Below are 229,657 nucleotides of genomic sequence, written 5' to 3' on the forward strand. Positions count from 1 at the left end.
CAGTGCCGGAATTATTCGGAACAGGAATTAAAGAAGATCATGGAAGCCTGCCAGGATACAGACTACAAATTAAAGACCAGCCAGGCATCAGATGTGGTGGCGGTGGAAGTGTTGTTGATATCATTGAGCCGGTAGCCGGAGCTACACGAACATCGTTATATCATTGTATACCACAGGTATTATTATAGTCTGGAGACTGGATTATTACAAAAAAACAGAACCTCAAGGGTTCTGTTTTTTTTGACGGTTTTGATTATATATGTGCAGCCTTACATATGTAATCAATTATAAAAATATATATGAGTCAGATTAAGCCATCTTGTTGACAGCAGCTGTAAGACGTGATACTTTACGAGAAGCATTGTTCTTGTGGTAAACGCCCTTTGAAGCAGCCTTGTCGATCTCTGAGATAGCAACCAGAAGATTTGCCTGAGCAGCTTCTTTGTCACCGGCAGCGATAGCAGCTTCTACCTTTTTGATAACTGTCTTAACCTTAGACTTGATCATCTTGTTTCTTAAAGTCTTCTTGTCAATTACTTCAATTCTTTTCTTTGCAGATTTGATGTTAGCCAAAATTCTCTACCTCCATTTAAAATATAGATTATAATAAGGTTTTTACATTAAAACCGGACACGGACAATTCAATGTAAACATACTCATCAATATTAGTATAGAGAGATTTATTTGTCAAGGGGCGAAGTGAAAATATTTCCATTTCTGAAAAATAAGATCGGATCTTATTCGGATCAATTTAGTTCCTATACTTATTTCTATATTATTTCGTCCTATTTCTGGTACTTGTTGGCTTGTATGGAAAGGGAGGACATGGTATACTGTCTCTATTAATGCGTTATATATTATTACATACCAGGAGGTAAGAAAATGTTTGGATTTGATGAAATTACAAAAGTGGATCCGGAAGTTGCGGCAGCAATGACGGATGAACTGAACAGACAGAATAACAATCTGGAGCTGATCGCATCAGAGAATATCGTATCAAAGGCAGTTATGGCAGCTATGGGAAGCCATCTGACAAACAAATATGCGGAAGGTTATCCCGGAAAAAGATATTATGGTGGATGCCAGTATGTAGACGTAGTGGAAGATCTTGCCAGAGAGCGTGCAAAAGAATTATTTGGATGTGAATATGTAAATGTTCAGCCACATTCCGGAGCACAGGCCAATATGGCAGTATTTTTCGCTATTTTAAATCCCGGCGATACGTTTATGGGAATGAATCTGGATCACGGCGGACATTTGACACATGGTTCACCTGTAAATATGTCCGGTAAATATTTCCACTGTGTACCTTATGGTGTAAATGATGATGGATTTATAGATTATGACAAGGTTCTTGAGATTGCAAAGGAATGCAAGCCAAAGCTGATCGTAGCGGGTGCATCTGCATATGCAAGAGCAATCGATTTCAAGAGATTCCGTGAGATCGCAGATGAGGTTGGAGCATATCTGATGGTAGATATGGCACACATCGCAGGTCTTGTAGCAGCAGGACTTCATATGAGCCCGATTCCATATGCACATGTTACAACAACTACTACACATAAGACACTTCGCGGACCTAGAGGTGGTATGATCATGTGCAGCAACGAGATCAATGAGAAATTCAACTTCAATAAGGCAGTATTCCCTGGTATCCAGGGCGGACCTCTGATGCATGTCATCGCAGGTAAGGCAGTATGTTTAAAGGAAGCATTACAGCCGGAATATAAGGAATATCAGGCACAGGTTGTAAAGAATGCAGCAGCACTTGCATCCGCATTAATGGCAAGAGGCTTCAATATCGTATCCGGTGGAACAGATAACCACCTTATGCTGGTAGATCTTCAGAATCTGGACCGTACCGGTAAAGAAGTAGAGAAGCTTTTGGATGAGGTTCATATCACTGTAAATAAGAACACAGTACCAAATGATCCAAAATCTCCGTTTGTAACAAGCGGTATCCGTATCGGAACACCTGCAGTTACAACCAGAGGGGCAAATGAAGCCGATATGGAGACAATTGCTGAGGCGATCAAGGCAGCAGTGATTGATGATGATAAGGCAAGAGCAGAAGCCCTTGTTAAGAGTATTGTAGAGAAATATCCACTGTATGCATAAGGTTGTTATATGGAAGATTTATTTGACGAGAAGCTGTTAGAAGCGATCCGGCTTGCAGAAGCATTGCAGGATGGACAGTCAGAAGAAAAAGAGTCAGAAGGAAAAAAGACAGAAGTAAAACAGGAAACCGAAAGCAGCCGTCCGGTCAGCCGGCAGGAAGAGCAGGCGGCTGCCCCGGCTCCTCAGACGGGTGAAGAAGCTGTTGATCTGTTGATCAAAGAGATCGTACAGGAAGCGCAGGATGAGATTGCAGCGGAAGGAATCCGAACCGAGGATATAAAAAAGAATTTTTTTCAAAAGAAAGCGGAAAATCAGAACGAAACTTCGGTCAGAGAAAAAACTCAGAATCAAAAAAGAGATATTGAGAAAAGTACAGATGAGGATCTGTATGTACGTGCGCGGGAACATAAGCGAATGGGACCGAAAAAGCTGCGTGATCCGTGGAGTCTGAAGAAGAAAATAATTGTTGGCACATTTGTGGCGATCCTTGTTCTGGTCGGAATACCGACAGCCATTCTGGCTTGGATGATAAATCAGGGAAAGAAACAGCTGACAGCAAATGCAGCATCGGAGATCATCAGTTTTCATGAGGATGGTTCGCATTCTACTGCGGTAACCTATAATGGAAAAAATTATGTATATAATAAAGACATTATATCGATCCTTGTATTTGGCGTAGATAACAGTGAGTATCAGGCACCAAAAGAGGATTCTTCCGGTGACTTGAATCTGTATGGGGAAGAGACAACGGAAGAAACCGATACCAGAGACAGGGATGATGAATTGACATATTCCGATGCAAATGGATCGGAATATGTACGATATGGTGGAAGGGTTGATATGTGTTTCCTGTTTGTATTTAATAAAAAGACAGGAAAACTGGATGTGATCGATATTAACCGGGACAGCATGACTGATGTCGATATCTGTACAACGAAGGGCGAGGTCGCGCTGACTGATACGATGCAGGTGGGGCTTGCCTATGGATATGCAGATGGCGGGACGATAAGCTGTCAGAATTTCACAAAGACGATTTCAGAGATGCTCTACGATCTTCCGATCCATGGTTATATCGCACTTGATATGGAAGGGATTGCGGATATCAATGACGCGGTAAAAGGTGTTACCTTATATGCCAAAGATACGGTGAGTGAAAATGTATTTGCCAAGGATACAGTGACGCTTGAAGATGAGGATGCATATAAGTATGTAGAGAAGATGGCGACCAGAGTGGAGACTCTTGGGAAACATGCAAACCGGATGGCAAGACAGGAACAGTATCTTACTTTATGGCTTGAGCGTTTCCTGCAGCTTTATGGAGATAGCAGGAAAGAAGCAAAGCTTGTATATGAAGCGGCAAAACCATATATGCAGACAAATCTGGATCGGAATGATATCCTGTATTTATATTACCGGATGCATGGTATCGATCTGAATGTGGCGGAGTCGGATGTGATAGATCTTCCGGGTAGATACGAGAGAAATACATATTTTGATGAATACAAACTGGATCAGGAAGCGTTGGTTGATTTATTGATCCGGGTATTTTATACAGAAAAAGAATAATTTGTAAAAATGTTCCAAATGCGGATTGAAGCAAGATCAGAAAAATGGTAAAATTGACCTAGATTTTGCGGGCTTTCCGTATTTGGAATTTTTATTTTACAGGGCGGTCTGCTCCGCAGACAAACGAAGACATGGAGGGTTGCATAATATGAAAAAATGTGTAAGATTCGTAACGGCGTGGCTGCTAACCATTGTAATGGTAGCAGTGACAGTATTCCAGTGGGGAGGGCTGGCGGCAGGTGCCGGAGGAACCGTACAGGCGGCAGACCTGATCGATCTGAGTGATGAAGACACGAATAACGTAAAAATTAATCTGACAAATAGCACAGGGAACTTCCGGTATACAGGTTCTCCGATTGAACCGGAAATTTCTGTTACCGTGAATGGACAGACGATCAGCCCGAATTGTTATACGGTTGAATATAAGGATAATGTAGAGCTTCGAAAGGGAACAGAATCAGCTGAGATCTGGATCTATGGTATTGAGAGTCGGGGATATACAGGTTCTCAGTATGCATATTTTCATATTATAGAGGGCAATATTTCAAAAGCTGACGTTGCTTTTAAAGGTGATGCATATTATAACAGTACAGGATCGATCCTGTATGTGCCATATGTAAAACCGGGAGTAATGAATCCACTTATTGATAAAGTATCCTATGGAGGAAAAAAGTTAACTGAAAATAAGGATTATACATTGACAAAGGGAAACGCATTAAAAGGAGTTGGAGGAAGTGGCAATCTTGTTATTACAGGAAAATCAGGCTCTAACTGGTCATCGGCTTCTTCTTACAGTAAGAAAATACCTTGGCAGGTAGTAAAGGCAGATATTGCGTCCGAGAATATCACCATGGAATATACAAATTGTACCTATGATGGAACAGCAAAGGCACCAAAGATTACAATAGAGGATTCCAGATTCAGAACATATTATCCAACAGCAACAGTTGATGGAACATTGGAAGAGGGTACAGATTATACAGTTACATATGGCGATGCAGCTCATGATAATATACAGCCGGGAACCGTGAAAGTAGTGATCACAGGAAAAGGTAATTATTCTGGTTCGGTTGAGAAAGAATTTACGATCAGTGATGCCGGAAAGAATCAGGATATTTCCCAGGCGGATATCAAAGTATCGGATGCAACTTATACCGGTGCAGCGGTGACTCCGGATGTAAAAGTTGTCTATGCCGGTACGACATTGAAAAAGGATAAGGATTATACGGTTCAATATCGAAATAACATAAATGTTGGTACAATGACTGCAACTGCAGTTATCAGTGGAATGGGTGATTATACAGGCTCGGTAGAAAAGAACTTTACGATCAATAAAAAGGATTTGAGTGATCCGACCATTAAGGTTACAGCAAGTGATGTGACATATGCATATGGTTCTAATGTTTCATCACCTGTAATTACTGTTACAGATACAGCATCGGGAAAAGAATTAACTGGTGGAACATATGGTACAGATTATACGATCAGTTATCCTACACGTCCTACAGAAGTTGGAGACAATTATTCATTTACGATCACAGCAAAGGCAGCTTCTAATTATACAGGAACTGCAACAGGTACATATCGGGTGCTGCCACTTGATGTGTCACAGTCCGCACAGGTGACATTGGCACAAACGGAATATGAGTATAATGGTGAGGCGTTTAAGCCTGCTGTAACAGCTGTAGTTGTAAATGGAATAACCTTGGAAACCAGAAAAGATTATGCAGTAGATTATAAGGATAATATAGATGCTGGTGATAAGGCTAAAGTTATTGTTACATTTAAAGGAAATTATACAGGAAGTGTGACATCATACTTTACGATCACATCACCACTTCCAAATGTTAAAGATGCGTCTCTTACAATAGCGGATCAGACATATACAGGAAAACAGATCACTCCGGATGTAAGTACGATAACGATAGCAGGTCAGACCTTTACAAAGGGTAAGGATTATACCGTTACTTACGGGGAGAACAAGAATGTTGGTTATGGTCAGATCACATTGACAGGAAATAAACAGACCTGTGCAGGAACCCGTTTGATTGAGTTCAAGATCAATGCAGCGAATATTAATCGGGTTTGTACCGTGAAAGGTCTGGTATCCGGTCAGAAATTCGCATATACCGGTTCGGCGATCATACCAAAGATATCTGTAATTTACGGAAACATTACTCTGGTTGAGAATGAAGATTATACGATCCAGTATAGTTCATCGAATCCGGTAAAAGCGGGATCGTACGTTGTGGTGATCACTGGTAAAGGTAATTATACAGATCATATAGACCTGTTGTATATGATCACTTCCGTTTCTATTGATAGTGCAACCGTTAAATATGCAGAATATGATAATATCTATAATGGATCTGCAAAAAAGCCTAAGGTTACAAGCATTGTAACGGAAGATGGAACAACAATAACTGATCTGAATGCTTTTGATGTTACATATACAAATAATGTAGATGCAGGAACAGCTACGATTACAGTAAAACCAAAGAGTACAAATAGTAATTATACAGGAACTGCAAGTACAACCTTTACGATCAAGAAAGCAACCCTTTCAAATGACACCTGTACGATCAGTACTGTTTCGAATCAGACATTTACCGAAAACGAGATCAAGCCGGAACCGACACTGACAATTGCCGGAAGAACACTTGTAAAAGGAACTGACTATACGGCAGATTATACAGATAACATAAATGTCGGAACAGCGACGATCCGGTTTACAGGAACAGGCAACTATACAGGTAATGCAGTAAAGACATTTAATATCGTAAGTAAGAGTATTGCAGGAGCCAAGGTAACAGTTCCGTCACAGACATATACCGGTTCAGCACTTGCACCGTCAGCTGATCAGGTAACTGTTGTATTAGATGGCAAGACACTGGATTCAAAGTATTATACAGTTAAGTATACAAATAATACGAAGGCGGGAACAGCTACAGCAACGGTAACAGGTAAAAACGGATATAGTGATTTGGCATCAGGAGATTTCACGATCGAGAAAGCAACGATTGATAGTTGTACCGCCGAATATTCCGGAAAAATGATGTGGAATAACGGACAGGCAATTTCGCCGGAGATCACTTTGAAACTCGGCAATTACACCCTTGTAAAAGGAACCGATTACACAGTTACTTATAATAACAATCAGAATGAAACCACAAAAGCGGAGATTAATGTAACAGGTACAGGCAATTTCACAGGAACTAAGACCTATTACTTTGAGATCACAAGGAACAGAACAGATATTAATGACAGTTCCATTAAGGTTAATGCATCAGATCTGGAATATGATGGTGGAAAGGAAGTAACACCGGTCATAACAGTGACACAGAACGGAAAGCTTCTGGCAGAAGGAGAATCTTATGATGTAACTGTGACAAATAAGACCAATGGCTATGAAGTCGGTTCAGTAATTACTGTGAAGCTCACAGGTAAAGATGCATTTGCAGGAACAAGAGAAGCGACATTCAAGATCACGGCAGTTGACCTTACAGGAGCAGCAGTAGAACTGGAGAATGAGACATTTGAGTATACAGGAGATGTGGTCGTTCCTGTTGTGAAGATGATCACGACAAAGTCAGGAAAGAAGATCACAGATCTGTCTGAACTGAAGGTACAGCCTTCTTATAACACAAATGCAGGTACAGCAACGGTAACGATCACAGGCAAAACAAATAATTATACAGGAAGTACAACAAAGACATTTGAGATTCAGAAGAAGTCAATTGCGGCAGCAGATATTATCTGCGAAGTGAAAGATGCAACCTATAAAGAATCTCAGATACAGCCGAAGACATCAGATGAAATTAAGGTAACCAGAAATGGTAAGAAACTTAGTTTATGGACTGATTATAAGATTGTGTCCTATGGAGAGAATATCAATGCCGGCAAGGATGCCGGATCAATAGTCATCGAAGGTGTGAATAATTATACCGGCCAGAAGACAGTATACTTTACGATCAACCCGCAGAGTATAGCCGGAGCAACAGTAAATGTTAATCGTTCTTATACCTATAATGGAAAGGCATGGGAGCCGCAGGCATCTGATCTTACAGTCAGCGTAAATGGCAGACAGTTAGGTTCAGGCGATTACACGATCACAGGCTATGATAAGAACACAGATGCAGGTACAGCCACAGTTACAGTTGCAGGTGTTGATAACTACACCGGAACAATGACAGGCAATTTCACGATTGCGGCTAAGAACTTACAGGATAGCAGCATTGATGTGAGATGTGCCTCAAAGGTATCCTATGAGGATGGTAAGGCGTGTACACCTACAGTCAGAATTAAAGACGGAGATAAAGACCTGACTGAAAATGTAGATTATACTGTTACATACGAGAATAATACAGCTGTAACAACGGAATATTCAAAGGCAAAAGCTATTGCCAAAGGTATGGGTAACTATACAGGTCAGGTTACCAAAGAGTTTGAGATCAGTAAGGACATTATTAATATTACCGGTGCCACAGTAACGGTAAATAAGACATTTGTATATAACGGAAATGCACAGACACCGGAAAAGACGGATATCACTGTAAAATTAGCAGATGGAACGGTACTTGATAATACGTCATATACAATTGTAGCAGTAAAGGATAATGTAGGTGCGGGTACGGCTACGATAACCGTAGAAGGCTGTGGAGATTACTCAGGTACGGCATCAGGAACCTACATGATCTCACCAAAGAATATCACAGAATGTCAGGTACATTATTCTTCAAGTGTTGATTACACCAGTGCAGAATGTAAACCGGGAGTAACTGTAATGGATGGAGAAGCTGTAGAACTTACAAAGGATAAGGACTATACAGTTTCTTACAGCAATAATACAAATCCTGGAACAGCTACGATCACGATAAAAGGTCAGGGCAATTATACCGGAACCTACACCGGAAGCTTTACGATTGTAAAGAATAATGATCCAACACCGGAGAAGATCAATCTGTCATCCGCTGTGATAACAGTTGCAGATCAGACCTATACCGGACAGGCATTGATACCAAGTATAACAGTAGTGTTAAACGGAGCGGTTCTTCCGGCATCAGCTTATACCGTAGCATATGTCAATAATGTAAATGTTGGAACGGCAACTGTTACGGTTACAGGTCAGGGTAATTATGTTGGAAGCGCTTCGGCGACATTTACGATCAAGGCAGCAGCAAAGCCTGTTGCACCTACTGTAACAAAGCCGGGTAAGGTAAAGGGAATCAGTGTAAAGAGTGTAAAGACAACATCTGCAACCCTGAAATGGAAGAAGGTATCAGGCGCATCCGGTTATATGATTTACAGGAAGAATTCATCAACCGGAAAGTCGAAGCTTGTGAAGACTGTAAGTTCAAAAACAGTTTCTTATAAAGCAACAAAGCTGAAATCAGCAACCAAGTATACATACACGATCTATGCTTACAAATTGTCAGGCAAGACCAAGATCAAAGGCTCCGGCACAGCATACACATTTGTTACAAAACCGGGTGCTGTTAAGAAGACAAAGGCAGTATCCAAGAAATCAAAGACATGCGTAGTAAGCTGGAAGAAGACAAAGGGAGCCGATGGTTATGAAGTCTATATGGCTACATCCAAGAAAGGCAAATATAAGAAGATCGGTCAGACCAAGAAAGTAACACTTACCAAAAAGAAATTAAAGAAGGGTAAGACCTGTTATTTCAAAGTCAGAGCGTATAAGACATATAAGGGTAAGAAAACGTATGGTGCTTATACAAAGGTTATAAAAGCAAAGATTAAATAGATGAAAGCATTATAAAAACTCCATCTACAGCGGATCATATTCAGAGAGAATAAGGGCTGCTGTGGATGGAGTTTTATTTATGATTATTTGATAAGTCGTATCGCTTATCGTTATGACTACAGATATTGGTTGTGTAAGATGTTTTTTATATAGGGCATTGCCGGATAACTGTCCGCCTGTTCCCGCAAAAAGGAAATGATATCCTTATAAGGAAAGATTTTTGTCATGCAAGTATCATCAGGTGAGATCCTTGTATCAGAGCCGGTGACTTGATCTCCGGAACTGGCAGCCTGATCTTCAGACACGATTGCCTCCGCGGTTCCGACATATGCCGATAAACTTGTTTTTATCATTCCGGCATCTTCGGGTATACATTCTTTGATATGTATATCTTCCGCCCGGTATGATACATGATCTGGGACAAATGGATGAAACTGTCTGTTCAGAACAGGATTGATCCGGTCATACTCGCCATAGAACCATTTGTCAGAGAAGAAGTCCGCAAGCGGGATTCGTGCCTCCTGCCCTTTGAGAAGCCTTACAAATAAGGGATGCCTGGTATCGACAGAGGGAGCACCGGATTCATCTTCAAAGACAAAAAAATGCTGCCAGAAATCCGTCACATAACTGGCATCCAGTTGTAAATGAGCAAGAATCCCCAGATCGATAGGAGAAAGCTCCTGATTCCCATACAGAGCATAAACCGCTGTCATGTCCGGATATTTCGTGATATGATATTTCTGGTATAATGGACGAAAATGCGTTCGCTCTTTATCCGATGTGACATCGGGAAGGATGCATCCAAGCATGAATTCTTCTGTAAATGTCTTAGATATATTTATTTGTTTTTTTAAATTATTTAAAATCATTTCGCCTTCTACGAGGTGCATCAAAAATCCTGGCATTGTCTTGACCTTCTTTCTCAGATAATAATAGATAGTTTATAGTAGAGTGTCAAGCACGGAGAAATAAGCTGCACCATTCATTTCCGGTGTTGACGAAATATGGAAAAGGCTTTAAAGTAAACGACAGAAGTACATTTGTTTGAAAAGAGGTGCGGTATATGGGTACAAAGCTTTGCCCAATTTGTGACAGTTCGGTAAATAGTATTAATTTTTGCAAGACATGTAAGCGGTTTGTTACTCCAATCGAGAATAATCATACATTTTATCTGAATGAAAGACGAAGTGATGTAGATTATCAGCGAGATTATAATTTTGACGGAGATGTCTATGATTATAGTGCGGATAAGATGGAGGTAGAAGATACTGTATCTGATTGCCATGATGAATTTGAATTCGACAGGGATGAGCAAAAGGATTTTCATGATGGATTCGGATCTGATCATAATGAAGATTACAACCGGAAGGAGAAACAGAAAGCATATTCTGACATACAGAACGGACAGGCAAAGTCGACAGAGGGAGAATGGAAATCCTGGCAGAATCGTGCACCGGGAACTTCATATAATACAGGAAATAAGAAAAAGAAAGCATCTGCGCTTGCTATTATCGGTGTCATTATTGGTTTATGCTGCGAATTTTTACCGGTCATATTTGATCATATAAAGGATGATTCGTATGAGGCAGATACAGAAGAAGAGTATATAGAAGATGATACTTATATGGATCAGGATACGGAATGGGACAACGAAGACATAGATGATGCTTCACTTGTTGCTCCGGACGGCTATATGTATTATACTTCTCCCGGAGAAAAACAGGGAACAGAAGGTAATTATTACACGGCACTTTCAGCAGAAGAAGTGTCAGAGGATGGCGGGGAATGTACTCTGGTTGGTCATTATGATGGCACAGCCATGGCGGATTTTGAATCTGATATGCTTGCAGGCGCGCAGAATATGGGAATCGATCTGCAGGCGGATGAGTATGGCAGATATCTTGGACTCTATAAGTATGACGATGGAAATACCTGCTATGAGAAAAAAGATTCATTTTATGCAGATATGGGATTCCTTCGTGTTGCGGTCTATGGAGATTATAACTCTGACAGAATTCATTCATTGATGATCGCACAGAAGATTCAGGATGACAATGATTATTACCGTATGGATGATATATATACGATAATTGCAAATGCTCTTGATGAACCGGATCTGGAATCCGGAAGTGGTTACGATTCTATTATAGCAGGGCTCCATACTTTGCGTGATGCGACGGATACATCAGATGAAACGGGAAATAATTATACAGAAGTACATATTGGAGAATGGGAGATATCGGTTTCACGTCTGGGAGGCTATCTGTACGTTGATATGTATGTAGAGCAATAAAAAGGTTAAATCTTCATGAACAAAAATGCTATTATATTGCAAGCAAAAAAGAATATGTCTATAATGAATGCGAAATTATCAGAAATACATACAAAAGAAAGATACAGTATAAGAACTGTATAAAAGGAGGTTCCGATTGGACAATAATTTACCGGAAAACAGTAACAATAATAACAACAGCAATAATAACAATAATAATGGAAATAAAGGGAAAAACAACCGCTCGATCATTGTGATCCTGGTTATTTCCATTTTACTGACATTTTTATTCTGGCGCGTATTTGACCGGGTGTCATCCGGCAGAGAAGAGGAAGTCACATATGGTCAGTTTATCGAGATGTTGGATAAGGGCGGGGTTGGTTCTGTAAAGATCTACGGAAGCAAGATCGTATTTGAAAATAATGCTGATGATAAGCTGATCAGTAAGACCAAATATACAGCAACCAGAATATCGGATGACAGTCTGGCAGAGAAGCTTCGTCAGGCAAAGACCAAATATGGAACAGAATATGAAGGTGTAGATGAGAGTGGAAGTGCTATGGTCGGTACGATCATTTCTTATATCGTGATGATCGTTGCATTCTATCTGCTGTTGTCGATGATCATGAAACGAAGCGGCGGCGTAGGCAGAGCCAATGCGAAGATCTACGTTGAGAAGAAGACGGGCGTTACCTTTGCGGATGTAGCCGGTGAGGAAGAAGCAAAAGAGTCTCTGACAGAGATGGTTGATTTCCTTCACAATCCAAAGAAATATCTGGATATCGGTGCGAAGCTGCCGAAGGGTGCGCTGCTTGTCGGCCCTCCGGGAACCGGTAAGACCCTGCTTGCAAAAGCTGTGGCAGGTGAAGCAAATGTACCATTCTTCTCTATGTCCGGTTCCAGCTTTGTAGAGATGTATGTCGGTGTGGGTGCTTCCCGTGTCAGAGATCTGTTCAAACAGGCGACACAGATGGCACCATGTATTATATTTATCGATGAGATCGATGCGATCGGAAGAAGCAGAGATTCCAGACATGGCGGAGATTCCGAACGGGAGCAGACCTTGAATCAGCTTCTTGCGGAGATGGATGGCTTTGATACATCAAAGGGTATTGTAATCCTTGCAGCAACGAATCGCCCGGAGGTACTTGATAAGGCACTTCTTCGTCCGGGCCGATTTGACCGCAGAGTTATCGTAGAGAAGCCGGATCTGAAGGGAAGAATCGATACACTGAAGGTTCATTCCAAGAATGTCAAGATGGATGAAACTGTTGATCTTCATGAACTGGCACTTGCAACTTCAGGTGCAGTTGGTGCGGATCTTGCAAATATCATAAACGAGGGAGCACTGGCAGCCGTTCGTGATGGCAGAAGCCTGGTTTCTCAACAGGATCTGATCGGCGCGGTAGAGGTTGTATTTGCCGGCAAAGAGAAAAAGGATCGTCTGCTCAGTAAAGAAGAAAAACAGATCGTTGCTTATCATGAAGTCGGACATGCATTACTTGCTGCAATTCAGAAACACACTGAGCCAATCCAGAGGATTACAATCGTTCCAAGAACAATGGGATCTCTGGGTTATGTATGGCAGGTTCCGGAAGAAGAAAAATATCTGGAATCCAAGAAAGAGCTGGAAGCAGAGCTTATAACCCTGCTTGGCGGACGTGCAGCGGAAGAATTGAAATTCGACTTGGTGACAACAGGAGCATCAAATGATATCGAGAAGGCGACCAAGACAGCCAGAGCCATGATAACCATGTATGGTATGTCAGACAAATTCGGTATGGTGCAGCTTGAATCGGTAGAAGGGCAGTATCTGGACAGAAATCTTGCCCTTCAGTGTTCGGATGAGACCGCTACCAAGATCGATAAAGAGATCCGTGATATGCTGCGAGATTCCTATAATAAAGCAAAAAGACTTTTGTCTGCTCATATGGCAGCCCTGGATTCCATCGCCAGCTTCCTTATAGAACATGAAACGATCACCGGCAAAGAATTCATGTCGATTCTTGCTCAGGTGGAACCACAGAGATAGGTGCAATACCGCACATGGACGGTTATATCACACAACTATTATTCCGCAAGACGCTTGCGCTCTATTTCCACGTAGCGGTGCTAAGTTCTCCGCCTGTGGCGGTTCACTAAGAACCGGCGTGGAAAAAGGCTTGCTACATAACAGTGTGTAATATAACCATCCATGTGCGGTATTTTTGATATTCCCTAAAAACATATACCACCGCATAGTTGCAATATGTTGTGGTAGTTTTAAAAATGCCGTTTTTGGTGTGGCATGTAATACAACTATTATTCCGCAAGACGCTTGCGCTCTATTCCTCGACGTAACGGTACATAAAGTTGCAAAATACGCAACTTAAGTACCGACGCTCGGAAAGGCTTGCTTCATAACAGTGTATTACATGCCACGCCAAAAACGGCATTACTAAAATTAAAATTGAAGTTGGTCGAGGTTTTTGCCGTAGGCAGGGAGGAAGTCGGACAGGAAATGGGTAACTTCCGGAAGGTCGGCAGCAAGCTTGTCGACAGCAGCCTTTGTGGATTCATAGGCACTGGAAAATTCCGGATTGCCGACAGAAGTTTCTTCCATACATTTGATAAGAGCGGACAGCTTATCCGCGGCCTTTACAAGCTTCCAGATATATTCATCCCCGGACTGACGAAAGAAGAGCGGTTCATACTGTGGTTTCATCTCATCCGGCAGTTTGTTTAACAGCTTATAGCAGGCTGTTTTCTCGATCATTTTAAATGATTCCTTGATGTCATCATTATAATACTTGACTGGAGTCGGCATATCACCGGTTATGATCTCTGAAGCGTCATGGTATAGCCCGATCAGAGCAGCCCGTTCCGCATTCAGATCCTTTTCGTAGTAAGTATTGCCGATCACGGCAAGGGCATGAGCGATAATACTGACTTCCAGACTGTGTTCACACAGATTTTCTTCCCTTGTATTCCGCATCAACGCCCAGCGGTCAATGTATTTCATTCTCGAAATCATAGCAAAAAAATTATATTCCATCTTTCAATCTCCTTGTTGTATGTATGCAGATATTTGCAAAGATATATACCCGCTACACCTTGTTTGAACTAAAAACCGCCCACAGTCTGGAATATTGCATACTGTTATGCAGCAAGCCTTTCCGAGCGTCGGTACTTAAGCTGCGTCTTTTGCAGCTTTATGTACCGCTACGTTGAGGAACAGAGCGAAAGCGTCTTGCGGAATAATAGCTATGCAATATGACAGACCTAGACCTCTGGTGGCTTTTTCGTTCTAATACAACTGGGTAAATATCTGCATACAGATTATCTTATTCCTTGTGGAAAAATTCGTACACCATTTCGGCGGCATTCCGGTTCATGGATGGCACCTGCATCAGTTCATCGACGGATGCCTCCCGGATCTTTGCGATATCCTTGAAATAGCCCATCAGATCCTTTCGTCTGGCAGGGCCGATGCCCGGTATATCCTCAAGGATCGAATGTACCTGAGATTTGCTTCTGAGGCTTCTGTGATATTCGATGGCAAAACGGTGGGCTTCATCCTGCAAACGGGTGACCATGTCAAATGCCTGAGTATTTTTCGGAAATTCCACTTCTTTATTGTTAAAATACAGACCTCTGGTTCTGTGGTAGTCATCCTTTACCATGCCGCAGACCGGAATGTTCAGATGCAGCTCGTTAAGAACCTCCAGAGCAATGTTGACCTGTCCCTTACCACCATCCATCATAAGGATGTCAGGATAGACCTTAAAACGTTCATCGGTAAATCGTCTTGTCAGAACTTCACGCATACTGGCGTAGTCATCCGGTCCGTCGATCGTTCTTAATTTGAATTTGCGGTATTCATTTGGCCTGGCTTTTCCATTTTCAAAGACCACCATTGAAGCAACCGAATGGTAGCCGCTGATGTGCGAGATATCGAAGGCTTCCAGCCGTTTGGCCGACGGAACTCCGATCAGCTCCGCCAGTTCCTTTGCTGCGCCTTCTGTTCGTGCCTGCTCCCGTTTCAGCTTTTCTGTATCCTGTGTCAGAACAAGAAAGGCATTGTCGCGCGCAAGCTTTAACAGCTTGGCTTTGTCACCTTTTTGAGGGGTGAGGATGTGCACAAGATTCCCCCGCCGCTCGCTTAAGTATTGTTCGATCAGCTCCTGCTCATTTACTTCATGCTCCAGAATGATCTCCTTAGGGAGAAATGGAGTAGAAGCGTAATACTGCTTTAAAAATGCAGCCATAATATCTCCATAAGATTCCGACTGCACACCGGTCATATGGAAATGCTCTCTGCCGATCATCTTGCCGTTACGGATGAAGAAGACAGAGATAACGCCCTCGTTCATGTTGTTGGCAGCCATTGCGATCACGTCACGGTCATCGGTTGTTGTGTTGTCAACACGCTGTTTTGATGCGATATGCTTAATGCTTTCGATCAGATCACGAACCTCTGCCGCCTGTTCAAATTCCATGTCGGCTGCAAGCTGTTTCATCTTTTCTTCCAGCTCCTTTACCGTCTGCCGGTGATGCCCGGTCAGAAAATGAATTGCCTGTTCCACCTGCCTGCCGTAGTCCTCTTTTGAGATGTAACCCTGACAGGGAGCCTTGCATTGCCCAATGTGGTAATACAGACATGGACGATCCAACCCTGTTTCCTGCGGTAGCTTTTTGTTGCAGCTACGCAGATGATACAGCTTCTTTAACAGATCAATGGTATCCTTGACGGCACCTGCATTAGTATAAGGACCAAAATATCTGGCATGATCCCGGTGCATCTGATGCGAGAACAGAATACGAGGAAAATCCTCGTTGACTGTGATCTTGATATATGGGTAGCTTTTGTCATCCGTAAGCATGGTATTATAGTGCGGATGGTGTTCCTTAATCAGGTTGCATTCCAGCACCAGCGCTTCAATTTCGGATTCGCAGATGATATATTCAAACCACGCGATGTGGCTGACCATTTTTTCAATTTTAGGTGAGCGTTTATATCCTGCCTGAAAATACTGGTGTACCCGGTTATACAGATCAATGGCTTTGCCGACATAGATGATTTCATCGGTCTTATTATGCATCAGATAGACACCCGGTGTATGAGGCAGTTTTTTTAATTCTTCTTCAAAATTAAACATACTTTGAATTAATTTCCTTTCCGCTGTTTATTCTAAAAACAACAGGTTCACACATAAAAATCAGTATAACACAAGATACAGAAAACAGGTGGCTTTTTTCCTGAAAAAATGAATTGATGAATTGACGATAAATAGGTTGTAGAATATAATGAAACAAGAACTGAAACTAGGGAAAACAGGAGGAGAAGATGGTTTACAGTATAACAGTATCCAAACTCATAGAGAAAATGAATCTGAAGAATTATACACCGGAGATCGATACCGATAAGGTGATGATCCAGGATCCGGGTATGAACCGCCCGGCGGTACAGTTTGGAGGATTCTTTGAACATTTCGATGCAGGACGTATCCAGATATGCGGAAATGTAGAACATGCCTATATCGCAGCAATGCATACAGAGGAAGAAAATATCAAGATCATAAATGAATTTTTTTCGTATAAACCGCCATGTCTGATATTCTGCCGGGATCTCGAACCGTATGAATTTATTATAGAAGCAGGAAAGAAGCATGGAGTGCCTGTCCTTACATCCAGTGCAGTTACATCTGCATTTGTACATGAGGTAGACCGTTGGCTCCATGTAGAATTGGCACCAAGAATATCCGTACATGCCGTACTGGTCGATGTATACGGCGAAGGTGTTCTGATCATGGGCGAGAGTGGCATCGGTAAATCAGAGGCTGCTCTGGAACTGATCAAGAGAGGGCACCGTCTGGTTGCGGATGATGTGGTAGAGATCAAGAAGGTCAGTGATGCTACTCTGGTTGGACGTGCACCGGATATCACCAGACACTTTATCGAGCTTCGTGGTATCGGAATCATTGACGTAAAATCCCTGTTTGGTGTAGAATGTGTAAAGCTAGATCAGAATATCGATCTGGTTATCAATCTGGAAGAGTGGAGCAAGGATACGGAGTATGACCGTTTGGGTCTGGAAGACCAGTATACGGAATTCCTTGGGAATAAAGTCGTAAGTCATAACATCCCGATCCGTCCGGGTAGAAATATCGCGATTATCGTTGAATCTGCCGCGGTCAACCACAGACAGAAGAAGATGGGATACAATGCAGCACAGGAATTATATAACAGAGTGACGCAGAATATCATGAAGGGCAATGCAAATAAGGAGGAGCAGTAGAAAATGGCAAACTATGTATTTGGAGTAGACATCGGAGGAACAACCGTAAAGATCGGTCTGTTTACAATACAGGGCGAGATGGTTGAGAAATGGGAGATCACAACAAGAACAGATGAAGGTGGAAAGTATATTTTAAGCGATATCGCAGCATCTGTTGAAGATAAACTGGCAGAGAAGAAGATCGAGAAGTCTGATGTGGCAGGTGTTGGAATGGGTGTTCCGGGTCCTGTAAAGGCAGATGGAACTGTTATCAAATGTGTAAATCTTGGATGGGGAATCTTCAATGTAGAAGAAGAACTCAGTAAATTATTAGACCTTCCTGTGAAAGCCGGAAATGATGCGAACATGGCAGCCCTCGGCGAGATGTGGCAGGGTGGCGGAAAAGGCCACAAGGATATCGTCATGGTAACACTCGGAACCGGTGTCGGCGGTGGTATTATTTTAAATGGAAAGATGCTCGCAGGAACCAACGGTGCAGGCGGGGAGATTGGACATATCTGTGTAAATGATGACGAGACAGAAGTCTGCGGATGCGGCAACAAGGGCTGTCTTGAGCAGTACACATCAGCAACCGGTATCGTTCGTATGGCAAAGATCATTTTAAATACAACAGACAAGCCATCCAAGCTTCGTCAGATTCAGTATATCTCAGCGAAAGAGATATTTGACGCAGCAAAAGAAGGTGATGAAGTTGCGGCAACACTGGTAGAGAACCATGGAAAGGTTCTTGGAAAAGCACTTGCACAGATTGCCTGTGTAGTAGATCCTGAGATCTTCGTAATCGGTGGCGGTGTATCCAAAGCAGGAGATATACTTATCAATACAACCGCTAAATATTTTGCACAGTATGCTTTCCATGCATGCAGACAGACCAAGTTCGCACTTGCTACACTTGGTAATGATGCAGGTATGTATGGTGGCGCATGTAGTATACTGAACCAGTAAAATGTATTAAGTAAACTATGTGTAAATTACATAAATTGGATTGAAACACCCTGAAATTTCTATACATTTTTAATATTGAATTCTAAAAGCCTTTAATGTATGATATTGTGTGGTAGCGTTCGAGATTTTGAGAAATCAACCGGAACAGCATGCAAAATCTTATATTAAGGGCTTTGTTTTGTCTATCAGGTTTGTAAGATTCCTAAGAGTTCAGAATAAAAACAGGTCAGGAGTTTGTAAGTATATGACATCGTTTTATGAGAGAGCAGCAGCGATCACAGGAGAAAACAGAATAAAAACAAAAGAGCCTTTGAACCGATATACAACTTTTCGGATAGGCGGGGAAGCAGATTTTATGGCAGAACCGGAAAAGCCGGAACAGATCGCAGAGCTTGTAGATCTGTGTAAAGAAGAAAACGTTCCATTTTTTATTATGGGAAACGGAAGCAACTTACTGGTATCGGATAATGGATATCGAGGAATGATCATTCATATAGCAGAGGGAATGTCTCGGATCATGGTAGATGGAACAAAAATCATCGCTCAGGCCGGAGCATCTTTGATCAAAGCAGCAGTAACGGCAAAACAGCATGAACTGACCGGAATGGAATTCGCATCAGGAATACCGGGAAGTGTTGGAGGCGCTGTTTATATGAATGCCGGAGCATATGGAGGAGAGATGAAGCATATTATTTCATCCGTAAAAGTGCTGGATCAAAACGGACAGATTTATGATATTTCAGGTTCGGATATGGAATTTGGTTATCGCCACAGTAAGGCTGAGAAGGATGGTCTGGTTGTATTGGAAGCTGAATTTGAGCTTCAGACAGGAGATGCAGCTCAGATAGATGCAGAGATGAAGCGACTGGCAGAATCCAGAATTTCAAAGCAGCCACTTGAATATCCGTCGGCAGGTTCGACCTTTAAGAGACCGGAGGGATATTTTGCAGGCAAACTGATCATGGATGCAGGACTTCGCGGTTATACTGTAGGAGGAGCCCAGGTATCAGAGAAACATTGTGGTTTTGTGGTGAACAAAGGCGGCGCAACGGCGGCTGACGTCATGCAGTTGGTAAACGATGTAAAGAAAATGGTAAAAGACAGCTCCGGTGTGGATCTGGAGCTTGAGATAAAGACACTGGGGGCATTCTAGGATGAGATTTGTAATTGTAACAGGAATGAGCGGTGCAGGAAAAACAACAGCGATGAAAACGCTGGAAGATGCAGGATATTTCTGCGTAGATAATCTTCCAATCCAGCTTATCAAACGTTTTGCGGAAATTGCATACGATGAACAGATTCAGGTAGATAATGTGGCGATCAGTGTGGACATTCGAAGCGGAAGAGCGTTAAGCCAGTTGAATGCCTGTCTGAATGATATGAAAGAAAATGGTTATCAGTATGAGATCCTCTTTATGGAGTGCTCAGATGAGAAACTGGTAAAACGATTTAAAGAAACAAGAAGAAATCATCCGTTATCTGCTAAGAATGGAAGAATTATAGATGGTATAAAAAAAGAAAGAGAATTGATCAGCTTTATCAAGGATGAAGCGGATTATATTATAGATACAACGAATCTTCTGGTAAGGGAATTTAAATCTGAACTGGATAAAATATTTGTCCAGAATATGGAATATGGGAATTTTATCATTACCATCATGTCATTTGGATTCAAATACGGAATCCCGAGAGACTCCGATATTGTGCAGGATGTGAGATTCCTGCCGAATCCTTATTATGATGAAGAGCTACGTCCGCTTACCGGAAATGATAAAGTGATTCAGGATTATGTCATGAACTGTGAGGAAGGACCGGAATTTCTGGACAAATTCATTGATCTGGTGCAATTTCTGATTCCCAATTATATTAAAGAGGGAAAAAATCAGCTTGTTATCTCGATCGGATGCACCGGTGGCAAACATCGTTCCGTAACGATTGCGAATGAAGTATATAATCGTCTGCAGAAATCCACATACACTGTGAGAATATATCACCGTGATATCGGAAAAGATGCAGTTGTAAAGAAATTATAGAAAAGGAGTGAGGCATATGTCCTTTTCCTCGGAAGTAAAAGCAGAGCTTGCCAAGAATATCAGCAACGCAAGACATTGCAGAATAGCGGAACTTTCAGGAATGATGTCCATGGTGGCAGATGTGTGGTACAGAAATGGTTCACTCTTTAAATTATGTATAACAACAGAACGAAGTATTATAGCAAAGACAATGGCATCACTGATAAAGGTGTTGTTTGACATCCGTATGGAATGTTCGGTGAAAAGAACAGGTAGTAACAGCCGAATCTATCGAATGGTACTGGATCGGCCGGACGAGATCGAACGGATGCTGCAGACTTTGAAGCTTTCCCCGGATTTTAGGATTTCACAGAAGGGTGTGACAAAAGTAAGCTGTCAGGATATGACAGTGAATCGAATGGTAGTACAGCAACAGTGCTGTAAGCGGGCATTTATCAAAGGTGTATTTATGACATCGGGGTCCGTCAGTGATCCTAAAAAAGGATATCATCTGGAGATTGTCTGTGATAATGAAGACCGGGCGGGAATGATTGAGAAGATTATGGCGGAGCTTGATATCGAGAGTCGTATTATTGCCAGAAAAAAATACAGTGTCTGTTATATAAAAGATGGAACCATGATCGTTGATGTGTTAAATATCATGGGTGCTCACATTTCTCTGATGAATATGGAGAATGTGAGAATATTGAAAGATATCAGTAATAATGTTAATCGCAGGGTAAACTGTGAAGCCGCGAATCTGAACAAAACAGTCAGTGCTGCGGTCCGTCAGATTCAGGATATAAATTATGTGATAGAGACAAGAGGTATCACATATCTCCCGGATAATCTGAGAGAACTGGCGGAACTTCGTCTGGAAGAACCGGATGCATCCCTGAAAGAATTAGGTGAGATGATGAATCCCCCCATTGGAAAATCGGGAGTCAATCATAGATTAAGAAAAATAAGTGAAATAGCAGATGACCTAAGACAAAAGTCGTATGTGTAGGAGGAAAAAATGTTAGAAAAAACAGTTAAGGTAGCTATGACCGAAGGAACCGAAGAAAGACCGGTAGCAGTTCTTGTACAGATTGCAAGCCAGTATGAGAGTCAGATCCATCTGGTATCGGATGACAAGAAGATCAATGCAAAGAGCATTATGGGAATGATGAGCATGGGATTTACAGAAGGGCAGGAGATCACAATTATCGCAGATGGCAAAGATGCGGAAGCTGCAGTAAATGAGATCGCGGATTACCTGACAGCAAATGCATAAATTCTTCCGGCAATTAATTGGTGTTTTTATTGCACGCTTTGTTTGAATGTGATAAAATCAATTTATTAATGGACATGTGTCATCGGAGGAAGTAGATATGGGATTTTTTGATGGGATTTTTAAGAAAATACCTTTCGTATCCAGATTTTCTAAAAAGAAAGCACCGGTCAATAACGTAGAGTTACAGTATAATAAGGCGATGAACCTTATGGATAACGGAGATTCGGAAGAATCGGTTAAAATACTGGAGCAGGTTTCAGACATTGGTATAATGGATACCCAGTATAAATCATATGGGGATGACGCCCTGCTTGCACTGGCAGAATTTTATGAAAAGGGTGTTTATCGTAATGCAAAGACAAATGTAGATATGAATAAATCTACAAAATACTACGAGAAGTATGTAAATCAGAACCGTGACGGAGATGTTATTTACAAACTTGCCAAGATGATGCTGGAGATTCAGAATTTCTCAAAAGCAATCAAGTATTTTGAAATAGCCGCAACCGATTATGGCATCAAGGCAGCATATATGAGCCTTGGTTCTATTTATGAGAGCGGATTGAACCGAATCGATGAATATGGAAATAAGAGTGATTTTGTAGTTCCTGCTGATCTGGAAAAGGCAATGCAGTGGTATAAGAAGCTTGCAGATGCAGGCGATGCAAAGGCAAAGGCTTCATATGAACGAGTACTATATGCGAGCACACATGAGGACAGCCTGGAATTTGAAGAAAAAGATAAGCTGTATACAGAGATTTCCCAGAGAAGAAAAGAAAAGGGAAAAGAACCGAGATACAAGGTGATCGAGGCCTCCAGACTTCAGTATCAGTATTCCTATGTACATAATCAGGTGGAAGGTTATATTCACAAGCTTCCGAAAGACTGGGTGAAGACCATCAATGAGTCAACAGGCGAAGAATATTACGCACCAAGCCTTACATATAAAGATTTTGCAATCTATGTTTATTACGACAGTATACCAAAGGATTCTAAGAAGACATTGGAAAACTATCTGAGATATTGTAATGATGCATTTGACGAAGATTTACAGTTGAAAGCATATATTACAGAGTATGCAGATGGTATCTGCACGACATACTACCATAAGGATATGGAAAAGGGTATTGTTTCATTTGCGTTCTATCAGGGAAGACGACTGGCATGTATGCGTTTCGTATGTGCAACGATGGAGATCATTGAACAGTACGAGGAGATTATCTTCGAGGTAGCAAACTCATTTGCATTTATTGATCCGACACTGGTCAGTGAAGAAAGTGCAAACCGGAGAGATATGCAGTATTACAATGAAGCAATCTACTGCTATTATCTGGAAGATTATGAAGGCGCAATGAAGGCTGCAAAGCAGGCTTTGAAGTTTGGCAGTATCAAGGCAAGTTATCTGCTTGTAGAACTGTATTATGATGAAGACAGTCCATATCGTGATCTGGAAAAAACGATCAGTTATGCAAAGCAGTTATTTGAAGCAACCAAGGATCCTGAACTTGCATTTCTGATCGGAAATGTCTACGATCAGCAGATGAAGGATTACATGAAAGCATTGAATTGGTACGAGAACGCAGAGAGATTGGGACACAAGAGAGTTGCATTCTATCTGGGACGTATTTATTACTATGGTCTGCTCCGTACCAAGAGAGACGGAAGAAAGGCTCTGGAATATTTTAAAAAGGCAAGAGCGAATGGTATACCGGAAGCAGAGGGCTATATTAAGGATCTGGAGGAACTGAAGGGTGAAGATCTTCAGACGGCCGTTGAGAAATGGGAAAGAGCGGTTCAGGCAGGAAGTGAATCTGCGGCAATTAAGATCGCGATGATGAAACAGCAGCAGATTTTCTATATAGCAACGCCGTACGAGATTGAAAAAGCATATCTGGAAGCACTTGGACTTGGAAGTGCCAGAGCAGGATATGAACTTGGACGTATCTATCAGCTTCAGGAGAAACAGGAAAATTATAAGGGCGAGATTAAGAGCATCAAGTATTTTGAGAAAGCCTTTAATGCGAACTTTGATGACTGGGATAAGGAAAACTTATTCAAGGTTATCAATTACAAGGTTGAAAAAGGTCTCGATAACGAAGAGGCTATCAAGCTCTATATTGAAAATGCAAGTATGGGTTACGTTCCGGCTATTGAGAAGCTGTTTGAACTGGTTCCGTTTACGACACAGCAGATTTGGAGTCTGTATGATGCACTGATCGAGCTTGCAGAGACCGGTGATGAGACTGCTATCGTAGCGATGAACAAACTGGAAATGCATTATGTGGATCTGATCATCCGTGAACCGGGTAAGGGACAGAAGATTGTGGAGAATAAGTTCTTCCGCCTGTGCGTTCCAAAAGAGTGCTCAGCAACGATCAATGATGAAGGCGGTACTATCAAGCTTGCCGATTCTGTTGTTGAATTTGCGGTAGCTGAGATGCCTGTCAATGCGACAGCAGAGCAGGATTATCTTAAGATCTATAAACTGATCGTATCAGAGTATCTGCCGGATGAGAATGCAGAAGTTATTATTGCGAACTCCAGAATGATCGGTTCGGCGATCAGAAGTTCAAAGGATAATATACATACATACAGTATTCTTTTGATCAGTTCAAAGAACCAGTATATCTTCAAGCTTAGTTCGAAGGATAGACGTGAGATGATGCAGTTCAAGGATGTATTGAATACGATTGCTAAATCTCTGGTTGAGACCGGCGAGATCTATAAGGCAACAGGTGAAAACAGAAAGAATATTGGTCTTGCATTCCTTCTTAAGGCAAATGAGAATGGATTCCTTTCGATAGGAAAAGATGCTTAATAGAATTTAGAACAGTATGTTTTAAAGCAGTATCTTGCCCGAAGAGTAATTCTTCGGGCAAGTGTCTGTTGAAGCAGTATGTAGAAATGGCAAATGCGTTTGTCGTAGAGGTGAGTACAAATGTTTAGAAATATCATGAACGATCTGGCAACATGGTATGAGATTGGAGAAAATAAAGCAGCACTCATTAGAGGAGGAAAGTTTGTAGGAAAGACATGGGCAGCCCTTGATTTCGCTACAGGCTTTTTTGACGAACACATTCTTATCAATCTGGAGCAGTATCCGGATTTTTGCCAGTATATTTCAAAGGAGCGAAAGCCTGAGAAGCTTCATGCGAAATTAACGACCTCACTGGATAAATACGATTTTCAGGGCAAGTTATTGATTTTTGACAATGTACAGCTCAGTACGATGGCGGTACCAAATCTGGTAGAGTATGCGAAGGTAAGTAACAATGTGCGAATCTGTATGCTTGCAACTGTTAATGGACCGTTACCGGGTGAAGCGGAATGTCAGGATGATCTCTTTGTATACGAGTTGATGCCGATGACTTTTGATGAATTCTTAAAAGCCGGAAAGGGGCGTAAACTCTGGAAATATATCGAGAACCAGAGACTGGAAGGATTGCCGGAAGAGGTACGCAAAAGCATAGATACAATGTTGGATGCATTTTTAGTGACCGGGGGAATGCCGGAAGCGGTAAATGAATATTACAAAAATGAAAATTTTGAAGAAGTTGAAGGTATTTTGCAAAAAACACTTGACAAAATGACCGAATATATAGTAAAAGTAACACCGAAGAAACTTTTAACAAAGGTTATGTTGATCTGGAACAGTATTCCTGTTCAGCTTACCAAAGAGAATAAAAAGTTTATGTACGGATATGTAGATCCCAAGGCGAGAGCCAGAGAGTACGAGTCGTCTGTTGACCATCTTGTACGGATCGGAGTTGTCCGTCAGGTATATCGTATAAGACACGGGGTGTTACCACTTGCAGAGCAGGTGGATGAGAAATCCTTTGAGATTTATCATTTGGATCACGGTCTTTTAAGAATTATGGCAGGCATTCATTATAATGATATAGATAAGACTAATATCGTTGATACGATGGATGGTATGATAGCCGAGCAGTATGCACTAGAAGAATTATATGCGAATAAGAATATTGGCAAGCTGTTCTTCTGGATATCATCTGCAACAGCAAAGGTTGATTTTGTGTATGAAGGTGATGGCGAGGTTGTACCGGTTGATGTACAGACAGAGCCACATACCAAGGCACAGAGTTCCAAGGTGTTCAAGCAGAGATATGACAATGCGACGTCTATCAGAATCTCAACAGATGATATGTATATGAATAACGGACTTTTAAATGTTCCGTTATACGGCATCTGGAATTTTTAACAAACGCCGAAATAGCTCAGTTGGTAGAGCAACGCATTCGTAATGCGTGGGTCGAGGGTTCGAGTCCCTTTTTCGGCTTTAAACCTTATACCCCGAAACCTAAGAGAAAGCAAGGGCTTCGGGGTATTTTTTATGCCTTAAAATGGTTTTAGGGGCAGAATTATGAAATTTCTCAGGTAACTGCTTTCTTGGGTGTTGGCAAAAAGGGTAAAATGAAATACAATAAAAATCGGACAATATTTAGAATGAAATCGGAGATGAAAAGTTTCATGAATATGAACTGGTATAAACATTTGAAAACGATCAACCATCATAAGTGGCTGGTTATGAAGAATTGCTTTCGGGTAGGCTTATATAAACAGGGACTGCTGCATGATCTGTCCAAATATTCATGGACGGAGTTCTCGGTAGGTGTGAAGTATTATCAGGGAGATCGCAGCCCAAACGACGCGGAGCGTGAAGAAAAAGGATATACAAGCGCATGGCTGCACCACAAGGGAAGAAACAAGCATCATCTGGAATATTGGGTAGATTACAGTATGGATCGCTCCGGTGCATTGGCAGGCTGTAAAATGCCGGAGAAGTATGTGGTCGAGATGTTCTGCGACCGGATTGCAGCAAGTAAGAATTATAATAAAGAGAAGTATAATGATTCCTATCCACTGGAATATTTCAGAAAAGGAAAAGCAAGAAGAAATCATCTGCTTCATCCGGAGACGGATGCACTGCTTGAAAGTCTGCTTGTAATGTTGGCAGAAAAAGGAGAAGATTATACTTTTGACTATATACGACGTGAAGTGCTGCATAATAAAAGACCGAAGAAAAAGCAGAAATAAGATCGTTATCGGCAGTAACGTCAGACCGGAGAAAGTATATAAACGGAAGAGAGGCTGAAAAGCCGGAGGGATAAATATGGATTTTACACATTTACATGTGCATACGGAATATAGTTTGCTGGATGGATCGGCGAAGATCAAGAGTCTGGTGAAACGCGCGAAGGAACTGGGGTATGATTCGCTTGCGATCACTGATCACGGCGTTATGTATGGTGTTATTGATTTTTATGAGGCAGCAAGGGCAGAGGGGATCAAGCCGATCATAGGCTGCGAGATCTATGTCAGCCCGGGATCACGATTTGACCGTGAGAATACCAGAGGAGAGGAACGATACTATCATCTGGTGCTGCTGGCAGAGAACAATCAGGGATATAAGAACCTGTCAAAGATTGTATCCAGAGGATTTACCGAGGGATTTTATTATAAGCCGAGAGTAGACATGGAAGTGCTGGAACAATATCACGAGGGTATTATTGCGCTTTCAGCCTGTCTGGCAGGCGAGGTTGCGGTCAACTTAAGAAAGAACAACTATGAGGAAGCCAAAGAGGCAGCGCTCCGTCATTTGAAGATATTTGGAGAAAATAATTATTTCCTCGAGATGCAGGATCATGGACTGGCAGAGCAGGCGACGGTAAATGCGGGTGTTATGCGGTTGTCCAAAGAGTTGGGTATTCCTATGGTCGTAACTAATGATTCTCACTATATCCTTGCGGAGGACTGGGAGGCACACGATGTTCTTTTGTGTATCCAGACGAACCGTAAGGTACATGATGAAGATCGTATGCGCTATACAGGCGGACAGTATTACCTGAAATCCAAAGAAGAAATGTATAAGCTTTTCCCTTATGCGAAGGAAGCGCTTGCAAATACACAGAAGATTGCAGACCGTTGTAATGTAGAGATCGTATTTGGCGAGCAGAAGGTGCCGGAATTTGATGTGCCGGATGGGCTGACAGCCGAGGAGTATCTGGAAAAACTCTGTATGGAGGGTATCAGGAAGCGTTATAATCCGGTAACACCGGAGTTGATGGAGCGCCTGACCTATGAGATCAATACGATCAAGAAAATGGGATATGTGGATTATTTCCTGATTGTATCAGACTTTATAAGATATGCCAAGGATCATGGGATTGCGGTTGGTCCCGGCCGTGGATCTGCAGCGGGCAGTATCGTAGCCTATTGTCTGGAGATTACGAATATTGATCCGATCCGTTACAATCTTCTGTTTGAACGATTTCTGAATCCAGAGCGAGTATCTATGCCTGATATCGATGTGGATTTCTGTTATGAGAGAAGGCAGGAGGTTATCGATTATGTTGTCCGTAAATATGGAAAAGAAAAGGTAGTACAGATTGTAACCTTCCAGACGATGGCAGCACGAAATGTTATCCGCGATGTCGGTCGTGCGTTGGATCTTCCGTATGCACTCTGTGATTCGGTAGCGAAGACAATTCCGATGGAGATCGGTATGAATATTGATACAGCTCTGAAGGTCAGCAAGGAGCTGAAGGAGATGTATGAGGGAAATGCAGATGTCAAGCAGTTGATCGATATGGCAAGGAAGTTAGAGGGACTTCCGAGAAATACCGGTATGCATGCGGCTGGTGTCGTAATCGGCAGAGATTCTATCGATGAATATGTACCGCTTGCAAGAGGCGGTGATGATTCAATCATCACACAGTTTACAATGACTACGATCGAACGGTTAGGACTTCTGAAAATGGACTTCCTCGGACTTCGTACTCTGACCGTTATTCAGGATGCGGTGAAGTTCATAAAGCAGGAGACCGGAGTTGATATTGATATCGACCATATCGATTATGACGATAAGAAAGTATTTGAGTTAATTACTTCAGGAAAGACAGAAGGTATCTTCCAGCTTGAAAGTTCCGGTATGAAGAGCTTTATGAAGGAGCTAAAGCCTCAGAGTCTGGAAGATGTCATAGCAGGAATCTCTCTGTATCGTCCGGGCCCTATGGATTTTATTCCAAACTATATCAATGGTAAGGAACATCCTGAGAAGATCACCTATGATGTACCGGAACTTCAGGAAATCCTGGAACCGACCTATGGCTGTATCGTATATCAGGAACAGGTTATGCAGATCGTTATGAAGCTTGCAGGATATACACTTGGACGAAGCGATCTGGTACGCCGTGCTATGTCTAAGAAAAAAGCGGATGTCATGGCGAAGGAACGACAGTATTTCGTATATGGAAATGAAGAATTAGGAGTGCCGGGCTGTATCGCCCGAGGTATCCCGGAGGCAACTGCAGATAAGATTTTCGATGATATGACGGATTTTGCAAAATATGCATTTAACAAATCCCATGCAGCAGCGTACGCGGTTGTTGCCTATCAGACGGCATTTTTAAAATGCTATTATCCGGTTGAATTCATGGCGGCGCTGATGTCATCGGTAAAGGATAACAGTTCCAAGGTCGCAGGCTATATCCAGTCCTGCCGCCAGATGGGAATCCGGATCCTGCCGCCGGATATCAATGAAGGCTACAGCGGATTCTCAGCAGCCAAGGGTGCGATTCGATATGGCATGTCAGGAATCAAGAGTGTCGGAAGTGCAGTAGTAGACCGGATCGTAGAAGAACGGGAGGCAAATGGACCATATAAAGACATGAAGGACTTCCTGGTTCGTATGACACCGAAGGAGACAAATAAGAAGACTGTTGAGGCGTTGATCCTTGGAGGTGCATTTGACAGCTTTGGCGTGAAGAGACGTCAGATGATGATGGCATATCCGATGATGATCGATGAAGTCTATAAAGAGCGGAAGAATTTATCTGCAGGACAGATGTCATTTGCAGAATTCTTTGGCGGTGAGTTTGCAGAAGCTGCAAAGACGAAATTCCCGGATGTAGAGGAATATGACGAGCAGGAGAAGCTGGCACTTGAGAAATCCGTACTGGGTATCTATATATCCGGCCACCCGCTTCTTGATTATGAGAAACTGATGAGTGAGAAAACGGCATTTTCATCGGTGGATTTCATGATCGATGAGGAAGAAGGACGTGCAAGAGTTCAGGATCAGAGTATCTGTATTCTTGGCGGTATGGTAGCAGATGTTACGATAAAAATGACGAAGAATAATCAGAATATGGCGTTTGTAACACTGGAGGATATGGTCGGACAAACGGAGATCATCGTATTCCCTAAGAAATATGAAGATTATCGTGAGAAGCTGACGGCAGATAATAAGATCTTCGTAAAGGGACGTGCAACGGTATCCGAGGAGGATGCGAAGCTGATCGCTGAGGAGATCCTGACCTTTGATGAGGTTGTGGCCGGAAATGATTTCAGCCGTTATAATAACAGCGGCAGAATGAAGCCACGCAGAGAAAATGCAGGAAAACCGGAATTTACAGAAGGTGATCTTCAGGTCTGGGTATGTTTTGACGATAGAAAAGAATATGATGAACTGGAGAAGGATTTCCTGTCGATTCTTGAAGAATATAAAGGAAACTGTCCGGTATACATATTCATAAAACAGGAAAAACAGTATAAGAATATGGGCAGAGGTTTTATGGTTGATGGCGCTTCCGGTATCGTTGACCGGTTGAAGCTGGAATATGGTGTCAGCCGTGTGACGGTTCGCCCGAACAAGAAGAAATAGCAGAGTTCCGGCGTGTATATATGGTGGCTGTGAATGATATTTAGAATAGATAAATGACAGGAGGATGCAGATATGGAGATCATTACTGCAAATTCAAATCCCAAGATAAAGAATATAAACAAGCTAAATAAAAATGCGTCATTTCGCAAAGAAGAACAGGTGTTTATAGTAGAAGGAATCCGTATGTTCCGGGAACTCCCGTTTGATCGTGTAAAGCAGGTATTTGTATCGGAAACGGCATATCAGAGATATGGAACCGAGCTTCCGGAAAAAGGAATCACGGAACAGGACAGACGACTGGTTGTTGTATCAGATAGCGTATTCCGATCGATGTCACAGACGAAGACACCACAGGGACTTCTTGCTGTCGTTGAGAGATATCATTATACAATGGAAGATTTGATTTCTGTGATGGATAAACGCGAGAACGGAAATACTTTCTTAGTTCTGGAATCTATACAGGATCCGGGTAATCTCGGTACGATCGTGCGGACGGCAGAGGCTGCCGATGTTACAGGTATTATTATTGGAGGAGATTCCTGTGATATATACAATCCGAAAGTGGTACGATCCACAATGGGAACGATCTTCCGTGTGCCGTTTGTCTATGTGGATGATCCGGCGAAGGCGGTTGACCGGTTGAAAGAACATGGGATCGTTGTCTATGGGGCGCATTTGGATGGATGTGACCTGTATGCAGGGAAGCTTAAAAGAAACAATGCGTTTTTGATCGGAAATGAAGGAAACGGACTGACCGATGAGTTATCATCAAAGGCTGATTGTTTGCTCCGTATTCCGATGGCAGGACAGGTGGAATCATTAAATGCAGCAATATCGGCAACCCTTCTTGCGTATGAAGCATATAGACAACGCAGATGATTAGAAATATGTGATATTAAAAAGGAGCCGGGCTTATATAGTCCGGCGTTATTCTATTTATTCAATTAATTTGCCCTAACTCCCGATATAAGACAAAACAAGACAAAAAAAAGCAGCATATCTTCCGGTATAAAAGAATATATTTTATGGTATACATTCGAAGGGATATACCAGAAGGGAGAAAAAACATGGAAAAAACATTAAACAATAACCAGGTGATCGTAGCGGGGGAGATTGCATCAGACTTTACATTCAGTCATGAGATCTTCGGAGAAGGATTTTATATGGTGGATCTTGTCGTTGCCAGACTGAGTGATACCTATGACGTAATACCACTTATGGTGTCTGATCGGTTATTTGATGTAGAGAATTCCCATATCGGGGAAAAGGTGATGGCGAGAGGACAGTTTCGGTCTTATAACAAGCATGAAGAGACGAGAAACCGTCTGATCTTATCGGTATTTGTCAGGGAGATATCGGTATTGGATGAAGATGATGAGGAAGCAGAGAATAAGCCGAATCAGATCTATCTGGACGGTTATATATGCAAAGAACCGGTGTACCGTATGACACCACTGGGACGGGAGATCGCAGATATTCTGCTGGCAGTCAACCGGGCATATGGCAAGAGCGACTATATTCCTTGCATCTGCTGGGGCAGAAACGCAAGATTTGCGGGAAAACTGAAGGTGGGCGAGCATGTCGCTGTATGGGGCAGGATCCAGAGCCGGGAATACCAGAAACGAATCGGGAATGATCAGATCATCAGCAAGACTGCTTATGAGGTATCTGTCAGCAAAATGGAATGCCTGGAGTAGACCGGTAAAGGGACAGTAAAGCAATGAACAGACAGGGAAAAGAAGTCGTTACATATTGACAGAAACAGACAGGAATGATATAGTAATTTTATCTAATGGAAAAAAGAAAAATTCAGTAGAGGCGCGGTATTTATCAGTAAATATATGGATATATATGGAGGTAGATGATATGTGTTGAAAGGGGATACCGCCGAAGGAAGCAGTTATCCATGGAGCTGTAACCTGGTTGTGCAGCGAATAACTGTATGACTGTCATCGTCACAGATGGAGGGCTACTTTTTAAAGAAGTATATTATTTCTAAAGGTCGGCGCTCGTATGCCGACCTTTAGTACTGTATGGATACAGTAAAGAGAGTTCCGCGACGGTTTTATGTATTAGATTTTAAGGAGGAAAATTTCATGTCAATTTTTGAAGGATCAGGTGTAGCTTTAGTAACACCGTTTAAGGAGAATGGTGAGGTTGATTTCGATAAGATGAAAGAACTCGTTGAATTCCATATTGCAAATGGTACAGATGCCATTATAGTATGTGGAACAACAGGTGAAGCATCCACATTATCACATGAAGAACACCTTGCATGTATAAAAGCATGTGTAGAATATGTAGATCACAGAATCCCTGTTATCGCAGGCGCAGGTTCTAATTGCACAGGAACAGCCATTTATCTTTCTACAGAAGCAGAAAGCTATGGCGTAGATGGATTGTTGTTAGTAACACCATATTACAACAAGGCAACTCAGAACGGTCTGATCGCGCACTTTACAGCTATTGCAAATTCTGTAAAGGTTCCAATCATCTTATATAATGTACCATCCCGTACAGGATGTAACATTCAGCCGGAGACAGCGGTTACACTTGCAAAGACTGTACCGAATATCGTAGGTATCAAGGAAGCATCCGGTAATATCGCACAGGTTGTTAAGCTGGCAAAGCTGGCAGACGGCTGTATTGATATTTATTCCGGTAACGATGATCAGGTAGTACCGCTTCTGTCATTAGGCGGAAAAGGTGTTATCTCAGTAACAGCAAATATCGCTCCGAGAGATGTACATGATATGGTTAAGAAGTTCATGGATGGCGATGTAAAGGAAAGTCTTGATATTCAGTTAAAGATGATCGATCTGTGTGAGGCGCTGTTCTGTGAAGTAAATCCGATCCCTGTTAAGAAGGCAGTTGAGCTTATGGGCTTATGCGGCGGAACGATGAGAATGCCATTAACAGAGATGGAGCCGGCACATGTAGAGAAGTTAAAGGCTGCAATGACAGCATACGGCTTACTTTAAAAAAGAAACTACAGATGATCTGATAAAGAGCCATTCTGTATGATATAGACAAAGATGGACAGAAGGGATACAGGAATCTGTCTGCAGTATATAAAATCCCGCAGGCTCTGCGGGATTTTTGTTTACGCGGTTACGTAAGCCAAAGTTCATGCCTGCATGAGAATCTGGCGGCTGCCGTGGATGATTGAGTAAAACACAGGATAAATGGAGGAAAAGAACATGGTTCGAATCATAATGCATGGATGTAACGGTAAGATGGGACAGGTGATCACAGGACTTGTAGCAGATGATCCAAATGCACAGATCGTTGCAGGTATTGATATAGCAGATAACAGAGATAACGGATATCCGGTATTTACAGATATTAAGAAGTGTGATGTGGCAGCAGATGTAATCGTTGATTTTGCAGCAGCAGCGGCAGTGGACGCACTTCTTGATTACAGCGTGGAGAAACAGATCCCGGTAGTTCTCTGTACAACCGGTTTAAGTGATGAACAGCTTGCAAGGGTAAAAGAGAGCAGTAAGAAGGTTGCGATCTTAAAGTCAGCCAATATGTCGCTTGGAATCAATACTCTTATGAAGCTGTTAAAGGATGCTGCAAATGTATTTGCACCGGCAGGCTATGATATCGAGATTGTTGAGAAGCATCATAACCAGAAGGTAGATGCACCATCCGGAACAGCGATAGCACTTGCGGATTCTATTAATGAAGCAAGAGGCGGAGAATATGAATATGTCTACGACAGAAGTCAGGTCAGAAAAAAGAGAGATAAGAAAGAGCTTGGTATCTCAGCCGTTCGTGGCGGAACGATCGTTGGTGAACATGAGGTCATCTTTGCAGGAATTGACGAAGTGATCGAATTCAAGCATACTGCATATTCCAAGTCAGTATTTGCAAAGGGTGCGGTAGAAGCCGCAAAATTCCTGGCAGGAAAACCGGCAGGCATGTATGATATGGCAGATGTGATAGGATAGGAGAAACAATGAAACCAGAAAAGGTTGTATTATGTGCTAGTTCGAAGTACGAACAGAAATTTTATCTGAATGAGGAGTTTAAAGGACTTCCGGAAGAAATAAAAAAAGAATTAAAAATCATGTGTGTATTGTTTACAGAGGATGTAGGTGGTATACTGAGGCTTGAATTTGACCAGGAAGGAAGCCTGAATCTTGTAACAGAGGCATTTGATGAAGATCTGTTATATGATGAGATCGGATGCGAATTGAAGATCAAGCAGTTACAGAAGGACAAGCAGCAGCTGTTTTCCAGTCTGGAATTGTTTTATAAGGTGTTTTATCTGGAAGACTATTAGAGGTGAGAGATGCTATTTGCAATTGATGTAGGAAATACGAATATCACGATGGGATTGTTTGACGGGAAAAAGTTAGAGAAGACATTCCGTATGACGACAGGAATATCGAGAACTTCAGATGAATTTGGTGTGTTTTTGGGAGAGTTGCTCAGAATGAGAAATCTTCCGTTAGATGTGATCGATGAAGTTATCATTGCATCTGTAGTGCCGAATGTGATGCATTCCCTGACAAACGGAATAAGGAAATATTTCAAACTAGATCCTCTGATCGTAGAGCCGGGAGTAAAGACAGGTATTAATATTGCAATTCCAAATCCAAAGCAGCTCGGGGCAGACCGTATTGTAGATGCGGTAGCCGCGTATTATATATATGGCGGTCCTGTGTTGGTGATCGATTTTGGAACAGCGACCACATATGATCTGGTAAATGGAGATGGTTCATTTATAGCAGGAGTAACATCGCCGGGTATCCGTCTGGGTGCAAATGCATTATGGAGCGGAACTGCGAAGCTGCCGGAAATTGAGATCAAAGTGCCGGATACGATACTCTGTAAGGATACGATCTCCAGTATGCAGGCAGGTGTATGCCTTGGGTATATCGGACAGACCGAATACATTGTAAAACGTATGCGGAAGGAATCCGGTTTTGATAATATGAAGGTTGTTGCGACCGGTGGACTCGGTAAGATGATCTATGAGAATACCGATTGCATCGATACTTATGATCCGGATCTGACCTTATATGGATTACGAATTATTATGGATAAACAAAAACAGGCATAGGAGTATTTATGGATTTTACGAATAAACTTGTTTTGGCGCCAATGGCTGGGGTATGTGACCAGCCATTTCGTTTGTTGGCAAAGGAACAGGGCTGCGATATTTTATATACGGAAATGATCAGTGCAAAGGGCTTGTACTATGATAATAAGAACACAGTTCCGCTGCTTGCGGTTTCGCCGGAAGAAGATCCGATCGGTGTGCAGTTATTTGGGTCAGACCCGGAGCTGCTTGCAGAGATGGCGAAGAAGATCGAAGATCGTGGATTTGCATTTGTCGATGTGAATATGGGTTGTCCGGTTCCGAAGATTGTGAATAACGGCGAGGGATCTGCGCTGATGAAGAATCCGCTGTTAATAGGAAAGATCGTGTCGGCAATGACAAAAGCATGTAAGCTTCCGGTTACCATTAAGATCCGAAGCGGCTTTGACAGTGAGCATATCAATGCACCCGAGGTTGCACATATAGCGGAGGAAAGCGGTGTGGCTGCCGTGGCTGTACATGGCAGGACCAGAGAGCAATATTATCATGGCCATGCGGACTGGGGAGTGATCGCAGACGTGAAAGCGGCAGTGAATATCCCTGTGATCGGAAATGGGGATATCCTGACACCCGAGGATGTGATTCGGATGAAAGAACAGACGAACTGTGATGCTTTTATGATAGGAAGAGGTGCACGAGGCAATCCATGGATCTTCCATGAATTAAAGACATACTTTGAGACAGGAGAGATTCCGCCAAGACCGGATAAGCAGCAGGTGAAGGAAACAATGCTCCGTCATGCCAGGCTGATGATCGATTTTAAAGGAGAGTTTACAGGGATTCATGAGATGCGGAAGCATGTTGCCTGGTATTCGGCAGGTATGTATGATTCTTCCAGACTCCGGAATCTGATCAATCAGGTAGAGAGCTATGATGAGATGGTGGAGCTGCTTGATGCATGGACGGATGGAATGCTGCTTTAAGTCATGTATGAATCCGCAGGTGTGTTTTTGGGGGCTGATTGGTTCTATATGTAAACAAATGACTCATTTCGTTTCTATTCGATACACTCAACTTATTTGTCAGCAGTCGCCCAAACTCGCCCTGATAGGCTCAAACATGGGCTTGGTGCTGACTGTTAGGGTGTATCTCATAACGAAACTATATGAACGTCCTTGGTTACATATAGAACCAGCCAGCCCCCCAAAAACACACCTGCGAATTCAGATACAGACTTGGTGTGTCAGACATTAGAAACAAATAGAGATGATTTTGAAATATATGCAGCTGGATGCGTGTGCGATTCAAAATTATTTCTATTTTTTTTAAGAAAAAATGCAGTTTTGATGCTAAAAATTAAGAATTTATCTTTGTGGAAGTGTCCAATGTGCCAAGTTGTTGCATAAATGTTAAGATGTTAAAATATGCAAAATGCACAATACACAATTATTAAAATTATATAAAAATACCATATTATTTTGGTAAAATATTTTGTAGCTACGACATAATTAATAAAAATGGCTGGTTTGCTTGACCTTTTGATTGTCAGGCATTATAATAACGATACAAACAAGAGTTAATCTTTTTGTAACAATTTCGAAACTGAAAAGAAATCAAGGAGAGAAAATTATGAAGAAATTTTCAAGCTCCAGCCAGATGTTTTCAGAAAATATTAAGAAATATCTGATGAGAGCAGGTATTGTTGTAGTATCCACTTCCCTCGGAGTTGCATCATTTGTCACTCTGGCTTCGGATGAATCACGAGTTCATTCAAAAGCAAAGCTGGTAGCTGTTTCACAGCTTGAATCTACAGCAATCGAAGATACGAAGGTTGAATATTCTAAGATAGAATACACAGATTTACAGAAGTCCATCAATGATGCCGATATGTTGGCAAAGGTTGAGAAGACAAGTAAAGAGACAGAAGCCGTTGCTCTTGCAGCAAAGGAAGATAAAGTTGATCTTCTTACAGTTGAAGACAGAACAGAAGCAACTGCTGAGGAACCAACAGAGGAAACAACAGAAGTTACAACTGAGGCAACAACCGCTGAGGCAACAACGACAGAAACGACTACAGAGGAGCCGGCATCTTCATCAGAAGAGATGGCACTCGCAAAGAAGAGCAAGAAAGCAAAGAAGACAACAGAGAGCGTAGGCGATGAGAAGCAGCAGCGTGGTATCGAAGCTACAGAAGCTACGGAAGAAGCTACAGCTGGTGCAATCTATGTAGAAGATGACAGCTATCAGCCGGGAACTTATCTTGGTACATTCACAACAACAGCTTACTGCGGATGTTCATACTGTTGTGGTAAGTCCGATGGAATTACAGCCAGCGGTACATATGCTACAGAAGGAAGAACAATTGCGGCACCAAGTAATTTTGCGTTTGGTACAGAACTTATCATTGATGGTCACACATATGTCGTAGAGGACAGAGGTGGTGCAATTCGTGGTAACAGAATCGATATTTTCTTCTCAAGCCATCAGGCAGCTTTAAACTACGGAAGAAGAACTGTTGACGTATATGTCAAATAATTCAGTATAGACAGAGTGGGACAGAACCCTTTGGGTTCTGTCCTTTTTGCGTAGCGAGTAGACCATGCCCTGCTCACTGTGTGGCAACGATAAAGCCCATGTGTAGTAACAGCCTTCTATGATCGGGAATGACTCATTTCGTTTCTATTCGACACACTCGCCTATTTGTCAGCAGTCGCCCTAACTCACCCTGTGGGTTCAGACAAGGGCTTGATGCTGACAGCTAGAGTGTATCTCATTACGAAACTACATGAATGTCATTCCCGATCATAGAAGATTGTTGCCACACATGGGTTTTATCTGTTATATATATCATGAATAAGTTCCTATATGACGACATAAGGCCTGACTGCCGAACTACTCATATAAAACACATGACTCATTTCGTTTCTATTCGATACACTCGCTTGTTTGTCAGCAGTCGCCCTAACTCACCCTGCGGGTTCAGACAAGGGCTTAGTGCTGACAGCTAGAGTGTATCTCATTACGAAACTGCATGAATGTCATTGCTTATTATATGAGTAGTTCGGCAGTCAGACTTGTGTCTGTTATATATAACAAGATCAGATTAAAATGAACAAAATACCTGGTAATATTTGTAAGGATGGATAGTGGATTTTCATTGTGGGATCCGGAAGTTATTGGTATAATTGATTTAACTGCGAATAAGAAGGATTGTTTCGGTGAGCTCATGACATGAGGGGTTGTATTACCGGAACGGCTTTTGAGAAAAAGGAAGGAGAAGGTATGAGCAGACAAAGGGACAAATGGGTTACAAGGGTCATAGCATGGATGCTGTCATTTGCGATGACAGTAAGCCTTGTGGTGATTCCTTCGGACAGGACAGAGGCAGCGGAGGAGACGACCGCTCTGTCTTACAGTACGGGTCAGGTGACGACAAGTGGAAATGTGGATAATCAGGTCAGCCTTGATCTTGGAAATGGCGGATACAGCGATCTGTCGGAGCTTAAGAGTGCGGGGCTTACCAAGCTTCGTGTCAGCTTCGAGGTATCATCAGCCAGCGGAACAGGAAATGTTGGCGGACAGGCGTTTGTAAACGCGAAAGGAACATGGAAGGGTGAATGGGTCAATGTGAATGCAGGCTCCGGCACTCAGACCGTAGAACTGGATCTGACACAGTTCTATAGCAAATCCGGTCAGTTATATAATTTCGGTTTTCAGTTTGAAAATGTAACAAGTATCACATACAAGATCAAAGAAGCGGTTCTGGTAAAATCCGGCAGCAGTTCAGGTGGAGATTCCGGCAGCGGTTCCGGTTCTTCTGATTTTGGTACTGAGAGAGATTATTCATCAGGAGTGACTGCAACTGTGGCGAATCAGAAATCGCCAAGCAATGACTGGTCAGGCTTTGAAATGACGATCAATAACAACACAGGGGTATCAATCTGTGACTGGATCGTAGTGCTGCAGGTACCATCCGGTGCGGCAGCTGCATTTAAATGTTGGAATGCAACCTTTGTGGCAGATGGTGATACGATCTATATGTATCCGATGCAGAGTGGCGCAAATGCAGTCCTTGCGGCAGGAACAATGCAGAATGATATACCAGGTGGTGGATTCACAGCAAAATATGTAGATGCATCCAGTATTCAGGTAAAAGCCGTTTATTATAATAAAGGAACTTCATCTTCTGTAGATTATTCCAAAGGCGAGACAAATGATGATAATACAGGCGGCTCCGGTGGTTCCGGTGGAACTTCATCCGGTGATACCACGACGAATAAGGATCTGGATGTAGAATTCAACTATGCAAAGGCATTGCAGGAAAGCTTGTATTTCTATGATGCAAATATGTGTGGCAATCTGGAAGACACCTGTGCACTTTCCTGGCGTGGCAACTGCCATACCTATGATAAAAATGTAACATATACAAAGAACGGAAAGACCTACAATGTAGATGCTTCCGGCGGCTTCCATGATGCAGGCGATCATGTGAAATTCGGACTTCCACAGGGATATGCAGCATCCATGCTTGGAATGAGCTATTATCAGTTCAAGGATGCATTTGACGAGCTTGGTCAGAAGGAACATCTGAAGAAAATCACGGACTATTTCTGCGATTATTTTAAGCGGTGTACGGTATACGAGGGAGATCAGGTTATCGCATTCTGCTATCAGGTAGGTGACGGTAATACAGATCATGGTGTATGGACAGCACCAGAGGGACAGACGATCAGTCGTCCGGCATTCTTTGCAGATGCGAGCAATCCGGCTACAGATGAAGTGAGTGTTGCGATCGCAGCGCTGGCGTTGAACTATATTAACTTTGGAAATACCGAGGATCTGCAGACAGCAAAGGATCTCTTTACATTTGTAAAGAATAATAATAAAGCATGTGCAACTGATGGGGCATCAACATTTTATGCATCAAGATCATATGGTGATGATTATGCATTTGCTGCAAGTACACTTGCAGCTGCTACAGGTGATACTTCTTATAATTCTATTTATAACGATTATAAAGATAATTCTGATAATGGCGTGAATCAGTATTGGGTATTGGACTGGGGAAATACCGGAGCGTTGGCATGTATGCTTCAGAAGGATACCGAAAAACTCAAAAGCATTACAGAGGTCTGCACGAACAAGAGTAAGATCGATGGAGTGTTTAACTGTGTCAGTGACTGGGGCTCCTGCAGATACAGTGCAGCAGAACAGTTTACCGGTCTGGTATATGATAAGCTGACAGGAACAACAACATATGCAGACTGGGCAACCAGCCAGATGAACTATATGTTAGGAGATAATCCGAATAAACGATGCTATATCGTAGGCTATAACGAGAACTCCAGTAAATATCCGCATCACAGAGCGGCATCCAGATCGACAGATTCAAAGATTATAAACAGCAATCATTATACATTGCTTGGAGCATTGGTAGGCGGACCCGGGGCGAATGGAACCTATAAAGACGACCAGGGAGATTATTATTGCAATGAAGTAGCGCTTGATTATAATGCCGGACTGGTTGGTGCGGCGGCAGGACTTTATCTGGTTCACAAGAATGATAAGACAGTAAAGTTATCTTATGCAAAGAAGAATGCAACGAATTACAGTACAAAGACAGCATCTGCTACAGAGCTTGGTGCTGTAGGCGTGAAGACTTATTATGGAACAAATTCCGGTGGTGATACAGAGGAAGAAGTAAAGGCAACAGCTATCAAACTGGATAGCCTGATCGTAGAATTAACAGAAGGACTTGATATTACGATCCGTGCAACGGTTACTCCAAAGACTGCGGAACAGAAGGTAACATGGAAATCTGAAAATGAGAAGGTAGCGACCGTTTCAGAAACAGGAAAGGTAACTGCGGTCGGAGCAGGTGAGACAACTGTGACAGCGACAACGACAGATGGAACAAATCTCACAGCAAGCTGCAGGGTGACAGTAAAGGCTGCACCAAAGGCAGAATTTGTTACAGATCAGACATCTTTAACCTGTGATCCTGTTATTTATGGATATGAAGCAGGATCGACAGCATCATTTGTATTAGAGAATGAGGGAAATGATACAGGATTTGTGACGATAGCGTTAGAAAAAGGCACAGACAGCCCATTTGAAATATCCGGCGATACATCGATAAAGGTTGCAGCGTCAGATAAGACAACAGTGGGTATCGCATTAAAGACAGGTAAGGATGCAGGCTCTTACAGTGACAATCTGTTGATAGAGGCAGATAATGGACAGTCCTTTAAGATTCCGGTATCTGCAACGGTTGAGAAATGTCCGGTAACGGGTATTACATTCCCGACAGCAGGAGCGATCGTGGCAGGACAGACACTGGCAGATTCTAAGCTGACCGGTGGAGATGAGACCTATGGAACATTTGCATGGGCAGATGCAGCAGCAAAACCGGAACGAGGAACGTATCAGGGCCAGGTGGTGTTGACCCTTCGTTCCGATGCGAAGAGGAATTATGCATTTGACCGGATTACAGGGTATGATGCGGCAGCAGGCACGATCACACAGAATGTGACCGTAATAGTCAGCAGAGCAGGACTTCCGGCTATCACGTTCCCGGAGGCTTCTGATCTGGTATATGGACAGACACTTTCAGATTCTGTGCTGACAGGTGGTTCTGCAGAGTACGGAACATTTGCATGGAGCACCCCGGATGTGAAGATGGGTGAACAGGAAGTAGCAAATGAAACCAATCAGTATGAAGTTGTATTTACATGGAGTGATGCAAGCAAGAAGCAGTATCAGATCGAGGATACAGATGAGGATGCTGTATATAAGAAAATGGTTTCTGTAAAGGTACAGAAGGCAGAACAGACAGCGGTTCCGGATAGTGTGGCACTTCTTGCAAGAACAAAGGATACGATCCGGATCTCAGGTCAGGCAGGTATCCGGTATTCAGTGGATGGTACAACGTGGAAGCAGGCAGCTTCAAATGGCGAAACAATTGAATTTACAGGTTTGCGAAGCTTTACAAAGTATACGGTTTCAGCCGGATATACGGAAACCACAACGACAAATGCCGGAAAAACAGTAGAATTGCTTACGGTATATACACTTGTTCAGGATCCGTATACGATCGATATAGCAAAGATTGCGGACAAAGAATATCAGGATGCATTACGGACAGATGATGGCAGAACCACAGTCAGCTATACGGAACCGGTTCTCACACTTACGAAAGATGGCAGGGACTATGTGATCACAGGAAAGAATAAGGAGCTTGTTATTAAGGCAGGTGGAGCAACAAAGATCACATTGGATCAGGCGGAGGTTGGAGCTGTTACGATCACCGGAAATGCTGGTGGTAAGACGGAGATCGAGAGAAAAGGAACGATAACGATCGCAGGTAATGTCGAGACAGACGGCGGACTTGTGATCAATGGTGACGGAACGCTTACGGTTTCCGGTAAGATATCTGCGACCGGTGACATAACGATCAAAGGCGGAAAGGTATCGGTTGATGGAGGAGTCTTAACAGGCGGCACAGTTCTGATCCGGGATACAGAGCTTGTCGCAGGTACAGATGAGACAGGAACGGCGATCAAAGCAGATACTGTACGGATCGAGGATTCCAAGGTAACGGTCGGTGCGAATCAGGATACGAAGAATCCACCGATCAAATCAGACAATATTATTCTGGTCGGAGACAATACAGTAGCATCCTCTTCAGGTTCAAAGGATATCTTTTCGTCGAAACCAAAGGATGAAAATGGAGATGAGATCCCGGATACGATCCTGCTCGAGAAGATTACGTTAAACAAGACCAGCGTGGTATTAAATATTGGTGATACAGAACGGATCGCAGTAGCGGCCGTTATACCGGCAAATGCAACACTGAAGACATTTGACTGGAAGAGCAGCAACGAGAAAGTGGCAAGTGTATCACAGACCGGTGAAGTGAAGGGAGTAAGTGCCGGAACTGCAGTTATTATGGTAACAGCGAAGGACGGAAGTGGTGTTACAGGCTCCTGCACCGTTACGGTAAAGAAGAAAGAAACTGTAACACCGACACCAACACCGAATCCGGAAAAGCCGACGACCGAGAAACCTACGATCGAAAAGCCGACGACCGAGAAACCAACAACCGAAGAACCAAAGAAGACGGTCAAACCGGCAAAGGTCAAGATCCAGGCAGCAACCAAAAAGATCGCTCCGGGCAAGAAACTGACCTTAAAGGCAACGGTTACACCTAAGAAAGCAACAAATAAGAAAGTAAAATGGACGATCCGTAAATCGGATAAGAAGTATGCTTCTATCAACAGCAAGGGTGTTCTGACAGTGAAGAAAGCTGCCAAGGGTAAGACGATCAAGGTAACCGCAACAGCAGTCGGTAACAGTAAGGTGAAAGCAACTTATACTGTTAAAGTCATGAAAAAGGCAGTTAAGAAGGTTACGATCACATCAAAGAAAAAGACTGTGAAGAAAGTAACGATCAAGAAGAAACAGTCCGTAACCTTAAAAGCAAATCTGACTCCGACAAAGGGAATCAGTAAAGAGGTGACCTGGATCTCCGGTAATCCAAAGATTGCAAAGGTAACAGCCAAGGGTAAGGTAACCGGAAAAAAGAAGGGAACGGTTAAGATCACGGCAAAAGCAAAGGACGGAAGCGGTAAGAAAGCAACCATTACCCTTAAAGTAAAATAATCTTTTCCATTTGTAACAGGTGGAAACAGACAATACGATGGCGGAAGAATGATTAGATCCTGTAAAATATAAAAAACAGATTTGATAGATGCTTCCGCCGTCTTGTGTTTTGAAAACGGGTATGCTATAATGTGGACGCTTGTAGGTTGATTTCAGTATGTCTGGATAAAAGCATCGGAAAAAGAGAGCCTGCATAAGTCAAAAGAGTAAATAAAACAGAAGGAGAGTGCCATATGGAATTGATATACAGAAGTACAAGAAATGCAAATGAAACAGCGACCGCATCAGAAGCGATCTTAAAGGGTCTTGCAAATGAAGGAGGATTATTTGTTCCTGACAGTATTCCTGCTCTTGATGTCAGCCTTACAGATCTGGCGCAGATGAACTATCAGCAGGTTGCTTATGAAGTAATGAAGCTGATGTTTACAGATTTTACAGAAGAAGAGTTAAAGCATTGTATCAATTCAGCATATGACAAGAAGTTTGATACACCGGAGATCGCACCACTCGTACATAAAGCAGGTGCATATTATCTGGAATTATTCCACGGCTCAACAATCGCATTTAAGGATATGGCATTATCTATTCTTCCTTATCTGCTTACAACATCCGCAAAGAAGAATCATGTAAAGAACGAGATCGTTATTCTGACAGCTACTTCCGGTGATACAGGAAAGGCAGCACTTGCAGGATTTGCAGATGTACCGGGAACAAAGATCATCGTATTTTATCCAAAGCATGGTGTAAGCCCGATCCAGGAGAAGCAGATGGTAACCCAGAAGGGTGAAAACACATTTGTCGTAGGAATTACAGGCAACTTCGATGACGCACAGACAGGTGTTAAGAAGATGTTCTCAGATGAGAAGCTTGCTTCATACATGGACGAGAAAGGATATCAGTTCTCATCAGCTAATTCAATCAATATCGGACGTCTGGTTCCGCAGATGGTTTATTATGTATATGCATATACAAGACTGGTTAAGGACGGAACGATCAAGGCCGGCGACAAGATCAATGTTGTTGTACCAACCGGTAACTTTGGAAATATCCTTGCAGCATATTATGCAAAAGAAATGGGACTTCCGATCGCGAAGTTCGTATGTGCATCAAATGACAACAAGGTATTATATGATTTCTTTACAACAGGTACTTATGACAGAAATCGTGAATTTATCTTAACAACATCACCATCTATGGATATCCTGATCTCAAGCAACTTAGAGAGACTGATCTACAAGATCGCAGGAAATGATGCAGAGAAGAATGCAGCACTGATGAAGCAGTTAAGCACAGAAGGTGTATATACGATCACAGATGAGATGAAAGCAAAGCTTGCTGAATTTGCGGGCGGTTATGCAACAGAAGCAGAAACCTCGGCAACGATCAAGAAAGTATATGAGTCGGATTCTTATATCATGGATACACATACAGCAGTAGCAGCAACCGTATATGACAAGTATGTAAAAGAAACAGGAGATAAGACTCCTACGGTTATCGCTTCTACAGCAAGCCCATACAAGTTTACAAGAAGCGTTATGGAATCTATCGATGAAGCTTATGCAGCAAAGAGTGACTTTGAATTAGTTGACGAGCTCTGCAAGTTATCCGGTGTAAAGGTTCCACAGGCGATTGAGGACATCCGTACAGCTCCTGTTCTTCACGACACAGTATGTGACAAAGAAGAAATGGAGAGCGTCGTAAAGAAGTTCTTAAACATCTAAAAACAGATGCCGGTCATATATGACAGACAATACAGAAACAGAATAACTGACAGTTCATTAATACCATCCTGTCACTAAACAAAACTAGGAAAACACGCGCATGAAGGGCATTTTCCTATATGCGCGTTTTTTACATAGGAATGTTATATTGTACAGCTGTCAGCTTGTACGATGTAATCGCCCGACGTGTTTCGTTTCTATTTGACCTGCACGCCTATTTGTCAGCAGTCGCCCAAACTCACCCATACGGGTTCAAACATGGGCTTGGTGCTGACAGCTAGTGCAGGTCTCATAACGAAACTACACAAATGTCGATGCTTATTACATCGTACAAGCTGACAACTGTGTAATATAACATTCGAAAATAAAAGAAAGAGGAAGATATGTACAGTTTAAAGACAAATTCAAGTTTTGACAGCGCGCATTTCCTTGCGGGCTATGAGGGTAAATGCAGAAATCTGCACGGACACCGCTGGACGGTTGAAGTAGAAGTCGGCGGCGAGAAGCTGATGCAGGACGGACAGACCAGAGGCATGGTTGTAGATTTTGGAGATCTGAAAAAGGATCTCAGAGAGAAAACAGAAGAGATGGATCATTGCCTGATCATGGAGAAAGGTACATTAAAGGAAAAGACGATGGAAGCACTGGCAGAAGGACAGTTCCGTATCATCGAGCTTCCGATGCGTCCGACAGCAGAGAATCTGGCAAAGTATTTTTATGAATATATGGCAGATAAGGGATATCAGGTGATTCGTACTACAGTTTATGAGACCCCGACCAATGCAGCAACGTATATGGCATAATAGCAGAAGAAAAACTATATAGCGTAAAATAATATAAGACAAAAAAGACTTAGAATAAATAACAGGCAAGATCAAGGATGTCATAATAGATAAATGACATCGAAGGATATCATATACAAAAAGTAAGAAGGAAATAGAAATGGCAAAATTTAAAGTAGCGGAACGATTTGTCAGCATCAACGGTGAATCCGTAAAAGCCGGAGAATTGGCAGTATTTATTCGTTTTACAGGCTGCAATCTGAATTGCAGTTACTGTGATACCAAATGGGCAAATGAAGCAGATGCCTCATACGAAGAACTGACGGATGAAGAAATCTATGACTATATCAAACGAACCGGAGTCAGAAACGTGACATTAACCGGTGGAGAACCATTGATCCAGAAGGATATCGATAAGCTGCTCCTGATGCTGGCGATGGATGAGGAGCTTCAGGTAGAAGTAGAGACAAACGGAAGTGTTGATATCGCAGAGTTTAAAGCACTGACAGACCGGGTAGCATTTACACTTGATTATAAGCTTCCGGGAAGCGGAATGGAAAGTAATATGTGCTTTTCAAATTATAACTACATTGATAAGAAGGATGCGGTAAAGTTCGTATCCGGCTCGATCAAGGATCTGGAAACAGCAAGAGACATTATTCATGAATGGGCATTGGATATCAAATCAAACGTCTATATCAGTCCGGTATACGGTAAGATCAATCCGGAGGATATCGTTGATTTTATGATCGAGAATGAAATGAATGGTATAAAATTACAGTTACAGCTTCATAAGTATATCTGGGATCCGGAGATGCGCGGAGTGTAAAACGGATGAAACCGCAGATATCGATATTAACATATTATTTGGATAATAGATTAAGAGTAATAAGAGAATGGAGTAGAAATGGCAATTGATAAAGAAGCAATAAAGGAGCATATACGTGGAATCCTTGTAGCACTTGGTGATGACCCTGACCGGGAAGGCTTAAAAGAGACACCGGACCGTGTTGCGCGAATGTATGAAGAAGTATTTGAGGGAATGAATTATACCAACGATGAGATTGCTGAGATGTTTGGCAAGACATTCAAAGAGGAAGATGCAGCACATACAAGTGATATGGTATTCGTAAAGGATATCGAGGTGTTTAGCTACTGCGAACATCATATGGCATTGATGTATGATATGAAGGTGTCAGTGGCATACATCCCACATGGCAGGGTCTTGGGACTCAGCAAGATCGCACGGATTGCAGACATGGTAGCGAAGCGGTTGCAGCTTCAGGAGCGGATCGGATCCGATATCGCATATGTGGTTGGAAAGGCAGCAGGCTCACCGGATGTAGCCGTACTGATCGAGGCAAATCATAGCTGCATGACAGCAAGGGGCATTAAGAAGCCGGGAACGAAGACCTATACAACGACGTTCCGTGGTGCATTTGAGAATGATGTGAATTTACAGAATAAAGTATTGATGATGAACCGATAGGAGGATATGAAAGATGCAGAATTTGAAGAACAGAGATGAAGCAGTTGTTGTATTCAGTGGTGGACAGGACAGTACGACCTGTTTGTTATGGGCACTTAAGAAGTATAAAAAAGTATACGCAGTATCATTTGACTATGGACAAAAGCATATAAAAGAATTAGAATGTGCAAAGAAGATTGCTGAAAAATTTGGAGTAGAGCATCATATTCTGGATATGAGTCTGTTGAATCAGCTTGCACCAAATTCATTGACAAGAAGTGAGATGAAGGTAGACGAGAATGCACCGGAGGTCGGTACACCGAATACATTTGTAGATGGAAGAAATATGGTATTTCTGACATTTGTAGCGATCTATGCGAAGCAGAAGGGCGTCAGCGACATTATAACCGGTGTCAGCCAGAGTGATTTCTCCGGCTATCCTGACTGCAGAGATATTTTCATCAAATCATTGAATACAACACTGAATCTTGCGATGGACTATGAATTCGATATCATCACACCATTGATGTGGATCGATAAGATGGAGACCTGGAAGCTGGCAGATGAACTCGGCGGACTCGATGTTATCAGAGATATGACCCTTACCTGTTATAATGGTATTCCGGGCGAAGGATGCGGGCACTGTCCATCCTGTAAGCTCAGAAAAAAGGGATATGATCTCTACATGGAATATAAAAAGAATCACAATGCATAAAGCATAAACCGGACGGGAACAGAGCAATCGGATAAATGCGTTCCTGTAAACAGTAATGAGGTATGATTATGAAAAAAATGCTGTTTATTGTAAATCCCAAAGCGGGACGAACAACTTTGAAGAATTGTCTTATAGATGTCATAGATATCTTTTGCAAGAAAGACTATGAAGTCAGAATTTATCTGACACAGGGAGTCGGTGATGCTGCCCGTGTCGTAAAAGAAGAAGGAGAGAACTACGATGTGATCGTATGTGCCGGAGGTGACGGAACTCTTGGTAATACGGTTACAGGATTTATGGAATGTGGACTGAATCGGCCGCTGGGGTATATCCCATGTGGCTCGACAAATGATTATGCCAGAAGCCTTGAGATTCCGAAGGAAGCAATCGAGGCAGCGGAACAGCTTGTCGCGGCCGCACCTTTTTCGGTAGATGTCGGAGAACTGAATAAGAATTATTTTGTCTATGTTGCGGCGTTTGGCATTTTTTCGGATACATCTTATGCAACCCCTCAGAATATGAAGAATATTTTAGGACATGCTGCATATGTATTACAGGGTATGAAAAGTCTTGTAAATGTTCCGACATATAATCTGAAGATTGAATTTAATAACCAGACATATACCGGTGAGTTCATGTTCGGTATGATATCGAATTCAGTATCGGTTGGTGGATATAAGAGTCTGACCAGCCATGGAGTTGAATTCGACGATGGCTTGTTCGAAGGAGTTCTGATCCGTAAGATTCAGAATTTTGCAGATCTCCAGAGAATCATCAATTCGCTGCTCCTTGGAAATACAAATGAGACGAATATGGTGGCATTCCGTACGAATCGTGTTGTGATCGAGAGCGAAGAGCCGATCGCATGGACCCTGGATGGTGAATATGGTGGAGAATATACCAGATCAGAGATATCGGTTCACAGACGGGCAATCGCTCTACTGGTATCACCGGAAGAAGAAAAAGAAGAAGTTAAGTAGTTCAAACTGAGTTGAAAGAAAGAGGTTTACAGTTATGGGTAAATATTTTGGAACAGATGGATTCAGAGGTGAAGCAAATAAGGATCTTACTGTACAGCACAGCTTCAAGGTCGGACGTTATCTTGGCTATTATTATGGCAAGAAGAATCCGGAAGGCAAGGCAAAGGTGGTTATCGGTAAGGATACCAGACGTTCAAGTTATATGTTTGAATATGCGCTGGTCGCAGGCTTAACGGCAAGTGGTGCAAATGTATATCTGATGCATGTAACACCGACACCGAGTGTTTCCTATATTGTCAGAACCGATGGTTTTGACTGTGGAATCATGATCTCGGCAAGTCATAATCCATACTATGATAATGGTATCAAGATCATCAATGGCATGGGGTACAAATTAGAGGCTGCGGTTGAAGAAGAGATTGAGCGTTATATCGATGGTGAGATTCCGGAGATTCCGTTGGCTACAAAAGAAAATATCGGATGCACGGTTGATTACTCCATGGGAAGAAATCGTTACATGGGATACCTGATGACGATCCCTACCCGATCCTTTAAGAATATGAGAGTTGGACTGGACTGCGCAAACGGTGCAGCCTATCAGGTTGCAAAGGCAGTATTTGATGCACTCGGAGCAAAGACCTATGTGATCAATAATGATCCGGACGGAACCAATATCAATACAAATTGTGGATCTACCCACATTGAGGGACTGCAGAAGTTCGTAGTAGAAAAAGGACTGGACGTAGGATTTGCTTATGACGGTGATGCAGATCGTTGTCTGTGCGTTGATGATAAGGGCGAGTTAGTAGACGGAGATAAGATCCTGTATGTCTGCGGACGTTATATGAAGGAACGCGGAGAACTGAATAAGAATACGATCGTAACAACGATCATGTCAAACCTTGGCTTATATAAAGCATTGGATAAGAAGGGAATCTCCTATGATAAGACAGCAGTCGGTGACAAATATGTATTTGAATCCATGATGGAGCATGGATATTCTATCGGCGGCGAACAGTCAGGACATATCATCTTCTCCAAATATGCAACGACCGGAGATGGTGTATTGACGTCTTTGAAGATCATGGAAGTTATTCTGGAACGCAAATGTAAATTATCAGAGTGCTTCAAGAGCCTGACGATCTTCCCGCAGCTTCTGGTAAATGTAAAGGTATCCAGTAAGGATGCGGTTATGAATGATCCGGATGTGCAGGCATTAAATCAGAAGATCGCAGAGGAGCTTGGTTCTGACGGAAGACTTCTTCTTCGCCAGAGCGGAACAGAGCCGCTTATCCGTGTTATGGTAGAAGCAGAGAGTGATGAACTCTGCAACAAATATGTATATCAGATGGTAGATCTGATCAAAGAGAAAGGTTATGCAATATAGAGAAAATGGCTGTTAATTTCCGGAATAATTTTTCACATTCCAACATTGACAGAAAAACAGAAAACGTATAAAGTCTTAGTGTGTTAAAAAATAAAATACGAGAGGCAAAACATGAACGAGAATATAAGATCCCATTATTTTGAGAATGATGACAAGATGCATGAAGAATGTGGTGTTTTCGGAATGTATGATTTTGACAACAATGATGTTGCAACCTCCATTTATTATGGATTGTTTGCACTGCAGCATCGAGGACAGGAGAGCTGTGGTATCGCAGTATCAGACACGGAAGGTCCCAAGGGGAAGGTAAGCTCCATGAAGGGCATGGGTCTGGTAAACGAGGTGTACACACCGGAATCCTTTGAGAAATTAAAAGGAAATATCGGTGTCGGACATGTCAGATATTCAACTGCCGGCGCGAGTACGATAGAAAATGCTCAGCCATTAGTCTTAAACTATGTAAAAGGTACACTTGGTCTTGCACACAACGGTAATCTGATCAATGCGCCGGAGCTTCGTAAGGAACTGGCACTTACGGGTGCGATCTTCCAGACGACGATCGACTCCGAGGTTATTGCTTATCATATCGCAAGAGAACGTGTGAACAGTGCAAGTGCCGAGGAAGCAGTTATGAAAGCACTCAGAAAAGTGAAGGGATCTTATTCACTTGTAGTAATGAGTCCAAGAAAGCTGATCGGAGCCAGAGATCCGTTTGGATTCCGCCCGCTCTGTATCGGAAAACGTGATAATGCCTATATTCTTGCATCGGAAAGCTGCGCCCTTGATACGATCGGTGCAGAATTTATCCGTGATGTAGAGCCCGGAGAGGTCGTAACGATCTCGCCTGAGTATGGTATTCAGTCCTATAAGGATATGTGTCAGGAGAAGCATGCAAGATGTATCTTTGAATATATCTATTTTGCCCGTCCGGATTCCGTATTTGACGGAATGGGAATCTATGAATCCCGACTGATCGCGGGAAGATGTCTTGCAAAGGACAGTCCGGTAGATGCAGATATGGTTGTAGGTGTTCCGGAATCGGGAAATGCAGCAGCTCAGGGATATTCACTGGAATCCGGCATTCCATACGGAACGGCATTTGTCAAGAATGGCTATGTCGGCAGAACATTCATTAAGCCACAGCAGAGCCAGAGAGAGTCCAGTGTCCGCGTGAAGTTAAATGTATTAAAAGAAGCGGTAAAGGGCAAGCGTATCATCATGATCGATGATTCCATTGTCAGAGGTACAACCTCAGACCGTATCGTAGGAATGCTTCGCGAGGCTGGCGCAAAGGAAGTTCATGTAAGGATTAGTTCGCCTCCGTTCTTATATCCTTGTTATTTTGGAACGGATATCCCGGACAGAGAGCAGTTGATCGCATATAACCGTTCGGTTGATGAGATCTGCAAGATCATTGGCGCCGATTCCCTTGCTTATCTTCGCAAGGAGCGGCTGGTAGAGATCTCCGGTGGAAGACAGTACTGCCACGGCTGCTTTACAGGGGAATATCCGATGGAGCCACCAAAGGAAGATATCCGCGGAGAACATGAGAATTTCAAACGCGGTGAAGATTCAAAAGTAAAATAAAGAAATACAGGAGAGGTAAAAATGAGTACAGACAGATACACAAGCCCATTCTGCGAGAGATATGCAAGTAAAGAAATGCAGTATATTTTCTCTCCGGATAAGAAGTTTAAGACATGGAGAAAATTATGGATCGCCCTTGCAGAAACGGAGTATGAACTCGGCCTTTCTGAAAACGGCAAGCCGGTTATCTCACAGGAGCAGATCGATGAGTTAAAGGCACATGCAGAGGACATCAATTATGATGTAGCAAAAGAGCGTGAGAAGATGGTTCGTCATGATGTTATGAGCCATGTATATGCATACGGCGTTCAGTGCCCAAAGGCTGCCGGCATCATCCATCTGGGAGCAACAAGCTGCTATGTTGGTGATAACACAGATGTTATCGTTATGACAGAGGCTATGAAGCTTGTCAGAAAGAAATTATTAAATGTGATCAACGAACTGTCCAAGTTCGCTATGGAATATAAAGATCTGCCGACACTGGCATTTACCCATTTCCAGCCTGCACAGCCAACAACTGTTGGTAAGCGTGCAACCTTATGGCTTCAGGAACTGATGTTGGATCTGTCTGATCTGGATTACATGATCGGTCAGCAGAAGCTCCTGGGATGTAAGGGAACAACAGGAACACAGGCAAGCTTCTTAGAGCTCTTTAACGGAGATCATGAGAAGGTTCGCCAGATCGATAAGAAGATCGCAGAGAAGATGGGATTTGAAGCATGCTATCCTGTATCCGGACAGACTTATTCCCGTAAGGTAGATTCCAGAGTCTTAAATGTACTTTCCGGTATTGCGCAGAGTGCACATAAGTTCTCAAATGATATCCGTCTGTTACAGCACTTAAAAGAGATCGAGGAGCCATTTGAAAAGAACCAGATCGGTTCATCAGCAATGGCATATAAGAGAAATCCGATGAGAAGTGAGAGAATTGCATCTTTATCAAACTACGTTATGGCTGATGCATTAAATCCTGCATTTACAGCAGCAACACAGTGGTTTGAGAGAACGCTGGATGATTCCGCAAACAAGCGTGTATCTGTTCCGGAAGCATTCCTTGCAATCGACGGTATCTTAGACCTGTACCTGAATGTTGTAGATGGTCTGGTTGTATATGATAAGGTTATCTATCAGAGATTCATGAAGGAGATTCCGTTTATGGCAACTGAGAATATCATGATGGATGCTGTAAAACGTGGCGGTAACCGTCAGGAGCTGCATGAGCTTATCCGTGAATACTCCATGCAGGCAGGCGCAACTGTAAAGAAAGAGGGCAAGGAAAATAACCTTGTTGATCTGATCGCAGCAGATCCTGCATTCGGCATGACCAAGGAAGAGATCGAAGCCATCCTTGAGCCAAAGAACTTTGTCGGACGCGCACCGGAGCAGACCGAGGAATTCATCACAGAGGTTGTAAAGCCGGTACTTGATGCAAATAAAGACATACTTGGCATGACCGCTGAGATCAACGTATAAAAGTTAAATATCACATGAATCAATTAGGGATGCATATCCCCCTGTAATGACGTGTTGTGGTTTTTATTCAGTGCACATACATGATTCGTAAATGCTCTTGTGCTAACTCGCCTTCGGCTCAAACAAGCACTCGCATTTACTGGTAATGTGCACTTCATAACGAAATCTTCACAATGTCATTACAAGGGGATATGCATCCCTGATTAATTCATGTGATATTTTGTTATAGCGTTATAATCAATATAGCTCAGAAGTTCATTAACAGTTAAAGGTTTACTGTAAAGGTAGCCTATCTGTCATCCGATAATTGGTCCTTCACCTGTTTCTCCGGCATCCCTCTATGATAACGTGTTGCGGTTTCTGTTTGATGCACATACCTGATTCGTACATACTCCTGTGTAAACTCGCCCTTCGGGCTCAGACATACACTCGTATGTACTGGTAATGTGCATCACACGACGAAATCCTCACAATGTCATCATAGAGGAATGCCGGAGAAACAGGTGAAGGACCAATTATCGGATGACAGGAAAGCTACAGCAATTCCATCAACTTCATAGCGGCGATGCTCATGCCACGCCTGCGGTCACTGATGATGCACATGTTCCGCTTGGGGATGTGCTTCTTGAAATTTAACCGAAAGATCTCATCACGGTCAATATAGTCACCGGCAAAGTCAGCCACGATCGATCCGATCCCAAGGTTTCTCTTTGCAAACTGTGCGATCATATCACTGGTTGCAAGCTCGAATTCAGGGGTCAGCGTGACACCTTCATTTGCAAGAAACTGATCTACATAGGCTCTTGTGCTGGTGTCATTTTCCAGACAGATGATCGGAAGCTTTTGCAGATCCGGATAGTCGAGAACTTTACCTTTCAGGTCGTTGAATCTTGGACCGGCTATAAAGATATCTTCGATCTCCCGTGCGTTTCGAATCTCCATGTTCGGATTCTGTGGGAGAGGAGTTGTAACGATACCGAAGTCAATGTTATTTGCAAATAAGTGGTCGATCGTACTTGGGGTCGGAGCATTTGTTACATGTACCTTGATGCCGGGATAGAGCTGGTGGAAGCGTTCGAGATACGGAAGCAGATAGAACTGGAGTGTCATATCACTGGCTCCGATCCGGATCTCGCCGGTTTCCAAGTGCATCAATCTGGCAAGCTGCTGTTCGCCCATGGAGATTGCCTCGTATCCTTCGGCTACATGTTTGTAGAGAAGTTCGCCTGCACCTGTCAGGGATACACCTTTTTTCGTCCGGATGAACAGGTTGATACCGATTGCCTGTTCTAAAGATTTGACCGCCTGACTGACAGCGGGCTGGGATACGCACAGCTCTTTAGCAGCAGCAGAGATGCTTGCTGTCTTTGCCACATAATAGAAGATCTTATAATATTCATAATTAATATTCATAGTCGAAACTCCCAGTTAATTTTATTACAGATAATTGTAAAAACGTTATTAAGGTCATGCATATGCATATATCGGGTACATGTATATCAAATGATGTATACACGATATCAAATATAGAAATGCAGTTATGCTAATTGTTGTATTTAAAGTGTAAACCGAACCTGTGTATTTGTAAAGAATAAATATAAGTACAACTTATGTTATATATAATTAATATCGATTTTACTTATAATACATACATGCTATAATATAAAAGTAATTGAGTTCAATTTCGGAAGATATTTCCGGGAAAATGCCATGAAAGCGAGGATAAAAATATGGTAAGAGCGGTTGTCGGAGCCAACTGGGGCGACGAAGGAAAAGGTAAAATAACAGATATGCTGGCGGAAACATCTGATATTATTGTCAGATTTCAGGGTGGTGCAAATGCAGGTCACACAATTGTAAATGACTATGGTAAATTTGCATTGCATACACTTCCGTCCGGTTGTTTCTATGATCATACAACAAGTGTTATCGGAAATGGTGTAGCATTAAATATCCCGGTTCTGTTCAAAGAGCTGAACAGCATCGTAGAAAAGGGAGTCCCAATGCCAAAGATCCTGATCTCAGACAGAGCACAGATGGTTATGCCATATCACATTCTGTTTGATGAGTACGAGGAGGAGAGACTGGCCGGTAAGTCATTCGGATCTACAAAGTCAGGTATCGCACCATTCTATTCAGACAAATATGCAAAGATCGGTTTCCAGGTAAGCGAACTGTTTGACACAGAGGAAGAATTGAAGGATAAGATCAGCAGAGTTATCGCATCCAAGAATGTTCTGCTTGAGTATCTGTATAAGAAGCCGCTTCTTACAGTAGATGAAGTATATGAAACATTGATGGAGTACAAGGCTATCGTAGAGCCATATGTATGTGATGTATCCGCATATCTTCATGAGGCGATCAAAGATGGCAAGACAATTCTGTTAGAAGGTCAGCTTGGAACATTAAAGGACCCGGATCATGGTATTTATCCTATGGTTACATCATCGTCCACACTGGCTGCTTATGGTGCGATCGGTGCCGGTATCCCTCCATATGAGATCAAGCAGATCGTAACAGTAGTAAAGGCATATTCAAGTGCTGTAGGCGCCGGTGAATTCGTCAGCGAGATCTTCGGAGATGAAGCAGATGAGTTAAGACGTCGTGGTGGTGACGGCGGTGAGTACGGTGCAACAACCGGACGTCCAAGACGTATGGGATGGTTCGATTGTGTAGCTTCCAAGTATGGCTGCCGTATGCAGGGAACAACAGATGTAGCATTTACCGTACTTGATGTACTGGGTTATCTGGATGAGATTCCTGTATGTGTCGGATACGATATCGATGGTGAAGTAACAACAGACTTCCCTACAACAGCTAAGTTAAAGAAAGCAAAGCCTGTATATGAGGTTCTGCCGGGATGGAAGACAGATATCCGTGGTATCAAGAACTACGAAGATCTTCCGGAGAACTGCAGAAACTACATTGAGTTCATTGAGAAACATATCGGATATCCGATCACTATGGTTTCAAACGGACCAAAGAGAACCGACATTATCTACAGAAATAAATAATAAATAAGAAATAAAAAGAAAAACCATACCGACAGCATATATATTTGGGTGAATAGGTAAATCACATAAAAAATATATATGCTGCCGGTATGGTTTTTTAATTATATGGAAAAAGCTGTATTAGAATATATTATGCAAGGTTCTTTTGACAACGCTTCAGCATCGCCGGGGTCTCCTGACCGAACTTGCGGCGAAGACGTTTTACAACATAGATATAGGCAGGAATCAGGAAGATATCTGCAAATATCCATGCGAGCGGACTGCCGAGTGCTACAAAGACATAACCGAATTTTGGTACCAGGATAAAGCCTGCGATCGTACGGGCAACCATTTCACAGATACCTGCGATAACGGCAAATGCGGAGTAGCCGAGTCCCTGAATCATAAACCGGACGATATTTACAAGGGCAAGCAGGATGTAAGCTCCTGAGTTGCCAAGCAGGAAATAATATACAAGCTTGATGATCTCTGTTTCTTCTGCATCCAGGAAAAGCAGTGCCAGATTCTTGCCGAATAACAGGATAAATACAAATGCAAGAATCGCATAGACAATACCGAGTTTGATACATGCCTTTAAGCCGGCATCCACACGATCCATTTTCTTAGCACCGACATTTTGTCCGCCGTAGGTTGCCATTGTCGATCCCATGGCATCAAACGGACAGCAGAGGAACATGGAAATCTTTGTTCCGGCGGATACGGCAGCGATAACGGATTCACCCATCGAATTAACTGCAGCCTGAAGAATAACACTGCCGATCGCTGTGATCGAATACTGAAGCCCCATCGGAACACCCATACCGCATAAGGTCAGACAGTGGCGCATACTAAATGCCCAGTCCTGTTTTGTAAAATGAAGATATCCGAGCTTCTTACACATATAGATCAGACAGCCGACACCGGAGATTGCCTGTGCAACAACGGTTGCAACAGCAGCACCGGCGACACCCATCGGACGAACTAACAGGATATCCAGTACGATATTTAACAGGGAGGATGCGATCAGACAGACAACAGGGGTTACACTGTCGCCGAGAGAACGCAGGATACCGGAAACCATATTATAAAGGAAGGTTGCAGGTATTCCCATAAATATAATAAATATGTAGATAAATGCCTGATCCAGGATGCTGTCCGGTGTCTTCATCCAGATCAGAATATTTCTGGTAAGAATTCCGACTGCAACTGTCATAACGGCAGCGAAGAAGATCGAAGCCCAGACACAGTTTGTAATGTACTTCTTCATATTATCGGTGTCCTTTGCTCCAAAGGCCTGAGCAACCGGGATGGCAAAACCATTGCAGATACCGATGCAGAAACCGAGTATCATAAAGTTGATCGATCCGGTTGAGCCGACGGCTGCAAGTGCATCGACACCCAGAAATTTACCAACGATGATCGTATCGACCATGTTATAAAATTGCTGGAATAAAAGCCCAAATAATAATGGCAGTCCAAAGTTCAAGATCAGTTTCATAGGATTGCCTTCAGTCAGATCCCTGGAACCGTTAATTTTTTTCAGTAAGTTTTTCAATGATTTTACCTCCTTGTGTTAGTTTAGTCGTTGCGGGGTGTTGGCTGGAGCCATATGACTTGCCAATACAGGGACATTTGAGTCCGCCGGTACTTGATGGCGCATAAGCGGCATCTTAGTACCGCTGCAGGACGAAACGAGCGGAAGCGTTCCCTGTTGGCAATGTCTGTATGGCTCCGGCCAACACCCCGCAACGACTTCCATATTCTAAATGCATACTGGATATTACTTCTTTTTATAAGAAAAATCAATCTGGTAAAAATCATGTTTTTTGTCGATGGTTTTAGTACAAAATGTCATGTTTACTCCGGCTTGCTTTTTATGACTGTAGAAAATATAATAGAGAACAGAAAATATACAGAAAGAACGAGGAAAACACATGCAGCATACCGTAAAGAAAAACAGAGCAACCAGAATTGCATACCGGATGGTGGGTGTCTTTTTTGTTGCTATCGGAGCAGCATTTATTCTGTTAATGATCAAAACACATGGCAGTACCGGCGGACGGATATTCAAGCTGGCATTTGGACTTGCACTTGCGGCATATGGATTGATGCTTGTGAAATCTTCATTTCGCAAATCGGCATTTGATCTGACCTATCGTTTTGAAGACGATGAACTGGTAATAGAAAAGGGAAGGAAATCCTATCATACACCATACGATAAGATTACAAATGTGAATCTGGTCATTCCTGATCCACATTTGCCATATTACATATTAAAGATAGATATAGGAAAAGAGCAATTCGTACTGCCGTTTAGCGGTAAACGTGAGAAGTGCGATGCAATCTATTATCATTTGTTAAAGAAGATGGGAATTTATCAGGAAAGTGAGACAGAAAGAAGGTAAATCATGAAAGAAAAAATCCTTGCGCTGCTTCGAACGAGCAGTGATTATATATCCGGTCAGGCAATCTGTGAGAAATTAGGTGTCTCGAGAACCGCTGTCTGGAAAAATATCAATGCCTTAAAGGCAGAAGGTTACATTATAGATGCAGTAAATAATAAAGGCTATCGTCTGGTCGGAGAGCCGGATATCGTTACGAAAGAGAAGATAGAGGCAGCACTCACGACATCGGTGATCGGAAGAGAACTGTATTATTATGATGAGACGGATTCCACAAATATACGGGCAAAGCTTGCAGGAGAGTCAGATGGAACACACGGAGCGTTGTTTGTTGCAAATGAACAGAATGCAGGACGAGGAAGAAGAGGAAGGGCATGGAGCACCCCGAAGGGAACCAGCATAGCCATGACATTTCTGCTCCGTCCGGATGTGCCGATCGAGAATGTATCCAGACTTACGATCCTGTCGGCACTCGCAACGGCGCGTGCTCTTGCAGATACAGCGGGCTTGCAGGCACAGATCAAATGGCCGAATGATGTTGTAGTCGGCGGCAAGAAGATCTGTGGCATTCTTACAGAGATGAGTTCGGAAGGTATGGATATCAAATATGCAGTTGTAGGTATCGGCATCAATGTATCCATGATGGAATTTCCGGAAGAACTGGCAGACAAGGCGACGTCGATCAAGCTGGAAAACGGAACCGGCTGTGACAGAAGCAAACTGGTCGCTAGTGTGGCAAATCATTTTGAAGAGCTGTATGACGCATTTGTCAAATGTCAGGATCTTCAGTTCATGCTGGATGAATATAATTCCATCCTTGTGAACAAGGATGAACAGGTCTATGTGATCGAAGGATATAACCGGACAGAATACACAGCCCTCGGACTTGCACCAAATGGAGGACTTCGTGTGAAGGATAAAGATGGACAGGAGTCGATCATTATATCCGGGGAAGTGTCCGTGCGTGGAATTTACGGATATGTGTAAAAAACTTTCAAAAAGCTGGAAATAGCAACATTTTTCATGTATAATTCTAGGCGTGTATAAAAACAGGTAAGTAATTAGAACTATAATAAAAGAACATGGAGGAACGAGCAAGATGGAAAAAATTCAAATGACTACCCCTTTAGTAGAGATGGATGGAGACGAGATGACCAGAATTCTCTGGAAGATGATCAAGGATGAACTGATCTACCCATTTATCGATCTGAAATCCGAATATTACGATCTGGGACTTGAATATAGAAATGAGACAAATGATCAGGTAACATTTGATTCCGCATATGCAACACAGAAGTATGGCGTTGCTGTTAAATGTGCAACGATCACACCAAATGCTGCACGTATGACAGAGTATGACCTGAAAGAAATGTGGAAGAGCCCAAATGGAACGATCCGTGCGATCCTCGACGGAACTGTATTCCGTACACCGATCATCGTAAAGGGCATTGAGCCATGTGTAAAGAACTGGAAGGCTCCTATTACAATCGCAAGACATGCATATGGTGATGTATATAAGAATGTAGAGATCAAGGTTCCGGGTGCCGGTAAGGCTGAGTTGGTATTCACAGGTGCAGATGGCACAGTGATCAAAGAGACGATCCATGAATTCGACGGACCGGGTGTGATCCAGGGACAGCACAATATCAATAAGTCAATCGAAAGCTTTGCAAGATGCTGCTTCAACTATGCGCTGGATATCAAGCAGACAATCTGGTTTGCAACCAAGGATACGATCTCAAAGAAATACGACCATACATTCAAAGATATCTTCCAGGAGATCTTTGATAAAGAATATAAAGAGAAATTCGATGCAGCAGGTATTGAATATTTCTATACACTGATCGACGATGCTGTAGCAAGAGTTATGAAATCCGAGGGTGGATTCATCTGGGCATGCAAGAACTACGATGGTGACGTAATGAGTGATATGATCTCATCTGCATTTGGTTCACTGGCCATGATGACATCTGTACTGGTTTCTCCGGATGGAAAGTATGAGTACGAAGCTGCACACGGAACAGTTCAGAGACACTACTACAAGCACTTAAAGGGTGAAGAAACATCCACAAACTCTGTTGCAACAATCTTTGCATGGACAGGCGCACTTAGAAAACGTGGTGAACTCGATGGCATCGACGCTCTGGTTGATTTCGCAAACAAGCTTGAGAAAGCAACGATCGCAACGATCGAATCCGGAAAGATGACAAAGGATCTTGCACTTATCACAACCCTTGAGAATCCAACTGTATTAAACAGCGAGAACTTCATCAAGGCTATCCGTGAGACCTTAGAGGGCATGTTATAAAAGGACGCAACAATTGTCCATTTAATAAATGATGACATAAAAATGGAAGAATGATTACATATTATTACGCAAGACGCTTTCGCTCTATCTTCATGTAGCGGTTCTAAGTTCACTGCATTCAGCAGTTCACTAAGTACCGACATGAATAACTGAGATCTTATCGAGGTTTTGTCGAGATTAGTTCGAAGTTACACAGAGTGGACAGGCTTGCTTCATAATAGTAATTCATTCTTCCATTTTTTGTCATAAATGAAATATTTTGAATGGACAATTGTTGCTGAACAGCAGGACGACTTCATTTGGACATAGACTTGCAAACAACGGAGTTATGTGGTACACTCTAACTAATTTTGTGGTACTATAAATAATAGTAGGCAATTGCGAAAACAATAGTCTGAATGTTGTTTGGATACTTTGACTTACTAATACAGGGGCATTTGAGGTCGCCGGTCCTTAGATGGCGCATAAGCGGCATCTTAGTACCGCTGCAGACCGAAACGAGCGAAAGCGTCCCCTGATTGGTAAGGTCAAAAGTATCCAAACATAGTAAAGAGTAGTATTGCAATTGCCTAATAAAAACCAGACAAGGAGACATACCATGGTTATTACAGACGAAACAATCGATTATGTAGGTATTCTGGCGAAGCTTGAGCTTTCCGATGAGGAGAAGGAGCAGGCAAAGAAAGATATGTCAGATATGCTTGACTATGTAAGTAAGTTAAACGAACTGGACACTGAGAATGTGGAAGCAATGAGCCATACATTTTCTTATAATAATGTATTCCGTGAAGATGAAGTAACAAATGGCGACGACAGGGAGAATATGCTGTCAAATGCACCGGAGCAGAAAGATGGCTGCTATAAGGTGCCAAGAACATTTGATTAGGAGGTAACGGACATTGGATATGATGAGTATGACAGCAGTAGAGCTTGGAAAGAAGATCAAGGCCGGAGAGATTTCCGTTATGGAAGCAACCAAAGCCTGCATCGAGAATATAAAGACATACGACAAAGAATATAACTGTTTTATCACCGTAGATGAAGAAGGTGCATTCAAACAGGCAGAAGAAATACAGAAGAAGATCGACAGCGGCGAGCTGACAGGCCCGTTGGCAGGTGTGCCGATCGCGATCAAGGATAATATGTGTCAGAACGGTGTACTTACCACCTGCGCATCCAAGATCTTATCAAACTTCGTACCGACCTATACATCAGATGCTGTTGTGAAATTAATGGAAGCAGGAGCCGTGATCGTAGGCAAGACAAATATGGATGAGTTCGCAATGGGAAGTACAACCGAGACTTCTTATTATGGCGAGACAAAGAATCCATGGGATACAAATAAAGTTCCGGGTGGTTCTTCCGGTGGATCAGCAGCCGCTGTTGCAGCAGAAGAAGTACCGTGTGCACTCGGTTCCGATACCGGTGGATCGATCCGTCAGCCGGCAGCATTCTGTGGTGTAACAGGAATCAAGCCAACTTACGGCAGAGTATCCAGATACGGTCTGGTTGCATATGGTTCATCTCTTGACCAGATCGGACCACTTGCAAAGGATGTAACAGACTGTGCAACGATATTAGAGATCATTTCCCGGTATGATAAGAAAGATTCTACATCTGTAGAACGTACGGATAATGATTTTACAAGCGCATTAAAGGACGATGTAAAAGGTATGCGCATCGGACTTCCAAAGGACTATTTCACAGAAGGCCTGGATCCTGAGATCAAGGATGCTGTGTACCATGTAGCTGAAGTGTTAAAAGAAAAAGGTGCGATCGTGGAAGAATTTGACCTTGGTATGGTAGAATATGCAATTCCTGCATATTATATCATTGCATCCGCAGAGGCAAGCTCGAATCTGGAACGTTTCGACGGCGTAAAATACGGCTATCGTACAGCAGAGTACACAGACCTTCACAACATGTATAAGAAGACACGTTCCGAAGGCTTCGGCGCAGAAGTAAAGAGACGTATCATGTTAGGTTCCTTTACCCTGTCATCCGGTTACTATGATGCATACTATGTAAAAGCACTTAAGGTAAAAGCCCTGATCAAACAGGCTTATGATAAAGCATTTGCAAAATACGATATCATCCTCGGTCCGGTTGCACCTACAACTGCACTGACCATGGGTGAATCCTTATCCGATCCGATCAAGATGTATCTGGGCGATGTATACACCGTTCCGGTCAACCTTGCAGGACTTCCGGGTATTTCCCTTCCATGCGGATACGACAAAGACGGCATGCCGATCGGTGTCCAGATGGTAGGAGATGCATTTAACGAGAAAGCAATCATTCAGGCGGCATATGCATTTGAGCAGACAAGAGAGTACAAGCAGCCTGCCGCTGTAGCAGAAAGGGGTCTGTAAGATGAGTAAAGTATACGAAACCGTGATCGGTCTGGAGGTTCATGTAGAGCTTGCGACAAAGACGAAGATATTCTGCGGCTGCAGTACCGCATTTGGTGGTGCACCGAATACACATACATGTCCGGTATGTACCGGTATGCCGGGTTCCCTTCCGGTACTGAATAAAGGGGTAGTAGAAAAAGCAGTTGCTGTCGGTCTTGCAACCAACTGTACAATCACACAGAACTGTAAATTTGACCGTAAGAATTATTTCTATCCGGATAATCCACAGAACTATCAGATCTCTCAGCTGTACTACCCGATCTGCAGAAACGGAAAGGTAGAGATCGAAGTAGAGGGCAAGAAGAAATTCGTAAGGATCCATGAGATCCACATGGAAGAGGATGCAGGTAAACTGGTACATGATCCATATACAGACAGCTCTCTGGTTGATTTCAATCGTTCCGGTGTGCCTCTGATCGAGATCGTATCTGAGCCGGATATGCGTTCGGCGGAAGAAGTAATTGCTTATCTTGAGAAATTACGTCTGATCATCCAGTATCTCGGAGCATCAGACTGTAAGTTAAATGAAGGCTCGATGCGTGCCGATGTCAACCTGTCTGTTCGTGAAGTCGGAGCAGAAGAATTCGGAACAAGAACAGAGACAAAGAACCTGAACTCATTCAAGGCTATCGCCCATGCGATCGAGAACGAGAGAGAACGTCAGATCGACCTGATCGAGGCAGGTGAAAAGGTTGTACAGGAGACCAGAAGATGGGATGATACCAAGGAATATTCATATCCTATGCGTTCCAAAGAGGATGCACAGGATTATCGTTATTTCCCTGATCCGGATCTTGTACCGGTACAGATCAGTGACGAGTGGATGGAGGAGATCCGAAGCCGTCAGCCGGAATTCCGGGATGAGAAGAAGATCCGGTATAAAGAAGAGTATGATATCCCGGACTATGATATAGATATCATTACAAATACAAAGAAGATGGCAGACCTTTTCGAGGAGACGATCGCTCTCGGAGCAAATCCGAAGAAGGTATCCAACTGGCTGATGGGAGAGACCATGCGTCTGATGAAAGAACATTCCATCGATGCAGATGAGCTGTCATTCAGCGCAGAGCACCTTGCAAAGCTGATACAGATGGTAGATGCGAAAGCCATCAACAGCAATGTCGCAAAGGAAGTATTCGAGAAGATATTTACAGATGATATCGAACCGGAAAGCTATGTAAAAGAACATGGACTCGCCACCGTAAATGATGAAGGTGCACTCCGTAAGGTCGTAGAAGAAGTTATTGCCAATAATCCAAAAGCAATCGAAGACTTCCGTGGCGGAAAAGAAAAAGCACTTGGCGCATTGGTCGGACAGACCATGAAAGCAATGAAGGGCAAGGCAGATCCGGCATCCGTAAACCAGATGCTCCGTGAGCTGTTAAAATAATCGATACCAATAGAAAAAAATGAAGAGAAAGCAGGTGGCATATCCACCTGATGACCACCTCTCATGGTGGGATGGAGATTGATATGGAAGAAACCAGACATGTGAGAAAGAGAGACATTTACAAACGTATTATCACATTTTCGGAAGGCGTGCTTCTGTTAGCTGCGGAAGTACTGCTGTTTGCGAGAATGTGGTATACCGAATATGCAGATAATACTCAGGCTATCCAGATTCCGTTCTGGAACAAAGGTAACTGGGCGGTAATCGGTATGTATGCGATTATCATTTATCTGTTTACGAAGCTGTATGGTGGTTATAAAGTAGGCTTCCTCCGGGTGATGGATGTTCTCTTTTCACAAATATTATCATTGATCTGTGCAAATATCGTAGGTTATGTCGAGCTGTGTATCATTGCCCGTAATTATCTGCCGGCACTGAACATGATCGAGCTTACATTCTTAGAGATTATAATTATATTTATATGGGTATTTGTCTGCAGGATGATGTACCGCAAGTTCTATCCACCGAGACATTTACTGCTTGTCTACGGATATAAGACACCGACCGAATTCATTGATAAGATCAATGCCAGAAAAGACAAATACATCATTGCTGACCGTATTCATGTCAGTGAAGGTGAGAAAGCATTAAAAGAAAAAATCTTACAGTACGATGGTGTTATCCTTTGTGAGACAAAGGCATATATCAGAAACGAACTGGTAAAATACTGCTTCGAGCATTCAATCCGTTCGTATGTGGTACCGAAGTTATCGGATATCATTATCTTAGGAGCAGAACCAATCCATTTGTTTGATACACCGTTATTATTATCCAGAAACCAGGGACTGACAGGAGAAGATATGATCTTCAAGCGTCTGATGGATATCATCGTATCCCTGATCATGATCATTATCTTTTCACCGTTTATGATCCTGATCGCACTTGCGATCAAGCTCTATGACAGAGGCCCTGTATTCTATAAACAGGATCGTCTGACCCTAAATGGCAGGGTATTCAAGATCATGAAATTCAGAAGTATGCGGATGGACTCCGAGGAACATGGCGCACAGCTTGCAAGAAAGCATGATGACAGAATCACACCGGTTGGCCGTGTGATCCGTGCCACACACTTAGACGAGCTGCCACAGCTCTTTAATATCTTAAAGGGTGATATGTCAGTCGTAGGTCCTAGACCGGAGCGTCCGGAGATCGCAGCGCAGTACAGGGAGACCTTCCCGGAATTCGATTATCGTCTGAAGATGAAAGCCGGACTTACCGGATATGCGCAGGTCTACGGTAAATATAACACCACACCGAGAGATAAGGTGAAGCTTGATCTGACATATTATGAGCAGTATTCCTTATGGCTGGATCTGAAGCTGATCCTGCTGACCTTCAAGATCTTATTCCAGAAGGAGAACACGGAAGGAATCGATGCAAATCAGACGACAGCGATCCGTGAAGACAAGACAAAGAAAACAGGCATCAAGCATCCGCATGATGAAGCCGAGGATGCCTTCTATAGTGTAGAGGAAAAGAAGTAAATGAAACCAGAAGTATCCGTGATCATTCCGGCATATAATTGCAGTAGAACAATTAAACAGGCAATCGATTCCGCACTTTGTCAGGATGTGATATCAGAGATCATAGTGATCAACGACTGTTCGCCGGAGGATCCGACGGAGTGCTTGGCAGAATATAAAAGCAATCCACAGGTTAGACTATATAAGAATGAAACCAATCTTGGCGTAGCAGCAACGAGAAATAAAGGTGTGCAACTTGCAGAGGGCGAATATGTAGCATTCTTAGATTCCGATGATATCTGGCGGCCGGGAAAGCTCTCAAAGCAGCTTGCTGTTATGAAGAAGACCGGAGTGGTATTATCCTCAACTGCCAGAGAACTGATGGAAGAGGACGGAACCCATACCGGGCGGATCTTGCCGGTACCGGAGAAGATCACTTATAAAGGTATGTTATATGGAAATGTGATCAACTGCTCATCCGTAGTGATGAAGCGTGAGGTGGCAGCAGAGTTCCCGATGGGGGATGATGATGCTCACGAGGATTATATCTGCTGGCTGCAGATCCTTAAGAAATATGGGGAGGCAGCAGGCATCAATGAACCGTTACTGCTTTACCGGATGGTGAAGAACAGTAAATCAGGTTCCAAATTACATTCTGCAAAGATGACGTATCAGGTATACCGGAAGATGGGATTTGGAACAGTGAAGTCACTTGGATATTTTGCAGGATATGCGATACATGGAGTAAAGAAGTATTTTCTTTAAATAAAAAGAAACGGAGCAGGGAGATGGCAGAGGAAATCAAGAGAGGTCCGGGAAGACCGACCGATAAACGGAAAGACACAATTCTGAGACTAAGAATCGACACAGATACACATGAACTGCTTTCAAAGTATGCAAAGCAAAAAGGTGTATCCATGTCGGAAATCGTCAGAGAGGCAGTCTACGGTATCGTAAAACAGGCGAACATAGAAGAATAAGACTGTCAGACAGGAGAACGTTGACCATGGAAACAAATAAGGAAGGGGATGTGACACTATCTGTCGTCATGCCCGCCTATAATGAAGGAACACATATAACAGATAATCTGCTTGAAACCAGCAGGGTGTTGTCCGGTTTCGTCAAACGGTATGAGATCATAGCAGTCGACGACGGAAGTGCAGATAATACCGCAGAGTGTATCCACCGGGCAGAAATGCAGGATACCCATATCAGGGGGATCTCGTATCAGCCGAATGGTGGAAAAGGACATGCCATCCGGACAGGAATCGTAGCAGCAGAGGGACGATACATCGCATTTCTGGATTCCGATCTGGAACTGCCACCGATCCTGCTGAAACGATTCTTAAAAGATATGAAGGAGCAGAACGCCGATATCGTGATCGGTTCCAAGCTGCATCCGGAATCGAAGCTCCATTATCCGATGCTGCGTAAGATTATGAGCTATGGATATTATCTGATGTTAAAGATGATGTTCCATCTGAACACTCACGATACACAGACCGGTATCAAGTTATTCAAAAAAGAAGTGATCAAACCAATCGTCAGCCAGATGCAGGCAGAAGGATATGCATTTGATATTGAGATCCTTGCCATGGCAGCAAAAGATGGCAGAAAGATCTGCGAAGCTCCGATCGAGCTGAACTACAGCCGGGATGACAGCAGGGGCGGAAGAAGGATTGGATTAAAGGATGTAGCAAAGGTCTTTAAAGAGACGTTAGAAGTGAGAAAACGTGTTATGCATTGAATAACGGACGTTAATGACTGCGGATATATTGTATTCCGCAAAACGCTTCCGCTCTATCTTTGACGTAGCGGTACATAAGGCTGCAAAATACGCAGCCTAAGTACCGACGCAAAGAGAGGTTTGCTACATACAATATATCCGCAGTCATTAACTGGCTATGTAAAGCAGATATTGTATTCCGCAAAGCGCGGTTTGTTGCATACAATGTATCTATAGTTATTAACTGACAGTGTAAAACAAGATAACGTAAATGCCACGAGTATGAGGTTTTGCTATATATTATGAAGCAAACCTATCTGAGCGTCGGTACTTAGGCTGCGTCCTTTGCAGCCTTATGTACCGCTACGTCGAAGATAGAGCGGAAGCGTTTTGCGGAATAATAGTATAGTTAACCTCATACATAGTGGCGACATAGAAATGTGAGGGAAAATATATGACATATGAAAACGCTTTGGAAATTTTGAAAAAGTACGGACAGGAGCATGTGCTCGCCTATTATGATGAACTAAACGATGAAGAGAAGCAGAGCCTGCTGTTACAGATCGGCGAGATAGACTTCTCGATGTTTGATGTGTTAAAAGAAAAAGGCACAGCCGGAAAGACCGGCTCGATCACACCGACAGCGGCATTAACGCTTGATACGATCAAAGAATACGAATTCGCTTACAAGGTACTTGGCGAGACGGCGATCCAGAAAGGACAGCTCGCTCTTGTTATGCTTGCCGGAGGTCAGGGAACCAGACTTGGATTTGATGGGCCGAAGGGCACATACAATATCGGACTGACGAGAGATCTATATATCTTCGAATGTCAGGTGAAGACGATCTTGCCTGTTGTGAAGACACTTGGACGATGGATCCATCTCTATATCATGACCAGTGATAAGAACTACGAAGCAACGACATTCTTCTTTGCAGAGCATAAGAACTTTGGATATAAGGAGGAGTATCTGCATTTCTTTAAACAGGAGCTGGTACCATCCGTTGATTTTAATGGAAAGATATTGATGGAAGCACCATCAAAGATCTGCCTGTCACCAAATGGAAATGGTGGCTGGTTCTCATCCATGAAACGGGCAGGACTGGTAGAACAACTTGATAAAGAAGGCATCCGGTATATCAATGTATTCGCTGTAGACAATGTCTTACAGAAGATCGCAGACCCGGTATTCCTTGGAGCGATGATGATGGAGGATTATCAGTCGGCAGGTAAGGTAGTAAAGAAAGCAGATCCGTATGAACGTGTGGGCGTCCTTTGTAATCTGGATGGAAAGCCACATATCGTAGAATATTATGAATTAACAGATGATATGCGGTTTGAGAAAAATACAAACGGTGACTATGCCTATAACTATGGGGTGATCTTAAATTATATCTTCCCGGTTGATCAGTTGAAGGTGCTCTTAAACGAGAATATGCCACTTCATGCTGCAAAGAAAGTTATTCCATATATGAATGAGAAAAAAGAGTTGGTAAAGCCTGCGGAGCCGAATGGCTATAAGTTCGAGACACTTGCTCTTGATATGCTTCAGTTTATGAATGACTGTCTGCCATTCGAGGTTGTCAGAGACTATGAATTCGCACCGATCAAGAATGCAGAGGGCGTGGATTCGCCGGAGACAGCGAGAGAGCTGTTAAAGAAGAATGGATATAAGTTGTAGAACTGCGTCGAATACTTTGGAAAAATTGCCTAAAATAATAGTATTATTTCCGGAAATTTTTACACTCAACTTAAACGTAGAAAATTGACATTTAATAAGAATTGAATTATAGTTGTTAGTGGTTAAGAAACGTTAAGAATTTCTAAAACATTAACAACTATAATTTATATAGTTTGACTTGATAAAGATACATGATGAACACATTTATGAGGGAAATGAGGGAATACAATGTATAGAAAAGAGCCTCAGGGCTGGTTAAAGCATCTTGATTTTACAGTGCTGAATCTGATAGCACTGCATGCATCTTATTGTATGGCATATTTTATACGGATGGGAACAGAAAATCCGTATCATAGTAAGTTATATCGGACAATAGCCGTACTTCTGACATTATTTCAATTATTAGTTACCATAGTATGTCATATATATAAAGGCGTGCTGAAACGGGGATATTTCCGTGAAGCTGTTGCGTCTGTGAAGCAGTCTGTACTGGTTGTACTTCTGGCAGTATTCGTTCTGTTCATGATGAAGATGGGCGCAGCCTATTCCAGAAAGGTTATGGCCTTATTTGGCATGATATATCTGGTTATGGGCTATATGATCACGCTTCTCTGGAAGGAATATATACGAAGACATCGCGTGGCAAAGAAATCCGTTGTAATTGTGACAGTCAAAGAATACCTGAATGCGTTACTTGCCGAAATGGGTACAGAATACTATAATCTGTATCGGGTTGCAGGTGTTGTATTATTAGATGCAACTGAGGACGAGGCAGAAAACTACAATACAGAATATGCAGATTTGGAGCTTAGCATATATACATATTCAGACGAAGTTCTGGAACAGATCATGCATGGCTGGGTAGATGAGGTTTATGTGAATATACCATTTGAGAAGCATATTCCGGAGAATCTTCTGGGACAGTTTGCAGATATGGGAATCACGGTTCATGTGCGGGTGCGTGTACCGGCAGAGCTCTCCGATTATCAGTATGTATTCGATAAACAGCTTGGTCATCATGTACTGACCGTCAGCACTACATATATAACAACGTATCAGGCATTTGTGAAGCGTGCAATCGATATCCTTGGTGGAATCGTAGGATGTATCTTTACAGGTATCCTTACGATCATTCTTGCACCATGTATCTATATCGCATCACCGGGACCGATCTTCTTCTCCCAGTACCGTATCGGTAAGAATGGCAAGAAGTTCAAGATCTATAAATTCCGAAGCATGTATATGGATGCGGAAGCACGAAAAGCAGAGCTGATGGAGCAGAATCAGGTCAAGGATGGCATGATGTTCAAGATGGAATATGATCCGCGAATCATCGGCTGCAAGAAGCTGCCGGATGGTACGATCAAGAAGGGCATCGGAAACCGGATCCGTGACTGGTCGCTTGATGAATTCCCACAGTTCTTCAATGTGTTAAAGGGTGATATGAGTCTGATCGGAACCAGACCGCCAACAGAGGATGAATGGGAGAAGTATTCCGCCCATCACAGAGGTCGTATGGCGATCAAGCCGGGTATCACAGGACTCTGGCAGGTCAGTGGAAGAAGTAATATCACGGATTTTGATGAGGTTGTAAGATTAGACCGGAAGTATATCGATGAATGGAGCCTGGCAAATGATATCAAGATATTGTTCAAGACAGTAGGTGTTGTGTTGAAAGGCGAAGGGTCGATGTGATATATTGAAAATTTAAAAATGTAGGAGAAAATTAATTATGAATATAATAGTTACAGGTGGAGCAGGTTTTATAGGAAGTAATTTTGTGTTTCATATGTTGAAAAAATATCCAGATTATAGAGTAATATGTCTGGATAAGCTGACATATGCAGGCAATCTATCTACTCTTGAACCAGTTATGGACAATCCAAATTTTAGATTTGTGAAGCTTGATATATGTGATAGGGAAGGAGTATATAAGCTGTTTGAAGAAGAACATCCAGATATGGTTGTAAACTTTGCAGCAGAAAGCCATGTGGATCGTTCTATAGAAAATCCGGAGGTTTTTCTTCAGACAAATATCGTCGGTACCAGTGTTTTGATGGATGCCTGTCGTAAGTATAGTATCCAGCGTTATCATCAGGTTTCTACCGATGAGGTATACGGCGACCTTCCACTTGATCGCCCTGACATGTTCTTCACTGAGGAGACGCCGATTCATACTAGCTCTCCGTATAGCAGTTCCAAGGCCGCTGCAGACCTGTTGGTTTTGGCTTACCATCGTACTTATGGCCTGCCTGTGACTATTTCCAGATGCTCAAATAATTATGGACCATATCATTTCCCTGAGAAATTAATACCGCTTATGATCGCAAATGCACTGGCGGATAAGCCGCTTCCTGTATATGGGGAGGGACTTAATGTAAGAGATTGGCTTTATGTGGAAGATCATTGTAAGGCAATTGATCTCATTATTCATAACGGCAGAGTAGGCGAGGTTTACAATGTAGGCGGTCACAATGAGAAACGAAATATCGATATTGTAAAAATTATTTGTAAGGAACTTGGCAAAACGGAGAGCCTTATTACGCATGTAGGTGATCGAAAAGGACATGACATGAGATATGCTATTGATCCGACAAAGATACATAATGAACTTGGATGGCTTCCGGAGACAAAGTTTGAGGATGGAGTCAAGAAGACTATACAGTGGTATCTGGAAAACAGAGAATGGTGGGAAACTATTATCTCAGGGGAATATCAGAATTACTATAAAAAAATGTATGAAAATAGATAAGATAAAAAGAGGTTATTAAATAATGGGACAAATAAAGGTGGAGACAGATGTAGGTGGCATAGAAGGTTTGTGTGTGATTGAGCCGGCTGTTCATGTAGATAGCAGAGGTTACTTTATGGAAACGTATAATGAAAGGGATATGAGGGAAGCTGGAATAAATGTAAAATTTGTACAGGATAATCAGTCCATGTCAACAAAAGGTGTTCTTCGAGGACTTCATTTTCAGAAACAGTATCCGCAATGTAAGCTGGTAAGGGTTGTACGCGGGGAGGTATTTGATGTGGCTGTTGATCTCCGGTCTGATTCTAAAACATACGGAAAGTGGTATGGGGTAAGACTTTCGGATGCAAACAAGAAACAATTTCTTATACCAGAAGGATTTGCACATGGTTTTCTTGTATTATCTGATGAAGCTGAGTTTTGCTATAAGGTGAATGATTTCTGGCATCCTAATGATGAAGGAGGAATGGCTTGGAATGATCCAGAGATTGGTATTGAGTGGCCAGAGGTTATTGGCGAATATAAAGGCAATGCTGGCGTGGAAGGTTATGTGCTTATAGATGGAACGCCACTTAATTTGAGTGCAAAGGATCAGAAATGGGAAGAAATTAGCAAAACTTTTAAGTTTTAAATGATGTTCCTTCCATATATCATATAAAAAGGAGATAAAGTAACGTGAAAGTTTTGTATGTGGCAGAATGTATAGGCGGGGTGGATCGGTATTTACGATGTTTGCTGAAATATTCTACTTGTGAAAATATATTAATTCTATCACAGTTGTATAAACGTGAAGATTATAAAAAACTTGCTGATCATATAGAAATTATGCATATGACGCATAAAATTGGATTTTGCGCATTAAAGGAAGCACATATATTAAGAAAGAAAATAAAAAAATATAGACCGGATGTGGTTTATGCTCATTCTTCTATTGCCGGTGCACTTACGCGTATGGCTTGTATTGGGATTAATGTAAAGGTTATATATAATCCGCACGGTTGGTCTTTTAATATGAAAAGCAGAATGCAAAACGCATATGTTGTGTTGGAAAGAGTGATGGCACATTTTTGTGATGCTATTATATGTATTTCTGAGGCAGAAAAACAATCGGCATTAAGAGAAAAGATATGTAAAGAGGATAAGTTACATGTTATTTACAATGGTATAGATATAGAAGAATATAAAAATGAAAAAGTAGAATTGGCAATCCCGGAACATTCATTTGTAATCGGAATGGTTGGGCGAATTTGTAAACAAAAAGCACCAGATATTTTTGTAAAGATGGCGAATGTAATTCAAAAGCAAATGGAAAATGCTTATTTTGTCATTGTTGGAGATGTGGTTGAAGGTTCAATTGAGGGAAAAAAAGAAATTGAAGATATGGCTGAAAAATTTGGCGTAAAGCTTTTGATTACAGGTTGGGTAACGAATCCATTGGCGTATATGAGTAGGTTCAATGTTGGATGTCTTTTAAGTAGGTGGGAAGGCTTTGGATTAGCTATTCCTGAGTATATGCTTACAGGTACACCTATAGTTGCAACCAGAGTTGATGCTATTCCATATTTGATTCAAGATAATGTGAATGGATTATTGGTTGATATGGATGATTGGAGAACAGCAGCAGATAAGGTTGTGGAATTATCAAAAAATAATAAAAAAAGAGAAGAATTAATTAGAAACGGAATGGAGACTGTAAGAAAAAGGTTTGATGCAAAAAGAGTTTCTGCAGAATGTGAGAACCTGTATAATGCTTTAGCAAAAAATAGGGAATAATAGATAGATTTTAATACTAATTTAGTTTTGAGATAGAATTAAAGATAATAAAGGAGTAAAAAATGAAACGAATTATCACTTATGGAACTTTTGATCTTTTACATTATGGTCATATTAATCTTTTAAAGAGAGCAAAGGCATTAGGAGATTATTTGATTGTTGCGATATCGACAGATGAATTTAATTGGAATGCGAAACATAAAAAGTGTTATTTTACATATGAACAGAGAAAACAATTAGTAGAAGCAATAAGATATGTTGATCTTGTAATACCAGAGGAAAACTGGGAACAGAAAAAATTAGATGTACATGAGTATCATATAGACACATTTGTTATAGGAGATGATTGGAAGGGAAAGTTTGATTTTCTACAAGAAGAAGGGGTAGAGGTTGTGTATTTACCAAGAACCCCAGAAATAAGTACAACACAAATAAAAAAGGATTTGAAGTAATTATGAAGTATACAGCAAAATATTTTAAAGAAACGATGCCTGAATGGAAGAGAAAAAAGGATCCTATATTAAGCAGGCTTTTTTATAGAAGAGTAGCATTTGGTCTAGCGGCTGTTTGTGCCAATTACGGAATTCAGGCAAATACAGTTTCATATTTTTCAGCAATAGTAGCGGTTGTGGCATGTGTCTGCTTTTTACCAAATGTTTATTGGTTACATATATTAGGTGCGTTGCTTATTAACGTATGGTTAATTTTAGATTGTACAGATGGTAATTTAGCCAGAAGTGTAAAAAGCCAACCTTTTGGTGAATTTGCAGATGGAATTAGTAGCTATATTCTGGTTGGATTGATGTGTACAACAATTTCGGTTGCAGTTTATTTTGAAGGAGGTTTATTCATTCCTGTAAACTGTCCATGGATTATTTTACTAGGGGCATTGGCATCTAGTTCTGATTCCCTTATGCGTCTAATATATCAGAAATATAAAAATACAGAGCGTGATATGGCAGACCGAGGAATTGTTAAAGTTGAACCTGATATACGGACAGACCATAGTCAGGTAGGAAGTCTAAGAGTGCGGATTGAAGCTGAGTTAGGAGTTGGAGGACTGTTACCAGTTGCTATTTTTATTGCAGCTATTTTTAGGGCATTAGACATAATTATTATTTACTGTTTTATGTATTATGGCATGTCGTTTTTGGTTGCAACATTAATTTATATAAAGAAAGCAATGAGAGCAGCTAAATAAAAGGAGAAAATACATATAAGTAGTAATTGAGTGAAGAAGAGGTTTTAGCATGAAGTTGTTATTTATTCAAGGCGGTTCGCGATGGAAAATAGATAATAAAGGTAATATCTATACAGATGCAAATTTTAATCAGTCAATATGGAACAGGTATATATCATATTGTGATGAACTGACCGTTATATTAAGAAGAGAAGAAGCTGTATATGATGTTGCTGAAGCTATGCGGCGTTTTAACACATTTGATACAAAAAAAGCGAAACATATCGAATTAAAAGATGTATACAGACCAATAAAAAATATTATAAATTTATCTATGCGTAAAAAGATAAAGTGTACAATTGAACAGGCTGTTAAGGAATCGGATAAAGTTATTATCAGATCGTTAGGAAATATATATACTAATAGTGCGTTAAAATATGCATGTAAATATAATAAACCATATTTGATAGAAGTTACAGGATTTGCATGGGAATCAATGTGGTATCATAGCTTCAGGGGAAAATGTGTAGCTTTATTTAAAGAATTAAGTTATAGGAAATTAATAAAACCATCTAAATATGCTATCTACGTTACAAATGAAGCGTTACAAAAAAGATATCCTTGTAAGGGCAGAATGTTAGGTTGCTCAGATGTTGAATTGCCCGTTATCAGTGAAAGTGTTTTGCAAAGAAGAATAGAAAAAATAAATAATCAGGATGAAATTATTATTGGAACTGCTGCTTTTTTAGATGTAGGTTGGAAAGGGCAGGAGTATGTTATAAGGGCAATATATGAACTTAAGAAAAAGGGAATTCATAACTTCAGATATCAACTTATTGGAGCAGGTGAAGGAAGAGACCTTAAGGCATTAGTAAAAAAGCTTGATTTGGAAACAGAAGTGGAATTTATAGGAGTGCTGCCACATGATGAGGTATTTGCTTGGATGGATTCAATTGACATATATGTTCAGTCAAGTTTTATGGAGGGACTTTGTCGTTCATTAGTAGAAGCTATGAGTAGAGCATGCCCTATAGTATGTTCTGATGTTGGTGGTAATTATGAATTGGCATCTGGAGAATGTTTATTCGCTAAAGGAAATTATAAACAATTAGCAAGAATTTTAGAAGAAATGCAATCAAAAGATAAGCAGATTTTTGAAGCAAAGCGAGGGTTTGAAAAAGCAAAGGAGTTCAATAAAGAATTATTAGATACAAAGCGAAATTTATTTTTTAAAGAGTTTATTGAAGGAAAGTAAAATATGAATAACAAGAAGATTTTGGTAACAGGTGCGAATGGTTATTTAGGAGTTGAAATTGTAAAAGCAATTCTGGATATGGGAAATGAAGTTATTGCAACCGACGTTAAAGTTGATAATGTGGACGATCGTGCTGAAAAAAATATGTAATCTTTTTGAAGTTGAAAATCCATATGAATACTTGGGTAAACCAGATGTATTACTTCATTTAGCCTGGAGAGATGGATTTGTGCATTACTCTGATACCCATATTAATGATTTACCAAAACATTTTTCGTTTATAAGAAAAATGGTTGAATCAGGATGCAAGCAAATTGCAGTAATGGGAAGTATGCATGAAATAGGTTTTTTTGAGGGAAGCATAAATGAGGATACACCTTGCCATCCTGTTACTTCATATGGTATAGCAAAGAATGCGTTAAGAGATTTAACACAAGAGATTTGTAAACAAAATGATACTGTGTTTCAATGGTTCCGAGGCTATTATATTGTAGGTAATTCTAAATATGGTGCATCCATTTTTTCTAAGATTATAGCAGCAGAAGAAGAGGGAAAACACAGTTTCCCATTTACTTCAGGACAAAATCAATATGATTTTATTGATTATTCTGATTTTTGTATACAGGTAGTTGCCACAGTTACACAGGATAAAATTAATGGTATTATAATTATCTGTTCAGTCTGTTCAGGATATCCTGAAAAATTGGCTGATAGAGTTGAACGGTTTATTAAAGAAAATAACTATAAGATTAGGCTTGATTATGGAGCGTTTCCTGATAGACCATATGATTCCAAAGCAATATGGGCTGATGGAAGGAAAGTAAAAGAAATTCTAAAAATGTTAAAAGAGTGAGGAGATTACAAAATGAGAATATTATTAATTATGCCTACTTTTTATGGGTATTATAAAAAAATATGTAATATTCTTGAAAAATCAGGGAATAAAGTATATTTTTTCCCTGATGAAATTTCTCTTTCGTTTACAGATCGTGTAAGGAGAAGGTTTAGCCTTAATTTTTTAAGGAAAAGATATGAATCATATATAATGTCTATTCCAGAAAAAATAGAAAATACTGAAATCAATAAGGTAGTGGTTATTTTTGCAGGAAGATATATGGAACCGAAGAATGTTGAATTTCTCAGAAATAAATATGATAAGGCAGAATTTGTATATTATACATGGGATTCTATAAAAAACTTTCCACAGATAGAGAGCATTTATAAATTATTTGATAGAAGTTATTCCTTTGATAAACAAGATTGTAAAGAATATGGAATGGAATTTTTACCATTGTTTTATTCAAATGACTGTATTGACGAGAAAGTTATTTTTGATGTAACATCTTTGATGACATTTGGCATTGCAAAGTCAAAAAGCTATCATAGGATAATAGATTCATTACCTGATAATGTAAAATTAAATCAGTATCTTGTGATGAAGCATAAGAGTACATATTTATATAATAAATTAAAATCACCAGAAAGTTTTAAGGGAATCAGTAATGATGCGTTTAAATTTTTGCCATTAAGTCAGAGTGAGAGCAATCTTATGTTTGCAAAATCGAAGGCTGTTATTGATTGTCCTTTGGAGGGGCAGAATGGATTAACAATGAGGACATTTGAGGTTTTGCATTTAAAAAGAAAATTAATTACTACTAATGCAAATATTAAGGAATATGATTTTTATTCACCTAATAATATTTTTGTAGTGGATGGAAAAACTCAGATTCCAGATTCTTTTTTTAAGGATGTTTTTGATACGAACATAGTTTTAGATAGTAAATATTCAATACAGAATTTTATTAGTATTTTATTTAAAGCTAATGTAAACGTTAGAACTCAGGATAGTGGAGCTATTGAATTATATGAAGAGAGAAGTACGATTTAATATAAATAATATACTGATATATATAGAAATAATGATTATGATCTGGCTATCTGGAACAGTTATTTCAGCAGTGCAACCAGATTCATTACTGTATAATATTGCCAGAATGATATTTTTATTAATATCATGTTACTTTGCTATCAAAGCAATATTATATAAAGTAAATTATTTGAGTTATGTTTTAATATTTATATGTATTTTCGCAATTTATTTTTGTATTAATTTGTTTTTATATCCAGCATCTTCTTTTAATTTATTTTATAGATGTATCATTTTTTTACTATTATTTCTTAATTTTTTTTATTGGAATAAGAAAAAGATAAATTATAATGAAGTGTTATATAAAATAGTTATAGTTATTGCTATAGTCTCATTATTATTTTATGTCCTGGTTAATGTTTTAAAAATTAATATCCCATATACGATAATAACGGGTGATAGCAATGTGCCATATTATAATTATTATGGAATATATTATTTTTATGGAAATCCTAATAAATTAATTAGATTGAGTGGATTATTTTGGGAACCGGGGGTATATCAGATATATCTTAATATGGCATTATTTTATTACATAATTAGTTTAAGAAAAAATATTAAAGAGTTAATATTGCTTCTTATAAATATTATTTTAACTTTTTCCACTACTGGTATGGTTTTAGCAAGTTTGTTATTAGCTTATATGTTTTTGTATTCAAGTAAAATTAGCTTGCGAAATAAAATAATAATTACTATACCTATTTTAAGTATTGTATTATTTGTTATATTTACAGTTGTTGGGCAAAAGATAGAAATGACGGCATCTGGTGGATCTTTTTACATAAGATCGTTAGATTTACAGCTAGGATTAAAAATTTTTAAAGAGCATTTTTTATTAGGAGCTGGATTTTTAAATACAGATATTTTTAAAAGCTTAAATACATATAATCTGACGGGACCGAAAGGAAGTTCTAATGGTTTTATAACTTGGTGTTATACTACAGGTTTATTGGGAATTGTATTTGCATTTATACCTTTTATAAAGCATAGTATGGCAATACATAAGAAAAAAGAAAAAATAGAAAATATCATGTTTATAATTTTGATTTTTGTTTTTAATAATTCGGAGCCAATATATCAATTACCGTTAATGATATATATTTTAGCAGCAGAATACTATATGGCAATTATAGGAAAAGGAGAAGTATATTAATGAAAAACACCAGTAAGTTTAATAAGGCCATATGGTTAATTAAAACACAATTATTTTTAAAACCAAGATTTTCAAAGATTGATAAAAGAAGTATTGTCTTTTTTCCTATGCAAATAGATAACCCACAAGCAATTAGTATAGGTAAAAAAATTTTCATATCAAATAACGCATGGCTTGCGGGAGGTAAAGATAGTAATGGCAAAGATACTTTAATAATTGATGATTATACGAGAATTGGTCATTTCTTCCATTGTATTGCTTTGCATGATGTATATATAGGAAAGTCTGTTTTAATAGCAGATAAGGTTTTTATTTCTGATGCATCACATATTTATAAGGATATAGATCTTCCAATTTTTGCACAGGGAATGGAGAATTTGAGATCGGTCTCAATTGGAGATGGTTCATGGATTGGCGAAAATGTATGTATTCTTGGGGCGAATATTGGAAAGCATTCTGTTATAGGTGCAAATTCTGTCGTTTTACAAGATATACCGGATTATTGTGTGGCGGTGGGAAGTCCTGCTAGAGTTGTTAGAAAATATGATTTTGAGACGAAAAAATGGGTTACAGTAGAGTAGAGATGAAAGATGAGTAGTATATGAAAAATAATGGAAGATCATTAAAGAAAAACTATGTATTTAACTTTATAAGTCAGGTTCTAACATTAATTATACCGTTAATAACCACTCCATATTTATCTAGAATTTTTCATGAAGTTGGTAATGGACAGATTGCTTTTGCAAATAATATTATTACATATTTTACGATGATAGCAAATCTTGGATATTCCGTATATGGACAAAGAGAAGTTGCAAAATATCAGGATGATGAATATATGCGGAGCAAGATTTTCTGGGAAATTGTTATAATAAGAGTTGTTTTATCTATTGTTTCCTTTACAATTTTACTAATAACTACGTTTAGTGGTATATATGGACATAGTTATACAAAACTGATTATGCTTTTCTCTATTCAGGTAATTGCGATTGCATTTGATGTGAATTTTTATTATCAAGGAGAAGAAGATTTTAAGTCTATTGCTATCCGTACAATTATCTTAAGAAGCCTTTGCCTAATACTTATATTTACTTTTGTTAAGCATGAAAATGATACATGGATTTATGCTTTAATATATTCATCTTCTGTATTGTTTGCTAATCTTATAATGTGGCCTAAGCTTTTGAAGATGATTAAGAAAGTGTCAATAAAAGATTTAGAGTTTAGGAGACATTTTATACCGGCACTTATTATCTTTTTACCTACATTAGCAACTACAATCTATGGTTCATTGGATAAGTTGATGATTGGATACTTGGCAAAGAATCCTGATTATCAAAATGGTTGTTATAATCAAGCATTAAAGTTGAACCAGACAATATTAGTTTTAATAACGGTTATTGATTCGATAATGGTTGCGCGTAATTCCCATGATTATGCAGTTGGTGAACATGATAAAATGAAAAAGCATATTCGTTTTTCCTGTGATTATGTATTGCATTTGGGAATTCCCCTGATAGTGGGAATGTGTGTATTATCAAAAAATCTTTCATCCTGGTTTCTGGGAGATGGATTTGCTGAAGTTCCAATGTTATTAAACATAATGTCAATACGGTTTATAGCCAGTGGCCTTGCTTGTGTTTTTGGTAATCAGTTATTTATCGCTATAGGGAAAGAGAAATACACTACAATAGCACATATAACTACAGCTTTTTCTAATTTAATTTTAAATTTCGTTTTCATTCCATGGTTAGGAGCAATAGGAGGATCAATTACAACGGCTATAGCAGAGGTAATTGATTGCATGGTGCTTGCGATAATTGCAATAAAGGGACAGTATATATCTGGAAAAGAACTATTACAAGGTTTACCCAAACCTGTAATAGCGGCTGCAATAATGTTTCTAACAATTAAACCTATAGAGACAGCGTTCCATTATAGTATTATAAGTTTTTGTTTTATAACTTTTATTGGCATAATTGTATATGTGGGTACACTTCTTCTTTTGAAAGATATTTTTTCAAATTATTGTTTTAATAAAGTAGTTATGCCTATTTGGAAAGGAAAAAGTAAGAGGGCAAGTAAGCATGAATAGGGGGAGGTTCCATTTTAAAAGTATAAGAATATCAATTATATCATTTGTATTAATTTTATTAACATTAACTGGTCTATTATATCTGATGCTCCAGAGTTCAACGGACACAAATGCACTTTCTGAGAAGGTGAGGCATTTTTCTATAGTTGAAAGTTTTCTGAATTGTGTTAGTTCTTATGTAAGTTGGTCAGTACGTCAATGGGCACATGTGTTTGAATTTTTGCTTGTTGGTATTGTTATTAGTATTTTTTATGCTATTAGAACAAATCATGTTTGGAAGATGTTCGTACTGGCACTGGGTACATGTGTGGTTATTTCTATATGTGATCAGTCAACGAGGATATTTATTAATGGCAGACATTTTGATTCCTTTGATCTTATATTAGATGCATTGGGATATATTAGTGCAATAATAGTAATGAGTGTGTGTAGAAGAATCTATAGTTTTTGCATTTATAAAAGAAAATAAATATATAATGAACTGGATTAAATGTACCTTTGTTGACATGAAGGGAAGTCCAGTTCGTAAACGCTCCATAGCCGGTACCTATCCATTTTACCCGAATTTTTTTATAATCACCTCAACTAGTTGGAAAATAAGAGCGAAAAATCCAAATATTCGGGAGGTAGATTAGGGCAACACGACTTGCTATTCGGGAAAAGCAGTTAGAGACCTGGACTGCGATTATTCAGGAATGCAGGAACAGCGGTATGAAAACAAAGGACTGGCTTGCTGAAAATAACATATCAAAGGATCAGTATTACTACTGGTTTAATCAGCTGAGACTTGCGGCGTGCATGCAGGCCTCTGGTCCTCAACCAGAATTGCCGGTTGAATCGGAGAATCCACAGATAGTCAAGTTGGAATGCGCTGATTATCAGAATGACCTTGATTCGTGCAGCAATTCAAAGATAAGGATAGACTGTGGCTGCATACACATAGAGATCGATGGCGGTGCTGCTCCTACAGTAATCCGCTCCATCATGGAGGTTCTTGTAGATGCTGCATGATGCAGTTGGTTTTTCTGAAATATACATAGTATGTGGCAGAACGGATCTGAGGTATGGTATAGACAGTCTTGCCGCAGTCCTCAGATCCCTTGGCATAGAGAACCCTGCAACAGCAGGTACACTTTACCTATTCTGCGTAAACGCTCCACAGTGTGATATGCCCACTGTGAAGCGTTTACTTTTGATATGGAAAGTAGAGTTTTGATGTCGAAGAATGTTGACTTTGCGTATAAACAGAGGTAGAATCAAAATATGTATAATCAAATAGAGGGGGATTTCTTTTATTTCATTTGTAAGGCAGATCTAATTAAAATCCATGAAATGAAAAATAAAATCTTCCAGTGACAGAAAAATACAAAGGTTTTCATAATATTTAAAGAGCAGATAATAATGCCAAGGTTACTCTGAAATGTTTGGGAATGATTTATGACGTCGTTGTTTTGAGAAGATATTATGCATGAAAAAAGCCTGGAATTGATTGTATTAAACGTATACATGAAATATATATTTGAAAGGTCAGGATTAGCAAAATGATAGAGGATGATTTGATACAAGAACTGAAAACAAAAGGTATTTTCTCTGAATATCTACCAAGTGAGTTTAATGTTTCCTCGAATAATTTTAATGTTTATGGGGCAGGTGCCTCTCATAAGGATAGAATAGAACCGTATTCGTATTATATGAGCAGATTTAATAAAAAAGGTGATAAAAGGTTAATTAGTATACCTGAATTTGCAACATATGTATCACTTGTGAATTTTCTTTATGACAATAAATTTTCAATTCTCAGAACAATTGTTAACCAATCAAAAGAAGATGAAAATTCTTTTTCTAGATTTGTGAATAGTGAAGGAAATATTGTATACGAAAAAGATGGATATGGCGGAGGTGCTAAATTTGTTTTAGAGAGGGGCGCTGAAAGTAATGAATATGAGAAGGCTAGAAGTACATATGTAAATAACATGATTTATAAAATTCAGCGTACCAAGGGAGCTGCAGGGATACTCCATATAGATATTTCAGAGTTTTATAGTAATATTTATACGCATATATTTGGATGTATAAAGCTTGGTATAGATGGCATAAAAAGTGCGTTTATTCAAGATAGTACAGATCAAGATTATTTGCTATATAAAAAGTTGGATGACAGAGTTAGAAGACTTAATGGAGCAAGAACTAATGGAGTTTTAGTTGGTCCATATATATCGAGAATATTATCTGAGACAATATTGGCAGTAGTTGATAAGGAATTAAGAGATCAAGGTTTGATATTTACTAGGTATGCAGATGACTATGAAATAGCAATTTATCATGATACATTCTATGAAGATGTACTTCATTTGGTTACTTCAGTGTTTGATAAATATTTTTTGAAATTAAATAGTGAGAAAACATATTATGAAGAATATCCATATTATCTTTTCAGTAATTATGAAAAGATTATTGAAAGAATACGAGGAAATGAGGAGAAAATGGATTCTCCGGAAATAGTGGAATTATTTAATTGTTTTTTTAGTATGGAGAAGAAAGGGGAAAAGGGAGCAGTCAGATATTTATTAAGTGCATATCCTGATAATTATATTATAAATGATAAAAATTTATATTGTGATTATTTGGTAAATGTGATTTGTAACGATGAGAAAAATATGCCATTGGCATCAAAAATATTTGTAAAAGAGTATAAGAATAGCAACATTGCCATTGATGATAACATAAAAAAAATTTTATATAAACATTTAGAATATAATATTAATAATGGCAATAACCTTGATGTGGTATGGTTAGTATATTTGCTTACAAAAATAGGATACGAATTCAACGGACAGCAAGTTGAAAAATTACTTGATACAAAGAATGATTTAGCTATAGTTATTTTGTTAGAGGAGCAGACGGACATATTTAGTGAACAAATTGTAGATAAATGTTGTAGAGTATCAGAGTGTTGGTTATTATTTTACCAGTTTGCACTACATTACGATAGTAAACGCAATATTTTTTTTCAGAAATTTAATATAATACATAATAAAAATTTTTATGAAAAATTGTTTCACAATGGATTTAGTTTTTATAAGAGAAATTCAGATTAATAGAAGAATTTTACAAAATAATGGCTATACAATGGTGAAATAAAAATGAAGCAGATTATGAAGGATACATTTCATTTTTTATATGTGCAGTTTTCAAATCTCTTTGATTCTAATAAAGCGTTAGCGGTATTTTTGATTAGCTTGGCTCTGGGATTGATATGTACATTTATTGGTGGCAGACGATATGAACGTCACAAGATCAATAAGATTCAGGCTAATCAGGTGCAAGAAAATATTTATCAGACTGTAAGGAATGGTGCGGATAAACAAAAAATGAGAAATGGACGAATGGTACAGAGAAGAATACGATTACGGTATAAAAGATACGGAATTGAAGAAGATTCCTATAAAGGTGAATCTTCAAAATGCAAGGCTTAAGGATCCTGACAAGGCGATTGCTGATTGGAAGAATGCACAGCTGCAGGAAGATAAATTAATCGAGCTTGAATTTGTCGCATATTCCGGTAATGACAAGGCCATAAGAATTGCGGAGTGTTGAGTCGTCAGAATAGATGGTTTGTATTAAGAGATAAGTGTGTTGTAAAAGAAAGAAGGGGGAATATATGCGAAAGAAGATAGCAGATAATAGAATATCATTGGTCATTTCATTTGCATTTGTTCTGATAACTTTAGGCATATTGTTCTACCTGACATTCCAGACACCGGATGATACGGTTGCCCTTTCGGAAAGAGTGGGGCATCTGCCTGTCGTGGACGATTTCCTTAATTGGGTAGGTGCATTTGTGGATTGGTCAGTACGTCAGTGGGCACATGTATTTGAATTCCTGATCATCGGCATCTGTGTTAGTATTTTTCATGCATGTGCAACGAAGAAAATCTGGCTGATGCCGGTTTTGGCATTATTAACATGCATGTGTATATCATTGTCCGATCAGTCGGTTCGGCTATTCATTGCCGGGAGACATTTTGATTCCTTTGATCTGGCGTTGGATGCACTGGGATATGTGAGCGCTATCGTGATTGTGAGTATATGCAGGGGGATAAGTAGATTGGTAGTTAATAGAAGATAAGTCCTTTGCCGAGAGGTGAGGGACTTATCTGGGCTTAGAAAATACTTGCGCGACAAGAACATTTGTTCTACAATGTTTATGGGTGCTATCCTTAGGTTAAGGTGGATGAAAGTCTGTTGTAACCTATTGAGATGGTAGGCGGCTGGCCCTCTTGCGAAAAGGAGGGACTGTTACAAAAGCCCTCCGTATGGGAAAGGAGGGTGGTGTGATTATGATGATGGAGTACATAAGCTTGGTAGGATTTATTCTTACCGTCTTTATAGCCGGAATTGCAGTTGGAAAACTTGTTGAGAAGATCGAAAGATTTCTATACAGGAAAGAAGCTGAAGAACATGATGACACAAACAAAAACGACCGCCGTTAGTTTTCGTAGGACTTGGCGATCGTTTATTGCTAAATAACTAAGAGGCTAGCCGTCTGTCGGTAGCACCCTTTACAACTTGATGATATCATAAACAGTAGTTGATTTCAAGTGTTAACGGAATGGTTGATAACAGGACTATTTGACCTTTCAGAAGCCTGCTGATCCGGGTTGATTGTTTTTGTATGAAAGGAAAAGAAGATTCAGGAGTTGATTATATGAAGATTTTTCAAGCAATTGGGGATGAATTGAGTTACAAGGATATCTTGCAACTAGATGGTGCGTATTCAGTTGCACATATTAATTATGGGGAATCACCGCTTTTTAATAATATTGATGGCAGGAATATTGCAAAAAATTCAAGAAAGAACAGTCTTTCTTCTAGGGGACATATTGATGATGTTCTTGGCAGTTTGGATGCCTTTAATGGAACAGAGCAGGGGTATAAGAAAGCAGATAGAATTGAATTATGGAAGTTTTATTGGTTGGAATATATAAATGCATTTGACCAGCTTACCCATGTATTGCCTAAGTCAGTGGTTACCGTTTATATAGGGAGACAAGCTATTGAATTGGGCTTTAAATATTTGTTGGTACAAAAAAATGTGGTAGAAAAAGATTTGAAAACACATAATTTGAAAGAGTTGGCAGATTTGTTATGGTCAAAGTATTCAATTAATAAAAAATATATGGAATATGTAACATCTTTTTGCGATTCTTATTGTAGAATGATCGAAGGCGAAAATCCGGAATATTTTAGATATCCTGAGTACAACAAAAGTGCATATTTTGCAGGCAATCAGCTGGATATAAAATGGCTGTCATATAACTTTGCATTGATAATATTGAAACTGCTGCATTTGGCAGGCTTAGATAATATCTTTGAATGATGATGGAGTGTTGGATTGAATGGTACAGCTTGACATAGGATTATGGAAATGAATAATTAAGTTTGGTGAGATTTAGAGTTTTACAAGACAAATAATAAGAGAAATAATTTTATGAGGGAGAAAAGAGATGAATGAGATAATTGCGTGGTGTAATCAGAATGAAGGATTTTTGTCTTTTGTTCTTTCTGCAGTGACAATTGTTATAAGTATAATTGCAATTACAACTTCGTTTAAGGTTGCAAAGCTGCCATATAGAATTAAACTGAAAGTTATGCCTGTGGCATATAAATCTCCTGATGGGTTAATGGTTGATTTTGTGATCTATAACCAGGGCAATATCGAGACTGGTGTTGACCATATTTCTATAGCGGATAATAACAAATTAGTGCTTGGAATGTATAGGGGAGATAAGGTATTTATTAAACCCGGGCATACGCAGAAATGCAGAATTGAGATATTTGACAGGATCGAATATATTGAAGGAAATATGATTGATCTCAATAATAAGATTGTTATCACGATTCATGATTCGTATGGCAATGAATATGTATTCAAAAATGGATTCCCGGTGGGGTAGGGATGTTGTAGAAGATTATGTGAAAGGATGATGCAGAATGAGAACTTTTGATGATATGCTTTTTAAACAGTTGCAGGATGAAGTCTTTAGAAAAGAATATGAAACTATTCAGCCAGAGTTGGATGTTATAAGAGAAATCGTAGATGCGAGAACTTCACAGAATGTGACTCAAGACATCACATGTTATATTTGATAAAAATGATTTTAATTAAATTGGTTTGAAGCATCATCGGATAAAAATGATGGTTGCTTATGGATATATATTTTTATAGAATATACTACTGACCGATATGTGGTATATAAATGGTCGGGTTGAAAGTTTAGTCCTTCGCCGTAAGGTGAGGGACTTTTTCTATATAATGTGGGAGTATATGATAGGTGGTAATCACCTCCTGCTTACCAGTGAACATACTGTTAATAAAATTGAACAGAAAGCAAGAAAAGTCATGGGGATGTTAAAAAGAGGTGTGAAATTTACACCTACACAGCCTGACATTATGGCTATATTAAGAAAATTAAGGGGAATGCAGTAGGTATAAATGATTTGAGTTATAGAATATAGATGTTATTTGTATAAACGGAATATTAGAAAATAAAACTAGGCGGGAATGGGTAGAACCTTGAATATTGAAGGTTCTACCCATTCCAATTTTTAGTTGATATGATGGAACATAGTTATTATGTCGAAGAATGTTGACTTTGCGTATAAATAGGGTTAGAATATGAGATATAGATAATCGAATAGAGGGGGGGATTTCTTTTTATGTCTATTTGGAGACAGATCTAATTAAAATCCATGAAATGAAAAATTGAATAGTGTATATGAATGGTCTATTAAGAGTATGGTATATTGAAATCTTTATAAGAAAAGCAAAAAGATATATGCAATAGTAAGATTAATAAAGGAGAAAGTAAAGTGATAAATAAGATTATTGTCAAAAATGTGGCCACATATGATACTGAAGGTATTGTTATAGATAAGCTTGAAAAGGTTAATTACATATACGGTGCAAATGGATGTGGTAAAACAACTATTAGCACTTTATTAGAAGATACAGCATGTGAAAAATTTAGTGATTGTCAAGTAGAATGGGATCATAATTTGCCCGAAAAGGTATTTGTATATAATAAAACATTTAGAGAAAAGAATTTTAAAGAAAGTAGTGATATTGCAGGGATTTTTACATTAGGACAGGCTACTACTGAGGAGATTGAAGAAATAAATCGAAAAAAGGCAGAGTTAGAGGAAAAAACACACCATATTAAAGGAAATAATGAAACAATTGAAGATTTAAGAGGGAAAATAGAAAAAGAAAAATCAGATTTTAAAGAAATAATATGGAAAGATGTCTATAAAACAAATGAAGATAAATTTAAAGAGGCATTTAGTGGATTCTTAAAAAAAGAGGCATTTGCTTCTAAGTTAAAAGAATTAGCATTACCCGAAAAAGAAAATATAACTAGAGAAGATGTAGAAAAAAGAGCAGCTAAATTATTTGGAGAACCACCAGTAAAAAAAGAACAGCTTTTCCAATTATCAAAGCAATATATAATGCAGATTGAGAGTTTAGCTATATGGGATAAATGTATTGTTGGAAAGAAAGATATACCAATTGCACGTTTAATAATTCAATTAGAAAATGGGGATTGGGTTAACCAAGGAAGAAAATATATATATTCAGGAAGTAAGTGCCCGTTTTGTCAAAAAGATACAATTGATGAGGATTTTAGGAGTCAATTGGAAGCATTTTTTGATTTGGAATTTGAAAATGATATTGAACAGTTAAAAAAAGGAAAAGAAGAATATTTGCGTGCAAAAGACGATATTCGTTCTAAATTGGCTATTATTGAAAACCAGGATTTAGAAAATGAGACAAAGTTTAAAATACAACAATTGTGTGAAAAAATAGTAAATTGCTTTCGGGATAATGAAGAAAAAATTAATAGGAAAATTAATGAACCAAGTAAAAAAATACAGCTTGATAGTATTGAAAAATATATTGATGAAATTAACTGCATCATTGATATAAAGAATGCAGAAATCATTAAACACAATAATTTAGTTGAAAACTATAAAACTGAAAAGAAGAAATTAATTGACGATATATGGATACTAATTGCTAAAGAAAATATGGCATTGATAAGTAAACATAATAATAAAATAAATGGTTTTATGAAAGGTATTCAAGAGACAACTAATAAAAAAAATCAACATGAGGTAAAAAAGAAAGAATTAGAATTAGAGATTAAGGAAAAAAATAAACTAGTTACTAGTGTACAACCTGCGGTTGATGAAATTAATGGTATTTTAAAAAGTTATGGTTTCAACAATTTTTCTATTGATCCGTCAAAAGAAAAAAATAATCATTATCAGATAAAAAGACCTGATGGTACATTAGTGGAATCAACGTTAAGTGAAGGGGAAGTAACGTTTATTACTTTTTTATATTTCTTACAGTGGATAAAGGGAAGTCAAAATGAAGAAGATGTTACACAAGATAGGGTAATCGTTATTGATGATCCTATATCGAGTTTAGATAGTAATATTTTATTTGTAGTAAGTTCACTTTTAAAAGATGTAATTCGTAAAGTCTTGGTTGGGGAATCAAATATAAAACAGGTATTTGTTTTAACTCATAATGTATATTTTCACAAAGAACTTTCTTTTATGGGAAATAGAAAAGATTCTAATAAGAATATTCATTATTGGATTTTAAGAAAAAAGAATGGAATTACAAATATACAGTATTATGGAATTGAAAATCCAATATCTTCTTCGTATGAATTATTGTGGAAAGAATTAAAAGAACAAAATAATAATTCTGTTATAACAATACAAAATACAATGAGACGTATAATTGAGAATTATTTTAAGATACTTGGAAAGTATAAGGATGAGGATCTGATAGATAAATTTCAGGATTATGAAAGTAAGGAAATATGTAGATCGTTAATATCTTGGATAAATGATGGGTCACATTGTATACCGGATGATTTATATGTTGAAGCGTTGGATGATTCATTGGAAAGATATCAGGAGGTGTTTAGGATGATATTTTTTCATACGAACCATATCGAACATTATAATATGATGATGGGAATTAAGGAATAACTTGAATTATATGACGCTAATTTTAAAGTATATATTAACGAATGCTGACCTGTTATGAGGCAATAAAAAAGGGCTGTCGCATTAAGTAATTATGTGACAGTCCTTTGTGTAGCTGTGCATTATATTATTATTGTATTAATATTTTAATAATTTGGATCAATATCCTCGTCGTCATACGAGTCGAATGGAGATTCCATTTCGCTGTTCCAATTATTGTAGTAAAATAATTCGTCCTCGTCATATATATCGTACTGACCGAAGTCTCGAATGCCTAATATATGGGATACTATCGCCAAGTCGGGCGGAAGAACTCTGCATTCTTCTAATTCATCTTCAAGCTTATCAGGATTTAAAAGACCAGATGTATAAAATGAATAAAGCAATTCAGAATAAATAGCTTTCCATTCACTATTATGGACTTCTAATTCAGTTCTATCTTTTTTATGTTCTGAATTATTACTAACATATTCGACAAAATGGGCACACTGATGGCAGAGAACTGTGATTTTGAGATTTTTAGGCAAATTAGCTTTTACTCTGATGATATGTACGCCCCATCTTCCAGTCCCAGGGCGATAATACCCAAGGGTATTTTCAGGCATAGCGTGTTGATCCTCCTGTGATACATACACTCTGTATCTTTTAAATTTTGCGAGCCAGTCTGTATTGTCTAATAAAGACAATATGAAAAATAAATAGTTAAGTAAACAATACATGTTTTTATTCCTCCTTGTAACTTTATACATGCATCAACTACACAGTAAATATGTTATTAAAATCAAAAAAAAATAATTTTTTGCAAAAAAAACATGAAAATATTTAAAAATGGGACATGAAAAATAAGTAATTGACAATGCGTACATTCTGTTCTACAATAAAAGAACAAACATTCGAACATGGGTGGGGATTCTATTTAGAATATTCGTAATCACGAATCATATATCCGTAAATATGTATGAAAAATGAAAAAGGCAATATACTATTAGAATTCAAGGCAATTTGTTACTGGAGATAAAGTTTTACTTGATAATATTACTTATAAGTAATATTATATTAAGGAAGGGTGCAGGATGTGGAACTGGAGAAGATAAATATAGATGGAGTTAATGATACTTATGCATTGTCTGTTATAAAAAAGGAATTTAAGGATGCAGTGAATGAGCCATGGAAAGAGGTGGAACCGTGGCAGGGATATCAGAAAAAGTTACTACAGGATCTGGCTGTATTAGATTTGTCTAAAGAGAAAGCTATTGATTTGCCGCAATTTGAAAAATTATCCGGTGAGGAGAATTTGTATTGTATTCATCGACCAAGATCTAGGAAGAATATTCGTATTATATATACTATTTATGATGATTGTATTATTTTATTAATTGCATTTTTAGAGAAGAATTCAGGGGATTATCAGAGGGCGATAAGGACAGCGAAGAAAAGATTGAAATGGCTGGAAAGTGATTATGATTGAAATATGGAGGAATATGAGTCATGGGAATAGCAGAGAAGATAGCAAAGGCAAAACCAACCAGCTGGGTAGTGGATGGTTTGTCGAGAACAGAAATAAAATCAACTGTTGAATTAGCCAGAATTTCTGCAACGATTGAGAGAAAACGACTTGATAAAGAAATGACACAAAAGGAGTTTGCTGCTTTTATGGGAGTCACTCAGGGAATGGTGTCAAAGTGGGAGAGCAGAGATTATAATTTCACGATTCGTTCTTTGAATGAGATTTGTGAAAAACTGGAGCTGGATTTACGTGTTGAATTGGAAGACAGATATCCGGTGAACGATTATACATTGATCCAATTGGATCAGAAGCGGTTCATTCCTCATGATTTAAATGATGGATGGAAAGAGTATTTAAAGGATAAGGGGGCTATCGCATAAAATGGAATTGAATTGTATTGTTGATGGAATAGAGATGGTTGGAACTGTAATTAAAGATCTTTCTGTAAAAAATAATATTGTTGATATAGGGAAAGATGCAAGAAAGAGCTTTGGACTAAATATAAATGAGCCAACATTTGAAAAAATTGAAAATGCAGTAATTGCACAGGTTGCCATTCATTTTCAAATAGAAATAGAACAGGAAGAAAATAAATGTAGCATAGAACTTGTATTGGAAGGGGCTTTTTTATCGAGAAATTGTTTGAATGAAGATGCATTTAAACAACTTGTAATCCTAAATGGAGTTGCAGCATTGATAGGAATTGCACGAGGTAAGATTGAAACTTTGTCAGCAGGTATATTTAATAAAGGAAAGATTGTAATTCCGTTTATAAATGTAATGGATTATTACAAAAGCTTAGCTGAAGATAGTGCAAAATAAATATATAGGAAATCTGGATCATTTAAGGAAGATGAGATTTCTGGTATAAAAGGAACTAATTCAAATTAAATGAATATGGTAGTGAGGATAATTTGTATGGGACAGACATATGATAAAGAATTTGTTGAAATATTACGGAAATATGCAAAAGAAGAATTAAAAAAGCAACCAGACTGTAAAGTAGTAAGTTCATTTTTTCATAGGTGCGACCATGTTTATTCTAGAGACTTTCATTATGAACAATATGAAAATGCAGAAGTTTTTTTTCAAAAATGTTTTGCACGGGTTTTGGAAAATGCAGATAGACTTCCCGAAATAGAAGAGAAAAAGGTAGTTGACTGTTTGAGAGAATATTTATATAAGAAATATAATAAAAGATATGAGAAATTTTCTAAGATAAAAATTAGACAATGTGATATGGAAATGATATTGGGGGATAATAAAAAAATAATCGGAATATTTACGAAAACTCAATATAATGGTTCGGAATATTTTTCAGATAGGCTGATTAGTTTAACAAAACTTACATATACATATTGGTCAATAGGGCATTTGATAGAAGAAGGTTATGTTGTTGCAAATGAAAGCATAAATTATGATAAAATAAACAATCGAATTATGCTTTCAGGAGTTAGATATAGAAAAAAAGACAATCAAGATGTTATACAGTATCTTCGGGAATTTTATAACAAATTTTCTACTGGTTCGAAATATGAACCTGAAGTTATAGATAATTATCTTAAATATTTGTCCGGACTAAATGAAGAAAATATGATGAAAACTCCTCTTTTGTTACGAGAAGTACGGCTAAGAAAAAATGAAGAGGTATATCATCAGGGACGATTGGATTTTTTGATATTAAATTATCATACGGGTGAGAGATTAGGGATTGAGATATCGCCTAGTTCAACGCATGCAGATATGGGGAAAGAAAAGTATTTGGATTATAGAAAGAAGATGAGAGATTTCTATAATCTATATGATTTGAAAACATTGGAATATACAGAAAACGATATATTGACAGAAGAAAATATTCAAATAGAGATAGAAAATGCTTTGCATATCAAAGAATTGAAGAAAGAAAAGACTTCAACTGAAGTTGTAGAGGAATATACTGCAAAGAAAGATTTTGAAATATTTTATTTGGAATCTCAGGAAACTATTCAGGAATTTAGAAAGATTCTTACGCAGTATGGCATAAAAGATGAATCGGACACTAATTGGAATGATTTGATAATGAAAAATTCATTAATTAATCAAATAGTTGAGAATCTTTGTCGTGAGATGAAAAAGACAATTAAAGGTAAGACAATTAGAAGTATAACTGGAAAATTTGTTAGAACTTTCTTTTATCATTATAATATATATAATAATTTAAAGAAAGAATATAATTCTGTTGTTGCTTTTCGAGGTACGGTTGATAATGCTTTTTTAATATATATACATAATAATATTATAATAGAACTGAATGAAATAAATGAATTAATATTATGTGCAGAGCAAAAATATGCTATGTAGGAATTTTTCATTTTGATTCTATAAAAATTAGTATCTCACAAGTTGAATAATAAGATGTTTTATAGAATTTACATGGGTTATATATAACAGGAAAGGATATCTTATGGCTTTAGAAAATAAACTTAATATTACAGATTCTACAGAACTGGCCAGAATGGAAGAAAAGATTAGCAAGAAAAAAGCCGTAGAATTATTTGAAAATGGATATCTGGATGCATATGAAGTTGGATCTTTTCAGATGTTGGCGGCAATTCATAGATATTTATTTGATGAAATATATGATTTTGCAGGCAAAATAAGAAATGTAAATATTGCAAAAGGTAATTTTAGATTTGCGCCGGTTATGTATTTGCAGGCAGCAATAGAAAATGTTGATAAGATGCCACAGTCAACATTTGATGAGATTATAGAAAAATATGTAGAGATGAACATTGCGCATCCATTTCGAGAAGGAAATGGACGAAGCACACGAATATGGCTGGATTTAATTCTAAAGAGAGAACTGAAAAAGGTTATTGATTGGAGTACAGTCGATAAAGAAGATTATTTGCTGGCGATGGAGAGAAGTCCAATTAAAGATATTGAGATAAAGTATATCTTAAAACAGGCTTTGACAGCCAGGATCGATGATAGAGAAGTATATATGAAGGGCATAGACCATAGTTATTATTATGAAGGTTATACCTTATATAAGGCAGAAGATTTATAAAAAGTAGAAAAACAAAGATCATCCCTGCAACCAAACACCAAAATATTCAACAACTTATATCACACTACATTAGAATTAGCTGCTCAATTCCGCACTCACATGACCAGACGACCAGTCTGTAAAAGAATGTGAAGCAGAACTGAAGCAGCACTTCACCTCCATCAATCCCGTTCGAATAAATCTCTGGTGTAGACCTTTGCCTGGACATCGTCAAGATCAGAATTATACCGATTGGCGATGATCGCCTGCGACATGGATTTAAAAGCATTTAAGTCATTTACTACCTTGCTTCCGAAGAAGGTTGTTCCGTTCTCCAGTGTCGGTTCGTAGACGATGACGGTTGCTCCTTTGGCCTTGATTCGTTTCATGACACCCTGTATGCTGCTCTGACGGAAATTATCAGAGTTGCTTTTCATTGTCAGTCGGTATACGCCGATAATACATTCTTTTTCGCGGTTTGCGGAATAATTTCCATTATAGTTATAGTCATAATATCCGGCAAGATTCAGAACACGGTCTGCAATAAAATCTTTTCTGGTGCGGTTGCTTTCTACGATCGCACTCATCATATTCTGTGGAACATCATTGTAATTTGCAAGAAGCTGTTTTGTATCTTTTGGCAGACAGTAACCACCGTAGCCAAAGGATGGATTGTTGTAATGACTGCCGATTCGGGGATCGAGACAGACACCATTTATGATGTCCCTGGTGTTTAGCCCTTTGGTCTCTGCATAGGTATCAAGTTCGTTGAAGTAGGATACGCGGAGAGCCAGATAGGTGTTTGCAAATAATTTTACGGCTTCTGCTTCGGTAAATCCCATGAATAGCGTTTCAATATTTTCTTTTATGGCGCCTTCCTGTAAGAGGGCGGCAAATGTATGGGCAGCCTCGATCAGACGGATGTCATTCTTATCCGTAGATACAATGATACGGCTTGGGTACAGATTGTCATATAAAGCCTTTGATTCCCTGAGAAATTCCGGGCTGAACAGGATATTTCTGGTGTGATATTTTTTTCGGACAGATTCTGTGTAGCCTACCGGGATCGTGGATTTGATAACCATGATGGCATCGGGATTGACGTCCAGAACGAGCTCGATCACTGATTCTACAGCAGATGTATCAAAATAATTTCTTGTGCTGTCATAGTTGGTCGGAGCTGCGATCACAACGAAGTCTGCATCTTTATACGCCATAGCTCCATCGGTTGTGGCAGTCAGATCCAAGTCTTTTTCAGCCAGATATTTTTCGATATATTCGTCCTGGATTGGGGATTGGTGTCTGTTTATCATGTCTACTTTTTCAGGGATAATGTCAACAGCGGTCACATGATTGTGCTGTGCAAGCAGCGTGGCGATGGACAATCCGACATAGCCAGTTCCGGCGATTGCGATCTTTAATGGTGATGGAGAAGGATATTTCACAGGTAGGTCGCTGATGAATAATTCTGTGATATCGAAGTGTAACACATCGCCCAGAGCTTCTAATTGCTCGATCGATGGCATAAAATCCTGCTTCTCCATACGTGAAACTAAGGAACGGTTGATTCCGGTTTCGGCAGCAAGCTGTGCCTGAGTCATATGCTGTTGTTTGCGTAGTCTTATAGTAGTATCTGCAAGCTGCGCAGTAGATAATTTCTTCATAATGTACTCCTTGACAAAATGTTATTTATAGTAACAAAAGAAAATGACCCGATATAATCGGATTAATGAAAGATATACCGTGCTTTCTGTATATTACATTATCATTCTATTTTAAATAAGACAATAGTAAAAACAAAAAACACGAACAGAATGCTATATAAATTGTTTTTTAAAATAACACGGGTAGAACGAGAATTTTTACGCCAGTGATCATATGAAAAAACAGAGCATACGGATAAATGGAGAAAAATGGGATTATTTCTATAGACAAAACAACATTTTAAAGATACAGTATAGTTATGAATAATATATGAATATGGGAGGAGAAAAATGAGAAATTACAGATTTAAATTTACAATAGCATTAGGAATCGGAGCCATATGCGGAATGCTTTGGACTCCGGTTAAGCTTGTTCATGCAGAGCAACAGACATCGAATATTATAGCTGAGACAGAGGCGGATCAGGAGCCGGCAGCAGGATATGTAAAAATAGAAGAAAATAGTTCGGGACCGGAGTTGTATTCTGATTATGATATAGCTATGTATAGCACTGACAGTACAACACAGAGCGGAACATGGGGGAATATATCATGGAGCCTTTCCGGTACCACGCTTACGATATCAGGAAGTGGCGATATGCCGGATGCTGATTCATCAAATAAAGCACCATGGATTACATTCAATGTTGAGAAAGTTATAATCCAGAGAGGTATTACAGGTATAGGAAACCGGAATTTTTTACAGATGTCATCGATTACATCGGTAAGTTATCCGGATACATTGACAAAGATCGGAGATGCCGCCTTTTATGAGTGCTATGGACTGACAGAGATTGTATTGCCATCTGGTGTGAATACAGTTGGCAGTGGTGCATATTGTGATTGTTCGGCTGTAACAAAGATTGTAACGCCGGGTGCCACAAGCCTGGAATCTTATGCGTTCCAGGGAACAAGTGCTGTAACATATGAAATACCTGCAGGTATCACATCTATTTCACCATTAGTGTTTTTCGGAAATACCACGATAGAGAGTTATACAGTTGCAGTGGGAAATCCATCCTATATTGCACAGAATGGTATTGTATATTCAAAGGATGGAACAGTGCTTGTTATGTATCCGTTCCAAAGCAGAGTCGGAACCTTTGCGATACCGGCAAATGTAAAGGAGATTGGAGCATATGCATTTTATAATGTAAGAGGTTTAAATTCAGTAGACTTTGCAAATGTAACTACGCTGGGGGAAGGAGCATTCTATCGTTCTCAGTTATCGGGAACATTGACGATTTCAGATAAGATCAGCGAAGTCGGTTATTTTGCATTTGAGCAATGTAATATGCTCACAGCCGTAAAATTTGGCAGTGGATTAAAAGAGAGTTCTTATTCTATGTTTGAAGAGTGTGAAAATATAAGCTCTATTGATTTTGGCGGATTAACAACACTTGGAATGCGGACATTTTTAGGATGTTCGGGATTGACTGAAATAACGCTTCCTGCGACGATGAAGGAATGGGGAGGGTCGGTATTTAACAGCTGCAGTAACCTTAAGACATTCCGTGGATTAGGACTGGAATCAATAGCTTATGCTGATTTTGCACAGTGCTATTCACTGACGGATGTATACCTTCCAAACGTAAAGATTATATATCGTCAAGCATTTGCAAATTGCCCGTCTCTTCAGTCGATAACACTTCCGGCTTCAACGCAATTTGTTGATGAGAATGCATTTTCTTCAACTGTTATCATAAATTGCGAGAATAAGGATCTGGTCAAATTCGGCGCAAATGGACTTCGATATGTGGAGACCATACGGATTACCGGAAAACGTGACTATACAAAAGCATTTGAAGTATTGACGAAGGTGAATGAAGAAAGAGCAAAAAATGGATTACCTGCATTGACTATGGATACGGGTCTTTTGGAAACTGCTATGGTTAGAGCGGGCGATCAGGCTGTATTATTCTCTCATACCAGACCGGATGGAGCATCCTGTTTTTCGGCAGATAAGAATATGATAGCAGAAAATATAGCAATCAATCAGACAACGTCTGAATCTGTAATGGATAGTTGGATGAATTCAACAGGTCATAGAGAAAATATTTTAGATGAAGATTATACTTCCATAGGTGTTGGATGTTTTTATATTAATGGAACTTATACATGGGTACAATGCTTTGGATCAAAGGTGACACAGGAAGCAGTTAAACAGGAAGACCGGATGGTAATACAGAGTGTCAATATCCCCAAAGGCGAATTTACAGAGGCGGTTACCACTGCAGGCATAATGTGGGGAGATGCTGAGACTTATTTATATAAATTTAAAATACAGACAGACGCAGATTCCTATGTAGTTGGGAAGCACATGAATGCGAAAATGATGCTGATAAACCCGGGATTTGAGATCTATTGTCCATTTACAAGCAGCAATATAACATGGACATCGGACAAAAAGAGTGTTGCCACCATAGACTCAAATGGAAAAATTTCATTTGTAGGAAGTGGTAAGGTAAAGATTACAGGTAAGACAGGATATTATCAGGCGTCGATTACTTTAACTGTAAAAGAAAATAAAAAATCGGATCAGTCTGCGAAAACCACACCTGTCCTGAAACTGAAAAATAAAACTGTCACCTATACGGGAAAGAAAAAGAAGATAGATGCTGCTGTTGTAAAAGGAAAAGCAGGAGCAATCGCATATCGGTATTATTCAGATGCTAAGTGTAAAAAGAAACTGGCATCATATCCATATAAAGTTGGAACTTATTATGTAGTGGCAGTTGCAAAGGCAACGAAAAACAGCAACACGGCCAGATCCAATGTCGCAAAACTTGTGATCAAGAAATCAAACACAATGAAATTAAATGTCACCTCTAAAAAATATAAGGTGAAAAAAGCAACCGGAAAACTGGGAAGTAAGCATACCTTTACAGTTGGTGTTAAGAAAGCTAAGGGAAAGGTAACGTATTCCGTTGCTAAAAAAGCAAAAAAATATATTACTGTTACAAAAAAGGGACGCGTAACAGTAAAGAAGGGAACACCACGAGGAACCTATACCGTTACGGTTAAAGCAAAGGGCACCTCTGTATATAGGAGCAAAACGAAAAAGGTAACGATCAAGGTTTCATAAACGTGATAAATGAAATATGAAAAACAAAAAATCCTTTCTGTATGTGATGCTAACGATTGCATTTCCTATCGCATTACAGAATTTATTAACTACAACAGCCAGTATGGTAGATACGATCATGATCGGAAGACTGGGAGAGTCGTGTGTGGCAGCAGTTGGTATCTGTTCGCAGATCAGCTCACTGTTCTTTAGCTGCTACTGGGGCTTCGCCAGTGCGTCGATCCTGTTCTTTTCCCAGTACTGGGGAGCGGATGATGAAAAGGGAATTAACCGTACATTCGGTATCACTTTCATCTGTATGGCAATCGTGGGATTTGCATTTGCATCTCTGTGTATTATCAGACCGGAATTCTTATTGGGGGTATATACAGATAAAGAAGTATTTATCCGGATCGGAAAGCCGTATATGCGGATCGTCGGATGGGCATATCCGCTTCAGGTATTTGCTGTACTTATCAGCTTCCTGCTACGGTCAACAGAGCGGGTGAAAGCGCCGCTTATCTGTTCCATCGTAGGATTGGTAGTGAATTTCTGTTTGAACTTTGTATTGATATACGGTAAATTCGGCGCACCGAAAATGGGTGCAGCCGGTGCAGCAGTCGGAACACTTGCATCTGCAATCATCAATTTATTACTGCTGTTTATCTATCTGATGCGTTCAGAATGCAAGGTGCGGATTCGTCTGAGTCAGATGTTCTTATTCCATGGCGGATTTATCAAAGTATATCTGTCAAATGCATTTCCGATCCTTTGCAATGAACTGTTTTATGGAGTAGGACAAATGCTGATCAATATTGTGATCGGACATCAGAATGAATCCGCGATTGCGGCTATGGCGGCGTTCCGTGTCTGCGAGGGCTTTGTCTATGCATTCTTCGGTGGTTTGTCAAATGCCACCAGTGTTGTGATCGGACAGTCTGTCGGCGCCGGTGACCATAAGGGAGCATACCGGTTTATGAAGCGGTCGGCATTATTCTGTCCGGCAGTTACTTTCGGGATTGTGCTGATCTGTGCGTTATTGCATGAACCGCTGTTTGGCTTATTTGGACTGGGTGATCAGGCACTTCGGTATGGCATGTATATGTTATATATTTACCTGTTTTTCGGTGCCGTTCGAACCTGTAACTATATTATGAATGAGGGATATCGGGCAGCAGGTGAGACGAGAGTCGGAACCTATGTGGAGATTGGCGGTTTATTCCTGGTCAGCGTTCCGGCGACATGGATCGCAGGCATGGTCTTACATCTGCCTTTCCTTGCGGTATTCTCATTTGTATATACGGATGAGCTGGTGCGTCTGGCAATCGAGCTTGTTTATACCAGATCAGGCAAATGGGTGAAGCCGGTTACGGAAGCCGGAAGAAAGACCCTGCCGGAGTTCAAAGATTGGTTAAAGAACCGTAATAATCGTAAACGAAATGCAACATCTATAACGAATAATTAAGCTGACAAAACGGGATGACAAGCATATACTTTTTGTATTCGAAAACAGCCGAGGAAAGGCATTGTGATGAGAGTCGCAATAAGAATTCCGGAAATGTATTTATAAATGAATGCAGGAGGATTTTAAACATGAGAAAGAATATAACGCAATCAGGAAAAATCGTGACAGCAGTACTTGCAGCAACGCTTGCAGCCGGTTTGCTGGCTGGATGTAATGGTGAAAGATCAAAGTCGACAGAAAAGACGAAAGGAACAACGGAGGTATCAACCGAAGTAACAACAGAGAAGACAGAAGCCCAGACAACAGAGGCAGTCAGCACAGAAGCCGAGACTGAGGCACAGACAACAGAGGCGGCTTCTTCTGAAGAAGATACCGGTACAACAAAGGCTGAAGCTTCTACAACGGAAGCACAGTCGGAAGATGTGTCATCTCTGCCGGGTACTTATCCGATGGATATGGTATTTAGCAGTGGAGCCGGTGGGTGGAGTACAACGCTCACGTTATCTGAGGATGGATCATTTACGGGAGCATTTTCCGATTCGGAAATGGGAGAAAGAGATGAGAATGATTATCCAAATGGAACGGTGTATTTCTGTAATTTCAGCGGACAGTTTGCAAATATCAAAAAAGTAAATGATTATACATATTCTATGACGCTTGACAGCGTTGTTATCGATAAAGAAGCAGACCGAATAGAAGATGGTATCCGTTATAAAGAAGGAGAGCCATCCGGCATGGACAGCGGAACAGAGATTTATTTCTATACTCCGGATGCACCTGTCTCAGAATTGCCTGACGGATTCTTGTCCTGGTGGCAGACTCGTTCTACTGATGCAACTACGCTTGGATGTTATGGAATCTATAATAAGTCCGCTGATGCCGGATTCTTCCAGTAAACCGGCAGAAAATTCGAAAGAAGCGATCAATAACAAAGAACACATGAATTAAATAGTAAAAAGGAAAAGGCTTTGCCGGGAACAAGATAATTTCTGAAGAATAGTTTTCAGGATATGAGTTGTTTCGACAAAGTCTTTTTTATTTAAAATAATTGGCTGAGTTTAAAAATTATTGAGAAAATGTATTGATGGGAAGATATTGGTAATATATAATCAGCTCATAAAGTTAAAACGTATTAAACCTATGAGATAAGTAGAGATTAAGACATAGGAGGTTCGATCATGACATATGAAAACAGTAAGATAAACAGAAAATATGATATGGGAATGTGTTGTTGCTGTTGTCAGACTGTATGGATGAATACGGTTTATTTTTCATATGCATGATAGACGATAGATTGAGATTATGATAAGTGAGCAAGGCAGTTGTCTACATGCATAAGACAGCTGCCTTTTCTTTGTGACAATGAGAAAATGCAGCATTTGACGTGGATTATTCAGTGGAAGATGCATTAAAGCAGATAATATTTTATTACAACCGGATAGATCGCCATAAAAAATAATTTTGTACTTGATAAATCCTATAGAAATTGTGTACTATAATACAAACGAGAATTTATCATGTTTGCAGAAAAAATAGATGAGATTCAGATGATGTATAGAAGTATGGAATCATTTGAATCAGATAACAACGACAGGGAGGTCAAGATGAAGATATCAACAAAAGGAAGATATGCGATAAAACTGATGTTGGATCTGGCCACCTATTATAATGGTGAGCCGGTTAAGATAAAGGATATTGCAAGAAGACAGCATATTTCAGACAAATATCTGGAGCAGATCGTTGCAATATTAAATAAGGCATCACTGGTAAAAAGTGTCCGTGGAGCGCGTGGAGGATACATGTTATATGCTTCACCGGAGAATTATACGGTGAGGCAGATATTAGAAACGGTAGAAGGAAGTCTGACACCGGCAGACTGCGTAGGCGATAACGCAGCCTACTGCGAAAACAGAAGTATGTGTGTCAGCGTACTGATCTGGGAGAAACTCGATCAGGCAATACAGGATGTATTAGAGGGCATCACATTAGACGATCTCGTCGATTGGCAGAACAACCTGATGGTAGACCAGTACGTCATTTAATATATGATAGACATTTGCGAAATCCATGGAGCAGATAATGATTAAGCATCTTGACTTACCAAAACAGGGGCATTTGAGTCCGCCGGTTCTTAGGTGGTGCGCAAGCAGCATCTTAGTACCGCTGCAGGACTCAACGAGCGGAAGCGTCCCCTGGTTGGTAATGTCAAAGGTGATTAATCATTGTGATATAGATATAGTTACAAATGTCCAATAATTAAAGAGAGGTAGCAAACATGGCAAACGTTCAATATTCCGGTGTGCGTGAGAGCAGACCCGGCAGGGTCAACGACCTTGGCACGACAGGAAAAGAAGTAGAAGAAAATTACAAAAAGGGTGCCTGAAGCGAGCAGATCGAAGCTTTGCACAGGGCTGCGAGGGATGTACGATCATGGTGCCGATCCATTGTGAGGGCTTCATGTCCAAGATCTGCACATCGAGTTTTGATGCCACATTTCACTCTGAAAATTCAGAAAGAAATGTGGTATTTTTTTGTTCTAAATTTCATTTGTCATGCATACATTATAACTATCAGAAGTGTGTAACATCCTACTTTAGGTATCAGATCATATCAGAAAAGCAGATGCTTTTCGAGTATTGGCAGATGATGGAACTGACAGGTGAAAATGGTTACAGATGACATATGCATGAGGTGAATCGGTTTGGAAAAAAGCAGAGAGAATGAAATATTGAAGATATTATCCGTAGCGTTAAGGAGAATATTTTCGAGTGAGATATATGATTATAACAAGCTTCAGGAGATAAGGCTTAGGATGAATGAACCCTTGATCGTGATCTATGATAATCGGGAATATTTTGTGACGGAGAAGGGAAAGCGAACCACAGAATGTAAGAAAGCATATATGGTAGCACCTGCCGATATAAGGGAAACGCTGGAATATATCAGTAACTATTCACTCTATGCATATGAGGATGAGATCCGGCAGGGATTTATAACGATTCAAGGGGGACATCGTGTAGGGCTTGCAGGAAAAGTCATTCTGGAATCTGGAATGATCAAGAGTGTCAGACATATATCATTTATCAATATCCGTTTGTCACATCAGGTTAAGGGATGCTGTAAGAAGGTTCTTCCGTACATAATAAATGGAAATGAGACATTTCATACACTGATCATTTCCCCACCGCGATGTGGCAAAACCACACTTCTTAGAGATATGATCCGGATGTTGTCGGATGGATTTCCAGGATTCAAAGGAAATACTATCGGTGTCGTAGATGAACGATCTGAGATCGGAGCCTGTTATAAAGGCGTACCACAAAATGATATCGGCATACGGACGGATATTCTTGACTGTTGTCCAAAATCATATGGAATGCTGATGCTGATCCGTTCGATGTCACCGCAGATCATAGCGGTGGATGAGATTGGCAGCCGCGATGATATCGATGCGATCTACAGCGTGATCAACTGCGGCTGTAAGCTGATCGCAACCGTACATGGCAATTCCATTGATGATATCAGGAATCGTCCGGGACTACGGAAGCTGGTCGATGAGAGGGTATTTGAACGATATATCGTGCTGAGCAATCGCAAACGGACAGGAGAGATCCGGACGATATTTGACGATCGGGGAAGTGTTCTCTTTATGGCAGAGGATGAACGTCTGACATCGGCATATGAAAATGAAGCGGCTGTAGCAGAACTGTCATAAGTGCAGGGAGGCGTACATATGTTATATATAAAGATTCTTGGAATGCTTCTGGTGGTCACAGCTTCCTATGGGATAGGAAAGACGATAGGAGTTTATCAGAACCGGCGCGTGGAAGATATCTACGAGCTTCTGATATTTGTCCGGATGGCAAATGGGCATCTGGCATACAGTGCATCGGAGATCACCGAGATCATTCGGGAAGGATCGGATAAAGCAGGGGGAAGGATCGGAGACTGGCTTGCCGGGCTGGCTTTGCAGTTTCGGACGGAAGAATATGCTTCTTCTTTTGAGCAGATCTGGACAGGCAGTATCGGAAGTCTGATGGAATACAGCTATCTGACGGATGCACAGATCGGTGCGGTAAAAGAGCTTGGGAAATGGCTGTGTTATATGGATATCGATATGCAGATCAGGAATCTGAAGCTGTGGGAGCAGAACATGCAGACAGAGTATGAAGAACAAAAGGACAGAGCACACAGGATAAATAAAGTATCCAGGTCACTTGGATTACTCGGAGGGATCTTTTTGATAATACTGATAGGGTAAGGGTGGCAGGAGCTTATGACGATACAGTTATTATTGAAAATAGGTGCGGTAGGAATCCTTGTAGCACTGTTGAATCAGATATTAAAGCATTCGGGGAAGGACGAGCTGGCATTCCTGCTGAATCTGGCAGGACTTATCCTTGTACTTTCGTGGATCATTCCATATATCGTAGAATTCTTTAATGACATTATGAAGCTTGTAAATATCGGTGGATAGGGGAGAAAAGGCATGAGTCTTGTTACGGTATGTATGGCATCGGTTCTGGTCGTTTTAGTAGCGATAAAACTAAAGAAAATGAATGCAGAATACAGCACGCTCTTAAGTATTGGAGCGTGTTTATTTATTGTCAGCTTTATCATAGGAAGACTTGGAAATGTACTGGATTCCATCGACCGCATCACCGGGTACATCAATATCAATATGGAGTATATATCAATCCTGCTTAAGATGCTTGGCATTTCCTATATCTGTGAATTTGCGACAAATATCTGTAAGGATGCAGGCTATGGAGCGATCGCTTCGCATATTGAGCTTGCCGGACGGGTGACAATGGTGGTGATGAGTTTGCCGATCTTGTTCCATGTGATCGATATGGTTGTTCGTCTGATGGGGTAGAACTATGAGAGGACAAAAAGCGAAAATGATTATAGCAGGCATTGTGGCAGGACTGATCTTAATCGCAGTGGTGTTATTTGCCGGGAAGAAGCAGAAAACGTTTGCTATGCAGGAATCGGGTAATGGAAGATCACCCGGGTTTGTCCCAGAACTTATAAATACCGAACCGGGAGAGTTTGCTGGATATCGAAGATCGGATATGAAAATGGCAGATGTGGATACAGATATATCGGATGTTGATGAGACGGATCTGGGACTTGATGAAAACGCTTTTGACGAAATGGACATGTTGACAGAAGAACAGGCAGGACTCTCTTTTCGGGAGGTCGTATCCTATATCCGAAACGGAGACCTTCAGGGGCTTCTTGACTACAGTCTGGAAACAATACAGCAGACACTTACAGGGGAGATAAAAAGCAATAACCGCCTGCTCCTTCAGCTTCTTGCCGTTGTCATTCTTGGTTCGGTGTTCACGAACCTGTCCGGAAAGTTTGGAAAGATGGTAGGTGGAAACGGCTTCTTCGTCACCTATCTGATGGTGGTATCCATCCTGCTCGGAATGTTTGCGGTCGTTTCCGATATAGCGGTGTCGGCAGTCTCGGATCTTACGGATCTGATGATCACCTTTATACCTGCTTATACGTTGGCTGTCTCCTATACAAATGGTGCAGGCACGGCGGAATTTACCTATCAGATCACGGTGCTGATCATTTTCCTGTGCGAGAAGGTGATCGTTCAGATCGTATTTCCGCTTACCAAATGCAGTGGCGTGGTCGGACTTGTGAATAAGTTAAATGCCGAGGATCATTTTTCAAGGACGGTTACGTTATTAAGGAATATTGCAGGATGGATCCTGAAAACCATGTTTGCAGTCGTAACCGGAATGAATGTGATAAAGGGACTGATCGTTCCATCAGTGGATAAGCTGGAGAGAAATGCCGTCTTAAAAGCTTTCGGTATGCTGCCGGGTGGAAATACAGTTAAGAATGTTTCGGATATCCTGCTCGGTTCGGGGATGGTTTTAAAAAATGCGATTGGGATTGCGGGTGCAGTCGTCGTATTGCTGGCGGTGCTTCTGCCGGTTACCAAGATCGCAGTGATCTATCTGACTCTCCGTATCGTATCTGCATTTGTGCAGCCCTTGGGAGATAAACGGTTTTCCGACGGCATTAACATTATGGCACAGACCATCGGACTGATGCTGCGTGGCATCTGGTGTGCTTCCTTTTTATTTATCATCTCCCTCACACTCATGACGTTGCTTGCGAGGTGAAAAGCTGGTTATGCATGTCCATCCGGGGACATGCATAATCGTTTTTCAGAAATTGGTGGAAAGGAGTGCTGGATGTTGTTAGCTTGGATAAAAAATATCGTGCTTTTTATATTGTTTTCTTCTCTGGTATTTTTCTTGCTTCCGGATGAGAAATACAGGAAATACATGCAGACGGCGGTTGGTTTTGTACTGGCGATCATAGTTCTGACGCCTGTATTAAGTGCGGGAGGGTTAAATGATATTTTGAGCTTTGACTATTATTATGAATCCGTTGCAGGGGCACCAGGAAATGGAGATGTCACATATTATACAGATGTCATGGAGACGATGATCAAAGATCATTTGCGCGATACATTCCAACTGGACAGCAAGGTAGCGATCACCTTTGATGAGAATTACACGATCACAGCGGTTGAGGTTGATGTTGTCTCTACAACATCAGACAGTGCAGCAGATACAATCGTGGATGCGGCAAATCTCCGTCAGGAGATCGCAAAAGAGTATAAGATCAGTGAGGACAGGATCAAAGTATTTGTAGATGGATATCAGGCAAAATAACATGTACTAAAAGTGGACATGTTACATATAATGGAGTGAGAGAGCATGGAAGGAATATGGAATAACATCAAACAAAAGCTGCAGGAACTGAAAAAAGACAAAAATGCGGCGCTTCGAAAGTGCTTGGGAATTTTGCTTGCAGGTATTTGTCTGCTGGTCATTCTCTGGCCGTCTGATAAGGAAAACGGATTTTCCGGACTTGATGCTTTAACCGGAACGAAGCAGGATAAAACGTCCGGTGGAGTGACCGGAAAACAACAGAATGGAGAGTCTGCTTCGGACAATGGACAGGGAAGTGCGGATGCGACCTTATCGGCAAACAGCAGTTATGAAGATTATATAGCATTTCAGGAGGAGAAGCTGCGGGGGATATTGTCTCAGGTGAAGGGCGTTGGAACGGTAAGTGTCATGATCACATTAAAAGATGGAGGCGAGAAGATCATAGAAAAAGATGTGACGAAGTCCGATAGTGAGTCAGATGGCAGCAGTCAGAAGAGCAGGAGTGAGACTTCTGTTATGACAAATGCAGACAGCGGCGAATATCCCTATGTGAGCAAAACACTGGAGCCGGAGATTGAAGGCGTTCTGGTCAGCTGTACAGGTGCTTCCGATCCGACTGTTGCGATGAAAATTACCGAAGCGGTTCAGGCATTATTTGATGTTCCGGCGCATAAGATAGTTGTATTAGAACAAGAATAAAGCATGGAGGATATGGATGAAGAAAAAGATCTTTAAGAAAAACCGTCTGGTGATACTTGCCCTGTCGGTTATGATCGGAGTTGCAGGCTATCTGAATTTCAATGCAGGGAAAAGAGACGACCTGTTGCGCCAAAAGGCAAAGGAGACAAATGCGGATGCCGAAGTTATCAGCTATGACAACGATAAAGCGGATGCTGCGGAAGATGGACTTACAGATCAGGCCGACAAAGAAACGATGGGCACTTCTGACAATACAGAAGTGGGAGAAGCTGCATCAGAGAATACCGATACTACATATCTGGAACAGGCAGCTCTTGAAGAAAATGTAGAACTGAACAGTGATGAGGAGGATATCGGAGAAGCTGTTCTTACAAGTGCTCAAACCATGAAAAGTAATCTTGCGACTGCAAAGCTGAACCGGGAGCAGAGCCGCGCAAGAAGCAAAGAAGCATTGCTTGCGATCATCAATGATGAAACGATGGACAGTGCAGCAAAAGATGAAGCAGTAAACAGCTATGTAAAACTTACCGATACGATCGAGAAAGAAACAGATGCAGAAACCGTCCTGACAGCAAAAGGCTATACCGACTGCATCGTAACCGTAAATGATGATACCGTCGATGTTACACTTCCTGTTGCAACACTGTCCGATACAGAACGGGCACAGGTGGAAGACATCGTAACCAGAAAAACCGGCTACGACGTATCCCAGCTTGTAATAACAATTGCCGAAGATAAGTAGGAATACACCTGCTGGGTCTATGACATAAATATGATGCCCTCTATAAATGACTTGCTGCGCTTTCGACTCAAAGCACATGTCTTATTTGTAAATACTCCTGTGCCAACTCGCCTTCGGCTCAAACAGGCACCCGTATTTACTGACAATGTGCTTTTTCAGTCGAAATGCTCGCAAATGTCATATTATAAAGGGCATCATATTTTTATGTTATAAAGCCCAGCAGGTGTAATTATGATTGCCTTCGTGATGTAATTACAAGTTGTGATATGTCACAACGGAAAATAAATAAGTGAGATTAAATTTAAAGATTTGGAGCTTATATATTTTATATAGAAATTAACAGGCGCTACAACAAACACCGGATACACATTGTAAGATGACATCCGCGAGCATTTCGACAAGAGAAGTAAATTGCCTGTAAATACGAGTGCCTGTTTGAGCCGTAGGCGAGTTGGCACAGGAGTATTTACATATAGGGCATTTACTTCGGATCGAAAGCGCAGCAAGTCATTTATAATGTGTATCCGGTGCTTGCTGCAGTGCCGTTCATTTGGTGTAAAATTGCACAAAAACAACTGGATATTTTGTATAAATAGAATGTGTTACCTTGTTTTTATGTAGGGCGTCAGATATAATTAAGCTATATGTCTATATAGCAGAAAAAGACGTAGAATTACATAAAAAACAAGTTTTTTTACAGGGAGGTATGAATGAAAAACGGAAGAACAACAATGATAAAAAGGTTTTTTGCCTTGGTTCTGGCATTTGCGGTAGCTGTCTCGATCCTGACAGTGCCGGTACAGGAATCGTATGCAGCCGGTGGCAAAGTAAAAACGGTGGCAGTCACAAACCTGCCGGCAAAACAGCTTACACTCAAAAAGGGTAAGTCATTTACTCTGAAAACGAAAGTAAGCGTTTCCGGTAAAAAGGTATCAAAAGCAGTTACCTATAAGACCAGTAACAAGAAAGTTGCTACTGTTAATGCAAAGGGTAAGATCACGGCGAAGAAAAAAGGAACCGCTACGATCACCATTTACTCTAAAGCAGATAAGAAAAAGACGTGTAAGATCAAGGTAACAGTCGGAACGCCTGTTACAAAGGTGAAACTGAATAAGACAAAGGCGAATTTAAATGTTGGTAAATCATTGACATTAAAGACAACCCTTTCACCGAAGAAACCAAGCAATAAGGGAATCATTTGGAAAAGTTCAAACACCAAGATAGCAACCATTACGAGCAAAGGTGTTGTAAAGGCAAAGAAAGCCGGAACGGTTAAGATCACAGCAACAGCAAAGGACGGCTCCGGTAAGAAAGCCACCTGTAAGATTACAGTGAAGAAAGCAGATTCGATCATACCAATCCCGACACCGGAAGAACCACTGATCGTTAAGAGCCTGAATATAGCACAGCCGGATATGTTAACCATTACATTAACAAAGCAGGCAGCACTCACGGCTTCGGACTTTCAGGTATGGGCAAAGAAATATGAAAGTGCAGACTATCTGAAACAGTATACGATCGGACAGATAACAACAACGGATTCGCTTACTTATAAGATTAAGCTTACAGGAGATTCGGTGTTACAGAAAAACTCCTATATAAAAGTAGTAGTTCCAAAATTAAATCTGTCAAGAGAATGTATCTATCGGGAGAAAACTTATACGATAGAAAAATCAGAAACATATGTATACAAACTCGGAGCTTCCGTCGATGAGAGCCGGGTACTTGGAAAGGGCTATTCCAATTGCTCTGTCAGCGGACTGCCGGCAGGGGTTAGATATCAGATCAAGACAGCTGCTGCCACATGTACACTTAAATTTAACGGTAATGTGACAAAGAAAGGAAAATATACAAGCAAATTAGTCTATGAAGATGAACTTGGTAACAAATTCAGTATGACTATCATCTGGCTGGTTTATGATGGAACGGAATTGCTTGTAAAGGATGCAGAAAAGGTTCTGACAACTGCGTGGGGAACTACGCTTCCACAGCTTGCGGTATATGGCGGAAACGGAACTTCTACAAGTGATTACACATATGAGCTTCTACAAGAAGGCAGTGACAGCGCTGCATTAGCAGTTTCTTCACTTATCAACGGTGGAGCTGGGATACAGGTATCATCCCCAAAACTGTCAACCGGAACCTACAAGCTTCGTATCCGTGCAACAGATAAGACAGACACTTCTATGACAAGCACAGGAACTCTTACACTAAAAATTATAGAAGGCGGTTATTTACAGGGTAAAGTAAAAGATGCAAATGGCGATCCACTGACCAGTTTTCAATTCACTATGAAGAACCAAAATGAATATGCCGAGTATACGGATGAGGTAAGCGGCAGATGGAATGGTGTTAGTAAGGATGGAGTCATTTTAATGGATGATCTGGAAGCTGGTACTTATGATGTTGCGGTATCCAGTTATAGTGGAACAGTAGGTACTACTGTTTATAATCTGAAGACTCAGAAAGCGGCATATGGAACAGATGATGTGCATCCGGTCTGGTCATTTGATGTCACACTCCCGGTATATAAGGTTACTATAGAGCTGGACCCGGATGTGCCGGATGCAGTGAAAAATATAACCGGTTTTGGCAATTGGCAGGATGTTTCGGATGGAAGTTATTATGGATCGACCAAAACCGTTTATCTGGAAAATGGAACTCATCATTTAACCTGTCGAAAGAGTATAAGTGGTGTAATTTATAATTTTTATCTGGATGTGACGGTGAATGGAAGCAATACGACCGCATATGCATATGTCAAGGAATAAGATTCGGATGAGAACAGATAAGGGAATCAACAGAAGGAGAGTATAGATGAAAGAAAGACGAAATATTTTGTCTGTGAGAAGATTTCTGGCATGGGTGATAGCAATAGCAGTTGCAGTATCCATTCTGACTGTTCCACAGACAGAGAGCTATGCAGCCAGTGGTAAGATCAAAACCGTAGCGGTTACGAATCTGCCGGCAAAGCAGCTTACATTGAAAAAGGGCAAAACTTTTACATTAAAGACGAAGGTAACAACGACCGGTAAGATATCAAAGAAAGTCACATTTAAAACAAGCAATAAAAAGATCGTGACTGTAAATACCAAGGGGAAGATCACAGCGAAGAAAAAAGGAACCGCCAGGATCTATGTTATTTCCAAAGCAGATAAGAAGAAAAAATGTACGATCACGGTTACGGTCGGTACCCCGGTTACCAAGGTGAAGTTAAATAAGACAAAGGCAAACTTAAATGTTGGTAAATCACTGACCTTAAAGACAACCCTTTCACCAAAGAAACCAAGCAATAAAGGAATCATTTGGAAAAGTTCAAATACCAAGGTTGCAACCGTTACAAGCAAAGGTGTCGTAAAGGCAAAGAAAGCGGGAACCGTTACGATCACAGCGACAGCAAAGGATGGTTCCGGTAAGAAAGCAGCCTGTAGGATCACTGTGAAGAAAGCGGCGGTGACTCCGGTTGTTCCGGAAGTACCGGTTGTGATCCAGAACGTGAGTATTGTGAATAAAGCAGTGCTTCAGGTGACATTAAATAAAGCAAAAGTATTACAGACATCGGATTTCGCGGTATCCAGTAAGGTATATGGATACGGAAGCTTTGTAAGAAAATGTGTGATCGATCATCTGGAAACAACAGATAACATTACATATAAGCTTTATCTGGACAAACAGGATATTTTTTATAATGGAGATATTGTTCAGGTTTCTGTTCCGACATTAAACAGTACAAAAGAACTGACATATCGGACAAAGCCGACAGAGATAACAATAAGATCGGAAGTACGACGTAAGAAAGGAACAGTGGTAGGGACCAGTTCCTCAGATACTTCAGGAGTTTATGATCCGGATGTACAGGGCTATGCAGTATATACAGTAAGCAATCTTCCAACCGGTCTTTCGTATAAGGTGGTAGATGACGCAGACCAATCCGGTTATCTGCAGTTTTATGGTACCTTGAAAGAGACAGGAATCTGGGAGACAAAGGTTGATGTCGTAGATGAATTGGGAAATAAGATTCATTATATCAAGGTATGGAAAGTATATGATGAAAGGGCAGTCATAGCACAGGATGTTACAAAATATGGATGTCTGAGTTTTCCAACTCCAAACAAACCAAATAGAACTTATACAGTAAAGTATGGAGCACAGATAAGTCCTATTGGTGGAAGTGGCAATTACAAATATGAAGTTGTGTCAAAAGCAGATTGTCTGGATTTGGTGATGTCAAAAACCGGAGTACAGTATTGTTCGATTGATACAGATCAAGCTGGTGAATATACCATGAAGGTAAAGATCACTGACAGTCTGAATGTCAATGTTTTCACATACTGCACAGTGACCTTTATTATAAAACCGGGAGTCCTGCTCCAGATTACAGCTACCGATCTGGATGGGAATAAGATCAAATATACCGGTATAGATACTTATTTGTGCAGACTTGAATCCCAGTGGAAGGATAATTCATACAGTGATATCAGCTATGCACGAGAGGTCGGGGAGATTAGCGATGGAATGGCAATGTACAGCTATGTACCGGAAGGAGTCTATGATATCTCGATTGAGGATGAAAGAGGCGGAACAGGAGCCTATGCAAGTGATTACTATGTAAGTGCTGCAGCTACGAATGAAGTTACGTTTGCTCTTCCTGTATATCAGCAGACTGTCGTATCGGATAATACGGATTTTGCAGATCTTAGCCAGATGGGAGAGTGGACGGATGAGAATGGAGTTGTACAGGGCAAAGGCGGATACCTCTATCTGGCGGTTGGTAATTATACACTGACCGGTACCGCGGAGAAAGATGGTGTGACTTATCAGGCAACTCTTAAGATATCAGTTACGGATACTACACGGGCTGCAATGGTAACCGCCCATGTAGTGGCTCAATAAATAAAAGGGGAGACTATTTTATGAAAAAACATACGAAAATGTCAATGCTAAAACGTATTCTGGCAGTTGTGCTTGCGGCAGCAGTAGCAGTGTCCATACTTACTGTTCCGGATGCGGAAGTAAGTGCGGCAACCGGTAAAGTAAAATCTGTAGCGGTTACAAACCTGCCGGCAAAACAGCTGACACTCAAAAAGGGTAAGTCATTTACGCTGAAAACAAAAGTAAGCGTTTCCGGTAAAAAGGTATCAAAAGCAGTTACCTATAAGACCAGTAACAAGAAAGTTGCTACTGTTAATGCAAAAGGTAAGATCACAGCGAAGAAAAAGGGAACAGCTACGATCACCGTTTACTCTAAAGCAGATAAGAAAAAGACCTGTAAGATCAAGGTAACAGTCGGAACGCCTGTTACAAAGGTGAAACTGAATAAGACAAAGGCAAACTTAAATGTCGGTAAATCACTGACATTAAAGACAACTCTTTCACCGAAGAAACCAAGCAATAAAGGAATCATTTGGAAAAGCTCGAATACCAAGATTGCAACCGTTACGAGCAAAGGTGTTGTAAAGGCAAAGAAGGCCGGAATGGTTAAGATCACAGCAACAGCAAAGGATGGCTCCGGTAAGAAAGCAGTCTGTAAGATCACAGTGAAGAAAACGGAAACGGTGAATCCAAAACCGGACGATCCGAAACAGGAGGAGCCAACACCGGAAACCCCACTTGATATCAAAAGCATGAAGATAGTGCAAGCGGATATGATGGAGGTTACCTTTACGAAGGCAACAGCACTTACGGCAGCAGATTTTAATGTATGGGCAAAACGATATGAAAATGCAGATTATCTGAAGAAATATACAGTAAGTCAGGTAACGACAACGGATTCCATTACTTACAAGGTGTATATCACGGGAGATATGGTATTTGGCAAAGGTCTTTATATTAAGGTAGAGATACCGAAATTACAGTTGTCAAAAGAGTGCGTATATATGGAAGAGACATATAATATCGAAAATTCTGTAACATTATCATATAAAGTAGGGGCTACAGTAAAAGATACAAGACAGAGACTGGGAACAGGTTATGCGAATTATTCGATCAGCGGTCTTCCTGCCGGTATTCAATATGAGGTCACAACAGAGGCAACGAAACAGGTGATGGAATTTTCAGGATCACCGAGAAAGGCCGGGGTGTATAACAGCGTTCTGGTTTACGAAGATGAGATTGGCAGTAAATATCGTTTGACAATCCGTTGGATCATATATGACGAGAACAATCTGATCGTATGTGATAAAGAAGAAGGGGCATTAAATACTAATTGGAGTAGTTTATTTACGCCGGTGTATGCATATGGAGGAAGCGGTTCTTATACATATGAGATCATAAGAGCAGAAAGTGACAGTGCGATTCTGAATAACTGTAAGATTGTAGCTGATTTAGATAAGATCAATATTAATGCAACCGGGATTGCCTCAGGGGTATATAAGATCCGTATTCGTGTCACAGATAAGAATGATGCGACAAAGACAGGAACGGGAACACTTACTTTTACAATCGTGGATGCTTATTATATCCGGGGAATTGTAAGGGATGCGAATGGAGATCCGATAGAGCAGTACTGTTATTCAATAATTAATAAGAATAAATATGCGGAATATTCAAATACGATAAGCGGAGTAAGGTATAGCACTTATAATCTCAGTACCAAAAAATATGATGGTACGTTTTACGATGAAGGTTTGGAAAGCGGCATATATGATATCACGATATCCGATCGAAGCGGGTCTGTAAGCAAGAGTATTTATAGTCTGACAGCATTACCAAGAAAAGAAGGGCAGACATCGACGGATACGGATCTGGAGATGATGTTTGATGTTACACTTCCTGTTTATAAGATCAAGATTGAGATGGACCCAAATGCGCCGGAAGAAGTGCAGAGATTTACGAAATTCGCTACCTGGCACGATGTAGCCGGATCGAAATATTACAATGAAGGAACAACACAATACCTTCCAAACGGAATTTATCATCTAAGCTGTACCGGTACGGTGAATGGCACAAAATATGTCTTTTATGTGGACATAACCGTGAATGGCAGCAATACAACGGCATATGCTTATGTTAAAGAATAAGATATGAATTTGGATGTTACATGAGTCAGGAGAAACATGGAAGGAGACAAGAGTATAAATGAAAGAAAGACGAAAGAATTCGCCGGTAAGAAGAATACTTGCATGGGTGATCGCAGCTGCAGTGGCAGTATCCATTCTTACTATTCCACAGACAGAAAGTTATGCGGCAGGGGGTAAGGTAACAAAGGTAGCGGTATCCAATCTTCCGGCAAAGCAGCTGACACTGAAAAAAGGGAAAACATTTACCTTAAAACCAAAGGTAACAGTAACCGGAAAAATTTCAAAGAAGGTTACTTATAAGACAAGCAACAAAAAGGTTGTGGCTGTGAATGCAAAAGGTAAGATCACAGCAAAGAAAAAAGGAACAGCAAAGATCTATGTGATCTCAAAGGCAGATAAGAAGAAAAAATGCACGATCACAGTAACGGTCGGAACACCGGTTACCAAGGTGAAGCTGAACAAGACCAAGTCGACAATGACAGTCGGGAAAAAGCAGACCTTAAAGGCAACGGTCACACCGAAGAAAGCAAGCAGCAGGGCAGTCGTATGGAAGTCATCCAATACAAAAATAGCAACGGTAAGCAGTAAAGGTATTGTAAAAGCAAAGAAAGCAGGTATGGTTACGATCACTGCAATAGCAAAGGATGGTTCCGGTAAGAAGGCAACCTGTAAGATCACGGTAAAGAAAAAGACCGTAAAACCGGCAAATGACCCTACACCTGTAACACCGACTCCAACCGAACCGGTCGTGATCAATAGCCTGACGATCCTTGGAAATGCAGATATTCAGGTGGTGTTAAGCGCAGAACAGGCATTAAGTGCGTCGGATTTTACAGTATCCAGCAAGGTGAACGGATATGGTAATTATGTTAGAAAATGCGTACTTGACAGTGTGACAACAACAGATCAGATCACATATCGGATTCATTTGAACAGACAGGATGTGCTCTTTAACAGTAATATGGTTCAGGTATCTGTTCCAAAATTGAAGACCAGTAAAGAAGCGGTATATCGAAAAGCTGCCGATGAAATAACGACCGGTGAAGTAAAGATATTTGCAAAGGGCGACGGATTCAATACAAAGAAGGATATAACCTATTATAAACCGAATATATCGGGACTTGCTGTTTTTACAGTTGGTGAACTGCCACCGGGCGTTTCTTATAAAGAGGTACAGAAAGGCAGTGCTTCAAATTATCTTGAATTTACCGGCGTATTTACTGCAAGTGGGATTTATACAACAAAGATCGATGTAGTAGATGAACTTGGAAATAAGATACATCATACGGTCACCTGGAAGGTATGGGATGCTCAGACGATCGTTGCAGAAGACATTATACAATATGGCTATTTACAGAATCCGGATGCAGCAGCCGGTAAACCGGATGGTGCGTATACATCCAAATCTGATGCACAAATTTTACCACGAGGCGGAAGCAGTACTTACACATATGAAGTTGTTTCGAAGGCAGACTGCATGGAACTGACACCGGATGGATTTTATGCTTATGGTACGATAGATACCAGGCAGGCGGGAACTTATACTATGAAAGTAAAGATCACAGACAAGAAAAATTCTGCTATCTTTACATACTGTACCGTGACGTTTGTTATAGAAAAGGGAATCCGTGTGAAAGGAACATTTGTGGATCTGGATGGTCATAAGATCAAGAATACAGTTTCAGATACCTTTTGTTGTTATATCAAGTCCAAGTGGATGGATCGGGCATATTCCATTGATCTGAGAAAAGAGATTGGAAAGTACAATAGTAGTACCGGAACGGTATATTTTGATGTCCCGGAAGGCAATTACGACATAAGAGTGGTAAATAAAACCGGAGGGGTAGAAAAATATCTTGAAAATTATACGGTAAGTACATCGACAAGCAATAATTACCAGATCGTGCTTCCGTTATATCAGATCACGGTTGCATCAGATAATACAGCATTAAGTGCCTCATCTTTTGGAGAATGGGAAGAAACAGATGGAACTTTGAGAGGAAAAGGTGAGTATCTTTATCTGCCGGTTGGCAATTATACATTAACCGGTATCGCAGAGAAAAATGGAGTAACCTATCAGGCAACTCTTCAGATATCAGTTACGGATACTACACGGTCTGCGACAGTGACCGCGCATGTGGTGGCGAAATAAAAAAAATGATAATCGTAAAAGATTACAATTATAAGACGGATACCTGTTATAATGACTTAATGCTCATGCCACATTATAATGGGTATTCGTTTTTATTATATAAAAATATAAGCTTAATATTCAGAATTAGCTATTGTACAAAAGTGAATGGATATGCAGGTATGATCTGTCTGGCTGGTGTTTGTATCCTATAACAACATTAGCGAAGCTTCCGTTATGAAGTGCACATTGTCAGCACATACGGGTGCATGTCTGAGCCGCAGGCGAGTTTGCACAGGAGTATGTGCGGATAAGACATGTGCACTTCACAGGAAGAGAAACGCGTTGTTATAGGATACAAACACCAGCCGGCAGCCCATAGCTGCATATCCCTCACAAAACTAACGGCTGATTCTGAATTCTCAACATACAACATACACATGATGTATGCAAATTTCTTGCACGAATTAACAATGTGATATATAATGAATATGCTCTTCGAGTTTTATTCGTATACAAAAGGAGCAGTAAATGAGGGTACATATTCATACATAGAAGAATTGATGATCACGTTTATCATATGATATGAGTGATATTGCATTCTCAGCGGATGAAATTGGGAGAAGAATTCAATAAAGGGAGGCTATTTTTTATGAGAAAACAAGTAAAAATGTCAGTATTAAAACGTATTCTGGCAGTTGTAATTGCAGTAGCGGTAGCTGTTTCCATGCTTACAATTCCGGATGCGGAAGTAAGTGCGGCGACCGGTAAAGTAAAATCTGTAGCAGTCACAAACCTGCCGGCAAAACAGCTGACACTCAAAAAGGGTAAGTCATTTACTCTGAAAACGAAAGTAAGCGTTTCTGGTAAAAAGGTATCAAAAGCAGTTACCTATAAGACCAGTAACAAGAAAGTTGCAACTGTAAATGCAAAGGGTAAGATCACAGCTAAGAAAAACGGAAAAGCAGTGATAACTGTTATTTCTAAGGCAAACAAGAAAAAAACAGTTAAGATCAAGGTGACGGTAGGAACGCCGGTAACAAGTATCAAGTTAAGTAAGACAAAGGCAAGCCTGACAGTAGGCAAGACCTTAAAGCTGAAGGCAACAGTTGCTCCTAAAAAAGCCAGCAGCAAGTCAGTTGTATGGAAGACATCAAACAAGAAGATTGCAACTGTATCAGCAAACGGTGTAGTAAAGGGAATCAAAGCAGGTACAGTAAAGATCACAGCACTTGCAAAGGATGGTTCCGGTAAGAAAAAAGTCTGTAAAGTAACAGTAAAGAAGAAACAGGAAGTACCTGCAGTTATTACAGGACTTACTGCTTTGAACGATCATTCTGTTCAGGTATCTATTTCTCCTGCAAAATCACTTAATGTAAATGATTTCGTATTATATACAAAGGAGTATGCAACAGGTGTATACAGAAAACAGTGTGTGATCGACAGCATATCATCTTCAGATGGTGTAAATTACATTTTAACACTGAATGATGAGACAGGTCTGTACGAGGATCATTATGTAAAGGTTGCAATTCCAAAGTATGGTACGGAGAAGGAAGTTTATTATACAAAGGGCGCATTCCAGTATACAGATGAAAGTGTCTACAAGGTGGCTGTAGGTACCAAGATGGATTCCAGTTCAGGTGGATACAGATATGCTCTGGGTGGTTATGGATTTGCAACTGCAACAGTTTCCGGTTTACCGGCCGGTGTAGGATATAAGGTTGTCTATTCAAACAGTTATTCTTATGTTCAGTTCTATGGTTCACCGGTTCAGGCAGGTGTTTATAATGTTACGATCGTAACAGATGATGAATTAGGTAATCGTATGACAGAGACCGTTACATGGCTGGTATATAATGACAGCGGTCTTTATGCTGCCGCAACACCGTCTTATCTGGTGTATGGCTCTGCACAGGGCGTTGATTTCAGTCGGTATGTAACCGTTGCAGGTGGAAGCGGCAGTTATTCTTATGCGTTAACCGGCACAAACTATAATTGTGTGATTGACAGTGACGGAGAATTACATGGAACCCTTCCAATGGCTGGTGATTATGTATTTACTGTTGTTGTAACAGATAAAAATAATCCGGCTCTTCAGACTTCTACACAGGTTGTAGCTCATGTAAAGCAGGGCGTTACAATCGCAGGTATTGTAAAGGATATGAATGGAAATCCAATTCCATATGCAGATATTTCATTTACAAATCAGAATAAAGCAAGCCGTTATAGTTCAGATATCGGCACATCGGCAAATAGTGAAGGCGCATATTCTATTACATTAGAGCAGGGTATATATGATATTGAAGCTTCTTACAGAGGAACATTGAAGTATCTGTACTCCCAGTCGCTTCAGGCTACCCAGTCAGGTTATGATATCCAGCTTCCGCTTTACAAGGTTATGATTTATTCCAATAATTCAATTGTATCAGATTCTTCATTCGAAACCTGGTATGATGCTACCGGTAAGAGCTGTGGATTCGGAAATACACTTTACCTGAAAAATGGAAATTATGTATTAACAAGCAAGACGAAGAACTCCATATATGACTATACGGCTACAGCATATGTAACAGTTGCAGGAAACAGTACTATGGTAACAGCAAATGTTGTTATTTCCAGTAATATAAGCACAGTCAATACGGGTTCAAATCAGAGCATTACAGTATCTCCGGTCAGTCCTGCGATTCTTAAATTTACACCTACAACAAGCGGATATTATGAATTCTATGTGCCAAGTGTAAGCGGACTGGATAAGAATATAGATGTATATGAATACTCAGATCCGGATAGTTCGAATGATAGATATGACTGGTTTAATTCAAGTTCCAGTGCGTCAATTACTGAATATATGTATGCGGGTCATACTTACTATTATAAGTTATCAAAAGAAAGTGGAAATGTTGCAAATGTAATATTCAATTTAACTTATGACAGTGACTATGAAGATTAAATGAACAGATGATTTATTTAAAAGTGAAATATTGATATTATTAATATAAAGCTTTTCAGGCAGGGTGCATAACATCCTGCCTGTTTTGTACAACTAAACAGCAAGGGTGTCTGTTACAAGATGTATTTTATTATGTAAAAATATGTATTATCGTCAGAAATGAAGATATCGCAACGGATATACATTTTAATTATATTATGCCAAAATATAAATAAACATCACCAACAATGCAGATACTATGTTGGAAACTATAAATTAGTATAAAGTCATAAGATAGTTCAAAGAATATGAATAAATTCGGAATTAGCTATTGTACAAAGTGAATGAATATGTAGGTATGATCTGTCTGGCTGGTGCTTGTATCCTATAACAACATTAGCGAAGCTTCCGTTATGAAGTGCACATTGTCAGCACATACGGGTGCATGTTTGAGCCGCAGGCGAGTTTGCACAGGAGTATGTGCGGATAAGACATGTGCAGTTCATAGGAAGAGAAGTGTGTTGTTATAGGATACAAGTACCAGCCGACAGCCCATAGCTGCATATCCTTCACAAAACCAGCAGCTAATTCTGAATTTTCCCCGTCAATTCCGGGTGTTGAATGTTTTTCATAATTGCGGTATAATATTGAATCAATATGTACAAATACAGGAAGTCTGGAGGTATACAGAATGAGTGAAGAGAATACAAGCACGTATGAAAATATAGAAGAAGAAAATTCCATCGGACATGTACAGATCGCGGGCGAAGTAATCGCGATCATCGCAGGTCTGGCTGCAACTGAGGTAGATGGCGTATCAAGACTTGCCGGCTCATTATCAAATGAACTCGCAAGCCGTTTGGGCAAGAAGAATCCGGCAAAGGGAGTGAAGGTAGAATTACTGCCGGGTGAAGTGAAAGTAGATCTTGCGATTGACGTATTATATGAGTATAGCATTCCGACTGTGACAACACAGGTTCAGGATAAAGTAAAGCAGGCAATTGAGACAATGACAGGTCTTAATGTAACCAAGGTAAATATACGTGTAGCCGGCGTTCGCATGGCAGACGCAAACTAGAGAGGAACATATGACAAGACGAGAGATAAGAGAAACCGTATTTAAAATTTTATTCAGTCTGGAATTCAATGATGTTTCAGAGATCAGAGAAGAAGCAGAGCTCGAACTGGAGCATGCCAGCCTTTATGATGAAGACGATAACAAGATGGATGCTGTTGCCATGACAGAGGAAGAAAAAGCATATATCATAGATCGTGTAGAGGCAGTTGTTTCCCATATTACTGAGATCGATGAAACCATCAGTGGTATCTCACAGGGATGGAAGCTTGGAAGAATCGGAAAAGCCGAGCTTGCTATCTTAAGACTGGCTGTATATGAGATCAAGTTTGATGAAGATATTCCTGTAAAGGTAGCGATCAATGAAGCAGTAGAGCTTGCAAAGACATACTGCGATGTAGAAGCAAAGAGCTTCATTAATGCACTTCTTGCAAAGCTTGCAGATTAGGTGAGAATATGGCAAAGAAAAGCTATACCGTCGGACAGGTAAATGGATATATCAAGAATCTGATCAGCAGTGATTATCTGCTTGGTGATATTTATGTGAAGGGAGAAGTCTCTAACTGCAAATATCACAGTTCCGGGCATATCTATTTTTCATTGAAGGATGAGACCGGTTCGATCATGGCTGTTATGTTTAAAAGTTATGCATATTCCGGTCTTGATTTCAAACTGGAAAACGGGCAGCAGGTAGTCTGCCACGGAAGTGTGAATATCTACGAACGGGATGGCAGATATCAGTTATATGTAAAAGAGATCAAGCTGGATGGGATTGGAAATCTCTATGAGCGGTATGAACAGTTGAAACAGAAGTTGTATGAACAGGGACTGTTTGAATTCGATATCAAGAAGCCGATACCGGCATATCCGAAGCGGGTAGGCATCGTGACAGCACAGACAGGTGCGGCGATCCAGGATATCAGAAACATCGCAAAGAGAAGAAATCCATATGTCCAGCTTATCCTGTATCCGGTAAAGGTACAGGGAGATGGGGCAGCAGAAGATATCGCGCATGGAATCGAAGTGTTGGATAACATGGGCGTAGATACGATCATTATCGGTCGTGGCGGCGGCTCGATCGAAGACCTCTGGGCGTTTAATGAGGAGGTCGTTGCATGGGCGATCTACCATGCAAAGACGCCGATCATTTCCGGTACAGGTCATGAGATTGATAATACGATCGCAGATTATGCGGCAGATCTTCGCGCACCGACACCATCAGCCGCCTGTGAGCAGGCAATACCGGATGTGATGTCCACGGTTCATCAGGTCATAAATCAGGGCAGACAGATGGATTATCTGATGAAACGGAGACTTGCAGCATATCAGGAGAAGTTACAGGCCGCGGAAAGACATCTTCGTATCCTGAATCCGAAGCAGAGGCTTGCACAGCAGCAGATCTATCTGGATGATCTGTCAGATCGTTTAAACCGTGCTATGAAGAATAAATACGACAGATACGAACATCGGGTGATGCTTCTTGCAGAACGTCTGCATGGTCTGTCTCCATCGGCGAAGCTTATAAATGGATTTGGGTATATCGAAAAGACCGGAACGCCGGTAACGACGATAAAAGAGATAGAAAAAGATGACCGCATTACCATCCGTGTTCATGATGGTCTGATCGAGACAAGAGTAACGGATGTGAAAGAGGAAGATTAGAAATGGCAGAGAAGATGGAAAAGAAGGATTTCTCAATCGAGGAATCCCTGAAGAAAATAGAAGCAATCACGGCTGTCTTAGAGAATCCTGCGACATCGTTAAAGGATAGTCTGGCAGCCTACGCAGAGGGCGTACAGCTTGTTCAGGCATGTAAGGATGATCTGTGTGATGTTGAAAAAGAAATGATCGTATTAAGTGGAGAGAACAGTGGAAAAGAATAAATTAGAACTTCATACAAAGGAAGTACAGAATATTATATACACATATGCACCGGCAGAAGAAGGGTTTCAGAAAACTATATTTACGGCAATGAACTATTCCTTTCAGGCAGGGGGAAAGAGACTACGTCCGTTATTAATGCAGGAAACCTACCGTTTATTTGGCGGAACAGGAAAAGTTGTAGAGCCGTTTATGGCAGCGATCGAGATGATACATACCTATTCCCTGATCCATGATGATCTGCCGGCATTGGATAATGATGAATACCGCAGAGGAAGAAAGACTTCACATGTGGTATTTGGTGAGGCAATGGCGATCCTTGCTGGTGATGCGCTTTTAAATTATGCATTTGAGACAGCCTGTAAGGCATTTGAACTGGAACCGGGGAATCAGACTGTTGCCAGGGCATTCACGATCCTTGCAAAAAAAGCAGGTGTAAACGGAATGATCGGTGGTCAGGTTGTAGATGTAGAGATGACAGGGAAGCAGATGAGTGGTGATCAGCTTCATTTTGTGTATGAGAATAAGACCGGTGCGTTGATCGAAGCATCTATGATGATCGGTGCAGTTCTTGCCGGAGCAACGGAAGATGAATTGAAGCAGGTCGAAATGATCGCATCGGATATCGGACTGGCATTCCAGATCCAGGACGATCTTCTGGACATTCTGGGTGACAGTGCAGTGCTTGGAAAGCCTGTCTGCTCAGATGAAGAAAATGGTAAAGTAACCTATGTCACGATCCACGGACTTGAGGAGTCCAAGAAGGATGTCGCGGAGATATCCAGGCGTGCGGTTACAAGACTGGATCAGCTTCCGTATAAGAATGAATTTCTGGATGAATTGATTCTGGAACTGGTCAACAGAAAGAAATAACAGAGATGAAAGATATGAGTATACTGGATCGAATACAAGAACCAAATGACATAAAGAAAATAGATGAGAAAGATCTGCCGGAGCTGGCACAGGATATCCGGGAGTTTCTGATCGCAAATGTCAGCGAGACGGGTGGGCATCTGGCGTCAAACCTTGGGTGCGTGGAACTTACGATCGCACTTCATCGTGCGATGGATTTCCCGGCTGATAAGTTGGTATGGGATGTAGGACATCAGTCCTATGTGCATAAGATCCTGACCGGACGAAAAGATCAGATGACAACATTACGGAAGTTTGGCGGTTTAAGCGGATTTCCCAAGACCAGTGAGAGTGATTGTGATGCTTTTAATACAGGACACAGTTCGACCGCGATGTCGGCGGCACTTGGTATGGCATGCGCAAGAGGGATCAAAGGAACGAAGGAGAAGATTGCAGCCGTTGTCGGTGACGGTTCCTTCACCGGTGGTATGGTCTATGAAGCGCTAAATAACATGGCAGAGGTCAAGACCGGATGTCTGGTCGTGCTGAATGACAATGAGATGTCGATCGGCCACAATGTAGGAGGAATGTCAAGCTATCTGAGTAAGCTTCGTGTCGGTCAGCCATATAATGATCTGAAAAACGGAATCGAGAAAGCACTGATGCATATACCGGTAGCAGGCGAGAAGCTTGCTAAAGGACTGAAGCGGTCGAAGGATTCTTTGAAGCAGATGTTTGTTCCGGGAATGTTCTTTGAAGAAATGGGTGTTACCTATATCGGTCCGATCGATGGACACAATATAAGATTGATGGAAGAAACCTTTAAACGTGCATTTAAGTTAAATAAACCGATTCTGGTTCATATAAAAACGATCAAGGGAAAAGGGTATAAATTTGCGGAGAAGCATCCATGCTATTTCCATGGAATCGGTTCCTTTGATATTGAAACAGGTAAAGTTAAAAATGTCGAAAAAGGTTTATCCTATACAGGTGTATTTGCAAGAAAGTTAGTAGAGCTCGGAACGGAAAATACCCGGGTCGTTGCAATCACAGCGGCGATGAGCAAGGGAACCGGAGTCGATAAATTTGCAGAGAAATTCCCGGATCGAACCTTTGATGTGGGAATCGCAGAAGAACATGCGGTCACATTTGCGGCAGGACTTGCTGTGGAAGGTATGATCCCTGTGGTAGCAGTGTATTCTTCCTTCTTACAGCGGGCTTATGATCAGATCCTGCACGATGTCTGTATGCAGAACCTGCATGTGATATTTGCAATCGACCGGTCAGGACTGGTCGGGGCAGATGGTGAGACACATCAGGGAATCTTTGATACGGCATTTTTATCGCATATTCCGAATCTGGTCATTATGGCTCCGAAGAACCGCTATGAGCTCACTAGAGCGATGGAATGGGCAGTAGCCTATGACGGACCGGTAGCGATCAAATACGCCAGAGGACAGGCATATTACGGCTTAAAAGATTATAATGAGCCGGTCGAATACGGAAAGAGTGAGATCCTTCGTGAGGGAAGTGAGATCGCGTTAGTAGCGGTTGGAAATATGGTGGAAGAAACCGAGAAATTATATAATCGGTTCTTACAGGAAGGCAGACAGGTGACCTTTGTCAATGCAAGGTTTATCAAGCCGTTAGACAAAGCAATGATCGATCATTTGGCAGAGTCACATAAGCTGATCGTGACGATCGAGGAAGGTATCCTGCATGGCGGTTATGGTGCTCTGGTTGAGGAATATCTGGAATCAAAGGCAAGTGATGTGAAGGTTCTTCCGATCGCAATTGAAGATACCTTTGTCCGTCACGGAAGCATAGAAGAACTGAGAAAGATGCTAAAGATAGATGCTGAATCCATATATGACCGGATTCAGGATATGATGGAGTAGAGATGAAAGAACGACTGGATGTAATGATGGTAAATCGTGGGCTTGCAGAGTCCAGAGAAAAAGCAAAGGCGATCATCATGTCGGGCATTGTCTATGTGGATAACATAAAGGAAGACAAGGCCGGATCGACATTTGATGAGAAAGCACAGATAGAAGTAAGAGGAAATACATTAAAATATGTGAGCCGCGGTGGTTTAAAGCTTGAAAAGGCAATGGACTGCTTCGGAGTAAGTCTTGCGGGAAAAGTGGCAATGGATGTCGGGTCTTCAACCGGTGGATTTACAGATTGTATGCTGCAAAATGGTGCGGTCAAGGTGTATTCGGTGGATGTCGGACACGGACAGCTTGCATGGAAGCTTCGAAACGATGAGCGGGTTGTCTGTATGGAGAAAACAAATATCCGTTATGTGACACCGGATGATATCGAAGACAGGATTGAATTTGCATCGATCGACGTATCCTTTATCTCCTTGACAAAGGTACTTCCTCCGGTAAAAGAGCTGTTGACAGATGACGGAGAGATCGTGTGTCTGATCAAGCCGCAGTTTGAAGCCGGCAGAGAAAAGGTCGGTAAAAAAGGCGTTGTCAGAGATCAGAAGGTGCATGTGGAAGTGGTTGAAATGATCGTTGATTTTGCACGACAGATAGGATTTAAAACACTTGACTTAAGCTATTCACCGATCAAGGGACCGGAAGGAAATATCGAGTATCTTTTGTACATAACAAAGGATCAGACAAAGGAAAATAAAGAATTTGATATAAAGGCTATGGTGGAAGAGTCACACAGAAGCCTGTAAGAGGAGTATAAATCCGATGAATCGTTTTATGATCGTGGTGAATCCCGATAAGGACACCGATTCGACAGTTACAAACAGAATACAGAGTTACCTGGAAGCACATGGAGCAGTCTGTATGGTGCGGGATGTATTCCGGCTTGAGCCTTCGGATTGGGAGACTTTAAAGAAAGAGCAGTTTGACTGTGTACTGGTTCTCGGTGGTGATGGAACACTGTTATGCATGGCAGGTGAGACGGAAGATATTGATATACCGTTATTTGGAATTAATCTGGGTACGGTAGGCTTCCTGACAGAAGGGGAAGTTGCTAATATCGAAGAGATACTGGATCGGCTGCTGACAGATGATTTTACGATCGAAGAACGAATGATGGTCACAGGTACGGTGACAAAAGCGGATGGCACAACGTATCGCAAGAGTGCTTTAAATGATATCGTGATCAGCCGGGCAGGATTTTCCAGACTGATCGGACTTAATGTGTCTGTTGATGGACAGGTGCTTGATACATATGAGGCAGATGGTGTTGTGATATCGACACCGACAGGCTCTACCGGCTATAATCTGTCGGCAGGAGGACCGATCGTCAGCCCGGATGCAGAGTTATTAGTGATCACGCCGGTATCACCGCATTCGCTGACTGCAAAGAGTATCGTATTATCCGGCAAAGAGAGGATCACGATAGAGATCACTAAGAAGCGTAAGACGCAGGATACAGAGGCAATCTGTTCCTTTGATGGCGGTAACGATGTGGATTTATCCGTTGGCGACCGGGTGGATATCCGCAAGTCTGAGAAGATAACCAGGCTGATCAAGGCAAGTAATGTGAACTTTTATGAAATACTTAGAAATAAATTAGGAGGAAACTGAGATGAAATATCAAAGACAGGCAAAGATACTGGAGCTTGTTGAAAAATATGATATTGAAACACAGGATGATCTTCTGGAGAAACTGAAGGAAGAGGGATTTCAGGCAACACAGGCAACCGTTTCCAGAGATATTCGGGAAATGAATCTGACAAAGGTATCCGTACCGGGAGCCAGACAGAAATATGCCGTAGAGAAGAACAATCGTTATGAGACACTGGATTCCTATAAGAAGGTTCTGAGCACAGGAATTATTTCTGTAGATGCGGCAGAGAACCTGATCGTGATCAAGACAATCTCCGGTGTTGCCATGGCTGTAGCGGCAGCGCTGGATCATATGGATATTGATGGGCTGATGGGCTGTATCGCGGGAGATGATACGATCTTCCTTGCTGTGAAGGATAAGAGCCTGACGATGTCGATCAAGGCGCAGATTGAAAAGATGTAAATTCTGTTATTTTGTGCATGGAATATACAGGAGGACATATGCTTTTAAATGTACACATAAAAAATATCGCATTGATTGAAGATGCAAATATCAATTTTACAGATGGACTGAATATCTTAACCGGTGAGACCGGTGCAGGTAAGTCTATTATCATGGGAGCTTTAAAGATTGGTATGGGAGGCAAGCTCCCAAAAGATATGCTGAGAGATCCGGAAAAAGAAGGCTTCTGTCAGTTATTATTTTTTATTGATGATGAATCATTGTTTGAGCAGCTGCAGGAGCTTGACGTTACACCATCAGAGGATGGAGAGATCATCATAACCAGACGAATAGTAAATGGCAGAACCATGAATACTATTAATGACCGGACAGTAACAGCAGCAAAGTTAAAAGATGTTTCGGCACTTCTTGTGGATATGCATGCACAGCATGAGCAGCAGATCCTGTTGAAGAAGGCAGAGCATTTGAATATTCTGGATAAATTTGCAAAAAGACCGCTTGCATCATTAAAACAGAAATATGAAGACTGCTATAAAACATTTGAAGATCTTCGAAAAGAACTGGAAGAAGGACAGATGGATGAGGGCGAGCGGAAACGGAAGCTGGAATATATCCAGTTTGAAGCAGGAGAGATTGAAGGTGCCAGGCTGGTTCCGGGAGAAGATGAAAAACTGGAAAAACAGTATCGTAAGATGGTGAATGCCAAGGATATCGTGGAAGCAGTTTCTGAGGTTTATTCGATCACAGGGTATAATCGGAACGCATCTGCCGGAAATGAGATTGGACGTGCGCTTGCAAGCTTAAAAGCGGTAAAAGGTCTGGACGAGGAGATGGAGAGCATCTTCAGTGAGCTTACCAATATTGATTCGTTGTTAAATGATTTTAATGTATCGGTCAGTGATTATATGCAGAGTATGGAATTCGATGAGTCTGAATTCCATGAGGTTGAAGACCGGTTGAATACCATTAATAATTTAAAAGGAAAATACGGCAGAACGACAGACGATGTGCTTGCCTATCTGGAGCAGTTGAAGCAGGATGAAGCAAAGCTTGTGCAGTATGAGGAATATGCGGAAGAATTGCAGCAGAAAGTAGAAACAGCAAAAAAAGAACTGGATCGGGCAGCGGAAGCTTTAAGTGCAGAACGAAAGATTCAGGCAAAAGAATTATGTAAGCGGGTATCAGAGGCGCTGGAGGATCTGAGCTTTAATCAGATCCGGTTCGATATGCATTTTGACCGTCTGGCGCATCCGGGCATCTCCGGTGTCGATGATTGTTACTTTGTTGTATCGACAAATGTCGGAGAAAAGGAACGTCCGCTTTATGAGGTTGCATCCGGCGGTGAGCTTTCGAGGATCATGCTTGCGATCAAATCCTGCATGGCATCGGAAGATAACATTGATACTCTGATATTTGATGAGATTGATGTTGGTATCAGCGGCAGAGCAGCATCAAGTGTGGCAACAAAGCTTGCGGTTATATCAAAAGCGCATCAGGTGATCAGTATTACGCATCTGCCACAGATCGCGGCAATGGCGGACAGCCATTACAGAATTGAAAAAGTGGTAAAGGATGGCAAGACGATCACGCAGATCTCCAAGTTAGACCGGGAAGAATCTGTGCTTGAGATTGCCAGACTGCTTGGCGGTGCAGAGATCACAAATGCCGCGGTTGAAAATGCCAGGGATATGAAAGAACTGGCAGACAAAGCAAAAATACACTAATTAAAAACAGAACAAAAAAACCAATACTAAGAGTAGCAATAAAACAATTGCTGCTCTTTTTTTACGCGGACAACGAGCCAAAGTCTGTGCTTGCACAAGACCTTGGCGACTGTCGCGATAACCATAAGAAACCGGAGGCATGTTTCTTATGGTCTATGCAGCATTTACAGAAAGGAGTATTGGGATGGAAGAAGGAACAAAGACGTCGAACCGTTACCGTTCGCTGCTGATCGGATTTTTGATCTTGGATCTGATCGCATTTACACTGTTGGCAATCGCTTATTTCTGGAATGAAGATATCGGAGATCAGGAGATCAAGTATGAAGATGCGGAGCTTGTATTCGATGATCTGTCCGGACAGAAAGTAATACCGTCCGGCGAGCCGGTCGGGATCTATCTGAAAACAGATGGCGTTATGGTCGTAGATTGTGGCGAGGTGGAAACTGCACAGGGAGAGATTTGCTCTCCCTGTAACAGCCTGCTTCAGACAGGAGATTATATCACAGCTGTAAATGAAACAGCCATATCAACAAAAAAGGAACTGATGCAGGCTTTATCCGGGAATAATACCGGAACTGTGAGACTTACATTTGTGCGGGACGGAAAGTCACAGGTAGCAGAGGTTACACCTGTGAAAACAAATAAGAATGCTTATATGTTAGGACTGTGGGTGAAGGATGACATATCGGGTATCGGAACAGTGACCTTCCTATGTGGCAATCAGTTTATGGCACTTGGACACAGCGTATCGGATAATGATACCGGGCTTAAGATCAGCAGCACCGGTGGGGGTATCTATACTACACATATAACGAAGATCAACCGATCTTTTGTGTCGATGCCGGGGCAGCTTCAGGGAACGATCCTTTACAAGAAGGATCTGATCGGAATTGTAGAAGGTAATTATGATAACGGAATCGGGGGATATCTCGATGAAGAATATGTGGCGAAGCATTACAAAGCGGCAGAAGCCATGTATATCGCAGATCCTGGTGAAGTTCAGACCGGAGAGGCATATATTTATTCCAGATTGGATGGGGATCTGAAAAAATACAAGATCAACATTCTGGCGGTTCATACCGATACTGCCAATAAAAATATGGAATTTAAGGTAGAGGACGAGGATCTGATCGCACTTACCGGCGGCGTCTGTCAGGGCATGAGCGGAAGCCCGATCGTACAGAATGGCAAGCTGATCGGTGCGGTCACACATGTGCTTGTGGATGATCCGACGGAAGGGTATGCTGTATTTATTGAAAATATGATAAAGTAGTGACTTAATTGATCATTCATGTTAGAATCGAAGCTGTACACTGTAAAAAGAAAAAAGAGAAGGGATATTTTGCTTCAGGGTACATGGAGCAGAAGTTAGAGTACGATGGATATACAAAACAATAACAACAGAAGTTCATTTTCGGGGAAGATAGGATATGTGCTGTCGGCGGCAGGAGCGTCGGTCGGTCTTGGAAATATATGGCGGTTTCCGTATCTGGCAGCAAAGTACGGAGGAGGAATCTTTCTTCTGATCTATATTCTGCTGGCACTCACATTTGGATATACGATGATCGTTGCTGAGTCTGCGATCGGTCGTATGACAAGAAAGAGTCCGGTCGGAGCGTTTCGGTCATTTGGTAAGAAGAAATGGTTGTCCTTTGGCGGCTGGATCAATGCGATCATACCGGTGCTGATCGTACCATATTATTCGGTGATCGGTGGCTGGGTTATCAAATATCTGGTGGAATATATCAAAGGAAATGGAAAGAATCTGGCAAAGGATGGATATTTTACAGACTTTATCTCGAATGGCGTTTCGACAGAGCTTTGTTTCATCGTATTCTGTCTGTTTACGCTTGGGATCATCTTTGCAGGTGTTCAGAATGGTATTGAACGTGTATCAAAGATCATGATGCCGGTACTGATCGTATTATCGATCCTTATTGCTGTATATTCAGTGACAAGACCGGGGGCATTAAAGGGCGTGAAGTATTTTCTTGTTCCGAATTTTGATAATTTCTCATGGATGACTGTGGTAGCGGCGATGGGGCAGATGTTTTATTCCCTGTCGATCGCAATGGGTATTCTGATCACATTTGGTTCTTATATGAAAAAGGATACGTCGATCGAGGATGCTACAAGGAATGTTGAGGTGTTTGATACGGCGATTGCGATCATGGCAGGACTTATGATCATTCCTGCGGTATTCGCATTTTCAGGTGGTAATCCTGACACCTTACAGGCAGGTCCTTCATTGATGTTTATAACGATCCCTAAGGTATTTCAGAATATGGGACTTGGAACAATAGTCGGTATTCTGTTCTTCCTGTTGGTTTTATTTGCAGCAGTAACCAGCTCAATCGCACTGACTGAGAGTGCAGTATCCACATTTGAGGATGAGATCGGTTGGAGCAGAAAGAAAGCAACTGTTTTCGTAGGTGTGATCATGCTGATCCTTGGAAGTCTGTCATCACTTGGATATGGACCGCTCGCCTGTGTAAAGATTATCGGTATGCAGTTCTTAGACCTGTTTGATTTCCTGACGAATTCGGTTATGATGCCGATCGCAGCACTTATGACCTGCTTACTGGTTTCAAGAGTTGTGGGAATCGATAAGATAGAAGAAGAGATTCGTCATGGCGAGGGTGCATTCCGCAGAAAGAAGATCTTTGTTGTGATGATCAAATACATATGTCCGGTCTTCGCCCTGATCATTCTTGCAAGTTCGGTTGCAAATGCACTTGGCTGGATCTCGATGTAGGATAAAAAGCAAAACTTCATTTAAAAATATAAATAAAATCTCCCCATTGTCTGTATTATGACCGCAGTTGTTGACTGTGGAAAATATATCGCAGTCAAAGGGAGATTTTTTGTTTTCAAGAATTTTGTATTGACATTTTATGTACACACCCATATAATTACCTATGGTAATTAACAAAGGTAATTATCAAATAAAAGTAAATTTATATCATTATTTGCAGGGAAAGAGCAGTTTTTATGAGAGATTTTTTCAACAAATTAAGATCAGAAGGGAGTATCAGAGCATGAATGCAGATAAGATCAAACGGATGTTAGATGCCTGTTATCTGGCAAAACGTATCCGGGAATTGCTTCCGGAGCTGCCAGAGGGTGTTACACCAGCATATATTCAGTACATGGATGTCATACATATCATTAAGGAGCAGCAGGAGCATGTAAAGATTTCCGATATCAGTGACTATCTGAAGCTGCCAAGACCGGGCGTGACAAGGACGGTAAAAGAGATGGAAAGCAAAGGGTATCTCAGCAAATATGCTTCAGAGGAGGACGGCAGGATCACTTATATTCAGATCACAGAGAAAGGTGAATTGCTGTCAGATAAATATGATAAGAATTATTACAGTCGTTTAGTTCGATATATGGATGACATTTCAGATGATGAAGCGGACTGTATGATCGATACGATCAGTAAATTCTATAAGGTCATGAGTGAGAGGAGGGTTACCATTGAATAGTTCAAAGTCAGATTTTACACAGGGAAGTATACTTGGGAAGTTAATTCCGTTTATGATGCCGGTGCTTGGTGCACTTGTATTACAGGCGGCATATGGAGCAGTTGACCTTCTGGTGGTTGGACGATTTGGCAGTACCTCCGGTCTGTCTGCGGTATCGACCGGAAGTCAGGTTTTAAATCTGGTTACATTTGTGATTACACAGCTTGCTATGGGAATTACAGTATTGATTGCGAGATATATCGGTGAGAAGAAGCCGGAACAGATCGGAGCATTGATCGGTGGATCTGCCGTCGTATTTGCGGTGATCTCAGCCGTGCTGTTTGTTGTGATGATTGCCTTTTCGCGGCCAATCGCGATACTGATGCAGGCGCCGGAAAAGGCAGTAGGACTTACCGCAAGTTATGTCCGTATCTGTGGAGCAGGCATTTTCTTTATTGTTGCATATAACCTGTTGGCGGCGATATTTCGTGGACTCGGAGACAGTAAATCCCCATTGATCTTTGTGGCAGTTGCCTGTGTGGTAAATGTCATTGGGGATCTGATCCTGGTAGCAGGCTGTCATATGGATGCGACAGGAGCTGCGATCGCAACTGTAGCAGCACAGGCAGTGAGCGTGGTATTTGCAATCTGTCTGCTTATAAAGAAGCAGCTTTCATTTACGATCACGAAGGCAGATTTCAGATTGAATGAGCATTGCAGAAAAGTACTGAAAACAGGACTGCCACTGGCACTTCAGGAGTGCCTGACCCAGGGATCCTTTCTAGCATTATGTGCGTTCGTGAATCGTCTGGGACTGGAAGCATCATCGGGTTATGGTGTAGCCTGTAAGGTTGTAAATTTTGCCATGCTGATACCAAGCTCCCTGATGCAGTCGATGGCATCCTTTGTTTCGCAGAATGTGGGAGCCGGAAATGAGAAGCGGGCGAAGAAAGCAATGTATTCCGGAATCGGTGTTGGCCTTGTGATCGGATGTATCGTATTTATCTTTGTAATGTTTAAAGGAAATCTTCTGACAGGAATCTTTACAACTGATAGAATCGTTGTTCAGAAAGGATATGATTATCTGCGGGGCTTCGCATTGGAGACCATCGTAACAGCGGTGTTGTTTAGCATGATCGGATATTTCAATGGACATGACAAGACGCTGTGGGTTATGATACAGGGATTGATCCAGACCCTGCTTGTCCGCCTGCCGCTGGCCTATTATATGAGTATCCAGCCGGATGCCAGCCTGACGAAGATCGGACTTGCAGCACCGGTTGCAACGATATTTGGTATTGTGATCAATATCATCTTCTATATTCATATGAATAAGAAGATGAGAGACAAGTCGCTTTAAAGCTGCTAAAAGAAGTTATAGCTTCTCTATGTTTCAAATGCATTTTTAAAATCCCGTTTCTGTTCACCGCGGTAAAAGAGGACGGAGACTGCAGTTCCGCAGCACCAGCCGACCGGCCAGGAGCACCAGATACCGACAGAACCGAACATCTTTGAAAAGATGATGGATAAGATTACTCGAAGAATCAGATCGGTAAAGGTGGAGATCATGAATTTGTTCATGATACCTGCGCCACGCAGGATTCCGTCTGCCATTAATTTGATGGAAACGATGAAATAAAATGGTGCAAGGATACACAGGAAAACGATACCTGTCTTGATCGCAGTTGCAGTCGGATTGTCAAGAAAGAGCAGTAACAGCCATCTTCCGCAGGTGAAGTACAACAGCGCAAACGGAATACATAACAGCCAGACCAGTTTTAAGGAAGCTTTGAAACCGGAACGGATACGGTCAATTTTACCCGCACCGATATTCTGGGCGGTATAGTTTGATATACCGTTTCCCAGTGTGGTAAGAGAGGTAATGACCAGATTGTTCAGCTTGACAGCCGCAGAATATCCGGCGATAACGCTGGTTCCGAAGTCGTTGATAACGCTCTGGATGATAATATTTCCGATGGATATAAAACTCTGCTGTAAGGTGCTTGGGATAGCAACGACCAAGATCTGTTTTAAGATGCTGCCATCAAAGAACCGGAACCGGCCTTCTGTCTTGATACCGGTAAGACGGCGAATCACAACAGTGACAGCTAGAATAGCACTGACACCCTGACAGAGGAAGGTTGCCCAGGCAACACCTGCGATTCCCATCTGAAAGGATTTTACAAATAAGATATCGACAAATATATTGGAAACGGATGATATTGCAAGGAAGATGAACGGAGTTCTGGAATCACCGAGAGCGGAGAAGATTCCGGTTGCAATGTTGTAAAAGAACATAAATGGAAGACCATAGATATAGATGTTCAGATACAGCAGGGAAGCATCCATGATATCGCCCGGAGTGTGAATCAGAGCAAGCAGCTCCCGGCTGGTGAGCAGACCGGCGATCACCATAACAGCCAGTAAAACAGCCGTAAAGATAAAGGTGGTCGATACAGCCGTCTTCATATTCCGATATTCTTTTGCTCCAAATAATCTGGATACGATAACCGAGCATCCCATATTGCATCCAAATGCAAATGCGATAAAGATCAATGTGATCTCGTAACTGTTGCCAACAGCGGCAAGAGCACTTTCATTGATAAATTTTCCGGCAACCAGACTGTCGGCAATGTTATAGAGCTGCTGAAAGATCACACTTCCAAAGAGTGGCAGACAGAAACGCCACAGCACAGATTCCGGTTTCCCTACGGTCAGATCCTTGTTCATTTTTATTCGTCCTCATTTCTTTTTTTATGACATGATGAATTATAGAACGATAAAATAAAATGTCAAGAATGATTAAAGGTTCCCGTGGAGTAATTGGGATAAATCATCAGGTGTATCAATATCCCTTAGTTCGTTTATATCTGAAACAGAAAAGGTACGGATACGATCAGGATGATTATTTATTACCAGACTGCCGCCTTTTCTTAAAGGAAGATTCTGAAGTTCCTCAAAAAATTCAGACGGGAAGATAACAGGAGAACCGACTATATCTCCATAACAGGTTCGCCAGATTGAGTTTCTGTCATTTTCCGCACAAAGAAGCAGCGAGATCATGGATTCTTTTTGAAGCAAAGGCTGGTCGGCGGGGAGAAAGACGCAGCGATCGATATGATCACCAATGGTTTCCAGACCGAGGCGAATCATGTCGTTTCGATGCGGAAAGGTATGAAGCAGTACCGGAATATTTTGTTTTATACATAGGCTCTGAATTTCCTTGTGAATGGTTACCACGACAGATGTTGTAAACAGATTCTTAATAATGTTAAGAGAGAAATCGATCAATGGTTGTCCATTGAAATCAGCAAGCAGCTTATTTCCACCAAAGCGGGTACCCTGACCGGATGCCATGATGATACAGCCTGCATTTCCATATGGTTGATCGAGATCCACAAGGAAAACATCCTTATGGTTACGCAGTTCCTCCAGGAATGGAAGCTTTTGTTTTCGCACGACCATGAGAAGCTGTTTGTGCTTCATTAAGGTTCGTATAGCTTGCTGGTATTTGCAGGAATTACTTTCCAGAAAACCGATTTCATCAATCGTGATCCATTCGGAAGTTGTATGCAGACAGGAATGTAAGAATGCGGTTCCTTTTTCATCAAAGCATTCGGGAATAGCAAGCATCTGATTTCTCTTATGGGTTGGATCCGAATGATAACGTCCAATCTGGATTATTTCTTTTGAACAGTTGTTTTTCAGGTAGACTCCTTTTTCCGGTACTACCCAGGAGGTAACACCGGGCATCGGGGAGGAAAAGAGAGATGCCAGAAGTGTTGTTTTTCCACTTCCGGATGCTCCTGTCAGAACCAGATGTTTTTTTCCGCTAGTCTGAAAAGATCTCCATATAGAGTTTGCTGTTGGCCTCGTTACAGGCATTCCGGTAGGTTTCATATTTTTTCAGCCATTCCTTTCCCTCTGGAGTCAGAGTACTTCCACCACCGGATCTGCCACCGGTGCTACGTTTTGTCAGAGAAAATCCTAGTTCTTTTTCTGCCTTATTGATCATACGGAGTGCCTTTGTATAGGCAAGTCCCATAGAGATTGATGCAGAACGGAGAGAGCCGGTTTCTTCGATCATATGAAGCAGTTGGCATGGCCCGGCCCCAAAAAATTTTTCGTTATTATCATTTACAAAATAAATTTTTGTTATTGCTTTCAAGATGTTTCAGCCTCCTTCATCATAACAAGCCTGCTATTTCCAAGACGATCGTTAAGCTTTGACAGACTGATTGTACCATATATTTTGGAAAGAAGCTGTTCCATCTCGGAAATTGATGTTTCGGATGGAATGATCGTACCGATCAATCTGCCGTCTGACAGGATCAGAAGTGAATCACAATAATTTAGCGCCAGAGCTGAATCATGTAGTGTGATCAGGGCAGAAGCATGATTTTGTTGGATATAATCCTGTAAAAGCTCCATTGCCTGATAACGTAGCCGAAAATCTAAGGCACTTTCCGGTTCATCCAAAAGAAGAAGTTTTCGTTTGCCTGCAAATGTACGTGCTAATATACATAACTGTTTCTGACCGGCACTCAGACTTTGAAAATTATCATACATCCGGTTGCCAAGACCAACATCCATAAGTGCCTGTATAGCTGATTCCTTCATTTGCCGGGTTGGAGTCTGCAACAGTTTCAGTTCAGGGTTGAACCCCATCATAACTACATCAAAAAGCGTGAGATCTAAAGAGATACTGTTATTTTGTGGTATATATCCACAAAGCCTTGCCAGTCCCTTTGGGGAAACTGATTCTACGGTAATTGTATCAAGCTGACAGTTCCCCGTATGGGGAAGCAGATTTGCCAGGGACTTGATCAAGGTGGTTTTTCCGCAACCGTTTGCCCCAAGTATACCAATAATCTGCCCGGAGTCGACGGAAAAACTGATATTTTTGATAATGTCTGTTCCATTATATCCGGCAGACAGATTGTTTACAGTCAGTAATTTCATATCCGATCACTTCTCCTTATACATAGATAGATTAAGAATGGGACTCCTAAAAGACTTGTAAAGATACTTACAGGCAGTTCTGTAGATGCTATACTACGAGCGAATATATCTCCCATGGTTAGCAGACATCCACCGATCAGTCCGCTTAGCAGCATGGTGGATAGCCGGTTGTTTTTTAGTAATAAACGTGCTCCGTGTGGTGCCAGAAGAGATACGAAGCTGATCAGTCCGGTCATACTGATCACACCGGAAACAGCCAGTGTCGCAATCAACAAAACAATCAGACGAATCTGCTGTACATTTACACCGAGCATTTTTCCCTCATTATCATCTAAAGAGAGAAGAATGATCTGTCGATATAATAAGAATAGAATGACTGAACAGAAAAGACACAGGATAATATTTCCTTTTATGGAGTAGATGCTGATTCCATTTAGGCTTCCCATGATCCAATATTCAATCGATGCCAGTTGTTTTTCCGGATCTGCGATTAATTTCAGACAAACCAGCGCCGTCTGTGCGAGACTGTGAACAGCGATTCCGGCAAGTACGATGCTGCGGCCATCCCGGTCTGCGGTTATGGAAGATAATACCAGTGCAAGGATAACAGAACAAACAGCCCCTGCAAAAGCAGAGACTGTGATCGCCATAGAACCGGATAAGAACAGAATTCCAAATGCTGCACCGGCACTGGCTCCCGAAGATACGCCAATGATATCAGGGGAGGCCAGAGGATTCCGAAAAACGGTCTGATAGACAAAACCTGCCATGCCAAGGACAAATCCTCCGATAGCACCGATAACAGCGCGGCTGGCACGGAGCGTAAGAAATACACGCCATTGCATGGAGTCTCCGGCTATCAGACCGGTCAGGGTGATCCTGTATTTTCCGATAAACAGGGAAGCTGCTGTCAGAAGAATCAGACCTACGCTTCCGGCAATAAGATATAAATTTGCTTTATTTTTTGATTCCATAGAATGTTTCATAGAAAAAATTCATCTCTTTCGTATAAGTATCAGTTGAAACCTGATCAGGATGCAGGATTCCGGCAAGCCAGATGGAAGCCAGGATACTAGCAGGTACAGGACTGTCCAGTGCTTCGATATCCCCCGGAATAGCATAAACGTGGTTATTTTTTACTGCTGTGCAGTCTTTCAGGTTCGGATCGCTTAATACATCATCTACTGTATATTCTGCATCGGAAGCAAGAATAATATAATCAGGATCCCAGGAGAGAAGCTGTTCATAGCTAATCTCGGCCCAATAGGTATCAGAGATATCAGATGCTACATTTTTACCGCCTGCAAGTTCGATAATACCTGATTGGTACATAGCTGGACCGGCAGTTGACAGGAGAGAAGAATTACCTGCAAGGTAAATATTCGGAGTGTCGTCTGCGGTTGCAAGAGAAGTAGTAAGCATTTCTTTTTCCTGATTAATGAAGTCAAGCAGTTGGTCTGCTTTATCCTGGGTATTTGTAGCTGTGGCAATAAGACTGATCATTTCGGATAACTGATCCGGACTTTCTGGATTTACCAGTAGCACAGGAATACCAAGCTCTGTCAGACTCTTTGCGGCATCCTTTAGCTTTAACGGCAAAATCACAAGATCCGGTGAAAGAGAAGCACAGGTTTCCAGATCGAATTCCTTTGCTGTTCCGACGTTTGGAAGTTCCTGAAGCTCCGGGGCAGCCAGTTTGTAGATCGGTCTTTTGTCTGCCTTTGCCTCAATACCTACCACCTTGCCCGATAATCCAAGTGCGATCAGAAGACTGGAAGGAATGTAGTATCCGCTTACAATCTTAGCTGGCTCTTTTTCAATGGTAACGGTGCGGTCTGCCTGATCCGTAACTGTGACCGGATAAGAGGTTTCTTTTTCGTCAGCTTCTGTAGACACATCATCTGAAGAAGTTTCTGATGATAATTCTGAGGTCGCTTCTGATGAAGCGGTTGTCCCCGTGCCTGCAGGCTTTGATGAAGTATTACAGCCTGCCAGAGATAAAAGCAGGGAACAGATTAAAAATAAGGATAAGCATTTTTTTAATGTTTTTTTCATAATAACTCCTTTTCGTTATATTTTAAATAATACAACGGTATTGTAGCAAAGCATCTTTTCAAAAACAAGTATTTTTACTATAATATATCTTGATATAGTGCGGCTAATGCAACATTTAAAGGAGCTTTTTATGGTAACAATTCAGAATTATATACGTGTTAAAAGTCTGGAAGAGGCTTATCAGTTAAATCAAAAAAAAGGTAGCTGTATAATCGGTGGAATGTTATGGACAAAGATGCAGAACCGGACGATATTGACAGCAATTGATCTGTGTGATTTGAAACTGGATCAGATCGAGGAGACAGAGAATGAGATCATTATCGGTTCGATGGTATCTCTACGACAGCTTGAATTGCATAGAGGCTTAAATAATTATACACAAAATTCTGTCAGAGACGCTGTAAAAGATATTGTCGGTGTACAGTTTCGTAACTTGGCAACGGTAGGTGGAAGTATCTGGGGACGTTTTGGTTTCTCTGATGTGCTGACGGTATTTCTTGCCATGGATACATATGTGGAATTATATCAGGGTGGGAGAATACCACTTAGAGAATTTGTGGGGCAGAAACCGGATCAGGATATTCTGGTTCGTCTTGTCATAAAGAAAACGTCCGGGTGTTTCTCTTATGCATCTGTAAGAAATCAAAGTACTGATTTTCCGGTGATCGCATGTGCGGCTTCTGTTGTAGGTGGGGAATATCGTTTATCAGTGGGAGCAAGACCGGGACGAGCGATGCTTCTTCTGGATGAAGAAGGACTTCTGTCAGAGGGACTGACAGAAGACTCTATAGAGAACTTTGCTATGTGGGCAGAGAAACATATTCCGACAGGAAGTAATCATCGAGCCGGAGCAAAGTATCGTTCCAGATTGATTCGTGTATTATGTCAGAGATTATTAAATAAATTGAGAGAGGAGCAGAAATGGAGATAACAATAATTGTAAATGGAAAAAAACTGGTGGATTCTATTGAACCGGATCTGCTTCTGATCGATTTTCTGAGAAAGCATGGCTGCTATAGTGTAAAGCGAGGCTGTGAAACTGCAAATTGCGGATTGTGTACAGTCTTTTTGGACGGCATTCCTGTGCTTTCCTGCTCAGTGCCGGCAGCAAGGGCAGCTGGTCATGAGGTACAGACATTAGAGGGACTTCAGGAGGAAGCTTCTGAATTTGTCGGATTTATTGCAGATCAGGGAGCTGATCAGTGCGGATTTTGCAATCCCGGATTTGTCATGAACACGATTGCATTATTGCGAGAGAATCCGGATCCTACAGATGATGAGATCCGTGCTTATCTGGCAGGAAATCTTTGCAGATGTTCCGGATATGAAGGCCAGTTGCGGGGAATTCGAAATTATCTGGAACATAAGAGATCAAAGGAGGGCATTCATGGAAGAAAAGAAGTATAATTCAGTCAATCATTCGGTTCGTAAAAAAGATGCAATGCAGCTCCTTTTAGGAAAACCGGTTTATGTTGATGATATTACATCATCAGATGCTTTGACGGTAAAGCTTTTAAGAAGCCCATATGCCAATGCTATTGTAGAAGATATCAACGTAGCAATAGCAAAAAAAGTTCCGGGAGTTGTAGATGTTTATACATGGAAGGATGTTCCAAAGCAGAGGTTTGCGATTGCAGGACAGACATATCCGGGACCATCTCCCTATGATCGGCTGATCATAGACCGGCATGTACGTTTTGTAGGGGATGTTGTTGCTATTATTGCGGCTACGGATGAGAAAGCTGCTTTAAAAGCAATGAAGCTGATAAAAGTGAAATATGATATCCTCGAACCGGTTCTTGATTTTCATCAGGCAAAGGATAGTGCTGTCCTTGTACACCCGGAGGAGGACTGGTTTCCACCTATGGAAGTTGGAGGAGATCCCGGACGGAATCTGGTTGCAAGTGAAAAAAACGGAGATGGTGATGTGGATGCTGTAATAGCGGATTGTGATGAGGTATTCGAACACACATATCATATGCGGGCGTTTAACCAGGCAATGATGGAAACCTTCCGCACCTATACCTGTTTTGACCGATATGGAAGGCTTCATGTGATTTCATCTACACAGATTGTATTTCATGTGCGTCGTATCCTTTCCAGAGCACTGGGCATTCCAAAGAGCAGGATACGTGTTGAGAAACCAAGAATCGGTGGGGGTTTTGGAGCAAAACAGACAGCAGTCAGTGAAGTATATCCGGCGTTTGTCACACTGAAGACCGGACAACCCGCCAAACTTATATTCACAAGAGAAGAGAGTCAGATTGCCGGTTCTCCGCGGCATGAGATGGAAGTTCGTGTACGCCTGGGAGCAGACCGGGACGGACATATCCGCGGACTGGATCTGTATACACTTTCAAATACAGGAGCATATGGAGAACACGGACCTACAACAGTTGGTCTGAGCGGACATAAATCGATTCCCCTTTATACAGGTGGACTTGAAGCATATCGGTTTAATTATGATGTAGTATATACCAATACGATGGCAGCCGGTGCTTACCGGGGATATGGTGCGACACAGGGTATATTTGCACTGGAAAGTGCTGTAAATGAACTTGCAGAAAGACTTGGAATTGATCCGACTGTAATCCGTGAAAACAACATGATCCGTGAAGGAATGAAGATGCCGGCATATTATGGAGAGACAGCAAATGCCTGTGCACTTGATAAATGTATGGCAAAATGCAAAGAATTATTTCATTGGGACGAGAAATATCCTGTTCGTGAGACAGTAGATGGGAAGGTAAGAACAGCCGGAGTAGCTATGGCGATGCAAGGCTCCTGTATCTCCAATCTGGATGTCGGATCGGCAACGGTAAAGCTGGCCGATGACGGAACATTTAATCTGATCATCGGTGCGGCAGATATGGGAACCGGATGTGACACGATCCTAGCTCAGATGGTGGCAGAATGTATGGATTGTTCCGTGGATGATGTAGCTGTATTTGGGGCAGATACGGATGCATCACCATATGATTCCGGTTCGTACGCATCATCTACAACATATGTTACGGGTAAGGCCGTAGAACTTGCCTGTGAGAAACTGAAAAAAAAGCTTTGTGCGATAGCAGCCGGTATGCTTTCCTGCAGTCCGGAGGAAATGATCTTTGAAAATGGAAGGGCATGTCGGGTCAATACAGATCAAAGTGTGTCACTTGCCGAGATTAGTGTAAAAGACCAGATTGCAAATGATATCGCAGCAGTAGCAACGGTTTCCCATTCTTCACCTGTATCGCCTCCACCTTATATGGTCGGTATGGTTGAGATTGAGTTAGACCGATATACAGGAGAGGTAAAGATCCTGGATTATGTAGCTGTTGTTGACTGTGGAATTCCTATCAATCCGGCGTTGGCGCGTATTCAGGCAGAAGGCGGCATCGTACAGGGAATCGGGCATACACTGTTTGAGAATGTCACCTACAATGAAAGAGGATGTCCGATTGAATCCAGTTTCATGCAGTATAAGATTCCAACCCGCCTTGATATGGGACATCTTCAGGTAGAATTTGAACACAGTTATGAACCGACAGGCCCATTTGGAGCCAAGTCTATAGGAGAGATAGTGATCAATACACCTGCACCTGCAATTGCACATGCAATCTATCGTGCAACAGGCGTATGGCACAGAGAACTTCCGATCACTCCGGAAAAGATATTGATGTCCATGTTGGATGAAAAAGAATAAAGATGAGGAGAATTCACAAATGAAAAAAATATTTAAGCTGTCTGAGACAGCATTTCAGATGGATGGAAAGATGCCGCTTTCGCAGGCGATTCCGTTAGGATTACAGCATGTTTTGGCAATGTTTGTAGGAAACCTGACTCCACTTCTGATCATCACAGGAGCATGTGGCCTGGCAGGCGGTGAGTTCGCAGATCTACAGCTTTCTTTGCTTCAGAATGCGATGCTGATCGCAGGAATTGTGACATTGGTACAGTTGTTCGGAATTGGTCCGGTAGGAGGCCGGGTACCGATCATAATGGGAACATCTTCCGGATTTATAGGTGTCTTTAACAGTGTAGCAGCAACCATGGGTGGTGGTATACTGGCATATGGCGCGATCATGGGAGCATCTATTATAGGTGGTCTTTTTGAAACAGTGCTTGGCTTTTTCTTAAAGCCCCTTCGTAAGTTCTTTCCATCGGTCGTAACCGGTACCGTGGTAATGTCGATCGGATTAAGTCTGATTTCGGTAGGTATCAATTCTTTTGGTGGAGGAAATAAAGCAGAAGATTTTGGCTCCATTGAGAATCTGTTACTTGCGTTGCTTGTGCTTATTGCGATCTTGTTTTTCAAACATGCGACAAAAGGCTTTTTGAGTTCTTCATCTATTTTATTTGGCATTATTTTCGGATACATTGCAGCAATGATCATGGGCTTTGTTTTGCCGAAAACCGGAGTGACGGCAGATGGTGTAGAATATACAAAGGCATGGGTGTTGAACTGGGATAAAGTTGCGGAAGCCTCCTGGTTTGCGGTTCCGAAGCTTTTGCCTGTAAAACCTGTTTTCGATCTGCGTGCGATTCTTCCGGTTCTTATTATGTTCATTGTAACTGCAGTTGAGACGGTTGGAGATATTTCAGGTGTTATGGAAGGCGGATTGGACAGAGAAGCAACAGATAAAGAACTTGCAGGCGGTGTTATGTGTGACGGACTGGGTTCTTCATTTGCAGCGATATTTGGTGTCCTGCCAAATACATCATTCAGTCAGAACGTTGGATTGGTAGCCATGACAAAGGTTGTAAACCGGTTCGCTCTTGCAACCGGAGCCATTTTTCTTGTCCTTTGCGGTTTATGCCCAAAGCTTGCTGCGTTGGTATCAATCATGCCACAGTCTGTATTAGGTGGCGCAGCAGTCATGATGTTTTCGTCAATTGTAATCAGTGGTATTCAGTTGATCACGAAGAATCCGTTGAATGCCAGAAATCTTTCCATTGTATCAGTAGCACTGGGCGTTGGATATGGAATGGGAGCTAATCCCGGAATTCTGGTACATACACCAGAGGTGGTACAGTTGGTGTTTGGCGGATCGGGAATTGTACCGGCAGCAATGGTAGCAATCCTTTTAAATATCATTTTGCCGAAAGAGGAAAAATAAATACTATTTATACAGTATATGAAACAACTGAAGATATTCCTGTTCGACATTCTCAAACGGACGAACCTCATAAGAAAGGTTGATGTGAAGCTCAGGCTCCGGTCTGTTCGATGGCTCATTTAGCAAAGTGAGAAGATCGAAATAGAGCATGTCGTCGTCGATGCATTTGATCCTGCGTTCTTCTTCCTCTGTCAGAGGAGAACCCAGATATTTTGTATAGATCACATTTAACAGATTCTGTTCCAGATCTTTATATGCAGGAAGATGCTTCTTAAAAGGTCTTGGAACATCTGACAGGTAGGCTTCACTTGCATCGTGAAGCAGACAGGCAAGCACCAGTCGGTCGGAATACCCACGGGCAGCCGCTTCCTTTGCACAGTTGATACAATGACTGCCGACGGAAAAGAAGGTCTTTACATGACCGTTTCCACGACAAATTAGTGATAATGCGTGTGCGATGTCCTCGATATGAAGATGTTCTGCCTCCGGCAGAGTCGGATCAAAATGATCCCCGGTATAAGTTGTAATATAATCAGCCATATAAAAATCATCCTGTCGAAAATAGTTATTTCTCACTGATTATATAACAAAAGCAGATAAAATCAACTTTATTTTCTTTATCCAATTACGGCTCTGTTATAGTTCACATATTATTGCGCAAGACGCTCTCGCTCTACCCTCATGTAGCGGTTCTAAGCTCACTGCTTACAGCAGTTCACTAAGTACCGACATTCGGGCAGGCTTGCTTCATAATAGTGAACTATAACAGAGCCGTAATTTTGGATATGTGAGTTACTTCAAAATATACATAAGAAAAAAGAAACCGCTATACTATTATGAAGCAAGCCTGCCTGAGCGTCGGTACTTAGGTTGCGTATTTTGCAACCTTATGTACCGCTACGTCGAAGGTAGAGCGAGAGCGACTTGCGCAATAATATGTATAGCGGCTTCCTTTTTCGTAAGGGGGGAGATTTGCCTACGCCTTTTGGCTGGCTGCTTCAAACTCCCGGACGATTTCTTCATCAGGAGCCTTTGTAAGCAGGCTGACCACAATGATGAAGATCAGGGATACGATAAATGCAGGAAGCAGTTCGTAGATATCAAGAATTCCTCCAAGTGGACGAATCAGATACTTCCAGATAAATACGGTAGCACCACCGGATATGATACCGGCGATCGCACCTGCAAGATTACAACGTTTCCAGAATAAAGAACAAAGCACAACAGCACCAAATGCACCGCCGAAGCCTGCCCATGCGAAGGAAACGATCTTGAATACACTGGAGTTAGGATTTCTTGCAAGGAAGATACTTACGATCGCAATACCAACGATTGTTAAACGTGCGATCAGAAGATTTGTCTTCTCGGAAATCTTGATCTTTAAGAAATCATGTACTATATTCTGTGAAACACCGGATGCAGCAGCAAGCATCTGACTGTCTGCGGTAGACATCGTAGCGGCAAGGATACCGGCAAGGATGATACCTGCGATAAGAGCAGTTAATGCATTATGCTGGCTGATGATACCTGCGATACGAACGATAATAGTTTCACTGTTTGAACCGGTCAGAGTTTCAAGTGCGCCTGCTTTGGTCATACCAAGACCGACAATACCGATCAGAACACCTGCGGTCATAGCGATCACGACCCATACAGAGGCAATACGGCGGGAAAGTACCAGTTTTTTCTCATCCTCGATTGCCATGAAACGGACAAGGATATGAGGCATACCAAAGTAACCGAGTCCCCATGCTGCGGTTGAGAAAATTGTCAAAAAGTTATATTTGACTTCAGAACCGGAGGCAACATCAAAGGTAGATGTCAGAGACAGATAACCCGGAAGGGCGGCTGCGTTGTCCATAACGGCTGTCCAACCACCTGCGCTTGTGATTCCATAGATCAGAACGATCGCAAGTGCACCGGTCATAACGATACTCTGAACAAGGTCTGTAACACATACGGCATTGAACCCACCGGTGATAGTGTAACCAACAATCAACAGGGCGGACAACATCATGGCAACCTGATAATTGATACCGAATAAGCTGTTGAACAGCTTACCACAGGCAGCAAAACCGGATGCTGTGTAAGGGATGAAGAAGATAATGATAACAAGAGCGGAAAGTGCTGTGATAACATTATTCTTATCATGGAATCGTTTTGCAAAGAAATCAGGCACAGTGATCGCGCCGATATTATTTGAATAACGTCTGAGTTTTCTGGACACGAAGAACCAGTTCAACCATGTACCAACGGCAAGACCGATGGCAGTCCATGCGGCATCGCAGATACCGGACAGATATGCAACGCCCGGAAGTCCCATCAGGAGCCAGCTTGACATATCACTTGCTTCAGCACTCATGGCTGTTACGAGAGGTCCCATCTTACGGCCGCCAAGATAGAAATCTTCTGTACTGTTGTTACGCTTGCTGTAAACAAAGCCGATCACAAGCATGATCGCCAGGTAGACAACGATTGCAAGCATGATGAAAAAGTTAGTTGTCATTAACATTTAGATATCCTCCAATTTTTTATTGCGTATGCATAACATGGACAAAATCGTTAAATTTCGTAATAGAATACATAACTAAAAAATCATAGCGTAATATGAGAAAAAAGTCAAACAAATACGATCTGCTTTAGAAAAACAGGTAAAATGATGTTCTGGCTAAAGAATGGTAAAGGATTTGCAAAAAATACTTGAAAAAATAAATCAGGTCTGCTAGTATGTCTTCAGACAAAGACGTCAGTTGAACGAGATACGTTCGATTGGCGTCTTTTCTGTTTTACAAAAAAAGTACCATGGAATTTTGTAAAAAGTGAAGCGAAACCTGTCGGGGGATGCGCACCTGCCGGAGATTTCAAAAAGAATTTCAGAAAAAATGGAGGAAATAGTTATGAATACTGGTGATATTGGTTTTATGCTGATCTGTACAGCGTTGGTATTTTTTATGACACCGGGACTTGCTTTTTTTTATGGTGGAATGGTGCGAAGGAAAAATGTCGTTAATACGATGATGGCATGTACTTTTATTATGGGACTTTCGGTTGTAATGTGGATATTATTTGGTTACTCCCTTTCTTTTGGGGGAAATCACGGAGGAATCATTGGTGATCTCAGATGGTTTGCGTTAAATGGCATATCTATGAATGAGGCCGGACCATATGCAGACAATATTCCGCATTTTGTATATATTGCATTCCAGATGATGTTTGCAATGATCACGCCGGCACTGATCACAGGATCATTAGTCGGACGTGTAAAGTTTAAGGCGTTATTCTTCTTTATCATGTTCTGGTCGATTTTGGTTTACTACCCGATGGCACATATGGTATGGGGACAGGGCGGTTTCCTTGCAGAGATCGGTTCCGTTGATTTTGCAGGCGGAAATGTCGTACATATCAGCTCCGGTGTAAGTGCATTGATATTTGCGATTATCCTTGGTAGACGAAAAGGTTATGAGAATACTGCTTATCGTATTCATAACATTCCATTCGTTGCTCTTGGCGCATTTATCCTCTGGTTCGGATGGTTCGGCTTCAATGCAGGAAGTGCCCTCGGAGCAAATGGCCTTGCAGCTCATGCATTCTTAACCTCAGCGATCGCAAGTGCGAGTGCCATGATGTCATGGATGCTGATCGATGTGATAAAAGATGGAAAGCCAACCTTGGTTGGTGCTTCGACCGGTCTTGTTGTCGGGCTGGTTGCGATCACACCGGGAGCAGGCTTTGTTCCGATCTGGTCTGCATTTATCATCGGTGCACTTGTAAGTCCGATCTGTTGTGGTATGATTACTTTATTGAAGAAGAAATTGAAAATAGATGATGCACTCGATGCTTTTGGATGTCATGGTATCGGTGGTGTCTGGGGTGGTATCGCGACCGGATTATTTGGTAAGAGTTCGATCAACAGCGTTGCCAGATGGGATGGACTGTTCTTCGGAGACTATCACCTTTTTGTTGCACAGTTGATCGGTATCGTTGTGACAATAGTAGTTGCAGTGGTCGGAACGTTTATCTGTCTTGGACTTGTAAGACTGATCACACCGCTTCGTGTATCAGATAAGGAAGAAAAGATCGGTCTGGATATCGCAGAACAGGGAGAAAGTGCATATCCGACATTTAACGGACTGGATTCATAGAAGTTGCGGAAAGGAGTATGATAATATGATGATCAAGATAGAAGCAATCGTGCGAGAAGAAGTATTTGAAGATGTAAAGGAAGCACTGAATGCGATCGATGTAAATGGTATTACGGTATCTCAGGTAATGGGATGCGGTGCACAGCGAGGATATAAGAAGCTGGTACGTGGTACAGAGGTTGATGTCGTTATGCAGCCGAAAATCAAATTTGAGATCGTAGTTTCTTCGGAAGAATGGGAGAAGAAGACGATCGATGCGATCCAGAAGGCAGCATACACCGGAGAAGTCGGAGACGGCAAGATCTTCAGTTATGAGATCCGCACCGCCATGAAGATCCGTACGAAGGAAAGCGGCTATGATGCGCTGAATTAGATAAACAGGAGGAGCCTGTAAGACGGGTTCCTCTTATTTTTCTGTCTTAAATTCCATTTACAAGCTATGAAAAACAGTTTATAGTTATAGGCAGTTAAAATTGTTCAGGACGGTGTATGAAATATGAAATTTAAGAGTACAAATGAGATAGAAACCATTCAGTTACGGGATGCACAGATCAAAGAAATGAAGCTTGTCGGAGTCGGAGAAGTGGAAGAAGCAGCTTCCCCTAAAGGACTTCGGGCAAGATGGATGGAACTCTATGTAGAAGGTGCAGTTGTAAAGGATAACAATTCTCAGAACGAATACTATACAGACAAATATGCCGATCAGATGGAGATCCGGTTTAAGAATCCGGTCATCGAAGCGGTATTGTTGGAGGGGCATAAGTATTATGATGCAAATGATAATCTGGTAGAAGAAGTTCCGGATCAGAAACTTGCGGAAGATGAGTATGAAAAGATATTTGGAAAGTTCAAAGAGAACTATATCTTCTATGGTGGTAAGCCGGAAGCAGATAAGAAGTGTTATCAGATGATCGTTGATGTTGACGAAGATTCTTATATAGTAAGCTTTTATTATGATAAGGTAATTGCCGGATGGAATCATTTCCTGAATAAGGCAAATATGGGCTAGGTGATCGAATATGGCAAAACGAATCAAAGAATATCTGGTATATGTAGATAAACTGCTTGCAAGGGATGATGTTGATTTTGATGAGGAGATGCGGAGACATCTGGTGCAGATTGAATTTTTCATGCATGAGCGTTTGATCCATCTTCTTGTGACGATCTTATTTGCAATCCTTACGGTAGGCTGTTGTGTGACCTTTGTGGTAACGGAAAAAATACAGATCTTACTGTTAGCGGCAGCACTGTTTGTCCTGCTGATCCCATATATCAGGCATTATTATTTACTTGAAAACAGCGTGCAGAAAATGTACGATCAGTATGACAAAATGATGGAAAAAGCAGGAAAAGATGCATTTTATACAGGAAAGGAAAGTTAAATGTTTAATCTGGTAATGGGAATCATCATGATCGGAATCGGAACGATCTGTCTGGTAAAGGGGTGTATAGGTACCTTAAGCCCTGTGATGATCTTCTTTGGATGCTGTATGATCGTATTCGGTATCGTGGAGATTATCCGGTCAAAAGCTATCCGCAAACGCGAACAGCAGAGAAAAGACCATGAGATGGATGTCTACCTCAAAATGGCAGAGGAGATGGGCGTAGTCGTAAATCCCATCACCCATGAAATTGTCAAAAAAGAGGACGATAAATCTTAAAACGGACGAACTGGTCGATGGTTATACCTATTATTACGCAAGACGTTTGCACTCTATCCTCATGTAGCGGTACTAGATTCGCTGTTTATACAGCTCATCAAGGACCGACATTCGGATAGGCTTGCTACATAATAGTATAACCATCGACCGGTTCGTTCGTCTTACTTTTTATCGTCCTGATAAAGCAAGTCCACCATTGTATTCTCGAAAAAAATATAAATAAAAACAACAGATATTTAAAAAATAGGATTGTTGAATTTTGATACCGTAGGGAAAATGGAAGACAGGGTTACTGTTATGAAGCAAGCCTGCCTGAGCGCTGGTACTTAGGCTGCGTACTTTGCAGCCTTACGTACCACTGCGTCGAAGGTAGAGCGAAAGCGTCTTGCGTAATAATAGGTAACCCTGTCTTCCATTTTTTAAAGGTGGTCTACTTCAAGGTCGAGAAGTCAAATTCGGACACGCCGGAGCCGGAGACTGCCTTGTAGACCTTGCCGGAGGTAGAATCTACATAGAAGTCACCAACCTTAGAGTTGTCAGATTTTCTGGTGTCATGAAGCTCAAAGTGGTAGCCCATGCTGCCGGAGTTATAATCAGTAAGATCCTTGTCGTTATTACGGACTTCATAGTTTTTAGAGTCACCGGGAATCTGATCCATAAAATACTTATAAGCATGGTCATAAGTATCATAGCTTCCGGTCAGAGCATCGGATACATCCTTTGCTGCATCATCTACAATATCTCCGGCATCATCGATCATGTTACCGAGATCCTTACCTACAGAACCTGTACCATTTGAATTATTTCCATTTTCTGTGGAACTGCTGTCCTCTGTACTGCTCCCGGTTGTTGTACCGGTTGTTTCAGGGTTATTTTTCTCGCCGCATGCAGTCAGGGTAAATGCCATGACAACCAGACATGCGCATAAAAGAAATGATTTTTTCATTTTTTATTCTCCTTTTCCATTTGATAAAAATAGTATCTGACATTTCCTGTTTTTTATTCGAATAAAAATATCAGATTAGGAGTATAGATGTATAAAAAACGGAAGATCTTATAAAAATGAGGAAAAAAATAAAAACAGTTTTATCCCACATAAAAGCCAATGAAGCGTTAAAAGAGTGTGACCGATTTTTTGCAGCTTATTGGCAAAATATAATTCTGGTTGCTGCACTGATCGTATTTTTATTATTTACAGGAAAATTCATTATCGATCAGAGAGATAAATTTCCGGATTCAGACAGCGTGGCTGCCATGTCATCAAAGGCAGTGACACGAAAACGGGCATATCTGACCTTTGACGACGGCCCGTCCGATCAGACCGGAGAGATCCTTGATATTTTAAAAGAATATGATGTAAAAGCTACGTTCTTTGTAATAGGAAGGAATGAACGATACTATCCCATGTACAAACGGATCGTGGAGGAAGGGCATACACTGGCAATCCATTCATATTCCCATGAATATAGTACGATCTATGCAAGCTATGACAATTTCGTGAATGATGTTGAGGAATTAAGAAAATTATTGTATGATGTTACAGGAGTGGACTGCCGATATTACAGGTTCCCGGGCGGAAGTTCAAACCGTGTTACGCAGGTACCGGTGAATGACCTGATCGACTATCTTGATTCGGCAGGATTGACGTATTTTGACTGGAATGCATTGAATAATGATGCGGTGATTGCCGGACAGACACCGGATCAGCTTGTAAAGAATATATTGAAGGATGCATTAAATTATGATGATACGATCATATTGATGCATGATCTGGATTGCTGTCATGAAACAGTGGAATCTCTGCCGTCACTGATTGAACAATTAGAGGAACATGGATATGAGATCCTTCCGATTGATGATGATACACCGCATATCCAACATAGAACACATTAGAAATAGTTCATTATATTTTATCTATACATAATCAAGTAAAGAGGCTAAAGAATGACGTACGAAGAAGCATATCTATATATGAAAGAAGCGGGAAAAAGAGGCAGTGTCTACGGAACGGAGACAGTGAAAGAACTACTTTTAAGACTGGGGAATCCACAGGATCGGGTTCCTGTCGTTCATATAGCCGGAACAAACGGAAAAGGTTCTGTATTCGCATTTGTCGAGCATATTCTGGAAGATGCAGGGTATGTTGTCGGACGCTATATATCCCCAACGATCTTTACATATCTGGAACGATTTCAGATAAATGGACATTATATGAAAGAATCGGAATTTGCACAGATCATGGAGACCGTGATCCCGGTTTGCGAGGATATGGAGGAAGCCGGGCTTTCGGTTCCTACCGCTTTTGAGATTGAGACTGCGGTAGCATTTCTGTATTTTGTGAAGAAAAAGGTCGATATCGTATTACTGGAAACAGGAATGGGCGGAAAGAACGATGCGACAAATGTGGTGAAACAGCCACTTTGTACCGTGCTTGCAAGCATCAGCAGAGATCATATGCAGTTTCTTGGCGATACATTGCAGGAAATTCTGGAACAGAAGATGGGGATCCTTCGGGAACAGGTTCCGTGTGTGGCATATCCGATGCAGGATGGGATAAGACAGATATGGCTGGATAAATGTGATAAAATGCAAATAGAGCCGATCATGGCAGATACTGACCAGTTGCAGGTCATAGCAGAAGATCTGCATGGAAGCAGGTTTTGTTATAAAGGACAGGAGTATGAGCTGGGGATTCCCGGAATCTATCAGATCTATAACAGTATAACCGCAATTGAGGTCTGTAATTGTATAAAAAAACAGTTTGATTTAAAAAATGTGAGTATAAAGAACGGATTAAAAAAGACGTTGTGGGAGGGCAGATTCCAGAAGATTAAGGATGTGCCTTTGACTTATATTGATGGAGCACATAATGAAGGCGGATGGAGAAGTCTCAGAGAGAATATCCGGGCATATTTTACAGGGCGGCCGTTGATCTATATCTGTGGTGTTCTTGCAGATAAAGAGTATGAGAAAATGGTGGATATCATGGCACCATTTGCAAGTTTTATCATAACGGTAACGCCGGATAATCCACGGGCGCTTGATAAGGAGATTCTGGCAGAATGCTATCGTTCATACGGAAAGCCGGTGGATACGGCAGAGGATGTGTTTGCTGCGCAGAGACAGGCGGAAACACTGGCACAAGAATTGACAGAGCCGGTGATCGTGGTATTTGGTTCATTATCTTTTATTGGACCGCTGATACCGCGGATAAGTAGTACGATAAACCAGGAGAGGACTACAGAGAAGAAATGACGATGGACAGAGTCAACGCAATATTAGCGAATGAAGAATATAAAGACTGGATGGAGCAGATCAGGAGATCGGAGAAAGAGCGGAGATTCTGCTGTCATGGGATTGATCATTGTCTGGATGTAGCAAGGATCGGAATGCTGATGAATCTGGAGGAGAAGCTGGGACTGGAACCGGAGCTTATCTATGCGGCAGCATTATTACATGATATCGGACGGGCGGTCAGCTATCAGACCAGCGAAGAACATCATCTGGCAAGTGTCCGCAACAGCCGGAGTATTTTGCTGGCAACCGGATTTTCCGGTGAGGAAACAGAGCTGATCCTAGAAGCGATCAGCAAACATAATACGACAGGGAAGGAAGCAGAGGGGCTTTCCTATGTGATATATAGGGCAGACAAGCTTTCCAGACGTTGTTTTGACTGTGAGGTTTATGACGAGTGTTACTGGAAGGAAGACGAAAAGAACAAAGGAGTGGTCTACTGATGATTATAGGGAACAAAGAATTTAAACTGAATGAAAAACCATACGTAATGGGAATCTTGAATGTGACACCGGATTCTTTCTCCGATGGAGGAACACATAATAAGTTCGATGATGCATTGTATGCCACAGAGCAGATGATAAAGGATGGCGCAGATATTATAGATGTAGGTGGAGAATCGACCAGACCCGGTTATACATTAATTTCAGATGATGAGGAGATTGGTCGTGTTGTTCCTGTGATCGAGGCGATCCGGGAACGATTTGATACCGTAATTTCACTGGATACCTATAAGGCTGGCGTGGCGGAAGCCGGAATCCGGGCAGGTGCAGATCTGATCAATGATATCTGGGGCTTCAAATGGGATGGAAGGATGGCAGATATCGTTGCTTCACATGATGTGGCATGTTGTCTGATGCATAACAGAAGGGTAATGGATTATACCGATTATTTAAACGACGTTGTTAAAGATCTGGACGAATCTGTTCAGATGGCACTGAATGCAGGTGTGAAGAAGGAGAAGATCATGGTAGATCCGGGAATCGGATTTGCAAAGAACTTAGAACAGAATCTTGCTTTGATGAATCATCTGGAGCTTTTGCACAAATGGGAGCTGCCGGTTCTTCTTGGCACATCCAGAAAATCCATGATCGGTCTGACTCTTGATCTTCCGGTTACAGAGCGGGAAGAAGGAACGATCGCGACATCGGTCATGGGGCTTATGAAGGGGTGCCGGTTCTTCCGTGTGCATAATGTAAAAGGAAATGCGCGCGCACTTCAGATGGCATGGGCGATCATGCATAGTTAATACAGTCAATAAGAGAAAATGAAGCAGTACTTAATGATTCAATGAACAGAAGAAAAATTTCAATGAATCATAAATAAAAAAGATGAAGTTTGATCTGGTAAAAGGGAGAACAGACAGGAGGCGTCGGATGGATAGAATCAGCATAAAAGGACTGGAAATATTTGCCAATCACGGGGTTTTTAAAGAAGAAAATGTGCTTGGACAGAAATTTGTAATTAATATTGATATGTATACATCGACAAGGGCGGCAGGGATCCGGGATGATCTGAAGCTGTCTATTGATTATGGAGCTATCTGTAATCTGGTTGAAAAGACGATGAAAGAGCATACTTATAAGCTGATCGAAGCAGTCGCAGAAGAAGTAGCGGCGAATATCCTTCTGTCATATCCGACGATGTCAGAGGTTGAAGTAGAGGTTGAGAAACCATGGGCACCGGTATTGATGCCTCTTCAGACAGTGTCAGTAAAGATACGAAGAAAGAGACACATTGCTTATCTGGGACTTGGTTCGAATATGGGCGACCGGGAATCCTATCTCGATTTTGCGATTGATGAATTAAATAAAGATGAATATACCAAGGTGACAAAGGTTTCCGATTTCATCGAGACAGAGCCATATGGTGGCGTGGAACAGGATAATTTCTTAAATGGCTGTATCGAGGTGGAGACACTTCATTCACCGGATGAACTGTTACATCTGATCAATGCGATTGAGAAGGATGCCGGAAGAGAACGCCTTATCCACTGGGGACCAAGAACTCTGGATATCGATATTCTTTTGTATGATGATCTTGTCTGTGATGAGGAGAATCTCCATATCCCACATATAGAGATGTGCAAGCGGGAATTTGTATTAGAGCCGTTGTCCAATATAGCAGGCTATAAGAGACATCCGGTCAATGGCAGGACAATCCGGGAGCTGCTTGACGAGCTGGAACGGAACGAAGAATAAACCGGGAAAAATGAATGAGCATGTGCATTTGATCGTATTGCATAATTTTGAAGACAATATCAATATTATAGAAAGACTGCAGGCGGAATGTCCTGTATTTGGAGCAGATAAAACAATGGATAAATATAATATGGAAGATTTACGGACAGTAGAAGCACAGATTGCTTCTCTTGTAAAGACAAGAGATAAGATCCTGGCAGGTATGGCAAATGAGAATAAGAAACTGACGAATGACAGCTCTCAGGTTGTTTGTGATGGAATGAAGGATTTTACCTGTGTGAAGAAATTAGAAGTAGACAAGGACACTGTTGTCTGTTATCAGGGGGTTCCGGGAGCATATAGCCAACAGGCAATGTTCAGGTTCTTCGGAAAAGAGATCCAGAATATCAATGTACCGGATTTCGGAGATGTGATCGAGATGGTGAAGAACGGCAAGGCAGACTATGGTGTACTTCCGATCGAGAATTCTTCAGCCGGATTTGTAAATGGAATCTATGACATGGTGGGAAATAATGATGTGACCATCGTCGGTGAAGAAGAGGTTCATGTAGCACATGCATTAATGGGTGTGCCGGGCAGTGAGCTTTCTCAGATCAAAACCGTATATTCACATACGCAGGGACTGCTTCAGTGTACGAATTATCTGAGCCGGAAGCCGTGGAAACAGTGCAGTGTTGCAAATACGGCAGTAGCGGCGGTCAAGGTTATTGAAGAAGGAGATAAGACACAGGCAGCGATTGCAAGTGAGCTTGCAGCAGAACTTTATGGACTTCAGATCCTTGCAAAGGACATTGTGAACAATGACAACAATACGACACGTTTTATAATCCTGTCAAAACAGAAAATCTTTGTGGAAAAGGCTGAAAATATAAGTATCCGCTTTTCCTTGCCGGATGAAAGTGGTACACTTTACAATATATTGAGCCATATAAATCTGAACGGAATTAATATGACAAGCATCGAATCAAGACCGCTTACCGGTAGAAAATGGGAATATGCCTTTTTTGTTACAATGGAAGGCAGTCTGTTAGATTCAAGAACAAGACATGCATTACAGGGAATCTGTGAAGATGCGATGGATTTTCGTCTGATCGGTACATATTAGGGGTGTAAAAAAGAAGTGAGGTGTATGAAAGTATGGCAGGAAAGACATTTGCCGCGATCAATGTAGGTTCTAATGAGATATCAATGAAGATCTGCGAGATCACACCAAGAAAGGGTGCGAGGGAGCTTGATACCGTAAAAACGATCATTGAGCTTGGAAGTGATACCTATAACAAAGGATATATCGAAGAAAATAATTTGAATAAGCTGTGTGACACGTTGATTAAATTCCGGAGAAAGATGAAGGAATACGATGTATCTGATTACAGGGCATATGCATCCAGTGCGGTCAGAGAAGCGGAGAATGCTTCTATGATCATTGAGAGAATTAAGATGTGTACGGATTTTGATGTGCAGATACTCAGTAATTCAGAACAACGTTTTATGAATTATAAAGCATTCGTGGCAACCGGGATGGATGTGGATGTGGCAACTCATAAGAATAACGCATTGCTTGATATCGGAGCCGGAAGCTTACAGATTTCGATCTTTGACAGAAGAAATCTGGTACAGACACAGAATCTTCCGATCGGTGCAGTCCGAATCCGTGATTATCTGACCCGGTTCGGTTCCGATACGGTAGATCTTGAAACACTGATGGAAGAGTACGCATCAAATGCGATCATAGAATTCAGAAATCTGTTTTTAAATGATAAAGATATTAAGAGTATTATTGCAATCGGTGATGGTATCAACAACCTGAAAAAAGTTGGTCCGGAGCTTTCGATTGCGAACAGTATATCGAGAGAACAATTCCGCATTCTCTATAAACGGGTAGTTGACATAAAACCGGAAGATCTGGCGGAACGATATGGTATTCCATATGAGCGTGCCACCCTGATGCTTCCGATGGCGATTATTTATCAGTCATTTCTGGATAATTCCAGGGCAGAGGAGATCCTGACTCCGAACGTGATCTTCTGTGATGGTATTATTGCCGACTATATGGATAAGCAGGGAACCTTCCTGATGGACAAGAATTTTGATCAGGATATTCTTGCATCTGTGAATACGATTGCAAAGAAATATAAAGTAAATCGTGCGCATGTCCAGAATGTATCGGATAATGCACTTGCAATATTTGACAGCATACGGAAATTACACGGACTTGGTAAACGGGAACGGTTGCAGTTACAGATCGCGGCGATCCTGCATAACTGTGGTAAATTTGTAAATATGAAGGATGTATCCCTGATCTCTTATCATATCGTGATGGCGACGGAAATCCTTGGACTTTCTCATAAAGAGAGAGAGGAGATCGCAAATGCGGTTTATTATAATGGATTTTACCTTCCGTCGGAATTAAGGGCATCCGGGCGGATCGGATCGGCAGATTATATGAAGGTGGCCAAGCTTACCGCTATCCTTCGACTGGCAGATGTGCTTGATAAGAGCTATAAACAGAAGATTACAAATCTCAGGATTTCATTACATGACAATACACTGGTGATCTATACAGATACGCTGGAGGATATTACACTTGAAGCAGGCATGTTTAAAACGAATAATATCTTATTTGAAAAGGTCTATGGTGTAAAAGTAGTATTGAAACAAAGGAGGGGCATATAAATGAGCGATAAGAATTTATTTTACAACCGGGAACTGTCCTGGTTGGAATTTGATAAAAGATGCCTGAGTGAAGCGAAGGATAAGAATATTCCGATATTTGAACGGATCAAGTTCCTAAGCATCACAGCATCCAATCTGGATGAGTTTTTTATGGTGCGTATCGCATCCTTAAAGGATATGAAGAATGCGGGATATACGAAGAAGGATATCGCCGGAATGACACCGGAAGAACAGCTTGATGAGCTGATTCCTGCAACAAAGGAATTCATGAAGAATCAGTATCAGACCTATAATCGTTCTCTGGTTCCGTTATTAGAGGCAAATGGACTGAAGATCGTCAGACATTATGAAGATCTGACACCGGAACAGTCCAGATATGTAGATAAATTATTCGAGCGGGATATCTATCCGGTATTAACACCGATGGCAGTGGATTCTTCCAGACCGTTTCCTCTTGTAAGAAATAAATCTTTAAATATCGGTGCGCTGATCTATGATAAGAAGAAAGACGTTACAGATATTGCGACCGTTCAGGTTCCATCTGTACTTCCAAGAGTGATCATTCTGCCATCTGAGCGACAGGGCATGACAGAGATCATCTTGCTTGAAGAAGTGATCGAGAAGAATCTGGATAAGCTGTTCTTAAGCTATGATATCGTATGTGCACATCCATATCGTATTATGCGTAATGCGGATTTCTCAATTGATGAGGAAGAGACAGCCGATCTGTTAAAGGAGATCGAGAAGCAGTTAAAGCAGCGCCAGTGGGGTGAGGTTATCCGTCTGGAAGTAGAAGATACGATGGATAAGAAGCTGTTAAAAGAATTAAAGAAGCATCTGGATGTGGTTGATCGTGTTGTATATAAGATAAACGGACCGCTTGACCTTACCTTCCTTATGAAAGTAAATGGCCTGCCGGGCTTTGATCATCTGAAATATGAGAAATATGTTCCACAGCCGGCATTTTCAAATGGTGACTACAGCAATATATTTGATAAGATCAAGAAGCATGACCGTCTGTTGTTCCATCCATATTATGAGTTCACGCCGGTTATTGAATTTATCCGTCAGGCAGCAGTCGATCCAAATGTACTTGCGATCAAGCAGACCTTATATCGTGTCAGCGGCAATTCACCGATCATAGCAGCGTTAGAGCAGGCTGCGGAGAATGGCAAGCAGGTAACTGTTCTGGTTGAGTTAAAGGCAAGATTCGATGAGGAAAACAATATTGCATGGGCGAAAAAGCTTGAGAAAGCCGGTTGCCATGTTATCTATGGCCTGGTCGGACTTAAGACTCATTCCAAGATCGCACTGGTTGTCAGAAGAGAAGAAGATGGTATCAAGCGTTATGTACATCTTGGTACCGGTAATTATAACGATCAGACAGCAAAGTTATATACAGATATGGGACTCCTGACCTGTTCAGACCCGATCGGCGAAGATGCAACGGCAGTATTTAATATGCTGTCCGGATATTCAGAGCCAAGAAAATGGAACAAACTGGCAGTTGCACCTATCTGGTTAAAGGATAAATTTCTGATGCTTATTAACCGTGAAGCGGAAAATGCCAGACAGGGTAAGAAGGCACGGATCATTGCTAAGATGAATTCTCTTTGTGATCCGAAGGTGATGGAAGCCTTATATGATGCATCGGCTGCCGGTGTTAAGATCGATCTGATCGTCCGCGGTATCTGCTGTATCAAAGCAGGTGTGCCGGGACTCAGCGAGAACATATCGGTTCGTTCGATCGTTGGTAATTTCCTGGAACATTCCAGAATCTTCTATTTCTATAATGATGGATTTGAAGATATCTATATGGGTAGTGCGGACTGGATGCCGAGAAACCTTGACAAGCGTGTCGAGATCACCTTCCCGGTAGAAGATCCTGATCTGAAGAAACGGATCAAGGACATCTTAAAGATCCAGCTTGCCGATACTTTAAAGGCTCACATCATGCAGCCGGATGGCAGTTACGAGAAGCAGGATCTTCGTGGCAAGGTAAAACTGGATTCCCAGATGTATTTCGCAGAAGAAGCCCGTAAGCGTTCTGCAAAGCCGGAGGATGCAGATGCCGCAATCTCCCATGACCGGGTATTTATCCCGATCGAAGCGGAAGAGAGCGAGAATTAAAAAGTTGCTAAATATAACGAAAAAAGTTGCTGGATACAGTAAAAAACTTCTTGACATTTGCACATGTATGTGCTAACCTATAGAAGCTGTTTAGCAGAGACAGACAAGAAAGCAGAGTATCCACTCTCACCTTAGCACGAAGAACAGTGACTCGGGTTCATATCTAAGTAGATTATAATTTGTACTTATATATAATAGTGGATGGTTTGCGCTGTCCACTATTTTTTATGCAATGGAGGTAAAAAGTCATTAGCGAATTAATGATTAACGAACAGATTAGAGACAGAGAAGTGCGCGTGATCGGCGAGGATGGTCAGGTGATCGGAATTATGTCCTCCAGAGATGCACTGAAGCTTGCAAAGGAAGCAGAGCTTGATCTGGTTAAGATCGCTCCACAGGCAAAACCACCTGTATGCAAGATTATTGATTATGGTAAGTACCGTTATGAGCTTGCTCGTAAGGAGAAAGAAGCCAGAAAGAAACAGAAGACAATGGAGATCAAGGAAGTTCGTTTATCTCCAAACATTGATACTAACGACTTGAATACAAAAGTAAATCAGGCAAGAAAGTTCCTGACACATGGCGATAAAGTAAAGGTTACACTTCGTTTCAGAGGTAGAGAGCTTGCCCATGTAGAACAGACAAAGGGCATTCTTGATGAATTTGCCGAGAAGCTTTCAGACATCGCGGTCATCGATAAGCCTGCCAAGTTTGAAGGAAGAAGTATGATAATGTTTTTAACTGAAAAACGTTAATTTACAATATGACATATATTAAGGAGGAAATACACACATGGCTAAATTAAAGACAAAAAGAGCAGCAGCTAAGCGTTTCAAGAAAACAGCTAACGGCGGTCTTAAGAGAAGCAAGGCTTACAAGAGCCATATCTTAACAAAGAAGACAACTAAGAGAAAGAGAAATCTTAGAAAGTTAACAATGACAGATTCAACAAATGAAAAGGTAATGAAGAAGATTTTACCTTATATCTAATAAATCAGGAGGAACTAGAGAATGGCAAGAGTAAAAGGCGGCGTTGGCGCTAAGAAAAAACATAACAGAACACTTAAGCTGGCTAAGGGTTACAGAGGAGCCAGATCAAAGCAGTATAGAGTAGCAAAGCAGTCAGTTATGAGAGCTTTAACAAGTTCATATGCTGGCAGAAAGCAGAGAAAGAGAGAATTCAGACAGTTATGGATCGCTCGTATCAATGCTGCTGCAAGAATGAATGATATTTCATACAGCAAATTAATGCATGGATTAAAGCTTGCAGGCGTAGACATCAACAGAAAGATGCTTTCAGAGATGGCTATCAGTGATCCTGAAGGATTTGCAAAACTTGTTGCTGTTGCAAAGGAAAAGCTTGCTTAATTTAATATAATATAAGCAGATAAAAACAGATCATAATGATTTTCGGAAGAAGATGGTTATGGTCTGTTTTTGTGTTATCGGAAAGTTTGCTCGGTCAAGTGATCCGTTATTTTAAAGGTCATAAATAATAGGCGGACATCGACATAATTGCCTTTACAGAGTTGTCCTGTTCATACTATAATAGAACTATATATTGAGCTAATTTATGGGACATGGAGGGTGACATATTATGTTTGTAGAACGAGTAACAAGAGAGCAGATGAAGATGTTTTTAGAGACATTCGCGTGCTGCAGCGAACAGAAGAATCTGGTAATGAGATTGAATTATGCAGGAAAAGAGCCATATCTGGATGTGACCAGATACAGCAACGGAATGATGTACACAGACTCTTACTACGATTTTGACAGTACATATTGCAGTAACCTGTGGAACAAATTCCTTTATACACAGTTTACACATGAGTACTACAGTGCATTTAAGGCACATCTGTTAGAAGATGTAGAAAAGAAGCTTACCAATATGATAAAAATTTGAGATGGAAAAAATCCCTGATGTCGGAAGCTGTATCCGCGTCAGGGATTTTGTCTGTAGATATATCCTTTATTCCGCAGAACGCTTTCGCTCTGTTTCTTACATAACGGTACTAAACTCCCCCCCTGACGGTGGATCGTTAAGGACCGATGTAAGAAAAGGTCTGCTACATAAAGATATATCTACAGACAAAATCTTGACATTAGAAGCAAAACTTCCGGCATCAGGCTTTTGTGGACATAAAAAAAGAAAACCTCAAAGGTTTTCTAAAAATAAAGATGCGGGAGATGGGACTTGAACCCACACGCCGTTTCCAGCACTAGATCCTTAGTCTAGCCTGTCTGCCAATTCCAGCACTCCCGCATGTCTTATTCCGTACGGCTTACCGCCGACGCAAGTAAGATAATACCACTGTGCTATATAAATGTCAACAAGTTTTTTCATTTTTTTCAAAAAATTCAAACACACGCGGTATGACAGAATTTTTCACCACAAAATGGACATATTTATATGCTATACTACTTCCTATATGTATGTGCAAAAAGAAAATTATAAGATGCAAATATGATACATTTCTTTTTTATAATACCAAAGCAGAAGACTGTAATATTAAGTAATGACAATATTATCTAGAAAACCTTAAGATTGTTTAATATGCTGATACATTGCTTGAATAAAGCAGGAAGACAGAGTAAAATTACAATGGTTTTTTCTTAAATTAAAATAAACAGATACATAATAATGATGTGTAATAAGGAGGAAACAATGCGAAAACATATAAAAAAGGGTATGACATATATATTATGTGCCGGCATGGTTGCAGCCCTTCTCAGTGGATGTAGCAGCAGGAAGACGGAAAGCAGTAAGCCATCGATCCATATTGATGAATATACCAAGGTAGGATATGATACAGCTACAGTTCAGTCGGGTGACATTGCTCCTGTTCTGGAGTTAGATCTTTCCCCGGATAAATATGAAACAAAGTCATATAAAGTTCAACAGGATGATTATAAAGTTGAAAAAGTAAATGTGGCAAAAGGTGATCGTGTAAAAGCCGGTGATATCATGGTACAGTTTAAGGCAGATGAGATTCAAAAGACGATTGATGAATATACACAAGAAAAGGAAGAAAAACAGCTTTTGATCGAGCATTATCAGAAATTGATGCAGATTGATGGATCGGAAGATTATTCAGATGATATTGAAAGCCTGAAAGAAGACCTGACAATTGCAGATACATATATTAAAGAGCAGAATGAGAAGATGAAGGATTACTGTCTGATTGCTGAAAAAGACGGAACAGTGACCTATGTTGACGACAGTCTGGGATATGGATATGCAAATTCCGCGTCCAATTTGATAACGGTGGCATCAGGATCCTCAAATTATACAGTAACTACAGATGATACGTATGAATTTAAGGTTGGAGATGAATACGAGGCAGATTATGAGGTCGCAAAATACAATATGAAAGTTATTGATGTTAAGAAATATACAGACGATGCAACCGGAAAAGATATGCAGACGATCCTTTTTGAGCCGGTAGACAATATGGCAGGTATATCCGAAGATAATAAACTGACGATGACTATTCATAAACCGGTAATTAAAAATGTAGTATATGTTCCTGAAAAGGCAGTATGTGAAAAGTCAGAAGGCCAGTATTATGTATACACAATTAATGATGATGGTTATCGTTTGGCAGTAGATGTAACAGTTGGTGAGACCGTAGATGGATCTACGATTATTAAATCAGGATTAACAGCAGGAGAGCAGGTGACGATAAATTGAGAAAGATAAATATGAATTATAAAAGAAAATCTTACGGAGCCCGACTGGTAGCGCTATCTATGGCACTGATGTTGTGTGTGACTTCCTGTGGCAAGAAACCGGAGAAAGCACCTGAATTGTTGGATCCGGTATCAACCAATGAAGCATATCGTCCGGTATCAAAAGGGGATGTTGGTAAGAAAATCATAAAGAATGGTTCTGTAGTTCCAACGGATTATTGCTATTTCTATAAGTCCTCTGTAACAATTTCTAAGATCTATGTGAATGTCGGAGATTATGTAGAAAAAGGAACTGTACTTGCTGAAGCAGATGATGATGAGACCACATCAGGAATTGATGATTTAAAGGCTTCATTATCTACACAGGAGCAGACACACACTATTAATGAAAAGATATATGAGCAGACACAGAAAGAAAATGATTATAAGATAAAAGCCTGTGAAGAGGCAGGTGATACGGCAGGAGCCAAAGAATATCAGAGTGCAAAGGCTGTAAATGCAGAAAATAACCGCTATGATAATCTGCTGTATAAATATCAGGTAAAAAAACTTAATCAGCAGATCAAGGAAAAAGAATCACTTGCAACTGACAGTAAATTAGTGGCAAACCAGAGCGGTTATGTTACATATGCAAAGAATCTGTCAGGATCAGATGAAAACAGCGGAACTGCTGCAGGCGGTGAAAATGTTGTAATTATTTCAGATTATAATGATCCATATATTGAGATTACCGGAGAACAGATCACAAAAGACGGGTATGCGGCAGTTTATAATACAATGTATACGATGATCGACGGTAAACGATATGATCTGGAAGAATACAGTTATACCAACCAGGAGATTGCAGCAGCACAGAGTGCATCCAAGCTTCCATACGTCAGATTCAAACTAAAAGGTGCGGATAATAAGAAAATCCTGAAAACCGGAACTGTTACACCTCTTTATTTCAGTACTTCGGATGCATCTCAGGTTCTTGTTGTCGGAAACGATTCCCTGTATCAGGATGGAGATAAGAATTTCGTATATGTGAAGACAGAAAGCAGTGATAAAGAGAGACGTGATATTAAGATCGGTGCATCAGATGATAATTATACAGAAGTAGTAAGCGGCTTATCAGAGGGAGAGCTTGTTTATTACGATTCTGATTCGGCCATACCAAGCGATTACACAACGTATGATATCAAATTAAATAATTTCAAAAAAACAGGAACCAGCAGATCCTATAAGATGGTGGACACTAATCAGGTAACATATTCATCACCGGTAGAGGGTTATTTTACCAAATTTGATCTGGCAGAAGGACAGGAGGTCAAGAAAGGTGATCTGTTATTTACAGTTGACAGTGGTGGAGGAAGCGCAGAGCTTTTAGAGCTGAATGGTCAGATTACGGATGCAAAGACGGAATATGATTCTAATATATCAGGATATGAGGAACAGATTTCAGATCTCAGAAAACAGATCAACGAATATAAATCAGGTAAGAAAAAGCAGCAGGCAGCAACCCCGGGTGATGCAGATGGTGAAAATACCCTTTATATGGTTGAACAGTTGTCATGTCAGATAGAAGTAGCGAAATATAATGAACAGCTTGCAAAAATCAACTATAATGCAACTGTAAATCCGTTGATTGCAAAACGGGATAAGCTGAATGAGAATAATGACGGAAAAGGCAATATCAGTGTATATGCAGATAGTGATGGTGTTGTTCAGAATGTATATGTAAGTACCGGTTACCAGTTGCAGGAGGGCGACAAGGTTGTCAGTATAGGAAGTAATGAGTCTAAAATGATGTCTCTGTCGTTAAAGGATAACAGCGGAAACAGCAGAAGAAATAACAGCGGCAGCGATGGTTCCGATGGCGGATCAGGCGATGCAAATGCAAAGCTTTTGATCAATCAGGAAATAACTTTGGTTAACCAGAAGGATGACAGCGATAAGTATACAGGAAGATGTATCGGAGCAACAGCGGATTCACAGAAAGCATATGTAACAACAATTGATGGTGAAGTATATGTAACAAGCAGTGCTTCATCAGATGAAACAAGATACTATATCAAGGTGGATGATGAAAAATTCTATGACTCACCAAAAGGCTATTTTGTAAATTATGCTCAGCTGTCACTCGACAGTATTGTAACGATTCCGCGAAACCTGGTCTATGAAGAGCAGAATAAGACATCCGGAAAACAATACAAATATGTATGGAAACTTGAAGGCGATGAAATCGTAAAACAATATGTTACTCTGGGAGATGAGACACAGACGGAAGTATGTATACTGACAGGACTTTCGGAAGGCGATGTTATTATCAAGAGTGCGATAGAGGACGAAGGTAAGAATACATCGAAGAAATCGAAGGATGATTCAGAGGAGTAGAAAGGAGAAGAGGAATGTTTAAATTTTTAGGACATAAGTTATTAAACAAGAAATGGCTCAATGCATGTCTTCTTCTTGGTATTGTACTTCTGGTTGCAGTAGCATCCTGTAATCCGATGTTCAAAAACGGTGCTATGGATATGACATTATCATCGAAATTTGACGCAGCGATAGAAGATAACAATGTATATTCGGCGGTGATCGGAAGAGGAGGATCCTGTGATACAAAGGAATATCCGGACTCAGATGCAGTAGAAGCAAGAGTAAGCGCTTATGAGAAAAAATGGCTCAGTTATATCGATGTACCGGTTTTAAGCAGACAGATCCGTATGTTTATTGAAGGTACATATGCAACGACCAGCCTCGGTTCCAGAAGATTCTTCAGTATTAACTATATGCCGGATATGGAGAAACATATCAATGTAGCATTTGGAGATGATCTGGAAAACGGAAAGGTAGAAGAAGGAACTTATCCGGTTTTGATGACACAGCAGGATATGGACACATATAATCTGGTCGTTGGTGAGGTAGTATCTATTGACAAGCTTACCGATTCGGATGGTAATACTTTGAAATGTACGATCGTTGGTATCTTTGAACCATCAGATGAAAGTGATATTTACTGGAAAGAGACTCCGGCAGATTTTGACAAAATGATGTTTACCGATAAGGCATCCTTTGATGAGATGATCCGGAAATATAATATACTTACTGTATATTATACGAATTCGGATATGCTTGATTATGCATATATCGATCATTCAAATGCAGCGGATATTCGTTATTACCTGAGTGCTTTTTCGAAGGCAGATGGTAATTTTACACAGAATTTCAGCAGTATCCTCGCAGAGTATCAGGATGATGCAACTTCTATAATGATCATCATATGGGTACTGGAGCTTCCGATCATTGTATTATTGCTGGCATTTATCTATATGGTATCCAGTCAGATACTTGAGATGGAAGATGGCGAGATCGCCATGTTGAAGAGCAGAGGTACAAGTACCAGACAGATCCTTGGAATATATTTCGGACAATCGGCAATTCTTTCAGGAATCGCAATTGTAATAGGTATTCCGATCGGTTATCTGTTATGTAAGTTATGTGCAAGTGCAACATCCTTCCTGAAATTTACGTTTGGTGATACTCATTTCTATAAACTGACATGGGGAATGTTGTTATACAGTTTCGTTGCAGCTTTGGTGGCAGTTCTGTTTGTGACACTTCCGGTTTTGAAATATGCAAAGAACTCGATCGTAGAACAAAAGAGCAAAATGGGCAAGATCAGTACCAAACCGTTCTGGGAGAAAGCATTTCTCGATGTGATCCTGGTAGCGGTATCGGTATATCTGCTGTACAACTACAATAAACAGAAAAGTGATATTGCACTTAATATTTTAGCCGGTAAGAAGCCGGATCCATTGATCTTCCTGAATTCCTCACTGTTTATTTTCGCGGTAGGTCTTCTGGTGCTTCGTCTGATTAAATATCTGATTAAGTTCATCTATTTCGTAGGTAAGAAGAAGTGGTCTCCGGCAGTATATGCGTCTTTCCTTCAGATTACAAGAACGGTTAAGAAACAGGGCTTTATCTCTGTATTTCTTGTAATGACGATCGCTATGGGTATGTTCAATTCGAATATGGCAAGAACGATCAATGAAAATAATCAGGAACGTATCGAATATAATATGGGAACGGATCTGATCTTGAAGGAACGCTGGAAAGCTGGTGCATATCTGGATAAGGATAAGCAGAGCCACTGGTATTATGAGGAACCGGATTATGAGAGATATACAGAAAGCCTTTCGGGTATTTGCTCCGATCTGACGCGTGTTATTTATGATGATAATGTATCAATTAACGTTGCCGGTTCAGAATTGTCAGGTTCTGTTATGATGGGTATTAATACAAAAGAATTTGGTGAGACCGCAGAATTGAAATCCGGTCTTAATGATAAACACTGGTTTAATTACCTGAACAGCATAGCGACTGTTTCAAATGGTGTAATTATTTCATCTAATCTGGCAAAAAAATATGATCTGTCGATCGGAGATAATATCAAGTATACGAGATACAGCGATATCAAAGGACGCGAAGATGTAGAGCTTGGTTCGGCAAGCGGTCCGATCTGTGCGATCGTTGATGCATGGCCGGGCTTCAATCAATATACATATGAAAAAGACAGCAGTGGTAAGATCGTCGAAAATGAACGTTATCTGGTTGTTGCCAATTATGCATATGTAGTTGGATCATTTGGGTTGACACCATATCAGGTATGGGGAAGACTCGCAGCAGGGCATGATTATAAAGAAGCCGTTAATGCAATACAGAAGCAGGACATTCAGTTGAACAGTTATGAAAGTGTTGATCAGGATGTCAGAGACATGCTGGAATCTCCATTGGTTCTGATCACAAATGGTTTATTCTCATTGAGCTTTTTAGTTGCAGTCATTCTTTGTACGATCGGATTCCTGATCTACTGGATCACATCCATCAAGCAGAGAGAGCTTCTGTTTGGTATTTACCGTGCTATGGGTATGAGTATGCATGAGATCAATAAGATGCTGATCAATGAGCAGATGTTCAGCTCCGTACTTGCAAGTCTTGCCGGTTACGGAGTCGGAGCTGCAGCAACAGCACTGTTCGTAAAGCTGGTAGCTGTTGTATATTTGCCGGAGGCTCATAATATAGCGATAAGTATAACGGTTAATCTGTTTGATATTTTGAAACTGACAATCGTTATTGTAGTAATGTTTGTTATCTGTTTTATTGTTCTTCGTACAATATTAAAGAAGATGAACATTACACAGGCATTGAAGCTTGGGGAGGATTAAACTATGGATATGATTACTGCAAGAGGAATAAAACGATGCTTTACGGTTGGAAACGGCGAACCATTTTATGCTCTTAAGGGAATTGATCTGGATATTCCTGAAGGCAAGCTTGCAATATTAAAAGGTCGATCCGGTTCTGGTAAGACGACATTGTTAAATATACTGAGTGCTCTTGATGATGCAACGGAGGGACAGGTTATTATAGAAAATAATGACCTGTCAGAGATGTCTGTTGCGGATAAAGAGAAATTAAGACGATTTGATATTGGATTTGTATTTCAGTCGGTTGCGTTGATTCCGATCATGAATGCATACGAAAATGTTGATTTCGGACTCCGCTTGGCGGAGTATGAAGGCAATCGTGATTCACGAATTCGCGAAGTACTGGAGATGGTTGGACTGAGTTCCAGAATGTATCATATGCCAAATCAGATGTCCGGTGGTGAGCAGCAGCGTGTAGCTATAGCAAGGGCAGTTGCTCATAAGCCAAAAGTTATATTTGCAGATGAACCGACGGGAGCACTTGATACGGCTTCCGGATTGAATGTTATGCGGTTGTTCAAGGATCTGGTTGCAAAAGAGGGAATAACCATTGTTATGACGACCCACGATCCAAACCTGATGGAACTCGGAGATGTTGTATTTGAGATAGAGGATGGTGAGATCGTTGGCAAAGCATAGTGGATTATTTAAGAAGAAAGAAAAAAAGAATGTATCTGGGGCGGAGATGCTTGATTCTGTATCTACAGATGAGTACAATACAGATGTTCAACAGGATATGGAAGGACAGAAGAATGACAGGCTTACAGTCTTAGCTGATGATACAGCCGAAAAGCATGAGACTGATACGGAAATGTATGAAACTGCAGAAAATGACGAGACAATGGAGACGCCGGCAGCAGATGCTGAAACGGATACAGAAGCATCAGAGGCAGCTGGGACTGATACAGATTCTGTGGAATCTGACAATATCATTGATTGTGACAGTTTGGTTAAGATCTACAAGACAGATGAAGTTGAGGTTATGGCACTTCAGGGACTGGAGCTTACAATCAAAAAAGGTGAGCTGATGGCGGTTATCGGTAAATCCGGTAGCGGTAAATCAACGCTGTTAAATATGATTGGTGGTCTGGAACGTCCTACGGCGGGTAAGCTGTATGTAGATGGTAAGGATCTGTTTGCCATGACTGATAAGGAATTGGTGGAATACAGAAAGCATACGGTTGGGTTTGTATGGCAGAAGAATTCCAGAAACCTGCTTCCTTATATGACAGCACTAGAGAATGTTCAGGTTCCGATGTATTTTGACAAAGATAATAAAGCGGACAGAGAAAAGAAAGCATATGATCTGTTATGTAAAGTGGGATTGAAGGAAAAGGTGAATTCTTATCCGTCTCAGATGTCCGGTGGTGAGCAGCAGCGAGTTGCGATCGCAATCGCACTTGCAAATGACCCGAAGATACTTCTGGCAGATGAGCCGACAGGTGCAGTCGATTCCAAGACATCGGATATGATACAGGATCTGTTCCGTAAACTGAATGAGGAACTGGGTATTACAGTTATCATAGTAACACATGATATCAGTCTGGCAAATAAAGTAAGCCGTGTGGTTATGATCGCTGATGGCAAGATCAGTACAGAGAAGATTATGAAAGAGGACTATCGGAAAAGAATTAATGACATGGAAGGCGTTAATTTCAACGGATCAGATTCTCATGAGGAATATTCAGTTCTGGATAAGGCACATCGTGTTCAGATCAGTGATGATATTCTGGAGGCAGCAGGAATTGACACAAATAAAGTAAAGATTCAGGTTGTTGACGGAAAAGTTGTTATATCAAAAGAATAAAAATAATTGAAATAAAGGCGAAAATATTGTGTGTTCACAGTATTTTCGTTTTTTTATGCGTGTTTTTTCTTGCTATTAAATATTCACTCGATTATAATAACCTTGTTTAATTGAATAAAATCAGTGTATAGTCTGAAAATTTCTAGGAGGAAATCATGAGAAAGAAAAAGTTCACAAAAATGACAGCTCTGCTTTTAGTAACAGCATTGTCAGCAGCAACCGTTTTTTCTGGTTGTAATAAAAAGGTGGATTATGATGTGGATGGAGACGGCAGCAGTGAAAACAGTGGTTCGGGAGATAGTGGTGCGCTTGCTTCACGTCTGGGAATTCCTGAATCTTATGAGGGAGATATTGAGGTCGGTGATTCCGGATTAAAGAGTATTAAGATAAAAGATGACGATATAAGTGTTCCGTCATCTGACAGTATGTCCATCATTAACTATAAAAGTAATACATTTGACAATGCATATAAGCAGAAAGTTTGCGAGGCAGTGTTTGATAAATCAAAAGGAATCTATGTATATGACTGGGAACATCAGACAAAGAGTGATCTTCAGTCGCAGATTGACTCCTTTCAGGCAATGTTAGAAGAGGCAAAGGCATCGGGAGACACAGAGACAGAGAGCTATTGTAATGAATATATATCTTATCTGGAAGATGAGATGACGAATGCAACAGACGAACGTACAGGTGCGGGTGATTACAGTGCAACAGATTTTATAGGTAATATCGGTGATAATGAATATATGCTTTCATTTTCAGATTCAGAAGAGGGATTGGGAGCAAATTTTGAATTGTCCTATTATCCGTCCGAAGGACTTATAAATTATAAGCCACATGAGGGCGCTACATATGTTTATGCATATGATGCGCAGTATGGTGATGAAGATGTAGATGAAAGTATGCCGAACAGCTGTACATTTACACAGGACGAGGCAGTTTCTCTTGCACAGGAATTTCTGAACAGCTGTGGTATTGATGATGTGATCCCTACATATACATCCCAGCTTTTATGGGAATATTACGATACCTCATATGACGTTGTAGCGACAGAATACGACGGATATATCATGACATTTGGACGTTCGGTAAATGGTACTGCACCATATAGTGCGGATCTGTCCATGGTAGATTCTCTTTCATCCGATGATGATGTCTGGTATGATTCAACATCTGAGACATTTACGATACAGGTTGATTCAAACGGAGTGATCAATGCAAGCTGTTATCCGCTCCTTGCACCGACAGGAGATGAGCAGAAGAATGTAGAACTGATGAGCTGGAAAGATCTGTTAAGTGCATTGAATAAGAATGTACCGGCATATTATACAGAAAATAAGACTTCTTATAATGATATTGAATATAACGATGTAAGACTTACGTATTATTGCATGAAGGATGAATCGCAGGAGAATATATATCAATATGTACCGGTATGGATATTCGCACAGGCAGATGAAGAAGATGGAAATTATGATTTTGATTATCCTGTACAGGCAATCATGGTAAATGCAGTTGACGGAACGATATATGATCTGAAAGAAGTTCTTCAGAGTACAGATGCATCCGCTTATTATGATGATACGATGGACAGCACTTATACTATCGACGGAGAAGAAGACGGATCAGATGAATATGATGATGACACCATTATAGGTGGAGATGATGGTTCAGACGATACAGATATCGATTCAAGTGATGTAGATAATGAGAAAGACAGCTCAGATATTGATACACTGGAAAGTAGCGATGATGCCATTGTCGATGTAGAATAAAGAACGAAGTAATCAGGGCTATAATAATTAAGAATAGAACAGAGAGTTTGATAGAAGATATCAGATTCTCTGTTTTTATTTTACAGGAAAGAGCCGCTGGTGACTCTTTTTTATAATTGCAATATTTTATCATTAGCTGACTTGACAAAATACCCCTATGGGGTATATAAAATATATCGTATAAATAACCTGATGGCTGATAAGATACAGTCTGATATTTATAAATAGATGAATTTGCATAACAGATCAGAAAGGAGCAAACAGGAATGGAAGAACCATGTTGCCATTGTCATAAAACAAAACAGAGAACAGAAGGTGAATATAAGAAGCTGATGAATCGGCTGAATCGGATCGAAGGTCAGATCCGTGGAATCAAGGGGATGCTGGAAAAGGATGCATATTGTACGGATATATTAGTACAGGTTGCTGCTGTCAATTCTGCATTGAACAGCTTTAATAAGGAACTTCTCGCAGAGCATATCCGAACCTGCGTGATCGAGGATATCAAAGCAGGAAAAGAGGATACAGTGGATGATCTGGTTGATACTATTAAAAAATTAATGAAATAAATACATAGATATGTTTCAGCCGGAAAGGATAATATATTCGTATGATTGTTTCGATCTGAAACATAATAAAAATTATAATGAACGCAAAATTATTTGCTCGCAAGAATGCTGATTTTGCGGAATGCATAGAATGTGCGAAGCACATGATATAATGAACGCAAAATTATTTGCTCGCAAGGATGCTGATTTTGCGGAATGCATAGAATGTATGAAGCACATGATAAAAAAGCTTGATAAGAAGGTGAATGATTTGGATAAATATAACGTAACAGGAATGAGCTGTAGTGCCTGTAGCGCAAGTGTAGAAAAGGCAGTAAAGAAAGTGAAAGGGATTGACAGTTGTACAGTCAGTCTGCTTACAAATTCGATGACGGTAGAAGGAAAGGCTGATCCAAAAGCAGTTATCGAAGCAGTAGAGAAGGCAGGATACGGAGCCAGTCTGATGACAGGAGAAGACCGGAAGGATGCCGGGAAGAAGCAGGCGATGGATGCAGATGAACTGGATAATCATGCAGCTCTGCACAAGATGAAGGTCCGGCTGATCGCATCTATCGTTATGTTAATTCCGCTGATGTACATTTCCATGGGACATATGATGTGGGGATGGCCGCTTCCGGCGATCATCAGTGATAACCATGTCGCTATGGGACTGATCCAGATGTTATTTGCAATTGCGATCATGGTTGTAAACCAGAAGTTTTTTATTAATGGATTTAAAGGTGTGATCCATGGAGCACCGGGTATGGATACATTAGTAGCACTTGGCTCAGGTGCATCCTTTATTTACAGCACATATGTATTATTTGCAATGACAGATGCTGTGATGAGACAGGATAACGATCGTGTTATGACCTTGATGCATGATTTTTATTTTGAATCGGCAGCGATGATTCTTGCACTTATAACGGTTGGTAAGACTCTCGAGGAATATTCCAAAGGACGTACGACAGATGCCTTAAAGGGATTAATGAAGCTTGCACCCAAAACAGCTATTGTTCTTCGTGGTGAAGAAGAACAGGAAGTCGCTGCTGAGGATGTGACAGTCGGAGATGTATTTATCGTCCGTCCGGGTTCCAGTGTTCCGGTAGATGGTGTGGTTATAGAAGGAAACAGTGCGGTTGATGAGTCTGCCTTATCCGGTGAGAGCCTTCCGGTTGATAAAGCTGAGGGAGATAAGGTATCTGCCGCAACGATCAATAAATCCGGTTATCTGAAATGTCGGGCTACCAGAGTCGGTACAGATACGACCTTATCCCAGATCATTGAGATGGTCAGTGATGCAGCAGCAACAAAAGCTCCGATCGCAAAGATCGCAGATAAGGTATCCGGTATTTTTGTTCCGGCTGTATTGATCTGTTCACTGATCACTATTATTGTATGGATTATTGCAGGAGAGAGCACAGGATTTGTACTTGCCAGAGGGATATCGGTGCTTGTGATCAGTTGTCCGTGTGCACTTGGACTTGCAACGCCGGTTGCCGTAATGGTAGGTAATGGTGTCGGAGCAAAACAGGGTATCTTATTTAAGAATGCAGCGGCACTTGAGATGACAGGAAAAACAGATGTGGTTATATTAGATAAGACAGGAACGATCACAAACGGAACGCCGGAAGTGGTAGATGTAGTTCCGGAAAATGGATACAGTGAGACAGATCTGCTTACCTTTGCAGCAAGTCTGGAGCAGTACAGTGAGCATCCAATCGGCAAAGCCATTATGGAATATGTCGGACAGAAGGAAATTAAGCCACAGAAAATCGAAGATTTTCAGGTGCTTCCGGGAAATGGACTCCGCTGTAGATTAAGCAGTGGGGCGGCTTCACAGAATGAAAGTGTATTTTATGCAGGACAGAACCATTCTCAGATATCAGATCATATTTTGCTGGGAGGAAATGAAAAATTCATCAGCCGGTATGTAACCTTATCCGAGACGGATAAGACACTGGCAGAAGAATTAGCCTCACAGGGTAAGACGCCGATCTATCTGGCAATCGATGAGAATAAACTGATCGGTATCCTTGCAGTTGCAGATACGATCAAAGATGATGGAATCCTTGCGATCAAAGAATTAAAAGAGATGAATTATTCAGTTGTTATGTTAACCGGAGATAATGCAAAGACAGCAGAAGCAATCGGTAAACAGGCAGGTGTTGACCAAGTGATCGCTGATGTACTGCCGGATGGAAAAGAAGCGGTAGTAAGAGAACTGATGAAGGAGCACCGTGTGATCATGGTTGGTGACGGCATTAATGATGCCCCGGCATTAACCCGTGCGGATATCGGTATGGCGATCGGAGTCGGAACCGATGTTGCGATCGATGCGGCAGATGTGGTACTGATGCGGGAAGGTCTTCGAACCGTTCCTGCAGCGATCCGGTTAAGTATGGCAACGATACGAAATATCAAAGAGAACCTGTTCTGGGCATTTATTTATAACATTATCGGAATACCGCTTGCCGCAGGTGTCTGGTATCCGATGTTTGGCTGGAAATTAAACCCGATGTTTGGAGCATTTGCCATGAGCCTTTCCAGTTTTTGTGTAGTAATGAATGCATTACGGTTGAATTTTGTGAAGATATATGTTAATAATAGTAAATACAGAATACACCAAAAAATGGTATCAAAAAATGTTGAGGGAAATAATAAGATAGAAAAGGAGACTGGTACGATGAATAAGACGGTGTATATAGAAGGAATGATGTGCGGACACTGCGAGGCAAGAGTGAAGAAAGCATTTGAGGCACTTCCACAGGTAACAGAAGCGGAGGTCAGCCATGAGAAGAAGCAGGCGGTGCTTACTTTAAGTGGCGAGTTATCCGATAAAGAGATTAAGAATACAGTGAAGGAAGCCGGATATAAGGTAACTTCGATCAAGTAAAATAGAAATACGGGATAAAAGATAAAATGGCAGGGCACGGTTTACTGTGTCCTGTCATAAATTAATAAGAAGGAAATTGTCTATGAAGAAACTATTGAACAGGTTATTTAGTCGAATGGTAATTACATGTCTGCTGGTAGCGGCGCAGTTGATCTTCTTTATGGTAGAAGTATTCAAGCTGCAGCAATACTATGTATTGGTGGCGGCTATTCTGCATTTGTTAAGTTTTATAGCTGTGATGCATCTGTTATTAAAGGATGTGAATCCGTCAATTAAACTGGCATGGATCGTTCCGATCCTGATGTTTCCGGTTCTCGGTGGTCTGCTTTATCTGCTCTATGGACATATCATTATGCCGAAGAAGTTAGAGAAATACATGAAGCATGCGGCAGAATGGGACTACGAGACGGATCTGTATGCCAATATGGCATATTTTAGTGATGTGATAAAAGGGCAGCAGCCATACCGGTTGTTCAAATATACAGAAGATTATGCAGGTTCGCTTGTATATCAGAATACGGATGTCCGGTATTATCCGATGGGTGAAGATGTCTGGCCGGATTTTGTTGATGATCTGAAAGAGGCAAAGAAGTATATTTTCCTTGAATACTTTATTATTAATCCGGGTGAAATGTGGGATACGGTTCTTGACATCCTAAAAGAGAAAGTAAAAGAGGGCGTGGAAGTCCGTCTGATCTATGATGACATCGGCTCAGTCTTTTATGTGCCAAAGTATTACTGGCGTGAGATGGGGAGCTATGGGATCAAATGTATGGCATTTAATCAGGTGGTTCCATTTCTGGCAACGATCTTTAATAACAGGGATCATCGGAAAATCGCGGTTATGGATGGTAAGGTTGCCTATACCGGCGGCTTTAATCTGTCCGATGAGTATATAAATAAGAAAGCGCCTTATGGCAAATGGAAGGATAATGGTATCCGTATGGAAGGTGATGCTGCATGGCGTTTTACAATCCTGTTTTTACAGCTGTGGAACAGTATCCGAAATGAAGATAAGCATATCTTAAGCTATCGTCCAACAGAGCAGAAGAAACATTTGAACGATGGATATCTTCAACCATATACGACAAATCCGCTCAAGAAAGAGCCGATTGGCGAGAACATATATATGCAGATGATCAATGACGCAAGAGAGTATGTATATATCTTTACACCATATCTGATCGTATGCAATGAGATGATGACAGCATTAAAGCTTGCGGCAAAGAGAGGCATCGACGTCCGAATCGTAACACCGGCGATTCCGGATAAGAAGATGATCTTTCGTATGACACAGTCGAGCTACAAAGAGCTGCTTCGTGCCGGCGTGAAGATCTATCAGTACACACCGGGATTTATCCATTCCAAATGTATCCTGACGGATGATAATCTGACATCGATCGGTTCTATCAATATGGATAACCGAAGTTTTTATCATCATTTTGAATGTGGTGTATTGGTATATGATTCTAGTATCATTGCAGAAGTGAAGTACGATATGGTTTCAACGATGAAGGAATCCGAAGAGATCACACTGGACTGGTGTAAGGAGCATATGTCAAGAATTACACTGGTGGATGCTTTCCTCAGACTGTTATCGCCACTGCTTTAAACAGAATTGGAAATAAATGAAAAATGCTTTTGTAGAATGGATATAAAAATATGGGAAAAGTAGATCAGAAGAACAAAAGAGGAGATATTTATAAGATAACGGATGCAGTGATCCATCTGTATCTGGTCTATATGTTTGTGATTTTTCCTCTGGTTCTGCATGATGGATATAAAGATATTACCATAACAAAATATAATTTTTTTAAGAACGGTGTTCTGGCACTTCTTATAATCATGGCACTGCTTCTGGTTCTGTATCTGACAGATCGTTCGGGAAATACAGGTCATCCGGGAAGTGATAGGGCAGTATCAAAAAAACATACCATACTGGCATCGGATGTCTTTATGGTTTTGTTTTTGATTGCAGGATTTTTTGCTTTTTTAGCAGCAAAGGATCGGATGGCGGCATTCACCGGGGAATTGGGAAGAAGATGCGGTTTCGCATTTTTGCTTCTCGTCGGAGCAGCCTATATCTGCGTGGCAGTAGGATGCAGCGTGAAAGAATGGATCTATCCGGTATTTGCCTGTGTGAGTGGACTTACATATCTGATGAGTATTCTGCAGCATCTGGAGATTGATCTGTTTCATCTGTATGCGTCGATTCGATTTGACCAGAGACCGATGTTTATATCGACATTTGGCAATATTAATATGTACGCAAGTTTTCTCTGCCTGACGATCCCGTTATTTATGGCGGCAGGCATGTATGCAGACAAATGCTGGAAGCGTGTGTTATATACACTCGTTTTGTTCCTTGGAGGAATGGCAGTTATTGCCGCAAATAGTGATGTAGCTTATATTGGTATCGGAGTACCGATGGTGGTGCTGTTATTAGCAGGGATAAGAAATCGGGTAAAGACATATGATGATCGTATGGTGATCGGACAAAATTCCACCTGTGACCCGTTTTTAGGTTGGTTTATAGGACATGCCGGTATCGTTCTTGGTTATACGGTGATGGCATTTCTTACGACCGGAACCGGAAAGGGATACGATAAGCTGACAGGGCTTGCAAAGCTGGTGGATCATCGCCTGATTTTAACAATTGAATCTATAGTGTTGGTGATAGGCAGTCTGCTCTACGGATGGGGCAGTAGAAAAAAGGCAGATTGTGTAGTTGCCCAAAAGAAAGGTTTAAGGTCTGTTAAGGATAAAAAGCAGGCATCTACAATGAAATGTTGGAAGGTAATATTTTGGAGCGTGGTTGGAATATTGATTCTTACTGCATTTGTAACAGTGGTAACAGGAGTCGGCAACCAGTGGGAGATATTTACCTTTGACGATGAATGGGGCAATTACCGGGGATATGTCTGGAACAGACTTTTCCGGATTTATCAGGATCTTCCATTTGTGAATAAGGTATTTGGTACGGGAAATGAGAGTATCTATACATTGATGTCCGCAAGGTACAGTGATGAGATGATAGAAGTGACAGGAACAGTCTATGACAGTGCACATAATGAATATCTGCAATATCTGGTAACTATGGGTATCGTTGGTCTTATCACATACCTTGGGCTTATCATTTCGTCCATTGTGAATGGAGTGAAGCTGGTAAAGGAAAATCCTTTATGTATGCCGCTTCTTGCAGGCATGATAGGATATGTCGTACAGGCATTTGTAAATGTGGAACAGCCGATCACGACACCGTTTTTATTCCTGTTTCTTGCGCTTATGGCAGGAATGAGAAGGAGAAGTTGACAGGAGTTAATGGGATTGTGGAAGTACAGGCTTGTCAAAGTGTTATATTTCGTTGTATAATCACAAAGTATGTGTACTATAGATGAAACAACTGCCGGAAAGTGGTCGAAGACATATATTTTGCCGGTAGCTGGTTGGACACAGAATAAAAAGTAGATAATAATTATGATATAAAAGGTCAGCATCTAAGCAGATGCTGTTACAGGAGGAAAAAATGAAGGTTTATGATGAGTTAGTGGCAAGAGGATTGATTGCCCAGACAACAGATGAAGAAGAAATTAAAGAGCTGGTAAATAACGGAAAAGCTGTTTTCTATATAGGATTTGACCCAACCGCAGACAGTCTTCATGTAGGACATTTCATGGCACTTTGCCTGATGAAACGTTTACAGATGGCGGGTAATAAGCCGATTGCCCTTATCGGTGGCGGTACAGCTATGATCGGTGATCCATCCGGACGTACCGATATGAGACAGATGATGACAACAGAAACGATCGCTCATAATGTAGAATGCTTCAAGAAGCAGATGAGCCGTTTTATTGATTTCTCAGAAGGCAAAGCACTTCTTGTAAATAATGCAGACTGGTTACTTGACCTGAACTATGTAGATGTTCTTCGTGAGGTTGGCCCTCATTTCTCAGTTAACAACATGCTTCGTGCAGAGTGCTACAAGCAGAGAATGGAGAAGGGCTTAAGCTTCTTAGAGTTCAACTACATGATCATGCAGAGCTACGATTTCTATGAGTTATTCCAGAAATATGGCTGTAATATGCAGTTCGGTGGTGATGACCAGTGGAGCAACATGCTTGGTGGTACAGAGCTGATCCGTAGAAAGCTTGGCAAGGATGCATATGCCATGACGATCACCCTGCTTCTGAACTCAGAAGGCAAGAAGATGGGTAAGACACAGAAGGGTGCTGTATGGCTTGATCCAAACAAGACATCACCATTTGAGTTCTACCAGTACTGGAGAAATGTTGCAGATGCCGATGTATTAAAATGTATCCGTATGCTGACCTTCCTTCCACTGGAAGAGATCGACAAGATGGACAGCTGGGAAGGCAGTCAGTTAAATACAGCAAAAGAGATCCTTGCATTTGAACTTACAAAGCTGGTTCATGGCGAAGAAGAAGCAGTAAAGGCACAGGAGAGTGCAAGAGCATTATTCTCCCAGGGTGTTGCTGCTGATATGCCATCTGTTACATTGTCAGCCGATGATTTCAAGGATGGTGCGATCGATATCGTATCCGTACTTGTAAAGTCCGGTCTGGTATCCTCCAGAAATGAAGGAAGACGTGCGGTAGAGCAGGGCGGCGTTGCTGTTGATGGTGACAAGATACCTGATATCTCAGTTACAATCCCGGAAGAGAAGTTTGATGGAGACGGAATCGTTGTAAGACGTGGTAAGAAGAACTTCCGTAAGGTAAGTAAATAACAGATTCGAAAGAATAATAAAATAAACATAATAAAAACTCCGGTTATCTGGATTCGAGTATGGATCCTGATGGTCGGAGTTTTTGTTATTATGATGTAAATTATGCAGAAAAAAAGCAGAAATGTCAGTTGTACATGTCATTTATGCATGATAAAACGTAGAATTGACAATCTATGTTTTTTTTAGTCTGTTTTATGGTATTCTAATTTCCGGATATTAGCGGTGCTTTGTGTAAGCCTCCATCAGACTGAGCATAACATGCTGGTCTTCAGGGGATAAGGATGAATAAAGAGCATTCAGTTTCGACTGATTATAGCTTTCAGAATGTTGATTGTATTCAAGAATATCAGAAAAAGTACAATCCAGATATTCGGTGATATTTGCAAGCGTATCCAGACTCACTTTGCAGATACCACGTTCAAGCTGACTGATAAAACCTACAGACAGATTGAGGTCTTCCGCCATCTGTTCCTGGGTGACATCTTTCATTTTTCTGCGTATTTTTATGCGTGATCCTATAATTTTATAATTCAGTGTCATGATGGTATTCCTTTTCTTTTTAAGTATTTTCTAATAAATATCAAAAAAGAAACAGATAGTGACACTTCTATTATATGTAAAAACTAACAATAATACTGCATATATCTAAGAAATATACTAAAATTTACAAGTGGCATTCAAATGAGAGGGAAGTGTTATACAAATGAAAATTGGTATATGTGATTCATCTATGCATGAAGTGGAAGCTGTGAAGGATTTTATAGAATCCCGTATGGATCTGGATAATGTAGAGTTTGAATTGTATCTGCCGGAAGAAGCGTCTATAGATGTAGAAGAAAGTACCTTTTCCTGTGATATATTTATCACGGAGATCGTATTTGACAATCTGCAATATAACGGGATCTGTCTGGCCAGAGCCATCAATCGTTCTGTTCCAAATTGCAAGATTATATTTTATGCAGACCATATTCCGGATGGCTGGGATATCTATGACGTGGAGCACTGCAATTGTGTTATGAAGCGAAACCGGGATATCAAGCTGGTGCATGCCGTTGATACGGCGATCAAGCGTCTGAATATGAGCAGAAGTAATTTTATCCGAGTCTGCTATGGGAAAACGATCAATATTTTTTCAGCTTCGGAGATCATCTGTATTCACAGAGATGATCGTCTCACCAGATACTGTACAACAAGAGGTGATTATGTGCAGTATATTACATTGACAAATGCTTTGAAAAATCTTCCAAAGGTATTTGTCCGTGTAAACAGTAATTGTATTATCAACCGTCAGCACGTCAAGCATTATTCCAGATCAACCGTAACTCTGGATAATGGAGAAGTTGTAAAGATCGGAAGACCATACAAAGAAGAAGTATTTTCATAAGAAAATGGAATGATTCTCCTTGTTTTGCAGATACTAGTCCGTATGAATATGTATCTATGAAACAGGGAGATTTTTTATATGAGAGATAAAATATTTGGAATATTACAACGGGTTGGACGGTCGTTTATGCTTCCAATCGCGATCCTGCCGGTGGCGGGACTGCTGCTTGGAATCGGAAGCTCCTTTACCAATGAAACTATGCTTGAAACATATGGGCTGATGCGGATCCTTGGGCCGGGAACGATATTTGCTGCTGTATTTGAGGTAATGAGTGAGGCAGGAAATGTGGTATTTGCCAATTTGCCAATCCTGTTTGCCATGGGCGTGGCGATCGGTATGGCAAAAAAGGAGAAGGAAGTTGCTGCGCTATCAGCGGCTATTGCATTCTTTATCATGCATGCATCGATCAATGCGCTGATCACGATAAATGGTGGTACGGAAGCAATGCTTGCAGGAGCGGTTACTTCTGTCTGCGGTATCACATCTTTGCAAATGGGTGTATTTGGCGGTATCCTGGTAGGACTTGGTGTGGCTGCCCTGCATAACCGCTTTTATAAGATTGAACTGCCGCAGGTGTTGTCTTTCTTTGGTGGTTCCAGATTCGTTCCGATCATATCAGCATTGGTATATACCGGAGTTGGTATTTTGATGTTCTTTATCTGGCCGGCAATCCAGAAAGGCATCTATACCATAGGTGATCTGGTTTTAAATTCCGGCTATGCAGGAACCTGGGTATATGGATTTATGGAACGTCTTCTGATACCATTTGGCCTGCATCATGTGTTCTATCTGCCATTCTGGCAGACTGCGGTCGGAGGAACGCTGGAGGTTGGTGGGCGTGTTGTAGAAGGAGCACAGAATATCTTCTTTGCACAGCTTGCAGATCTATCCGTTACAAAGTATGCGGTATCAGCCACCAGATTTATGTCCGGTAAATTCCCGCTTATGATATTTGGTCTGCCAGGAGCTGCTCTTGCTATGTATAAAACAGCAGCACCGGAGAAACGGAAGGCAGCAGGCGGACTGCTTCTTTCCGCAGCCCTTACAGCCATGATCACAGGTATTACAGAGCCGCTGGAATTCACATTTTTATTTGTCGCACCGGCTCTGTATGGAATCCATTGTATTCTGGCAGGCTTTGCCTATATGCTGATGCATGTATTTGAAGTCGGTGTGGGAATGACCTTCTCCGGCGGTCTGATCGATCTTACCCTGTTCGGCATCATGCAGGGAAATGCAAAGACGAACTGGATCTGGATCGTTATTGTCGGTATCGGTTATTTTATCGTATATTATGTATTGTTCTATCATCTGATCCGGCGGTTTGATCTGAAAACACCGGGTAGAGATAACAATGACGAAGTGAAATTATATCGTCGAAGTGATATGGATGCCAGAAAGCATGGAGAAAATGCCGGAGAGCAGGGATCAGACAATGACCGGAATATGGATGTTTTCCGGAATCACAGCCCACAGATGGAGACTTCCAGACTGATCTGTGAAGGACTCGGCGGCAAGGCCAATATATCGGATGTTGACTGCTGCGCAACCAGACTTCGTTGTACGGTATATGATGCAGCTCTTGTAAAAGAAGATGTTCTCCGGGCAAGCGGAGCATCCGGCGTGGTGAAAAAAGGATATGGCGTACAGGTCATCTATGGCCCGAAGGTGTCTGTGATCAAATCCAATCTGGAAGATTATCTGGAAGGGTATGATGAGAAGGTGGTTATTGCAGATGAGGGAAGACCGAGAGAGGATGTCATTGCAGGCAAAGAGAAAAATGGGAGAAATGCAAGAAACAGACAGAAAAAGCATATGGATGATAATACAGTATCTATATTGAGTCCGGTTACAGGAGAGGTTTTTGAATTATCAAGTGTGCCAGATGAGGCATTTTCCAGTGGAATGATGGGCGATGGAATCGCTGTATTGCCAACGGATCCTGAAATAACCGCGCCTGTTGCCGGAACGATTGCTTTTGTCTTCGACACGAAGCATGCCATAGGGTTGGTAACGGAACAGGGAATCGGTGTGATGATCCATATTGGAATCGATACGGTAAAGCTAAATGGCAAAGGCTTTGACGTACTGGTTGAGACCGGACAGATAGTGTCTGCCGGACAGCCGGTCATGCGGCTGGATCTTCCTTATCTGAAGAAGCATGCGCCATCCTTAATATCCCCTGTCATTATAACAGAGCTCCCGGATGGCTATAAACTGCGTCCGGTAAAGACCGGAAAGGTGAAGAACGACGAGGAGCTCCTGGTGGTGGAGAAGAGATAAGATAAATAGAAATGACAAAAGGATTTCCACTTGTGGAAATCCTTTTGTGAATATATTATAATAATAAATAGATTAAAGGCAACAAAGGCGGAAGGATAAATGGCAGGAAAAAAACTGGATGAACAGATGGAAAAGACAATACGGAATAATTACAGACGATTGACAGGCTGTCTGATCGACAGGAAAATGACGATCACGACCATGGAAAGTATCACCTGCGGGCAGATTGCTTCATTGATCACAGATACTGAAGGGGCATCTGCGATATTAAAAGGGGCATTTGTAACCTATTCCAACGAAGCAAAGGTCATGCAGGGTGTTCCGGAAGCTGTGATAGAAACTTATGGTGTCTATTCCAAAGAAACAGCGAGGGCAATGGCAGAAGCCTGTAAACGGGCATATCGTGCAGATATCGGAATCGGTATTACCGGTACAACGGGAAATATTGATCCAAACAATCAGGATAGTGTACCGGGAGAAGTATATTATGCAGTGGCTGTTTCGGATACGATCATCGATGGATATTTCCAGATGGGAGAACAGGATTCCAGACTGTATTATAAACTTTATGCCGCGGAGAAGGTGGCAGAAACGCTTGGGGATGTGCTTGGGGTTGAAATAGAAGCGGTTCTTGCCTGATGGTGTGACGAATATATTGTTGGAGAAATATATAAGATATGGGGGATGAAGATATGAAAAAGAAATTAATGGGGTTGATTATATGTTTAATAGGATTTGGAATGGGCTTTCTGTCCTTACTGTATTCCAATGAGGCTGTGCAGTCCCTGGAAGAATGTACGCGAAAAGTAGTTAATCCAAGCATAAAAGATAAAAAGGACTGGATATTTTCCTCAATTGGGAATATAGGAACCGTTGGCTTCGATGCAGTTTTATGTGATCAGTGAGATGAACTGGTCAGGAAATCAGGAAGTAGCACAGTGGAAGTATTATTCAAATGGTGACTTTATAGATCTGGATGATACAGAACTCAGAACCAAACTGCTGGTAGCAAAAAATGCTGAAAATATAAACTGGCAGTTATAGGATAAAAAAGTGAGTATGTTTTGGATATTGTTACTGCTATTAACTTTCTAAAAAATTTTCCCTCAAAATTTTTATTTTTCCTCTTGATTTTTCAAATCAAAAGGAGTATATATATTGTATCAAATAAATAGACGAAATGAACAAAGGTGTTCCAAATCATTGGGACACCTTTCTTTTTTTGTTTTATCAGAAGAAAGGAAGTACAAAATTATGATGAACAAAATTTCAGCCGTATTCGGTTCACACGTTTTCTCCGATCAGGTTATGAGAGAGCGTCTTCCAAAAGCAGTTTATAAATCCTTGAAGAACACAATCGATAAGGGCGAACCTCTTGATACATCTATTGCAGATTCTGTTGCAGCAGCAATGAAGGAATGGGCAATGGAACTTGGCGCAACACACTATACTCACTGGTTCCAGCCACTGACAGAGACAACAGCCGAGAAGCATGATTCATTCGTAAGTACAGTAGGCGATGGCGGAGTTATTCTTCAGTTCACAGGTAAAGAGCTGATCAAATCCGAGCCGGATGCTTCATCCTTCCCTTCTGGTGGACTTCGTGAGACATGCGCGGCCAGAGGATATACAGCATGGGATTGTACCTCACCGGCATTTGTAAAAACAACAGATGCAGGAACCTGTATCCTTTGCATCCCAGCAGCATTCACATCATATACAGGTGAGTCACTTGACTACAAGACACCACTTCTTCGTTCCATGGATGCAATCAGCAAGGAAGCTTTAAAGGCACTTGCATTATTTGGAAATACATCAGCAAAGAAGGTTACAGCTTCTGTTGGTCCTGAGCAGGAATATTTCCTGATCGATAAGAAGAAATTCGCCAAGAGAACAGACCTGAAGCTTTGTGGACGTACCTTATTCGGTGCGATGCCTCCAAAAGGACAGGAGCTTGACGATCAGTATTTTGCAGCGATCAAAGATAAGGTTGCATCATACATGACCGAGTTAAATGAAGAATTATGGAAATACGGTATTCTTGCTAAGACACAGCACAACGAAGTTGCTCCTGCTCAGCATGAGTTAGCACCTATTTTCTCAACAACAAATATAGCAACCGATCAGAACCATCTGGTTATGGCTACGATGAAGAAGATCGCAGCAAAGCATGATCTGGAATGTGTTCTTCATGAGAAACCATTTGCAGGTGTCAATGGTTCCGGTAAACATAACAACTGGTCAATTTCAACAGATGAGGGCGAGAACCTGATCGATCCTGGTAAACATCCGGAGACAAACCTTCAGTTCCAGTTCTTCCTTGCAGCCGTTCTTGCAGCCGTTGATAACAATGCAGAGTTGTTAAGACTGTCCGCATCATCCGCAGGAAATGACCACAGACTTGGAGCAAATGAAGCACCTCCAGCAATTATTTCGGCATTCCTTGGTGAACAGCTTGAATCCATTGTTAAGCAGATCATCGAGAAAGGGGAAGCTACAGAATCACCAAAGGGCAAGACTTATGTATCCGGTGCATCCACACTTCCTACATTTACAATGGATGCTACAGATAGAAACAGAACATCACCATTTGCATTTACAGGTAACAAATTCGAGTTCCGTATGGTAGGTTCTACACAGTCCATCGCATTCCCAATGATGGTATTAAATACGATCGTTGCAGATCAGTTAAAGAAGATGACTGACGAACTGGAGGGTGCAGAAGATTTCGAGACAGCATGTAAGGCATTGATCAGAAAGACTCTGACAGAGCATCAGAAGATCATTTTCAACGGAAATGGTTATTCAGATGAATGGATCGCAGAAGCTGAGAAACGTGGACTTCCAAATATCAAATGTATGGTAGATGCAGTTCCATATCTGGCAGCAGATAAGAGCGTTAAGATCTTTGAAGGCCTTGGCGTTATGGATAAAGCAGAGTTATCAGCCAGAGCAGAAGTTATGCTTGAGAATTACGCAAAGAAGATCAACATTGAGGCACTCACAATGATCGAGATGTCAAATGAAGAGATCATCCCAGCAGTTATGGAATATCAGGCAGAGCTTGCAAAGGGCGCTGCTGAGATCAAAGCTCTTGGTATCGAGCCAAGCGTACAGGTATCTCTGTTGAATACAATCTCTGATAAGCTTGCAGAACTGAAGACAGCAACTGTAAAACTGGAAGAGCTTGTTGCAAAAGCTGCTGATTACGAAGATGATATCGAAGCATGGGCAAAATACTATCACAACGTAGTATTTGCAGCATTTGATTCTGTAAGAACACCTGCTGACGAATTGGAAAAAGAACTTCCAAAGACAGCATGGCCATTCCCTACATACGAGCAGTTATTATTCGAGCAGTAAGATCAAATACAGTAAATGTTTATTACAACCTAAAATAGTCAAAGGGCATCTCGTTTTCTATAATAGAAGGCGGGGTGCTTTTTTACTTTGAGCCATTGTCGTATGGAATCACTGTACGGATATCATAAAAGCTATGGTCGAAACCCCGTTTTTCTGGTATTATAAAAAGATGTGATGTGTAATATTGATCAAATATAAAAGAATCAGGAGTTTGATTTGAAGAATTTATATATAGCAGAAAAACCAAGTGTTGCAAGGCAGTTTGCAGATGTGCTTGGTGTAAAAGGAAATGCCGGAGCGGGCTATCTGGAATCGGAAGATTCTGTTGTGACTTGGTGTGTGGGACATCTGATCACGATGAGCTATCCGGATGCCTATGACGAGAAATTAAGAAAATGGGATCTGGCTACGATTCCTTTTATTCCGACAGAATTCAAATATGAAGTGATACCGGATGTCAGCAAGCAGTTCAAGATCGTAGCAGGGCTGTTGAACCGGGATGATGTAGGCTGTATCTATGTCTGCACCGACTCAGGACGTGAGGGAGAATACATCTATCGTCTGGTGGATCAGATGGCAAAGGTTGGAAATAAAGAGAAGCGGAGAGTCTGGATCGACTCCCAGACAGAGGAAGAGATCCTGCGTGGGATCCGGGAAGCCAAGCCGCTTTCAGAATATGATTCGCTTAGTGATGCCGCATATCTTCGTGCAAAAGAAGATTATCTGATGGGTATTAATTTCTCCAGAGCTTTATCGTTAAAATACAGCTATGTGATAAGAAATTATCTGAAACTGGACAAATGTGTGATTGCGGTTGGACGTGTTATGACTTGTGTTCTTGGCATTATCGTGAAGCGGGAACGGGAGATCCGTGAATTTGTAAAGACACCATTTTACCGTGTTGTTGGTACGGTAAATGTTGCCGGGCAGACATTTGAGGCAGAATGGAAAGCAGTAAAGGATACACCGTATTTTAATTCACCGCTTCTGTATAAAGAAAATGGTTTCAAGCAGAAGAAGGATGCAGAAGATCTGGTAAAAAAACTGTCGGCAAATGGAATGGAAGCCACGCTTGTTGCAAGTGAGAAGAAGAAAGAAAAGAAGGCTCCGCCAATGCTGTATAACCTTGCCGAGTTGCAGAATGACTGTTCTTCCCTCTTTAAGATCAGTCCGTCCGACACCTTAAAGATCGTGCAGGAGTTATACGAGAAGAAGCTGGTGACATATCCGAGAACGGATGCCAGAGTGTTGTCAACGGCTGTGGCAAAGGAAATTTATAAGAACATATCCGGCCTGAAACGCTATACGCCGATGGCTGCCTATGCCGATGAGGTTCTTAACATGGGAAGCTATAAGACGATCGCAAAGACCAAGTATGTAAATGATAAACAGATCACAGACCATTATGCGATCATTCCGACCGGACAGGGCATGGGTGCGTTAAGGGGATTGTCTGAGATCGCGGCAAATGTGTATGAGATTATTTGCAGACGATTCTTAAGCATCTTTTATCCGGCAGCAGAATATCAGAAGCTTTCAATGACACTGGCAAAGCAGGATGAATTCTTATTTGCCAATTTCAAATATATGTTAAAAGAAGGTTACCTGAATGTTGCCACGAACCGCTTTGCAAGGAAAAAGGATGATACAAAGTACAGCCCGGAATTCATCGAGACGATCGGACATTTGAAAAAGGGAGATATTCTTTCACTTGACAAATTCGAGATCAAAGAGGGTGAGACGTCACCCCCGAAACGCTACAATTCCGGTACGCTTATCCTGACGATGGAAAATGCCGGACAGTTTATCGAGGACGAGGAGCTTCGTGAGCAGATCAAGGGCGCAGGTATCGGAACCAGTGCGACCAGAGATGGAATCATCACCAAGCTTGTGAATAACAAATACATTGCGCTGAATAAGAAAACGCAGATCGTAACGCCTACATTTCTCGGCGAGATCATTTATGATGTTGTTTATTATTCGATCAACGGACTGCTTCGGGCAGATCTGACGGCAAGCTGGGAAAAAGGACTATGTGGCGTTGCCGATGGCTCGATCACGAAAGAAGAATATACAGACAAGATGAACACCTTTGTGATAAAATACACAAATCTGGTAAAAGGAATCAGCAATCAGAACCAGATTACAACAGTATTTGACAGAACAAGGGTATATTATAAAAAATAACCTTGAACATAGTTGCTTAATAGAAAGAATTATCCTTTGTGGATAGATGATTGCTTTTTAGAAAAGAATTATTCTTTGTGGATAAATGATTGTTTTTTAGATAAAAATTGTCCTTTGCGGGCGAATGATTGTTTTCTATTAAATTCTGAAAAAGATAGTGAGGTATAAGAAAATGAATAATGAAACAGTAAAACAGGTAACGATCAAAGAATTATATGATCTGACAGAGACAGCAGCAAAGCCATTGCTTGAAAGCGTTACATATCCGTGGGAAGCGCTTCCGAAGATCAAGGACTTTATCATTGAACTTGGAAACAGCTTAGATCCGGAAGAGTATGAAAAACATGGTGAAAATATCTGGATTCATAAATCAGCAACAGTATTTGATTCTGCCTATATCGCAGGCCCATGTATTATTGGAAAAGATACAGAGGTCAGACAGTGTGCATTTATCCGTGGAAGTGCTTTAGTGGGAGATAACTGCGTTGTTGGTAACTCCACAGAGTTAAAGAATGTCATTATCTTTAATAATGTGCAGGTTCCACATTATAACTATGTAGGTGATTCGATCCTTGGCTTCCATTCTCATATGGGAGCAGGCAGCATTACCTCTAATGTCAAGTCAGACAAAACACTGGTGCATGTCAAAGGCGCGGACTTCGATATTGCAACCGGTATGAAGAAATTTGGTGCAATGCTTGGTGACTATGTAGAGGTTGGTTGTAACAGCGTTTTAAATCCGGGCACCGTGATCGGCTCACATTCAAACATCTACCCATTGTCCCGTGTCAGAGGTTATGTGCCATCAAACAGCATCTACAAAGACCGGAACGACATCGTAACCAAGCATTAGACGCTAGCCTTTACGTTATGGTATAAGGACGAGAATGTGATGTAGATATCTTTTATTTTCCGGGCGTTTTCACTCTATTCTCACGTAGCGGTTCTAAACTCATCGCTTATGCGATTCGTTAAGTACCGACGTGAGAAAAGGCCGTCAAATAAAAATATCTACACACATTCTCTGTCTTTGATATCAAAGCTGCGTACCGGCTACACCTATCATCCTTCTATATTGTGGTAAGCATACAAAGAAATATTTGGCTATGCGATTTATGATTGAAAGGCAGCGCAGACAAGGCTGGGAAGAATACTGGCTCAGCGCACAAAAATCTGACGTACAGAAATGATATATAGCGCATCTTGGTATAGAAACACAAATCACCTGAGTAGAATGTCCTTATGTAGCAGACCTGTCCAGATGTTAGCACTTTAAGTTAAAATGGAAGATAGCATTACTATTATGACGTAAGCATTATCCGAGGCCGGTACTTAAGTTGCGTTTTTTGCAACTTTATGTACGGCTGCACGAGTAACTGAGACCTTAGCGAGGCTTTGCCGAGGTTAGTTCGAAGTTACACAGCGTGGATACGAGCGGAAGCGTCTTACGGAATAATATGTAATGTATCTTTCATTTTGATTCAAGGACTTATGAAAGCGTTCTGCGAAATAAGGAGCATAGTACTTAGGTGGTTGTACCGTATCAATAGCCAAGGCTGGAAACGGTGTTATGTCAATAAACAGATATATGCCGGACAACTGATATTGTGTAGCAAACCTGTCCGAGCGTCGGTACTTAGGCTGCGTCTTTTGCAGCCTTATGTACCGCTACGTCGAGGATAGAGTGGGAACGTTTTGCGTAACAATAGGCAGTTGACCGGCATATATCGTACGGTGGCATCATTGAACCACAGCCTTGGCAAGCGCCTCTTTGATGGCGTTGATCAGCAGCATTGAGGTATACTTGGTATCGCCGGAAACGGTGAGGTTGTCAACGGATGACACATACTGCAGGTCGGTGTTGATCGCCTCTAAAGAAGACGACAGGAGCGGATACATGGTGGTGACACTTTCGTCCAGGTTGGAGAGCGCAACATCCCGGATAGAATGTTCATCAACCGTAACCATAACAGACAGAGTAGATTCGCCAAGCGTGATAGTAGAATCATATGTACCGGGGTTATAAGAAGGCTCCGTTGTTTCGGAAGCGGTATTCGAAGAAGCAGTTTCTGAAACGGTGGCAGGTTTTTTGAACATGATCGTCAGTATGATGATAAACAGGGCGACAAGTCCGAGAAAAATAACCGTGTATATGATTTCTTTAGATTTTAAAACGATAAGCTTTGTGGATGCCATATAAATATTCCCCTCATTTATTATTACTATATTGTATTCACGGAGAAAACAAAATATAACCAAAGAACAGATGGTTAGTAAAACAATATTGAAGTAAATATGGCTTAGCAAAGAGAGAGTCAGAAAAAGAGTATTGCTTGACAGATGAGTGAAAGGAGACCGTTATGTCAGTTCGATTCTTACTTGGAGCATCCGGCTCAGGAAAATCCAGACAGATTTACAATGAAATCATTCAGGCATCGATAAAAGAACCGGAGCGGAATTTTTATCTGATCGTGCCGGAACAGTATACGATGGAAGCACAGAGAGAACTGGTCACAATGCATCCGGCCGGAGGCATGATGAACATTGATGCGATCGGCATGAACCGGCTGGCATATCGTGTATTTGATGAACTGGGGATCAGCACCGGACAGGTGCTGGAAGACTTTGGAAAAAGTATGCTGATCAAGAAGATCTTATGTGAACAGCAGGACACCTTACAGGTATATGGAAGCTATTACGACAAGCTTGGATTTGTGGATGAGATGAAATCCATGATGTCGGAGATCTTTCAGTATAATATCAAGCAGGATACGATCGATGAGATCATGGAGCAGATTCCGGAGGACAGCGTTGTTGCAGGTAAAATGCAGGATATCAGACACATTTACGAAGAATTTGAAGCATTTGCAGGTGAACGCTATATTGTGGCAGAACAGTTGGTGGAGCTGTTGACCAGACATGTTGGCCAGTCTAAGCTTGTGTGCGGCAGTTCTCTGTATTTTGATGGGTTTACCGGATTTACGCCGGTACAGCTTGAACTTGTTGAGAAGTTGATGACCTGTGCGGATGATCTGACCTTTTCCTTTACATTAGATGACAGAGATCAGAAGTATGAGCATATAAAAGACTACGAATTATTCTATCTGACAAAGACTACGATAAAGAAATTAACAGAAGCGGCAGCAGCCGCTGGTGTGGAGATCGAGTCTCCGGTCGTTCTGCCTGGAACAATCAACTATCGTCTGGGGGAGAACCGGGAACTGTTTTTTCTGGAGCGGAATTTGTTCCGTAGTCCGTATCAGAAATGGAAGCAGCCATTAGAGCGGATCCATCTGACAGCGACAGGAGATGCGCAGGATGAGATCGTATTTGTCGCATCTACGATAAGGAGGCTCGTGCGGGAGAAAGGATACCGTTATAAGGATATCGCGATCGTAGCGGGAGATCTGGAACAGGCATCCCACATCTATGAACGGGTGATGAATGAATATGAGATCCCCGTATTTATCGATGCAAATGCCTGCCTGAAAGCAAATCCATGTGCGGAAACGATCCGAAGTGTACTGGCGGTTCTGGCAGATGATTTCTCCTATGACAGTGTGTTCCGGTTCTTAAAAGCGGGTATGACAGATCTGTCCTTTGAGGATATAGAGCTTCTGGAAAATTATGCATTAAAGCGTGGTGTCCGTGGCTACAGCAGATGGAACCGGGCAGTATCTGAAAACTATGAGAAGACCTCTCCGGTAAATATAGAAGAGATCCGTCAGGCATTTATGAAGATGTTTGGGGATATCCGTAAGGTCTTTGCAGATAAAAAGGCAGTCACAAAAGATTATGTGGAAGCCCTTTATGACTTTCTGCTTCAGATTCATATGTATGAGAAGTTAGAAGCCAGAAAGAATGAATTATATGAAGAAAACCGGATCAATGAAGGAGATGCTTATGGTCAGATCTTTGAGAAAACGGTCCGGTTATTTGATAAGATAGCGGAACTCTTAGGCGATACAAAGATGAGCGTGAAAGAGTTTTATGAGATCGTGGATACCGGACTTTCAGATATTGAAGTCGGTGTTGTACCGCCTACGGTTGATCGGGTGTTGATCGGAGATATCACAAGGTCAAGATTAAATCACATAAAGGTGTTATTCTTTACATCGGTCAATGATGGAATCGTGCCAAAAGCACCGAAAAAGGGAAGAATCCTAAGTGACAGAGACCGGGATATTTTGTCAGACTGCGGCCTGGAGCTTGCTCCATCCGACAAACAGAACAGCTATATCGAGCAGTTTTATATTTATACGATACTGACGAAACCATCCGATCATCTGTATATATCGTATCATAAATTAAGCGCATCACTTGAAAGCATGCGTCCGTCTTATCTGCTTGGAAGGATCAGCAATATTTTTCCATCCCTTCAGGCAGAGGAGTATGATGCTGCTTCCTGTATGCCGGATACCGTCAACCGTTCATTAAGACGGATTCTCCGTGCAGAGGATAGCGAAGATGCAGAGAGCCGGATACTGACAAGAATCTTGACAGAAAAGGGATTTGCCGGAGAATTGACAGCCATTTATAAAGGCAGAACATACAGAAACGTGGCAGAACAGCTTCCACCGGAGACGATCGCCCTGTTATATGGCAGATATCTGCATGCATCAGTATCGAAGCTTGAATTATATGCCAGATGCGGATTTGCATATTTCTTAAAATATGGTCTGCGTTTAAAAGAGCGGGAAATGTATCAGGTCGATGTCAGAAATGTCGGAGTTATCCTTCACAGTGTAATGGAAGGACTGTTTAAGCAGGTAAGAGACACCAGAAATAATGACTGGGAGAATTTTCCGGAAGATGAGAGAATGCTGATGGTCACGGAGCTTGTAAATCGTGCAGCAGAGGAATCGGCAGGAGATTTCTTTGAAGATAATGCAAGAAATGCCTACATGCTTCAGATGATCGAACGTATGGCACAGACATCCGCCGGTATGTTACAGAAGCATATAAGACTTGGCAGCATGAAGCCTGGAATGCTGGAAAAGACCTTTGATTCCGCAAAGGATGAAGTCGGTTCTTATCTGTTTGAGCTTCCAAATCAGATACAGATGAGTATCAATGGTAAGATCGACCGTGTAGATGTGGAAGAAGAGGATGGAACGGTTTATATCAAGGTGATCGACTACAAATCATCCACCAGAAAACTCAGTCTGGAGGAAGTCCTGAATGGAGAACAGCTTCAGCTTGTGACCTATTCTGCGATCGCATATGAGATTGAAAAAATGATCTATCCCGATAAGAATATTCAGATCGCCGGTTTATTATATTACAGCTTTGATGATCCGGTGATTGAGATTGAATCTTCGGAGATTGATACCGGTACAGAGCAGCCGGAATTCTCGGATCAGGAGAAATTAGACGCTGAGAGAATGGAGAAAATGAAGCTGCAGGGATTTGTCAATGAATCACCTGCCGTGATACAGAAGATGGATCATACCTGCAATCAGTCACTTCCGGTAAAACTTGATAAAAATGGTGACATCAAGAAAAGTGAGAATGTGGTATCGGCAGACCAGATCCGGACGATCATGGAATTGACGAGAGAGAATATAGAAGAACTTGGAAGTCAGATCGCAAAGGGAAAGATCGCGATCGAGCCATATAAGAATAAGAGCAATACAGGCTGTGATTATTGTGAGTTTAAGAATATCTGTCATTTTGATGTCAAGAATGGCGGAAATCAATATCGCAGACCGGATAACGAGAAGCTTAAGCGGTACAGGGAGGAGTAGCAGAGATGGGTATTTCATGGACAGATGAACAGAAATCAGTCATTAATTCCAGACATGGTAATCTTCTGGTATCTGCTGCGGCAGGCTCCGGTAAGACGGCTGTCCTTGTAGAACGGATTCTTGAGATGGTCATGGGGATTGATGCGGATGGCAGGAAGACAGAGGCGAAGATCGATATTGATGAGGTTCTGGTTGTAACATTTACCAGAGCTGCGGCTGCCCAGATGAAAGAGAAGATTGCCGATAAGCTTGAGCAGGCAGCCGAAGAACATCCGGAGGATGAGCATATCGTTAAGCAGTTATCCCTGCTGCCACGGGCAGATATTATGACGATCGACAGCTTCTGCCTTGGAATCGTAAAAGACTATTTTCAGATGATCGGGATCGATTCCTCTTTTGATATAGCAGATAATGCAGAGATGGATCTGATCAAGAATGATATATTGGATGAAGTATTAGAACAGAAATATCAGGAAGCATCCGATGAATTTATCGGACTGGTAGACAGCTTTGCGAGAAAAGAATCGGATGAGAAGATCCGGGAGCTGGTCTATCAGATCTACCGGGTTGCTTCCGGTTATCCGAAGCCGGAACGTTGGATAAATGAAGCAGAAACAGCACTTGAAGTATCAACAAAGGAAGAACTGTATACCTTAAAATGGTATCGGGATTATATGCAGATCGTAGCAGACACGCTTGATTCAGCGATCGGTCAGGCAGAACAGTGCTTAGAGATCGCAGGCGAAGCAGATGGCCCTGCAGGTTATGATCCTATTATACGCTTGGATCTGGAATTACTGCGGAATCTGAGACAGGCCGAGGATATGGATGAGGCATATAAACGGGTTTCCAAATTTTCCAATCTGAAGCGTATCGCAGCCTGTGATCCGGAGAAACAGCAGTATGTAAAGACGACTATGCAGACCTATCGTGGAAGTGTAAAGGACATGATGGCATTGTTCCGTCCGACAGGTGTCATACTTGCAGAATGTGCGATGATGAAAGGACCATTGTCAGCTTTATTATCCCTGACACGTTCCTATATGGAGCGGTTAAAGGAAGAAAAGCTCGACAGGAATTTGTATGAATTCCGTGACATTTCAGAATTTGCCTATGATATCCTGTGTGCAGGAACGGATGAGAATGGCTGTGTGATTCCATCGGAAGCAGGAAAGACGGTTGCCAGACGGTATCGTGAGATCCTGATCGATGAATATCAGGACAGCAACTTTTTACAGGAAGATATCTTAAATTGTGTGACAGGTCACGGAGAAGATCGGAAGAATATGTTTATGGTAGGTGATATCAAGCAGAGCATCTACCGCTTCCGTATGGCAAGACCGGATCTGTTTCTGAATAAATATAATACATATTCTGACCGGGAAGATGCAGAAGATCAGAAGATCCTGCTTTCGAATAATTTCCGAAGTGCAGGAAAGGTGATTGATACGATCAACCAGATCTTTGAACCGTTGATGTCAGAGAATCTGGGCGGGATCGATTATGATGAATCGGCAAAGCTGCATATCGGAAGACAGGACAAGAATAATATGGGGTATGGATCCGAGATCCTGATCGTAAGGAATGATTGCGCAGATCCGGAGAAATCCCAGCCGGAAGAGATACGGTCGTTAACAAATGTGGATATAGAGGCACGGATGATCGCAGATGAGATCTATGAGTTAGTGAAGGGTGATAAACCACTTTATATTCCGGATGGAGATAACGGAGAGACCAGAAGGGTTTCTTACCGGGATATTGCGGTATTGATGCGAAGTGTGAAGAAGAATGCAAAAGCCTTTGAGGAAGCATTTGCGGAGCGTGGGATTCCATTATTTGTAGAGAGCGAGAGTGGATATTTTGATGCGATCGAGATCAGTACCCTGCTTGATATGCTAGCGGTGATCGATAATTCCCATCAGGATTATGCACTTGCAGCAGTCCTTCGTTCACCGCTTGCAGGTGTAAAGGAACAGGAGCTTGCAGAGATTGTAGGTATCTATGATCGGGACTTCAAGGATCATGAGAAGAATCTGGCGCGGACGGCAAGTTTTTATCAGAAGGTCTGTTATTATGCAGAAAAGCCGGACTCAGAAGCTTCAGAGGAGCTTCGACAGTTTCTTCGTATGCTGGATAGCTGGAAGGCAGATAAAAACTATATGAGTATCAGTGAACTGCTTCATTCGATATTGGAGCAGACCGGATATTATTGGTTTGTTGGCGCGATGCAGTCGGGAAAACGAAGACAGGCAAATATCGATATGCTGATCCAGAAAGCGGATACCTATGAGGACAGCAGTTTTCGTGGACTGTTTAATTTCCTGCGTTACATGGACCGGCTGAAGACGAATGATCTGGATTTTGCAGAAGCGTCGGTGCTTGGAGATGATGACGATTCTGTTGTGATGATGACGATGCATAAGAGCAAGGGACTGGAATTTCCGGTTGTATTTGTCAGTGGACTGGCAAATCGTTTTTCGAATCTGGATGCCTTATCTCCGGTGACGGTAAATGCAGACAGCTATCTGGCAGGTTATGCGATCGACCGGAAGAACCGTGCGAAGAAGAAAACATTTGCAAGAGCGGCCATGCTCAGTGTCATGAATGCAGAGAAGCTGGCGGAGGAGATCCGTATCTTATATGTTGCCCTGTCAAGAGCAAAAGAGAAGTTATATATGACAGCGGCGGTAAAAGACCCCGGAGCGGAAAAGGCAGTCTTTGATTATCCGCTGCAGACTGATTTTCTTATTGAAGCGTCCGGACAGATGCGGATGGAGCTTCCATATATCACCAGAATGGAAGCCGGCTGTTTTATGGACTGGATCTTATCGGCGTTATCTATGCATATCGTATCAGAAGATATTGTATGCAGAAAGGATACTTATGCAACCTGGGTACTTGCAAAGACCGGCTATCAGAATCAGATACTTGCCGGAACAAAAACAGATATGTCAGAAGAAAATGCTGTACAGACAGAGAATGAAACAGAGAATAAATCTAAGAGCATGATTGCACAGGAAGATCGTCAGTTATATGAAAAGTATAAGGAACTTTTAGATTATACCTACCCGTATAAAACAGAGCAGGCAGTAAAAAATAAGATGTCCGTTACAGAGATCAAACGACTGGCACACCGCGGAGAGGAGAATCCGGGATCTGACCTGTATCAGCCGCCTGTGACAGAAGCAGAGCTTACAATACCGGTGCTTCATTCCCGCATGAAGGAGGAGCCTGTAAAAGGAAATGAGATGGGTACTGTGATCCATAAGATCATGGAGCTTATTGATTTTACAAGAAACAGCATGGATGAGATCAGAGAGCAGATCCGGTCATTTTTTGATCATGGATATCTGGAAGAACGGTACAGAGAGCATGTCCGTGCAGATAAGATTTATAACATGGTCAACAGTCCGCTAGGAATCCGTATGGCAGAAGCACAGAAGAACCATACCTTATACCGGGAGCAGCAGTTTTATATCGGCATGAAGCCGGAAGATATATCACCGGAGTATAAAGACAGCAAGGATATGGTCGTGGTTCAGGGAGTGATCGATGCCTATTTTCTGGAAGGAGATCAGGTGGTTTTAATGGACTACAAGACAGACCGGGTGAATCAGATATCGGATCTGGTCAGCCGTTATCATGTGCAGCTTGATATGTATGCAAAGACGATACATCAGCTTACCGGAAGAATGGTAACAGAGAAGATCATCTATGCCTTTCATTTTGATGACAGTATCAACTTATAAACAGTAAAATGTCCGCGGACAATCATTTAAAGAAGATGGCAGCCTGTTACTATGCAGAGTATTTTCAGGCTGCCTTTGGTATATTTATATTGTAAAGAGATTAGGGGCTTGGTATAATTAAAACCAAATGGAAAGAAGTATTTTGATAAATGACAGACCAGATAGAAACGATGGTGTGACAGATAAGAACCGGGAGAAGATAAAGAATGATAATAGCCAATAACTTAAAGAAAATTTACGGTAAAGATTTTGTGTCCGTAAACAATTTAAGCTTTCATATTAAGAAAGGTGAGATCGTCGGATTCGTAGGGCAGAATGGTGCGGGGAAGACGACAACGATCAAGATGCTGACAGGCATATTAAATCCGACAGAGGGCAGAGTTCAGATCAATGGTCATGATATCCGGAAAGATCCACTTGAGGCGAAACAGTCGATTGGATATATTGCAGATAATCCTGATATCTTTTTACGGTTGACAGGACTGGAATATGTGAATTTCATTGCAGATATTTATGGTGTATCAGAGACTGACCGTAAGAAGCGGTTAGAGGAAATGGCTGGGCGTTTTGGTATGGAAGACAGCTTAAATAAACAAATGGTCAGCTATTCGCATGGTATGCGCCAGAAAATGATGGTAATAGGCGCATTAGTACATAAACCACCGGTCTGGATCTTAGATGAACCGATGACCGGATTGGATCCGAATGCGGCATATGAATTAAAGAAGATGATGCGGGAGCATGCGGATGAAGGTAACTGCGTATTTTTCTCAACGCATGTTCTGGAAGTTGCAGAGAAATTGTGTGATAATATCATCATGATCAAGAAAGGTCATGATATCTATCAGGGAACGCTGGATGATCTGGTTGCCGCACATAAGAATAAGTCACTGGAAGATATATTTATAGAAATGACACATGAGGAATAGAGTGCTTATGAAGAATTTTTTGTATTTGACCAGAGTAATGGCAAAGGATACAGAGATGACGATGCCGGACACCGGAGAAAAAGCGAAGGCATATAAGACACTTGGTTCACTTGCGATGTTCTGTATCATGGTTCCCTGTTGTCTGGTCGTTGGATTTATTGTATATATTATGACAGAAGCACTGATAGAAGCCGGAGGAATGACCGAAGGTGTAGAGCTGATCATACAGTTGATGTCCGTATTTGGCATGATCTTTTCGGTGATGGTACTGTTTAATGTACTGTTTTTTTCATCAGATCTGGATCATCTGCTTCCGCTTCCGGTAAAGCCGGGTGAGCTCGTAGCAGCCAAATTTGTAAATGTATATATCGCAGAGAGTGTTATGGAGTTTATGGTTTTATTCAGTGGATTTGTAGGCTACTTCATAGCTGCCGGATTTAAGCCGGTATCTGCACTGACTGCATTGGTCGGAGTTGCACTGCTTCCGATCCTTCCGCTTGTATATTGCGGTATTTTCGCCTTACTTTGTATGGCATTTTTAAGCCGGATAAAACTGTTTCGGAATGTAGATGTCATGACAGGACTGGTAACCGTTATTTTCCTCGGACTCTTTTTATTATCGTTTATTCAGATGGACAGCATCAATATTAACAATTATATTGATGGTCTGATGAATCATAACAATATGTTTACAGTGATCATGGGAAAGATATTCTTTACGGTTCCTGTATTCTTAAAAGCGCTTGAAACGAATAATATTGCATATTTTCTGCTGTTCATTCTGCTAAATGTGATTATGGCAGGACTGTTGTTCTTTCTTGGAAGCAAGCTGTATCTGCGTGGTGTATATCTGGTTTCATCTGTCGGAAAAGCAGAGAAGAAAGAAGATGTGGTTTCTGATGCGGCATATGCGAAAAAAAGTATTCACAAAGCATATTTTCTGAAGGAATGTAAGATACTATACCGGACACCGGCATATCGCAAATATTGTGTAATGGTAAATATTATATGGCCGGTTCTTGCGGTGGCATTGTTTGTTCTGCCTGCAACAAAGAACTTTATGACTTCATTTGAGAATCTGCTTTCCAAAGGTTTTGTAGCATCCGATCTGATCGCATTATTGCTGGTGCTGATCGTTTCCTTCTTTGCAACAGCAATGAACAGTATCGCATCAACCTCATTTACAAGAGAGGGAGAACATTTCAGCTTTATCAAATATGTACCGGTCAGCTATCGGACACAGATTGGGATCAAAGCAGGTGTAAGTCTGGTATACAGCGGAATTACGGTTATAATTACGATTATCGTATTATGTGTCTGTATGCATATCAGTGTGCCGACAGCAATTTATTTTATTATTATTGCGTTATTGTCGGTTATGTGTTGTACTTATATCGGCCTTTGGTTGGACGCAACACATCCGAAATTAAACTGGGAAGATGAATACGGAGCGCTCAGAGGCAATTTGAATGCGTTCTTTAATATGGCGATTGCAATTCTGGTATCCATGATCCTATGTGGAATCGGTTTTTGTTTATTTAAGTTTACAAGGATGGATTCTTTTATGATCTTTGCAATCTATCTGGTAATTCTCGGACTTGTGACATACAGGATCCGCAGAAATGCCATTATATATATAAAAAAGAGTATAAGCAATGACTTATATGTTTAGGAGGCATAAAAATGAAAGATAAAAATGCATGGAACAGTTATGACAAGGAAGAACTTGCAAAGCTGGAAAAATTATGTAAAGCTTATCGTGAATTTCTGGATGCAGGAAAAACGGAGCGGGAATGTGTAAAAGAGATCGTAAAACAGGTAAAAAAAGCCGGATATGAAGATATTCAGGATGTAATCAAAGAAGGCAGGAAGCTGACAAAAGGTTCAAAGATATATGCGGTATGGATGAATAAGACCGTAGCGCTATTTAACATCGGTAAGAAGAATATCGAAAAGGGTATGAATATTCTTGGCGCACATATTGATTCCCCACGTATGGATATCAAACAGATCCCATTATATGAGAAAGAGGGATTTGCTTATCTGGATACGCATTATTATGGTGGAATCAAGAAGTATCAGTGGGTAACTTTACCACTTGCTATCCATGGTGTAGTTGCCAAGACAGGCGGAGAAGTTGTAGAGGTAAACATTGGGGAAGACAAGAATGATCCTGTATTTTGCGTTACCGATCTGCTGATCCATCTTGCCGGTACCCAGATGGAAAAAAAGGCAAATAAGGTCATCGAAGGAGAAGAGTTGGATATCTTATTTGCAAGTAAGCCGTTAAAGGGAAAAGAAAAAGAAGCAGTAAAGGAACAGGTACTTGCACTTCTGAAGAAGAAATATGGAATGAAGGAAGAGGATTTCATTTCAGCAGAGCTTGAGATCGTCCCGGCAGGAAAGGCAAGAAACTGTGGAATCGATGAGAGTATGGTCATGGCATACGGACAGGATGACAGAGTATGTGCATATACATCTATGGTTGCGATGTTGGAAGCAGAAGATGTAGAAAAGACGACCTGTTGTCTGTTGACAGATAAAGAGGAGATCGGAAGCGTGGGGGCAACCGGAATGCAGTCTCATTTCTTTGAGAATACAGTCGCTGAGATCATGAATGCGATGGGCTGTTATAATGAACTGGCACTCAGAAGATGTCTGGCATCCTCCAGAATGTTATCCTCTGACGTATCTGCAGGCTATGATCCAACCTTTGCAAGTGCATTTGACAAGAAGAATGCAGCTATCTTTGGTGAAGGTATGGTATTTAACAAGTTTACAGGTGCAAGAGGCAAATCCGGTTCCAACGATGCAAATGCAGAATATCTCGCAGCTATCCGTAAGGTGATGGATGATGCAGGAGTATACTATCAGACAGCAGAGCTTGGTAAAGTAGATGTTGGCGGTGGCGGTACGATCGCTTATATCTTATCATTATATGGAATGGAAGTTGTGGACTGTGGTGTGGCAGTATTAAACATGCATGCTCCATGGGAGATCACCTCCAAAGCGGATATTTACGAAACTAAAAAAGGATATGTAGTATTTTTATTAGGTGCATAAGAAAACTATGAAGCAGTTACATTCAAAAATCAGAATGATTATTTTAATAGCAGCAGCCGTGATGATATTTTTTTCACCACGGCTAGTTGTGTCTGCCGGAGAGAATTTTACCTCTGATTACAGTCAGACAGAGTATACAGAAGAAGATGGATTTGAGAGCGGTGAGGCGAATTGTATAGTCCAGTCTTCCAGTGGATATATATGGATTGGAACGGATAGTGGTCTGTATCGATATGACGGAAGTGAATTCCGTAAATTTACACTTGGTGAAGATGAAGGAAGCAATGCTTATTCTGTAAACAGTATTTTATCAACATCTTCCGGTGAGTTATATGTTGGAACAGAAAATTATGGCTTGTTTGTCTATGATAAAGGCAAATTTTTTCGTGTAACAAATCCATCCGATGCAGAGATAACAACGATCCATAGTATGTATGAAGATGAAGAGGGTAAGATATGGCTGGCAACATCTTCGGGTATTTATTATTATTCAGACGGAGATATGACATTAGTTGCTGATGAAGATATCGTATATCCGGATGTGACTGCAATCGGCGGATACAAATCTTATGTGTATGCGATAGTAAACAGTGATACGATTGTCAATATTAAAAATAATGAGATCGTCAGTAAGACAAATAAGGCGGCATATACTGAAGAAGATCTGAACAGCCTGTATGTGGATTCGGATGGAAATCGCTATATTGGTACGGTTGGGCATACGATTGTTCGTTTAACGACGAATAAAAATTTTACCCTGATTTCAACAGCTGCCCTCAGTGGTATCAATAAGCTTGGCTTATATGGAGATAGATTCTGGGTGCTTGCGGATGATGGTATAGGTTACATAAATCAGGACGGCGGTATACAATATGTGACCGGGCTTGCGTTTAATGAATCGATGAGTGATATTCTGGTAGACTTTGAAGGTAATTATTGGATGACCTCTTATCGAAAAGGACTTCTGTTTCTCGGTCGAAGCAAATTCCAGAATGCGACACTGAAATATGGCATGAATGAATCCATTGTAAACTGTGTGACAGAATATCAGGGGAGATTGTATGTTGGTACAGATGATGGTCTGGACATCATTAATGCAGATGGGACATTGGACAGAGAATCAGATCTGGTGACCATGCTTTCCGGCAAAAGTATCCGTGATTTTTGTGTGGATTCCAGAAACAATTTATGGATATGTTCTTATCGTCTCTATGGTGTAATCAAGGTTAATCCGAGAGGGAAATATAAAGTATATAATAAGAGTGAAGCGCTTCTTACCAGTAATGCCGTTAACTGTATAATTGAACTGAAAGATGGAAGCATGGCAGTCGGTACAGAGAATGGTATTACTATACTCAGTAATGGTAAAGTGGCAGCAAGTTATGGCAGATTTTCCGGAATGGAAAATGCGGATATCATATCACTGTATCAGGGAGATGATGGAACGCTGTATGCAGGTTCTAATGGTTCCGGTCTGTATACGATCGACATAGAATCAAATCTTCGAAAACTATCTGCAGCTGACGGACTGGATTCCAATATTGTTTCTTCTATTGTTGGTGGCAGTAATGGAATCTGGATCGGAACAGACAATGGTCTGTACTATCAGGAGGGCGTGATTCGTCAGATTAGCGCCATTGATTCATCAAATTCTATTGCAGATCTGATCATGGATGAATCCGGCAATTTATGGATCTTCGGATCCAGAGGTATTCAGAAATATTACGAGGGGGATCTGCTTAGTTCAGCGGCGCCTGAAGGTGAGAGTTATACAAAAAATGATGGATTGATTTCCGGTATTTCGGATAATTCTACAGAATATATATCAGCAACTGGAAAAGTATATGTATGCTGTGATCAGGGACTCAGTGTTTTGGATCTGAATCAGATATATACAAATGAAGTTTCCCCACAGGTCCGTATATCATCAGTTACGGTTGATGATAAAGAATATGCATTTTCCGATCTGGATGGTAAAATCCGCGTTCCGGGAGATACGAACCGTATCGTTGTGAAATTTTCGGTTCTTAGTTATGTGAATCGTGGAGACATTCAGGTAAAGTATCATTTGGAAGGCTTTGAAGATAAGGATCGTGTCTTATCAGGGACCGATTATCTTGAAGCGGAGTATACAAATCTGGAAGGCGGGGACTATACTTTTGTCCTGACGGCCGAGAATTCAGATGGTATAGCCTGTAAAGAACCGCTGTCTTTCTCAATCGTAAAAGAATTGAAATTCTGGGAAACATCGTTTTCAAAGGTTCTGATCGCTTTATTTGTGATTCTGACCTGTATTACGATCATAGTGGTTGCCAGATATATTTTCATATTACTTGGCAGAAAAAATAAACAGGTAGAAGAATTAAGTAAAAAGAATGAGCAAGCAGAAAAATCAAATCGGGCAAAGAATGATTATGTTAATTATCTGAGCCGTGAGATCCGTGTTCCGTTGAATTCCATTCTTGCAATCAGTGAGATGCTGCTCCGTAATGTAGATTCTCAAAATGAAGAAGAGCTAAAGCAATTATCAACGGTTTATGGTTCCGGTTATGAGATACTTGGAATTATTGATGGTATTTCCAGACTATCAAATCTTCAGGATGGAACAATTGATCTGGTTGAAAAGGAATATGCAGTTTCTGATGTGATCGAAGAACTGGCAATACAATTTAAAGAGATGATCAATCGAGAGCTTGTAAGTATAAAAGTAAGTATTGAGGATGATATTCCAAATGGACTGATTGGTGACTGTTCAAAGATAAAAGAGATATTGCTTAATCTATATCAAAGGGCGGCTAAGACGACGAAAGAGGGAAGTATAAGTATTTCGGTTGACTGGCGTACGATTCCGCCTGAGGAATGCGAGAAAGAAGACAGTATATATCTGGATATAGAGATATCGGATACAGGCACGGGTGTAAAGGAAGAACGTTTGGACAGCTTTTTTGATCTGGATGATTCTTACGACAGAACAGATATCGGTAATTTTGATGTCAGTATCGGGCTTGCGATCGCGCGACAGTTGATTGAGAGTATGGGTGGAACTCCTGAGGTTGACAGCACATATGGAGCAGGAACGACGATCCGGTTCTCGATCATACAGCAGGTATTTGATTACAGCTATGTAAATTATAATGTTAGCAAGCGAAAAGAGTTGGCCTTCCGTAACTCGAGTTCCAGAATCTGGCTGCCGGATGTACGTATACTTCTTGTAGATGATTCTGATGTCAGTCTGGGAATCCAGAAAGTTATATTTGAATCATATGAGTTGGTCTGTGATACGGCATTATCGGGCTTTGAGGCAATCGATAAGGTAATGGTGACACCATATGACATGATATTTATTGATACCGTGATGCCTGTTATGGATGGAGCAGATACTGTTCGTGAGATCAGAGGCCTGGATGGAGAAGAGTATAAGAGAGTTCCGATTGTTGCGCTTTCAGAGAATAATGTAGAGAGCAACAGGGATGAGATTGTTAAAGAGGGATTCAGTGATGTTCTGGTAAAACCCCTTGAAATGGATGGAATTGAACGGGTGTTCCGGTTATTCCTGCCGGAGGAGAAGATCAAAGAAAAGACAAGCAATATCAGACAATATATCAGTGAATCCAGATTTAAGGATGATGTTTATATTCTGGAGAACAGTATTGTTGTAGAAAATGCATTGAAGATGCTTGGTGGCAATTTTGATACATTTAACCGATTTATTATGGCGTTTAAGGAAGATTATGAACAGGATGCGGACAGACTGGAAGAATATATCGACGATGATGTCAGAAAATATCGGAATATCATTCATGATATTAAGAGCAGCAGTGGTAATATCGGCGCATACAGCATCGAACGTAAAGCGGCCAATCTTGAATCGGCAATTAATATAGGAAATATGCAGTATGCAAAAGAGAATACGCATGAATTTGTGTCAATGTTGAGACGATTATTTAAGGATATCGGACTTTATCTTGATAAGATCAATCCAGAAGAATCACAGGAAAAGATAATGAAAGATTCTGTTGATCGTGGACAGCTGAAGGATATGCGTAGCTTCTTACGGGATGCGGATATCAAGTCTGTTAAAGAGATATTTATCGAGATAGAAAAATATGAATATAGCGATGCTGACATAGAATTCTTAAATGCGTTAAGGATGACGGTAGATGCGATGGATTATGAAGGTGCAAGTGAGATTATCGATCAGTATCTGAACAGTAAGTAGTATACTATTGTGTAATACATAGATATGTAGTGCACAGGAATATTAAAAATATAATAAAGTAAGAAAGAAGGATGTAAAACATGAGAGTAGCAATCATAATGGGATCAACAAGTGACCTGCCAAAGGTTGAGCCGGCAATCGGCATTTTAAAGGAGTATGGAGTAACTGTTGATGTGAGATGTCTGTCTGCACATAGAGCGCATGCGGGACTTTCGGAGTTTATTGAAGAAGCAAATAATAACGGAACACAGGTTATCATTACTGCCGCAGGTATGGCAGCAGCACTTCCGGGTGTCGTAGCCAGCCAGACAGTTATTCCGGTTATCGGTGTACCGATTTCCGGTTCAGTATTAGATGGAATGGATGCACTTCTTTCTATCGTTCAGATGCCATCCGGTATCCCTGTAGCAACAGTAGCGATCAACGGAAGCAAGAATGCAGCATACCTGGCACTTCAGATCATTGGAAATAGCAATGCAGAAGTAAGAAAGAAACTTTTAGCAGAACGTGAGTCCATGGAAGCTGCAGCTATGAAGGCAAATGCAGAAGTAATAGCAAAATATAATTAATCAGTTGCAGGTCATATAAAATGATGATTTCATATGTAGATATGTGATCTGCATAGAGTGAAAACAGAAGAAAAGCAGGAGAAAAAATGATGATAAATTCAGGTTCTCCTGCTTTACTTTTTACCTTGTAAATGGTATTGTAAAGGGCGGATGGTATTCGAAAGAAACTATACCTGATTTACACCACAGATAGAACAGGCGATAGCAGGTGATCATATGAGGATTGGATTTATCGGTGCAGGCAAAGTAGGCTTTACACTTGGAAAGTATCTTGAGCAGAATTTGAAAAAAGAAAAGATACAAAAGAATCTTCCGGAGACAGTAACCGTATCCGGATATTACAGCAGACAGGTGGAGAGCGCAAAAGAAGCTGCAGCATTTACCGATACCGCAGTGTTTGATGATCTGAAGAAGATCGTTTGTGCAAGCGATGTCCTGATGCTTACCGTTCCGGATGGAAGAATAGAAGCAGTGTGGGACAGTATAAAAGCCTTTGATATCAAGGGCAAACTGATCTGTCATTGTAGTGGTGCTATGACATCTAATATTTTTTCAGGTGTAACAGAGGCAGGAGCCTTTGGTTATTCGATTCATCCTATGTATGCAATCAGTTCAAAGACAAAATCCTACAGGGAAATGCAGAAATGTTTTTTTACAGTAGAAGGTGATGAAGAGTGGGGAAATGAAATTTGCCGCTTTATTCGTCTTTTAGGAAATGACTGTGTACTTCTCTCAACAGAAAATAAAACAAAATATCATGCTGCAGCAGTATTTGCCAGTAATCTGGTAAATGGTCTGTACGGATCGGCAGTTTCATTACTGGAAGACTGCGGATTTGAAAATAAACAGGCAGAACGTGCGCTTGTTCCATTATTTATGGGAAATGCATCGCATATAGCAGAAGATGGACCGGTGGCAGGGCTGACCGGACCGATTGAGAGAAATGACACAACGACAGTAAAGAAACATCTGAATGTTCTTGAAAAAAATGAGAAATATATTTATACCGGTGTATCAAGAGCTGTAGTTACTCTGGCAGAACAGAAATATCCTGACCGTGATTATTCAGAGATGAAGAATATTCTATCAAAGCAGGAGTAAAAGACGAAAATGCTGCAATGCCGGATGGACTATGACAGGTAAGCCGGCGGATATAACAAAACAGGATTTTGAAATGAACAAAGTACGAAATGATTTCAGAATAGGAGAATAAGACGTATGAAGAACACAACAACATCAATTATGCAGATGAAGAATTCCGGGCATAAGATTTCTATGCTGACAGCGTATGATTATACGACAGCAAGATTATTGGACGAAGCAGGAGTCAATACGATCCTTGTCGGTGATTCCCTCGGAAATGTAATCCTTGGATATGAGGATACGATCTCCGTAACCGTAGAAGACATGATCCATCATAGCGCAGCCGTTGCAAGAGGAGCCAAGAATGCACTGGTTGTAACCGATCTTCCATTTATGTCCTATCAGACCAGTGTATATGACGCAGTCGTAAATGCAGGCCGTCTGATGAAGGAAGGCAGAGCTGGAGCTGTAAAGTTAGAAGGTGGTAAAGAAGTCTGCCCACAGATTAAAGCAATCGTATCAGCAGGAATCCCTGTTGTTGCACATCTGGGACTGACTCCGCAGTCAATCAATACTTTCGGTGGCTTTAAGGTTCAGGGTAAGACAGAAGCAGCAGCTAAGAAGCTGATCGAGGATGCCAAGGCAGTAGAAGAAGCAGGTGCGTTTTTACTGGTACTGGAGTGTGTCCCTGCAAAGCTTGCAAAGCTTGTAACAGAGAGCATCAACATTCCTACGATCGGAATCGGAGCAGGAGCAGGATGCGACGGACAGGTTCTTGTAATTTACGATATGCTTGGCATGTTCAGTGATTTTAAGCCGAAGTTTGTAAAGCATTTTGCAAATGCAGGAGACATGATTCGTGAAGCAGTAAAGACTTATATAGCAGAGATTGACGATGGAACATTTCCGGCAGAAGAACACTGCTACAAAATTGATGACGAAGTAATCGATAAATTATACTAAGAGATAGAAGCTGTCTGAACCGGTAAAAACCGGGAGACAGGATCAGGAAAGGACTGGAAATCAGAAATGAAGATTTTAAAAACAGTAGATGAAGTAAGAAGTCAGGTTAAGGCATGGAAGAAAGAAGGCTTAAGTGTTGGACTTGTACCAACAATGGGATATCTCCATGAGGGACATCAGAGTCTGATCAGGAAATCCGTAGAACAGAATGACAGAACCGTTGTATCTGTATTTGTCAATCCGATGCAGTTTGGACCAACAGAGGATCTGGAGAGTTATCCAAGAGATCTTGATGCAGATGCAAAGTTATGCGAGACAACAGGTGCAGATGTGATCTTTCATCCGGAACCGGAAGAAATGTATAAGCCGGGATTTTGTTCTTATGTCAATATGACAGGGCTTCCGGATGCATTATGCGGACTGACTCGTCCGGTACATTTCAAAGGTGTATGTACAGTTGTAAATAAATTATTCAATATCGTTCAGCCGGATCGTGCTTATTTTGGTCAGAAGGATGCACAGCAGCTTGCGATCATTATGCGTATGGTTACAGATTTGAACATGGATATTGAGATCGTTGGATGTCCGATCATCCGTGAGGCAGATGGTCTTGCCAAGAGTTCCAGAAATATTTATCTGAAGCCGGAAGAACGTCAGGCAGCAGTTGTACTGAGCAAGTCAGTTAAGCTTGGACAGAAAATGATCGAAGATGGTGAGCGAGATGCGAAGAAGATTGTAGCAGCAATGAAAGACCTGATCGGATCAGAGCCACTTGCAGATATTGATTATGTTGAGATGGTGGATATGGATACTATGAAGTCAATCGATATAGTAGAGGGACATGTCCTTTGTGCTATGGCAGTCAGATTTGGCAAGGCAAGATTGATCGATAACTTTATCCTTGATATGAACAAATAACAGCCGTATCAGGATTCGTTCCGGACAGAATGATTTTCAATGATACGATGCAGAATGGAGAAAATGATGTTAAAGAATAAGACCGTTGTTTTAGGTGTAACAGGAAGTATAGCAGCATATAAGATGGCAAATGTTGCCAGTATGCTTGTAAAACTGCATGCAGATGTAAATGTCATCATGACAGAAAATGCGACCAATTTTATCAATCCGATCACATTTGAGACCTTAACAGGAAATAAGTGTCTGGTGGATACCTTTGATCGTAATTTTCAGTTTAACGTAGAGCATGTTGCACTTGCAAAACGGGCAGATATCTTTATGGTTGCTCCTGCATCGGCAAATATTATTGGGAAGATTGCAGGCGGCATTGCAGATGATATGTTGAGTACTACGATCATGGCAGCAAAATGTCCGAAGCTGATCGCACCTGCAATGAATACGAATATGTTAGAGAATCCGATCGTTCAGGATAATATCAGAAAACTGCAGTCCTATGACTATGAGATCATAGAGTCGGCAAGCGGATACCTTGCCTGTGGAGATACAGGCAAGGGAAAGCTCCCGAGTGAGCAGTTGTTAGTTGATTATATATTAAAAAATATTGCAGCAGAGAAAGATATGCAGGGAATAAAAGTACTTGTTACTGCAGGTCCTACGATGGAAGCAATCGACCCGGTTCGCTTTATCTCAAATCATTCAACCGGTAAAATGGGGTATGCGATCGCGAGACAGGCGATGCTCCGTGGGGCAGACGTAACCCTCGTAACAGGAAAGGTAGCGATTACACCACCGGAATTCGTAACAGTGGTTCCGGTTACTTCTGCACAGGATATGTATGAAGCTGTAACGGCAGCCAGTGCTGATCAGGATATCATTATTAAGGCAGCCGCAGTTGCTGATTATAGACCGGCAGAGGTAGCAGATAACAAGATCAAGAAATCGGATGCTGATATGAGCATTCCGCTTACAAGAACAAAGGATATTCTTGCATTCCTTGGAATGCAGAGAGAAGAGGCAAGAAAGACAAATGGGGACAGCAGACTTGCCGGACAGATCATATGCGGATTTTCGATGGAGACACGGAATCTGTTAGAGAATTCCAGAAAGAAGCTGGAAAAAAAGAAGATTGATATGGTCGCAGCAAATAATTTAAAGACAGCGGGGGCTGGATTTGGGACAGATACCAATGTGCTGACATTGATCACACAGGATGAGGATATTGAATTGCCACAGATGAGTAAAGAGGAGTGTGCAGACAGACTTCTTACCCAGTTAATAAAAATGAGGAAATAATATTACCTGGAGGCTGGCATTGAGCATAGAAAATAAGAAAAAGCTACGGGTGTTATGCCTGGTGCTATTTATATTATACAGTATATCCATTGTCTATTTTCTGATATTCAGTGATATGTTTGGAAGGGGACATGGATATGAAGAGATGCGGTACAATCTGACACCGTTTCTCGAGATTAAGCGTTTCGTAAAGTACAGAAGTTATATGACGACCACAAGCGTGATGTTGAATCTGGTTGGAAATGTTCTTGCTTTTGTACCATTTGGAATGTTGATCCGCTGGGTCAGAGGTAAAAAGACCGGATTTTTTACAGCGACTCTGGCGGCATTTGCGTTTTCGTTAAGTATTGAACTGGTACAGTTGATAACAAAACTTGGGGTGTTTGACGTGGATGATATTATCATGAATACCTTTGGCGGTATGATTGGATATATTATTTATTATATTTTAGCAAGATTTGACAGAAAAAGGAGAAAAGAGTTTGAAAAACAGTGATTTCAGGATGGCTCCTTCCGGAAATTCAAGAGATACAACAATTTCGTATATATTAGGAATACTCGGTGGTGTTTTTACAGTACTGTCCGTGATCAAATCTATTATATCAAGAGGTGCGGTAGAACGTATCTATGGTGTATTGATGATCAGTGCATTTTTGATGGCATTAACAGGAATCGTATTTGGCGTAATCGGATACCATTCTGAGGAAGGCGGTGTCACATCTAAAAAAATGGCTGTTTACCTGAATATTGTTGTATTTGTGATAGCGGGTATCTTTTTTATTAAGGGGATGTAGTATATGGACGAAAGATTAAGGAAACAGCTGGATTTTATATTGGAAGTAGACAAGAGTAAATTTGTAGTCAGACAGACGTATCTGACAGATGGAATCAGAAAAGAAGATGATGCAGAACATTCCTGGCATATTGCACTTATGGCAATCTTACTGGCGGAATATTCAAATGAACCGGTTGACGTATTAAGAGTAGTTTCCATGCTGCTGGTTCATGATCTGATCGAGATAGATGCAGGTGATACATATGCATATGATAAAAATGCAAATGCAACAAAAAGAGAACGGGAATTAAAGGCTGCTGACCGGATATTTAATATCCTGCCGGAAGATCAGGCGAAGAAGCTTCGTGGACTCTGGGATGAATTTGAGGAGTATCAGACGCCGGAAGCTAAATTTGCACATGTAATGGATAATCTGGCGCCGGTTATGTTAGGTGATGCCGTTGGAGGAAAAGGCTGGAAAGAGCATGGCGTTTTCGAGAACCAGGTGTATGGTAGAAACAAGCGGACACCGGAGGGATCAGAGACGTTATATCAGGTGATTGATGAGGTGTTCCGGAAGAACATTCAACTTGGAAACATAAAGGGAGACAATAAATGACATATTATAAGGATATAACAGCAGAATATGAAGATATCGAAGACCGTTACGAATTGATGGTTGAACGGATCCGTTCGATCACAAAAGAGGAAACAGTGGACATGCGGTATCGGGATTATTTTGTAAAGACCGGAGAATTTTTACTGCAGTTAGATAAAGTGATTGAAAAGGTAAAAAGTGGGATACCCATTTCGGAGAGCTGTACAGCAGATGAATTACAGCAGATAAATGCAGCACTTTATCAGGATGTTATACCCGAAAATTATGGAACAAGCTATTGCAACTATGAATATACCCGCCAGATGTTTGGTGAGAAGATAACAGAGGATGAGATCGAAGATACAGAGTGGCGGGAATATTCGTATGCTGACTACCTGACATTCCTTTGTTATGAATTCCATGGACTGATCGCGGCAGCATTTGAAGGAAGAGTTGTAGACCTTACTGTATGGTTTGAATTGTTTGTGGAGGTATATGGGATCTTTGAGGATTTTCCATCTGTTAAAGCAGTAAAAGATGCCATTTATTATTTTGAACATGATTATGCGGAGTTCTTCATGGATTATCGTGTGCGTGAGAAGATGGATCCGATTCTTTCCTTTGCGACAGATATTGTCATGAAATGTGAAGACGGAGATAACAGCTATTTATATGAATATGGCGAATACATCGGAAAGAATGAATTGGAAACGGAAGCGTTTCTTCGCAGGATGTCATCAGAAAAAGTGGCGTCGATCGCCCGGACTTATACAGAAGGGTTTCGACAGGGCTTTGTAGCGGCCGGAATTGATATGTCAAAAAAGAAGCATGTAAACATCCGCTATTCGATCGGTATGGAGCGTATCGTAAAAGCTGCAATCCTCCAGTTCCGTGATATGGGGCTGGAACCGTTATGCTTCCGTTATGATACCAACCGGATCAATCGGATCAGAATGAACCGGATTGGTTATGTAGGTACTCCGGTAAATAAGCAGATGGATTACGATCATCAGATGGATCAGGCGTTATTCCTTGATCGTAAGCTGATGGAACGAAAGTTAGAGATAATGCGAGGCGCTTATGAGAAATACAGATATGAGGCGTCCGTATATGCAGGACCGGCGTGTATCGAGATCTTTGGTGAGACACCGTTTGAACCGGTAAGCAAGCCAGGACAGCTTACGCTTAGCAAGAAGCAGCAGGAGCTTGGTGTGGAATATACCAATGAACTGTCACAGATCGTGAATGAATATATACCGGGAGATGAGTATAGCTTTACGATCATCGCATATCCAATGCCTGAGATCGGAGATAATTATGAGGAGATATTTGAACAGATCATTCGAATAAACAATTTGGAGAGTAATGCATATCGTCCGATTCATCAGACGATCATCGATGAGCTGGATCAGGCAGAATGGGTACATGTGATTGGACAGAATGGCAATCAGACTGATATGAAGGTAATGCTGCATGTGTTAGAGCACCCGGAGACAGAGACAAATTTTGAGAACTGTCTGGCGGATGTGAATATTCCTCTTGGCGAGGTTTTTACATCGCCGAAGCTTACCGGAACGCATGGAGTTTTAAATGTAAGTGAGGTCTATCTGAATGATCTGAAATATGTCGATCTCAAGCTGACCTTTGAAGATGGAAAGATCAGAACCTATACCTGCAAGAACTTTGACAGAGAAGAAGATAATATCAAATTTGTAAAGGACAATCTTCTGGGCGGACGGGAGACACTGCCGATCGGAGAGTTTGCAATCGGAACAAATACGACCGCATATGTACTTGCAAATAAATATAACATGGTATATAAACTGCCGATTCTGATCGTAGAGAAGATGGGGCCGCATTTTGCAGTCGGTGATACCTGCTATAGCTGGAGCGAAGAAAATATCCTTCATAATCCGGACGGCAAGGAAATCGTTGCAAAGGATAATGAGTGCTCGATCCTTCGAAAGACGGATATCAGCAAGGCATATTTTAACTGCCATACCGATATTACGATACCATATGATGAGATCGGAGGCATTTATTCGGTTCATGCAGATGGAACCAAAGTTGCCATTATCGAAAATGGCAGATTTGTTCTTCCGGGAACAGAGATGTTAAATGAGCCGTTTAAAGAGGCAAAATAAAAAATAAACCATATAAATGAGAGTGGATTCATCATCCTGAACATGGGAGAGAAACTATCATTTATATGGTTTATTTTATTTCACAGCGTTTATCTGTGCTTTTATAAAGAAGTTAGTATTCGTATCGTATTTTATTATTTTAAAACAGACATTCGCTTATATCGTTTATTTGAATACAGTGCGCTGTCTGCCTGGCTTAACAGATCCTCAATCTTGATATCCGGATCGCAGGAAAATTCCGATACACCGACACTCATTTCGATATAATATGGTTTGCCACAGGTTTCATTTAATTCATTGGACAATTCCTGAATCCTTGCCTGTACAGTCTTAGGAAAATCAAGATCATCAATGAAAGCAAAACATACAAACTCATCACCGCCGATTCGACCGACAATGTCACTCGCCCGGAAACTTGTCATCAGGATATTTGCAATATTCTTTAAAGCAAAATCTCCATCGTTGTGTCCGAATTTATCGTTTACGATCTTTAAGCTGTCCATGTCTGCAAACAGTAGCATTGCTTTACGTCCATGATTGGCAGGTTTATTGATCAGGTATTCTACTTTTTCCATTAATCCACGTCTGTTATTGACTCCGGTCAGTTCATCGGAGGTAGACAGGTGATTTAACAGCTCATTTTTTTCATGGATCTCATTTAAGGACATTACTAATTGTTCTTTTGTCTGGATCTGTTCTTTTAAAAGTGATAAATATTTAAAAGAAGCCCCAAGATGAAGAGAAGTTGTATAAATGTGTCCAAAGTGATTTACATCTGTATTGCATACAAACAGACCATGATGTTGTTCATTTGTAAAAATAGGAACAATAACAACGGTAAATCTATCTTCAAAACCGGTATATTCATTGTCGAAGATATCGGTAGATGCAATACGACGTGTTTCACCTGATAAAACAGCTGTATGTTTTGGATTGTAAAAAGCTTGAAGATACAAAGTATCCGGCGTTTTCCAGCTTCCGTCCGGTTGAATGGCGACGGGCTCATCATACGCATATAAATAAGATGCTGCAAATCCAAGGTCTTTTAATTTAGCAAGCATAGATGAAAAGGTTTTTGCTGTATCGGTTCCATATGTAAGAGTATCTCTTGTAATATAGATTGAAGACCATGATCCCGTTTTGCTGTCATGTTCCTGTTGGTACAAAGAAGTTGACAAAAACTGTGCGATAGCACTTGTAATATGAGAATTTAGCCGATAGTATTCAGACCGTTTATCCGGATCGTTGATTAATGCTATGATGACACTGGAAAAACAACGGAATGAAAATGCAATATTGGTTACTGAAAAGAAACTTGTGACAGGAGATGACAATAATGTCATCAGTTTGTCTACAATCAGATTCTTTGGATATGGTTTTGCCTTTGGTAAAATAGCAATTTCTATTATATCCTTCCAGATGCTGTTGATCTGATCAAGAACAATCGTACCAAAAAAGCTGTTTTTAATGTTGCCTAAAATAGAATCATCACAGTATTCCAGAATATCTGTTACAGTAGAGAAATTGTCAATCGGCATATGTTCGGTATTTTCATGCAGAATGCACCCACATGATAATCGTTTTACAAAGTGGGAATCCAAGACAGAAGAACAGAATTCGCCTGTCTTAATATCCTGAATTATCTTGCCAACGGCACGATAGCCCAATGCCGGGGTGTTCGCGTTTACGGTTGTAAGGGGTGGAACCATAGTTACGGAACCGGGAGAGTTGTCAAAACCGATTACACTGATATCAGCTCCGATTCGGATGTTACGGCTTTTCAATTCCTGATAGCCACCGATAGCCATTTGATCGTTAGAGAAAATAATTGCATCAGCATCCGGATTATCATCAAGTAGTTTACCGACAATCTCACGGCTGTATTCAGAATAATCACCGTATACGATCATATCTTCGGTGACCGGTATGTTGTGAGCTTTCATTGTAGTTCGGTATACATTCAAACGTTCCAGAGCATCTTCATTTGTCTTTCTTCCGGCAACAAAACAGATATGCTTTCGGTTGTGATGAATAATCAGATGTTCAATGGCATCTCGAAGACCGGCAGTACTGTCGGTCTGTAAACAAGGATAACCTGAAACCTTAGATTCCAGAGTAAGAATCGGAATATCCTTAAAGGTATCCAAAAATGCTTCGATACTTTTTTGTGATATAAAAGATGCAATCGTGCCAACGGACACGATCAGGGCATCCAGATTTTCTTTTTTAGCATAATAAAAAACAGAGTTGTACTGATAATCATAAATTTCGTTTTCAGGATCGTTAAATGAAGCATTTAAAAACATGCCCGGAAAGACGATGAGATTCACGTCTAGCTCTTTCGCTGCGTATTCAGCTCCTTTACATATTTCATTTGCATATTCATTGTCGAGATGACATATGAATAATCCAATGTTTAATCTATTATTTGTCATACAACTACCTCTTGTTAATGAAAATACAGTTACTCTGCATATGATATTATATTACCATAAATGGGAATCATTATCAAATTATATTTGATATTTATATAGTATTTTTTTAAAAAAAGAAACACGCTTTGCTGATGAACAAAATTGTGCCGAACAGAGACCTGTTTTGGGCTGGTATATTTGTGAGAATGGCTTCTTTACAAACAGAAATTAATCCCGTATAATTTATAAGAATCAATTGGCATGAAAATGCACTTTATAATGGATAAAACAGGAGGATTTTACAATGGATTACAAGAATGCCGGCGTTGATATTGAGGCAGGATATAAGTCAGTAGAACTTATGAAGAAGCACATCAAGACAACCATGAGACCAGAGGTATTAGGTGGTATCGGAGGTTTTGCTGGTGCGTTCAGTCTTGCAAAGATCAAAGAGATGAAAGAGCCTGTATTACTGTCTGGAACAGATGGATGCGGTACAAAAGTACAGCTTGCATATATCATGGATAAGCACGATACGATCGGAATCGATGCTGTGGCTATGTGCGTGAATGATATTGCATGTTCTGGTGGAGAACCTCTTTTCTTCCTGGATTATATAGCATGTGGTAAGAATTATCCGGAAAAGATCGCTACGATCGTAAGTGGTGTTGCAGAAGGCTGTAACCAGTCCGGTGCAGCTTTAGTTGGCGGTGAGACAGCAGAGCATCCGGGACTTATGCCGGAGAATGAGTATGACCTTGCGGGATTTGCTGTAGGTGTCGTAGAGAAGGATGAACTTATCACAGGAGAGAATATCAAAGCCGGAGATACATTGATCGGTATCGCTTCCAGCGGTGTACACAGCAATGGTTTCTCATTGGTTCGTAAAGTATTTGAGATGACAAAGGAATCTCTGGGTACATATTATGATGAACTCGGAACAACACTTGGCGAAGCACTTCTTGCTCCGACAAGAATTTATGTAAAAGCATTAAAGGCAGTAAAGGATGCCGGTGTAATGATTAAGGGTTGCAGCCATATTACAGGTGGCGGTTTCTATGAGAACATTCCAAGAATGCTTCCGGACGGAGCTCGTGCACAGGTGAAGAAGGACTCATATGAAGTGCCTGCTATATTCAAGCTCCTTGCAAAGAAGGGCGATATAGATGAGCATATGATGTACAACACATATAACATGGGTGTTGGTATGTGCCTTGCAATAGATCCTGCAGATGCAGATAAGACAATAGCAGCTATAGAGAGTGCCGGAGACAAGGCATTTGTTCTCGGTACAGTAGTAGCCGGTGAAAAGGGAGTAGATTTATGCTAAGAATAGCAGTTCTGGTTTCCGGTGGCGGTACGAACTTGCAGGCGATCATTGATGCGATCGCAGCAGGAAAGATCACAGACACCGAGATCGCAGCAGTTATCAGTAATAATAAAAATGCCTATGCACTGGAACGTGCAAAACAGGCAGGTATAAAAGATATCGTAGTATCACCAAAGGATTTTGAAACAAGAGAAGTATTTAATGAGAACCTGTTGAAGACTTTACAGGAAGTGAATCCGGATCTGATCGTACTTGCGGGATACCTTGTAGTTATTCCGGAGAGCGTGATCGATGTATTTGAGAATCGGATTATCAATATCCATCCTTCTCTGATCCCTGCTTTTTGTGGCACAGGCTATTATGGACTCAAGGTTCATGAGGCAGCGTTAAAAAGAGGTGTAAAAGTAGTAGGTGCTACGGTACATTTTGTAGATAAAGGAACCGATACTGGTCCGATCATTATGCAGAAAGCGGTTGCAGTACAAAACGGAGATACTCCGAAGGTGCTTCAGCAGAGAGTCATGGAGCAGGCAGAGTGGAATATTCTACCTGCTGCTATTGATAAGATCGCACATGGAAAGGTTCGGATCGAAGACGGCATAACAGTTGTAGAAGACTGACAGGAGGAAAACAAATGAAGATTTTAGTTGTAGGTGGCGGCGGAAGAGAGCATGCTATTATTACAAGTATTGCAAAGAGCAGTAAAGTAACAAAGATCTATTGTGCACCGGGAAATGCAGGTATTGCAGAACTGGCAGAATGTGTGGATATCGGTGTTATGGAATTTGATAAACTGGTTGATTTCGCAAAGAAGGAAGCAATTGATCTTGCAGTTGTAGCTCCGGATGACCCGTTGGTTGCCGGTGCAGTCGATACATTTGAAGCGGCAGGTATCCGTGCATTCGGTCCTCGTGCAAATGCAGCGATCATCGAAGGTTCAAAGGCATTTTCCAAGGATCTTATGAAAAAATACAATATACCTACAGCCGCATATGAGAATTTTACAGATGCAGAATCAGCACTTGCATATCTTGAAACGGCAAGCTTTCCGATCGTATTAAAAGCAGATGGACTGGCACTTGGTAAAGGTGTTCTAATCTGTAAGGATCTGGAAGAAGCAAAAGCCGGCGTAAAAGAGATCATGCTGGATAAGCATTTTGGAAATGCGGGAAATACTATGGTTATCGAGGAATTCATGACAGGACGTGAGGTGTCTGTTCTTGCATTCTGTGATGGTACAACGATCAAACCAATGACCTCTGCACAGGATCATAAGCGTGCACAGGACGGTGATCAGGGGTTGAATACCGGTGGAATGGGAACATTTTCACCAAGCCCATTCTATACAGATGAGATCGCAGATTACTGCATGGAGAATATATACAAGCCTACAATGGCAGCCATGAAGGCAGAGGGAAGAGAATTCAAGGGCGTATTATTCTGCGGACTTATGATCACACCACAGGGCGTAAAGGTACTGGAATATAATGCAAGATTTGGAGATCCGGAGGCGCAGGTTGTTCTTCCTAGAATGAAGAATGATATCATTGATGTATTTGAGGCTTGTATTGACGGAACACTGGATCAGGTAGAGCTTGAATTTGAAGACAACGCTGCTGTATGTGTAGTACTTGCATCTGACGGTTATCCGGTTTCCTATAAGAAAGGCTATCCGATCTCAGGCCTTGAGACATTCAAAGACAAGGACGGATACTATGTATTCCATGCCGGAACTAAGTTTGAAGACGGCAAAGTTGTAACAAATGGCGGTCGTGTACTTGGAGTAACAGCTACAGGAAAGGATCTTCATGAAGCCCGTGCAAATGCATACAAGGCAACCGAGTGGATCACATTTGAGAATAAATATATGCGTCATGATATCGGTAAAGCGATTGATGAGTGTTAATTATTATTGAAAGATATACGAAAGAAAAAAGTCTCTGGGGAACATACTAATATATGGGAGCCGGGGACTTTTGTATCATAACAGAAGATAGTAGGACAGAAAATGTCATATACTATGAAAAAAGAGGTGACATAATTTGAAACTTCCAAACAGTGAAAAATTACAGGAAATATTAAAAGAAGCTAAACGGATATCCAAGAAGCTGGGACAGAATTATATAGGAAGCGAACATCTACTGATGGCACTTACCTTTGTCAGTGATACGGCGCCGTTTGTTGTTTTGCGGGAAAATGGAGTAACGATACAGTCGATCATTAATATCTTAAGCCAGATACCATTAGCCGGAGGAACCTTTGGTGCAGAAAAAAGCAAATATACAAAATCCGCAGAGTCAATCCTGGAGCTTGCGGGAAATGAGGCAAAACGTCTGGAAAGTACAGAGATAGGAAGTGAACATCTTCTGATTGCCGTTTTGAAGCATCTGGATTGTACGGCGGTAAAGATCATACTGTCATTAAAGGCAAATATCCAGAAAATATATGTAGATATCATGTCTGCATGCGGAGTGGATGGCAGTACGGCAAAGAAAGAATTTGTAAGTCTTAAAAAGGGAAAGAATAAATCCAAGGCATCGGCAACACCGACGTTGGACCAGTTCTCCAGAGATATGACGATGGATGCCCGTATGGGCAATCTGGATCCAGTTATAGGCAGAGAGAAAGAGATAGAGCGTGTGCTTCAGATTTTAAGCAGGCGTATGAAGAACAACCCATGTATGGTTGGAGAACCGGGTGTAGGTAAGACTGCGGTAGCAGAGGGGATTGCTTACCTGATCGCTGCAGGAGATGTGCCGGATACGGTGCGGGATAAACGACTGCTGTCATTAGATTTATCCAGTATGGTAGCGGGTTCCAAGTACCGTGGAGAATTTGAGGAACGGATCAAGAAGGTGATCGCAGAGGTAAAAAATGCCGGAAATGTCATTCTGTTTGTGGATGAGCTTCATACGATCATCGGAGCCGGTGGAGCAGAGGGAGCAATCGATGCATCTAATATCTTAAAACCATCCTTATCGCGCGGAGAGATCCAGATGATCGGAGCGACGACGCGTGCAGAATACAGAAAATATATAGAAAAGGATGCAGCGTTGGAGCGAAGATTTCAGCCGGTCTATGTGGAAGAACCGACCAATGAAGAAACAGTAGAGATCTTAAAGGGACTTCGACCTGCATACGAGGAACATCATCATGTAGAGATCAGTGATCAGGCACTGGAAACAGCGGTATCATTATCGGTTCGATATATCAGTGACCGTTTCCTGCCGGATAAAGCTATTGATCTGATGGATGAAGCCTGTTCCAGAAAACGTCTGGGATTCGGGAAAAAAGCAAAGAAGACCCTGCCATTGGAGCTTGAGATACAAGCGCTTTCCGATGATCTTGAGAACCTTTTAGAGGCTGGAGGTATCGATGAAGCGGCAGAGCTGTTAAAGAAACAGAGAAAGCTGGAAGCAAAGCTTGATAAAATGAAACAGAATAAAAATGCGAAAAATGTTGTAGTAGATGCAGAGGATATTGCGGATGTTGTATCTGTATGGACGAAGATTCCGGTAAATAAACTGACCGAACAGGAATCCAAACGTCTGGAACGTCTGGAAGAGGAGCTGCATAAGAGAGTTGTCGGTCAGAATGAAGCAGTTGATGCGGTAGCAAAGGCGATCAAGAGAAGCCGTGTAGGCTTAAAAGATCCCAAACGTCCGGTTGGTTCGTTCTTATTCCTTGGACCTACCGGCGTAGGTAAGACTGAATTGTCGAAAGCTCTTGCAGAAGCAGTATTTGGCAGCGAGGACGCGCTGATCCGTGTCGATATGTCGGAGTACATGGAGAAACACAGTGTGTCGAAGCTGATCGGGTCGCCTCCGGGCTATGTTGGTTTTGAGGAAGGAGGACAGTTGAGCGAGAAGGTCCGTTCCAATCCGTACTCTGTTATATTGTTTGATGAGATAGAAAAGGCACATAGTGATGTGTTTAATATATTATTGCAGGTACTGGATGATGGACATATTACAGATTCTCAGGGTAGAAAAGTAGATTTTAAGAACACGATAATTATCATGACATCTAATACCGGTGCACAGAGGATTATTGATCCGAAGAAGCTTGGATTTGTTACCGCGTCAAATGCAGATACAGAGCACGAAGATATGAAGAAGAATGTTATGGATGAGGTAAAACAGAACTTCAAGCCGGAGTTCTTGAACCGTATTGACGACATTATCGTATTCCGTGCACTGACAGAGGATGATGTAAGAAATATTTCGAATCTTCTATTAAAAGAATTAAAGCAACGTGTTGCATCGCAGATGGAGATTCAGTTGAAGTTTGGAGATGCAGTTAAGAAACTGATCTTTGAGAAAGGCTACGATAAGAAATACGGAGCAAGACCGTTGAAACGTGCGATCCAGACGAATATAGAAGATGAGCTTGCAGAAGCAGTCTTAAAAGGTGAGATCAAACGGGGAGATACCGTTCAGGTGACTGTGCGCAACGATAAGGTGAAGTTTGTAGTAAAAAATGAACCTGAAAAGTAGTTGCTTCCAATTCTATAAAATAATTGTGAACTGATTATATTTGGTGTGGCAAAAGCCGGAGCATTATTGTATAATCAGATTATAAAAGTGCCGGGTATGGCATGAGTATAATGTACAGGAGGATAAAAATGTCAGTAATCAACGATTTAATTAACATAGAGTCCGATTCACTGGATTTCGGAAATTATGAATTAGCAACAAAGACAAAGAAAGATGGTATTGAATATAAAGGTGATATCTATAAGATCAAGACTTTCAATGAGATCACCAAACTTGAGAAGAATGGTATGTTTGTATATGAATCAGTACCGGGTACGGCGGTACATGGCTTCCGTTCATCAGAAGAAGATGTATCATTTATAGTAGAAGGAACAGAGACCTCATCTATTACACTGGAGCTGGAACCGGAAACAGATTACAAGATTCATATTGATGATATATATGTAGGAAAGAATAAAACAAATCTCGGTGGCAAGTTAAGCATCAGTGTAGATCTTGAACCGGGCAGAGAAGTAAAGGTAGACGTCAGAAAAGCATTTGACTAGGAGTTTATATGGCAAAAGAAAAACAGATCTTTTTTTGCCGGGAATGTGGATTTGAGTCAGCAAAATGGATGGGACAGTGTCCGGGTTGCAGATCCTGGAATACGTTCTGTGAAGAAAAAGTAACGGTAGGCGCCAGAAAACAGTCCGGAGGACGGACTGCTGTGGTGCCTACAAGTATTTTAGAAGTAAAAACGGCTGATGAGACAAGATTTTCCACAGGACTGGAAGAATTGAACAGAGTACTTGGAGGAGGAATCGTAAACGGTTCTCTTGTTTTGGTAGGGGGAGA

General features: G+C 41.0%; 186 protein-coding genes, 2 tRNA genes, 1 riboswitch and 1 other annotated feature (2 of these 190 only partly in view). Of the genes, 167 read left to right on the forward strand and 21 right to left on the reverse strand.

Annotation, left to right across the window (positions count from 1 at the left end; all coding sequences use genetic code 11):
* On the forward strand, positions 1-135 hold the end of the coding sequence (holA, locus tag GT641_RS00530; RefSeq protein ID WP_161116563.1) for a DNA polymerase III subunit delta. It extends 879 nt beyond the left edge of the window; the window shows 135 of its 1,014 coding nt (coding positions 880-1,014); its start codon lies off the left edge, out of view; it ends in the stop codon at positions 133-135.
* A 174-nt stretch (positions 136-309) separates the two neighbouring features.
* Here holA and rpsT read toward each other — a convergent pair whose 3' ends face one another.
* On the reverse strand, positions 310-573 hold the full coding sequence (rpsT, locus tag GT641_RS00535; protein WP_008401332.1) for a 30S ribosomal protein S20: 264 nt from the start codon (positions 571-573) through the stop codon (positions 310-312).
* A 309-nt stretch (positions 574-882) separates the two neighbouring features.
* On the opposite strand from rpsT, the gene glyA reads away from it, so the two are divergent.
* The 3 genes from glyA to GT641_RS00550 all read left to right on the forward strand — a co-directional run bounded on the left by glyA (position 883) and on the right by GT641_RS00550 (position 9,448).
* Positions 883-2,118, forward strand: coding sequence for a serine hydroxymethyltransferase (glyA, locus tag GT641_RS00540; RefSeq protein ID WP_161116564.1), 1,236 nt, complete (start codon positions 883-885; stop codon positions 2,116-2,118).
* Positions 2,119-2,127: 9 nt separating this feature from the next.
* Entirely contained in the window at positions 2,128-3,684 is a 1,557-nt protein-coding gene (locus GT641_RS00545; RefSeq protein ID WP_161116565.1) for an LCP family protein, read from the forward strand.
* 148 nt (positions 3,685-3,832) lie between these two features.
* Positions 3,833-9,448 carry a fibronectin type III domain-containing protein gene (locus GT641_RS00550; protein WP_161116566.1) on the forward strand — a complete coding sequence of 1,872 codons (5,616 nt, stop codon included), beginning with the start codon at positions 3,833-3,835 and terminating at the stop codon, positions 9,446-9,448.
* Between the two features lie 116 nt (positions 9,449-9,564).
* On the opposite strand, the gene GT641_RS00555 is transcribed toward GT641_RS00550, so the two are convergent.
* Complete coding sequence (locus GT641_RS00555) at positions 9,565-10,353, reverse strand: hypothetical protein (RefSeq protein WP_161116567.1); 789 nt, start codon at positions 10,351-10,353, stop codon at positions 9,565-9,567.
* A gap of 158 nt (positions 10,354-10,511) precedes the next feature.
* Here GT641_RS00555 and GT641_RS00560 point away from each other — a divergent pair, with 158 nt between their 5' ends.
* Positions 10,512-11,741 carry a hypothetical protein gene (locus tag GT641_RS00560; protein WP_161116568.1) on the forward strand — a complete coding sequence of 410 codons (1,230 nt, stop codon included), beginning with the start codon at positions 10,512-10,514 and terminating at the stop codon, positions 11,739-11,741.
* Positions 11,742-11,877: 136 nt separating this feature from the next.
* Positions 11,878-13,752 carry an ATP-dependent zinc metalloprotease FtsH gene (gene ftsH / locus GT641_RS00565; RefSeq protein ID WP_161116569.1) on the forward strand — a complete coding sequence of 625 codons (1,875 nt, stop codon included), beginning with the start codon at positions 11,878-11,880 and terminating at the stop codon, positions 13,750-13,752.
* A gap of 411 nt (positions 13,753-14,163) precedes the next feature.
* On the opposite strand, the gene yfbR is transcribed toward ftsH, so the two are convergent.
* The gene (yfbR, locus tag GT641_RS00570; RefSeq protein WP_008401342.1) at positions 14,164-14,754 is read right to left on the reverse strand and encodes a 5'-deoxynucleotidase; all 591 of its coding nucleotides are present in this window, start codon (positions 14,752-14,754) and stop codon (positions 14,164-14,166) included.
* 289 nt (positions 14,755-15,043) lie between these two features.
* Positions 15,044-16,858, reverse strand: coding sequence for an excinuclease ABC subunit UvrC (gene uvrC / locus GT641_RS00575; protein WP_192919774.1), 1,815 nt, complete (start codon positions 16,856-16,858; stop codon positions 15,044-15,046).
* Between the two features lie 188 nt (positions 16,859-17,046).
* Here uvrC and hprK point away from each other — a divergent pair, with 188 nt between their 5' ends.
* The 29 genes from hprK to purB all read left to right on the forward strand — a co-directional run bounded on the left by hprK (position 17,047) and on the right by purB (position 54,740).
* Positions 17,047-17,997 carry an HPr(Ser) kinase/phosphatase gene (gene hprK, locus GT641_RS00580; RefSeq protein WP_161116570.1) on the forward strand — a complete coding sequence of 317 codons (951 nt, stop codon included), beginning with the start codon at positions 17,047-17,049 and terminating at the stop codon, positions 17,995-17,997.
* A gap of 3 nt (positions 17,998-18,000) precedes the next feature.
* Complete coding sequence (locus tag GT641_RS00585) at positions 18,001-18,942, forward strand: ROK family glucokinase (protein ID WP_161116571.1); 942 nt, start codon at positions 18,001-18,003, stop codon at positions 18,940-18,942.
* Positions 18,943-19,186: 244 nt separating this feature from the next.
* The gene (murB, locus tag GT641_RS00590; RefSeq protein WP_161116572.1) at positions 19,187-20,095 is read left to right on the forward strand and encodes a UDP-N-acetylmuramate dehydrogenase; all 909 of its coding nucleotides are present in this window, start codon (positions 19,187-19,189) and stop codon (positions 20,093-20,095) included.
* A 1-nt stretch (position 20,096) separates the two neighbouring features.
* Entirely contained in the window at positions 20,097-20,975 is an 879-nt protein-coding gene (gene rapZ, locus GT641_RS00595) for an RNase adapter RapZ (RefSeq protein WP_008401347.1), read from the forward strand.
* A gap of 16 nt (positions 20,976-20,991) precedes the next feature.
* Entirely contained in the window at positions 20,992-21,963 is a 972-nt protein-coding gene (gene whiA, locus GT641_RS00600; protein WP_008401348.1) for a DNA-binding protein WhiA, read from the forward strand.
* Between the two features lie 9 nt (positions 21,964-21,972).
* The gene (locus GT641_RS00605) at positions 21,973-22,230 is read left to right on the forward strand and encodes an HPr family phosphocarrier protein (protein WP_008401349.1); all 258 of its coding nucleotides are present in this window, start codon (positions 21,973-21,975) and stop codon (positions 22,228-22,230) included.
* Positions 22,231-22,327: 97 nt separating this feature from the next.
* Positions 22,328-25,048, forward strand: coding sequence for an SEL1-like repeat protein (locus GT641_RS00610; RefSeq protein ID WP_161116573.1), 2,721 nt, complete (start codon positions 22,328-22,330; stop codon positions 25,046-25,048).
* A 120-nt stretch (positions 25,049-25,168) separates the two neighbouring features.
* Positions 25,169-26,449, forward strand: a complete 1,281-nt coding sequence (locus GT641_RS00615; RefSeq protein WP_243143654.1) for a DUF4143 domain-containing protein — start codon at positions 25,169-25,171, stop codon at positions 26,447-26,449.
* A gap of 5 nt (positions 26,450-26,454) precedes the next feature.
* Positions 26,455-26,527, forward strand: a tRNA-Thr gene (locus GT641_RS00620).
* A 197-nt stretch (positions 26,528-26,724) separates the two neighbouring features.
* Positions 26,725-27,285 (forward strand): DUF5662 family protein, encoded by a 561-nt coding sequence (locus GT641_RS00625; RefSeq protein WP_044945368.1) that lies wholly within the window; start codon positions 26,725-26,727, stop codon positions 27,283-27,285.
* A 76-nt stretch (positions 27,286-27,361) separates the two neighbouring features.
* The gene (locus tag GT641_RS00630) at positions 27,362-30,913 is read left to right on the forward strand and encodes a DNA polymerase III subunit alpha (protein ID WP_161116574.1); all 3,552 of its coding nucleotides are present in this window, start codon (positions 27,362-27,364) and stop codon (positions 30,911-30,913) included.
* A gap of 72 nt (positions 30,914-30,985) precedes the next feature.
* Entirely contained in the window at positions 30,986-31,792 is an 807-nt protein-coding gene (locus GT641_RS00635) for an RNA methyltransferase (RefSeq protein ID WP_161116575.1), read from the forward strand.
* Between the two features lie 188 nt (positions 31,793-31,980).
* Complete coding sequence (locus GT641_RS00640; protein ID WP_069591596.1) at positions 31,981-32,610, forward strand: single-stranded DNA-binding protein; 630 nt, start codon at positions 31,981-31,983, stop codon at positions 32,608-32,610.
* 108 nt (positions 32,611-32,718) lie between these two features.
* Positions 32,719-32,893, forward strand: a riboswitch (Lysine riboswitch).
* 116 nt (positions 32,894-33,009) lie between these two features.
* The gene (dapA, locus tag GT641_RS00645) at positions 33,010-33,894 is read left to right on the forward strand and encodes a 4-hydroxy-tetrahydrodipicolinate synthase (RefSeq protein ID WP_161116576.1); all 885 of its coding nucleotides are present in this window, start codon (positions 33,010-33,012) and stop codon (positions 33,892-33,894) included.
* Positions 33,895-34,113: 219 nt separating this feature from the next.
* Entirely contained in the window at positions 34,114-34,869 is a 756-nt protein-coding gene (dapB, locus tag GT641_RS00650) for a 4-hydroxy-tetrahydrodipicolinate reductase (RefSeq protein WP_119962964.1), read from the forward strand.
* 8 nt (positions 34,870-34,877) lie between these two features.
* A complete protein-coding gene (locus GT641_RS00655; RefSeq protein WP_008401359.1) occupies positions 34,878-35,204 on the forward strand; it encodes a DUF6145 family protein in 327 nt (108 codons plus the stop codon).
* A gap of 9 nt (positions 35,205-35,213) precedes the next feature.
* Positions 35,214-35,987 carry a type III pantothenate kinase gene (locus GT641_RS00660; RefSeq protein ID WP_161116577.1) on the forward strand — a complete coding sequence of 258 codons (774 nt, stop codon included), beginning with the start codon at positions 35,214-35,216 and terminating at the stop codon, positions 35,985-35,987.
* Between the two features lie 8 nt (positions 35,988-35,995).
* Entirely contained in the window at positions 35,996-36,949 is a 954-nt protein-coding gene (gene dusB / locus GT641_RS00665; RefSeq protein WP_008401362.1) for a tRNA dihydrouridine synthase DusB, read from the forward strand.
* Between the two features lie 646 nt (positions 36,950-37,595).
* The gene (locus GT641_RS00670; protein ID WP_119962967.1) at positions 37,596-38,501 is read left to right on the forward strand and encodes a 3D domain-containing protein; all 906 of its coding nucleotides are present in this window, start codon (positions 37,596-37,598) and stop codon (positions 38,499-38,501) included.
* 747 nt (positions 38,502-39,248) lie between these two features.
* On the forward strand, positions 39,249-44,627 hold the full coding sequence (locus tag GT641_RS00675; protein ID WP_161116578.1) for a glycoside hydrolase family 9 protein: 5,379 nt from the start codon (positions 39,249-39,251) through the stop codon (positions 44,625-44,627).
* A gap of 233 nt (positions 44,628-44,860) precedes the next feature.
* On the forward strand, positions 44,861-46,348 hold the full coding sequence (thrC, locus tag GT641_RS00680) for a threonine synthase (protein WP_119962969.1): 1,488 nt from the start codon (positions 44,861-44,863) through the stop codon (positions 46,346-46,348).
* Positions 46,349-46,731: 383 nt separating this feature from the next.
* Complete coding sequence (gene queD / locus GT641_RS00685; protein WP_161116579.1) at positions 46,732-47,151, forward strand: 6-carboxytetrahydropterin synthase QueD; 420 nt, start codon at positions 46,732-46,734, stop codon at positions 47,149-47,151.
* A 139-nt stretch (positions 47,152-47,290) separates the two neighbouring features.
* On the forward strand, positions 47,291-47,959 hold the full coding sequence (queE, locus tag GT641_RS00690; protein WP_161116580.1) for a putative 7-carboxy-7-deazaguanine synthase QueE: 669 nt from the start codon (positions 47,291-47,293) through the stop codon (positions 47,957-47,959).
* A gap of 78 nt (positions 47,960-48,037) precedes the next feature.
* On the forward strand, positions 48,038-48,619 hold the full coding sequence (folE, locus tag GT641_RS00695; RefSeq protein ID WP_008401371.1) for a GTP cyclohydrolase I FolE: 582 nt from the start codon (positions 48,038-48,040) through the stop codon (positions 48,617-48,619).
* 13 nt (positions 48,620-48,632) lie between these two features.
* On the forward strand, positions 48,633-49,313 hold the full coding sequence (gene queC / locus GT641_RS00700; protein WP_021944852.1) for a 7-cyano-7-deazaguanine synthase QueC: 681 nt from the start codon (positions 48,633-48,635) through the stop codon (positions 49,311-49,313).
* A 68-nt stretch (positions 49,314-49,381) separates the two neighbouring features.
* Positions 49,382-50,293, forward strand: coding sequence for a diacylglycerol kinase family protein (locus GT641_RS00705; protein ID WP_044945269.1), 912 nt, complete (start codon positions 49,382-49,384; stop codon positions 50,291-50,293).
* A gap of 34 nt (positions 50,294-50,327) precedes the next feature.
* Positions 50,328-51,680 carry a phosphoglucosamine mutase gene (gene glmM / locus GT641_RS00710; protein WP_161116581.1) on the forward strand — a complete coding sequence of 451 codons (1,353 nt, stop codon included), beginning with the start codon at positions 50,328-50,330 and terminating at the stop codon, positions 51,678-51,680.
* A gap of 111 nt (positions 51,681-51,791) precedes the next feature.
* On the forward strand, positions 51,792-53,267 hold the full coding sequence (gene purF / locus GT641_RS00715; protein WP_008401375.1) for an amidophosphoribosyltransferase: 1,476 nt from the start codon (positions 51,792-51,794) through the stop codon (positions 53,265-53,267).
* Between the two features lie 21 nt (positions 53,268-53,288).
* On the forward strand, positions 53,289-54,740 hold the full coding sequence (gene purB / locus GT641_RS00720) for an adenylosuccinate lyase (protein ID WP_021944856.1): 1,452 nt from the start codon (positions 53,289-53,291) through the stop codon (positions 54,738-54,740).
* Between the two features lie 534 nt (positions 54,741-55,274).
* On the opposite strand, the gene GT641_RS00725 is transcribed toward purB, so the two are convergent.
* Positions 55,275-56,153: a LysR family transcriptional regulator gene (locus tag GT641_RS00725; RefSeq protein ID WP_119962972.1), complete on the reverse strand. Its 879-nt coding sequence runs from the start codon at positions 56,151-56,153 to the stop codon at positions 55,275-55,277.
* Positions 56,154-56,470: 317 nt separating this feature from the next.
* Here GT641_RS00725 and GT641_RS00730 point away from each other — a divergent pair, with 317 nt between their 5' ends.
* Positions 56,471-57,754 (forward strand): adenylosuccinate synthase, encoded by a 1,284-nt coding sequence (locus tag GT641_RS00730; RefSeq protein ID WP_161116582.1) that lies wholly within the window; start codon positions 56,471-56,473, stop codon positions 57,752-57,754.
* Positions 57,755-57,884: 130 nt separating this feature from the next.
* Here the strand turns inward: GT641_RS00730 and GT641_RS00735 are convergent, their stop codons facing one another.
* The gene (locus GT641_RS00735) at positions 57,885-59,231 is read right to left on the reverse strand and encodes an MATE family efflux transporter (RefSeq protein WP_044945384.1); all 1,347 of its coding nucleotides are present in this window, start codon (positions 59,229-59,231) and stop codon (positions 57,885-57,887) included.
* Positions 59,232-59,667: 436 nt separating this feature from the next.
* On the opposite strand from GT641_RS00735, the gene GT641_RS00740 reads away from it, so the two are divergent.
* The 34 genes from GT641_RS00740 (at position 59,668) to GT641_RS00900 (ending at position 92,384) form a co-directional block, all read left to right on the forward strand.
* Complete coding sequence (locus GT641_RS00740; RefSeq protein WP_119962973.1) at positions 59,668-60,138, forward strand: hypothetical protein; 471 nt, start codon at positions 59,668-59,670, stop codon at positions 60,136-60,138.
* 3 nt (positions 60,139-60,141) lie between these two features.
* Positions 60,142-61,122: a biotin--[acetyl-CoA-carboxylase] ligase gene (locus tag GT641_RS00745; RefSeq protein ID WP_161116583.1), complete on the forward strand. Its 981-nt coding sequence runs from the start codon at positions 60,142-60,144 to the stop codon at positions 61,120-61,122.
* Positions 61,123-61,234: 112 nt separating this feature from the next.
* Positions 61,235-62,443: an NADP-dependent isocitrate dehydrogenase gene (locus tag GT641_RS00750; protein WP_008401383.1), complete on the forward strand. Its 1,209-nt coding sequence runs from the start codon at positions 61,235-61,237 to the stop codon at positions 62,441-62,443.
* Positions 62,444-63,041: 598 nt separating this feature from the next.
* Entirely contained in the window at positions 63,042-63,329 is a 288-nt protein-coding gene (gene gatC, locus GT641_RS00755) for an Asp-tRNA(Asn)/Glu-tRNA(Gln) amidotransferase subunit GatC (RefSeq protein WP_008401384.1), read from the forward strand.
* Positions 63,330-63,348: 19 nt separating this feature from the next.
* Positions 63,349-64,815, forward strand: coding sequence for an Asp-tRNA(Asn)/Glu-tRNA(Gln) amidotransferase subunit GatA (gene gatA / locus GT641_RS00760; RefSeq protein WP_347475251.1), 1,467 nt, complete (start codon positions 63,349-63,351; stop codon positions 64,813-64,815).
* Between the two features lies 1 nt (position 64,816).
* On the forward strand, positions 64,817-66,250 hold the full coding sequence (gene gatB / locus GT641_RS00765; RefSeq protein ID WP_008401386.1) for an Asp-tRNA(Asn)/Glu-tRNA(Gln) amidotransferase subunit GatB: 1,434 nt from the start codon (positions 64,817-64,819) through the stop codon (positions 66,248-66,250).
* Positions 66,251-66,333: 83 nt separating this feature from the next.
* Positions 66,334-67,794 carry an exopolysaccharide biosynthesis polyprenyl glycosylphosphotransferase gene (locus tag GT641_RS00770; protein WP_243143656.1) on the forward strand — a complete coding sequence of 487 codons (1,461 nt, stop codon included), beginning with the start codon at positions 66,334-66,336 and terminating at the stop codon, positions 67,792-67,794.
* Positions 67,795-68,538 (forward strand): glycosyltransferase family 2 protein, encoded by a 744-nt coding sequence (locus GT641_RS00775; protein WP_161116585.1) that lies wholly within the window; start codon positions 67,795-67,797, stop codon positions 68,536-68,538. It abuts the gene before it with no gap.
* Between the two features lie 23 nt (positions 68,539-68,561).
* A complete protein-coding gene (locus tag GT641_RS00780) occupies positions 68,562-68,753 on the forward strand; it encodes a ribbon-helix-helix protein, CopG family (RefSeq protein WP_008401390.1) in 192 nt (63 codons plus the stop codon).
* Positions 68,754-68,779: 26 nt separating this feature from the next.
* Complete coding sequence (locus tag GT641_RS00785; protein WP_161116586.1) at positions 68,780-69,520, forward strand: glycosyltransferase family 2 protein; 741 nt, start codon at positions 68,780-68,782, stop codon at positions 69,518-69,520.
* Positions 69,521-69,953: 433 nt separating this feature from the next.
* Positions 69,954-71,180: a UDPGP type 1 family protein gene (locus tag GT641_RS00790; protein WP_161116587.1), complete on the forward strand. Its 1,227-nt coding sequence runs from the start codon at positions 69,954-69,956 to the stop codon at positions 71,178-71,180.
* Positions 71,181-71,408: 228 nt separating this feature from the next.
* Complete coding sequence (locus GT641_RS00795) at positions 71,409-72,875, forward strand: sugar transferase (RefSeq protein WP_161116588.1); 1,467 nt, start codon at positions 71,409-71,411, stop codon at positions 72,873-72,875.
* Positions 72,876-72,912: 37 nt separating this feature from the next.
* Complete coding sequence (rfbB, locus tag GT641_RS00800) at positions 72,913-73,932, forward strand: dTDP-glucose 4,6-dehydratase (RefSeq protein ID WP_161116589.1); 1,020 nt, start codon at positions 72,913-72,915, stop codon at positions 73,930-73,932.
* Between the two features lie 22 nt (positions 73,933-73,954).
* Positions 73,955-74,563 (forward strand): dTDP-4-dehydrorhamnose 3,5-epimerase, encoded by a 609-nt coding sequence (gene rfbC, locus GT641_RS00805; protein WP_161116590.1) that lies wholly within the window; start codon positions 73,955-73,957, stop codon positions 74,561-74,563.
* A 44-nt stretch (positions 74,564-74,607) separates the two neighbouring features.
* Positions 74,608-75,705 carry a glycosyltransferase gene (locus GT641_RS00810; protein ID WP_161116591.1) on the forward strand — a complete coding sequence of 366 codons (1,098 nt, stop codon included), beginning with the start codon at positions 74,608-74,610 and terminating at the stop codon, positions 75,703-75,705.
* A gap of 62 nt (positions 75,706-75,767) precedes the next feature.
* On the forward strand, positions 75,768-76,157 hold the full coding sequence (tagD, locus tag GT641_RS00815; RefSeq protein WP_161116592.1) for a glycerol-3-phosphate cytidylyltransferase: 390 nt from the start codon (positions 75,768-75,770) through the stop codon (positions 76,155-76,157).
* A gap of 2 nt (positions 76,158-76,159) precedes the next feature.
* Positions 76,160-76,906, forward strand: coding sequence for a CDP-alcohol phosphatidyltransferase family protein (locus GT641_RS00820; RefSeq protein WP_161116593.1), 747 nt, complete (start codon positions 76,160-76,162; stop codon positions 76,904-76,906).
* Between the two features lie 49 nt (positions 76,907-76,955).
* Positions 76,956-78,140: a glycosyltransferase gene (locus tag GT641_RS00825; protein ID WP_161116594.1), complete on the forward strand. Its 1,185-nt coding sequence runs from the start codon at positions 76,956-76,958 to the stop codon at positions 78,138-78,140.
* A 3-nt stretch (positions 78,141-78,143) separates the two neighbouring features.
* Positions 78,144-78,290 carry an NAD-dependent epimerase/dehydratase family protein gene (locus GT641_RS13325; RefSeq protein ID WP_347562812.1) on the forward strand — a complete coding sequence of 49 codons (147 nt, stop codon included), beginning with the start codon at positions 78,144-78,146 and terminating at the stop codon, positions 78,288-78,290.
* Entirely contained in the window at positions 78,271-78,993 is a 723-nt protein-coding gene (locus tag GT641_RS00830) for an NAD-dependent epimerase/dehydratase family protein (RefSeq protein WP_347562814.1), read from the forward strand. The genes GT641_RS13325 and GT641_RS00830 overlap by 20 nt, the downstream gene beginning before the upstream one ends.
* Positions 78,994-79,005: 12 nt before the next feature.
* Positions 79,006-80,028 (forward strand): hypothetical protein, encoded by a 1,023-nt coding sequence (locus GT641_RS00835; protein WP_161116595.1) that lies wholly within the window; start codon positions 79,006-79,008, stop codon positions 80,026-80,028.
* Entirely contained in the window at positions 80,006-81,220 is a 1,215-nt protein-coding gene (locus tag GT641_RS00840) for an O-antigen ligase family protein (RefSeq protein ID WP_161116596.1), read from the forward strand. Before GT641_RS00835 ends, GT641_RS00840 begins: the two co-directional genes overlap by 23 nt.
* Positions 81,220-81,801: an acyltransferase gene (locus GT641_RS00845; RefSeq protein ID WP_161116597.1), complete on the forward strand. Its 582-nt coding sequence runs from the start codon at positions 81,220-81,222 to the stop codon at positions 81,799-81,801. The genes GT641_RS00840 and GT641_RS00845 overlap by 1 nt, the downstream gene beginning before the upstream one ends.
* Positions 81,802-81,821: 20 nt before the next feature.
* Complete coding sequence (locus tag GT641_RS00850) at positions 81,822-83,315, forward strand: flippase (RefSeq protein WP_161116598.1); 1,494 nt, start codon at positions 81,822-81,824, stop codon at positions 83,313-83,315.
* A 711-nt stretch (positions 83,316-84,026) separates the two neighbouring features.
* Positions 84,027-84,326, forward strand: a complete 300-nt coding sequence (locus GT641_RS00860; protein WP_161116600.1) for a hypothetical protein — start codon at positions 84,027-84,029, stop codon at positions 84,324-84,326.
* On the forward strand, positions 84,316-84,531 hold the full coding sequence (gene tnpB, locus GT641_RS00865; RefSeq protein ID WP_161116601.1) for an IS66 family insertion sequence element accessory protein TnpB: 216 nt from the start codon (positions 84,316-84,318) through the stop codon (positions 84,529-84,531). The genes GT641_RS00860 and tnpB overlap by 11 nt, the downstream gene beginning before the upstream one ends.
* Positions 84,532-84,856: 325 nt before the next feature.
* A complete protein-coding gene (locus GT641_RS00870; protein ID WP_161116602.1) occupies positions 84,857-86,413 on the forward strand; it encodes an RNA-directed DNA polymerase in 1,557 nt (518 codons plus the stop codon).
* A gap of 45 nt (positions 86,414-86,458) precedes the next feature.
* Positions 86,459-86,791, forward strand: a complete 333-nt coding sequence (locus GT641_RS00875) for a hypothetical protein (RefSeq protein ID WP_161116603.1) — start codon at positions 86,459-86,461, stop codon at positions 86,789-86,791.
* A 185-nt stretch (positions 86,792-86,976) separates the two neighbouring features.
* Positions 86,977-87,444, forward strand: coding sequence for a VanZ family protein (locus GT641_RS00880; protein ID WP_161116604.1), 468 nt, complete (start codon positions 86,977-86,979; stop codon positions 87,442-87,444).
* A gap of 151 nt (positions 87,445-87,595) precedes the next feature.
* Positions 87,596-87,808, forward strand: coding sequence for a hypothetical protein (locus GT641_RS00885; RefSeq protein WP_161116605.1), 213 nt, complete (start codon positions 87,596-87,598; stop codon positions 87,806-87,808).
* Positions 87,809-87,990: 182 nt separating this feature from the next.
* Positions 87,991-88,695: a hypothetical protein gene (locus tag GT641_RS00890; protein ID WP_161116606.1), complete on the forward strand. Its 705-nt coding sequence runs from the start codon at positions 87,991-87,993 to the stop codon at positions 88,693-88,695.
* A gap of 127 nt (positions 88,696-88,822) precedes the next feature.
* Positions 88,823-89,272, forward strand: a complete 450-nt coding sequence (locus tag GT641_RS00895; protein WP_161116607.1) for a hypothetical protein — start codon at positions 88,823-88,825, stop codon at positions 89,270-89,272.
* Positions 89,273-89,309: 37 nt separating this feature from the next.
* Positions 89,310-89,465: a hypothetical protein gene (locus tag GT641_RS12925; RefSeq protein ID WP_192919775.1), complete on the forward strand. Its 156-nt coding sequence runs from the start codon at positions 89,310-89,312 to the stop codon at positions 89,463-89,465.
* A 723-nt stretch (positions 89,466-90,188) separates the two neighbouring features.
* Positions 90,189-92,384, forward strand: a complete 2,196-nt coding sequence (locus tag GT641_RS00900; RefSeq protein WP_161116608.1) for an AAA family ATPase — start codon at positions 90,189-90,191, stop codon at positions 92,382-92,384.
* A 143-nt stretch (positions 92,385-92,527) separates the two neighbouring features.
* On the opposite strand, the gene GT641_RS00905 is transcribed toward GT641_RS00900, so the two are convergent.
* Positions 92,528-93,100, reverse strand: a complete 573-nt coding sequence (locus GT641_RS00905; RefSeq protein WP_204986393.1) for a hypothetical protein — start codon at positions 93,098-93,100, stop codon at positions 92,528-92,530.
* Between the two features lie 356 nt (positions 93,101-93,456).
* Between GT641_RS00905 and GT641_RS00910 the strand changes: the two genes are divergently transcribed.
* The 5 genes from GT641_RS00910 to GT641_RS00930 all read left to right on the forward strand — a co-directional run bounded on the left by GT641_RS00910 (position 93,457) and on the right by GT641_RS00930 (position 96,937).
* Positions 93,457-93,849, forward strand: a complete 393-nt coding sequence (locus tag GT641_RS00910) for a hypothetical protein (RefSeq protein ID WP_119962998.1) — start codon at positions 93,457-93,459, stop codon at positions 93,847-93,849.
* A 20-nt stretch (positions 93,850-93,869) separates the two neighbouring features.
* A complete protein-coding gene (locus GT641_RS00915) occupies positions 93,870-94,268 on the forward strand; it encodes a helix-turn-helix transcriptional regulator (RefSeq protein WP_119962999.1) in 399 nt (132 codons plus the stop codon).
* Between the two features lies 1 nt (position 94,269).
* Positions 94,270-94,710, forward strand: a complete 441-nt coding sequence (locus GT641_RS00920) for a hypothetical protein (protein ID WP_119963000.1) — start codon at positions 94,270-94,272, stop codon at positions 94,708-94,710.
* A 96-nt stretch (positions 94,711-94,806) separates the two neighbouring features.
* The gene (locus GT641_RS00925; protein WP_161116610.1) at positions 94,807-96,228 is read left to right on the forward strand and encodes a hypothetical protein; all 1,422 of its coding nucleotides are present in this window, start codon (positions 94,807-94,809) and stop codon (positions 96,226-96,228) included.
* 103 nt (positions 96,229-96,331) lie between these two features.
* Positions 96,332-96,937, forward strand: a complete 606-nt coding sequence (locus tag GT641_RS00930) for a Fic family protein (protein ID WP_119963194.1) — start codon at positions 96,332-96,334, stop codon at positions 96,935-96,937.
* 161 nt (positions 96,938-97,098) lie between these two features.
* On the opposite strand, the gene GT641_RS00935 is transcribed toward GT641_RS00930, so the two are convergent.
* Positions 97,099-98,580, reverse strand: a complete 1,482-nt coding sequence (locus GT641_RS00935; protein ID WP_161116611.1) for a nucleotide sugar dehydrogenase — start codon at positions 98,578-98,580, stop codon at positions 97,099-97,101.
* Between the two features lie 330 nt (positions 98,581-98,910).
* Between GT641_RS00935 and GT641_RS00940 the strand changes: the two genes are divergently transcribed.
* The 31 genes from GT641_RS00940 to GT641_RS01090 all read left to right on the forward strand — a co-directional run bounded on the left by GT641_RS00940 (position 98,911) and on the right by GT641_RS01090 (position 137,741).
* Complete coding sequence (locus GT641_RS00940) at positions 98,911-101,703, forward strand: leucine-rich repeat protein (RefSeq protein ID WP_161116612.1); 2,793 nt, start codon at positions 98,911-98,913, stop codon at positions 101,701-101,703.
* A 16-nt stretch (positions 101,704-101,719) separates the two neighbouring features.
* Complete coding sequence (locus GT641_RS00945) at positions 101,720-103,147, forward strand: MATE family efflux transporter (protein ID WP_119963191.1); 1,428 nt, start codon at positions 101,720-101,722, stop codon at positions 103,145-103,147.
* A 128-nt stretch (positions 103,148-103,275) separates the two neighbouring features.
* The gene (locus GT641_RS00950; RefSeq protein ID WP_161116613.1) at positions 103,276-104,043 is read left to right on the forward strand and encodes a hypothetical protein; all 768 of its coding nucleotides are present in this window, start codon (positions 103,276-103,278) and stop codon (positions 104,041-104,043) included.
* Positions 104,044-104,751: 708 nt separating this feature from the next.
* Complete coding sequence (locus GT641_RS00955; protein ID WP_161116666.1) at positions 104,752-105,189, forward strand: Rrf2 family transcriptional regulator; 438 nt, start codon at positions 104,752-104,754, stop codon at positions 105,187-105,189.
* Positions 105,190-105,848: 659 nt separating this feature from the next.
* A complete protein-coding gene (spoIIIAA, locus tag GT641_RS00960) occupies positions 105,849-106,862 on the forward strand; it encodes a stage III sporulation protein AA (protein ID WP_008401464.1) in 1,014 nt (337 codons plus the stop codon).
* Between the two features lie 18 nt (positions 106,863-106,880).
* Positions 106,881-107,408 (forward strand): stage III sporulation protein AB, encoded by a 528-nt coding sequence (locus GT641_RS00965; RefSeq protein ID WP_044945296.1) that lies wholly within the window; start codon positions 106,881-106,883, stop codon positions 107,406-107,408.
* Between the two features lie 15 nt (positions 107,409-107,423).
* Entirely contained in the window at positions 107,424-107,624 is a 201-nt protein-coding gene (gene spoIIIAC / locus GT641_RS00970; RefSeq protein ID WP_008401466.1) for a stage III sporulation protein AC, read from the forward strand.
* Positions 107,625-107,636: 12 nt separating this feature from the next.
* Complete coding sequence (locus GT641_RS00975; protein ID WP_021944766.1) at positions 107,637-108,023, forward strand: SpoIIIAC/SpoIIIAD family protein; 387 nt, start codon at positions 107,637-107,639, stop codon at positions 108,021-108,023.
* 4 nt (positions 108,024-108,027) lie between these two features.
* The gene (locus GT641_RS00980) at positions 108,028-109,296 is read left to right on the forward strand and encodes a stage III sporulation protein AE (protein WP_161116614.1); all 1,269 of its coding nucleotides are present in this window, start codon (positions 108,028-108,030) and stop codon (positions 109,294-109,296) included.
* 72 nt (positions 109,297-109,368) lie between these two features.
* On the forward strand, positions 109,369-109,854 hold the full coding sequence (locus GT641_RS00985; RefSeq protein WP_161116615.1) for a stage III sporulation protein AF: 486 nt from the start codon (positions 109,369-109,371) through the stop codon (positions 109,852-109,854).
* Between the two features lie 45 nt (positions 109,855-109,899).
* Entirely contained in the window at positions 109,900-110,553 is a 654-nt protein-coding gene (locus GT641_RS00990; protein WP_161116616.1) for a hypothetical protein, read from the forward strand.
* Between the two features lie 16 nt (positions 110,554-110,569).
* Positions 110,570-111,295, forward strand: a complete 726-nt coding sequence (locus GT641_RS00995; RefSeq protein ID WP_161116617.1) for a SpoIIIAH-like family protein — start codon at positions 110,570-110,572, stop codon at positions 111,293-111,295.
* A 710-nt stretch (positions 111,296-112,005) separates the two neighbouring features.
* Positions 112,006-114,066, forward strand: a complete 2,061-nt coding sequence (locus GT641_RS01000; protein ID WP_161116618.1) for an Ig-like domain-containing protein — start codon at positions 112,006-112,008, stop codon at positions 114,064-114,066.
* Positions 114,067-114,112: 46 nt separating this feature from the next.
* Positions 114,113-116,188: an Ig-like domain-containing protein gene (locus GT641_RS01005; protein WP_161116619.1), complete on the forward strand. Its 2,076-nt coding sequence runs from the start codon at positions 114,113-114,115 to the stop codon at positions 116,186-116,188.
* A 20-nt stretch (positions 116,189-116,208) separates the two neighbouring features.
* Complete coding sequence (locus GT641_RS01010) at positions 116,209-118,314, forward strand: Ig-like domain-containing protein (protein WP_161116620.1); 2,106 nt, start codon at positions 116,209-116,211, stop codon at positions 118,312-118,314.
* A gap of 58 nt (positions 118,315-118,372) precedes the next feature.
* Complete coding sequence (locus tag GT641_RS01015; protein ID WP_161116621.1) at positions 118,373-120,466, forward strand: Ig-like domain-containing protein; 2,094 nt, start codon at positions 118,373-118,375, stop codon at positions 120,464-120,466.
* A 631-nt stretch (positions 120,467-121,097) separates the two neighbouring features.
* Positions 121,098-123,398 (forward strand): Ig-like domain-containing protein, encoded by a 2,301-nt coding sequence (locus GT641_RS01020; protein WP_161116622.1) that lies wholly within the window; start codon positions 121,098-121,100, stop codon positions 123,396-123,398.
* A gap of 670 nt (positions 123,399-124,068) precedes the next feature.
* Complete coding sequence (locus tag GT641_RS01025; protein ID WP_008401476.1) at positions 124,069-124,455, forward strand: Asp23/Gls24 family envelope stress response protein; 387 nt, start codon at positions 124,069-124,071, stop codon at positions 124,453-124,455.
* A 10-nt stretch (positions 124,456-124,465) separates the two neighbouring features.
* The gene (gene nusB, locus GT641_RS01030) at positions 124,466-124,900 is read left to right on the forward strand and encodes a transcription antitermination factor NusB (protein ID WP_008401477.1); all 435 of its coding nucleotides are present in this window, start codon (positions 124,466-124,468) and stop codon (positions 124,898-124,900) included.
* An 8-nt stretch (positions 124,901-124,908) separates the two neighbouring features.
* The gene (gene xseA, locus GT641_RS01035; RefSeq protein ID WP_008401478.1) at positions 124,909-126,114 is read left to right on the forward strand and encodes an exodeoxyribonuclease VII large subunit; all 1,206 of its coding nucleotides are present in this window, start codon (positions 124,909-124,911) and stop codon (positions 126,112-126,114) included.
* A gap of 2 nt (positions 126,115-126,116) precedes the next feature.
* Positions 126,117-126,335, forward strand: coding sequence for an exodeoxyribonuclease VII small subunit (gene xseB, locus GT641_RS01040; protein ID WP_008401479.1), 219 nt, complete (start codon positions 126,117-126,119; stop codon positions 126,333-126,335).
* Positions 126,322-127,206 carry a polyprenyl synthetase family protein gene (locus GT641_RS01045; RefSeq protein ID WP_347562816.1) on the forward strand — a complete coding sequence of 295 codons (885 nt, stop codon included), beginning with the start codon at positions 126,322-126,324 and terminating at the stop codon, positions 127,204-127,206. The genes xseB and GT641_RS01045 overlap by 14 nt, the downstream gene beginning before the upstream one ends.
* A gap of 14 nt (positions 127,207-127,220) precedes the next feature.
* Positions 127,221-129,083 carry a 1-deoxy-D-xylulose-5-phosphate synthase gene (gene dxs, locus GT641_RS01050; protein ID WP_044945413.1) on the forward strand — a complete coding sequence of 621 codons (1,863 nt, stop codon included), beginning with the start codon at positions 127,221-127,223 and terminating at the stop codon, positions 129,081-129,083.
* A 2-nt stretch (positions 129,084-129,085) separates the two neighbouring features.
* The gene (locus GT641_RS01055) at positions 129,086-129,880 is read left to right on the forward strand and encodes a TlyA family RNA methyltransferase (protein ID WP_008401483.1); all 795 of its coding nucleotides are present in this window, start codon (positions 129,086-129,088) and stop codon (positions 129,878-129,880) included.
* A gap of 16 nt (positions 129,881-129,896) precedes the next feature.
* Positions 129,897-130,745, forward strand: a complete 849-nt coding sequence (locus tag GT641_RS01060) for an NAD(+)/NADH kinase (RefSeq protein WP_044945304.1) — start codon at positions 129,897-129,899, stop codon at positions 130,743-130,745.
* Position 130,746: 1 nt separating this feature from the next.
* On the forward strand, positions 130,747-131,190 hold the full coding sequence (gene argR, locus GT641_RS01065; protein WP_008401485.1) for an arginine repressor: 444 nt from the start codon (positions 130,747-130,749) through the stop codon (positions 131,188-131,190).
* A gap of 38 nt (positions 131,191-131,228) precedes the next feature.
* On the forward strand, positions 131,229-132,914 hold the full coding sequence (gene recN, locus GT641_RS01070) for a DNA repair protein RecN (RefSeq protein ID WP_243143657.1): 1,686 nt from the start codon (positions 131,229-131,231) through the stop codon (positions 132,912-132,914).
* Positions 132,915-133,098: 184 nt separating this feature from the next.
* The gene (locus tag GT641_RS01075; protein ID WP_161116624.1) at positions 133,099-134,187 is read left to right on the forward strand and encodes a SpoIVB peptidase S55 domain-containing protein; all 1,089 of its coding nucleotides are present in this window, start codon (positions 133,099-133,101) and stop codon (positions 134,185-134,187) included.
* Positions 134,188-134,292: 105 nt separating this feature from the next.
* Positions 134,293-135,669 carry a sodium-dependent transporter gene (locus tag GT641_RS01080; protein ID WP_161116625.1) on the forward strand — a complete coding sequence of 459 codons (1,377 nt, stop codon included), beginning with the start codon at positions 134,293-134,295 and terminating at the stop codon, positions 135,667-135,669.
* 283 nt (positions 135,670-135,952) lie between these two features.
* Positions 135,953-136,402 carry a MarR family transcriptional regulator gene (locus GT641_RS01085; protein ID WP_021944748.1) on the forward strand — a complete coding sequence of 150 codons (450 nt, stop codon included), beginning with the start codon at positions 135,953-135,955 and terminating at the stop codon, positions 136,400-136,402.
* Positions 136,395-137,741 (forward strand): MATE family efflux transporter, encoded by a 1,347-nt coding sequence (locus tag GT641_RS01090; protein WP_119963174.1) that lies wholly within the window; start codon positions 136,395-136,397, stop codon positions 137,739-137,741. Before GT641_RS01085 ends, GT641_RS01090 begins: the two co-directional genes overlap by 8 nt.
* 26 nt (positions 137,742-137,767) lie before the next feature.
* On the opposite strand, the gene GT641_RS01095 is transcribed toward GT641_RS01090, so the two are convergent.
* The 6 genes from GT641_RS01095 to GT641_RS01120 all read right to left on the reverse strand — a co-directional run bounded on the left by GT641_RS01095 (position 137,768) and on the right by GT641_RS01120 (position 143,398).
* Positions 137,768-139,111 (reverse strand): MATE family efflux transporter, encoded by a 1,344-nt coding sequence (locus tag GT641_RS01095; protein ID WP_161116626.1) that lies wholly within the window; start codon positions 139,109-139,111, stop codon positions 137,768-137,770.
* 72 nt (positions 139,112-139,183) lie between these two features.
* Positions 139,184-140,281: an NTP transferase domain-containing protein gene (locus GT641_RS01100; RefSeq protein WP_243143658.1), complete on the reverse strand. Its 1,098-nt coding sequence runs from the start codon at positions 140,279-140,281 to the stop codon at positions 139,184-139,186.
* Positions 140,214-140,549: a LysR family transcriptional regulator gene (locus GT641_RS01105; protein WP_008401492.1), complete on the reverse strand. Its 336-nt coding sequence runs from the start codon at positions 140,547-140,549 to the stop codon at positions 140,214-140,216. The genes GT641_RS01100 and GT641_RS01105 overlap by 68 nt, the downstream gene beginning before the upstream one ends.
* The gene (locus tag GT641_RS01110) at positions 140,546-141,343 is read right to left on the reverse strand and encodes an ABC transporter ATP-binding protein (RefSeq protein WP_161116627.1); all 798 of its coding nucleotides are present in this window, start codon (positions 141,341-141,343) and stop codon (positions 140,546-140,548) included. The genes GT641_RS01105 and GT641_RS01110 overlap by 4 nt, the downstream gene beginning before the upstream one ends.
* Entirely contained in the window at positions 141,340-142,317 is a 978-nt protein-coding gene (locus GT641_RS01115; protein WP_161116628.1) for an iron ABC transporter permease, read from the reverse strand. Before GT641_RS01115 ends, GT641_RS01110 begins: the two co-directional genes overlap by 4 nt.
* Positions 142,301-143,398: an ABC transporter substrate-binding protein gene (locus tag GT641_RS01120; RefSeq protein WP_161116629.1), complete on the reverse strand. Its 1,098-nt coding sequence runs from the start codon at positions 143,396-143,398 to the stop codon at positions 142,301-142,303. The genes GT641_RS01115 and GT641_RS01120 overlap by 17 nt, the downstream gene beginning before the upstream one ends.
* A gap of 130 nt (positions 143,399-143,528) precedes the next feature.
* On the opposite strand from GT641_RS01120, the gene GT641_RS01125 reads away from it, so the two are divergent.
* The 4 genes from GT641_RS01125 to GT641_RS01140 are packed head-to-tail and all read left to right on the forward strand — an operon-like array spanning position 143,529 to position 148,500.
* A complete protein-coding gene (locus tag GT641_RS01125) occupies positions 143,529-144,329 on the forward strand; it encodes an FAD binding domain-containing protein (RefSeq protein WP_192919776.1) in 801 nt (266 codons plus the stop codon).
* Positions 144,320-144,805 (forward strand): (2Fe-2S)-binding protein, encoded by a 486-nt coding sequence (locus GT641_RS01130; RefSeq protein ID WP_118615862.1) that lies wholly within the window; start codon positions 144,320-144,322, stop codon positions 144,803-144,805. The genes GT641_RS01125 and GT641_RS01130 overlap by 10 nt, the downstream gene beginning before the upstream one ends.
* A complete protein-coding gene (locus GT641_RS01135; protein ID WP_161116631.1) occupies positions 144,786-147,086 on the forward strand; it encodes a molybdopterin cofactor-binding domain-containing protein in 2,301 nt (766 codons plus the stop codon). Before GT641_RS01130 ends, GT641_RS01135 begins: the two co-directional genes overlap by 20 nt.
* Before the next feature lie 19 nt (positions 147,087-147,105).
* A complete protein-coding gene (locus tag GT641_RS01140; RefSeq protein WP_161116632.1) occupies positions 147,106-148,500 on the forward strand; it encodes a nucleobase:cation symporter-2 family protein in 1,395 nt (464 codons plus the stop codon).
* 3 nt (positions 148,501-148,503) lie between these two features.
* On the opposite strand, the gene GT641_RS01145 is transcribed toward GT641_RS01140, so the two are convergent.
* Entirely contained in the window at positions 148,504-149,040 is a 537-nt protein-coding gene (locus GT641_RS01145) for a hypothetical protein (protein ID WP_161116633.1), read from the reverse strand.
* Between the two features lie 436 nt (positions 149,041-149,476).
* Entirely contained in the window at positions 149,477-151,012 is a 1,536-nt protein-coding gene (locus tag GT641_RS01150; RefSeq protein ID WP_161116634.1) for a sodium/proline symporter, read from the reverse strand.
* Positions 151,013-151,397: 385 nt separating this feature from the next.
* Between GT641_RS01150 and GT641_RS01155 the strand changes: the two genes are divergently transcribed.
* The 5 genes from GT641_RS01155 to GT641_RS01175 all read left to right on the forward strand — a co-directional run bounded on the left by GT641_RS01155 (position 151,398) and on the right by GT641_RS01175 (position 154,303).
* Positions 151,398-152,642, forward strand: coding sequence for an ammonium transporter (locus GT641_RS01155; protein ID WP_161116635.1), 1,245 nt, complete (start codon positions 151,398-151,400; stop codon positions 152,640-152,642).
* Positions 152,643-152,667: 25 nt separating this feature from the next.
* Positions 152,668-153,015 (forward strand): P-II family nitrogen regulator, encoded by a 348-nt coding sequence (locus GT641_RS01160; protein WP_008401503.1) that lies wholly within the window; start codon positions 152,668-152,670, stop codon positions 153,013-153,015.
* 123 nt (positions 153,016-153,138) lie between these two features.
* The gene (locus GT641_RS01165) at positions 153,139-153,651 is read left to right on the forward strand and encodes a hypothetical protein (protein WP_161116636.1); all 513 of its coding nucleotides are present in this window, start codon (positions 153,139-153,141) and stop codon (positions 153,649-153,651) included.
* 10 nt (positions 153,652-153,661) lie between these two features.
* Positions 153,662-154,024, forward strand: a complete 363-nt coding sequence (locus GT641_RS01170; protein WP_117823510.1) for a hypothetical protein — start codon at positions 153,662-153,664, stop codon at positions 154,022-154,024.
* Positions 154,025-154,303: a DUF308 domain-containing protein gene (locus GT641_RS01175; RefSeq protein ID WP_008401506.1), complete on the forward strand. Its 279-nt coding sequence runs from the start codon at positions 154,025-154,027 to the stop codon at positions 154,301-154,303.
* 430 nt (positions 154,304-154,733) lie between these two features.
* On the opposite strand, the gene GT641_RS01180 is transcribed toward GT641_RS01175, so the two are convergent.
* Positions 154,734-155,249 (reverse strand): hypothetical protein, encoded by a 516-nt coding sequence (locus GT641_RS01180; protein ID WP_008401508.1) that lies wholly within the window; start codon positions 155,247-155,249, stop codon positions 154,734-154,736.
* A 116-nt stretch (positions 155,250-155,365) separates the two neighbouring features.
* Between GT641_RS01180 and GT641_RS01185 the strand changes: the two genes are divergently transcribed.
* The 12 genes from GT641_RS01185 (at position 155,366) to GT641_RS01240 (ending at position 166,504) form a co-directional block, all read left to right on the forward strand.
* Positions 155,366-156,196: a polysaccharide deacetylase family protein gene (locus tag GT641_RS01185; protein ID WP_161116637.1), complete on the forward strand. Its 831-nt coding sequence runs from the start codon at positions 155,366-155,368 to the stop codon at positions 156,194-156,196.
* 51 nt (positions 156,197-156,247) lie between these two features.
* Complete coding sequence (locus GT641_RS01190) at positions 156,248-157,558, forward strand: folylpolyglutamate synthase/dihydrofolate synthase family protein (RefSeq protein ID WP_161116638.1); 1,311 nt, start codon at positions 156,248-156,250, stop codon at positions 157,556-157,558.
* Positions 157,559-157,560: 2 nt separating this feature from the next.
* On the forward strand, positions 157,561-158,040 hold the full coding sequence (locus GT641_RS01195; protein ID WP_044945426.1) for an HD domain-containing protein: 480 nt from the start codon (positions 157,561-157,563) through the stop codon (positions 158,038-158,040).
* Positions 158,040-158,846: a dihydropteroate synthase gene (folP, locus tag GT641_RS01200; protein ID WP_008401512.1), complete on the forward strand. Its 807-nt coding sequence runs from the start codon at positions 158,040-158,042 to the stop codon at positions 158,844-158,846. The genes GT641_RS01195 and folP overlap by 1 nt, the downstream gene beginning before the upstream one ends.
* Before the next feature lie 127 nt (positions 158,847-158,973).
* The gene (gene folK / locus GT641_RS01205) at positions 158,974-159,798 is read left to right on the forward strand and encodes a 2-amino-4-hydroxy-6-hydroxymethyldihydropteridine diphosphokinase (RefSeq protein WP_044945318.1); all 825 of its coding nucleotides are present in this window, start codon (positions 158,974-158,976) and stop codon (positions 159,796-159,798) included.
* A complete protein-coding gene (locus tag GT641_RS01210; protein WP_243143659.1) occupies positions 159,746-160,903 on the forward strand; it encodes a prephenate dehydratase in 1,158 nt (385 codons plus the stop codon). The genes folK and GT641_RS01210 overlap by 53 nt, the downstream gene beginning before the upstream one ends.
* A gap of 32 nt (positions 160,904-160,935) precedes the next feature.
* A complete protein-coding gene (locus GT641_RS01215) occupies positions 160,936-162,471 on the forward strand; it encodes an HD domain-containing protein (RefSeq protein WP_008401515.1) in 1,536 nt (511 codons plus the stop codon).
* Entirely contained in the window at positions 162,472-164,601 is a 2,130-nt protein-coding gene (locus tag GT641_RS01220) for an RNA degradosome polyphosphate kinase (RefSeq protein ID WP_161116639.1), read from the forward strand.
* A gap of 103 nt (positions 164,602-164,704) precedes the next feature.
* Positions 164,705-164,834: a sequence feature (ribosomal protein L20 leader region), on the forward strand.
* Positions 164,835-164,861: 27 nt separating this feature from the next.
* Positions 164,862-165,356, forward strand: a complete 495-nt coding sequence (gene infC, locus GT641_RS01225; protein WP_008401517.1) for a translation initiation factor IF-3 — start codon at positions 164,862-164,864, stop codon at positions 165,354-165,356.
* A gap of 37 nt (positions 165,357-165,393) precedes the next feature.
* Positions 165,394-165,591, forward strand: coding sequence for a 50S ribosomal protein L35 (rpmI, locus tag GT641_RS01230; RefSeq protein WP_008401518.1), 198 nt, complete (start codon positions 165,394-165,396; stop codon positions 165,589-165,591).
* Positions 165,592-165,612: 21 nt separating this feature from the next.
* Complete coding sequence (rplT, locus tag GT641_RS01235) at positions 165,613-165,969, forward strand: 50S ribosomal protein L20 (protein ID WP_008401519.1); 357 nt, start codon at positions 165,613-165,615, stop codon at positions 165,967-165,969.
* Between the two features lie 229 nt (positions 165,970-166,198).
* Positions 166,199-166,504 carry a hypothetical protein gene (locus GT641_RS01240; RefSeq protein ID WP_008401521.1) on the forward strand — a complete coding sequence of 102 codons (306 nt, stop codon included), beginning with the start codon at positions 166,199-166,201 and terminating at the stop codon, positions 166,502-166,504.
* A 276-nt stretch (positions 166,505-166,780) separates the two neighbouring features.
* Here GT641_RS01240 and GT641_RS01245 read toward each other — a convergent pair.
* Positions 166,781-166,864 (reverse strand) — tRNA-Leu (locus GT641_RS01245).
* 402 nt (positions 166,865-167,266) lie between these two features.
* Here GT641_RS01245 and GT641_RS01250 point away from each other — a divergent pair.
* From GT641_RS01250 to tyrS, 11 genes are all read left to right on the forward strand, one after another.
* On the forward strand, positions 167,267-168,292 hold the full coding sequence (locus GT641_RS01250) for a hypothetical protein (protein WP_147554303.1): 1,026 nt from the start codon (positions 167,267-167,269) through the stop codon (positions 168,290-168,292).
* Positions 168,289-170,667 (forward strand): efflux RND transporter periplasmic adaptor subunit, encoded by a 2,379-nt coding sequence (locus tag GT641_RS01255; protein ID WP_161116640.1) that lies wholly within the window; start codon positions 168,289-168,291, stop codon positions 170,665-170,667. Before GT641_RS01250 ends, GT641_RS01255 begins: the two co-directional genes overlap by 4 nt.
* A gap of 14 nt (positions 170,668-170,681) precedes the next feature.
* Positions 170,682-173,501: an ABC transporter permease gene (locus GT641_RS01260; protein ID WP_161116641.1), complete on the forward strand. Its 2,820-nt coding sequence runs from the start codon at positions 170,682-170,684 to the stop codon at positions 173,499-173,501.
* A 3-nt stretch (positions 173,502-173,504) separates the two neighbouring features.
* The gene (locus GT641_RS01265; RefSeq protein ID WP_119963158.1) at positions 173,505-174,182 is read left to right on the forward strand and encodes an ABC transporter ATP-binding protein; all 678 of its coding nucleotides are present in this window, start codon (positions 173,505-173,507) and stop codon (positions 174,180-174,182) included.
* On the forward strand, positions 174,160-175,350 hold the full coding sequence (locus GT641_RS01270) for an ABC transporter ATP-binding protein (protein WP_347562818.1): 1,191 nt from the start codon (positions 174,160-174,162) through the stop codon (positions 175,348-175,350). Before GT641_RS01265 ends, GT641_RS01270 begins: the two co-directional genes overlap by 23 nt.
* A gap of 155 nt (positions 175,351-175,505) precedes the next feature.
* The gene (locus GT641_RS01275) at positions 175,506-177,125 is read left to right on the forward strand and encodes a DUF6034 family protein (RefSeq protein ID WP_161116642.1); all 1,620 of its coding nucleotides are present in this window, start codon (positions 175,506-175,508) and stop codon (positions 177,123-177,125) included.
* A gap of 266 nt (positions 177,126-177,391) precedes the next feature.
* Positions 177,392-177,694, forward strand: a complete 303-nt coding sequence (locus tag GT641_RS01280; RefSeq protein WP_008401532.1) for a metal-sensing transcriptional repressor — start codon at positions 177,392-177,394, stop codon at positions 177,692-177,694.
* Positions 177,695-177,911: 217 nt separating this feature from the next.
* Positions 177,912-180,569 (forward strand): heavy metal translocating P-type ATPase, encoded by a 2,658-nt coding sequence (locus tag GT641_RS01285; RefSeq protein WP_161116670.1) that lies wholly within the window; start codon positions 177,912-177,914, stop codon positions 180,567-180,569.
* 82 nt (positions 180,570-180,651) lie between these two features.
* Positions 180,652-182,181 (forward strand): cardiolipin synthase, encoded by a 1,530-nt coding sequence (gene cls / locus GT641_RS01290; protein ID WP_161116643.1) that lies wholly within the window; start codon positions 180,652-180,654, stop codon positions 182,179-182,181.
* 50 nt (positions 182,182-182,231) lie between these two features.
* Entirely contained in the window at positions 182,232-183,881 is a 1,650-nt protein-coding gene (locus GT641_RS01295; protein ID WP_161116644.1) for an O-antigen ligase family protein, read from the forward strand.
* Positions 183,882-184,095: 214 nt separating this feature from the next.
* On the forward strand, positions 184,096-185,316 hold the full coding sequence (gene tyrS, locus GT641_RS01300) for a tyrosine--tRNA ligase (protein WP_021943639.1): 1,221 nt from the start codon (positions 184,096-184,098) through the stop codon (positions 185,314-185,316).
* A gap of 216 nt (positions 185,317-185,532) precedes the next feature.
* Here the strand turns inward: tyrS and GT641_RS01305 are convergent, their stop codons facing one another.
* Positions 185,533-185,856 (reverse strand): helix-turn-helix transcriptional regulator, encoded by a 324-nt coding sequence (locus GT641_RS01305; RefSeq protein WP_021943638.1) that lies wholly within the window; start codon positions 185,854-185,856, stop codon positions 185,533-185,535.
* A gap of 163 nt (positions 185,857-186,019) precedes the next feature.
* On the opposite strand from GT641_RS01305, the gene GT641_RS01310 reads away from it, so the two are divergent.
* The 8 genes from GT641_RS01310 to GT641_RS01345 all read left to right on the forward strand — a co-directional run bounded on the left by GT641_RS01310 (position 186,020) and on the right by GT641_RS01345 (position 195,386).
* On the forward strand, positions 186,020-186,700 hold the full coding sequence (locus GT641_RS01310; RefSeq protein WP_161116646.1) for a LytTR family DNA-binding domain-containing protein: 681 nt from the start codon (positions 186,020-186,022) through the stop codon (positions 186,698-186,700).
* Between the two features lie 78 nt (positions 186,701-186,778).
* Complete coding sequence (locus GT641_RS01315) at positions 186,779-188,983, forward strand: PTS transporter subunit IIABC (RefSeq protein ID WP_161116647.1); 2,205 nt, start codon at positions 186,779-186,781, stop codon at positions 188,981-188,983.
* Positions 188,984-189,082: 99 nt separating this feature from the next.
* Positions 189,083-189,622, forward strand: a complete 540-nt coding sequence (locus tag GT641_RS01320; protein WP_161116648.1) for a CinA family protein — start codon at positions 189,083-189,085, stop codon at positions 189,620-189,622.
* 53 nt (positions 189,623-189,675) lie between these two features.
* Positions 189,676-189,888 (forward strand): hypothetical protein, encoded by a 213-nt coding sequence (locus GT641_RS01325; protein WP_161116649.1) that lies wholly within the window; start codon positions 189,676-189,678, stop codon positions 189,886-189,888.
* Complete coding sequence (locus tag GT641_RS01330; protein ID WP_156782875.1) at positions 189,866-190,027, forward strand: hypothetical protein; 162 nt, start codon at positions 189,866-189,868, stop codon at positions 190,025-190,027. The genes GT641_RS01325 and GT641_RS01330 overlap by 23 nt, the downstream gene beginning before the upstream one ends.
* Before the next feature lie 210 nt (positions 190,028-190,237).
* Entirely contained in the window at positions 190,238-192,346 is a 2,109-nt protein-coding gene (locus tag GT641_RS01335) for a glutamine synthetase III (RefSeq protein WP_008403090.1), read from the forward strand.
* 216 nt (positions 192,347-192,562) lie between these two features.
* Complete coding sequence (locus GT641_RS01340) at positions 192,563-194,533, forward strand: DNA topoisomerase (RefSeq protein ID WP_161116650.1); 1,971 nt, start codon at positions 192,563-192,565, stop codon at positions 194,531-194,533.
* Positions 194,534-194,705: 172 nt separating this feature from the next.
* Entirely contained in the window at positions 194,706-195,386 is a 681-nt protein-coding gene (locus GT641_RS01345; protein ID WP_161116651.1) for a UDP-N-acetylglucosamine pyrophosphorylase, read from the forward strand.
* A gap of 887 nt (positions 195,387-196,273) precedes the next feature.
* Here GT641_RS01345 and GT641_RS01350 read toward each other — a convergent pair.
* Positions 196,274-196,729 carry a hypothetical protein gene (locus tag GT641_RS01350; RefSeq protein ID WP_161116652.1) on the reverse strand — a complete coding sequence of 152 codons (456 nt, stop codon included), beginning with the start codon at positions 196,727-196,729 and terminating at the stop codon, positions 196,274-196,276.
* A 164-nt stretch (positions 196,730-196,893) separates the two neighbouring features.
* On the opposite strand from GT641_RS01350, the gene GT641_RS01355 reads away from it, so the two are divergent.
* The 15 genes from GT641_RS01355 (at position 196,894) to GT641_RS01425 (ending at position 220,583) form a co-directional block, all read left to right on the forward strand.
* Positions 196,894-200,280, forward strand: a complete 3,387-nt coding sequence (locus tag GT641_RS01355) for a PD-(D/E)XK nuclease family protein (protein ID WP_161116653.1) — start codon at positions 196,894-196,896, stop codon at positions 200,278-200,280.
* Between the two features lie 5 nt (positions 200,281-200,285).
* The gene (gene addA, locus GT641_RS01360; protein WP_161116654.1) at positions 200,286-204,029 is read left to right on the forward strand and encodes a helicase-exonuclease AddAB subunit AddA; all 3,744 of its coding nucleotides are present in this window, start codon (positions 200,286-200,288) and stop codon (positions 204,027-204,029) included.
* Positions 204,030-204,235: 206 nt separating this feature from the next.
* Positions 204,236-204,958, forward strand: coding sequence for an ABC transporter ATP-binding protein (locus GT641_RS01365; RefSeq protein WP_008403084.1), 723 nt, complete (start codon positions 204,236-204,238; stop codon positions 204,956-204,958).
* A 7-nt stretch (positions 204,959-204,965) separates the two neighbouring features.
* Positions 204,966-206,630, forward strand: coding sequence for a hypothetical protein (locus tag GT641_RS01370; protein WP_243143660.1), 1,665 nt, complete (start codon positions 204,966-204,968; stop codon positions 206,628-206,630).
* Between the two features lie 11 nt (positions 206,631-206,641).
* On the forward strand, positions 206,642-208,021 hold the full coding sequence (locus GT641_RS01375) for an aminopeptidase (RefSeq protein ID WP_161116656.1): 1,380 nt from the start codon (positions 206,642-206,644) through the stop codon (positions 208,019-208,021).
* 61 nt (positions 208,022-208,082) lie between these two features.
* On the forward strand, positions 208,083-212,240 hold the full coding sequence (locus GT641_RS01380) for a response regulator (protein WP_243143661.1): 4,158 nt from the start codon (positions 208,083-208,085) through the stop codon (positions 212,238-212,240).
* A gap of 80 nt (positions 212,241-212,320) precedes the next feature.
* Complete coding sequence (gene purE / locus GT641_RS01385) at positions 212,321-212,809, forward strand: 5-(carboxyamino)imidazole ribonucleotide mutase (RefSeq protein WP_119963143.1); 489 nt, start codon at positions 212,321-212,323, stop codon at positions 212,807-212,809.
* Positions 212,810-213,025: 216 nt separating this feature from the next.
* Positions 213,026-213,910, forward strand: a complete 885-nt coding sequence (locus GT641_RS01390; protein ID WP_008403078.1) for a Rossmann-like and DUF2520 domain-containing protein — start codon at positions 213,026-213,028, stop codon at positions 213,908-213,910.
* A 117-nt stretch (positions 213,911-214,027) separates the two neighbouring features.
* Entirely contained in the window at positions 214,028-214,855 is an 828-nt protein-coding gene (gene panB / locus GT641_RS01395) for a 3-methyl-2-oxobutanoate hydroxymethyltransferase (protein WP_119963141.1), read from the forward strand.
* A 66-nt stretch (positions 214,856-214,921) separates the two neighbouring features.
* Entirely contained in the window at positions 214,922-215,773 is an 852-nt protein-coding gene (gene panC / locus GT641_RS01400; RefSeq protein WP_008403076.1) for a pantoate--beta-alanine ligase, read from the forward strand.
* A 66-nt stretch (positions 215,774-215,839) separates the two neighbouring features.
* Positions 215,840-217,066, forward strand: a complete 1,227-nt coding sequence (gene coaBC / locus GT641_RS01405; protein WP_161116658.1) for a bifunctional phosphopantothenoylcysteine decarboxylase/phosphopantothenate--cysteine ligase CoaBC — start codon at positions 215,840-215,842, stop codon at positions 217,064-217,066.
* Positions 217,067-217,085: 19 nt separating this feature from the next.
* A complete protein-coding gene (locus GT641_RS01410) occupies positions 217,086-217,562 on the forward strand; it encodes a VanZ family protein (RefSeq protein WP_044946281.1) in 477 nt (158 codons plus the stop codon).
* Positions 217,549-217,860 carry a hypothetical protein gene (locus GT641_RS01415; protein ID WP_243143662.1) on the forward strand — a complete coding sequence of 104 codons (312 nt, stop codon included), beginning with the start codon at positions 217,549-217,551 and terminating at the stop codon, positions 217,858-217,860. Before GT641_RS01410 ends, GT641_RS01415 begins: the two co-directional genes overlap by 14 nt.
* Positions 217,861-217,863: 3 nt before the next feature.
* The gene (locus GT641_RS01420; RefSeq protein WP_161116659.1) at positions 217,864-218,460 is read left to right on the forward strand and encodes an HD domain-containing protein; all 597 of its coding nucleotides are present in this window, start codon (positions 217,864-217,866) and stop codon (positions 218,458-218,460) included.
* A complete protein-coding gene (locus GT641_RS01425; protein ID WP_161116660.1) occupies positions 218,457-220,583 on the forward strand; it encodes an aminopeptidase in 2,127 nt (708 codons plus the stop codon). The genes GT641_RS01420 and GT641_RS01425 overlap by 4 nt, the downstream gene beginning before the upstream one ends.
* Positions 220,584-220,717: 134 nt before the next feature.
* Here GT641_RS01425 and GT641_RS01430 read toward each other — a convergent pair whose 3' ends face one another.
* Positions 220,718-223,018, reverse strand: a complete 2,301-nt coding sequence (locus GT641_RS01430) for a GGDEF domain-containing protein (protein WP_161116661.1) — start codon at positions 223,016-223,018, stop codon at positions 220,718-220,720.
* A gap of 283 nt (positions 223,019-223,301) precedes the next feature.
* Here GT641_RS01430 and purM point away from each other — a divergent pair, with 283 nt between their 5' ends.
* From purM to radA, 6 genes are all read left to right on the forward strand, one after another.
* On the forward strand, positions 223,302-224,327 hold the full coding sequence (gene purM / locus GT641_RS01435) for a phosphoribosylformylglycinamidine cyclo-ligase (protein ID WP_161116662.1): 1,026 nt from the start codon (positions 223,302-223,304) through the stop codon (positions 224,325-224,327).
* Positions 224,321-224,947 carry a phosphoribosylglycinamide formyltransferase gene (purN, locus tag GT641_RS01440; RefSeq protein ID WP_008403066.1) on the forward strand — a complete coding sequence of 209 codons (627 nt, stop codon included), beginning with the start codon at positions 224,321-224,323 and terminating at the stop codon, positions 224,945-224,947. Before purM ends, purN begins: the two co-directional genes overlap by 7 nt.
* Positions 224,948-224,961: 14 nt before the next feature.
* Positions 224,962-226,233 (forward strand): phosphoribosylamine--glycine ligase, encoded by a 1,272-nt coding sequence (gene purD, locus GT641_RS01445; protein ID WP_008403065.1) that lies wholly within the window; start codon positions 224,962-224,964, stop codon positions 226,231-226,233.
* 136 nt (positions 226,234-226,369) lie between these two features.
* Positions 226,370-228,823, forward strand: a complete 2,454-nt coding sequence (locus GT641_RS01450) for an ATP-dependent Clp protease ATP-binding subunit (protein WP_161116663.1) — start codon at positions 226,370-226,372, stop codon at positions 228,821-228,823.
* A 128-nt stretch (positions 228,824-228,951) separates the two neighbouring features.
* Positions 228,952-229,368: a hypothetical protein gene (locus GT641_RS01455; protein WP_021944051.1), complete on the forward strand. Its 417-nt coding sequence runs from the start codon at positions 228,952-228,954 to the stop codon at positions 229,366-229,368.
* Between the two features lie 8 nt (positions 229,369-229,376).
* Positions 229,377-229,657, forward strand: the start of a protein-coding gene (gene radA, locus GT641_RS01460; protein ID WP_008403062.1) for a DNA repair protein RadA. The gene runs 1,072 nt beyond the window's last position; the window shows 281 of its 1,353 coding nt (coding positions 1-281); the start codon lies at positions 229,377-229,379; the stop codon falls past the right edge of the window.

This window comes from Clostridium sp. BIOML-A1 (genome assembly GCF_009874105.1).
Classification (GTDB): Bacteria; Bacillota; Clostridia; order Lachnospirales; family Lachnospiraceae; genus Coprococcus.

Coding starts and splice junctions, on each gene's coding strand:
- GT641_RS00940 (WP_161116612.1), top strand. CDS start 98,911: ATGAGAAATTACAGATTTAAATTTACAATAGCATTAGGAATCGGAGCC.
- GT641_RS01320 (WP_161116648.1), top strand. CDS start 189,083: ATGGCAGGAAAAAAACTGGATGAACAGATGGAAAAGACAATACGGAAT.
- murB (WP_161116572.1), top strand. CDS start 19,187: ATGACATCGTTTTATGAGAGAGCAGCAGCGATCACAGGAGAAAACAGA.
- GT641_RS00875 (WP_161116603.1), top strand. CDS start 86,459: ATGAAGCAGATTATGAAGGATACATTTCATTTTTTATATGTGCAGTTT.
- purD (WP_008403065.1), top strand. CDS start 224,962: ATGAAGATTTTAGTTGTAGGTGGCGGCGGAAGAGAGCATGCTATTATT.
- gatA (WP_347475251.1), top strand. CDS start 63,349: ATGATGAGTATGACAGCAGTAGAGCTTGGAAAGAAGATCAAGGCCGGA.
- xseB (WP_008401479.1), top strand. CDS start 126,117: ATGGCAGAGAAGATGGAAAAGAAGGATTTCTCAATCGAGGAATCCCTG.
- spoIIIAC (WP_008401466.1), top strand. CDS start 107,424: ATGACGATACAGTTATTATTGAAAATAGGTGCGGTAGGAATCCTTGTA.
- GT641_RS01195 (WP_044945426.1), top strand. CDS start 157,561: ATGGACAGAGTCAACGCAATATTAGCGAATGAAGAATATAAAGACTGG.
- glmM (WP_161116581.1), top strand. CDS start 50,328: ATGGGTAAATATTTTGGAACAGATGGATTCAGAGGTGAAGCAAATAAG.
- GT641_RS01180 (WP_008401508.1), bottom strand. CDS start 155,249: ATGAAAAAATCATTTCTTTTATGCGCATGTCTGGTTGTCATGGCATTT.
- GT641_RS00770 (WP_243143656.1), top strand. CDS start 66,334: ATGGAAGAAACCAGACATGTGAGAAAGAGAGACATTTACAAACGTATT.
- recN (WP_243143657.1), top strand. CDS start 131,229: ATGCTTTTAAATGTACACATAAAAAATATCGCATTGATTGAAGATGCA.
- GT641_RS12925 (WP_192919775.1), top strand. CDS start 89,310: ATGAGAACTTTTGATGATATGCTTTTTAAACAGTTGCAGGATGAAGTC.
- GT641_RS00750 (WP_008401383.1), top strand. CDS start 61,235: ATGGAAAAAATTCAAATGACTACCCCTTTAGTAGAGATGGATGGAGAC.
- folK (WP_044945318.1), top strand. CDS start 158,974: ATGGATAGAATCAGCATAAAAGGACTGGAAATATTTGCCAATCACGGG.
- GT641_RS01110 (WP_161116627.1), bottom strand. CDS start 141,343: ATGAAATTACTGACTGTAAACAATCTGTCTGCCGGATATAATGGAACA.
- GT641_RS01075 (WP_161116624.1), top strand. CDS start 133,099: ATGGAAGAAGGAACAAAGACGTCGAACCGTTACCGTTCGCTGCTGATC.
- GT641_RS01370 (WP_243143660.1), top strand. CDS start 204,966: ATGAAGAATTTTTTGTATTTGACCAGAGTAATGGCAAAGGATACAGAG.
- GT641_RS00780 (WP_008401390.1), top strand. CDS start 68,562: ATGGCAGAGGAAATCAAGAGAGGTCCGGGAAGACCGACCGATAAACGG.
- gatB (WP_008401386.1), top strand. CDS start 64,817: ATGAGTAAAGTATACGAAACCGTGATCGGTCTGGAGGTTCATGTAGAG.
- GT641_RS00985 (WP_161116615.1), top strand. CDS start 109,369: ATGTTGTTAGCTTGGATAAAAAATATCGTGCTTTTTATATTGTTTTCT.
- GT641_RS00630 (WP_161116574.1), top strand. CDS start 27,362: ATGGATTTTACACATTTACATGTGCATACGGAATATAGTTTGCTGGAT.
- GT641_RS00670 (WP_119962967.1), top strand. CDS start 37,596: ATGAAGAAATTTTCAAGCTCCAGCCAGATGTTTTCAGAAAATATTAAG.
- GT641_RS01130 (WP_118615862.1), top strand. CDS start 144,320: ATGGAGATAACAATAATTGTAAATGGAAAAAAACTGGTGGATTCTATT.
- GT641_RS01305 (WP_021943638.1), bottom strand. CDS start 185,856: ATGACACTGAATTATAAAATTATAGGATCACGCATAAAAATACGCAGA.
- GT641_RS00585 (WP_161116571.1), top strand. CDS start 18,001: ATGGCAAACTATGTATTTGGAGTAGACATCGGAGGAACAACCGTAAAG.
- GT641_RS01135 (WP_161116631.1), top strand. CDS start 144,786: ATGGAAGAAAAGAAGTATAATTCAGTCAATCATTCGGTTCGTAAAAAA.
- GT641_RS00905 (WP_204986393.1), bottom strand. CDS start 93,100: ATGTATTGTTTACTTAACTATTTATTTTTCATATTGTCTTTATTAGAC.
- GT641_RS01080 (WP_161116625.1), top strand. CDS start 134,293: ATGGATATACAAAACAATAACAACAGAAGTTCATTTTCGGGGAAGATA.
- queC (WP_021944852.1), top strand. CDS start 48,633: ATGCAGAATTTGAAGAACAGAGATGAAGCAGTTGTTGTATTCAGTGGT.
- hprK (WP_161116570.1), top strand. CDS start 17,047: ATGGTTTACAGTATAACAGTATCCAAACTCATAGAGAAAATGAATCTG.
- GT641_RS01425 (WP_161116660.1), top strand. CDS start 218,457: ATGACATATTATAAGGATATAACAGCAGAATATGAAGATATCGAAGAC.
- whiA (WP_008401348.1), top strand. CDS start 20,992: ATGTCCTTTTCCTCGGAAGTAAAAGCAGAGCTTGCCAAGAATATCAGC.
- GT641_RS00870 (WP_161116602.1), top strand. CDS start 84,857: ATGATAGAGGATGATTTGATACAAGAACTGAAAACAAAAGGTATTTTC.
- GT641_RS00930 (WP_119963194.1), top strand. CDS start 96,332: ATGGCTTTAGAAAATAAACTTAATATTACAGATTCTACAGAACTGGCC.
- GT641_RS00965 (WP_044945296.1), top strand. CDS start 106,881: ATGTTATATATAAAGATTCTTGGAATGCTTCTGGTGGTCACAGCTTCC.
- GT641_RS00625 (WP_044945368.1), top strand. CDS start 26,725: ATGAACTGGTATAAACATTTGAAAACGATCAACCATCATAAGTGGCTG.
- GT641_RS00920 (WP_119963000.1), top strand. CDS start 94,270: ATGGAATTGAATTGTATTGTTGATGGAATAGAGATGGTTGGAACTGTA.
- tyrS (WP_021943639.1), top strand. CDS start 184,096: ATGAAGGTTTATGATGAGTTAGTGGCAAGAGGATTGATTGCCCAGACA.
- GT641_RS01115 (WP_161116628.1), bottom strand. CDS start 142,317: ATGGAATCAAAAAATAAAGCAAATTTATATCTTATTGCCGGAAGCGTA.
- GT641_RS01155 (WP_161116635.1), top strand. CDS start 151,398: ATGAATACTGGTGATATTGGTTTTATGCTGATCTGTACAGCGTTGGTA.
- GT641_RS01315 (WP_161116647.1), top strand. CDS start 186,779: ATGAGAGATAAAATATTTGGAATATTACAACGGGTTGGACGGTCGTTT.
- thrC (WP_119962969.1), top strand. CDS start 44,861: ATGGAATTGATATACAGAAGTACAAGAAATGCAAATGAAACAGCGACC.
- GT641_RS00915 (WP_119962999.1), top strand. CDS start 93,870: ATGGGAATAGCAGAGAAGATAGCAAAGGCAAAACCAACCAGCTGGGTA.
- GT641_RS01215 (WP_008401515.1), top strand. CDS start 160,936: ATGGCAGGAAAGACATTTGCCGCGATCAATGTAGGTTCTAATGAGATA.
- GT641_RS01085 (WP_021944748.1), top strand. CDS start 135,953: ATGAATGCAGATAAGATCAAACGGATGTTAGATGCCTGTTATCTGGCA.
- GT641_RS00950 (WP_161116613.1), top strand. CDS start 103,276: ATGAGAAAGAATATAACGCAATCAGGAAAAATCGTGACAGCAGTACTT.
- rpmI (WP_008401518.1), top strand. CDS start 165,394: ATGGCTAAATTAAAGACAAAAAGAGCAGCAGCTAAGCGTTTCAAGAAA.
- GT641_RS01280 (WP_008401532.1), top strand. CDS start 177,392: ATGGAAGAACCATGTTGCCATTGTCATAAAACAAAACAGAGAACAGAA.
- GT641_RS01060 (WP_044945304.1), top strand. CDS start 129,897: ATGAATCGTTTTATGATCGTGGTGAATCCCGATAAGGACACCGATTCG.
- uvrC (WP_192919774.1), bottom strand. CDS start 16,858: ATGTTTAATTTTGAAGAAGAATTAAAAAAACTGCCTCATACACCGGGT.
- GT641_RS00735 (WP_044945384.1), bottom strand. CDS start 59,231: ATGAAACTGATCTTGAACTTTGGACTGCCATTATTATTTGGGCTTTTA.
- GT641_RS01220 (WP_161116639.1), top strand. CDS start 162,472: ATGAGCGATAAGAATTTATTTTACAACCGGGAACTGTCCTGGTTGGAA.
- purE (WP_119963143.1), top strand. CDS start 212,321: ATGAGAGTAGCAATCATAATGGGATCAACAAGTGACCTGCCAAAGGTT.
- GT641_RS00775 (WP_161116585.1), top strand. CDS start 67,795: ATGAAACCAGAAGTATCCGTGATCATTCCGGCATATAATTGCAGTAGA.
- GT641_RS01005 (WP_161116619.1), top strand. CDS start 114,113: ATGAAAGAAAGACGAAATATTTTGTCTGTGAGAAGATTTCTGGCATGG.
- GT641_RS00705 (WP_044945269.1), top strand. CDS start 49,382: ATGAAAAAAATGCTGTTTATTGTAAATCCCAAAGCGGGACGAACAACT.
- GT641_RS01295 (WP_161116644.1), top strand. CDS start 182,232: ATGGGAAAAGTAGATCAGAAGAACAAAAGAGGAGATATTTATAAGATA.
- GT641_RS00640 (WP_069591596.1), top strand. CDS start 31,981: ATGGAAAAAACATTAAACAATAACCAGGTGATCGTAGCGGGGGAGATT.
- GT641_RS01185 (WP_161116637.1), top strand. CDS start 155,366: ATGAGGAAAAAAATAAAAACAGTTTTATCCCACATAAAAGCCAATGAA.
- GT641_RS00980 (WP_161116614.1), top strand. CDS start 108,028: ATGAGAGGACAAAAAGCGAAAATGATTATAGCAGGCATTGTGGCAGGA.
- GT641_RS00785 (WP_161116586.1), top strand. CDS start 68,780: ATGGAAACAAATAAGGAAGGGGATGTGACACTATCTGTCGTCATGCCC.
- GT641_RS00545 (WP_161116565.1), top strand. CDS start 2,128: ATGGAAGATTTATTTGACGAGAAGCTGTTAGAAGCGATCCGGCTTGCA.
- GT641_RS01150 (WP_161116634.1), bottom strand. CDS start 151,012: ATGTTAATGACAACTAACTTTTTCATCATGCTTGCAATCGTTGTCTAC.
- GT641_RS00845 (WP_161116597.1), top strand. CDS start 81,220: ATGAAAAACACCAGTAAGTTTAATAAGGCCATATGGTTAATTAAAACA.
- GT641_RS01265 (WP_119963158.1), top strand. CDS start 173,505: ATGGATATGATTACTGCAAGAGGAATAAAACGATGCTTTACGGTTGGA.
- tnpB (WP_161116601.1), top strand. CDS start 84,316: ATGCTGCATGATGCAGTTGGTTTTTCTGAAATATACATAGTATGTGGC.
- GT641_RS00835 (WP_161116595.1), top strand. CDS start 79,006: ATGAGAATATTATTAATTATGCCTACTTTTTATGGGTATTATAAAAAA.
- GT641_RS01430 (WP_161116661.1), bottom strand. CDS start 223,018: ATGACAAATAATAGATTAAACATTGGATTATTCATATGTCATCTCGAC.
- purN (WP_008403066.1), top strand. CDS start 224,321: ATGCTAAGAATAGCAGTTCTGGTTTCCGGTGGCGGTACGAACTTGCAG.
- panB (WP_119963141.1), top strand. CDS start 214,028: ATGAAGAACACAACAACATCAATTATGCAGATGAAGAATTCCGGGCAT.
- GT641_RS00560 (WP_161116568.1), top strand. CDS start 10,512: ATGGGTACAAAGCTTTGCCCAATTTGTGACAGTTCGGTAAATAGTATT.
- GT641_RS00795 (WP_161116588.1), top strand. CDS start 71,409: ATGTATAGAAAAGAGCCTCAGGGCTGGTTAAAGCATCTTGATTTTACA.
- GT641_RS00675 (WP_161116578.1), top strand. CDS start 39,249: ATGAGCAGACAAAGGGACAAATGGGTTACAAGGGTCATAGCATGGATG.
- GT641_RS01190 (WP_161116638.1), top strand. CDS start 156,248: ATGACGTACGAAGAAGCATATCTATATATGAAAGAAGCGGGAAAAAGA.
- GT641_RS00745 (WP_161116583.1), top strand. CDS start 60,142: ATGAAAGAAAAAATCCTTGCGCTGCTTCGAACGAGCAGTGATTATATA.
- GT641_RS01260 (WP_161116641.1), top strand. CDS start 170,682: ATGTTTAAATTTTTAGGACATAAGTTATTAAACAAGAAATGGCTCAAT.
- GT641_RS00615 (WP_243143654.1), top strand. CDS start 25,169: ATGTTTAGAAATATCATGAACGATCTGGCAACATGGTATGAGATTGGA.
- rfbB (WP_161116589.1), top strand. CDS start 72,913: ATGAATATAATAGTTACAGGTGGAGCAGGTTTTATAGGAAGTAATTTT.
- GT641_RS01160 (WP_008401503.1), top strand. CDS start 152,668: ATGATGATCAAGATAGAAGCAATCGTGCGAGAAGAAGTATTTGAAGAT.
- GT641_RS00880 (WP_161116604.1), top strand. CDS start 86,977: ATGCGAAAGAAGATAGCAGATAATAGAATATCATTGGTCATTTCATTT.
- GT641_RS01355 (WP_161116653.1), top strand. CDS start 196,894: ATGTCAGTTCGATTCTTACTTGGAGCATCCGGCTCAGGAAAATCCAGA.
- GT641_RS00555 (WP_161116567.1), bottom strand. CDS start 10,353: ATGCCAGGATTTTTGATGCACCTCGTAGAAGGCGAAATGATTTTAAAT.
- dusB (WP_008401362.1), top strand. CDS start 35,996: ATGGATTTTACGAATAAACTTGTTTTGGCGCCAATGGCTGGGGTATGT.
- GT641_RS00895 (WP_161116607.1), top strand. CDS start 88,823: ATGAATGAGATAATTGCGTGGTGTAATCAGAATGAAGGATTTTTGTCT.
- GT641_RS13325 (WP_347562812.1), top strand. CDS start 78,144: ATGAATAACAAGAAGATTTTGGTAACAGGTGCGAATGGTTATTTAGGA.
- GT641_RS01375 (WP_161116656.1), top strand. CDS start 206,642: ATGAAAGATAAAAATGCATGGAACAGTTATGACAAGGAAGAACTTGCA.
- tagD (WP_161116592.1), top strand. CDS start 75,768: ATGAAACGAATTATCACTTATGGAACTTTTGATCTTTTACATTATGGT.
- GT641_RS00990 (WP_161116616.1), top strand. CDS start 109,900: ATGGAAGGAATATGGAATAACATCAAACAAAAGCTGCAGGAACTGAAA.
- GT641_RS00850 (WP_161116598.1), top strand. CDS start 81,822: ATGAAAAATAATGGAAGATCATTAAAGAAAAACTATGTATTTAACTTT.
- GT641_RS01275 (WP_161116642.1), top strand. CDS start 175,506: ATGAGAAAGAAAAAGTTCACAAAAATGACAGCTCTGCTTTTAGTAACA.
- GT641_RS01010 (WP_161116620.1), top strand. CDS start 116,209: ATGAAAAAACATACGAAAATGTCAATGCTAAAACGTATTCTGGCAGTT.
- GT641_RS00975 (WP_021944766.1), top strand. CDS start 107,637: ATGAGTCTTGTTACGGTATGTATGGCATCGGTTCTGGTCGTTTTAGTA.
- GT641_RS01095 (WP_161116626.1), bottom strand. CDS start 139,111: ATGAACAAGGATCTGACCGTAGGGAAACCGGAATCTGTGCTGTGGCGT.
- GT641_RS01175 (WP_008401506.1), top strand. CDS start 154,025: ATGTTTAATCTGGTAATGGGAATCATCATGATCGGAATCGGAACGATC.
- GT641_RS00605 (WP_008401349.1), top strand. CDS start 21,973: ATGTTAGAAAAAACAGTTAAGGTAGCTATGACCGAAGGAACCGAAGAA.
- xseA (WP_008401478.1), top strand. CDS start 124,909: ATGGCAAAGAAAAGCTATACCGTCGGACAGGTAAATGGATATATCAAG.
- GT641_RS00825 (WP_161116594.1), top strand. CDS start 76,956: ATGAAGTTGTTATTTATTCAAGGCGGTTCGCGATGGAAAATAGATAAT.
- GT641_RS00790 (WP_161116587.1), top strand. CDS start 69,954: ATGACATATGAAAACGCTTTGGAAATTTTGAAAAAGTACGGACAGGAG.
- GT641_RS01390 (WP_008403078.1), top strand. CDS start 213,026: ATGAGGATTGGATTTATCGGTGCAGGCAAAGTAGGCTTTACACTTGGA.
- purM (WP_161116662.1), top strand. CDS start 223,302: ATGGATTACAAGAATGCCGGCGTTGATATTGAGGCAGGATATAAGTCA.
- GT641_RS01330 (WP_156782875.1), top strand. CDS start 189,866: ATGCAGTTTTATGTGATCAGTGAGATGAACTGGTCAGGAAATCAGGAA.
- GT641_RS01020 (WP_161116622.1), top strand. CDS start 121,098: ATGAGAAAACAAGTAAAAATGTCAGTATTAAAACGTATTCTGGCAGTT.
- rplT (WP_008401519.1), top strand. CDS start 165,613: ATGGCAAGAGTAAAAGGCGGCGTTGGCGCTAAGAAAAAACATAACAGA.
- GT641_RS00925 (WP_161116610.1), top strand. CDS start 94,807: ATGGGACAGACATATGATAAAGAATTTGTTGAAATATTACGGAAATAT.
- coaBC (WP_161116658.1), top strand. CDS start 215,840: ATGTTAAAGAATAAGACCGTTGTTTTAGGTGTAACAGGAAGTATAGCA.
- GT641_RS01015 (WP_161116621.1), top strand. CDS start 118,373: ATGAAAGAAAGACGAAAGAATTCGCCGGTAAGAAGAATACTTGCATGG.
- cls (WP_161116643.1), top strand. CDS start 180,652: ATGAAGAAACTATTGAACAGGTTATTTAGTCGAATGGTAATTACATGT.
- GT641_RS00995 (WP_161116617.1), top strand. CDS start 110,570: ATGAAGAAAAAGATCTTTAAGAAAAACCGTCTGGTGATACTTGCCCTG.
- glyA (WP_161116564.1), top strand. CDS start 883: ATGTTTGGATTTGATGAAATTACAAAAGTGGATCCGGAAGTTGCGGCA.
- queD (WP_161116579.1), top strand. CDS start 46,732: ATGTACAGTTTAAAGACAAATTCAAGTTTTGACAGCGCGCATTTCCTT.
- GT641_RS01335 (WP_008403090.1), top strand. CDS start 190,238: ATGATGAACAAAATTTCAGCCGTATTCGGTTCACACGTTTTCTCCGAT.
- GT641_RS00740 (WP_119962973.1), top strand. CDS start 59,668: ATGCAGCATACCGTAAAGAAAAACAGAGCAACCAGAATTGCATACCGG.
- GT641_RS00945 (WP_119963191.1), top strand. CDS start 101,720: ATGAAAAACAAAAAATCCTTTCTGTATGTGATGCTAACGATTGCATTT.
- folE (WP_008401371.1), top strand. CDS start 48,038: ATGGCAATTGATAAAGAAGCAATAAAGGAGCATATACGTGGAATCCTT.
- GT641_RS01140 (WP_161116632.1), top strand. CDS start 147,106: ATGAAAAAAATATTTAAGCTGTCTGAGACAGCATTTCAGATGGATGGA.
- GT641_RS01055 (WP_008401483.1), top strand. CDS start 129,086: ATGAAAGAACGACTGGATGTAATGATGGTAAATCGTGGGCTTGCAGAG.
- panC (WP_008403076.1), top strand. CDS start 214,922: ATGAAGATTTTAAAAACAGTAGATGAAGTAAGAAGTCAGGTTAAGGCA.
- addA (WP_161116654.1), top strand. CDS start 200,286: ATGGGTATTTCATGGACAGATGAACAGAAATCAGTCATTAATTCCAGA.
- GT641_RS00860 (WP_161116600.1), top strand. CDS start 84,027: ATGAAAACAAAGGACTGGCTTGCTGAAAATAACATATCAAAGGATCAG.
- GT641_RS00725 (WP_119962972.1), bottom strand. CDS start 56,153: ATGAATATTAATTATGAATATTATAAGATCTTCTATTATGTGGCAAAG.
- GT641_RS01285 (WP_161116670.1), top strand. CDS start 177,912: ATGATAAAAAAGCTTGATAAGAAGGTGAATGATTTGGATAAATATAAC.
- infC (WP_008401517.1), top strand. CDS start 164,862: ATGATTAACGAACAGATTAGAGACAGAGAAGTGCGCGTGATCGGCGAG.
- argR (WP_008401485.1), top strand. CDS start 130,747: ATGAAATATCAAAGACAGGCAAAGATACTGGAGCTTGTTGAAAAATAT.
- GT641_RS01350 (WP_161116652.1), bottom strand. CDS start 196,729: ATGGCATCCACAAAGCTTATCGTTTTAAAATCTAAAGAAATCATATAC.
- GT641_RS01420 (WP_161116659.1), top strand. CDS start 217,864: ATGGACGAAAGATTAAGGAAACAGCTGGATTTTATATTGGAAGTAGAC.
- GT641_RS01000 (WP_161116618.1), top strand. CDS start 112,006: ATGAAAAACGGAAGAACAACAATGATAAAAAGGTTTTTTGCCTTGGTT.
- dxs (WP_044945413.1), top strand. CDS start 127,221: ATGAGTATACTGGATCGAATACAAGAACCAAATGACATAAAGAAAATA.
- GT641_RS00840 (WP_161116596.1), top strand. CDS start 80,006: ATGAAGAGAGAAGTACGATTTAATATAAATAATATACTGATATATATA.
- GT641_RS00610 (WP_161116573.1), top strand. CDS start 22,328: ATGGGATTTTTTGATGGGATTTTTAAGAAAATACCTTTCGTATCCAGA.
- GT641_RS01250 (WP_147554303.1), top strand. CDS start 167,267: ATGCGAAAACATATAAAAAAGGGTATGACATATATATTATGTGCCGGC.
- GT641_RS01455 (WP_021944051.1), top strand. CDS start 228,952: ATGTCAGTAATCAACGATTTAATTAACATAGAGTCCGATTCACTGGAT.
- dapA (WP_161116576.1), top strand. CDS start 33,010: ATGTCAATTTTTGAAGGATCAGGTGTAGCTTTAGTAACACCGTTTAAG.
- GT641_RS01240 (WP_008401521.1), top strand. CDS start 166,199: ATGTTTGTAGAACGAGTAACAAGAGAGCAGATGAAGATGTTTTTAGAG.
- GT641_RS01120 (WP_161116629.1), bottom strand. CDS start 143,398: ATGAAAAAAACATTAAAAAAATGCTTATCCTTATTTTTAATCTGTTCC.
- yfbR (WP_008401342.1), bottom strand. CDS start 14,754: ATGGAATATAATTTTTTTGCTATGATTTCGAGAATGAAATACATTGAC.
- GT641_RS01380 (WP_243143661.1), top strand. CDS start 208,083: ATGATATTTTTTTCACCACGGCTAGTTGTGTCTGCCGGAGAGAATTTT.
- GT641_RS00635 (WP_161116575.1), top strand. CDS start 30,986: ATGGAGATCATTACTGCAAATTCAAATCCCAAGATAAAGAATATAAAC.
- GT641_RS00820 (WP_161116593.1), top strand. CDS start 76,160: ATGAAGTATACAGCAAAATATTTTAAAGAAACGATGCCTGAATGGAAG.
- folP (WP_008401512.1), top strand. CDS start 158,040: ATGATTATAGGGAACAAAGAATTTAAACTGAATGAAAAACCATACGTA.
- GT641_RS01170 (WP_117823510.1), top strand. CDS start 153,662: ATGGCAAAACGAATCAAAGAATATCTGGTATATGTAGATAAACTGCTT.
- purF (WP_008401375.1), top strand. CDS start 51,792: ATGAACGAGAATATAAGATCCCATTATTTTGAGAATGATGACAAGATG.
- gatC (WP_008401384.1), top strand. CDS start 63,042: ATGGTTATTACAGACGAAACAATCGATTATGTAGGTATTCTGGCGAAG.
- GT641_RS01210 (WP_243143659.1), top strand. CDS start 159,746: ATGGCAGGACAATCCGGGAGCTGCTTGACGAGCTGGAACGGAACGAAG.
- purB (WP_021944856.1), top strand. CDS start 53,289: ATGAGTACAGACAGATACACAAGCCCATTCTGCGAGAGATATGCAAGT.
- GT641_RS01145 (WP_161116633.1), bottom strand. CDS start 149,040: ATGGCTGATTATATTACAACTTATACCGGGGATCATTTTGATCCGACT.
- GT641_RS00935 (WP_161116611.1), bottom strand. CDS start 98,580: ATGAAGAAATTATCTACTGCGCAGCTTGCAGATACTACTATAAGACTA.
- GT641_RS01325 (WP_161116649.1), top strand. CDS start 189,676: ATGAAAAAGAAATTAATGGGGTTGATTATATGTTTAATAGGATTTGGA.
- rfbC (WP_161116590.1), top strand. CDS start 73,955: ATGGGACAAATAAAGGTGGAGACAGATGTAGGTGGCATAGAAGGTTTG.
- GT641_RS00730 (WP_161116582.1), top strand. CDS start 56,471: ATGGTAAGAGCGGTTGTCGGAGCCAACTGGGGCGACGAAGGAAAAGGT.
- GT641_RS00655 (WP_008401359.1), top strand. CDS start 34,878: ATGAAACCAGAAAAGGTTGTATTATGTGCTAGTTCGAAGTACGAACAG.
- GT641_RS01125 (WP_192919776.1), top strand. CDS start 143,529: ATGGTAACAATTCAGAATTATATACGTGTTAAAAGTCTGGAAGAGGCT.
- dapB (WP_119962964.1), top strand. CDS start 34,114: ATGGTTCGAATCATAATGCATGGATGTAACGGTAAGATGGGACAGGTG.
- GT641_RS00550 (WP_161116566.1), top strand. CDS start 3,833: ATGAAAAAATGTGTAAGATTCGTAACGGCGTGGCTGCTAACCATTGTA.
- GT641_RS01365 (WP_008403084.1), top strand. CDS start 204,236: ATGATAATAGCCAATAACTTAAAGAAAATTTACGGTAAAGATTTTGTG.
- rapZ (WP_008401347.1), top strand. CDS start 20,097: ATGAGATTTGTAATTGTAACAGGAATGAGCGGTGCAGGAAAAACAACA.
- GT641_RS01100 (WP_243143658.1), bottom strand. CDS start 140,281: ATGAAACCTACCGGAATGCCTGTAACGAGGCCAACAGCAAACTCTATA.
- GT641_RS01165 (WP_161116636.1), top strand. CDS start 153,139: ATGAAATTTAAGAGTACAAATGAGATAGAAACCATTCAGTTACGGGAT.
- GT641_RS01025 (WP_008401476.1), top strand. CDS start 124,069: ATGAGTGAAGAGAATACAAGCACGTATGAAAATATAGAAGAAGAAAAT.
- queE (WP_161116580.1), top strand. CDS start 47,291: ATGGCAAAATTTAAAGTAGCGGAACGATTTGTCAGCATCAACGGTGAA.
- GT641_RS01345 (WP_161116651.1), top strand. CDS start 194,706: ATGAATAATGAAACAGTAAAACAGGTAACGATCAAAGAATTATATGAT.
- GT641_RS00890 (WP_161116606.1), top strand. CDS start 87,991: ATGAAAGGAAAAGAAGATTCAGGAGTTGATTATATGAAGATTTTTCAA.
- GT641_RS00955 (WP_161116666.1), top strand. CDS start 104,752: ATGAAGATATCAACAAAAGGAAGATATGCGATAAAACTGATGTTGGAT.
- GT641_RS01310 (WP_161116646.1), top strand. CDS start 186,020: ATGAAAATTGGTATATGTGATTCATCTATGCATGAAGTGGAAGCTGTG.
- GT641_RS00660 (WP_161116577.1), top strand. CDS start 35,214: ATGCTATTTGCAATTGATGTAGGAAATACGAATATCACGATGGGATTG.
- nusB (WP_008401477.1), top strand. CDS start 124,466: ATGACAAGACGAGAGATAAGAGAAACCGTATTTAAAATTTTATTCAGT.